This is a genomic window from [Empedobacter] haloabium, from assembly GCA_008011715.2.
GTDB classification, from domain to species: domain Bacteria; phylum Pseudomonadota; class Gammaproteobacteria; order Burkholderiales; family Burkholderiaceae_D; genus Rugamonas; species Rugamonas haloabia.
On the sequence record CP136508.1, the window covers coordinates 1,725,555 to 1,954,203 of the forward strand.

Genomic DNA, 228,649 nt, shown 5'->3' on the forward strand with positions numbered 1-228,649 from the left:
CCGGGTGGTGTGCGCGCTCGATTGCGGCCAGGCGATCAACCCGGACGGCATCGTGGCGCAGATGGAAGGCGGCATCGTGTTCGGCCTGACGGCGGCGCTGTGGGGCGAGATCACGCTGGAGCGCGGCCGCGTCAAGCAGTCCAACTTCGGCGACTACCGCATGATGCGGATGAACGAGTCGCCGACCATCGAGGTCCACATCGTCAACAGCCGCGACGAGCCGGGCGGCATCGGCGAGCCCGGCACGGCCGGTATCGCGCCGGCGCTGTCGAACGCCATCTTCGCCGCGACGGGGCAGCGGCTGCGCAAGCTGCCAGTGGCTTCAGTGCTCAAAAAAGCGTGATGTTGGGGTCTGTCCCCGTGCGGGGAGCGCAGCAGGGGTTTCGAGGAGCCCCGCTCCTCGCCTGCGCAGCGGTGCCGGCCTGCTAGACGGCACCAAGACCCTTGCACGCTGCCGCCACCAGCGCCAGCAAGCTGTCCGGCCGCACCGGCTTGACGAGGTATTCGTCGAACCCGGCCGCCAGCGCGCGCGCACGGTCCTCCAGCTGGCCGTAGCCGGACAGCGCGATGGCGAACAGGCGCCGCCCGCGCGGCTGTTCATGTTCCTGCGCGCGCAAGCGCGCGATCACCTCCAGCCCGTCCAGTTGCGGCAGGCCGATATCGCAGATCAGCACGTCGAAGTCCTCCGCCAGCGCCAGCGCCAGGCCTCCGCGGCCGTCGTAGGCGGCCGTGACCGCATACTGGTCCAGCATCAGGAAGCTTTTCAGCGTGTCGCACACGTCCACGTTGTCCTCGATCAGCAGCACCCGGGAGGCGCCATGCGCGAGGCTCTCGACCGTGGGCACGGCGGCCGGTGCCGCGCCGGCCGCGCCGGCCGGCAGCTCGAGCGTGAAACGGCTGCCCAGCCCGACACCGTCGCTGTACGCCTGCACCGTGCCGCCATGCATCTGGACGAGGTTGCGCACGACGTTCAGGCCGACGCCCAGGCCGCCCTCGGAACGCGCCAGCGAGCGCGGGCCCTGCGTGAACAGGTCGAAGATATGCGGCAGCACGGCCGGGTCGATGCCGGTGCCGTCGTCGCTGACCACCAGGCGCACGCCCAGTTCGCAGGCTTCCGAGCGCAGCGCGATGGTGCCGCCATCCTGGGTGTACTTGGAGGCGTTGCCCAGCAGGTTCGACAGCACCTGGGTCAGGCGCACCCGGTCGCCGTCCAGCGCCAGGGCGGGATCGTGCAGGGCGACACGCAGTTGCTGGCGCCGTTCGGCGATGCGCGGCTGCACCGTCTCCAAGGCCCGTTCGACGACGTCGCCCAGCGCCAGCGGCGCGATGGTCAGGTTGATCTTGCCGCTGCTGATGCGGGCCGCGTCGAGCAGGTCGTCCAGCAGGCGCGCCATGTGCTCGACCTGGCGGCTGATCACGCCGCGCAAGGCGGCCAGTTCGGGTGTCAGCTGCGGCATGCGTTCCAGCATGGCGGCCGCCATGCTGATCGGCGCCAATGGATTGCGCAGCTCGTGCGCCAGCATGGCCAGGAACTCGTTCTGGCGGCGGTTGGCGGCCTCGGCCTCGTCCTGCAGGCTTTGCGCGTTGACCGTGGCCATGACGAGGTGGGCGTTGGCCTCGCGCAGCTGGGCGTTCTCGGAACGGGCCTCGACCAGCGCGGCGCGCAATTGCGCTTCGCGCAGCGTCGCGTCGTCGGTATCCGGCTGATCGAGGTCCGCCATCGGTGCCTAGAAGTCGCCTTGCTGCGCCGAGGGACGGCCGGACAGCAGGCCGTCGAAATGCACGCGGGTCGCGTCCACCTCGATGCCGTCGTCCGTGATGCGGAACGTCCGCAGCGCGTGGCTGTGCGACACGCCGCGCATCTTGACGACGGCGATCACCTTGCGCAGCTCGCCTTCCATCTCGACGTAGCGCATGGCGATGATGCCGTCGGTCAGGAACGACACCTCCGCCTCGGAGAAGCGCAGCTCGGTGAAACGGTCCTCCATGCCCAGCGTGACGAGCACGGTGACGCCCACTTTCGCCAGGCTGGACAGGATGCGGAACACCGACAGGCGAAACTCGCGACGGAACTCCGGCGCCAGGTACAGCAGCACCTCGGACAGCGAATCGAGCACGACGCGCTTGGCGCCGGTCCTGGCGATGGCGTCCATCAGCTCGTGCAGCAGCTCGTCGACGGACAGGTCGAGCGAGCGGCTTTCGACCACCGTCACATGGCCGGCCTGCACCATGTCGGCCAGCGCGGCATTGCGCAGGCGCGACGTGCCTTTTTCGAAATACGCGGCCACGCCTTTCTCGCCCTGGCGCACGCCCTCGGCCAGGAATTGCGTGCCCAGGATCGTCTTGCCGGAACCGGACGGCCCGGCCACCAGCACCGAATGGCCTTCCGGGATGCCGCCGTGCAGCAGGATGTCCAGCGACGGCACGCCGGACGAGATGCGGCGCTTGTCGCGGTCGACCGCAGCGCCTTCGTGGCGGTCCTCGGCCAGCGGCGGCAGCAGGCGCGGGAAGATGCGCAGGCCGTCGTTGCCCATGCGGAAGGTGTGCGTGCCCGCCATGTGGGCCTGGCCGCGCATCTTGACGATGCGGATCTTGCGCACGATCGAGTTGTCCTGTTGCGACTGCGACAGCGAGAACACGCCGTCGGCCACCGTCATGATCGGGTTGGCCTCGGCATCGACGTGGGCATACTCGCCGATCAGGAAGCTGGTGGCCTGCCAGCTCGTCATGCGCGTGCCCAGCTCCTGGATGAAGTGCTGCAGGTCGGCCACGCCCTCGCTGCCGGCGCGGGCGGTCTGCGCCACCGAGCGGAACGAGTCGACGAACACCAGGCTGGGCGAGAAATCCTCGACCTCGCGCATGATGCGCTCGAGCACGCCGGAGAAATCGCCGGCGCGCAGGTCCTCGGCCAGGTTGACGTAGCGGATCGCGCTGCCGACCTTGTCCAGGTCGAAGAAATCGTACTGCTGCTGGTAGCGCAGCATCTTCAGCGGCGGCTCGCCCAGAACGGTAAAGAACAGCGCGCGCCGCTCCGGGCTCGCCAGCGTGAACATGATCTGGTGCGCCAGGGTGGTCTTGCCGCTGCCGGGAGCGCCGGCGATGAGGTTGAAGGAATACTCGCCCAGGCCGCCGCCGAGCAGTGTGTCCAGTCCCGGCACGCCGGTTGCCAGCATTCCCAAGCTTACTTTGTCGGTCATTTACTTCTGCTCCCCTGCATTCTTTTGTGTCTGCGCGCCGTTCCAGGCAGCGTCCAGTAGCCTCGTCGTCAACGCCGCGCCGATCAGGTCGGACAGCAGTCCGGTGAAGGTCAGCAGCAGGGCGGTGTTCGCCTCTACGGCAAGCGCGGGCTCGACCCCGCGCAAGTCCCCGCTCAGTGTCTGGAACAGTGTGTCCAGCGGGGGCGAGGAAGGGCCGGCGGTCAGCCAGCCATAGCGTCCCGCCAGCAGGCGGGCGGTACGGCCATACAGGGCGGCCAGGCCGCTGTCGCCGATCAGGGGGCTCAGGTGCTGCGCCAGTGCGCGCCATGGCAGCAGGTGGTGATCCGCGATCCCGGCCGCGGCGCCGCCGTCGGGCTGCGCCAGCATCGCGTGGATCAGTTGCTGGCGCTTGTCATCTTTATTATCCATGCATGCTGATCGGTGTGGAAAGTTTGCTAGAGCGGCCATGCCGCTGTCCGGCGCCATTATAGCGGCCGGCCGGAAGCGCGGCGCTACTGCTGCGCAGCGCCGCGGGCATGCGGCTACCGTCATGGTGGCATCGACCGTGCAATTTAGCAAACGAAAGCTGCGGGCCGCACGGTCTCTGCAGGAAATGGCAGCGCGTGCTATCCTGCCCGGCTTCATTTTTAGCGGCCCCATCAACCGGGCTCCGTGTCATGTCCGCATCCGTCCCTTCCGATCCGCATCTTTCCGCCACGCTTCCCACCATCATCGCGCCGCGCGGCGCCGGCCTGGCCGAACTGGCGCTGGCCGTCGGCGGCCTGGCCATCGGCACCGGCGAATTCGCCTCGATGAGCATCCTGCCGCTGGTCGCCCAGGACCTGGGCACCACGCTGCCGGCGATGGGCCACATGATCAGCGCGTACGCGCTGGGCGTCGTCGTCGGCGCGCCGTTGATCACGATCTTCCTGGCGCGCATGCCGCGCCGCCTGATGCTGGTCTGCCTGATGCTGATGTTCGCCGTCGGCAATTTCCTCGGCGCGCTGGCGCCCACGCCGGGCCTCCTGATCGCCGCCCGTTTCGTGGCCGGCATTCCGCACGGCGCCTACTTCGGCGTGGCCGCGCTGGTGGCCGCCGCGCTCGTCACGGCCGACAAGCGCGCCCAGGCCGTGTCGCGCGTCATGCTGGGCCTGACCGTCGCCAATATCGTCGGCGTGCCGCTGGCGACCTGGCTGGGCCAGGTGCTGGGCTGGCGCTCCGCGTTCGTCATCGTCGGAGCCCTCGGCCTGCTGACGGCGGCGCTGGTGGCCGTGTTCCTGCCGCCGATCGCGGCGGGCAATGCCAGCCCGCGCGGCGAGCTGGGCGTGTTCCGCCGGCTGCAGGTGTGGCTGACCCTGCTGATGGTGGCGATCGGCTTCGGCGGCCTGTTCGCGCTGTACACCTATGTGACGCCGACGTTACAGCAGATTACCCATGCGTCGCCGCTGGCCATTTCCGTGCTGCTGGGCCTGATGGGCGTCGGCATGACGGTGGGCAACCTGGTGGGCGGCTGGCTGGCCGACCGCTCGCGCACCGCCACGATCTGCGGCGTGCTGGTGTGGAACGCGCTGGCGCTGGCCTGTTTCAGCTGGACCAGCGCGCACCTGTGGCTGGCCGGCCTGAACCTGTTCCTGATCGGCACCGGCATCGCCGTCGTGCCCGCCGTGCAGACGCGGCTGATGGACGTGGCCGGCGACGCCCAGACCGTGGCCGCCGCGCTGAACCACTCCGCCTTCAATATCGCCAATGCACTGGGCGCCTGGGCCGGCGGCCTGGCCATCGCGGCCGGCCTGGGCCTGACCTCGACGGGGCTGGTGGGCGCCGTGCTGGCGCTGGGCGGCATTGCCGTGCTGGCCGTGTCGCTGGCGCTGGAGCGGCGCGCCGTGGCGGCGCCAGCGCTGGCACCTGCCTGCAAATAAACGCGGCAGCCGGGGAACTTCGGCCGGCCCGGAGCGCTCCAAGCATGAAAGAAACGAGCGCGGCCGGCAATACGCGTGACGGCGCACGGGCTTGCGAGTACGATCAGCACGATACGATTGCATCCTGAAAGGCGGCGGGCACTGGCCCGCCGAGATCGCGTGGCGCGGCAGGGGACGTATGGACATGATGCATGATCCGCGAGACTGGCAGCTGGACCGTTATGCGGGCCTGCTGGGGCCTTTCCTGAACCAGTTGCGTGACTACGCGCTGTACATCCTCGATACCAGGGGCTTCATCCGCAGCTGGAACGAAGGCGCCGAGCAGCTGAAGGGCTATGCTGCGCAAGAGATCCTTGGCAAGCATTTTTCCATCTTTTACACGCCGGAGGACCGGGCCGCCGGCAAGCCGGCCCAGGCCCTGGCGGCGGCCGCCCGCGACGGCAGCTTCCAGGCCGAGGGCGAGCACCTGCGTGCGGACGGCTCGCGCTTTTGCGCGGCCATTCATATCAGCACCCTGCGCGATCGCGCCGGCCACCCGCGTGGCTTCGTCAAGCTGACGCGCGACATCAGCGCGACCAGGGCGGCCGAGGCCGCGCTGCGCGAAAGCGAGGCGCGTTTCCGCGCCCTGTTCGAGCACAGCAACGATGCCATCGTGCTGGCGTCGCTGGAAGGGCAGATCCTGTCCGTCAACCCGGCCGCCTGCCACCTATTCGGCTATACCGAGCAGGAATTCGTGCGCCGCCAGCGCGACGATATCGTCGACATGTCCGATCCCCGCGTCGAGCCGGCCTGCCACGAGCGCGCCCGCACGGGCGAGGCGACGGCGGAGCTGACGTTCATCCGCAAGGACGGCAGCCGGTTCCAGGGCAGCGTCACATCCAGCCAGTGGCAGGAGGGCGCAGGCCGCCAGCTCACCAGCCTGCTGATACAGGATATCTCGCGCCGCAAGGCCGAGCAGGAAGCCTTGCGCCAGAGCGAGAGCCGGGCGCGCCTGCTGTACGAATACGCGCCGGTCGGCATCGTGCTGTCCGACCTGGAAGGACGGCTGACGTTTGCCAACCGCAAGTTCGTCGAGATGTCCGGCTATGCGCCCGAGGAGCTGGCGGGGTTTTCCTACCTGAACCTTTCAATTCCGGAGGAAGCCCCGACCACCGCCGAACTGATGCGCAAGCTGTTCCACGGCGAGGTCGGTACCGTCTGCCGCGAGCGCCATATGCGCCGCAAGGACGGCAGCGCGTTCTGGGTGCGCATTACCGCCGGGGTGCTCCTGGACGAGGGCGGACGGCCGGAATACGCGATCGGCGTGTTCGAGGACATCTCCGAACACCGCCACGCCGAGGAGGCCGTGCGGCGCAGCGAGGAGCGCTTTCGCGCCACCTTCGAGAACGCGCCGCTGGGCATCTTCGAGGCCTCGCTCGACTGCCGCATCCAGAACGTCAACACCAAGCTGCTCGACATGCTGGGCTACCGGCGCGAGGAACTGACCGGCAAGTCGCTGCTGGACCTGACCCACCCGACCGACCTGGAACAGACGATGCAGATGTTCGGCCAGTTGCGCGCGGGGGCTATCAGCCAGTATGTGCTGGAGAAGCGCTACCTGCGCAAGGACCAGTCGTTCCTGTGGGTCAAGGTGACGATGTCGCTGCCGCGCCAGGACGGCCAGCCGCAGTACACCATCGCCATCGTCGAGGACATCACGGAGCGCAAGAAGGCCCAGGAGGACCTGCGCCGCGCGATGGAGCAGTCCTACCACCTGGCCAACCACGACCCGCTGACCGGCCTGGCCAATCGGGCCCAGTTCAACGACCGCCTGCGCGACGCGCTGGCCTATGCCCGGCGCGACGAGCACATGGTGGCGCTGCACCTCTTGGACCTGGACCGTTTCAAGTCGATCAACGACAGCATGGGCCACCATGTGGGCGACCTGCTGCTGCAGGCCGTGGCCGGGCGCATCACGTCGCATATCCGCGCCACCGACCTGGCGGCACGCCTCGGCGGCGACGAGTTCGTCGTGATCCAGACGCACCTGGCCGACCCGGCGGCGGCGGGCGCGCTGGCCGAGAAGCTCGTCGACGAGCTCAGCCGGCCCTACGTGCTGGAAGGCCAGGAAGCCCACAGCGGCGCCAGCATCGGCATCGCGCTGTATCCGAACGACGCGCGCGACGGGGAGGCGCTGATGAAACTGGCCGACCTGGCCTTGTACGAGGCCAAGCACCGCGGCCGCTACAACTACCAGCGCTACCGCGACGAAATGGGCGCGGCGGTGCGCGCGGCGCTGCGGCTGGAGCAGGAACTGCTGCGGGCATTGCGGGAAGACGAGCTGTGCCTGCACTACCAGCCCCAGTTCGACGTGCGCACGGGCCGCATCACGGGCGTCGAGACCTTGCTGCGCTGGCGTCACCCGCAGCGTGGCCTGCTGGCCGCGGCCGAATTCATCCAGGACGCGGAAAACGCCGGGCTGATGCTGCCCATCGGCGAGTGGACGCTGCACACGGCCTGCAGCGAGTACCGCGGCTGGCTGCGCGCCGGTTTCGACGCGCCGTTGACCCTGAACGTGTCGTCGCGCCAGCTGAAGCATCCGCGCTTCCTGCCCGTATTGCGGCGGGTGCTGCAGGAGACGGGCCTGCCGTGCGCGCGGCTGCAGCTCGAACTGCGCGAGAGCCTCTTGCTCGACCCGAAGTCGCCCGAGGTATTCCTGCGCCAGCTGAAAAGCAGCGGGGTACGGCTGGCGCTGGACAATTTCGGCACGGAACTGACGGCCTTGTCGTCCCTGTCGCGCTACCCGCTCGATGTCGTCAAGCCCAGCCGCGCACTGGTGCGCGAGTCGCTGTCGGGCGCACCGGCGAACTCGATGCTGGCCGCCATCGTCGGCGTGGCGCACGGCCTGAACATCCAGGTGTGCGCCGAAGGTGTCGAGACCGCGGCCGAACTGGCCTCGGTGCGCAGCCACGGCTGCGACTCGGCCCAGGGCAACCTGCTCAGCACGCCGCTGGAGGGGCATGAGATGGAGCGGATGATTGGCGAGCATCTGATGTGACGACACCATGGGTCTCGGCCATGCCGCCAGGAGCCCGGCGGTCCGCCGAGCCGAACGCCCCATCCGCCACCCGCCGCGCTATACTCGGGCCGTTTTTTTGACGACCCGAGCCCATGACCGCACAGCACGACGACGATGACGACCTGATCAATGAACTGGGACTGCCCGCACGCGGCATCGCCCTCGTCAAGATGGAAGGCCGCGTGTTCCTGCGCTTCGACGGCAGCGTCACCGAAGCCGGCCTGGTCGTGCCGTATTCCCTGGTACCCGCCCACGGCGTGCTGGCCAAGCCGTCCAAGTGGCGCAAGCTGGAGCGCGAGGCGCGCGCCCAGCTGATCGGCGAGCGCTCGAACGAGCGCGCATTGCGCGAACTGGACGACAGCGTGCGCGCCTTCGTGGTCGAGATGATCGAGGAGTGCGACGAGTTCGGCCTGCGGCCGATGGATTTCCTGCACACGCTGGCGGACCTGCAGACCTCCGAGCCGGCCGGGGTCGTGTTCGACCGCATCCGCCAGCGCCTGGGCCACGCGCTGGAGCGCCAGCGCGAGGAGCAGCATGCCGAGCGTACCCGGCAAAGCATCAACCTGGCCGAATATCCGGCCTCGTTCGACGTGGCGCGGCGCATGCCGCGCAAATTCATCGCGCTGCTGGGCCCGACCAATTCCGGCAAGACGCACAAGGCGATGGAAGCGCTCGCCAAGGCCCCCAGCGGCGTCTACCTGGCGCCGCTGCGCCTGCTGGCGCTGGAAAACTACGAGCGCCTGCTGGAGGTGACGCAGCACGGCAAGCCGCTGGCCGTCAGCCTTGTCACGGGCGAGGAACGCCGCATCGCCGAGGGCGCCACGCACGTGGCCAGCACCGTCGAGATGCTGGACACCCGCACGGCCGTGGACGTGGCGGTCATCGACGAGATCCAGATGCTGGCCGACCGCGATCGCGGCGCCGCCTGGACGGCTGCCGTATGCGGCGCGCCGGCCCGCACGGTCTATCTGGTGGGCGCGCCGGAAGCAAGGCGTGCCATCGAGGCGCTGGCCGAGCGGCTGGAATGTCCGCTCGAGGTGCACGTACTGAAGCGCAAGGGACCGCTGGCGATGGAGCCATCGTCGGTGCGCAAGGTGAAGAACCTGCGGCCGGGCGACGCGCTGATCGCGTTCTCGCGCCGCGATGTGCTGATGTGGCGCGACATGGTGGCCGAGCAGGGCCACTCGGTGGCGACCGTGTACGGCAACCTGTCGCCGGAAGTGCGGCGCGCCCAGGCGCAGCGCTTCCGCGACGGCAGCGCCGACATCGTGGTCGGCACGGACGCCATCGCGATGGGCCTGAACATGCCGATCGCCCGCATCGTGATGACGTCCACGGTCAAGTTCAACGGCTACGAGGAAGAGGAAATCCCCGCCGCACTGGCGCGCCAGATCGCCGGCCGGGCCGGCCGCTATGGCATCCACGAGGAAGGGCTGGTGGCCGGCATGGACCCGGAAACGCACGAAGTGATGCGCTCGCTGTTGAAGGAAAAGCCGACCCCGCTGAACACCAGCGGCTTTTCCGTCGCGCCCACGCTGGAGCACCTGCACCGGATTGCCGCCGTCACGGGCGAGACGTCGCTGGCGAAGCTGTTGAAGCGCTTCATCCACAATATCGACGTGCCGGATGGCTTCTTCTACCCGCGCATCACGGAAGACCAGAAGGACCGCGCCGAATGGCTCGATACGCTGCCGCTGACGGTGGCCGAGAAGTTCACGCTGTCGCTGGTGCCCGTCGCGACCAAGGTGATGGCGTTGCAGAGCGCATGGGAGCACTGGGCCGTGTCGCTGTCGAAAAAGCGCGTCACGCGCCTGAAGCCGGACGAGCACATGCTGTACCACATGAGCTTGCAGGAAGTGGAGGATACCTGCCGCATGTATTCGGCCTATGCGTGGCTGGGCTACCGCCTGCCGGAGTATTTCCCGGACGTGGAACTGGCCCAGCAGCTGTCGCGCGAGGCGTCCGAGCGGGTCGATTCGATGCTGCAGGACCAGAACGCGTCGGCCCGCCGGCGCCAGCCGCGCCGACGCTGACGGAGCGGCCGCCGCCAGCGCCGGGCACGGCACCATGATCTGTGATAACGTTTTCAGGAGAATAAAGACCTGGAGACCCCATGAGCCCGAGCGCTGCCCGCCTCGACCTGGTGGATGCCCTGCGCGGCTACGCCATCGCGTCGATCATGTTGTTGCACAATATCGAGCACTTCGACCTGATGCACATGCCCGCCGGCCAGCCAGCCTGGCTGAATGGCCTGGACCGCTACGTCTGGGACAGCGCGTTCTTCCTGTTCGGCGGCAAGTCGTATGCGATCTTCGCGCTGCTGTTCGGCGTCACGTTCCACTTGCAGTTCAGCGCCCGCGCTGCGCGTGGCGAGGATTTCCGGCCGCGCTTCGTCTGGCGCATGCTGCTGTTGCTGGCGTTCGGCCTGTGCAACTCGCTGTTCTACCAGGGCGACATCCTGACGCTGTACGCCGTGCTGGCGCTGGCGCTGCTGCCGGTGGCACGCCTGCGCGATGGCGCAGTGCTGGCTATCGCACTGCTGTTGCTGCTGCAACCGCATGCCTGGGTGGCGCTGCTGCAGGCGCTGCCGGCGCCGGCCGCGACCTTGCCGGACCCGGCTTCCTGGGCCTACTTCGGCAGGGCGAACGACTATCTGGCCAATGGCACGCTGTTCGACGTCTGGCATGGCAATCTCACCAATGGCAAGGAGGGCGTGGTCCGCTGGAGCTGGGAAACCGGCCGGCTGTTCCAGATTCCCGCGCTGTTCATGCTGGGCATGCTGGCGGCGCGGCGCGGCCGCTTCACGTTGTCCGACGAGAACCGCGCATTCTGGCGCCGGGCCCTGCTGCTGGCCGTGCTGGCCTTCGTGCCCTTATATGCGCTCAACGACCAGCTGGGCGCATGGCTGCCTGCCGAGGGGGTGCGCCGTCCCGTTGCCGTGATGGCGGCGTCGTGGATGAAGCTGGCGTTCATGGTGGTGCTCGTGGCCCTGTTCGCGCTGGCCTTCCACGCTGCCGCCGCGGCCCGGCTGCTGCGGGCGTTCGCGCCGCTGGGCCGGATGAGCCTGACCGGCTATGTGCTGCAGTCCCTGGTCGGCACCGCTTTGTACTACGGCTATGGATTCGGCCTGTACCGGACCACGGGGGCGACGATGTGCCTGCTGATCGGCATCGCCCTGGCACTGCTGCAGGGCGCCCTGTGCGCCTGGTGGCTGCGCCATTATCGGCAGGGGCCACTGGAGGCGCTGTGGCATCGCGTCACGTGGATCGGCGCGCCAGCGGCAGCCGTGGCGGCACCGCGTACCTGATGCGGACCCGCCATCCCCAAGGGGCTCAATCCGGCTCGCGCCAGCGCACGCGGCCGTTGCCCGCTTCGTTCAGCCGCGCCACCAGCGCCGGCGCGGCCGTCTCGGGCAAGGTGAAAGCCATCCGTACCTCGTCCCCATGCAGCACGTCGCCCAGCGTGGCGCCGGCGGCGTCCAGCTCGCGCCGCAGCAGGCCCTCCAGCGCATACGGCACGGCGCAGTGCAGCGTGCGCGCCTTGACGATGGCGATCCGCTCGGCCGCCAGCAGGGCCTGGGCCACGCTGTCCGTATACGCCCGCACCAGGCCGCCGGCGCCCAGCTTGACGCCGCCGAAGTAGCGCACCACCGTTGCCAGCACCCCCTCCAGGTCCTGGTGGCGCAGCACGTCCAGCATGGGCCGGCCGGCAGTGCCGCTGGGCTCGCCGTCATCGACCGCGGCTGACTGGCCACCCGCCAGCAGGGCCCAGCAGACGTGCGCGGCGCCCGGATGCTGCGCCTTCAGCTGCGCGACGACGGCCTGGGCGGCGGCCCGGTCGCTCATCGGCTGGACGCAGGCCAGGAAGCGGCTTTTCTTGATGGTCAGGTCGGCAAAGCAGGGCGTGGCGAGGGTATGCGGCATGGGGGAGCGTGAACGGATGGAGCGCCGATTGTACCGGGCCGCGGGCCTGACCGTGCAGTGGCGGGCGATCCGGTAGGCAATTCCAATCGCTCAGGCATGCGCCCGCGTGCTAAGGTGAAGGCCGCCCGTCAGTCATGAGAAGGGAGGCGACAGCATGGGAGTCATCGACGAACGACGCAGGGACAGCGCCACCGCCCACATCATCGACCATGGGGTATCGGTTGCCTGCACGCACGGCTGGCGCTACGCGGCGCATTACCTGGAGAACCAGGGCGTTGCCGCGGCCACGATCCGGCGCGTGCTGCTGGGCGACGGCAGCGCGCGTGCCGGTGCCAGCTGTGCGCCGCACTGGTACGGCGTGCCGGCGCGGGAGCGCGACAGCCTGCCCGGCGCCAGCACCTGACGGCGACTCAGGGCGCCAGCGCGCCGCTGTGTTCCGGCTGGCTGGCCGGCTGCCGGCGCGCGCCGCTGCGGCGCCGGTTCGGGTCGTACAACACGCGCATGATGGTGGCCGTGCCCACGCAGTGCATGCGCAGGAACTCTTCGGCGTAATGGCGGTCGTGGCGCTCCAGCAGCACGAGCGCCTGGTCGATGATCGTCGCCAGTTCCACATTGCTGCGCGGGCAGGGCGCGCTCGGGCTGCGCGCCGAAATACAAGGCATCGACCGTCGCAGCCGGTCCTCGCGCGTGCCGGGATGCCGGGCATCCGTGGCCCGCCGCGGCCCGCCCCGGGACAGCACGCGCAATGCCACGTGGCGCGGCACTTCGCGCATGCGCATATGGCGCCAGGCCTTGACGCAGCCCCACAGGAGGTCGATATCCAGTGCGGCCGCGACAGCCAGCGCGGTCTGTTGGTCCTTGCGCTGATCGATGGTCATCTGAGCCTCGCAACTGCCGTTGAAGTCTCGCGGAAAGTGTCGCAGGAAGCCTGGCAGCATCGTGCGGCGATCCTGCAGCCATGCTGCCGAAGGGATGGCATGACCTTAGCACGTAACCGGGCCGTTGGTCATTGAATTTGGCAATGGACCGGCGCGGCATGAAAAAAGGCCCTGCGCTGGCAGGGCCCGGTCATGACTGTGACGCTCAACCGATCCGGCGCCGCCGCAGCGCCGCCAGGCCGACCAGTCCGACACCGAGCATCAGGTAGGCACCCGGTTCCGGCACGGCCTGCAGCGGCGTCGACTCGATGCGCACGGCCACCTCGCCCAAGCGCGAGTCGAGGAACAGCGCGTCCGAGAACGTCAGCGGGGTGGTGCCGACGCCGATCACGTCGAAGCGGATGTGCGCCAGCGCGCCGCCGCCGCTGACGCCGGCCGACGGTCCCACCAGCGTGTTGTAGACGAACGAGACGGCACCGGTCGTATTGTCGATGCTGCCGTAGCCGCTGACCGTATTGCCGCCGGAACCCAGGAAGGCGCCTTCGGTGACGCCGGTTGCGCGCAGGACGCCCGGATCGAACGACAGCGAGAACTGATATCCATACAGGTCGCTGACATCGGCGATCAGCACGCTCAGGTCGACCGTCGAGCCGAGTACGGCCGGGTTCGGGGTTGCGCTGACGGACAACACGGGAGCGGCCAATGCCTGTGCGGACGCTGCGCCCAGCAGCAGCGCGATCAACAGGCGGTTATTCCAGGCTTGCCAACTATTCACATTAATCTCCTTTGCCCCAGGCGCGCGCGGCCCGCGGGCGTTGATGGACCCGCCGGCATGCCGGCGGGAGTCTGCCGATGCGGCGGGCCGGCTGGCCCGCCGCGCCGTGGTGCCGCATCAGCTGCAGGACGAGCCCTTGGCTACCAGCTGCGAGACGCCGCTCAGGTCGCGGATATCGACCACGCCGTCGCCGTTGACATCAGCGCGGGCGTCATACCCGGGCTGGCCGCTGCGCTTGCCCAATGCGCCGCGCACGATGGTCAGGTCGGCGCAATCGGCAGTGCCGTCGCCGTTGACGTCGCCCGCCAGCCGGATCGTGAAGTTCGCGTTCGAGACGTCGAAGAACACGTTGCCCACGGCCGCGACCTTGATGCGTGCCGTCTTCGAGGCGACGGCTGGCAAGGTGACCGCCGTGCTGCCGCTGTTCGGCGTGCTTTCCGCCAGCACGTGCGGGAACGTCTTGCCGCCGTCCAGCGACAGGGTGATGCGCACGTTCTGCGTATTCACCGGCGCGGCATTGGTGTTGGCGACGCTCCAGGTGACGGTCTGCGTCGAGCCCGCGTTGACCGTCGCCGCCGCGTTGTGCGACGTGACGCGGAACGGGCCCGCGTCCGGCGCCAGCGTCAGGCGCGTGCTGGCGCTGCCCACGCCGCCCTGGCCGTCACGCACGGTCAGGCGGAAGTTCAGCGCACGCGGATTGACACCCGGCAGGCCGACGTAGTCCGCGGTCGGCAGGAATTCCGAGAAGCAGTCGATGTCGGCCGCCGTCGGGTTCGAGGCCGGCGTCGCGCAGGCGCCCGTTTCCGCGTTCGTGTTGTTGGCCAGGATCTGCGCGATATCGGGGAACACCCGGGTCGGGTCGGCCGTCGTCTGGTTCTCGCCCGGCGAGTTGTACTGGATCGTGCCGCTGCTCGTCACGACGGCGCGCACGCCGAACTGGCGGAACAGGGGGCCGCTGGTCTTGGTGTTGTCCAGCAGTGCCGTGCCGCCGTTGCCGCCGCGGTCGGTCTGCTCCCACAGGTAGGTCAGCGGGTCGCCGTCGGCATCGGCCGCGCTGCCGGTCAGCGCGAAGGGCGTGCGCAGCGGGATCGCGTACCCGGCCGGCACCGTCACGACGGGTGCCGCGTTGCCGGTCGCGCTGACCTTGCCACCGCGCGCGGTCGGACCGCCGGCGGTGATCTCGCCCACGACGGCGCTGCAACCGCCCGTGCAGTTGACGATTTCGAGCTGCGCGACATTGGTGCCCGCCAGCGTACCGTTGAACGTGACGGTGAAGCCCGTGTCCGAGACGCTGCTGATGGCGGCGGTGGCGCCGGCCGGCCAGCCCTCGATGCTCTGGATGGCTTCCTTCAGCGCGCCGACGCTGTAGTTGCGGCCGCGCACGATCGGTGCGGACAGCTTGCCGTTCCAGCGGACCTGGAATTGCTGGCCGTCGGTCGCGAACTTGCGCAGCGCCACCATCTGGACTTCGTTCAGCACGCTTTCGGCGCCACTGACGTAGCTGACGATCTCGTCGAAGCTGCGCTGCGACCAGTACGGGTCGCTGTGCGGCTGCAGGTTGTCGGTGCTGCAGATGCCGGCGTAGGCCATGATGGACGAGCCGCTGCCCGGCTCGACCGACGTTTCCGGATTGCGGTTGCCACCCGAGCAGCTGGAAGTGACGCCGTTGAACGTGTGGTTGCCGGAGAACTGGTGGCCCAGCTCGTGCGCCACGTAGTCCACCGCGAACAGGTCGCCCACCGGCGTCGGTACGCCGGTGCAACCCTGCGCCTTGGCGCTGCCGCCCACCACGCCCAGGCTGGCGATGCCGCCGCCGTTCAGGCCCAGCCCGATGTGGCCGACGTCGAAGTTGCTGGCGCCGGCCAGCAGGCCCGTGACGATACGGTTGCGGCCCAGCAGGCTGCTGCTGCAGCCGCTGGCCTGGCTCGGCGTGTAGCAGGCGGTGGCGCCGCACGGGCCATCGGCGCCCGTCATCTCGGCCGCCGTGTTCAGGTTGAGCTTGTCGGTGGCGTCGATCAGCACCAGGCGGATCGACGTCTCGTCCTCGTACACCTGGCTGACGCGGTTGATCAGCGTGACCTTGGCGGCGGTGACGTTGGCCGCGCCGAAATAGCTGGCGTACGACGGGTCGGTCACGAGGGCCAGGCGGTAGGTGCGCAGCTGGCTGCCCGTGCTGGCCTCGACGGCCGCGTCCTCGCGCACCACGTGGTAGGCTGCCGCGCTGGTGTTGCGGCCGTCGCTGGCCGTGACCTCGTAGGCGCCCGGGTTGCCGTTCGGGTCGGCCGTCAGCGTCGCCTTCACCGTACCGTCCTGGTCGGCGGTGGCGGTAACGGTGCGCAGCGGTGCGCTGTCGCCCTCGGCGCGCACGGTCAGGTTGACGCTGGCGCCCGGCGCGAAGCCGACGCCGCGCACTTCCAGCGCGTCGCCCGCGCGGTAGAAGCCGCGGGTCAGCGTCAGCTGCGCTTCCGCCAGCGGTTTTTCCAGCAGCGGACCATGCTGGTTCGGCAGGTCGCGCCGGTGATAGCTGGCATACAGGCTGTCGTCCAGGTGATAGTACGGATCGACATACCAGCCGCCGTTCGGCGAGCGCACCGAGGCGTGCAGGCCCAGCGGCGTGATGTCCATGCGCAGCGTCGCGCCCGGGTCGTCCACGCCCTTGCCTTTATAAGTCTTGATATCCGGGTGCTTGGCGGCCAAGCCCGCTTCCATTACGGGCGACTCGACGATGACGAAGCGCTGGTAGCCGCCGTCCGGATGGGGCAGCGAAATGGTCTGCTCGCCGACGACGGCGCCGTCGCGGCGCTCCATCGGCGCGCCGGCCGTCAGCGACCGCATGCCGCCCTTGTCCAGGGTGGCCGCATGGAATTTGCGCGGCTTGACGGACAGCTGGCGGCCGCCGCCCACGGTCAACGATTCCGTCGGCACCGGCACGCTTTGCCAGTACGCGGCCGCCGCCTGGGTCGACACCGGCGCGCTCGCCTGCGCCGCGTGGGCCGGGGCGAGGGCGGCGGCCCATCCGAGGGCGATGCACAGGGCCAGCGTGGTGCGTGCGCCGGGGCCGCGCTTGGTCGGTCGGGTCAGCCCATCGGGTGCGGACGGGGGCGAAAGCTTGATTCTCATGCGGTGTCCTTTCGGGTATCGGATTCTCTACACTTCGGTGGCCGTTCTGTGTTGTGGTCCTGTCCTGTGACGGCCGGCGGTCGCGTGCCCGCCGTCCGTTGTACGGGCGGCATGTTTTTAAGGCAACGGCCAAGTATTGCTGAATTGTCTAGCTGTCACAACCGTATTTAGTCGGCTGTTGTAAAGAAGATAAAGCTATTGCGCCAGGGGGCGAGTTGGTCTAGGAAGGCGGTATGCGCCGGGGGCGCCGGCACGCCGGCAAATGGACGAGCATGAAGGGCCCGGGTCAGCCCGCCAGGCATGCTCCGCGTTATGTTAGATGGGCGCGCGACATCATCAGATGGGTCTGCTAAGCTGACTTATCACTTGCTAGTGTCGTGGAACTTTTTGTAAGGATGGGAGTCTGCCATGTGGACGAAACTATTGTGTGCTGCGGCGCTCGGCGCGGCGGCGGCCGGCGCGTCGGCCGAGACCTCTTGGGATTTCAGCTATACGGGCTTTCTGAACGGGGAAACCAATGTGTTCGATCCAACCCTGCGTTACAGCGGCAGCTTCGCAGGCGAGGACAGCGACGGTAACGGCGAGCTCGACATCACTGAGCTGACGCACTTCAGCTGGGACGACAAGCTCTACATCGACCGCGGCGGGCGGCCCTGTGGCCCGGGCCAGTGCGAGCTGCACAAGTTCACCTACGACCTGGGGCTGAGCAAACTCAACTTCGTCTCCGAGTGGACGTATGCCGACGACGCCTCGCGCTCATCGGGCTCGACCATCGCCGGTTCGCAGCTGAGCTTTTTCGGCTACACGCAAGGTGGCGGCACGATCGCGTCGAACCTGCTGTGGACGCCGGAAACGCGCTTCGTCATCAACGCGGTGCCGGAGCCGGCGACCGTCGTCATGCTGGGCGTAGGCCTGGCGGCGATCGGGGTGGTGGCGCGGCGGCGCCGGGCGGACTGAGGCCTGGTTGCGTCAGTCCGGCACGACGGCGCGGAACGTGATCTCGATCAGCTGATCGGGAAACGCCAGCTGGGAAATGCCGATCAGGTTGCTGGCCACGGCCGGCTGGTCGCTGCCGTATACCTCCTTGCGCACCGCGCCGGCGGCCTTGAAGGCCGCACCCACGTCCAGCACATACAGCGTTTCCTCGACCACGTGGTCGAGCGTCGCGCCGAATTGCGCCAGCAGCTCGGCGGCATTGCGATAGGTCTGGCGCATCTGCTCCGCCATATTGTCGAAGTCGCGCGGCCGCCCATGTTCGTCCAGCGCGGCGGGCGCGACCAGCTGGCCGTCCCTGTCGTGGCTCAGCTGGCCCGACACGTAGATCGTATCCTTGACCTTCACGGCCTGGCTGTAGCCGTATGCCTGTTCCCAGGCGACGCCGAAGTTGGCGGTGTTCTTTTCCAAAGTGGTGTGCATGTCTTCCCCTGTGACGGTTGATGGCACCGGGTGGCGCGAACCCGATGTGCTGCCGGCAGGATAGGCGAGGGGCGGCGCCGGCGCATCTACCCGTCAGCCGGGCAGGTAGTAGCCAATTTTGGGGAGGCGGCGCTGGCCGGAGCGCCAAAACGAAAACGCCAACCCGAAGGTTGGCGTTTTCGTGAATTCTTGGTAGGCCGTGCGGGATTCGAACCTGCGACCAACGGATTAAAAGTCCGCTGCTCTACCAGCTGAGCTAACGACCCAAGGTAAAACTTTTTTTGCAAGTGGTAGGCCGTGCGGGATTCGAACCTGCGACCAACGGATTAAAAGTCCGCTGCTCTACCAGCTGAGCTAACGACCCCTTGCAGTACAACAAACAACGATCTTTCGAGTGGTAGGCCGTGCGGGATTCGAACCTGCGACCAACGGATTAAAAGTCCGCTGCTCTACCAGCTGAGCTAACGACCCTCCGAAAGAAGCGGGATTATAGGATGCCCCGGCCGTCGTTGTCAAATGCTGTTGAGCAAATCCGTTAAGCCGGCGGCATGCTTTGCCCCGGCTCCGGCATCACTTGCTGCCCAGGCGCTCCTTGGCCGTGCGCGCCGCCGTCGTGTTCGGGTAGTTCTTGACGAGGTCCTGCAGCGTCTTCTTGGCGTTGTTCACCGCTTTCAGCTCGGTCTGGCAGCTGGCGATGTTCAGCATCGCGTCCGGCGCCTTCGGGCTGTCCGGGTAGTTCTTGATGACCTGCTGCTGGGCCAGGATGGCGTTCTTGCAGTCGCGCTGCGCGTAATAGGCGTTGCCCAGCCAGTACTGCGCGCCGGCGGCGTAGGCCGAGCCGGGGTATTTACGTACGAAGGCCTGCAGCGACGTGGCGGCGGCTTCGTAGTTGCCTTCCTTGAACTGCTGCATGGCCGCGTCGTAGGCGTTCTGTTCGCCCTGGTCGACGGAGGCGGTCTTACCGTCGATTTCCACCTCGCGCGGCTCCAGCTTGCGCAGGCGCGCGTCCAGGTCGGCATAGAAGTCCTTCTGGCGCTTGGTGGCGATGGTGATCTCGTTTTCCAGCACTTCCAGCTGGCCGCGCAGGCGGGCGATTTCCTGCATCGTCTGCTCGTGCTGGTTCAGCATGTCGAGCGTGACGCTTTTCTCGGCCTTGGTGTCGAGGCGGGCATTGATGTCCTTGCTCAGCGCTTCGACCTTGGCACGCAGATCCAGGATGGCGCGGCGCGCTTCGTCGTCGTCGAAGACGCCGGCGGTTGCATGCAGGGACAGGCCGGCAAACGCCAGCGCGAGGGCCGTCTTGGCGAATTTCATCATGTTTCTCTACGCTTTCCAATAAAAAACGGGACAACACGCAGTATAGCCGCGCATTGCCCCGTTGTACCCGTGAAAGGGATTTGTGCTGCCGGGATTACTTGTAGACGATGTCCGCACGGCGGTTTTGCGCCCATGCTTCCTCGTTGTGGCCTTCGGCCTTCGGCTTTTCCTTGCCCAGCGAAACGGCTTCGATCTGGCCTTCCGGTACGCCCAGGGCGGTCATCGCCTTGCGCACGGCTTCGGCACGCTTCTGGCCCAGTGCCAGGTTGTATTCGGCGCCGCCGCGTTCGTCGGTGTTGCCTTGGATCAGGATCTGGCGGTTGCTGTTCTTGGTCAGGTACTGCGAGTGGTTTTCCACGACCGGCTTGCCGTCTTCACGCACCACGTAGCTGTCGAAGTCGAAGTAGACGCTGCGGTTGGCCAGCACGCCTTTCGGATCGTCCAGCGGGTCGATCGACTTGGTTTCCACCGGTGCGACGGTGCGGGTCGGCTCGGCCTGGGCGGTCGGTTCCGCCGGCTTGCTTTCCACTACCGGTGCCGGTTCGGTCACTTTGACGGGCGACGAGCAAGCAGCGAGCAGGGCTGCGCTGGTGATGATGAAGGCGAGACTTTTTACGTTACGCATGTTATTTCTCCTGGTCGTTGTGAAAGGTATTGCTGCTTTACTTCATGAAAGGACCCCAGGTGGGCTCCTTGATTGCTCCCGCCTGGATCGTCAGGCGTTGCTTGACCCGGCCATCCACCGACACGACGGCCAGCGCCTTGCGTCCGCCCGATTCGGTCGAGTACAGGATGTACTTGCCGTTCGGGGCGAAGCTGGGGGCCTGGTCGTTCGTGTTGTCCGACAGACGTTGCTCCTGGCCGCTGGCCAGATCCATCACATAAAGCTGGAAGTTGCCGGAGCGCCGGGAAATATAGGCCAGCGATTTCCCGTCGGAGGAAATGCGCGGGCTGATGTTGTAGCTGCCGCTGAACGTCACGCGTTGGGCATCGCCGCCGTTCACGCTCATGCGGTAGATCTGCGGGCCGCCGCTGCGGTCGCTGGTGAAGTAGATCGACTGGCCGTCGGCGGAGAACTGCGGCTCCGTATCGATGCCGGTGCTGTTCGATACCCGGCGCAGGCCGCCGCCGGTGGCATTGGCGATGTAGATCTGCGTATTGCCCGTCTTCGACAGCGCCACGGCGATCTTGCTGCCGTCCGGCGACCAGGCCGGCGCCGAGTTGCTGCCTTTCTCGTTGGCGATCACGGTGCGCTGGCGCGTGACCAGGTTCTGCACGTAGATCACCGGCTTCTTCTGCTCGAACGAGACGTAGGCCACCTTGGTGCCGTCCGGCGACCACGATGGCGAGATGATCGGCTCGTTCGACGACAGTGCCAGCTGCACGTTCTCGCCGTCCGCGTCCGCCACTTCCAGGCGGTACGAGCGGCCCTGCTGCGTGACGTAGGCGATGCGGGTGGCGAAGATGCCGCGTACGCCGGTCAGTTTTTCATACACGTCGTCGGCGATCTTGTGGCCGGCCAGGCGCGTGAACTGCGGCGCGGCCTGCTGGTCCAGTTGCGACAGCTTGCTGTTCTGCACCGTCGACATCAGCTTGTAACGCACGGCAAACGTGCCGTCCGCCGCTTTCTGCACCGTGCCCACGACCACGGCGTCCGCGCCTTTCGATTTCCAGGCCGACAGGTCGACGTTGTTGACGTCGGCAATTGTGCCGGCGTCGATGACCTTGAACGCGCCGGAGCGCTCCAGGTCGGTCTTGATGACTTTTGAGATCTGCGTCGGCGAGACGGACTCGTCGGCAAACGTCGCCACCGCGACGGGAATCTGGTTGCTGCCCACGCCGGAAATTTCGACGCGCAGCTGCGCCTGGGCGGACAGGGCGGCCAGCAGGCCGGCGCTCAGTAATACGGTATTGAGTTTTTTCATAGTTCGCATCAAGGCAAGTCTTTCAGTTTGAATGCCGCGGTAATCTCCCGCTCCACCGTACCGTCTTTCTTCTTCGGCAGAGGCGACGACTTGGCGATCGCGTTCTCCACGGCGGTATCGTAGGCGGGAATGCCGCTGCTCTTGATCTTTCGGACCGAAATAATTTCCCCAGTTGGCAATTGCGTGATCTGGAACTCGGCACTCGGGTTGCCCGGCACGTCCTGGCTGCCCGCGTAGCTGATATTGCTCTTGATCTTCGCCGCGACGGCCGCCTTGTAACCGCTGTCCGACTTCGGCGCGGTCGATTTCTCGGCCGTGCCGGTGCCGCCGGCGGCGGAGCCCAGGATGCGGCGCATTTCCTCGGCGCGCTGCTTCTCCAGCTTGGCGGTCGCTTCGGCGGCGGCCTTCTTCTTCGCCAGTTCCTTTTTCTTGTCGTCTTCTTTCTTCTTCTCGGCCTGTTCTTTTTCCTCGGCCAGCTTCTGCTTTTCTTCCTCTTCGCGCTTTTTCTTCTCGGCGAGCTTCTTGTCCTCGAGTTTCTTCTGCTCGAGTTTTTCCTTGCGTTCTTGCTCCAGCTTGCGCTCCCTGGCTTCCTGTTCGGCCGCCAGCTTTTCCGCCTGCTTCTTCTCGCGCTCCTTCTTCAGCGCGATGTCCGGATCGACCTTCGGCGGCGCCACTTTTTCCGGCGGCGGGGCAGGGGTCGGCGCCGGCGGCGGCGTGCGCACCGGTTCCGGTTCCGGTTCCGGCTCGGGCGGCGGCGCCTTCGGCGCGGCCTGCTGCGTCGACAGGTCCCACACCTCCGCTTCCACGGCCACCGGCTCGGAGTTCTGCCAGTTGATCCCGCCCCACAGGAACAGGAACAACAGCGCATGCATGCCGATCGCCAGCGCGAACGCGCGCCCGCCGCTGTCGTGCTTCGGCACGCGGTAGGGGCTGCCTTCGGTGAACTGTGTCGCTGTCGTCATGCCGTCACTTCGTTGCCAGGCCGACCCGCGCGATGCCCATCTTCTTCGCTTCGGAGATCAGCTGGATCACGTCGTCGTATTTGCTTTCCTTGTCGCCCGCTATCAAGACCGGGTAGTCGGGATTGTCCTCGTGCAGCGCCTGCAGCTTTTTCACGAGCGCATCGCGATTGGGCGCCGTTTCCGGCGCATCCGCATTCTTGCCCGCCACGCCGATCGACAGCGCACCATTCGGCTTGATCGTCACCTGGATGTAGGCATCGGGCGGCCGCACGGATTTCTCCGCGTGCGGCAGGTCGATCGAGCTGGGGTTGTTCGAGCTGGGCATGACCATGAAGATGATCAGCAGGCACAGCATCACGTCGATGTACGGCACGACGTTGATCTCGGACTTGAGCTTGCGCCCGCGTCCGCCGCGCATGCCACCGCTGTTGAAGGAAGAGGCCATGCTGGTCTCCCGTTAGCGCGACTGCCGCTGCAGGATGTTGGAGAACTCCTCGACGAAGCTCTCGAAACGGATCGCCAGGCGGTCGATGTCGTGCGAAAAACGGTTGTAGGCGACAACGGCCGGGATCGCGGCGAACAGGCCGATCGCCGTGGCGATCAGCGCTTCGGCGATGCCGGGGGCAACGGCCGACAGCGTGGCCTGCTGCACGTTGGCCAGGCCGCGGAACGCGTTCATGATGCCCCACACGGTGCCCAGGAGGCCAATGTACGGCGACACCGAACCGACCGAGGCCAGGAAGGCCAGATGCGATTCCAGCGCATCCATCTCGCGCTGGAAGGCGGCACGCATGGCGCGGCGGGCGCCGTCCAGGATGGCGCCCATGTCCAGCGTTTCGCGCGAGGCGGACGCGGCCTGCTTGCCCTTGATGAACTCGCCCATGCCGGCCTCGAAGATGCGCGCCAGCGCGCCGCTGCTGACACGGTTGCTGCTGGCGTTCTGGTACAGCGCGTGCAGGTTGCCGCCGGCCCAGAAGGTTTTTTCGAAGTCGATCGTCAGGCGGCGCGCGGCGCGCACGTCGAACATTTTCTTGAAGATATAGGTCCAGCTGACAAGCGAGATGCCAAGCAGCAGCGCCATGATCAGCTGGACGATCAGGTGTGCGTTGGCGATGAGGGCGATAAAGGAAAGATCCTGGGTGGCGTTCATTGGGTCTCGGTCTGGTGGTTCGGTCTGTTTTTAGTCTGGGTCCGGCATCAGCGCGGCGCCGGTCACGCGGCCGGCAGCAGGGCGCGCATGCGCGTGGCGGCCGCTTCCGGCACGGCGCGCGGCCGCAGCGCCGAATCGACGCAGCCGACCTTGACGCGCGCCGTATTGAGGAGGGTCGTGCCGCACCACGCTTCCTGCCGGAACACGACGGAAGCACGGCCCAGCTTCTCGATAGTCAACGTTAAGTTTAGTACATCGTCCAGCTTGGCCGGCGCATGATAGTCCGCGCTCACGTTCTTGACGACAAACATCGCATCGTGCTCGGCCAGCAAGACCTGCTGACCGATGCCGACGGCGCGCAGCCACTCGGTCCGGGCCCGCTCGAAGAATTTGAGGTAGTTTGCGTAGTAGACGATGCCGCCCGCGTCCGTATCCTCGTAGTAGACACGGACTTCCCAGGTGAACTCTGATGGCATGGTTGAATTGCTAGTGTTATTGGGCAACATCATACGTCATTTTTTGAAAACGTTGCCGAAAGTTTTCTATTGCGAAACTGCTCAGGCGGGCATTAAAGCAAATCCCCGCCGCGCACGTGACGGCTGTAACAAAGGCTTACGAATGGCGCTTATGATGCCGTCCGCTTGATGGCGAACGGCGCGAAGCCCTGGCAGGTCGGCATCAGCTCGATCAGGTTGACGTTCACGTGCGGCGGCAGCGTGGCGATCCAGTAGGCGGTGGCGGCGATATCTTCCGCGCTCAAAGGCGTCGTGCCTTCGTAGACCTTGGCCGCGGCCGCGTCGTCGCCCTTGAAGCGCACGTTGGAGAATTCGGTGCCGCCGCACAGGCCCGGCGCCAGGTTGGTGGCGCGCACGCCGGTGCCGACCAGGTCGGCGCGCAGATTGAGCGTGAACTGTTCGACGAACGCCTTGGTGGCGCCATACACATTGCCGCCCGGGTAGGGGTAGTGGCCGGCGACGGAACCCAGGTTGATGACCAGGCCGCTGTTGCGGGCCACCATGCCCGGCAGCACGGCGCGCGTCATCGTCACCAGGCCGCTGCAGTTGGTGGCGATCATCGTCTCCCAGTCTTCCAGCACGGCCTCGTGCGCCGGCTTGATGCCCAGCGCCAGGCCGGCATTATTGATCAGCACGTCGATGTCGCGCCAGCCGGCCGGCAGCGCCGCCAGCGCGGCCTGGATGGCGGCCTTGTCGGTGACGTCCAGCGGCACCGTGCGCACGTTCGGGCCCAGTTCGAAGGCGAGGGCGTCCAGGCGGTCCTCGCGGCGGCCCGCGATCAATACCTTGTGGCCGTTGCCGGCGAAAACGCGCGCCATCGCGGCGCCGAAGCCGGCCGTCGCGCCGGTAATGAAGACGATCATGTGTGCATCCCGTATCAAATGGAGGGGCAAGGACAGACGACAAACCCGTCGATTGTAGCCGATCCGACAGTATTGTCATGAATTCTCACGGATTCCCACCAGCCACGCCCATCTCCACGGCGAATCTTGCTTTTTCCTCCACTTCTTGCTCTCCGGGAGCACTTCCCCTACAATCCTGACTCCATTTATGTCTCACGTAACTGGCGAAAAGCGGCGCGGTCCCCGGACTGGCGCGCGAAGGTGGGGTCCCACCGGGGAACGTGAGATTTCAACAGCCGTTCGCCTGGGCAGCCACGATGGAAGCGCGCGTTTGCGCGCCCGGGCTGCCGACGAAGTGCCGGCGGCGTCATTCGATCCTATCTGCCAGTCCTAATCGGAGTTAAACCATGTTCGCAAAAGATCACACCCTCGCCGCCATCGATCCCGAGCTGTTCGGCGCCATCCAGAACGAGAACCGCCGCCAGCACGACCACATCGAGCTGATCGCCTCGGAGAACTACACCTCCCCGGCCGTCATGCAGGCGCAGGGTTCGCAGCTGACCAACAAGTATGCCGAAGGCTACCCGGGCAAGCGCTACTACGGCGGCTGCGAATACGTCGACGTCGTCGAGCAGCTGGCCATCGACCGTGTCAAGCAGCTGTTCGGCGCGGAAGCGGCCAACGTGCAGCCGAACTCGGGCTCGCAGGCCAACCAGGGCGTGTTCTTCGCCGTGCTGAAGCCGGGCGACACGATCATGGGCATGTCGCTGGCCGAAGGCGGCCACCTGACCCACGGCATGGCGCTGAACATGTCCGGCAAATGGTTCAACGTGGTTTCCTACGGCCTGACCGCCGAGGAAGACATCGACTACGACGCGATGGAAAAGCTGGCCCACGAGCACAAGCCGAAGCTGATCGTGGCCGGCGCGTCCGCCTTCTCGAAGAAGATCGACTGGGAGCGCTTCGCCAAGGTCGCCAAGGCCATCGGCGCCTACTTCATGGTCGACATGGCCCACTACGCCGGCCTGATCGCCGCCGGCCTGTACCCGAACCCGGTGCCGCACGCCGACTTCGTCACGTCCACCACGCACAAGTCGCTGCGCGGCCCGCGCGGCGGCATCATCCTGATGAAGGCCGAGCACGAGAAGATCATCAACTCGGCCATCTTCCCCGGCATCCAGGGCGGCCCGCTGATGCACGTGATCGCCGGCAAGGCCGTCGCGTTCAAGGAAGCGCTGGGCGAGGACTTCAAGGCCTACCAGGCGCAAGTGATCAAGAACGCCGACGTGCTGGCCAAAACGCTGATCAAGCGTGGCCTGCGCATCGTTTCCGGCGGCACCGAGTCGCACGTGTTCCTGGTCGACCTGCGCGCCAAGAACCTGACCGGCAAGGAAGCCGAGGCGATCCTGGGCAGCGCCCACATCACCTGCAACAAGAACGGCATTCCGAACGACCCGCAGAAGCCGTTCGTCACGTCCGGCATCCGCCTGGGCAGCCCGGCCATGACGACGCGCGGCTTCAAGGAAGCGGAAGCCGAGGAAGTGGGCAACCTGATCGCCGACGTGCTGGACAACCCGCACGACGCCGCCACCATCGAGCGTGTCAAGGCCGCCGTCAAGGTGCTGGCCGACAAATATCCGGTCTACGCGGCCTGATCAGCGGTTCGAAATACGGTCAGGCTTTACGGGCCTGACCGGGGTTGTTACCATGCGAGCGCCGGACTGCGAGGTCCGGCGCTTTTTTATCCCTTGATTTGCTCTGTCCATGAAATGTCCGTTCTGCCAGCACGATGAAATCCACGTCCTCGATACCCGTGTATCGGAGGAGGGGGACGCCATCAAGCGCCGCCGGCGCTGCGGCAAATGCGACAAGCGCTTCACCACGTATGAGCGGATCGAACTTTCGATGCCCTTCGTGGTCAAGAAGAATGGCAGCCGCACCGAATTCTCGGAAGCCAAGCTGCGCGACAGCCTGATGCTGGCGCTGCGCAAGCGGCCGGTGGCGGCCGCGTCCGTCGACCTGGCGGTGCAGTCGATCACGGAAAAGCTGCTGACCAGCGGCAAGCGCGAAGTCGAGTCGAACCATATCGGCGAGCTCGTCATGCAGGAATTGAAGCGGCTGGACAAGGTCGCCTACATCCGCTTCGCCTCCGTCTACAAGAACTTCGAAGACCTGGCCGAGTTTCAGGACGCCATCGAGGAAGCGGGGCAAGAGCGCAAGCCGCGCGCCGACTGAGTTACGCCGAGTGACGGGGTCGGACCCGTCGGGTCCGACCCCAGCTTTCCGGCGATCCGGCTTTTCGCTCTACGCAATCCCGCTGCGCAACTTCCACTCGGAAATTCTCGCCATAAACAGCTCATCCTTGAGATAACTCAACCGTTGACCGGCATCGTCGCCTAACTTGTCAGCGGGAGGTGCGTCATGCGTGTCGCCGGGGGATTCACATTGATCGAAGTGCTGGTCGCCGTGCTGGTGCTGGCTGTCGGCCTGGTCGGCGGCACGGCCATGCAGCTGCACGCAATGCGCGCGCGCCAGGAATCGGCGCTGCTGTCGACCGCCGTGCAGGCTGCCGCGGCAATGGCCGAGCGAATCCGCGCCAACGCTGGCCAGCGCCCGGTCTACTTGAGCCTGGATTATGACGCCGCCATCGAACCCACTCCGGCCCCGCCGCGCAGCCTGTGCCAGGACACCGCCTGCGCACCGGCGGCCCTGGCGGCGCTGGACGTTTACGAGCTGAAGCGCATGGTCCGCACCAGCCTGCCTGCCGGGCGTGCCCGGGTATGCCGCGATGCGCATGCGTGGCATGCCGGCCGGCTGCGCTGGCCATGCAGCGCCGCGCCCGGCGCGCCTGTCGTGGTGAAGATCGGCTGGCGCGGCAAGAACCCGGACGGCACGCCGCTGGCGGACGACGACAGCGGTGTCGTCGCCGGTGTGGCGATGGCGGTGGCGGGAGTGGCGCCATGACGGGTCCGCGCCGCTGCACCGGCGTCGGTCTCGCCGAAATGCTGGTGGCCCTGGTGCTGGGCATGCTGGTCGCGCTGGCGTCGGCCGCCATGCTGGCCAGCGCCAATGGCGACTTCCTGCTCCAGGGCGCCAGTACGCGGCTGAACGACGGTGGCCGCTATGCGCTGGCGCTGGTCGGCCAGTCACTGCGCCAGGCCGGGTATGCCGACCCTGCCGGCCCCGGCGCATTGCCGGCGGAGGAGGGCGCCGCCATCGGCGGGCTCGATGCCCGCAGCGTCAGCCGCACGGGGCCGGGCATCGCGGCCGGGCTGCCGGCGGCCGTCAACGGCAGCGACGTGCTGGCCGTGCGCTTTGGCGGCTCGGGCAGCGGCGGCGGCGACGGCTCGGTCAGCGACTGTGCCGGCTTTGCCGTCGGCGCGGGCGCACAGGGCTGGAGCATCTTCTATGTGGCGCGGGGCGACGATGGCGAGGCCGAGCTGCGCTGCAAGTACCGCGCCGACAGCGGCGGCTGGAGCGCCGATGCCGTAGTGCGCGGCGTCGACAGCTTCCAGGTGCTGTACGGCGTCGATGCCGACACGCCGGCCGATGGCGTCGCCAACCGCTTCCTGAACGCCACGGCGATTGACGCGCTGGATGCGACGCTGGACGTTCGTGGCGACACGGCCAGCGAGCGCGCGCTGGACCGTCGCCGGCGCTCGCACTGGCACCGTGTCGTCACCGTACGGGTCGCACTGTTGCTGCACGGCGAGGCCGGCATGCGCGATGGCGGGCGGCCGCTGCGTTACGCGTTGTTCGGGGAAACCTACGCGGCGGCCGATCCGGGCACGCGTATCGACGAGGCGACGCTGCCGACCCCGTTGCGCGCGCGGCCGCGCCGCCTGTTCGAAACGGCCGTGACGGTGCGCAACCGGGGCGGGCTGTGAGCCGCGCCTGCAGGTGCCGGCAACGCGGGGTGACGTTGGTGGTCAGCCTGCTGATGCTGGCGGCCGTGTTGCTGCTGGCGGCGTCGTCCGCCAGCGTGGCACTGATGGGAGAAAAGTCGGCGCGCGCCGAGCGGGACCGGCACATCGCGCTGCAAGCGGCGGAGGATGCGTTGATGGATGCGGAACTGGAAATCGAAGGGCTGGCCGCCGTGCCGGCGGAGCGGCGCGCGCTGCTGCGCGCACCGGACAGCTTCGGAGCCGGCTGCGGCAGCGGCCTGGCATTGGGCCTGTGTGCCCGCGGCGCCGCTGGCGAGCCGCCGCCGTGGCAGGCCGTCGACCTGGCGGACGCCAGCCGCAGCGTGGCACTGGGCAGCTTTACCGGCACCGTCACGGAAAGCGCCGATGGCTTGCTGCCCCTGCGTAAGCCCCGTTACATCGTCGAGCGGCTGCCGTACCGGCCGCCCGGTGCGGAAGCCGGTGCCGCCGAGGGCTACCTGTACCGCGTGACGGCGGTTGGCTTCGGCAGCCGGCCCGGTACGCAGGTCGTGCTGCAATCGACCTGGCGTCCGGCGGACGAGTGAGGCCAGGATGCGGGCGCGAGCATTGACCCTGGCGCTGCCGCTGCTGCTGACGTTGTTCGCCGCGCTGATGGCTCGGGCGGCCGAGCGGGGCATGGGCGAGCAGGCTGCGTTGGGCTGCGACACGTATGCGCGTACGGTGCACGGTGCGGCATTGAGCGTGCCGCGCGGCAGGCTTGCGCCCACGGGCCCGGAAGAGGCCAGCGTGTTCCGCGCCGCCTATGAACTGGCCCGCGGCAGCGGCACGTTGACGCGTACGCCGCTGGTGCGCGACGCGGACGGGGCGTTGCGCCTGCAGGCGCCGTCGTGGGATGCCGGGATTCTGCTGGCGCGCACGGACCTGGCTGCGCGGCGCATTCATACGTTCGATGGCGGCCGCACGGTGCCGTTCCTGTGGGAGCAGCTGCCCGGCGCGTTGCAGGCGGCGTTGAGCTGGCCGCCGCTGGCTGGCGTGGATGCGGCCGGGCCGGCGCGGCTGGCGTGGCTGCGCGGCGAGCGCCGGTTGGAGGGACGCGGGCTGCGCGTGCGCAGCGGGGTGCTGGGCGACGCGGTGCACGGCGCTCCCGTGTTTGCCGGCGCTGCCACCAGTCTGCCGTCGCGTGTCGGCGAAGCGGCGTATGGCGCGTTCCGCCGGATTGCATCGCGCCGCGTCCCCGCCGTCTACCTGGGCGCCAACGACGGCATGCTGCATGCGTTCGACGCGCGCAGCGGCGCCGAGCTGTTCGCCTACGTGCCGGCCTTGCTGGCGCACGCGCTGGGTGCCCTGACGGCGCCGGACTACGTGCACCGGCCCTACGTGGACGGACCGTTGGCGCTGGGCGAAGCCAGCATCGACGGCGCCTGGCGTACCGTGCTGGTGGCATCGCCCGGCATGGGCGCGCGCGGCCTGTTCGCACTCGACGTCACGGACCCGGCCGAATTCACGACCGCCTTGTGGGAATTCGGCGAGCGCGACGATCCAGCCATCGGCAATGTGCTGGCCCCGGCCCAGGTGGCGCGGCTGCAGGTGCGCGAACGGGCCGGCGTGCCGCAGTACCGCGACTTTGCACTGGCCGGGAATGGCAGCGGCAGCGCCGCCGGCACGGCCGCGTTGTTCGTGCTGGCGCTGGACAAGCCACCGTTGGCAGCCTGGCGACGCGACGTCAGCTTCTATCGGCTCGATCTGCCGCCGGGGGAACCGGGATCGGCCAATGCCCTGTCGGCGCCAGCGCTGGTGCCGGACGCCGACGACATCGTGCGCCACGCCTATGCCGGCGACCTGCAGGGCAACCTGTGGCGCTTCGATTTCACGCGGCCGGCGCCCTGGCGCGGCGGGGTGCCGCGCCGGCCCGTGTTCGTGGCGCGCGACGCGGCCGGCACGCCCCAGCCGATCACGCAGCAGCCGAAGGTCGTGCACGCGCTCGGCGGCGGGTATTTGGTGCTGTTCGGCACCGGCCAGCTGCAGTCGCGCGCGGAGCGTGATCCGGCCCGCTTCACGCCGCAGTCGTTCTATGCCGTGTACGACGATCCGGCCTTGCCGCGGCCGGCCAGCGTGCTGACGCGCGCCGACCTGCTGGAGCGGCGGCTGCACCGTGCCGCCTCGGCCGGCAGCGGCTTTACCGTGGCGGGACGCAACCAGGCCGTGGGGGCCGGCGAGCGTCCGAAAGGCTGGTACCTGGACTTTGCCGACAGCGCGACAAGCGGCGAGCGCAGCATCGCCAGCGCGACGGTGACGGACGGTAACGTGGCCTTCAATACAGTATTGCCAGGCCAGGACCCGTGCGCCGACAGCGCCAGTCGCGCCTACGTGCTCGATGCCCTGTCGGGTTTCACGCCCGGCGATGGCGGAACTCCCATCAGCGGCAACGTAACGGGGTCGCTGCTGCCGGAATTCGCCGATGGCCCGCCGCTGCTGTTGGCGCGGCCGCCTGCCCATGTACCTGGGGCGCCGGCTCTGCCGGGCATGCGCCGGCAGGTAATGCGTACGACAGATCACCTGGCGTTGGGTGCCGCTGGCACGGTGACGCGTGGGGCGGCCAGCCGCGCCAGCCGGCCGGCCGGGCGCCTGAGCTGGCGCGAGGTGCTGAACTGGCGCCAGCTGCATGCCGCGGCCACGCGGCACGGTGGCGGTGCCGGGAGACCGCCATGAGTGCCGCAGAGGGCCGCCGGTACCTGCGCCAGCGGGCTTTTACGCTGCCGGAAGCGCTGGTGGCGTTGGCCGTCTGCGGCATCGTCGGTGCGGTGGCGCTGCCCACCTACCAGGAGCAACTGGTCCGGGCGCGCCGTACCGAAGCGCAGGCAGCATTGCAGCGCCTGATGCAGCAGCAGGAGCGCTACTACACGCTGCACAACCGCTATGTCGCGTTCGGGCCTGACAGCACGGACGGCGATGCGCGGCAGTTCCGCTGGTGGTCCGGCACGAGGCCGGAGCGCAGCGCGTATGAGATCGCGGGCCAGCCGTGCGACGACCAGCCGCTGGACGAATGCGTGCAATTGGTCGCCACCCCTGGTACGCGCCGGGTCGACGTTCACTTCAGGGATGCACCATGCGGCCAACTGATCCTGACCAGCTTGGGCGAGCGGCGCGCCAGCGGCGCCGACCCGCGCTGCTGGCGCTGAGCGCGGCGTTCACGCTGGTCGAAGCGCTGATCGCGCTGGCCGTGGCCGGCGTGCTGCTGGGCGCGGCCGTCCCGGACCTGCGCGCATTCGCCGCGCGCCAGCAGATCCGGGCCGCCGCGACCGACCTGCTGGCGGCGTTGCACCTGGCGCGGGCCCAGGCGCTGGGGCGGGGCGAGATCGTCGTCGTGGCGCCCGGCGAGGCGCGCGGAATCGCCTGGGAGCGCGGCTGGGTGGTGTTTGCCGACCGCGACGGCGACGGCCGGCCCGGGGCCGGCGACGAAGTGCTGTTCCGCCATGGCCCGGTGGCGGACGGGCTGCGCATCTGGGCGCGGCTGTCGGCCGCTGCGCCGCCCTGGTATGTCGCCTATAATAGTGCCGGCCGTTCATGCCGTGCCGGCAATGCCAGTGCCGCCAACTGGGGCACGCTGTCGCTGCGCACGGGGGACGAGGCACGCAACATCAAGATCAACATGCTGGGCCGCGCAAGGCTGTGCGATCCGACCCGCGACAGCGGCTGCGAAGCGGCGGCGGAATGACCTGGCAAGGCAGACAGGAAGCGATGAACGACACGAACATCGGCAACGACGGCGAAGGCATGCGCCTGGCCCTGCAATGGGCGGAGAAGGGCCTGTACACGACCTCGCCCAACCCCCACATCGGCTGCGTGATCGTCAAGAATGGCGTCGTCATCGGCGCGGGCGTCACGCAGCCCGTCGGCCAGGATCACGCGGAAATCCAGGCGCTGAAGGACGCGGCGCGGCGCGGCCACGACGTGCACGGCGCGACGGCCTACGTCACCCTGGAACCGTGCAGCCATTACGGCCGCACGCCGCCCTGCTGCGACGCGCTGGTGCGCGCCGGGCTGGGGCGGGTGGTGGCGGCGATGGAAGACCCGAATCCGCTGGTGGCGGGGCAGGGCATGGCGCGGCTGGCGGCAGCCGGTATCGAGGTGGCGGTGCTGTCAGGCCCGCTGGCGGACGAGGCCTATGAACTGAATATCGGCTTCTTCTCGCGCATGCGCCGTCAGCTGCCGTGGGTGCGCCTGAAGACGGCGGCCAGCCTGGACGGCATGACGGCGCTGCACGACGGCAGCAGCCAATGGATCACGGGCGCGGCGGCGCGCGCCGACGGGCATGCCTGGCGCGCCCGCGCCTGCGCGATCTTGACCGGCATCGGCACCGTCAAGGCCGACGATCCGCAACTGAACGTGCGCGCCGTCGAGACGCCGCGCCAGCCGCGCCGCATCGTGGTGGACAGCCGGCTGGAAATCGATCCGAACGCCAAGGTGCTGGCCGGCGGTGGCACGCTGGTCGTGGCGGCTGTACGCGATCACGACAAGGAAGCGCGGCTGCGCGACCTGGGCGCGGAGGTCATCACGCTGGCCAATGCGCATGGCAAGGTGGACCTGCCGGAACTGATGCGCGAGCTGGGCCGGCGCCAGGTCAACGAGCTGCACGTGGAGGCGGGCACCAAGTTGAACGGCTCGCTGGTGCGCGAACGCTGCGTCGACGAGCTGCTGGTCTACCTGGCGCCCACCCTGCTGGGCGACGCGCAGGGCATGTTCGCGCTGCCTGCGCTGGCCAGCCTGGAACACAAACGCACCCTGAAATTTCATGAAGTGCGCAGCGTCGGCGAAGACCTGCGCATCCTGGCCCGCTTCACGGACCAGGCCACCAACTAGACAACCCGGCGCCGCTGCGGCGCCGCCAACCACAGGAATCGAGCATGTTTACTGGAATCGTCGCCGCCGTCGGCAAGATCAAGACCGTCACCCCGCTGCCGGGTGGCCATGACGCAGGCGTACGCCTGGACATCGACGCGGGCCCGTTGCCGCTGGCGGACGTCGGCCTGGGCGACTCGATCGCCATCAACGGCGCCTGCATGACGGTGGTGGAAAAGACGGAGCACTCGTTCGTCGTCGACGTCTCGCGCGAGAGCCTGAACTGCACCGCCGGCCTGGACACGCCCGCCGAAGTGAACCTGGAAAAGGCGCTGACCCTGGCCGAGCGCCTGGGCGGCCACCTGGTATCGGGCCACGTGGACGGCCTGGGCACCGTGCGCAAGTTCGAGCCCGTGGGCGAATCGTACGAACTGGTGGTGGAAGCGCCGCGCGAGCTGGCCAAGTACCTGGCGTTCAAGGGCTCGGTCGTCGTCAACGGCGTCTCGCTGACGGTGAATCGCGTCGAGGACGTGGCCGAAGGCTGCCGTTTCTCGATCAACCTGATCCCGCACACGATCCAGGTCACGACCCTGAAGCACCTGAAGGTGGGGTCGAAGGTCAACCTGGAAATCGACCTGATCGCGCGCTACGTCGAGCGCATGCTGTCGGTGGAGCAGAAGAGCAGCTGAAGCGCTGCGGGCCTGGGTCTTTCCCCGGTAAGTCAGGACGTTGCGCTTGCCGGCGGCGCCACGAGGGGACTGGCCCCGAAGTTCGGCAGCGCTGCGCCGGATTACCCAACTTCAGGTCTGTCCCTGTGCAGGGACAGACCCCTGCCGGATTCTATGCCGGCACATCCGTACGCAATTCGATCAGCTCTGCAAGCGACTGGCGGAACTCGGCGATCGAGTCATCGAGCCAGGCGACGTGCGCAAGAATATCTTCCAGCCGTGCCGTGACGCCGCGGGCGCGGGCCTCTTCAGCCCTGGCCATCTCCGTGTCCCGCATCGCCTCGAGGTCCGCCAGCCGCTGGCGGATCTCATCGATCGTGCGCTGCTGTGGCGATGGCGCCGCCCACGCTTCCGGCCGCCGCGCCGCGCAGTAGCGCGCGACGACGTCCGCCCCCAGCCTGCCAGCCCGTACCGTCAGTCCTTCGGCGTGGGCGAACGCGCGGATATCGTCGGCCGCCACGTAGCTGACGTGCAGGCCCGCATCGTGCAGCTCGAATGCGATGGCCTGCGCCAGGAAGTCTCCCTGCACCACGCAAAAGTGCACTGCTTCCAGCCCCGTCTTCTGCTTGCGGAACCACTCGATCAGCTCGTCCTCCCCGTCGTGCGTCGCGTCAAGCGAGCGGGTCTTCCATTTGCCATCCACCAGCAGCGCGCCATCGAGCCTGCGCTTGCCCACCTCCACGCCGGCAACGGCGTTCCCCATCAATGTCACATCAGTCCTCTCAGGTTATTGCTCGACACGTGCGGGGGCCTGCCTCGTCCGCACCGCCGCGATAAAGCCCTCGGGATCATCCAGGCCCAGGTAAATCTGGTGCACCGGCCGCAATGGCCCGAGCAAGCCGGGCAGCCGTATGCCGGCCTGCAAGGTCAGCGCTACGTTCAGCGCGCCGCACTGCCGCAGCCGTATGACGCCGCGCCGGCGGCGCACGTCGTTGCCGCAGCGGTCGATCGCGACGATGCTGGACAGCGGGATCGCCTGGTCCGCCGCCAGCACGCCGTAGCGCAGCAGCAGTGTCGCGCCGTCCAGCGACACCGGGCGCCAGCGCGTGGTATTCGGCAACCAGATAGAGCAAGGTCCACAACTGCAGGCCATCGGCGGCCCAGGCCATCCAGGGCGCCGGCGCCACGAAGTGCAGCAGCAGGTGCACCAGCGGCAGCTCGATCAGCAGCACGAAGATGAACGCGGCCTGCGTCGAGGCATTGCCCTGGTTGGCATGGTACGTGAAATGCCGGTCGCCGCGGAAGCGCAGCGCCGCGCCGTCGCGCAGGAACAGCCCGTAGTACCAGGCGCGCGCCTCGAACAGGAACGCGGGTGCCAGCTTGCCGAAACGCGTGGTCAATTCGCTGGCGAGCGCCTCGTCGACGTTGCCGCGCGTGCGCACCAGGGCGCGCACGCGGCCGACCAGCGCGAGCACCAGCCATGCCTCCAGCCCGATCTGCAGCGCGGGCATCAGTGCCAGTTGTCCTCGAAGGTGTGCCACAGATCCTTGGCAGCCGATGGCACGACCGCGCTGCCGAACAGCAGCGGCCACTCGGGCCCGGCCCGGCCATGATCGTTCAGGATATTCGGCACGCGGTAGGAGGCGGCATGGCCGCCGGCCAGCACCAGCAGGGCGACGATGCACCAGGTTTTGCGCCGATCGAGCGATCTCATGGGATTTGTCCGGAAGCCAGTCCCGGAGTATAGCGAATTATCCGCTCTGCAATTGCCGCGGCCATCGACTGGATGCCGCTTTCTGGGCGTGCTTGGGTATCATGGCGACGAGATCAGCCTGGCGCCGTGGGCGGCCGCGTGGGCATGACCTCTCGCGACCTCGACCAATGCCTTCTTGTCGCCGTTCCATTGGGGCAGCTGAGCGGGTGGAAGCGGCAGGATGTTGTCCAGGTTCGGCAGGCGTAGGTCGGGATTCCAATGCAGGGCGTCGTCCAGTACAAGGTAGCGCTCGGACCGCGCCGTGTCCAGGTGCGGGACCAGCATGTCCGAGAGGTTAGTCGGACGCTCGAACTCGACAAACAGCAACCTGGCACAGTCCGCGCATCCCAGTCTGATTCCTTGTTGCAGCGTCTGGAGCGCCAATGCTTTGGTGGCGGCAGTCCGCGGCCCGGATGGGTTTCCATTGGCTAAGCGTGGCCACGCGTGCATCTCGAACAAGCTGTACGCTGCAGGGCCATATCCCTGGCCGAGAGCACATTCGAGCATCTTGGTAGCGATGGGAATATTGGCCCAGAACCCGTCCTTCGGGCTGTCCCACGTCGCCGATATTTTGTCGCCGAGGTACGCCATCGCATGCGGGCTACCCATCTCCGCCGCCTTCTGCCAGAACGCGAAGGCGCGGGTAGCGTCCGCCGGCACGCCGACACCTTCCATGTAGTACGTACCCATCCTGTCGTAAGCAGCAGGGATGCCAAGCCGCATCGCCTCTTCCACCAGCGCCAGGGCGTCGTCCGGGCCGTGGGGCGGGTCGCGCTTTTCCCGATAGAGGCTCGCCAGGTTGAGCATGGCTTTCCAGTGGCGCCGCTCGGTCGCAGCGCGTGTCAGCTGTACGATCTTCTTGTAATCGCGGTCTTCTTCCCACGTGTCCGGGCCTTCCAGCGCCCGCGCCTCGTGGAACCACGCGTCGGCCTGCGCATCGATGGGCGGCACCTTGGCAGCCTCGATCTCGCAGGTAAAACCAGTGCGGTGCGGATTGAAGAGGGCGAGTTCTTCGTTGCGCGGCAATGCCTGCTCGGCCTTGTAGCTGCGGTATGGCACCTGGAATGCCATGTACAGGCAGGCTGCGGCAAGCGCTGTCAGCATGCCGTAGGAGAGCTTGCGCAGTTTTGGGTGTTTCATTGTCGGCCATATCGGTAAGGGGTGCCGGGATGGCCCTGGAAGGCCGGGCGACGCCCGTCCTCGCTACCGAGGCGTGCCCTGCCGGCTGCCGTGCCGTGGAAGTGCCCAGGCATCACAGCGACGAGATCAGCTTGGCACCGCAGGCGGTCATATCGCCGTCGTATGCGTAGGGGCGGCCCTGATGCCTGGCACCGGCACCGTCCGGCTGGATAGGGTAGTCGCCCTTGCACTTCGGGCAGGTCGTCATGTCCCCGGCAAGTGCGGCTTCCAGGCCCATCACGAATTCGGGAAGGGCTGTCCCGCGGCCAGCCAAGCCTGGCGCCATGGCTGGCTGAGCGCGGCGCTTGCGGGATGCCCGGACGGGACGCAGGTCGTAGGCGGCGCCGAGGTGCGCGCGGCCGTTTGCCTGCGACGCCGCGCCCGGCTCGGCCTGGGGCCGCTTGAGCGTCACGCCTTTCGCGGCCTCGATCAATGCCTTCTTGTCGCCGTTCCACTGGGGAAGCTGGGCGGGTGAGAGGGGCAGGATTTTATCCAGGTTGGGTAGGCGCAGGTCGGGGTTGGAGCGCAGGGCGTCGTCCAGTATGTAGTAACGCTCTGATCGTGCCTTGTCTAGGTGCGGAACCAGCATGTCCGCGAGGTCATGCGGGCGCTCGAATTCAACAAATAGGAAGCGGGCACAGTCTGCGCAGCCCAGCCTGATTCCCTGTTGCAGCGTCCGCAGCGCCTGCGCCTTGGTCGCGGCGTTCCTCGGTCCGGACCGGCTACCGTTTGGCGAACGTGGCCATGCCTGAAGATAGTACAGAGTGGATGCTGCCGGGCCGTAGCCCTGGCCGAGAGCGCATCCGAGCATCTTGGTTGCGACCGGGATGTTAGCCCAGAACCCATCTTTAGGACTATCCCACGTCGCCGATATTTTGTCGCCGAGGTACGCCATCGCATGCGGGCTGCCCATCTCCGCCGCCTTCTGCCAGAACGCGAAGGCGCGGGTAGCATCCGCCGGCACGCCGAGGCCTTCCATGTAGTACGTCCCCATCCTGTCGTAAGCTGCAGGGATGCCAAGCCGCATCGCCTCTTCCACCAGCGCCAGGGCGTCGTCCGGGCCGTGGGGCGGGTCGCGCTTTTCCAGATAGAGGCTCGCCAGGTTGAGCATGGCTTTCCAGTGGCGCCGCTCGGTCGCAGCACGTGTCAGCTGTACGATCTTCTTGTAATCGCGGTCTACTTCCCACGTGTCCGGGCCTTCCAGCGCCCGGGCCTCGTGGAACCACGCGTCGGCCTGCGCATCGATGGGCGGCACCTTGGTGGCCTCGATCTCGCAGGTAAAGCCAGTGCGGTGCGGATTGAAGAGGGCGAGTTTTTCGTTGCGCGGCAATGCCTGCTCGGCCTTGTAGCTGCGGTATGGCACCTGGAATGCCATGTACAGGCAGGCTGCGGCAAGCGCTGTCAGCATGCCGTAGGAAAGCTTGCGCAGTTTTGGGTGTTTCATCGTCAGCCAGTTCGGTTAGAGGGGCCGGGATGGCCCTGGAAGGCGGGGCGACACCTGTCCTCGCTACCGAGGCGTGCCCTGCCGGATGCCGTGCCGTGGAAGTGCCCAGGCATCACAGTGATGAGATCAGCTTGGCACCGCAGGCGGTCATATCGCCGTCGTATGCGTAGGGGCGACCCTTGTGCTTTGCACCAGCACCGTCGGGCTTGATTGGGAAGTCGCCCTTGCACTTCGGGCAGGTCGTCATGTCCCCCGCAAGCGCGGCTTCGGCGCCCATCACGATCGTGCCCGACGACACGGAGGTCACGTGTCCGCCATGGTCGGTTTTGTCGTTCTTGCGGATCACACCGCGTCCCTGGTGTTTCATGTTGTCTAACACCCTAAGCGTTCGAGGACGTGCCGGCTTCCATCAGGTGCCACGTCAGTTCGGCGGGATCGAATGGCGGCTCGCCGCCATGCCATGGATTCGGGAACGGCTGTCCTGCAACCAGCCAGGCCTGGCGCCATGGCTGGTTGAGTGCGGCGCTTGCAGGATGCACGGACGGCAGCCATGGCTGCCACACGCCCGTCGCCGGGCAGGGCATGTCGGCGGCGCATGAGAGTCCCAGTTCGGCAGGGAGGATTTCGCGTGCGATGCCCGCGACGGCGAGCGGCGCGATTACTTCGTGGTCCCGATGCACCGTGATGAAACGCCGCCACACTAAGCCGGCAATCGGCGCGGCGCCTGCCACGCTAGGGTCGAACACCTTGTCGAACGGCTCGCCTGATTGGTACAGGCCCGGCGCAACGCTTGCGAGGTGCGTCTGCAATTGCGCCGACCCGCCGGGTGCCGTTGGCGCCCAATATCCCGCGCACGGCGCCGTGCCTGTGGTCGTCGTGTCGTCGCAGGGACGCAGCTCGTAGGCAGCGTCGCGGTGCGCGCGGCCGTTTGCCTGCGACGGCGCGCCTGGCTCGGCCTGCGGCCGCTTGAGCGTGACGCCTTTCGCGGCCTCGATCAATGCCTTCTTGTCGCCGTTCCACTGGGGCAGCTGGGCGGGTGGAAGCGGCAGGATCTTGTCCAGGTTGGGCAGGCGTAGGTCGGGATTCCAATCCAGGGCGTCATACACAACACGGTAGCGCTCGGACCGTGCCTTGTCCAGGTGCGGGACCAGCATGTCCGCGAGGTCGACCGGACGATCGAATTCAACTAACAGGAAGCGGGCACAGTCCGCGCAGCCCAGCCTGATTCCCTGTTGCAGCGTCCGCAGCGCCTGCGCCTTGGTCGCGGCGGTCCTAGGTCCGGACGGGCTACCGTTGGGCGAACGTGGCCAGGCCTGTAGATAGTACAGAGTGGATGCTGCCGGGCCGTAGCCTTGGCCGAGAGCGCATCCGAGCATCTTGGTTGCGACCGGGATGTTTGCCCAGAACCCATCTTTAGGACTATCCCACGTCGCCGCTATTTTGTCGCCGAGGTACGCCATCGCATGCGGGCTGCCCATCTCCGCGGCCTTCTGCCAGAACGCGAAGGCGCGGGTAGCGTCCGCCGGCACGCCGACGCCTTCCATGTAGTACGTACCCATCCTGTCGTAAGCCGCAGGGATGCCGAGCCGCATCGCCTCTTCCACCAGCGCGAGGGCGTCGTCCGCGTGGTGAGGCGGATCACGCCTTTCCAGGTACAGGCTGGCGAGGTTCAGCATCGCCTTCCAGTGGCGCCGCTCCGCCGCGGCGCGCGTCAGCTGGACGATCTTCTTGTAGTCGCGGTCCTCTTCCCACGTGTCCGGGTCTTCCAGCGCCCGGGCCTCGTGGAACCACGCGTCGGCCTGCACATCGATGCGCGGCACTTTGGTGGCTTCGATCTCACAGGTGAACGCCGGCCTGTGCGGATTGAAGAGGGGAAGTTGTTCGTTGCGCGGCAATGCCTGCTCGGCCTTGTAGTAGGTATATGGCACTTTGAATCCCATGAAGAAGCAGACGGCAGCAACCGCTGCGAGTACGGCGTAAGCGAGCTTACGCAAATGAGGTGCTTTCATCGTCAACCCAATCTCATCGTGCTGCTGCGGTTATCCCAAAGTGGCAGGAGAAACCCTACCATCGCTTTCGAGTTGCGCTTTGACAGCGCATTTTTGGCCATCAGCTCGGTCCAGAGAATAGAGGTCAGCGATATATCACCTCGCGTTCCAGCCATCCCATCGAAGCCACCGGCACTAAGCTGGCTAAAAATCCGCCGCCGCAAATCCGCCGCATGCCTGGCATCGTTCGTCGCAAAATTGATCTCGCTGTCCACGGCCATGCTGCGCTGGTTGAGATTGGCGCTGCCAAAACTGATGAAGGTATCGTCGATCAACAGCATCTTCGAGTGGATATAGATTTCGCGATAGCGCATGCGGCGCTGGCTGATGCCGCTCGTCTGCAGCATGGACACGACAACCTTCAGGCCAAACTGTTTCTCCAGCGCGTCGATCGTCGGCTTGTCGATACGGTTGGCATATTCGACCACTGCCGGTTTCGCGTAGACCGCGCCGGTAGGGCGCCCCATATCGTCGAGCCTGACACCCGTGTGCTGCTTCTTGTTTTCCCTGTCGATGAGATCGGACTGCCCGGCCATGGTGGATTGCTGGCCCAGTACAGCCAGGGTATCGTAGGTACGCGGCACCATTTGCGCCCGTTCCGGGACGGGAATCACGATGAACACGTGCATGAGCGGCATGTCGGCCTTGCTCTTGCCGGCCTTTGCCGCACCCGCCTTCCATGCGGCCATGACGTTCTTGCGTGCCCGGATCAGGCGTTCGGACCACTCCTGATACTGGAAGTACTGGTTCTCGATATAGAGGTAACCCGAAGCCAGCGCCGCCTGGTCGGTGGCAAGGAAGTACAGCTCCTTGATCGTCTTGTCGTTTTCCTGCGGCTGGGTGCGGACGATCTGGACCGAAGAGTGCGTGCCGGGAGCGACGCTGCGCTTGAGTGCCGGTGGAACGGCCGGTTGGCCGCCCCCATCGGACGAGCCGGCACGCGCCCAGGCGCGGCGGAAATTCTCGAACACGGCGGCCAGCGCGCCGCCCGCGTCGATGCGGCAGGCATAGTCGCGGTACGGCTTGAAGGTCGCGAACCCCGCGTCCGGCTTCTGGTTTGCCTCGACCTGGATCGCTTCACCCGCTTCACGCACGCTGCCGGTCTCGCGGCGCGGGTCTTCGATGAGATGGGCTTCCGTGTCCCAATAATCGGTTACCGAATTGAGGCCCTTGACATACCCGGTAGCGTGGACCCCGTCGGCATGGCCGTAGTCGATGACGATCGTCTTCTGATGGTGGGTGCCGACCGCCAGCATGCCGGTGCGTTCGATCTCGAACTTGCCCAGGGTGCCGGGCTGATATTTTTCGCTCGCCAAGCTGGATCCGATGGCATCCGCGTCGCCGGCCCGCGTCCGGATCTCTACATGATCGAATGCGCCCGCGAAAGCAGCCTTGTACCACTTGTGACAGTACTCCGCCCGCGCCGCCAATCCGATCATCCCCATATGTTCCGGTCCAAACAGGCGCTGGCCTTGCGGTGTCTCGATCAGATGCTGGACGCCGGATCTCAGATAATAGTCTTCGGTCAAAGCGCGAGCCCGCTGGGCCGATATGTTGTTGCCATCGCTTAGTCCCGGCGCCGCGGGCCACGGGTTCGTAGCATGCGAATACCCGGGCATGTTCATCGCAGTACCGCTGCCAAGCTTGCTGTACCAGACCAGGATGCGAACCTTGACGCCGCGCTTGCCGGCGGCAACCAGGAGGTCGCCATAGGTGTCGCCGCGCGGCCACGTCGTGCCGGATCGCACCAGCTCGATGCCGGGATCGAAACCCCAGCAGATGATGTCGATCGAATGCTTCGCGCTGCGAAGGCGTTTGGCGATGTCCGCGAAGGCCGTTTCGCCGCAGATGAAGAACGTGAGCGCATTGTTGTGGGTAACCGGGTGCGTCCCCGTGCGGTTTTCAAGGAACCACTGGCCAGTGCTCCGGGCCTGGCGGCTGCGTTCATCGATGTGGACCTTTTCGGCGCGTGCGATCGGATCGGTCATGTGGCCTCGCTGGATCTGTGTAACGGTGTTCAGAGGTATTCGCGGCTCGCCGTCGTCCCTGCGAGCGCGCGAGCGCCTGCATTGGACAGACTCTGCTCGCGATGCGCCTCGGAACCCGCCGGGTCGAACTCTGGAACAGCGGCCAAGTCGTAGACGTGGCCATTCGGCAGCTGGACTTGATAGTTTGCGGCCCCGGTGCGGTGTTCGACGGCGATCCTGCCCAGGTCGTCCGTGATGCCGTCCTCCACCTTGGCGCCGTCCTTGAGCAAGGTGTAGGGGATATTGGACCAAGGCCGTCCGCCCGTGCTGCTGTGCAGCGTAAGCACGAGCTGCATCGGATCCGGCGGGGTCGGCGCGTCGGCGACCGTGACCTTGTGCTCGGCGCCCGGGTGCGGCATGTTCTTCGGTCCGAGCGTCTCGAGGTTGCCGTGAAACTGCACGGGTTTCGACGTGAACACCTGCACCAGGTCGCTGATCTCGACCATGGATGCCGACCCGTGCAGCCGGATGCCCTTTTTCCCCTTCAGGTCGATCCAGTCGGACTGGCTGATGAGCGAAAGCACCTTGTTGGCAATGATCTCGATCTCGCCGTCGTGCGCCAGCATCGTGATCTTGCCGGCGGCCGCGACGAGCTTCATGCCCGCCTTGTGCACGAACAGCCGGAAAGTCTCCTTCACGCTGGCAAAGAAGCTTTCGCCGGCGGCGACCGACAGGCTGCGGCCCGTCGTCAGCGCCGTGTGCTGGTCGCTCGCGATATGGGTCGAGCGCGCCGTGGTGGTCTCGATGCCGGCCGGGCTGGACAGCACGAGATGCGGCTCGCAGAGTTCGGGGAATGGTTCGCCCGCGCCGCGGATGGCGTCGTTCTGTGCCTTGAGCGCATCGGCCACCTCATGCTGGTGACCGCTCTCCTGCGCCTCGCCCTGCAGCGCTGCCGACGCACTGGCGTCGTGTAGGCCGTGCGCGGTCTTCAGGCGTGCGGCGGTCTCGCCCATGTCCTTGATGTGCGATTGTGCCTGCATGCGCGCTTCGGTAGTGACGAGCATTCCCTTGGCGGCGCGCAGCACGCCATGCCCGTCCGTACGCAGCTCCCAGCCTTCTCCCCGTGCGTCGAGCCGGCCCCGGTTGTCATCGATTCGCGTGACGTGCCCGAGCGAGAGTTGGCTGTGCAGGTGATCGCTCTTGAGCTGGGCCTGAATCTGGCCGCTCGTGTCGTCCAGTACCAGGTGGTTGCTGCGGCCGCCGGCGCGATTCCCTCCGCCCGGTACCAGCTCGCGGCTGCGCAGCCCGGTGAGCGCCTGTTGCGTGGGAACGGCCCAGGGCGGCATGTTGCGCTCGTTGAAAACGGCGCCGGTGATGAGCGGACGGTCCGGGCACCCGTCGAGCCACTGGACGATCACTTCCGTGCCGACGCGTGGAATCGCCGCCGCGCCGAGCTCCGCACCCGCCCAGGCACTGGAGACACGGATCCATGCCGAGCTGCGGTCGTCGTTCTCGCCGACCCGGTCCCAGTGGAACTGCACCCGCACCCGGCCGTATTTGTCGGTGTGGAGATTGTCATCACCGGCGGCACCGACCACGACCGCCGTCTGCGGTGCCAGAATCCTGGTCGGCGTGCTGTTGAAGCCACGGCCCGGTCGCCATGGCCAGCTCTTGCGCGTGCACGTCAGCCAATTGCGATAGTGGATCTTCTCCTCGCCGCCGGGCAGATAGTTATTCGTGGCCACGTGGCGCACCGACAGCACCAGGAACTCGTCCTTGGCGGGATCGCTGCTGCCGCTGTGGAAGTCGTGATTGAAATGATCCACGAGCCGGAACCAGCGGCCCGGGGCAATATGGCGGTTGTTGCCTTCGGCCGCGACAAGCCTGGCTGCCGCTTCGATCTCCTCGATCCGGATCCGGCTTTGCGCATCGCCGTCGCCGCGACCTTTCAGGCCGTATGCGCCGTTGTACTCGTACGATTCGATTATGGGCACGGCGCCCTGCTGGTTCAGCGTGGGCTGGGTGGCCTGCCGCGGGCGCGGATCCTTGAAATCGAAGGCGCACAGCGCGACGCTGCTCGACACGAAGCGGCGCTCCGGCGACCAGCTGTCGAAAGCGTCCTCTTCCCGCGCTCCGCCTGCGCCATGAAAGCGCACTTCCACGTCGCCATCGATCGGCGGTGCATACGTCGAATCGCTGCCGATGACCAGGCGGTGGCCATCAGCCTCGTGCTCGTACCAGTAGTGCCAGCCCGCCGCCTCCCAGCGCCGGCTGAGGTAGTTGAAGTCGGTCTCGTCAAACTGGCATGCATCCGTCATCACCGGATCATCGGCCGTGACCTGCCAGTCCCAGCGCGGATAGACGCCGTATTCCTCGAATATGCTCTCCGTCTGCTGGCGCAGGGTTTTCCCATGGAAGAGGTAGTTATCCTTGCGCACTCCGAGAAACTTCAGCCATGGCCCAAGGCTGGCCTCGTAAAAGGTGACCGAACCGTCCGAACGGCAGCGTCGGAAGCTGAACACATATCCGGAAAAATAGCGCAGGGTGCCGTCGCCGCGGACCAGTTCTATCGAGAGCAATTTTCCCTGCATCTCCTTCAAGGGAATGCTTGCGCTATCGGATAACAATTCAACCGTGAAATCGAAATCCCTGGACAGGCCTTCGCTCGCGTCGAGCTTGTTGACCAGGAATTGCGCAGCCGGTGCATCACCATTCGGAAATGAAAGACGCAAGATGCGGTTCGATTGCCTGTCGTAACGCAGGTTGTGGAAAGGGAGAACAAGATTGTTCATTCGCAGGGCCGGATAGTCCGATGAGTGGATCTGGGTTGCTTACCGAGAGTTGCCGGTCGGTAATAAGGTGCCGTACGTGTGCTGAGAAGATATGCCAACCGTTGGCGATGGTATTGAGAGGCGTCAGTCCGGCTGCGCTGTTGCCTGGCAAGGTAGCCGAGCTGGACTTGGATGGGCGGTCACCCCGCGAGCAGGCGGATTTGCCGGTTCGACAAACGGGGCATCGACTTGCCGCCGCTACCATGCATCTCTACACTGCAACCGAGCCGCGCGCGCCCGCGCTGCGACATCGCAACCACCACGCGAATCCATGACGATTGCCGATTTACGAGAAGTCCTGCTGTTCCTCCTGCTGGCCGGCCTGGCCGTGCCGCTGATGCAGCGCCTGAGGGTCAACCAGATGCTGGGCTTCCTGCTGCTGGGCCTGGTGTTCGGGCCGCATGGCCTCGGCAGTTGGACGGCCCAGGCGCCGTGGCTGGCCGACATCACGTTCCAGGATGTGGAAGGCGTCAAGCACGTTGCCGAGCTGGGGATCCTGTTCCTGATGTTCATGATCGGGCTGGAGCTGTCGCCGGCCCGGGTCTGGTCGCTGCGGCGCGACGTGTTCGGTACCGGCGTGCTGCAGGTCGGCCTGACGGCGGCCGTCGTCGGAGCGTTCGCGCTCGCGTTCGGCAATCCGCCCGGTACCGCGCTGACGATCGGCCTGACCCTGGCGATGTCGTCCACGGCCGTGGTCATGCAGTTGCTCAGCCGCGGCCAAGGCCTCGCATCGCCGCTGGGGCAGGCCTGCTTTGCCATCCTCATGCTGCAAGACCTGGCCGTGGTGCCGATCCTGATCCTGGTCGAGGGACTGGGCGGCAACGACACCGGCGCGTTGTGGTCGGTGCTGCTGCTGGCGCTGGCGAAGGCGGCGCTGACGATCGCCGCCGTCTACCTGATCGGGCGGCGGGTGGCGCGGCCCATGTTTGCCGCGTTTGCCGTGCAGCGGCAGCCGGAGGTTTTTGTCGCCCTGATCCTGCTGCTGACCCTGGGCATCGCCGCGGCAACGGCGGCGGCGGGATTGTCGATGGCGCTGGGCGCGCTGTTGGCCGGCCTGCTGCTGGCCGATACGGAATTCCAGTACGAAGTGGAGATGATCGTCGAGCCGTTCCGGGGCCTCCTGATGGGTCTGTTCTTCATGTCGGTCGGCATGGAGCTGGACCTGCGCACGGTGGCCGAGTATCCATTCTGGCTGCCCGCGTCCGTGGTCGGCCTGCTGCTGATCAAGGCAGCCGTCATCGCGCTGCTGCTGTGGCGCCTCGGCGCGGGCCAGGCCGTGCAGGCCGGGCTGCTGATGGGGCAGGGTGGCGAGTTCGCGTTCATCGTGCTGGGTTATGCCGTGATGGCCAAGCTGCTGCCGGCCGGGACGGGACAGTTCCTGCTGGTCGTCGTCAGCCTCAGCATGCTGGCCGCGCCGGGCGCCGCCGCGCTGGGGCAACGCTTTGCGCAGTGGTGGGAAAACACGCGCGGCGGCTTCACGGCGGCAAGCGCCGGGCCGGGCGCGGGCGAGCGTCCCCGCGCCGGGCATATCGTCATCGGCGGTTATGGCCGGGTGGGGCGGCTGGTGGCGGACGTGCTGGCGCGCCACGGCATCGAGCACGTCGCGATCGAGCGCGATCATCACCTGGTGGCGCAGGGCCGGCGCGATACGGAAAACGTGTATTCCGGGGATGCTTCGATGCCGCACCTGCTGGCCCGGCTGGGCATCGGCGAGTGCGCGGCCGTCGTGCTGACGATGGACGATCCGAAAGCGGCGCTGGAAGCGGTGCGGGCGCTGCGCCGGCATTATCCGGCGCTGCCCGTGTTCGCGCGGGCGCGCGACGAGAAGCATGCCCGGCTGCTGAAAGGCGCCGGCGCCAATGAAGTGATTTCCGAAACGGTGGAATCGGGCCTGCAACTGGCGCGCTTCGCGCTCAGTTCGGCCGGCATGCCGGAAGGGGCGGCCGGCTTCCACATCCAGGTGGAGCGGGCCGAGCGGATTGCAACGGCGGCCGCGCCATTGGACGGGCCGCCGGGATGATCAAACCAGCTTGGCGTCCAGCGTGATGTTGGCGTTGAGCAGCTTCGACACCGGGCAATTGGCCTTGGCCTTGCCGGCCAGTTCCTGGAACCTGGCGTCATCGGCGCCCGGGATCTTCGCTTCCAGCATCAGGTGTACGGCCGTGATGGCGTAGCCGTCGTCGAGCTTGTCCAGCGTGACCTCCGCCTTGGTGTTCATCTGCTCGGCCGTCAGGCCTGCTTCGCCCAGGATCAGCGACAGCGCCATCGTGAAGCAGCCCGCGTGGGCCGCGCCGATCAGCTCTTCCGGATTGGTGCCGGGCTTGCCTTCGAAACGGCTGGCAAAGCCGTACGGGTGATCCTTGATGGCGCCGCTCTGCGTGCTGATGGCGCCCTTGCCATCCTTGATGCCGCCGGACCAGACTGCCGAACCATGGGTCTTCATCGTATGCTCCTTTATCGTGTGGGAAAGTGCCGTCATGGTAATGCCTGCCGGGGCAATCCCGCGTCCCGCTTCGGGAAGAGCTTACGCCAGCAGCTCGCCCAGCAGCACCCCCAGCGTTTCGACAACGAAGAACAGCAGCAGGAACAGCACCATGCGCAGCAGTGCGCGCCAGCGGTGGCCGGCGGCGCGGCGCAGCAGGTAGACGGGCACCGCCAGCGGCGCCAGCAGGATCACGAACAGGTTGCCGGCGCGCGAGCGGCGGATGCCGTGCACATCCGTGTCGCGGCAATACCAGACGAAGATGGCAAAGTTCAGCACGCCGGCCGCCACGACCGTCCACCACAGCGGCTCGGGCCAGTGGCGACCGTCGTAGAAGCCGCTGACGAGGCCCATGACGGCCGTCAACGCCAGCAGGAAGTGGAAGGTCTGGCGCGGATTGCGCCGCGGCGGTTCCGTCATCGGCAGGGCTGCGCTCATCCGAACTGCGCGGCGGGCACGCCCGGCACGTCCAGCTGGACCGAGAACAGCGCGCCGGCCAGCGGATCGGCCGCCTTCCGGGCGTCGTCGTAGCCCTGCCAGGCGCTGGTGATGTACAGCGTCTTCAGGTCCGGGCCGCCGAAGGCCACGGACGACGGCTGCGCCACCGGCATCGGGATCGTCGTCAGCAGTTCGCCGGCCAGGCTGTAGCGGCAGACGCGGCCGCCGCCCCACTGGGCGATCCAGACGCAACCTTCGCTGTCCACCGTCATGCCGTCCGGCGAGCCTTCGCCCGGGCCGAACTGGCGCCAGACGCGCGCCGCGCCGAGGCTGCCGTCCGCCCGCACCTCATAGGCATAGGTGCGATCGAGCAGGCTGTCGTTATGGAACATCGTCTTGCCGTCCAGGCTGAACGTGGGGCCATTGCAGATGTGGTATTCGGTCAGCACCGTGTGCAGGCTGCCGTCCGGGTCCAGGCGGTACAGCTTGCCGTCGGGCCGCTTGACGTCGGCCGCGTTCATCGAGCCGGCCCAGATGCGGCCGGCCGCGTCCACCTTGGCGTCGTTCAGGCGCAGGCCGGCCAGGTCGAAGGGGCGGTGCAGGTACTCGATGCGCACGGCCGGTTCCAGCCACAGGCGCACGATACCGTCGCGCAGGCCGGCCATGAAGCCGTCGCCGTCCTTGCGCGGCAGCAGCCAGCATACGTAGGTCGGCAACTGCCAGGTGTGGCGCAGGCCGTCCGCGTCCAGCGCGTGCAGGGCGTTGCCGACCAGGTTGACGAAGAACAGGCGCTGCTGGGCGGCATGCCACAGCGGGCCTTCGCCCAGTTCGGCACCCAGCGGCCAGACGCAGGTCGGCGCAGCCGACTTCTCAGTTGCATTTTGTGCGGTCACGATGTCATTCAGGCAAAATTGATGGAGTTCGTTACCTTACCTGAATTCGCCCGATTGGTGTAGCGCTATCACAGCGTTTGGCGGTGCGGCGAGGCTTGCTGCGCCGGGTGGCGGAACGCGGCGCGCACGGCCTGCAGCAGCTCCTGCTCGTCCCATGGCTTGGTGAGGAAGCGGGCGATCACGCCGCGCTTGGCCGCCTCCGTCGCGCCGGCCAGGTCGGCAAAGCCGCACAGCAGCAGCCGCACCGTGTGCGGATACAGCTCGCGCACGCGGCCCAGCAGCTCGGTGCCGCTGAGGCCGGCCATGCGCTGGTCGGACAGGATCACGTGTACCTGGTGCGCGGCCAGCAGCTCCAGCGCCTCCTCGGCGCTGCCGGCCAGCAGGATTTGCCAGCCCTCGCGGCGGAACAGCCGCCGCAGCGCGCGCAGCATGCCGGGTTCGTCGTCCACCAGCAGCAGGGTGCGGCGCGGGCCCGGCGCTTGTGTCGCCTCCGGCAGCGGCAGGCAACGCTGCTCGCGCAGCAACGCCGCCAGCTCGTCGGCGGGCAGCGGACGGCTGAACAGGTAGCCCTGGATCTTGTCGCAGCCCATCGCATGCAGGTAGGCCAGCTGGCCTTCCGTTTCCACGCCCTCGGCCACCACGACCAGCTCCAGACCGTGCGCCAGCGCGGCGGTGGCCTGGGCGATGGCGGCGCTGCGCGGGTCGCTGGTGATGTTGCGCACGAAGGTCTGGTCGATTTTCAGCTTGTCCAGCCGGAAGCGCGACAGGTAGCCCAGCGACGAGTAGCCGGTGCCAAAGTCGTCCAGCGAGATCGAGACGCCCATGGCCGACAACTCGTTCAGCTGGGCCTGCACGTGCTCGGCGTCGTGCATCATGATCGATTCCGTCAGCTCCACTTCCAGGTAGCGCGGCGCCAGGCCGGTGGCGTGCAGCGCCGCACGCACGACGGCCGGGACGGTGCCGGCGGCAAACTGGCGCGCCGAGACGTTGACGGCCACCGTCAGCGGTGCCAGCCCGGCCTGCTGCCAAGCCTTGTTCTGGCGGCACGCTTCCTCGATGACCCAGTTGCCGATCGGCAGGATCAGGCCGCTGTCCTCGGCCAGCGGGATGAAGTCGCCCGGCGGCACCATGCCCAGCTGGCCGCTGTGCCAGCGCAGCAGGGCTTCCATGCCGCTGACGCGGCCGTCCGCCAGCGACACCTGCGGCTGGTAGAACAGGCGCAGCTCCTTGCGCTCGATGGCATGGCGCAGATGGATCTCCAGCGACATCCAGCGCAGCGCATGGGCATTCATCTCGCCGGTATAGAAGTGGAAGCTGTTGCGGCCGCTGTCCTTGACGTGCGACAGCGCCACGTCCGCCCCGATCAGCAGCGCACTGGCCGTGGTGCCGTCGCGCGGGTACATGCTGATGCCCACGCTGGCCGTGACGTACAGGTCCTGGCCGGCCAGCTGCACCGGTTGCGCCACCTGGTCCATCAGCTTGCGCGCCGTGACGATGACGTCGTCCACGTCCGGCGCCTTCGTCAAGAGCAGCGCGAACTCGTCCGCGCCCAGGTGGGCCAGCGTGTCGCCCGGCGTGACGATGGCGGTCACGCGCCGGGCCATTTCCTGCAGCAGCGCGTCGCCGACCTCGTGGCCCAGCGCATCGTTGATGCGCTGCAGGCGGTCGATGTCGAACAGCAGCAGCGCCAACTGGCCGCCGCCGTGCTCGGCGGCCTCGATGGCCAGTTGCAGCCGGTCGGTCAGCAGGTTGCGGTTGGGCAGCAGGGTGAGCGGATCGTGGTTGCTGAGGAAGTCCAGCTGGGTGTGCGCTTCCTTCAGCGCGCTGATGTCGCTCGACACGGAGACGTAGGCGCAGACCTGCTCGCGCTGGTCCTTGACCACGTTGATACTGATGCGCTCCGGATACACCTGGCCGTTCTTGCGGCGGTTCCAGATCTCGCCGCGCCACTGTCCCGTCGTCTCCAGGCTGTGCCAGATGGCGCGGTAGAACGCCGTGTCGTGCCGGCCCGACTGCAGCAGGCGCGGATTCTGGCCCAGCACCTCGCGCTCCGTGTAGCCGGTATTCTGTTCGAAGGCGCGGTTGACGGCGATGATGCTGGCCTGGGCATCCGTCATCGTGATGCTTTCCTGCGTGCTGTCGAAGACCTGGGCCGCCAGGCGCAGCCGTTCCTCCAGCGCGCGGCGCGCCGTGATGTCGCGCAGGATCGTCGTGAAGATCGGTTCGCCGTCCACATTCGCGGCCGACAGCGCCATCTCCGCCGTGAACTCCTCGCCGCCCTTGCGCTTGCCGATCATCTCGACGATGCGCCCGCTGTAGGTGCGTTCGCGGCTCTTGCGGTAGCGCGCCACGCGCTCGCGGTGCGCCGGCAGCGAGCGCTCCGACATCAGCAGCGTGATCGGCTGGCCCAGCATTTCCGCTTCCGTATAACCGAACATGCTTTCGGCGGCGCGGTTGAAGTGCACCACCCGCTCCTCGTCGTCCGAGCCGATGATGGCATCCGGCGCCGACTGCGTCATGGCGCGGTAGCGTGCCTCGCTGGCGCGCAGCGCGGCGTCGGCATGGCGCCGCGCGGACACTTCCATCTGCAGCTGGGCCGCGTGGCGCTGGATCACCTCGTACAGGTTCATGTTCTCGTACGCCACCGCCAGCTGGGCCGCCAGCATGCGCAGGAACTGCTCGTCGGTATCGTCGAAGCAGGACTCGTGGCGGCGCTCGGCCACGTACAGCCAGCCGTACAGGTGGTACTGGTCGCGCACCGCCATGCCCATCAGGTTGGTCACGCGCGGATGGCCGCCGGGCAGGGCGGGCAGGTCGCCGCTGGCGCTGCAGCGGCGCAGCACGTCGTTGCTTTTCATTAGCTCGCCCGGAAAGCCGGCCCGGTTCAGCAGCACCGGTTCCAGCAGCGCCGGATCGATGCCGCGCGTCTCGATGTGCTGGACGGCGCTCTCGTTGGCGTCCAGCAGGCACAGCACGACGATATCGGCCTGCAGGATGCGCGCGGCCGCCGCGCAGAACAGCATTGCCATCGTGGCGGCGTCGCGCTGGCCGTTCAGGCGCAAACTGAGCTCGTGCAGCGAGGCCATCCGCTCCACCGTGCCCGGCACCTGCGGCGGCGTCACGGGTGCAGCAGGCGGCGGCGCCAGCTCATCCGGCACGGTCACGTGTTGTTCCGCCGCGCCCAATTCCAGCGTGACGGCGTCCATGATCGACTGCGGGTCGGCCGGCTTGGGCAGCACGCTGCGCACGCCGCAGCTGGCCGCCATCGCGCGCAGCTCGGGCATCGAATAGGTGGCGGAGAAGAAGATCACCGGCGTGTGGCGCAGCTCCGGGTCGGCGCGCAGGCGCTGCACGAACTCGTAGCCGTCCATCGTCGGCATCAGGATGTCCGTGATGACGAGGTCGGGCCGGTGCCGGTCGCACAGCTCGAGCGCCTGCGCCCCGTCGGCCGCTTCCAGCAGGCGGTGCGGCGTGAAGCCGAGCAGGGTCAGCAGATATTCGCGGTTGGTCGGTCGGTCATCGACGATCAGAATAGTGGACATGGCCCCGATAATCCTTTGCCGACGATGCTACTCCGCCGCGCCGCCGCCGGGCGCACGACTGTTGCCCTGAAAATGGGGACAGACCCCATTTTCCCGGCAATGTCGGGTGAAGTGGCGCCAAATCCATTAAAATAGCGGGTTAGGAAACACGCCAAGGATGTAAAACATGTCTATCTCCAGCACCGAAGAAATCGTCGCCGAGCTGCGTGCCGGCCGCATGGTGATCCTGGTCGACGAAGAAGACCGCGAGAACGAGGGCGACCTGGTGCTGGCGGCGGACTTCGTCACGCCGGAAGCCATCAACTTCATGATCCGCCACGCGCGCGGCCTAGTCTGCCTGACCCTGGCCGAGGAAATCGTCGACCGGCTGGAACTGCCGCTGATGGCGACGCGCAACGGTACCTCGTTCGGCACCAACTTTACCGTGTCGATCGAGGCGGCCGAAGGCGTCACGACGGGCATCTCCGCCGCCGACCGCGCCCGCACGATCCAGGTCGCCGTGGCAAAAAATGCAAAACCGGACGACCTGGTCCAGCCGGGCCACATCTTCCCGCTGCGTGCCGTCAAGGGTGGCGTGCTGATGCGTGCCGGCCATACGGAGGCCGGATGCGACCTGACGGCGATGGCCGGCCTGACGCCGGCCTCCGTCATCTGCGAGATCGTCAAGGACGACGGCACGATGGCGCGCCTGCCCGACCTGCTGGAGTTCGGCAAGGAGCACGGCCTGAAGATCGGCACGATTGCCGACCTGATCCACTACCGCAGCCAGAAGGAATGCATGGTCGAGCGCGTGGCCGAGCGCACGCTGAACACGGCCTACGGCGAATTCAAGATGATCGCCTGGCGCGACACCCCGAGCGGCTCGGCCCACCTGGCCCTGGTGCACGGCGAGGTGGACCCGGAGCGCGAATCGCTGGTGCGCGTGCACCAGCCTGTGTCCATCCTGGACTTGCTGGAAACGGAAGCGACGACGCACTCGTGGAACGTGTCCGCCTCGCTGAAGGCCATCAAGGCGGCCGAGCATGGCGTCATGGTGCTGCTGAACTGCGGCGAGACGGCCGACCAGCTGTTCGGCCAGCTGGCCGCGCTGAACAAGCCGGACAGCAAGCCGCAGGGCCGCGCCGCCAGCATGGACCTGCGCAGCTACGGGATCGGCGCGCAGATCCTGCGTGCGCTGGGCGTGCGCCGCATGAAGCTCTTGGCCAGCCCGCGCAAGATGCCGTCGATGACGGGTTTCGACCTGGAAGTGACGGGCTACCTGGCCAAGCCGGACGCGGTGTAACCGGACGCGGTGTAACCGGACGGCGTGTAACGGACGCCGTGTAACGGCCCCGGGCCGGTATTCTTCCCCCAATTCATACACTATATAAGAGGCGAGTCATGACCGTAGGAAGCTACGAAACCAATCTGAACGGCGAAGGCCTGCGCATCGGCATCGTCCAGGCGCGTTTCAACGAAGACGTTTGCCACGGCCTGCTGTCGGCCTGCCTGGCCGAACTGAAGCATCTGGGCGTGGCGGACGAGGACGTGCTGCACGTCACCGTACCGGGCGCGCTGGAAATCCCGCTGGTGCTGCAGAAGATGGCCGAATCGGGCCAGTTCGACGCACTGGTGGCGCTGGGCGCCGTCATCCGTGGCGAAACCTACCACTTCGAGCTGGTCTCGAACGAGTCGGGCGCCGGCATCACGCGCGTGGGCCTGGACTACAGCATCCCTATCGCCAACGCCGTGCTGACGACGGAAAACGACGAGCAGGCCGAGGTGCGCATGGCCACCAAGGGCGCGGACGCGGCCCGTGTCGCGGTCGAGATGGCCAACCTGGCGATTGCTCTGGAAGAGCTGCACCAGGACAATTCGGAAGAAGAATAAGCAGTACGGGCGGCACCAGCCGCCGGAATCAATCAGGAACCACTATGAACGACAAATCCACGCACGCCAACCCCAGCAAGAACCGCACGCCCCGTCACCGGGCACGCGAGTTCGCGCTGCAGGGCCTGTACCAATGGCTGCTCAATAACGAGGACGCGAAAACCGTCGTCAACAACATCCGTGCCGCGCACGGTTTCGACAAGGCCGACGGCGACTACTTTGCCGCGCTGCTGTACGGCGCGATCGAGCAGTCCGTCGAGCTGCGCGAAGCGTTCGCGCCGCTGGTGGACCGCGGCATCGGCGAGCTGTCGCCGATCGAGCACGGCGTGCTGCTGCTGGGCGCGTACGAGCTGAAGAACCAGCTGGACATTCCCTACCGCGTCGTCATCAACGAGGCGGTGGAACTGACCAAGTCGTTCGGCGGCATCGACGGCCACAAGTACGTCAACGGCGTGCTGGACAAGCTGGCGCCGCGCCTGCGCGCCGACGAGGTGGCGGCGGACAAGAAGCGCTGATCTGCACGCTGCATATATATATGTAGAGGAAGCCACCTGCGGGTGGCTTTTTTTATTGCCTGCGGCCGCTGATCAGCTGGGGTCTGTCCCCGGTAAGTGGCGGCTGATGCGCTTGCCTGCGACGCGTCTAGGGGACTGACCCCGGTTTTTATCAGTTGGCATGAGCCGCCGATAAAAACCGGGGTCAGTCCCCTGAAGACTTTGCAGGCTAGCACCAAAGCAAACACTTACCGGGGACAGACCCCAGCGGAGCGACCGCCGCTGGCCAGAACAGACGAAAAAAAAGCCACCGCAAGGTGGCTCGATCTCGACACTGGTCCGGTCACAGGCCGGCCAGTTGCTCCGGTTCGCTCTTCGGCTCTTCCGGCTCGCGATGCTGTTCCGGCTCGGACTTCGCGGTGATCGTTGCCGGTAGCGCCGGGGCGGCAGGCGCCGCCGGGGCCGGCGTCGGCGTGAAGGTCGGCACCTTCTTGCCGGCCGAAACCTGCTTCAGTCGGTTGTATTCGGCCAGCACGCGGCTGCCGTAGCCGTCGTCCGTCTCGAAGGCGCCGGCGCCCACGTAGCTCTTCAGGCCGGCCTCGACGGAGCCGCCACGCGTCACGTAGTCCTTCAGGATCAGCGAGCCGACACGGATGTTGGCCACCGGATTGAGTGCCGCCTGCACGCCGCCCAGTTCCTGGAACTTGTCGTGGTGGACCTTCGACATCACCTGCATCAGGCCCTGCGCGCCGACCGGGCTTTCCGCGAACGGATTGAAGCGCGATTCGATCGCCATCACGGCCAGGATCAGCAGGGGGTCGAGCTTGATCTCGCGTGCCGTCATGTAGGCGGTGGAAACGAGCATGTTGGCGGCGTCGCCGGCCACGCGATAGCGCTTGGCCAGCCAGTCGGTGACCCATTGTTGCTGCTTGCGGGTACCCAGCAATGCCTTTTCCTCGGCCGCGGTGAGGGTGGGGCGTTCGGCGACCGTTACCGCCGGGGCTTCCATCAGCTCGTGCAGCGGCGGGGCCGCGACGGCGACCGGTGCGGCCGGCGCGGGGGCCGGCGCCAGCGCGCGCGACAGGTTGTGCGCCAGGTCGGGGCGTGCGTACAGCACGGCGATCGTCACGATCGCGGTCACGCCGAAGATGGTCAGCGCATGCTGCGCCGTGGTGAACAGGCTGCGCAAGGTGATACGTTGCGCGCCGAAGCGCGCGACTGGCCCCAAGGCCAGCAGACGGGCGGCCGGAGCCAGCCCAGTGAAGCGATTAATCATTCGATCTCCCTGAAATGTCCGTAAAAGCATGCCCCCGCCGCGCGTGAAGACCACGCGGCACCGTTGCTGTGCAATTGCCGTGCATCAGAATTGTTATCGCCTACCGCCGCCGGGAAGCGCGGTGGACGCCATCATTGCTTGCCAGAGCTGATTCAGTGTGAAACCAGTCGCAATACAACTTTTTTCGGGGAGGGCCCGAGGGCCAAGGGCAGACGCCCTGAGAAAACACTCCTTAAAATGTCATGTGGAGCCCCGACTCCGTGAATGAATGAGTGACAAGTTTTGTTGGCATTATTGCCATGTCCTCTTCAAGTAAGCGAATTGTAGAAGCCAGTTTATATCACGTCAATACTAACACCGACGTTCTTTATAACTTTTGAATCTGACATACACGGGCGAATGTTAGCAAAAACCAATAGAATCAACTACTTGTCCGGATTACTTGAAGCCGGCCGTCGATAGCGAAAAAAACGTAAAAAATGTATGAAATATTCAGATCTAAGAGATTTTATTGCTCAGCTGCAAAAAATTGGTGAGCTGAAGCCGATTTCCTTGCCAGTTTCGCCACATTTGGAGATGACGGAGGTGTGCGACCGGACCTTGCGGGCAGGGGGACCGGCGTTATTGTTCGAGAAACCGGCCGGTTTCGACATCCCGGTCCTGGCCAATCTGTTCGGCACGCCGCGCCGCGTGGCCCTGGGCATGGGGGCGGAAGACGTCAGCGAGCTGCGCCGCATCGGCCACGTGCTGGCGCGCCTGAAGGAGCCGGAGCCGCCCAAGGGCTTCAAGGACATCATGGACATGGGCTCGCTGGTGAAAGCCGTGTGGGACATGGCGCCCAAGGAACAGCGCAGCGCGCCGTGCCAGGAAATCGTCTGGGAAGGCAACGACGTCGACCTGGGCCGCCTGCCGATCCAGCACTGCTGGCCGGGCGACGTGGCGCCGCTGATCACCTGGGGCCTCGTCATCACGAAAGGGCCGAACAAGAAGCGCCAGAACCTGGGCATCTACCGCCAGCAGGTGCTGGGCCGTAACAAGGTCATCATGCGCTGGCTGGCGCACCGGGGTGGCGCGCTGGACTTCCGCGAGCACTGCCTGAAGAACCCCGGCCAGCCTTATCCGATCGCCGTCGCCCTGGGGGCGGACCCGGCCACGATCCTGGGCGCCGTGACGCCGGTGCCGGACAGCCTGTCCGAATACCAGTTCGCCGGCCTGCTGCGTGGCAGCCGCACCGAACTGGTGAAGGCCATCGGCAGCGAGCTGCGCGTGCCGGCCTCCGCCGAAATCGTGCTGGAAGGGCATATCTATCCGGACGAAAGCCATCCGTCCGGCTACGAGCATGCGCTGGAAGGGCCGTACGGCGACCATACCGGCTATTACAACGAGCAGGACTGGTTCCCCGTGTTCACCATCGACCGCATCACGATGCGGCGCGACCCGATCTACCACTCGACCTACACGGGCAAGCCGCCGGACGAGCCGGCCGTGCTGGGCCTGGCGCTGAACGAAGTGTTCGTGCCGCTGCTGCAGAAGCAGTTCAGCGAGATCACCGACTTCTACCTGCCGCCGGAAGGCTGCAGCTACCGCATGGCCGTCGTGCAGATCCGCAAGCAGTACGCCGGCCACGCCAAGCGTGTGATGTTCGGCGTGTGGAGCTTCCTGCGCCAGTTCATGTATACCAAGTTTATCGTGGTGGTGGACGAGGACGTGAACATCCGCGACTGGAAGGAAGTGATCTGGGCCATCACGACGCGGGTCGACCCGACGCGGGACACGACCTTGGTCGACAACACGCCGATCGATTACCTGGACTTCGCGTCGCCCGTCAGCGGCCTGGGCAGCAAGATGGGCATCGATGCCACCAATAAATGGCCGGGCGAGACGAGCCGGGAGTGGGGCACGACGATCCAGATGACGCCGGAAATCAAGGCAAAGGTGGACACGATCTGGCAGCAACTGGGGCTGTAGTAACGCTGCGTTACCACGAATCCGCCAGACCGGTTATAATGAGGTCTGGCGGGCCCCTGCGCATTGCGGCATGGCTAACCTGGTCAGGTCGGGAACGAAGCAGCCACAGCTGTTCACCGCAAGTGCCGCAGATCAGGCTCGCCTCCTCATCTCTCGAAAAAGCTGCCTCGGCAGCTTTTTTGTTGTCTGCTACAGCCGAGTTCGTGTCTCACTTCGGTGACTGACACCGCGGTGGGACACTCGGCAGCTGTTTTGTCGTCCGCTACAGCCGAGTTCGTGTCTCACTTCGGTGACCACTTCGGTGACTGACACCGCGGTGGGACACGAGCTCGGCCGTGGAACGTCACTCGCTGTCCAGCTCCGCCTCGCGCGGCCTTGCGCTCAGCACCATGGTCGGGTTTTCCTTCACCAGCGCCGCGTCCGGCTTCAGGCGGATCTGGTGTTGCGCATCCGTCGCGTACTGCTTCGCGCCTGCCTTGGACTGGATCGTCACCTGGGCCGGCTGGTCGAATTTCAGGATGACGGAGCGGATCGTCGGGGCGAACATGCTCAGTGCGCCCGCGATCTTGCCGATCGCGGCGTTGGACTGGGAGATGCTGCTCATGAAGGTGCCGTACGCCCATTGGGTACCGGCCGGCACGACGGCGTTCATGGCCGGCTCCACGCCAACCTTCGAGCTTTTCGGCTGATTGGTCATGATCTTCGCGTCCTCGGCCAGCCACTGCGGATTCGGCGTCAGCCGCAGGTTGCCGTCGGCATCGACCGGCAGCACGGTGCGCCCGCCCGCGTGCACGACCGTCAGCACCAGGTCGCGCGCCTTGACGTCCGGGTTGGTCGGCGCCAGGTGGACATGCATGTCCAGCTTGTCGCGCTCGGCTGGCGGCAGGGCAAAGAACTTGTCCAGCCGGCTGGTCTCCACCAGCTTCTTGTAGGGCAGCCATTCGCGCTCTTCGGCAAACGCGGGCGCTTGCAGCGCCAGGCAGGCCGGCAACAGCAGCGGCAGCAGGGGAAGCAGTCTCTTCATGTTGTACGTTATTATCAGAAAGATTATAAAAAGTCAGCCCAGTGTAGCCCAGGCATGCCTGGGAGAAAACCTGTTGTTGACCTCAGGGCCGCTCGTCTGCGGTAAAATCGCGACATGTCCTATCAAGTCCTCGCCCGCAAATACCGTCCCCGGAACTTCGAAACGCTGGTTGGCCAGGAGCACGTTGTCCGTGCCCTGACGCACGCGCTCGGTACCGGCCGGTTGCACCACGCCTATCTGTTCACCGGCACGCGCGGGGTGGGCAAGACCACGCTGTCGCGTATCCTGGCCAAGTCGCTCAACTGCACCGGGCCGGACGGCACCGGCGGCATCACGGCCACGCCATGCGGCGTGTGCGAGGCGTGTACCGCCATCGACGGCGGCCGCTTCGTCGACTATATAGAGATGGACGCGGCGTCCAACCGCGGCGTCGACGAAATGGCGCAGCTGCTGGAGCAGGCCGTGTACGCGCCGTCCAATGCGCGCTTCAAGGTCTATATGATCGACGAGGTGCACATGCTGACCAACCACGCCTTCAACGCGATGCTGAAGACGCTGGAGGAGCCGCCCGAGCACGTCAAGTTCATCCTGGCCACGACGGACCCGCAGAAGATTCCCGTCACCGTGCTGTCGCGCTGCCTGCAGTTCAACCTGAAGCAGATGCCGCCGGGGCACATCGTCGGCCACCTGGAGAACATCCTGGGCCAGGAAAACGTCACCTTCGAGCAGCCCGCCCTGCGCCTGCTGGCGCAGGGCGCGCACGGCTCGATGCGCGACGCGCTGTCGCTGACCGACCAGGCCATCGCCTACGCCGCCGGCGCCGTCACCCTGGAAGCGGTGCAGGGCATGCTGGGCGCGCTGGACCAGTCCTACCTGATCCGCCTGCTCGACGCGCTGGCCGAGCGCGACGGCGCCGACCTGCTGGCCGTGGCCGACGAGATGGCAAGCCGCTCGCTGTCGTACAACGGCGCGCTGCAGGACCTGGGCACCTTGCTGCACCGGATCGCGCTGGCCCAGACGGTGCCTGCCGCCGTGCCGGAAGACCTGCCGGAATATGCCGACATCGTCCGCCTGGCCGGCCGGTTCGACGCGGAAGAAGTGCAGCTGTATTACCAGATCGCCGTCCATGGCCGCAACGAACTGGGCCTGGCGCCGGACGAATACGCGGGCTTTTCGATGACGCTGCTGCGCATGCTGGCCTTTCGCCCCGGCGTCGGCGGGGCCGAGGGAGCGCCTGGCGCCGCCCCGGTAGCGGCGCGGCCGGCCGGCCCGAATCCCGCCCGCGCCGCCGCGGCGGCCGCCGGCGGCCAGGCGGTAGCGGCCGTACCGGCCCGTCCGGCGCCACCGCCTGTTGCCGCCATGCCGGCCGCGCAGGCACCGGTGGCAGCGCCGCCGCAAGTCGCGGCGCCAGTACCGGCCCGGATGCAGCCCACGGCGCAGCCGCCGGCCGCGCCGCCGGCCGCGCCGCCGGCCGCGCCGGCGCGGCCCGGTGGCGGTCCCGTGAGCCCGGCCCGCGCCGCCATCAACGCGGCGCTGGAGGCGGCCCGCGCCGCCACGGCCGCACGCACGGGTGCACGTCCGCCGGCGCGCCCGGCTGACGACAGCAGCGCCGCCGCCCCGGCCGCCGTGGCCGCACCGGTGCCGCCGCAGGCGGGCGGCAGCGCGCCGCAGGGCGCCCAGGCCAGGCAAGCTCCCGGCCGTCCCGCCCCCTGGGAGGACGATCCCGCCGGCCTGACGATGGGCGCGGCGGCCGTGCTGGAAGCGCCGCCGCCCGTGCAGCACGCCCAGGCGCAACCGCGCCAGGCGCCAGCACCGGCGCCGGCCCGCCAGGCGGCCGAGGAAGACGACCTGCCGCCCTGGGTCACCGAGTTTTCCGACGACAGCGCCGTGCCGGCGGCCCGCGCCGAACCGGCCCCCGTGCCGGCCCCCGCCGCGCCGGCACGCCAGGCCGCACCCGCGCAGGCTCCGTATGCGTACGTCATCACCCCGGTGCCGGAACTGGACTGGGACGGCAACTGGCCGCTGCTGGCCGCCCACCTGCCGCTGCGCGGCGTGGCCCAGCAGCTGGCGACGCAGGCCGAACTGATCGACTGCACCATCGACGGCAACGCCGCGCTGTTCCGCCTGCGCTGCCCGATCGACACATGGCGCACGCCGCCCAATGTGGAAAAACTGACGGCCGCGCTGGCCGAGCGCTTCGACCGCCCCGTGCGTGTCGAGACGGAGCTGGGACCGGTCTGGTATACGACGACGGCGGAGCAGCAGGTGCACCGCGAGGCCTGCCAGCGCAAGGCGGAAGAGGCCGTGCACGGCGATCCTTTCGTGCAAAGCATGGTGCGCGAGTTCGGCGCGTTCGTCGTGCCCGGCTCGATCGTGGCACCCGTGACCCCGGCCCATTAAAATAAGCATTTACCCCTTTCGGAGAACCACATCATGATGAAGAACCAGCTGGCCGGCCTGATGAAACAGGCGCAAGCAATGCAGGACAATATGAAGAAGGCGCAGGAATCGCTGGCGCTGATCGAGGTGGAAGGCCAGTCCGGCGCCGGCCTCGTCAAGGTCGTCATGACCTGCAAGAACGACGTCAAGCGCGTCTCGATCGATCCGTCGCTGCTGGCCGACGACAAGGACATGCTGGAAGACCTGGTCGCCGCCGCCTTCAACGACGCCGTGCGCAAGGCCGAAACCACCGCCGCCGAGAAGATGAGCGGCCTGACGGCGGGCATGAACCTGCCGGCCGGCTTCAAGATGCCGTTCTAAACGCCATGTTCGTCATCACGCTCACGTACGAGAAGCCCACCGAGGAAATCGACGCGCTGCTGGCCGCGCACCGGGCCTTCCTGCGCGAGCAGTATGACAACGGCGTGTTCCTGATGTCGGGCCGCATGGTGCCGCGCACCGGCGGCATCATCATCGCCACGGCGGACAGCCGGGCCGACATCGAGGCGATCCTGGAGCTCGACCCCTTCCAACAGGCGGGCGCCGCCAGCTACCAGATCACGGAATTCGTGCCGACGATGACGGCCGACATCCTGGCCACCTTCCGCCAGCACTGACATGGCCAAATCGCTGGAGTTCCTTACCGAGGCGTTGCGGCGCCTGCCCGGCGTCGGGCCGAAGTCCGCGCAGCGCATGGCCTTCCACCTGTTGCAGCATGACCGCGAGGGCGCCGCGATGCTGTCGCGCGCGCTGTACCAGGCCGTCGAGGCCGTCCATCACTGCGCCCTGTGCAATACGTTTACCGAACTCGAGGTGTGCGAGATGTGCGCCGACGAGACGCGCGACCGCCGCCTGCTGTGCGTCGTCGAGACGCCGGCCGACCAGATGATGATCGAGCAGACCCTGACGTACAAGGGGCTGTACTTCGTGCTGATGGGACGCCTGTCGCCGCTGGACGGCATCGGCCCCAAGGACATCCATCTGGAAAAGCTGCTGGCGCGCGCCGCCGACGGCACTGTCACCGAGGTGGTGCTGGCCACCAACTTCACCAACGAGGGCGAGGCCACCGCGCACTACATCAGCGAGATGCTCAAGGCGCGCGGGCTGCAGGTCAGCCGGCTGGCGCGTGGCGTGCCGGTGGGGGGCGAGCTGGAATACGTGGATGCCGGGACAATCGCGCGGGCGATGCTGGACCGGCGGACAACGTAGATGCCGAAGGGCAGTAACCCCATGGGGATTACAGCTCCATGGCCAGGGCGGCCGGGTAGACGTGGCTGATGGTGCCGGTGGCGATGGTTTTCCCCTCCCACAGCGTGACCGGCGCGCCGACACGCAGGCGCTCTTCGGCGTTCTCGCGCCGCAGGAATTTCACCGGCAGTTCGTACGATTTGCCTGGCTGCAGCACCTGTCCGTCCAGCAGCAGGCGGCAGTCGAAGCCTTCGCCCTCGATAAATAGCGGACAGCCGAACCAGCGGCCACTGGCGGGCTCGGCACGGCCGCCTTCGTCGGGCGGGAGGAAACGAATCGCGATCAAGGCATCGGGTTGCATGGCGTTCTCCTTCAGCCGACGTTGCTACGGATGACCACGGGTGTAAGCCCGGCCAGTTGCCGGCTGTTCAATAAAACGACACTGACGCCGCGGTCGACGTGGGCTACAGGAATGCAGTCTACACCGATTTCCACGCGAATGATTGCGTAAGGCGGGGCGCCGAACGCGGCGCTGGCCTGCCGCGCGAACCAGACCGCTTCGTCCTCGCTCAGCGTAAAGTATTTGACGACGATGCCGTCCGGATTGCGCAGGCGGTGGAACAGGCGCAGGTCGGCCAGCTCGTCCGCCCCGACGGCCCGGTACAGCTTCACCGTAACACCGGCTGCGCCCCGGCCAGCATCTGCGCGATGGCGTCGATCGACTGCGGCCGGCCCAGCAGATAGCCCTGCGCCATGTCGCAGCCGTACTGTTCCAGCAGCGCCAGCTGTTCGTCCGTCTCCACGCCTTCCGCCACCACGGCCATCTTCAGGCCGTGCGCCATGGCGATGATGGCGCGCGTGATGGCGGCGTTCTCGGAGTCCTGCGGCAGGCCACAGATGAAGCTCTTGTCGATCTTCAGCGCGCGCACGTCGAAGCGCTTCAGGTAGTTCATCGACGAGTAGCCGGTGCCGAAGTCGTCGATCGACAGCCAGATGCCGATCGCACGCAGCTGTTCCAGCGTGGTCAACGTGGCGCGGGCGTCATCCATCAGTGTGCCCTCGGTCAGCTCCAGTTCCAGCAGGCGCGGATCGAGGCCGGTATCGTGCAGCACCGCCAGCACCGTCTGCGCCAGGTTCTCGTCCTTGAACTGGCGCGCCGACAGGTTGACGGCAACGCGCACGGGGCGGCGGCACTCCTGCTGCCACGCGCGCGCCTGCAGGCAGGCGGTGCGCAGCACCCATTCGCCGATCGGCACGATCAAGCCGGTTTCCTCGGCCAGTGGAATGAAGTCGTTGGGCGGGATGATGCCGTGTTCGGGATGGCGCCAGCGCACCAGCGCCTCGACGCCGACGATCTGCGCGCTCTTCACGTCGATCTGCGGCTGGTACTGCAGGTACAGCTCGTTGTGCTGCAGCGCGCGGCGCAGGCCCACCTCCAGCTTCACGTGGCTCATGATCTGGGTCGTCAGCGCGGAGCTGTACAGCTTGGCGTTGTTCTTGCCGCAGTTCTTGGCGTGGTACATGGCCGTGTCGGCGTATTTCAGCAGCGAAGTGCCGTCCTCGCCATCCTCGGGATACAGCGAAATGCCGATGCTGGCCGTGACGAAGATCTCGTGGCCTTCCAGGTTGAACGGGCGCCGCATCGCATCCTTGACGCGGTGGGCGACGGTCAGCGCGTCCTGCACGTTGTCCAGGTCCGGGATCAGGATCGTGAATTCGTCGCCGCCCAGGCGCGCCAGGTTGCTGCCGCGCTTGTGCTCCGTGCTGTCGTTGTGGGCCACCATGTCGCTGGGCCGGATGGTGTCGTGCAGCCGCTCCGACACCACCTTCAACAGCAGGTCGCCCACGTCGTGTCCCAGCGTGTCGTTGATGCGCTTGAACGAGTCGAGGTCCATGAACAGGATGGCGAACTTGCGGCCGCCCTGGCGCGAGCGCACCAGTTCGCGCTCCAGCGTTTCCAGGAAGGCCTGGCGGTTCGGAATGCCGGTCAGGCTGTCGCAGTAGGCCAGGCGGCGGATCTGCTCCTCGGTGCGTTTGCGTTCGCTGATGTCGCGCACCAGGCCCAGCACCTCGCCGGCGCCGGTGCCCACCAGGCGCGCCTCGAAATGGTGGACCGTGTCGTCGGTTTCCAGTTCGTAGTCGATGGCGCGCACGGTCTGCGTGCGCAGCACGCCGTCCAGCTGCTCCAGCAGGCGCCGCGCGATCGGCTCGGGCAGCACGTCGCGCACGTGGCGGCCCACGCACTGCTGCTGCGGCGGCACCGCCGCGCGCTGCTGGCCGTGGCCCTGCTCGTAGTCCAGGTAGTAGCCGTCCGGGCTGAGGCGGAAGAACGTATCGGGAATGGCGGCCAGCACGGCGCGGTTGTGGGCATCGGCGATGCGCAGCCGGGCGATCGCGTCGCTGGCGCGCAGCACGTACAGCACGCGGTGGCCCAGGATCGGCCAGTTGATCGGCTTCGAGACGAAGTCCGTGGCGCCGCATTCGTAGGCCTGGGTGACGGCTTCCAGGTCGTCGCCGCCGGTCACCATGATGACGGGCACCGTCGAGTTGCGCTGGCGCTCCAGCGCGCGGATGGCGCGGCAGACGGCGAAGCCGTCCATGCGCGGCATCTCGACGTCGAGCAGCACCAGGTCCGGCGCCAGCCGTTCGAAGCAGGCGATGGCGGTCTGGCCGTCCGGCGCCTCGACGCCGTCCAGGCCCACCTGGGCCAGCATTTCCAGCATCAGCAGGCGCATGACGGGATCGTCGTCGGCCACCAGAACCGTGCCGCGGGAGGGGGGAAGCACTGCCATTCAAATCTCCTTGATGAGGATTGCGTCGAGCGATTGGCGCACTGCCTGGAACTCCCGTTCCATGCCCGCCAGCAGGGCGGCGGCGCCGGCCGTGCTGTCGTTGCGGCCCAGCTGTTCCATGTCCTTGCACAGCTGCGCGAGAGTGTCGGCGCCGACGTTGGCGCTGGCCGACTTCAAGCTGTGCGCGGCGCGGCGCATGTCGTCCGCGTTGGCCTGCGCCAGCGCGGCGTGCAGGGTCTGCAGGTGTGCCGGCGTGTCGGTGACGAAGGCCTGGATCACGCGCTGCAGCAGCGCCTCGCCCTTGTCCGCGCTGAGGGCGCGGATGGCATCCAGCGCGCGCCGGTTGATGGCGCCGCCGGCCACCGGTGACTCGATTGGCGGCGCGGCGCTGGCCGGCGCCGGCGGTGCCGGGACGGGCACCGGGTCGGCATGGTGCACCGTGGCCGCGCGGGGCAGGGCGACCCAGCGCGCCAGCGTGTCGGACAGGTTCTGCTGCGTGAACGGCTTGGACAGGTAATCGTCCATGCCGGCCGCCAGGCACGTTTCGCGGTCGCCCTGCAGGGCGTTGGCCGTGATGGCGATGACGGGCAGCTGGCGCGCGCGGCCTTGCTGCTGCTCGTAGCGGCGGATCTCCGCGGTGGCGGCCATGCCGTCCATCACGGGCATCTGGCAGTCCATCAGCACCAGGTCGAATTCGCCCTGGCGCACGGCGGCCAGCGCCTCCTCGCCGTTGCAGGCGCGCGCCACGTCCAGCCCCAGGCTTTCCAGCATGGCCGACGCCACTTCGACGTTGACCGGATTGTCCTCGGCCAGCAGCACCCGGTGGCGCCGGCGCGGCTGGCCGCGCTGGCCGCGCTGCCCATTCTCGCCGCGCAAGCTCGCGTGCTGGGGCGGCTGCGGCGAGGCGGTGCGGATGCCCTCGCTGGCGCGCAGCGGCGTGACGATGCAGTCGTACAGGTCGCACTCGCGCGCCGGCTTGATCAGCTGGAAGGCGACGCCGGCCTCGCGCCGCTGCACCGTGTCGGCGGCGTTGCGTTCGGTCGACAGCAGCAGCAGGCGCACCCCGGCCAGGGCGGGATCGGCCTTGATCTCGGCCGCCAGCGCCAGGCCGCTGAGCTGGGCCAGATCCATGTCCAGCAGCGCCACATCGTACGGCTGGCCGCAGGCAATCGCCGCCTTCAACAGGCGCAGGCAGTCGTCGGCCGTGGCGGCGCTGTCGGATTTCAGGTGCCAGCGCGACAGCAGCGCTTCCAGCCCGGCGCGGCTGTCCGGCTGGCGGTCGACGATCAGCGCGCGCAGGCCCTTGGTGGTTTTCTGGTTGAACGAGGCCTCGTCCGCGTCGACGCGGCGCTTGTCGAACTGCACGGTGAACCAGAACACGGAGCCGCACGTGCCGGCGCCCGTCATCAGGGCGTTGTCGACGCCGATCGTGCCGCCCATCAGCTCGACGAGCTGCTTCGAAATGGCCAGTCCGAGGCCGGTGCCGCCATGCTTGCGGGTGGTCGAGCCGTCCGCCTGCGAGAACGAATCGAAGATGCGGCTCCTGGCCTCGCGCGACACGCCCACGCCCGTATCCTGCACCTCCACCTTCAGCCGCACCGACTGCGCATCCTCCGCCACCACGCCCACGCGCACCGTGATGCCGCCCTTGTCGGTGAACTTGATGGCGTTGCCCAGCAGGTTGACGATCACCTGGCGCAGCCGGTTCGGGTCGCCGCAGATGGCGACCGGAATGTCGTGCGCGATGGCGAAGTGCAGGTCCAGGCCTTTCGCTTCGGCCTGTGGCGAGAACACGTAGTCGATGTCGTCCAGCAGCTCGCGGAAATTGAAGTGGATATACTCGACCGTCAGCTTCCCTGCCTCGACCTTCGAGAAGTCGAGAATGTCGTTGATGATCACCAGCAGGTGCTCGCCCGAGCGCTTGACCATATTGGTGTAGTGGCGCTGCTGCTCCGTCATCGACGTATTGAGCAGCAGCTCCGTCATGCCCAGCACGCCGTTCATCGGCGTGCGGATCTCGTGGCTCATATTGGCCAGGAAGGCGCTTTTCGCCTGGCTCGCCGCCTCGGCCGCGTTCTTCGCCTTCTCCAGCTGTTCGGTGCGCACGCTGACCTGGCGCTCCAGCTGGTCGCGGTATTGCGCCAGCTTGGTGTCGCGGTGCTCGATCTGGGCCAGCATGGCGTTGAAGCTGTCGATCAGCGTGCCCAGTTCGTCGCTGCGCTCGTGCTGTACCTGCGCATAGGTCTGGCTGGTGGTGACGCGCCGCGCCGCCGCGATGAGTTCCGCGATCGGATGGGCGATGCTGCCCTTGAAGCGGCCCGCCAGCACCAGGGCGACGACAAACGAGATGCCGGTCGCCGCCGTCGTGACGCCCAGGCTCTTCAGGATGCCCAGCCACATGCCGCCCAGGCTGGCCTCGATCATCACGGCGCCGATCACGTGCCCGGCCGCGCGCACCGGCCGGTACAGGCGCATGGCGCGCCGCCATGGCGCGCCGGCGCGACGAGGCGGCACGACCGCCGCCAGGTCCGCCATCTGGACGGGCGACAGCGCCGGCGGCGGCGGCTCCGGCCTGGCGGGAAAGCTGGCGAACAGCTGGCCGTTGCGGTCGAACAGGGCGGCCTGGGTGACGTCGTCCTGCACGGCCAGCGCGGCCAGCGCCTGCTCGGCCGTCACGCGGTCGGCAAACAGCAACGGCGCGACGCTGTTGGCGCCGATGACGTCCGCCAGCGACGTCAGCTGCTTGGCCTCGTTTTCCGTATGGCTGAACAGCGAAGTCAGCGCGAACGCGGCAAACACCAGCAGCAGTGCGCTGCCGGTGGACAGTACCGAGATGATCGTCAGCTTCTGGCTGAGACCCGAGCGTTCGAAGTTGAGCATGGCAGGTGCCGGGAAATAATTTCCAACTGGAAAAATATAAATGCTGGAATTATTTACACCTTGATCTACCGCTATGTTTGAAGCAGCGGGGTTTTGCATGCCAGTCCACGGGTGAAAAAAAGCCCGGCCGCAAAAGCGACCGGGCCTTTTCAGCCGGTAGGGCAGGGCACCGTCAGCAGCACCCACCCCGCTTGCCAGCCCCGCCATAGCGGGCCTCCTGGCGCTCCTTGAAGAACTCCTCGTAGCTCATGATGGGCTGGTCCGGATGGTTCGCCTCGCAGTGCGCCACGTAGGTGTCGTACTCGGGCAGGCCCACCATCAGGCGCATGCTCTGCCCCAGGTAACGGCCGGCCTTGACGATCTCGTCAAACATTTACGCTCACTGGATTCATTGCGCCGGCATCAGCTGCGCCGGCGTCTCCTGGTGGCTGGGCTGCGCGGCCGCGCGGGCGCGCAGGGCCGTGCGCACGCCGTAGACCAGCACGGCCAGCACCACGACCATGAAGAAGCCCGCCAGGGTGGCGTTGACGTAGTCGTTGAAGATCACCTGGTGCATCTGCTCGACCGACTTGGCCGGTGCCAGCACCTCGCCCTTGGCCAGCGCGGCCGAGTACTTGTCGGCGTGCGCCAGGAAGCCGATCTTCGGATTGGCGTGCCAGATCTTCTGCCAGCCGGCCGTCAGGGTGCACAGCAGCAGCCAGATCGTCGGCACGATCGTCACCCAGGCGTAGCGGCTGCGCTTCATCTTGAACAGCACCACGGTCGCGAGGATCAGCGCGATCCCGGCCAGCATCTGGTTGGCGATGCCGAACAGCGGCCACAGGGTGTTGATGCCGCCCAGCGGATCGACCACGCCCTGGTACAGGAAATAGCCCCAGGCGGCCACGCACAGGGCGGTTGCCAGCAGGCTGGCGAACACATTGTCGGTCTGCTTCAGGGACGGCACGAAGGCACCCAGCAGGTCCTGCAGCATGAAGCGGCCGGCGCGCGTGCCCGCGTCCACCGCCGTCAGGATGAACAGCGCCTCGAACAGGATGGCGAAGTGGTACCAGAACGCCATCATGGCCTGGCCGCCGATCGCGCTCGACAGGATGTGCGCCATGCCGACGGCCAGGGTCGGCGCGCCGCCGGCGCGCGAGATGATGGTGTGCTCGCCCACGTCCTTCGCCGTTTGCGTCAGCATCTCCGGCGTCACGTAGAAGCCCCATTGCGAGATGGCTTGCGCGGCCGATTCGGCCGTGGTGCCGATCAGCGCGGCCGGGCTGTTCATCGCGAAGTAGACGCCCGGCTCGATGGTCGACGCGGCCACCAGCGCCATGACGGCGACGAACGATTCCATCAGCATCGCGCCGTAGCCGATGAAGCGGGCGTGGGTTTCGTTCTCGATCATCTTCGGCGTGGTGCCGGACGAGATCAGCGCATGGAAGCCGGAGACGGCACCGCAGGCGATCGTGATGAACAGGAAAGGGAACAGGTTGCCGGTCCAGACCGGGCCGGTGCCGTCGATGAACTTGGTCAGCGACGGCATCTTCAGCATCGGTGCCACGATGACGATGCCCAGCGCCAGGCCGACGATGGTGCCGATCTTCAAGAAGGTGGAGAGATAATCGCGCGGCGCCAGCAGCAGCCAGACCGGCAGCACGGAGGCGACGAAGCCGTAGCCGATCAGCATCCAGGTCAGCTCGGTACCGGTGAAGTTGAACATCGCGCCCCATACCGGGTGCTCCTGGACGTACTGGCCGCCGAGGATGGCCAGCATCAGCAGCACGAAGCCGATGATCGACACCTCGCCGACGCGGCCCACGCGCACGAAGCGCGAGTACAGGCCCATGAAGACGGCGATCGGGATCGTGGCCATCACGGTGAAGGTGCCCCATGGGGATCCAGTCAGCGCCTTCACGACGATCAGCGCCAGCACGGCCAGGATGATCACCATGATCATGAAGGTGCCGAACAGCGCGATGGTGCCGGGGATCGGCCCCAGCTCGGACTTGATCAGGTCACCCAGCGAACGGCCGTCGCGGCGCATCGACAGGAACAGCACGAAGAAGTCCTGCACGGCGCCGGCGAACACCACGCCGGCCAGGATCCACAGCATGCCGGGCAGGTAGCCCATCTGCGCGGCCAGCACGGGGCCGACCAGCGGGCCGGCGCCGGCGATGGCGGCGAAGTGGTGCCCGAACAGCACGTTTTTGTTGGTGGGGACGTAATCGAGGCCGTCGTTGTGCTGGTACGCCGGCGTCATGCGGCGCGGGTCGAGGCCCATCACGTCGCGCGCGATGTACAGGCTGTAGAAGCGGTAGGCGATCAGGTAGACGCAGACGGCCGCGATGACGATCCAGATGGCGCTGATCGGCTCGCCCCGTTTCAGTGCGATGACCCCCAGCGCGCCGGCGCCGGCCAGCGACAGCGCCGCCCAGCCGAGCTTCTTGTAAAGCTGATTCATGGTTCCTCCAATGGTGCTGCTGCCAGCCGCCGACGGCGGTCTGCGCGCAACTTATCGCCAGTATTCATGAGGCGTATAACTGCCACAAGCGCAGCACTACGCAGTTCGCCTCCGTAGTACTACGTAGCAGCGGCCCCGCGCGCGCAACGTACAATCCGAGGATGAAACTGCGCCAGAAAGTCCTGTTCCTCGCCATCGTGCCGCTGGTCCTGGCGCTGTGCGCCATCGCGCTGGCGGTGCGCCACCAATCGAACCTGCTGGCGGCGCAGCAGAAGGCGGCCATCGAGCAGGCCTACCTGGCCAGCAAGGAAGCGGAGCTGAAGCACTACGTGACCCTGGCGCTGCATTCGGTCGCCCACCTCAGCGGCCGCAACGATCCCGCGGCGCTGGACGAGGCCAAGCGCATCCTGTCCTCGCTCTCGTTCGGCGACGACGGCTACTTCTTCGTCTACGACATGCAGGGCAACAGCCTGATGCACCCGCGCCAGCCGGAGCTGGTGGGGCGCAATCTGCTGGCCATGAAGGACGGCGCCGGCAACCCGACCATCTTGCGCCTGCTGGCGCGCGCCCGCGCCGGCGGCGGGCTGGAACGCTATTACTGGGTCAAGCCCTCGACCCACCGCGAGGTGGCCAAGCTGGGTTACGTGATCCCGATGAAGGAGTGGGGCTGGATGCTGGGTACCGGCATCTATCTCGACGACGTGGAGGGCGCGCTGGCCCGCATCGACGCCCAGCAGCGCGGCAATATCCAGAACACCATGCTGTGGATCGCCGGGATCGCGATCCTGTCGGCGCTGGCCGTCGGCGTCTCGGGCCTGGCACTGAACGTGTCGGAATCGCGCGTGGCCGACGCCAAGCTGAAGGCGCTGGCGCAGCGCGTGGTCGAGTCGCAGGAAGAGGAGCGGGCACGCCTGTCGCGCGACCTGCACGACGGCATCAGCCAATGGCTGGTGTCGATCAAGCTGCGCATCGAGGCCGGCATTGTGCGGCTGACCACCTCGCCGCCGCAGACCGAGAAGGCGGTGACGATGTTCGAGCACACGGCCGAACAGCTGAACAAGGTGCTGGGCGAGGTGCGCCGCATCTCGCACAACCTGCGGCCGGCGGTGCTGGACGATATCGGCCTGGCCGCCGCGCTGGCGCACCTGGCCGGCGAGTTCCAGCAGACCAGCGGCATGCCGGTGCAGTTCACGGCAACCGGCCGCACCGACCGCCTGCTGGACGTGGCCAACACGGTGCTGTTCCGCATCGCCCAGGAAGCGTTGACCAATATCGAGCGGCACGCGCACGCCAGCCGCATCGCCCTGGCGCTGACGGGCGACGCCGACGGCGTGACCCTGGCGATCAGCGACGACGGCGTCGGCTTCGACGCGGCCGGCATCGCCCAGCACCCGCAGCGCGGCATCGGCCTGCGCAACATGATGGAGCGGATGGAGTCGATCGGCGGCCGCTTCGAACTGACTTCGGGGGCGGATGGCACCGTCGTGCGCGCCCGCGTGGAGAACGGCAAATGACGCTGCAAAAGATGATCCGGATTCTGTTGGTGGACGACCATCCGCTGGTGCGCGACGGCCTGCGCGCACGCCTCGAGGCCGTGCCGGCGTTCGACGTGGTGGGCGAGGCCGGCAGCGCGGCCGAGGCGCTGGAGGTGGCGCGCCTGCGGGCGCCGGATCTGGTCCTGATGGACATCAATATGCGCGGCAAGAACGGCATCGAGGCGACGGCCGAGTTTCGCGCCCAGTTCCCCGCGATCGCGGTGCTGATCCTGTCGATGCACGACAAGCAGGACTACGTGGCGCAAGCCATCGCCGCCGGCGCGCGCGGCTACGTGCTGAAGGACGCGCCGGGCAAGGACATCGTCGTCGCCATCGAGACCGTGATGTCGGGCGGGATCTACTACAGCGCCGCGCTGGCGGCCCAACTTGCGCGCCCGGCCAACGGGCCCCAGGAAGAAGCGCTGACGGCACGCGAGCAGGAAGTGCTGCGCCATATCGCGGCCGGGGAATCGAACAAGCAGATCGCCCGCGCGCTCGACCTGTCGGTGCGCACCGTCGAGACGCATCGCCTGAATATCAAGCGCAAGCTGGGCATCGAAGGCCAGGCGGAACTGATCCGTTACGCCGTCCAGCACGCACCGGAGATGTAAAAGAAGCAAACTGGCTGGCATGTCAACGGTCGGGCGTAAACCGTTGTAGCGGGTGGACAAATGTTGGCTTGTGGAATTGGTTCTCTACCGTGCGTACATGTACTCAAGGCAATTTCTGCTATATTCCACCACGGCTACTTTTGCCTGATTGAAAATTTTTGACCGTTTTCCTGACCAAGATCGCTATGTCCGCTGACCAAAGTTCGTTCCCGCTGGCCGGGCTGGAAGCCGTGGCGAACGCCCAGCACCAGTGGGTGGCGCTGGCGCTGACCCCGGCGCCGGGGCCGGACGCATGGCAGGCCGTGCTGCGACTGCTGGGCTATCCGGACGTGGGCGCCGCGCTGGCGCCGCTGGACTGCATCGTCACGCTCGATGAGCCGCTGCGCCTGCTGGACGAGCATATGGGGGCGCTGCCACCGAGTCGCGTCGTGCTGCGCCTTCCGGCCGCGGTGCTGGCCGAGGCGCCCGTGCGCAAGCGCTGCACGGAGCTGGTCGAGCAGGGCTATCGCATCGTCGTGGATGGCGAACCGGGCGTGCATGGCAGCCAGGTCGGCGTGCGCGGTGTCACGGCCGATTGCGCCATCGGCTTGCCGTCCGCGCTGGCCCTGATGAGTCTCCCGGGGCCGCACTGGGCGCGCAACGTGCCCGGCGCGGCGCGTCTGGCCGTGTGCCGCGCGGCCGGCATGACGTGGTTCAGCGGCCCGTACGAGCGCGAGCCGATGCCGGAAAAAGGCGACGGCACGGCGCGCAAGCGGCTGCTGGCGCTACTGGGCCTGCTGGCGCGCGACGCCGATTCGCGCGAACTGGAGACGGTGCTGAAGCAGGACCCGGCGCTGTCGTATCACCTGCTCAAGCTCGTCAACTCGGCCGCGTTCGCGCTGTCGGCGCCGATCCATAACTTCGGCCAGGCCATCAATATGCTGGGCCGGCGCCAGCTGCAGCGCTGGCTGCAATTGCTGCTGTACGCGCGCCAGCAGGACGACAGCACGGCCAACCTGCTGCTGCCGCTGGCGGCGTTGCGCGCCGCGCAGATGGAGGCGTTGTGCAAGCAGCAGGGCGGCGACCGGGACCGGCAGGACATGGCCTTCGTGGTCGGCGTGTTCGCGCTGCTGGACGTGCTGCTGTCGATGCCGATGCCGGAGATCGTCGGCGCGTTGAATCTCGATGCCGACGTCGCAAGCGCCCTGATCGAACGCAGCGGCCCGCTGGGCGAGCTGCTGGCGCTGGTCGAGCAGCCGGTTCCCGAGGCCGAGCGCCTGGCGGCGCTGGGCCTGACGGCCGAGGGCTTCTGGCTAAGCCAGTTGCAGGGCTATCACTGGGCCATCCAGGTCAGCAGGAACCTGTAGATGCCGCATCCCGTCACCGAATTCCTGGGCAGCAGTGCCGCCGTATGCGACGCGGTGCTGCGCCTGCGCGGACCGGCGCTGACGGCGGAACTGGGGCGCATCGCCGCCGCCGTCACGCACAGCCCGTGGGGGCGCTACGTGCCGGAAGGCGTCACCCCGGGCAGCGCCGCGCCGCGCGGCGCGCTGGTGCAGGAGGTGGCGTACGAGCAGCACCGTTTCGGCCGTTTCGAGGTGGCGGGGCGCGACGATTACGGCGCGGTGGAGCGCGAGCACCTGGCCAGCCTGGCCGGCCTGGCCGGCAGCGTGCTGCAGGTACACGAGCGCGCCCAGCGCACCACGCATGCCTATGTGCAGGTGGAAGCGCAGCTGCAGCACCAGGCGCAGATCCTGGATCACCTGCACGAATCGGTCATCACGATGGACCAGAGCGGCTTCATCACCAGCTGGAACAAGGGCGCCGAGCGCCTGTTCGGCTACACCTCGGTGGAAGCGGTGGGCCGCAACATCCTGTTCCTGTACGACGACGAGGACCCCAGCTTCCACGACCCGTTCCTGGAGCAGGGCGGGCGGCTGATGGAAGTGCGGCGCAAGAAGAAATCGGGCGAGGTGTTCTGGGCCAGCCTGTCGCTGTCGCCGCTGTGCGACGTCGACAACCGCTCGATGGGGCTGATCGCCTACCTGACCGACATCACGGAGCGCAAGGAAGCGGAAGAGCGCATCCATCACCTGGCTTACTACGACGCGCTGACGCACCTGCCCAACCGCACCCTGCTGACGAAGCTGGTCGACCAGGCCATCGCGGTGGCGCAGCGCGGCGGCATGCAGGGCTGCGTGCTGTTCGTCGACCTGAACCGCTTCAAGTTGATCAACGACGCGCTGGGGCGCCAGGCCGGCGACCAGTTGCTGCTGGAAGTGGCGCAGCGCTTCCGCCAGGCGCTGCGCGAGCAGGACGTGGTGGCGCGCCTGGGCGGCGACGAATTCGCCGTCGGCCTGTTCGAGATCGGCCAGGACCTGGAAGCCTCGCTGGTGGCGCAGAAGCTGATGGCCGCGCTGGCCGAACCGTTCATTATCGACGGCCACGACCTGCGCGTGGGCGCCTCGATCGGCATCAGCGTCTACCCGCAGGACGGCACGGACGCGGAAACGCTGCTGCGCCAGGCGGACATCGCGATGTACCGCGCCAAGCAGGGCATGGAAGCGGACGGCGTGGCCTTCTACAGCCAGGACATGAACCAGGGCATGCACGAACGCATGCGCATCGAATCGGGCCTGCGCCAGGCGCTGGGCAACGGCCAGCTGCTGCTGCATTACCAGCCGAAGTTCTCGATCCAGGACGGCACCATCATCGGCGCCGAAGCGCTGGTGCGCTGGCAGCACCCGGAGCGCGGCATGGTACCGCCGGCCGAATTCATTCCGTTGGCCGAGGCCACGGGGCTGGTGGTGCAGGTGGGCGAGTGGGTGCTGGAGCAGGCCTGCGCCCAGGCGCAAGCCTGGAAGCGCGCCGGCCTGCGGCCTATTCGCCTCGCCGTCAACGTGTCGGCACGCGAGTTCACGCAGGCGTTGCCCGGGCGCGTACAGGAAACGCTGCGCCGCTACGGGCTGGAGCCATCGTGGCTGGAGCTGGAGATCACCGAGAGCACGCTGATGCACAACATCGACCGGGTGATCGGCATCATGGACCGCATCACGGCCTTGGGCGTGGCCCTGTCGCTGGACGATTTCGGCACGGGTTATTCGAGCCTGTCGTACCTGAAGCGCTTCCCGATCGACACCTTGAAGATCGACCGCTCGTTCACGACGGGCATCCCGGCGGACGCGAACGACTGCGCGATCGCCAGCACGATCATCAGCATCGCCCAGCAGCTGAAGCACCGGGTGATCGCCGAAGGCGTCGAGACGGTGGAGCAGCTGGCATTCCTGAAGAGTGCCGGGTGCAACGAGGTGCAGGGGTATTTGTATTCGCGGCCGTTGCCGGCGGCGGAGTTCGAGCGGGCGGTGCGGGAGAAGTGGATGGCGGGGGTGAAGGCGGCGTGACCATAAGGCTGCCTTGCTACCGACGTCTCCAGGCTTAGGGTCTGTCCCCGCATGGGGACTGACCCTGGTTTTCCAAGTTATCGTCAGCGTCCCGTGCCCTCATGCATCTGGCGGCCCAGCAAGGATTCTGTATAATGCGGGCACCTTGGTGCACAAGTGCACCAGAGAAGGAAGCGTGGCCGAGTGGTTGAAGGCAGCAGTCTTGAAAACTGCCGACGGTGTGAGCCGTTCGTGAGTTCGAATCTCACCGCTTCCGCCAGGAAATAAAAAGAGACCGCCGAGGCGGTCTTTTTTTATTTCCTGGCGGAAGCGAGGAGAGCGCCTGCGCGCTCTCCGTGTGAGATTCGAAGGGCTGCGCCTGCAGGCGCAGCCCTCTCCGAATCGCCCATCTGCTGTTGGGTTGGCATTTTTCCGCAGAGCGGAAAAATGCCAACCCAACAGCGCCGCGCGCCGAGGGCGCGCGTTCGTCTTCCGGCGGTGTATCAGCCTGAATGTCGCGAAACCTATCCGAGCGATCGAAGAGTTCAGACGCAACGAAGAACGGCGATATCAACGACGAATCCCGAAAATGACGCATGACAGCTGTTTGACGTGTTTACCGCAACCAGCATTACCGACAGATCAATCAGGTCGCGATAACATAGCTGCCCGTTACGCCGAAAGTCCGATTGCCAGACCTGACCCGGAGCCGCTGACCCCGAGCCGGACCCGCCGAAAGTCCGATTGCCAGACCTGACCCCGAGCCGGTTACGCCGAAAGTCCGATTGCCAGACCTGACCCCGAGCCGCGAGACCTGCCCCCGAGCCGCGGGACCCCGAGCCGCGCATTCCGGTGCCGAAGGGCACCGATCGCGGCCGACTAGGACCGTAATCGCTGGCCCGCCGCAGTGCGGCGTCCGCGGCCGGCGCCAGTGCGTTCGATGCTGCCAGGGCGGCGCCGTCGATCGCTTATTACCGCCCGGTTGGAATGACCTGATCAGGTCAAACCTGTGCCGGGCGTGTTCACTCAACGGACGTTTCATCTTCCAATGCTGAAACCGCCTGCGCCTCGAACTGCGCACGATTGCGATTGCCCCATTCACATAAGGGCTGCAGCGCCAGCGCAAGCGTTCGTCCGAAATCGGTGATCGCGTATTCCACCCTCGGTGGAACCGTCATGAAGTCATGCCGCGTGAGGATGCCATCTTCGGTCATGCTGCGTAACTGCTGAATCAAGACTTTCTCGCTGATGCCGCTCACCAAACGCTTGAGCTCGCCGAAGCGCCGCGGCGACCCCTGCAGATAGAACAGCAGAATCGGCTTCCACTTCCCTCCAACGTAATGCAATGCCACGTCAAGACCACAAGTCGATTCCATGTCTTCGTCCTACTTACCTTTTGGTAGGTACTAGTATATCGGAAAGCTCCCGCCTACAATTGTTTTAAGCCGACAACGACTACGGCGATAGAACGCTAAATGTTGTCATACAGTCATATTCGATTGGGATGGTTTCAATTTCACAGGAGAACAGCATGTCAACTAACGAAGAGGTAATCAGGGAACTCTATGCCGTCGCAGAAGCCGCGAGCCTGAACGCGGAAAGGTTCGTCGACCTGTTCGCGTCAGACGGTTACTTCCTGGACATGGCTACAGGCCAAAAATGGACCGGCGCCGAGGTTCGCCAGCCGATCGAGGGTTTGGGATCCATCTTCCCAGACCTTCACCGTGAACTGCTGAAGGTCTATTCCGCAGCGGATGGCGTGGTCGTAGTTGAGCTCAGATTGCAGGGGACCCATGCAGGCGATTTCCCGACCCCGGGCGGCGTGCTGCGTGCCACGGGCAAGCGGTTCGACGTACCGTGCTGCGATGTGTTCGTCGTCGAGCAAGGAAAGGTAAAGTCCTTCCACTGCTATAACATGAGGTCCGTCTGGCTCAGCCAACTGGGCGATGGCAACGGCTGACTGCTGACACGCAAGCCTGACCGACGGGAAGCGGCTCACCCGAGCCGTCGAAGGCCGCAGGCGGTTCCTCCAGTATGCGTTCGACTTCAGACGGTTTCGCAGATTGAGCTATCCCAGCATAGCCATCCTGTGGCGCACGCACGAACGACCTATCAGGACATGAACCGTGTCACTGCCGCAACATGCCGTGCCATGCAAACTTCGTTGTTGTGCATCCCCAACCCCCTCCCGCCCCATCCCCGCAAAATGACCAATCAGTCATCCAAAGGGGCCCAGCATGTCCGCCGACCTATACCTAAGAATCGACACCGTAGCCGGCGAATCCGCCGACCGCGACCACCAAGGCTGGATCGAAGTAGACCATGTCTATTTCGGCGTGGCGCAGCCAAAAAGCGCCACCGCATCCTCCGCAGGCGGACACACCGCCGAGCGCTGCGAAATGGCCGACATCACCTTTTCGAAGCTGTCCGACATGTCCACGCCCTTGTTGCTCCAGCTGTGCGCCGCAGGCCGGACGGTACCCCGCGCCAAGTTCGAGTTCGTCCGCGCCGATGGCGGGCAGCCCGTCAAATATTTCGAGATCGAACTTGAAAATGTTCTGATCGCGCATGTATCGCCCAGTGTCAGTACTGGCTCCATTTTGGGCGAGAGCGTTGGGCTGAAGTTTTCCAAGGTGAGATGGCGCTACTCGCGGCAGAAGATCGGTGGGGGTTCAGCCGGTAACACAACAGGTGGCTGGGATCTTTCGATGAACCGGATCGTGCCATGAAACCGGACCGCGTCGGCTGTCCGTCTAAGGTGACGCGATGCGCCCTGACAGGACTCCTCGTCCTTCTGTCGCTTGTCGAGTCCGCGAATGCGCAGCGCGCCATACGCCCATGGCGCCTCACGGGCGCGCAACTGGTCCAACGACTCGGCAATGTGGACCCCAGCACAGTGCCCTGGAGCGCACAGAGTTCACTGCCCAGCCGCGCATTGGCGGCCCAATGGATCGACGCCAACAACGGTCACTTCGTGCTGGGCTATTTTCAGGCCGTGCGGGACCTTACTGAAGGGAAGAGCTGGTGCTGGTCGCCCGTCGAGACGAAACCGGACGAGATGTGGGACGCCGTACGCATCAGATTGCAGCGTATGACCGACGCGCAACTCAAACGCGATGGCGCGGATTTGATCGTGGAAGTTCTGCAGGAGCGGTGGCCGTGCGCCAGTCGGAGAAAGCCATGAGGACAACATCGTACGCCACACTGCGCATGCATTTCCCAGACCCCTACAATGTATCTGCCGAGGAGCTGTACCGCTGGGTCGGCCATCCGGATCTGATCAAGAATCCGAATTACTGGAATACCTGCGCATTGCGGTTGAGTCTGGCACTGCTTGGCGCGGGCTTTGCCGATTCAGGCGCGTTCCGCATTCGGGATGGCAAGCACAAAGGACGCTCGGTCGAGATTCGCCAGCATGCGCTCAGTACCTGGCTGCTGGGACAGGTAGGGCAGCCCGAGAAATTCAAAGGCGACAACGCCTATGAGGCGATCGGCCTGCGGCGCGGCATCGTATCCTTCTTCAACCTTTACGATGACAGCCGGGGGCAGGGCCACATCGCCATTATCGCGCCGGACCGCCGAGGCGCCTATTTGCGCTGCGGACGCGAGAACGATGGCGACACCTCGGGGTGTTATTGGACGTCGCGAGAAATCTGGTTCTGGCCGCTGCCATAGGGAGGGACGGTCCGGGCAGCCACAGTGATCATTTCCGCTTACCCTGAGAGCCCGACATGCGTTCCGATCACAGATGATCGTGCTGGTGGCGGTTATCGCCGGTCAGCCGCGCAGCCGGATCGCAAACGATCAATACGCACGACCGCTCATCGCCTGCATGAGCCCACCCTCTCTATGTAAAAATAGCAGCCTCAATTCCGCCTCCACCGATGCGAACCCCATGCCCCCACCAACCGCCAAACTCGACCGAATCTTCCTGATCATTAACCGCACCATCAGCCTGATCATCCTGCTGGCCCTGATCCTCGCGGTTGGCACGGCAGCCACCATGTTCCTGCCCAGCAAACCAACCCAACAACCCGGCGAACAAAGGGTAGCAGCAAGAACGGAAAGCCCGGACAAGACCGTGACACTGGGCTTCGGCAGCGCGGAAGCCATCGACGGCACCGGCACCGAAATGATCCGCCTGACCGCCAACACGGGCGCCAATTACTCCAGCCATGCCGGCGAAACGAGGAACGTGCTGTTCGTCGACGCCACCGACCAGCCGGCACGCTGGCTGTTCAAGGACCACGGCAACGCCATCCTCAGGCTGGACCAGCTGCGCGACAGCGCCGGACCACGCGAACCGGCAACAACGCGGGCGCTGTACGTCGAATTCAGGAAGCAGGCCAGCAAGGACGCGCCGACGCTGGCCGTCGCCCTGGCCAAGCCCGACGGCAGCGCCGTCACGACGGTGTTGCGGGACGTAACCAGGGTGTTGTCGTACCGCCGCATCGACGCGAAGCGCATCGCGATCCTGTTCCAGCGCGGCACGACGCTGTTCCAGGCCGATATTGCGCTGGAGGGTTTCGCCGTGCTGCGCCAGCGCCAGGTCGCACAAGTGCCAAGCGCGCTCTGACGATTTCAGCCAATTCCGCCCGCCACCTGGCCCAACCGTAGACGGACGGAGCAGCATCGATCGTGGGCGGTATCAGCGCTGACGGCACGGTCAGCGCTCTGGTTGCAGCTCGGCCAGCCTGATGGCGATCTTCTGCCGCAAAAACTCACTGTGCCCCACCAAGCCCAGCACGGCATCGCGCACGGCGCGGCCGGCCCCGGTGGACACCGTCGCCATCCGCGTCAACCCATCCGTCATCCGCACCACCTCCCGCGCCACTTCGTGCCGCCGCCGCGCCCAGGCCTCGATCCCGGCCAGGTCCCCCTCGCGCAAGGCCAGTGCCAGCGGCTCGGCCAGCTCGACGGCGTCCTGGATGCCGATGTTCATGCCCTGGCCGCCGGCCGGGCTGTGTACATGCGCGGCGTCGCCACACAGCAGGAAGCGGCCCTGGTGCACGTGCGCGGCCAGCCGGTGCTGCAGGTGGAACGCGGAGCTCCACAGCAGTTCGTGCACGCGCGCGGCCGGGCCGCGCTGGTCGACCAGGGCCTGCACATCGGCCAACGCCGGCTGGTCGGTGGTGGCGGCCACGGTGGCGACGATGCGATACCGGTCCGCCGAGCTGCCGTCGTCCTCCGGCAGCGGCGCCACCACCATCAGGCCATCCGGCGAGAAGAACAGGCTGACCTCGTCGCGCCAGGGGCCGTCCATGCGCACGTCCGCCAGCACGAAGGTCTCGCTGTAGTCGCCGCCCTCGAAGGCGATGCCGGCCAGGTCGCGCACGGCGCTGTGGGCGCCGTCGCAGCCGACCAGCCAGCGCGCGTGGACGGTTTGCGTGGCGCCGTCCGCCAGCGCCAGTCCGGCGGTGATGCCGTCCGGTCCCGCGCTGGCCGATACCAGCCGCGCCGGCCGGGCGATGGCCAGTCCGGCGGCGTCGAGCGCCGATTGCAGGATGGCCTCGGTGCGGTTCTGCGGGCAGAGCAGGGCGAACGGATAGGCCGACGGGATGGCGTCGAAGCCGATGTGCAGCAACACGTCGCCGCCGGTGCGGATACGGAAATCCTGTATTTTCAGGCCGTGCGCCAGCAGGTCCGGCACGACACCCAGGGGTTCGAGCACCTCCAGCGTGCGCGCATGCAGCACGGCCGCGCGCGACGTGTTCAGCCCGGCCGCATGTTTGTCGACCTGGACGGCCGCGACCCCCAGCCGCGCCAGCGCCAGCCGCAGCGCCATGCCGGCCGGCCCGGCGCCGGCGATCAGGATATCCGTGTGCAAGGGGGGAGCGGGCAGCGTCATGGCGATCTCCGTCGTAATGGTGCGCATACGGTGGCACGAAAGCCCGGGGTTGTAAACGCCGCCGCTGCCGCGGCGCCAAATAAGCGGCCCGCCGCGCACCGTTCCATGTACACTGGTTCCCTGGCCGACCGAGACTTGCGCCGGCAGACCGCCGCGCCACACCCGCCTCGCGTGCCAGGCAAACGCCCAACCGGGCGTCTGCCATCAGCACGGATGAAAGCGAGCGTGTACAGGTCCTCCCAACATTACCGCGGCCATGTCATCGACGTCACGTGTTTCCTGCTGGACGGGCGCATTGCCTACCAATACAAGGTGCGCGTGATGGCGACGGACGAGTTGCGGTGCGAGGACAGCAGCGTGAACGGCAACCATATCACCGACCAGGCGGCGCTGGACGAAGCTTTCCGCGCCGCGCGTGGCTGGATCGAACGCTATCCGCTGCCCTGGCCGTTTGCGCCGCAGGCCGCGGAACCGACCTGACCGCCGGCGCCGGTGCCGACAACGCGCGACGCATGCCGTCACCGTCCGCCATCTCAACCAGGGAGACGTTCATGGACCCATCCGCCCCGGCGGCGCAGGCCGCGGCCGCGCTCGAAGTCAGCTTCGACGGCCACCACTACCATTACCGCGATTACCGCTACGAATCGATGGACGATGCGCTGCGTTACGCGCGCTGCGAGCGCGCCCGCCCGGGCTTCGTGCCGGACCGGACGTTCCAGCCGCAGTGGCTGCCGGCCTGGCTGCCGGCAGCGGCGGACGTTGCGCTGATGCGCACTTTCGGTATCGCCTACGAACAGGGTTATTTCCGCCTGGGGCCGTACCGCTACGAGCGGCTGGCCGACGCCATCGGCTACGCCCGCCTGGCGCAGCGGACGCCCGCGGCCATCGCGCAATGACGCGCGAGCGCCAGCGGGAGCGCGGCGAGCGCCGCCGCGATGCCTATCGCGCCCGCGTGGTCGACGCAGCGCTGCAGCTCGATGCGCAGTGGGGGTGCGTCAGCGCCTGGCACTACCTGCTGCGGCGCGGTGTGGCGCAGGCGATCGCCGTGCGGGTGTTGTCGAAAGCAGGACCGCGCCGCGAAACGGACAGCGTGCATCCGGCCGTGCGCGACGCGCGGGCACGGGTGCCGGAAGTCGGCATCGCGCAGCGTACGGCAATCGAGACCCCGGCAAGCGAGCATGTCCGCACCAACGTGGCCGCGGCCTGGGCCGTCGAACGCGCCATCGACCACGCCTCCACCGAGGGACGCTACTATGCCGAGAGCCTGCTGCGCATGTATGCGCTCGATACCGCCACGGTGATGCGGGTGCTGAACGAGCCGCACCGGCGGCGGCGCCGGCATCCGCCGCGCCAGCCGCCGTAGGCGCCGCTCACGGCGCCGTGGCCAGGTCCGCTGGCCGGTCGAGGAACGCGTGGGCGAACTCGGCCGCGGCGACGGCCGGGCCGAAATAGAAGCCCTGGCCCAGCGGGCAGCCGGCATCGGCCAGGAACTGCTTTTCCGGCGCCGTCTCCACGCCTTCCGCCACCGCCGGCAGCGCGATGTTCTGCGCCAGCGTGAGCACGGCGCGCAACAGCGCCTGCCGCCTGGGCGCGGCGGTGTCGATGCCGTGCACGAACGCGCGGTCCACCTTGACGAGGTCGATCGGCAGCTCGGCCAGGTAGCCCAGGCTGGAGTAGCCGGTGCCGAAATCGTCGATGGCGATCGAGACGCCGATGTCCTTCAGGCGCTGCAGCGCCAGTGCCGAGGCGCGCATGTCGCGCATCAGCGCCGATTCGGTCAGCTCCAGCTGCAGCCGGCGCGGATCCAATCCCGCCGCGTCGATCTTGCCCGCCATGCGCTCCGGGAAGGCGGGATCCCTCAGTTCCAGCGCCGAGACGTTGATCGCGATCGCTTCCGGGCAGCAGCCGGCGCGTTCCCACAGCGCGGCCTGGCGGATGGCCTCGTCCAGCACCCATTTGCCGAGCGGGACGATCAGGCCGGACTCCTCGGCGGCACGGATGAAGCTGGCCGGGTTGACCCAGCCCCAGTCGGCATGGTGCCAGCGCAGCAGCGCCTCGCAGCCGCCCAGCATGCCGCTCGACAGGCTGAACTTGGGCTGGTAGAACAGGCGGAAGCCGCCCAGTTCCAAACCGCTGCGGATGCCGTCCTCGAGCTGCCTGCGTTGCACCGCGCTGGTCAGCAGTTCGGGGCGGAAGAAGCGCCAGGTATTGCGCCCCGAGGCCTTGGCGCTGTGCAGCGCCGTGTCGGCATGGCGCAGCAGCGACTCGGCGCTGCGGCCATGCTCCGGATACAGGGCGATGCCGATGCTGCAGCCCACGTGGACCTGTTCCGCCTCGATGGCATGCGGCTGGCCGACGGCCGCCAGGATGCGCTCGGCGGCGCGGCGCGCATCCTGGCCGCTGCTGCCCGGCGCCATCAGCACGACGAACTCGTCGCCCCCCTGGCGGCTGATCATGTCGACATTGCGCACGCAGCCGCGCAGGCGCGCCGCCACCGACACCAGCAGGGCGTCGCCGGCGGCGTGGCCGAGGGTATCGTTGACGGCCTTGAAACGGTCCAGGTCCAGGTACATCGTGGCCAGCGCGCTGCCGTCGGCGTGCGCCTCCAGCAGGATCTGGTTCAGGTGGCGCTGGGCGGCGAAACGGTTCGGCAGCCCGGTGAGGAAATCGTGCCACGCCAGGTAGTCCACCTGGGCCCGCAGTTCGCGCGCCTCGGTGATGTCGTGGAAGACCATCACGGCGCCGGCCAGCGTGCCGTCCGGATTGGCGATCGGCGCGCTCGAATCGTCGATCATGATTTCCGAGCCGTCCGGCCGCACCAGGAGGGCGCCCGCTTGCAGGCGGATCGGGCTGCCGCTGGACATGGTGGCCAGCACCGGATGGACAATGGGACCCAGCGTGATCGGGTCCTGCAGCAGCATCAGCGACGTGATGGGCAGGCCCAGCATCTGGCGCTGGTCGAGCTGCATGAGCCGCTCCGCCGCCGGGTTGCAGTAGGCCACCGTGCCGTCGGCCCGCGTGCTGATGACGGCATCGGCGATCGCCGCCAGCACCGCCGTGCCGCCCATGCCGGTCAAGCCGGACGCCAGGCCGGCCCGGCTGGCCGCGACGACACAGGCGATCAGCTCGCGCAGCAGCTGGCGCGACGCCTGCGCCAGCTGCACCTGCACCGTGCCGCTGGCGGCCTCGGCCGACAGCGTCGAGACGAGCAGGATCACCGGTGCCATCGTGTACAACGCCAGCGCGCCATCGGGCGCGCAGCCTTGCATATTGATCAGCAGGATGTCGGGAATGCGGGGCGCCTTGCCGTGGCGGCAGGTGAAACGCAGGGCGATCCGGTTGACGTCGCCCGGCGCGTTGGCCAGCAGCCGGCGCAGGATGCGGCGTTCCGTTCGGTCGGCCGTCACGGCCAGTACCCGGATATCCATGACAACCCTTCACATTGGAGACGCCTGCACCCACAGTAACACACGACTTGCATCCTTGCACCCGCTGTTCGCGCGCACCCGTGCCACAGCCGAGCCAACGCGGCAAGCGAAAACGCGCTAGCATCGAAAACTGTACATTTTCGACAACTGTCCGAAAGGGTCCCATGTCTTTCCTGATCGTCCTTGCCGCCCTGGTGTTCCTGATGCTGGCCGCCTACCGCGGCTACAGCGTCATCCTGTTCGCTCCCGTCGCCGCGCTGGGCGCCGTCCTGCTGACGGAGCCGGCCGCCGTCGCGCCCGTGTTCTCCGGAATCTTCATGGAAAAGATGGTCGGCTTCGTCAAGCTGTACTTCCCCGTGTTCCTGCTGGGCGCCGTGTTCGGCAAGCTGGTCGAACTGGCCGGGTTTTCAGAGGCCATCGTCGTCGCCGCGATCCGCTATATCGGCCGCTCGCGGGCGAACGCCGTCATCGTCGCCGTGTGCGCGCTGCTGACGTATGGCGGCGTGTCGCTGTTCGTGGTCGTGTTTGCCGTGTATCCGTTCGCCGCCGAGCTGTACCGCCAGAGCGGCATACCCAAGCGGTTGATGCCGGGCGCCATCGCGCTGGGTGCGTTCTCGTTCACGATGGACACGCTGCCGGGCACGCCGCAGATCCAGAACATCATCCCGACCACGTTCTTCCAGACCACGGGCTGGGCCGCACCGATGCTCAGCACGGTCGGGGCCATCGCCACCGTCGCCGCCGGCCTGGCCTACCTGGAGTGGCGCCGCCGCAGCGTGATGGCGACAGGCGAGGGCTATGGCGACGATGCCGCCGCGCCCAAGCGCGCCGAGGGGGCGAAGCTGCCGCATCCTTTGCTGGCGCTGGCGCCGCTGGTGCTGGTGGGCGTGGCCAACTTCGTGCTGACGGCGCTGATCCGCCAGTGGTATGGCGACAATTATGAGCTGACCTCAAGCCTGCTGCCCGGCCTGCACGCGCCCGTGCAGACGCCGGTCAAGACCCTGGTCGGCATCTGGGCCGTGGAAGGCGCGCTGCTGCTGGGCATCCTGCTGGTCTGCGTGACGGCCTTCGGCCGCATCCGCGCCTCGTTCGCGGAGGGCACCAAGCTGGCCGTCGGCGGCGCGCTGCTGGCCGCGATGAACACGGCGTCGGAGTACGGCTTCGGCGGCGTGATCGCGGCGCTGCCGGGTTTCGTCTCCGTCAGCGAAGCGCTGCGCGGCATCCCGAACCCGCTCGTCAACGCGGCCATCTCGGTGACGTCGCTGGCCGGCATCACGGGTTCCGCCTCCGGCGGCATGAGCATCGCGCTGGCGGCGATGGCCGACACGTTCATTGCAGGTTGCAATGCGGCCGGCATTCCGCTCGAGGTGCTGCACCGGGTGGTGGCGATGGCGAGCGGCGGCATGGACACCTTGCCGCACAACGGCGCCGTGATCACCTTGCTGGCGGTGACCGGGCTGACGCATCGGCAGTCTTATCGCGACATCTTTGGTATTACACTGATCAAGACTGCGGCTGTGTTTTTTGTTATTGCCGTTTATTACTTGACGGGGCTGGTCTGATGTAGGGCTCCTATTCAACGGCGGCGGCCGCGACGCGGTGCGGGTGGTACTCGTCGAGGCCACGCTGGCAGTGCGCGAACAGCGGGGCGCCGGGGCGGAGCACGTTGCGGCGTGAGGAGTTATCCGAGCAGTTGATTGCGCGGGTGCTGGCTGGAGACGGGGCTGGACGTAAAGCGCGTCCAGAGCTGGGGAGGGATGATTCGGTATAAGCCTATATCGTTCTCATCGTGTACAAATGAAGTATTAGCCTTCACCGCTCTGCTGTCTGGCAAGTTAGGTGAGGGCACGCTGATTACGGCTTGTAAGTGTTGTAGTCGCCGTGCACGGCGTTGACCCGCGCCGGAATGCGCAAGATATCACCCACCGTCAGCTTCGAGTCGGCCGTCAGCGCATTGGCATCGGCGATCAGGTACCACAGGTTGCCGTCGCCCCACAGGCCTTGCGCGATGCTTTGCAGTGTCTCGTTGGCGCTTTGCACGCTGTAGCTGCTGGGGGCCGCCACCATCGATGGGCTGGTGACGGGCATGTAGTTCGAGCCGAGCAGGTTGTCCGGACTCGCGCTTTCCTCGCCCAGCACATTGCCGTTGACGATCAGGTTGAAGCCGGCATCCTTGCCGTCCTTCTTGTACGACTGGACGTGGCCGTCCGCGTCGTACCACAGCCGGTTGCGCGTGGTGATCTTTTCCGGCTTGGTTTCGATGATCGAAATGCGGTTGCCGTTGACGTCATAGCTGCTCTCGACCACCGAGCCATCCTTCGCCAGCGTGGTCTTGAGTTCCTTGTACGAGTCGCGGTACTCGTACTCGATGCGGTAGATGCCCTTGTTCTTGCCATCGGCGGCCGACACCACGTCGTAGCCGGTCAGGTTGCCCATGGCATCGTAGCCGTTGAACCAGGTGTCCTGCATGCCGTCCAGGCTGGCGTTCGAGTCCTTCTGGCGCGTCATGTGACCGAAGACGTTGTACGTATAAACCCGCCGGGCCACTTCGATTCCCAGTTCCTTGAGCACGTCGGCGACGCCGCGTGCTCCCTTCTCGGCCAGGCCGGACTGGCTGACGCGGCCACCTTCGTCGTAGTGGCGCTCGTCGATCAGCAGGCCGTCGCGTTCGATCGACAGCAGGCGGCCGGCCAAGTCGTAGTGGTAGGTTTCGGTCGTCTCGGCGTTCTTCTGAATGCCGTAAGAGAATCCATTGAAGACCACGCGCGTGCCCGAATACGTGTCGCTCAGGCGGTTGCCCGAGCGGTCGTAGGTGATCGCGTGCCCGCTGCCGCGCACGGCGCGGCCAATGCCTTGCGCATCCACTTGCCAGTCGCCGTTGACGATGGTCTGGCGGTTCATCGCGTCGAAGGCGTTGAACCTCGTGATCGGTGCCGTACTGCCATAGCGGCTGACGATCTTGACGCGGTTGCCGTTGGCGTCGTACTCGTAGTCCAGCTGCATCTGGTCGTCCTGGATGCGCGTGACGCGATTCAGGTTGTCGAACGTGATCGTGTTGTTCTGCAGGCGCTCGGCGGCGTCGGCCTGCCGGCCCAGGAAGACCTGGCGCTCGCGCACGCGGTTGCCGGCGCTGTCGTAGGCGTAGACGGTGGAGAGCGACGTGCCCACGTCGTCGATGCGTACGAGGTTCGTGCCGCTGTAGGTGTAGCGCAGGTTCTGGCCGTAACCGGACGTTTGCGACAGCAATCGGCCAGACGCGTCGTAGCCGTATTCCGTCGCCTTGCCCCCCATGTCGATGCTGGTCTTCAGGCGGCCCTTGTCATACAGCCAGGACATCGAATTGCCCTTGGCGTCCTTGGTGGCGATCTTGTGGTTTTCGGCGTCGTAGGCGATCAAGGTGCGGCCGTGCAGGGCGCGGTCGCCGCGCTTGTCGACCGTGGCCGTGGAGATCACGTTGCCGCTGCCGTCGTATTCCTGCTCGGTGCCGGTCTTGTCCGAGCCGAGGCTGCGGATCAGGCGTCCCAGTTCGTCGTATTCGCGCTCTTGTACCAACTCCTTGTAGTCGACCAGGTTGGATGGCAGCGGGCCGTAGCCGGTGTCGATCGCCAGGTACACGTTCACCGCGGCGGTGCGCGTCGTCAGCAGGTGGCCCAGGTGGTCGTAGCTGTAGCGGGTGGTGACGCCGGGCAGCGTTTCGCCGGGCAGGACGGTGTCCGGCTGCGTGGTGGAGAGGCGGTTGCCGAAGGCGTCGTAGGTGTTGGTGACGACGCCGCCGTCGGCGTGGATCTCCTGCGCCAGGTTGCCGGCGGTGTCGTAGACGTATTGGTTCAATGCGCCGCGGCCGTCGATCGTGCCGACCAGGCGGCCGAGGGCGTCGTAGCGGCTCGTCTGCAGGGCCGTTTGGGTGCCCTTGGCGCCGGTCGCCATGCCCGAGGTCTGCTGGTTGGCCTGGTTGTAGGTGTAGGTCGTCTTCCAGTTCGGGTCGCGCGGATCGGTGATCGACAGCACGTTGCCCCAGCGGTCCAGGGTCAGCTGGTTGCCCTGGAAGGCGGGGTTGCCGCCGGCACGGGCGGTGTTGCCGTAGACGACTTCCTGCGTGTGGCGGGCCACGCTGTCGGGATCGGCGATGATCTGCTTGAGGCGCTGGACGGCCTTGTCCGTCGCCGCGACGTGCTGCGCGGTCGTGGCCTGCAGCGTGGCCATTGCCGCCGACACCTGGGCGTTGAAGCGTTCGAAGCGATCGCGGCGATGCGGCCGGAAGAGCAGGAAGTGGCCAAGGCGGTGCTCGACGCGATCATCGTCAACAGCCAAGTGGCGGGGCCGCTGGCCCGGGTGAGCGGGCAGCTAAGGAAAAATGACGCGCAGGCGGCGCTGAACAATTGACCGAACAACCGCACCCCACGCGCAACAGTGCCGGGGTTAGGGGACCTCTTTAGCTGCTAAAAAGAGAAAAGGCAGCGGCGGCTCAACCAACGAAGAGCCTCACACATCACAGTCGAACAGCGCATGGTCGGCAGCACGGTCGACCATGCCCTGTTTTCATTTGTAATCACCTAAAGACTTGATTCCACGACGGTTTTGCCATAGGTCGGGCCTCTTCGAGCGCGGCGAATTCCAAAGTGTAAACAGCAAATCGGCTTTGAATTCAACCACTTACGGCTGAGAAACGCCTGCACGTTCCGTGCGTAATGTGTGCACATGATGTCGGGCGCGGGTATCCCGCGAAACGCCGGAACACCGATTGCGACAGCCAAAGGCGCAGGCATTGAATCTGCGCGTAATCCACGCATCAACAAGATGCCCCCGCTATGACTGCCGATCACGAGCCGATCCGCCTCACCCTGATCATGTGTTTTAGCTCATTGGCTCTCCTTCCAATAATGCGCAAACTTGTAGCAACCACCCGCGGTAGGTTAATCCATCTGCTTGTGGGTTGTAATAGCTGCCAAGTTGATTCACGATGCGTGACAGATCATCTTCTACTGGTGCGTTGATCAAGAGGTTTCTTAGCTCCCTCGAAGCTTCCCTTACTTCATCTCTGGGAAATTCGCTTAAATATCGTTCAACGACCCCGGTTGCAGTTAGAGATTCCTCAGGCCAGTCTGGATGAAAGTATCCAGCAAAAAATTCATATAAATTTGGGTATGTAGTTTTCATTGAATAGGGAATCCAGTATGAATTCTGAAGCCACTAGGCATGCTCGTGTCTTGACGTAATATTAGTCGCAAGCTTGATGTGTCAACAGCATTTGTCATGCCTCGTTGAATTGTTAATCCGGCGTTATCCATGAATGTGTGCTCAAGTATCATTTGCGGCTTTGATGTGCCTAGCCAAGCATTGATTCTGGCTTGATTTACGTCTAAAGCATCGGAAATCGCGACCTCAGCCGTCGCACGATTATAAAAAGAAGAAGAACCTGTTATTTTCGGCTCTGCCGCAAGTCGATTAAGTAGCTGCGCTTCTGTTTGAGCGACGTGTTTAAGTAACAAATGCCCACCAGCTGCCTCGTGTGCAGCTAAGCCACCATCTGTAACTATCGGGCTAAACGCTGCTATCGTATTTTTACCAACTTCATTGCCAGGCTCGACGGCGTACGCTAAACCACCGGTGCGGTACATGTAGTTCTCGAGCAGCGAGCCAGCCTTTGGCGCGAGCCACCTCACTGTCGCTGTCGCCCCAGTAATCGCTCCGTCTACGGCAAGCATGCCCACTTTGCCAACGCCTACAGTCGCAAGCCCTCCTGCGCCGAATTTGAACACCGAATCAGCCTGCTCTGCAAACGGCTTGTTCGAAAAGTCCTTAAATCCTTGGATAGCATCGTTAACGATTACGCCAGGGTTATTAGCTGCGAACTTGAGAGCGTTGTAAGCAGCTGCCCGCGTATTCGAATCGGTCACAAGTTGGAAAGCACCTTGAGCCGTTTTTGCTAGATCGTAGCCTACCTCATTTAGCAGTCCGCCAATGTGCCATGCTGCGGCACTGTAACCATTGCTTGCGCCGGCTTCCCTAGACGTATAGAACCGGCGATCCGAAGCTGCCGCAGCTGCCAGGAAATCAATTTGCGTTGACTGCATCTGAACTGGGCCAATGTTTTTCGGCGTCAGGCCAAAGATAGCATTCAACCGCTGATTTACATCGCCGCCATCAACAACAACTTGTGGAATAGGTGCTTGGTAATTTGAAAGGCGTTCGTCGTTACCACTCTTTCCGTAAGGATCATCGTAAGTTTCCAAGGCACTGAGCCAGTCCTTAGCTCCGCCGAGGAACTGCCTTGAAGTGAGCCCGCCGTACATATTGCGCTCTGCCTGCTCACGGGAAATTGGCTTGGTTGCTCGGCTTGCCTGTTGTGCATCGCCGGATTGCGATCCCATGCCAGCCAAACTGTTCCCCAACGCATTGCCAAACGCATCCGCAGCAATCTGAACAATCTCGATCTTACCTCCTCGCGCGACCGCAGTCGCAACACCGGCTGCAAAACCAATTGCAGTGGCTCTTGTCACCGGGCTGCCCTTAAGGAAGGCCGCGACCGGATTACTTCCGCTCAGATATTGCGAGGTTACCTGACCCACTCCAGCACCGGCAGCTGAAGCCGCGACGTTACGCCACTCAAATTTTTCCTGCAGGCCCGTAGCTACCGCGACGGTCTGGGAAACCACGTTTGATGCCGCTGCACGTGCAGCTGCCGCCTGCCATGTATCACCCTTGAACAATTCTGGCATGCCTTGCAATTCCGACATGCCTTGTGTTACTGCGGCACTGATGGCAGCTCTACCAACGGCTTTCCAGTCGAATTTGTCTTGCGATCCCGTCGCCATGGCCGTGAGTTGGCTAGCGATCGACCCGGGGATAGCGCCCAGATAATGCGTTACGACCACCGCCACGATCACTGTCAAGATCTGACCTATGACACCACAACCCTTCTTCGCCGCCTGCGGCGGCGGCAACGCCATTTCCGGGGTGGTACTACCGATGACTTCGCTAGCATTGTACGGCCGGAACGTGTCCGCGCCGTTGTAAATGGTCGTGGCCTTGGCCGGCAGCACCAGTTGCTGGCCGGCCTTCAGTGGCGTGTCGATGGCGGTCAGGCCGTTGGCGTCGGCGATCAGGTACCACAGGCGTTCGTCGCCCCAGACGTTCTTGGCGATCGACGTCAGCTTCTCGTTGTCGCTTTGGACGACGTACACACCCGTGTTGCTGTCGTTCGGGCTGGCCGCCGACAGGACCTGGTGCACGTTGCTGAACGACTCGTGCGCCGCGCTGCTGGTGCCGATCATTTCGCCGTTGGCGATCAGCGTGTGGGTCTGGACGTTGTTCTGCGTCTTCTCCAGCACGTGGCCGTCGCGGTCGTTGATCAGTTCACGGGCGTTCTCGCCAGTGACGCGGATCATGAAGCCGTTGGCGTCGTATTCCATCTGGCTCGTCTTGGTCGGGCCGCCGTCGTTGGTCACGTCCGTGCGCGTCAGCAGGCGGCTGCCGCGCAGCGTGCCGTACGTGTTGGTCGTGGTCTGCCCCTGAGTGGCGTTGCCGGAGTAGGCCTTGTAGCTCGACAGGTTGCCGCCGTGGTCGTAGTTGAAACTGACCATGCTGCGCTGGTTGTTGCCTGTACCGTCCAGCGTGCGCTGGTACGCCAGATTGCCATGGGCGTCGTAGTCGTTGAGCTGGCGCTCGGCGTTGTCGCGCGAGGCGATCACGCGGCCGGCGCTGTCGTAGCGGCGGTAGCCCGATTCGGTGCCGTTCGTCAGGATCTGCGACAGGCGCCCCAACGCGTCGTACCGGTAGGTTTCCGTCGTCAGCGTCCCGTTCAGGTACTTGTCCTCGATGCGGTTGCCGGCGAAGTCGTACTTGATGTCGTGCGACGTGATGGTCTTGTTGTCGAACTCCTTCCAGTAGGACGGGACGTCGTCGCGCGGCATCGCGTAATCGTCCCGGCGCGGCCCGGCCGGCTGCTGCACGAGCTTGGGATCGCGATAGGTCGTCACCACCTGGCCACCAACCTTCACGACGCGGTTCATCTTGTCGTACGCATAGTCGACCGTGATGGACTTGGCATCGCCCACGTCGTTGACGTAGCTGGTGCTGACGGTGCCGCGGTTGCCGAACGCATCGAGTTCGTAGCGGACCTTGTAGCGTGCCCGGCGCACGTCCGAATCGATGCCGGTCAGGCGGTTGCGCGCGTCGTAGGTGAGGGTGTTGGCCTGGACCGCGCGCACCCGGCGGCCCTGGGCATCGAGCAGCCAGGTCTGTTCGGACACGCGGTTGCCCGCGCGGTCATAGCCGTAGCGCGCCAGTTGGCTGAGCGATGGATTGTCCAGGGCGACCGTCATGGCGGCGTCCCGGTAATCGATATCTTTCGTTTCCAGCAGTAGACCGGTACCTGTCTCGTAGCTGTACGTGACGCGCTGGTAGGCAGCCGGCTGCAGGTCAGTCTCTACCGTGACGGTGTCGGTGCTGGCCAGCTGGCCGGCACCGTTGTACGTACTGGACGTACGGTTGCCGCCCAGGTCGACGTGCAGCGTCACGCGGCCGAAGCCATCGTATTGCCACGACTGCGACTTGGCCAGGTCGGTCTCCAGGCCGGCGGTGCTGTTCTCCCGTTCCGCGACCTTCTGGTTCAGCGCGTCGTAGACGCGATAGGTCGCCATTTCGGCGTCGTAGAATGCCAGGATGGGCGCCCCGTCGTAGCTGGCGATGACATTGCCGCCCAGGTCGTAGCGGTAACGACGCACCTGGCTCATGACCGGCTGCGCGCCTTCCGTGTCGGCCAGGGTACCGTTGCCGACCGCGATGCGGCGGCCCAGTTCGTCGTAGCCGTAGGTGTCGACGATGCGTGCACTGATCTTCGTATCGTTGGTCGCGCTGCCAGTGGCGATGCCTTGCCAGTTCGCGATCTCGGTGACCGCGCTGGTGCGCCGCACCAGCCGGCCCAGGCGGTCGTAATCGTAGTTGTAGACCACCTTCTCGGTGCCATCGAGCATCTCGGTGCTGGCGATGCGCTGGCCGAACGCGTCGATCGTGTAGCTCACGGAGCCGCCGTCGGCATGGGTTTCGCGCGTGACGATGCCTTGCGCGTTGTATTCATAACCGGTGACGCGGGTGACGCCGGAGCCGCCTTCGGTGCTGCTTTGCAGGCGCCCCAGTGCGTCGTATTTGTTGGTCGTCTGCAGCGATACCAGCGTGGTCGTGCCGGCCTTGACCTGCGTCGTCATCGGCAGCGTGCTGGTCAACACGCGGTTGTTGCCGTCGTAGGTCATCGTGGTCAGCCAGCTGCTGTTGCGTGCATCAGCCACCGTGAGGATGTTGCCCCAGCGATCGACGGTGTACTTGTCTCTGGTGCCGCCGCTGGTGCGGATGCCGGAAACGCTGCTGCCGATCACCGGCGGCAGGGCCGCCAGCGTATGCGGCTGGATGGCTTTCCAATCCATCGCTCGCACTTTTTCGTCGGCCACACGCAGGGCACTGGCGTCGCGCTGGGCATCCTGTGCCAGCGACTGCAAGCCAGCCCCCACGCGCGACTGGAAGCGCACGCTGGTGGCGCGCGCCAGCAGGTCGTCGCCATCGGCCGCAAGGTCGGCGATCAGGTTCAGCACCACCTGCGCCCGGCTCTGGCTGGCCAGCTGCTGGCGGTATTTCAGCGTCTCGGCGGCGCCCGGCACGTGACCCAGGCCGTCCTTGAACAGCTTCGCCAGGAAGCTGTCGTTGTCCAGCGCGTCCGGATACAGCAGCTTGCCTTCCTCCGCCTGGCCCAGCATCGAGCGGGCCAGCGCCACCAAGTCGCCATTGGATTGCTTCAAGGCGTCCAGCCAGAAGCGCACGCCGGACGGCTCAGGGACGCGATTGTAGAGCAGCGTGTAGAGCTGCACGACACGCACGGCGTTGCCCGCCGCCGGGTCGGCGGCAAGCGCCCGCGCGCCCGTGCTGTCGTACTGGGCCGCGATGCTGCGCTGGCTGATATTGACCAGCGTCGTATAGGCCGCCAGATCCGCGGCACTCTCGCTGCCCTGGGCGAGGACGCCCAGACGGGCGGCGACGCGGTTGTTCAGGTTGGTCGCATCGGCGTTCACGCCGGTCGTCACGCCGGCCACGAAGCGGACGGCGAGGTCGGCCCGGCTGACCGTCGCGGACAACTGCCTGGTCCAGAATGCCAGTCCGGTGGGGTCGTCCTTGAAGTCGCGGCCCAGGCCGAAGTTGTACAGCTGCGTCACGAACTGGGCATCGCTCATGCCAGCGGGGTAGAGCGCATTGCGCTGCGCCTCCGGCGTTGCCATCAGCGTTGCCGCCAGCTGGCTCGTGTTTGCCGATCTGTCCAGCAGGCGGTGATGCCAATAGTGCAGCTCGCCCAGCAGGGGCGGGCGGTTCAGCAGCACGATATACAGCTGCACAATCTGCTGCGTATACATTGCGCCCCGAGTGGTGCTAATCCGTGTAGTCGCCACGCCGATGGCTGTGCGGGCCTCAGAGGCAACTGCCAGCAGCGCGTCGCTGATCACACGGCTTGGCGCGGCGGCGGCATTCATCGCCGCCAGCGGCTTGCCGTACACCTCATAGTCGGCTTGCGCCTTGCTCCAATCGCTGTTGGCAGCGTTGTAGCGGATACTGGTCTCGGCGGCCAGCTTGATGGCGCCATCGGCTTTGATGACGGCGTCGTTCGCCGAGATCAGTTCTTTCAGCGACTCCAGTTCGTTGGAAGTCGCCAGCTTCTTGGCGGTCGCCTGCTCGATGGTAATGCCGGCTCCGTTGTACTTCGCCAGCGGGGCCGCGACGGCTCGGGTGGCCTCGGCCGCCGCGTCGATCGCGGGCTGTTCGGCGTTGATGTCGGTTTCAGCACGCGCGATGAACTGCTTCTCCAGTAGCGTCGTCGTAGCGGCGTAAGGATGGCTCGCATCGTTCATGAACCCCTTGGCCACGGTCACGCGCGAGACCGGCGGCTTGGCGCGCAACTCGTTGGTCAGGTGCCAATCGACTTCCGCCCGCGTCGGATTGGCCTTGTTCAGTACCTTCAGGTACAGGCGGCGCACGAACGCCTCGTCGTCGGCCGGGTAGTCGACCGCGATCAGATCGGCCATCAACTGGTCGGTCGAACGGCCCGCGTGGATGTTGCGCATCTGGTCGACCACGCCCTTGTAGTCGGCGTCACCGCGCAGCGCAGCATAGATGTCGACGACCGTGTGGCGGGTCGGCAATTTGAGCAGGTCGCGGCCATAATCGCCCCACGTGACCGCAGCTGCCTTCGCCTTCAGCGCCGCGGTTTCTTTGCTTTTCGCCGTTTCGTAGTCGCGGTAAAGGGGCAGTACGCGCCCGTAGTCGTCCGAGGCCTTGTTTGCCGCCGCTTCGGCTTCCGCCTTCATGGTCAACAGGAAGCCGGCGACCTTGCTATCGAAGCGCTCCTTGTAGGCCACGCCTGCCGGGTGACCTTCCGAATAGCTGAGGAAGGCGGTGAGCAAGGTGACGGCCAGCTGGGCGCGCGCATAGGGATCGCCGGCGCCGCTCCTCAACTGCGTCGCGTACATGTCCACTTCGGCGGGTGTTACTTCGGTGCGGCCGAGGATGTTCTGATATAGCGTGCGCACGAACGCTTCGTCGGACAGGCCGCTGTACATCTTGCTACCGTCGGGGCCATTGAGCATCGCGTAGGCGATCGTCTTCAGCGCGGTATCCGGCTGGGCATGGTAGTCGACTTCCTTGAACAGCTGCGGCGCGATCGGGCGCTGCAGGAGCGATGCATACAACTGCACTACCCGCAGCCGTAGCGTGCCAAGCCCGTCGCCAGCCTTGTCGGCCCTGCCGAGCGCGGCGCTGGCCGCGGCGCTGTCGGTTTGCCGCTGCAGCTGGATGGCGTTGTATTCCTGCGTGAGCGCTTCCAGACTGGTCTTCAGTTCGTTGGCGCGCACCGACAACGGTGCCGCCTTGGCCGATAGCTCGGATACCTTCGTCGTGATGGCCTTGTCGACTTCGATATACGCATCGTAGACCCGTGCCGAGAACCCAGAACGGTCGCTCAGGAACGTCACGGTGCGCGCATCCGGTGCGCCGTTCTGGTAGCCGATCACCTCGTTCAGGATGCCCAGCGCGACGGTGCCCCGGGTCTTCGGCGCGGTACCGCCCAGGGCCGCCGTCCAGGCGTCCAGCGTGGCTTGCGGCACCACGTCGGCAATTCCACTCACCGGGCGCCCCAGCACGGTACTGTAGACGCGCCGGACGAAATCGGCCGGCGCAAGGCCGGCGTAAATGGCCTGGCCCTCCGGGCTCTCGATAAAGTGTTGCGCCGTCTGTTCCAGGGAAGCGTTGCCGATCCGGGTGGCGTAGTCGTTGATCGCGTCCAGGTCCGGCGACAGCCGGAACGTGGCGGCGCTGCGTCCCAGCAGGCCGACGTACATCTGCATCAGCTGCATCCGCACGCGAGCACTCGGCGTGGCCTCGACCTTCGCCAGGGCCGTGTCCCGGTTCGCCCCCGCGGTACCACCGTTCGCGCCAGCCTGCGCCAACTGCGCACCCTGCGCCGCGGCCGCCTGCACGCGTTGCGCGCCAGCCTGCATCTCCCGCAGTGCCGCGTCGCCGAGCATCCGGATGGCACTGGCGATATCGGTGGCGGTCACCTGGTTCAGCACGTCGCGCAGGACTGTCGCATTGCCGATGTCCAGTTGCGTCCCCATCAGCATCGCTACCGCCACCTTGTTGCCGAACGTCGCGCGCAGTCCAGACTGGTCGGCCGGCAGGCCGGGACTGTCCAGCATGCCGGTGGCCACGCGCCAGGCCAGCTCGGTACGCGGCATGCCCTTCGCCAGCATGTCGACATAGCCCAGCACCTCCTTCTCGGCCGCCGCCGGGCAGGTGCCCAGCGCGGCCACGTACAACTGTCGTACGAAGGTGTCATTGCTCATCGTGCCCCAGCCGCGCAGGGCCGGATGGAGCTCGTCGACCGCCAGGAAGCCGGTGGCGATGCGGGTCCAGTCCGCATCCGTCGCAGGCAGCTGCGTCATGTAGTTGTTGAAGCCAGCCTTGTCCGGTGCCCGGCCCAGCAGCACGACGTACAGCTGCGCCACGCGGCGCTGCATTTCTTCGTACGGCGCGCCAGAGGCCGCCACCGACGTAGTCTTCTCGTACAGCGTGGCGGCTTCCAGCGCGGCCTTGATGCCCAGCTGTGCGGCCTTTAGCGCCGCCTGCGGATCGCCGGCGGTGGTCACACCGGCCAGCATGGCGCGGCCCGTCGCTCCGTCGATCTGGTTGCCTTTCGTGACCGCCGATTCGTACGCCAGCGCGACCTTGTTGTTGAACAGGTTGCGCTCGGCCAGCGGGGCCTTGTCCTGGCCACGGTAGCCGGTGACGTTGTCGATCAGGTCCAGCACGAACTGGGCTGGCGTGATTGCGGGCGTGGCGGCGAACTTCGCCATCCACTTCCCCTGCTCCGTCGGTGTTGGTGGACGCCCCAGCATCACGTGGTGCAGGCGCGTCACAAGCTGCTGGTTGTAGGCGTCGGTACTGAGCTTATCCGACGGGTACATCCATGGCGCCTGTGCTTCGGCGCTGGCTAGGAAACCGGCGACGACGTCCGTCATCGCGGCGCCTGCCAGTTTTGCCAGCTGGTCGTTCACACCCTTAGCTTCGGGCACGCGGCCAAACAAGGCAACGTACAGCTGCACGATGCGGGTGCGGTTTCGCTCAGCCGCCGCTGCCTCCGCGCCAGCCTTCAGCGCGCCCGGCAAGTCCGTTACCGCCTGCTGCATCAGCTGGTCGGCCAGGAACTGATTGGTGCCGCGCTCTTTCACCATGTAGCCGTACAGCGCCTCGGTCTTTGCCGCGATCACCTTGGCCAGGTCGCCGCCGGCGCCGCGGATCGCGTCGAGCAGGTCCAGCAGCACCTGGCCGCGGCCGTCGTTGCGATCGCTCTTGGCGCGCGCATACAGACCGGCCCACTCGGCGATTTCCGTTTTATAACGGGTGTCGGTAGCGGCAACGCCAAAGGCCTGCTGGTAGATCGTCGTGATGGTCTTGACCGGATCGTCGGCGTTATAGCCGCGGCTGGCGGCTTCCTCGCTGAGCAGCATGGCCGACAGCAGTTGCGCCGTGTCGCGCCCCTCGTTGTAGGCATCCAGCCAGAAGTTCAGGCCATTGGCATCCGGTGCGCGGTTGAACAGCATCGTGTACAGCGCGACCAGCTCGCGGTCCAGCTTTTCGCGCTCCGTGACCTTGACCGTCAGGGTACCGGCCTCGCGCCGGGCCGCGGTGTCGCCCGGTGCCTGCACCCACACCTCATATTGCAGGTCGCCCGCATCGAGGCCGATGGTGGAAAACGCCAGGCTGTCGCCCAGCCAGTGCACGCGCTGGGGTGCAGCCGTCGTCCATTCCTGCGTGCCCTTGGCGCGGTAGCGCACCGTCACGACGCTGCCCCAGTCGTTGATGTCGCCGATCAGGAGCTGGCTGTTGTCGCTGACCTGCCCGGGTTGCTGCGGCTTGCGCACCCAGTTGCCGTCCTCGCGCACGAGCACCGTCAACAGGGGGTTCCAGACCGCGCTGTCGGCCACGTGGCCCAGCATGTCATAGCGCGTGTCGGTGCGGCGCACGTCCATCCGGCCCAGCGCCTGGCTGGCGTCCGTCAGGCCCGCCAGCGCGCCGATGGTTTCGCTGACGATGCTGGAGGTGGCATTGCCCTGCACGTCGAACAGCGTGACCTTGTAGACGCCGTCGCCCGCGTTGCTGAGCCAGGCATTGCCGGCGTTGTCGTAGCGCGTTTCCTCGCGCCGCAGCACCTTGCCGGCACTGCTGACGGTGTTGGCGATGGCTTCGCCGAAGGCGTTGTAGTCGGTGTGGCGAATGGTGTCCGGCGGGGTTGCCGGTGTGCCGGCGCCGTTTGCCAGCAGGTCGACGTTGCCCGGCTGAGTCACGTCCACCAGCCGCCCCAACGCGTCGTACGCATTGATCGTGAACGCCGTTTCCTGCGTGCCGGCGCTGGTCACGCTACGCCACTGCTTGGCGACCCGGCCGAAGCGGTCGTAAGAATAGTTGATCGTCTTGTTCTCGGCGTCGATCGTCTTCACTGCGCGGCCCAGCGTGTCGTACACGGTGGCGGTGATCCGGTCGAGCGCCGGGTTGGGGGTAAGCGCCGACGTGCCGTCGGCATACTCGATGCGCAGCACCGTGTTGCCGAAGACATCCAGGCGGAACTGGGTGTACGGATTCTTGGCACTGCTATTCGCTACGCGCGCCGTTCTGACAGTCCGGCCCAGCGCGTCGTACCAGATGAGATCGCGGGTGTTCGACGCGTCGGTGGTCGAATACAGGCGACCCAACTCGTCATAGGCATAGGTAGTGGCGGCATTGACCTCGGCGCCCTTGCGCAGTTCGCTTAGCTTGTTGCCGTTGGCATCGTAGGTGTACACCGTCGTGCGGTCCGCGGACGCGCTGGCGGGTGGTTGCGGCGAGGTTGCGGTCCACAGCGATTGGGCGGCGTCCCACTTCCCGATGGCCGTGGCGAATTCCTGCGTTTCGGTCAGGCGGCCGGCGTCATCGTATTTCCAGGTCGTCAGGTAGCCTTTTGGTGCCGTCGCGTCGAGCACGTCGACCTGTGCCCGCTTGTCGCCGCGCTGGTCATAGTAGTACAGGGTAGAGGCGGCTTGCGTCAGCGCCTTGCCGCTGGCGTCGGCGCCGTAGACGTTACGCTCGGCCACTTCGCCGAAGCCGTTGTAGCGGGTGACGGTCGTCCGCGCCGCCGTCAATTGCGGCTCGCCGGACAGGCTGTGCGTATCGTAGAGAGAGGAAGCCGGTTCGGTTACCTTGACGGCGCGGCCCAGCAGGTCGTATTCGGTGCGCACGACACGATTCGCCGGCGCCGCTTCACGCTGTTTCAATACCTTGGCGCGTTGTGCCGGATCGTACGATTCGATGCCAGGGATGGCGTCGGCATAGCGCGTCAGTGCGGCCACCTCCCCAAAGCTGTTGCGCTTGTGATGCGTGACATAGCCCAGCGCGTCGATCTCGTTGCTGACGCGACCGGCCAGGTCGTAGCTCTTGTAGCTGACATTGCCCGCCACGTCGCGGTTGCGCACTGCATTGCCGAGCGTGTCGTAGCTGACCTCGACGTACAGGTCCGCCAGCGTGGTTTCGTTGCGGACGGCGCGGCTGGACGGGCCGTCCTTGGCTGGATCGTACACAGTTGCCGGTGGCAGCAGGGTCTTCACCTGACGCCCCGCGAGATCGTATTCGTAGCGCGTGGAGCGCAGCATCGTTTCGGTGATGTGCTGTCTGATGCCTTCGCTACGCGTCTTCAGGTTGCCCAGTGCATCGTAAGCGTAGCGCGTGAGCTGGCTGACCGGTATGGGCGACATGAACGGCCCTTGCGCGATATTTTCCAGCCCAGCAGCCGAATAGGAATCCACGGTCGGCGTTTCTTCTTGCAACAGCCGCCCCGCAGCGTCGTACGTGTACGTCCAAATTTGGTTCAGCTTGTTCTTCAGGGTCAGGCGTCGCCCGATGGCGTCGTAGGTATACGACTCGGCTTTCTGCAGCGCGTCCGTCGTGCTCAGCACGCGGCCCAGGGTATCGTACGTGTACCCCACGGTACGAGGGCGCAGCACCGTGGTCGCCGCGTTCTGCCGGCCGGCCGATGCCAACAGCGCGGTGACGAGCGCGCTTTCGCTGCCGGTGCGTTCCGCCGGCGTCAGTTCCGTAGGGTAGCTGACCGTCGCAATGCGGTTGCCCAGCGCGTCGTAGCGTTGTTCGACGAAGTAGCCTGCGGCATCGACGGAGAAGCGCAGACGGCCGTTCTGGTCGTAGATGTAGCGTTCGCTGCGGTCTCCCGCCGCCGCTTTGACGAGTTTGGCGACGGCATCCGCGCCCGCTGCCGCCGGGAAGGCCGACAACGGCGTCTCGTAACGGACAAGCTGGACAACATTGCCCAGCGCGTCGTACCGGCGTTCGGTGACGGCGCCGGCGGCGTCGATCTCGAAGCGGGCCCGCCCGTTCAGGTCGTAGGCGGTGCGGCTCACCCGATCCAGCGGCCCTGCCAGCGGCAGCGTGCCGTCGGCGTTGGCCGCCGCGGCATACACGCGCGTCTCGACGCGGTTGCCCTTGGCATCGTAGACGAAGCCCGTGACCATACCGGTCGCGTCGATGGTCGCGACCAGGCGATTGCCCGCGTCGAAGATGCCGCGCGTGACGCGGTCGTTGTCCTTGTCCGCGCGTACCGTACCCAGCAGGTCGCCCGGTGGCGTGCCTTCCAGCGCCGTGGCGTACTGGGTCGTGCGTACCAGATTGCCGGCGCCATCGTAGACATTGCCGCTGACGGCCCAGCGCATGGCGCCGCCCGCAGGCTTGCCCTGGGCGACGGCCGTGGCGATGACACGCCCGGCGCCATCGTATTGGTAGCGCGTGACGGCGTCGCTGTCGCCCACTGGCGCCGCCCGCAGCAGCGCGCCAGAGAGCGCCTTGGCGGACAGCGGCTGGGCAAGCGCACGCCGCTCCAGCACGCGGCCGGCCGCGTCGTAGGTGGTGCGGGTGACGGACCAGTTGGGAATGCCGTCCGCGCCATTGCCCTGCAGCGCCGCGGTCACGTCCGGGCGGCCGGCGGCGTCATAGAACGTGTACTGCACGGCGTCGCTGGCGCTGGCGGCAGTGCCGGCCCAGGCCTGGATCGTGTCCACCGTGGGCGTCTTGTTCATCCTCGTCGCGAACGCGCGGCGCGACTGCACGTTGCCGGCCGCGTCATAGTCGACCGTTTCCACGCTCCAACCGTTGACATCGGCCTTTGCCGTGGCGTACAGCCGGCCGGACTGGTAGAAGTAGCGCACGTCCTCGTCCTTGCCTTGCGCGGCCCATGCGACGGTGTACACATTGGCGAGCGTGACCGCCGTCGTCACCGTGGTGGCATAGCGCAGGCGCCGGGTTACGTTGCCGTCGTTGTCATACGTGAAGGTCGTCAGCGTGCCGGCCGGGTCCAGCGTGCCGACCAGCCTGCCGTCGTCGTTGTAGACGTTGTACGCCGTGGTTGCCGTGACGAGTGTCGTGCCGGCCAGGGCCACGTCGCCAGTGGTGCGGGTCAGCAGCTCGCCGAACGCGCTGTAAGTACTGGCAGTGCTGGCGCCCTGGGCATCCTTGTACAGGATCACGTTGCCGCGCTTGTCGTAGGCGTAGCTCTCCACGCTGTCCGGCGTCGTACTGCCGCTGCTGCCGGCCCGGTTCGCGTGCAGCCGTTTCTCGGTCATACGGCCATAGGCGTCGTACGTGCGGCTTTCGACCGCGCCGCTGGTATCCGTCGTGTACGTGACGCGGCCTGTGCTCGTGTATACGTCCTTGACGCGTTGGCCCACCGCGCCGCTCAGCTGCGTCAACGCCGCCAGCGGCGTACCGACGACGGCCCCCGGCACCTTGCCAACCGCCGCCGTCATGTCGATGCCGGCCTTGCTGGTGTAGCGCAACGTCGCGGCTTGGCCGAAGGCGTCGTAGGTCGTCTCGCTGACGCCGCCGGCGGCGTCGATCGCGTAGCGCAGCCGGCCATCGTTGTCATAGCGGAACTGGCTGACCAGGTCGCCGTTCGACAGTTGCAGGGCAGCGCGTACTTGCTCCAGCGTTGCGTTCTCGGCAATGGCCTGGGCCGGGCTCAGGTAGCGGCGTACCGCGATGACCTGGCCGAAGGCATCGTAGATCTGCTGGGTGGCCTGGCGCATGGCGTCGATCGTGTAGACCAGCCGACCCGCCGGGTCGTAGAAGTACAAGGTCTTGTTGCCGTTGCCGTCGGTCATGCTCGCGCGTTGGCCTGCGGCATTGTAGGTGTACGTGGTGGGTGCCAGATTGGCGGCGGCGCGCTCGGAGACGAGGCGGCCCATGGCGTCGTAGGTGCGGCTTGCCGTCAGGCCGCTCGTGCGGACGACGCTCAGGACATTGCCGAACTTGTCGTAGGTATAGGTGGTCTGTTCGTAGCCCCCGGCGCCAGCGCCCTTGCCGTCCGTCACAGTCTCGTCCTTGACCTGTCCGAGCATGGTGTAGGTGTAGGTGGTGACGCGATCGTTAGCGGTGGGCCATTCGATCTCGGCCGTATCATTCCGCAGTACCGGCAGGGTATTGGAGACCCATTGAGCGGCATAGCGTATCCGACGCGCGACCCTGCCGTCCTGGTTATAAATTACTTCCGTCAAGTAATTATCACCGTCCAGCGTAGCGCGCAGGCGGCCATGACCGTCGTACAGCATGCGCTCTCGGATTGCCGCACTGGTATCGGCGGGTCGCAGTTGCGCTACCGCCGTCAAAGTGGCGGGAATCATCACCGGCATGCCGTAGGCGATCGTCTCGATCAGCTTGCCAGCGCCGTTGTAGACGTACTCTGTCAGCGTTGAGAGACTGCCGCGCGTCTCGACCTTGCCGGTCAGCAGGCCGTCGGCGTCGTAGACCATGCGCGTGACACGGTCGTCCGCCGACTGTGGATCGCCGGTCGCGTCCCAGGTAATGCCGCCGGCCAGCTGCCACGGCTCCAGCCGGGCCGCGCGGCGTACCGTCAGGACGAGCCTGCCGGCGCCATCGTACGTGTTGCGGGTGATGTAGCCCTCCGGGTCCGCGCTGGCAACCAGCCGGTCCTGGCTGTCGTAGCGCTGCCAGCTCTTGCGGTCGAAGTCGCTGGTGACGGCAAGCGGGCCAGTGCGCAACTGGTCGAGCGTGACGCCCAGCCTCAGCTGGCCGCCGTCGAACAGCGTGGTCAGGTCGGCCAGGTTGCCATAACGGACGATACAGGTCGGCAGGCTGGCGTCACCCGTATAGATGTGCTCCGTCAGCGCGCCATCGGGGCCGACTTCAGCAACCTTGCGCCCGGCCGTGTCGTACAACCATACGGTCTTGCTGCCGCCCGGCGCGGTCGTCATGCGCAGCCGGCCCGCCGCGTCATAGGTGTTGCGCGTGACAAGCATCTCGACCAGCTTGCCATCGCTGGCCGTGATCGACTGCTGTGTCGTCAGCAGCCGGCCAGCGCTGTCGTACACTTTGACGGTCGTGATGCCGTCGGGCGTCGTGATGGTGGCGCCGATCGCGTTGCCGGCATAGACGTAAGTAGTAACGCCGGAGGTCAGGCCGTCCGCCGTGCGTTTCGTCAGCACGCGGCCCAGGCCATCATAGGTGAAGCTTGTCTCGATGCCGTTTTCAGTCGAGCTGAGCAAGTTGCCCGCGTAGTCATACTTGTACCTGGAAGTCTGCGCACCGCTGGCACCGCTTGCACTGTCCGTGGCGGGCGCGCTGGCGTAAGCAATGCGGGACACCAGCAGACCCCGTTCATAGATATAGTCGGTGCGGCTGATGGCGCCAGCGCTGCCTGGATTGGCCCAGGTGGCGACATCTGCCTCGGTCGGCAAGGCCGTGGCAGCCAGTCGCGAGAGGTCGTATGCCTTGGACAGGAACGTCCACTCGCGCACGCGCTGGCCAGCCGCATCGTATCCGTATTCGGTGACGCGGCCCTGCGCCGTGATGGCGAAGCGCACCAGGTGGGCTTTATCGGCCGCCGCGTGGTAGACGTAGCGGGTCGTCAGCGGCTGGGTCGACGCCGTGCCCGCGTACGCGGTTTCCGTCAGCACGTCACTGGTGTAGCCGCGCGCGGGGTTGGCCGCGTCGACCAGGCGGAACGTGCGCGTGACCGTATTGCCATCGGTATCGCGCTGCTGGACGCAGTTGCCGTGCGTGTCGTATTTGAACTCGGTCGTGCGGTTGGCCGCATCCGTGACCGAGTGCACGTCGCCATTGGTCTCGTAGGCGAACTTCAGGCGCAGCGGAGGCGTTGCGCTGTCCGGGCCGGCGACCTCGACCAGGCGGCCTTGGGCATCGGCGGTATAGGTCGTGACAAGGCCGAGCGGGTCGGTGACGCGTGTGACCGACCGATCGCCGTCGGTCCGGTAGTTGAACGACGTCGTGCGCACAGGCATTGCCGAGTTGTCGCGTTCGGTAATCGATGCGACCTTGTCGCCTTCGTAGGCGATGTTGAGTGCCGAGCCGTCGTCTTGCACGATGCTGTTGATCAGGTTGGTATTGCCGACGTAGCCGTAGGTGACGGCATAGCTGGTGGCCGGCGCCCTGGCATTGGCTGGTTCATCACCAATGATGGCCGGTGTAAGGTCAGTGACGACCCGCACCAGTCGGCCAAGAGGATCGGTGATATAGGAAGCACGGAACGTCGCACCGGTAAACATGTTCTGCGTTACGAGCAGTTCAGTGTTGCCATCGGATAGGGTCCGATACGCGTACGACGTGCCGACACTGCTGGTATTGACCGAAATCAAGCGCTCCCTGGCGTCGTACTCGTAGGTGATGCGGGTGCCGAAGGGGGCCGCCGTCGTGGCTTTCTTGCCGCCTTCATCGCCGCTGGCTACCAACAGGCCCGCATCGTTGTACGACTCGTACAATTCCTTGTCGTCATCGCGGCCACCGGTCCAGTGCCATTTGGCGTCCGTGGCGCTCCAGCGAATGGTCTGGTAGGCGCCGCCGCCGTCGGTCGATACGTAGGCGCCGCGGGCCGTGTCATAGGTAAATGTCGAGACACTGCCATCACCAGCTGTGCGGGTGAACGGTACCAGGGGGGAGCTGGGCTGTTGTGCCAGCCGTGGCGCGCCGTTCAGGCGAGCCAGGCCGTTGCTCCAATTGTTGCCGGGTCCCTTGCCGAAGCTTCCCAGCGAATTGTAAGTGCGCGTGTAGGCGAGGTTGACACCCTCGACGGCCACGAACCCGTCCTTGTCCTGCAAGCTGAGGTTGCCATTCACGACGTTGAGGTAGACGCCTTCCTTGGAGGTACCGAACGCGGCTTCGCCAAAAATGCCGTTCTTGCCCAGTTCGCCCGCCGAGCCTGTTGCCAAGCCGAAACCCTTGCCGCCTACGATCGCTACCATATGTTTCTCTCATCATTGTTGTAACGGAACTTCCGTTCTATAACTAATGTATCCAGAGAAATTTCCAAGAGTTTAGGTGTTTCGACATTTTTTTTGCTACCCGCTGAAATCACTCAACAACATGAGCGGCGGGCGGCCGCAAGGCTGACCATCGCGGACTATGATTTGCCAGCTGGTCCGATCGTCGCCCGGCATGACTCAAAACTGCTTCCATGCCCTCATTTCTTCCCCTTTCCGCCGGCCGTGCCCTGTTCCTGCTGGGAACGTTCCTGCTGCAGGTAGTGAAGCCCGTCACCGCCCAGGAACTCGGCATCCCGCAGGCTTCCGATGTCATTCGCGTCAGCCAGGTGCGCGACGCGGACACCAGCACCACCTGGGTCATGGCCGCCACGACGACCACCTCGCCAGGCACCATCAGCCTGTTTGCCTCGACGGACGGCGTCACCTACACCTCGCTGGCGGCCGACGCCGTCCGGCCGACCGGCGCCAACCCGCGCGCACCGGCATTGCTGCGCCATGACGACGGCGCTTACTACCTGCTGTACGCGACAGCAAGCCACGACCTGACGCTGGCCCGCTCGCGCGACTTGCGCCATTGGGAAGCGGGCAGGCCGGTGCCGTTCGACGGCGGCGAGATCGCAACCCTGCGCTGGCAGCGCGGCGCGGACGGGGCGCCGCAGGTCGTGGCCGGCACGACCGCTGGCGCGACCTGGCTGCTGTCACCGGATGCGGCACTGGCAGCATGGCGACAGGCGCAAGCCGGCGCCGCCGGCGACGCGGGCGCGCCACGGCCCGACTGGAAGGGGGCGGCGGCCGGCGTGCGCGAAGCCTCGGTGCTGCGGCTGGACCGGCAGGCCTTCGAGGCGGCCACGCAGCCGCGCAACCGGCCGAAGCAGATCAGCTGGGACCAGTACTCGCTCAAGATCGACGGCGAGCGCGTCGTCATCTGGTCCGGCGAGGTGCACCCGTTCCGCCTGCCCAATCCTTCGCTATGGCGCGACGTGCTGCAGAAGATGAAGGCCGTCGGCTTCAATGCCGTCGCGTTCTATTTCGACTGGGGCTACCATTCGCCGGCGCCCGGCGTGTACGACTTCTCGCACGTGCGCAACGTCGAGCGTGCGCTGGAGATCGCGGAAGAAGAGGGCCTGTACGTGATCGCGCGCACCGGCCCCTACGTCAACGCGGAGCTGACCGGCGGCGGCTTCCCGGGCTGGATGCTGCGCCACCGCGCCGAGGCCCGCACCGACGATCCCGCCTACCTGGCCGCGGTGGACGAGTGGATGACGCAGATTAACGCCATCGTCGCGCGCCACCAGCTCACCACGGGCGGCGGCTCCGTGATCGCCTACCAGCTGGAAAACGAACTGGGCAAGGTCGAACCGAAGCACGTGCGCCAGATGGAGCACCTGGCCGCCAAGGCGCGGCGCGACGGCATCACCGTGCCGCTGTTCCACAACGCGGCCGGCCGCCTGCCCGACTGGACGCCGCGGGGCTCCAGTGCGCCCTGGGCCAACGCGGGGCCGACCGACCTGTACGCGTTCGACGGCTATCCGGGCGGCACCTGCAACGTCCACGCCGACCCGGCCGGCCCGAACCGCGCCCCCGACTGGGGCATCTACGGCAACGGCTTGCCCAAGACGGGCGCGTTGTCCTCGCCCGGCACGCCGGGCTTCGCGGCGGAACTGGGCGGCGGCTGGTTCGACTACTGGGGCTCGAACAGCACTTACGGCTGCACCGCCGAACGCCAGGGCAAGGGCTACCAGCGGGTGTTCTACGGCACCAACCTGATCAACCGCATCACGATCCACAATGTCTACATGACGTTCGGCGGCACCTCGTGGGGGTGGCTGGCCGGGCCGGTCGTGTACACCTCCTATGACTATGGCGCGCCCATCGCCGAGGACCGCGGCTTGCGGCCGAAGGCGCTGGCGCTGAAGCAGCAGGGCATGTTCGTGCAGGCGGCGCGGCAGGCGTTGGCGCAGATGGACAAGGGCCCGGCCATCGCCGCATCGTCACCCAACGTAAAGGTCTACCACAACGTCAATCCCGTGCTGGGCACGCACGTGCTGTTCGCCGTCCACGCTCCGTCCGACCGCACCAGCGACGATGCGTTCACGTTCGACCTGGCCACGCGCGACGGCACGTATCGCGTGCCGCTGCGCCTGAACGGCCAGGACGGCAAGCTGCTGCTGGCCGACTTTCCGCTGGCGCGCCAGCACCTGGTGTATTCCACGTCCGAGCTGCAGGCGCAGCTGGTGCAGGGCGAGCGCGACGTCGTTCTGCTGCACGGCCGCACCGGCGAGGCTGGCGAGACCCTGCTGCGCTATGCGACGGAACCCCGGGTCGAGGTGCTGGCGGGCCAGGTCGGGTCGCGCTACGAGAACGGCGTGCTGAAGCTGACATACGTGCACGACGGCCTGGCGCGCGTGCGCATCGCCGGTGGCGGCCACGCGCCGCTGCTCCTGCTGCTGGCGGACGAGCGCCACAGCCAGGATTTCTGGCTGCACCGGACGGCCGCCGGCCCCGTGCTGGCGCTGACGCCGGCGCTGGTGCGTGGCGCCACCGTCGCGGACGGACGGCTGGACCTGACGGGCGACACGACGGCCGCCAGCCCGCTCGAATTGTGGGCGCCGGACGTCGAGCGAGCAGCGTTCAACGGCGCGACGCTGGCGTTGACGCCGCAGCCGGACGGCAGCCTGCGCGCGGCGCCGCTGGCCGGTCCCGCCGCCGTGCGCCTGCCGGACCTGATGGCGCAGCGCTGGCTGCGCCGCATGGACAGCCCGGAATCACGGCCGGGCTTCGACGACAGCGGCTGGGCAAGGGCGGACACGCGCGCCTCGGCGGCGCAGACGTGGACGACGCCGGAGCGGGGCCAGCCCACGCTGGCGATGAGCGACTACGGCTTTCATCACGGCGACGTGTGGTATCGGGGTCGCGTGACGGTCACAGACCCGCACACCAACCAGCTGGAGCTGTTCTACGGCGCCGGCGGCGCCGGCATGCTGCAGGTCTGGGTGGACGGGCGCTTCGTCGGCCAGCACGAACTGGATACGGGCCGGCAGTTCCCCGAGACCACCGACAGCGCGAGGTTCAGCCTGGGGACGCTGGCGCGGGGCGAGCACGTCATCGCCGTCATGGTGCGCAACAACTCGCACAACTGGGATCTGATGGCGGACGACGCCCACCGCGAGGCGCGCGGCCTGATTGCCGCTTCGCTGACAGCGCGGGGCGGGCGGCGCTTCGCCGTGCCGATCGCGTGGCGGTTGCAGGGCAACCTTGGGGGCGAGGCGATCGCCGACCCGGTGCGCGGGCCGATGAACAACGGCGGCCTGTACGGCGAACGGGCGGGCTGGCACCTGCCGGGAGCGATGGCTGACGGTTGGCGCGCCAGCGCGCCGACGGCGCCGCCGCCCGCGCCAGGCACGTACTGGCTGCGCACCACGTTCGAGCTGGACCTGCCGCGCGGGCACGACGTGCAACTGGGCCTGGCCTTCGGCGACACCGCCCGGCCCCGCTCGGAGCGCGAGAACCGCGCGCTGTTGTTCGTCAATGGCTGGAACATGGGGCAGTTCATCGCCCACGTCGGCCCGCAGCGCACCTTCGTCATCCCGCCCGGCATCCTGAATCCGAACGGCGTGAATACGCTGGCGCTGGCCGTCACCACGGACGGCCAGCGTGGCAATGCGCTCGAGCCGGTGCGGCTCGTCAACCTGCGCACGGCGCGCGGCGGCGTGCCGCTGGAGCTGATGCCCGGCGCTACGCCATCATCAGTGCGTTGATGGCGCCGTAACCGAGCGCGCCTGCCGTGACCTTGCCGGTGGCGAGGAACTCACGCACCGATTGTTGTACCTGGCTCCACGTGGCTTCGCCGATCGCGGAGCCGGCCGACAGGCGCCGCACGCCCAGCTCGCGCAGCCGGGCCGGCGCCGGCAGCGACGGCAGCGCCATCACGTTCAGCGGCAGGCCGACGGCCTGTGCCACCGCCGCGATCTCGTCCTGTGCCGCCAGGCCCGGTACGAACAGGCCGCTGGCGCCGGCGTCCCGGTACAGCGCCGCGCGCCGCAGCGTTTCGGCCACGCGCTCCCCGGCCGGGGCCAGGCCGCGCAGGTAGACGTCGGTGCGCACGTTCAGGTACAGATGGACGTCCGCTTGCCGCGCCGCCGCGCGCGCGGCGGCGATCTTCGCACACAGCAGCTCGACGCTGCCGTTGCCGTCCTCGATATTGACGCCGACGACGCCCGCTTCGATCAGCTGGCGCACCAGCGCGGCGACGGCGGCAGGGTCGTCGCCGTAGCCGTCCTCGATGTCCACGGTGAGCGGCAGCTTGCACACGCGGCCGATGCCGCGCGCGGTCTGCAGCAGCAGGTCGACGGGCAGGTGGCTGCCGTCGGCATAACCATGGGCCCAGGCCACGGCCGCGCTGCTGGTGGCCAGGGCCACGGCACCGGCGCACGCCGCCACGCGGGCGCTGCCGCCATCCCAGCAGTTGGCCAGCATCAGCAGGCCGTCCCGGTGCAGGTCGTGGAACAGTTCATCGTTCTTCATGCGATCTCCTTGGTCAATGAAAGGTGGCGGGCGGCATAGGCGCACCAGGGCTGCCACGCTTCGCTGCGGGCGGCCAGCGGCGGCTCGGCGCAGGCGAAGGCATCGGTGCCGGTACCGATGGCGGCGGCGATCAGCCGTGCCAGGGCTGGGTCGATGCCTAGCAGCGCGCCCAGCTGCGCAGCGGCGGGCACCGGGCCGGGCGGCAGGAAAGCCGGGTCGCGCTCGACGGCGTGCGCCAGCACCTGCAGTGCCCGCACGCGCTCGGCAGGTGCGGGCAGGGCGGTCAGGTCGGTGGCGGCGATGCGGGCCGCGCTGGGGAACAGCTGCGTCAACCCGGGCCCCTGCAGCGCCGGCGCCAGCGCGTCGGCGCAGCGGGCCAGCAGGTCCGGCACGGCGGCCGGCGGCAGCAGGGCCAGCACGGCGGCTTCGAACGGGTCCCACGGGCCCGGCACGCGCAGGCCGGGCCGGGCGGCGACGAGCGGGGCCAGCAGCGGGTCCGCCGCCAGGTGCGCATCGATGGCCGCGCTGTCCGCCGCCGTGTCGAACGTGCGGGCCACGCGTGCCAGGGTGTCGGGAAGCGTGCGGATATCGTCCAGCCGCAAGCCCACGTGCAGGTTGTGGCGCGCCGGCTCGTGCCACACGCGCACGGTGCCATGCCCGGTGGCGCAACGCAGGCTGCGCCGGTACTCGCCAGCGGCCGTGACCGCGACGCCGGGTAACGCGGGCAGGGCCGCCAGCAGTGCCGGCCAGTCATACGGCGGCCGGTAGCGCAGGCGCAGCACGATTTCGCCGGCGCTGTCGGCAGCGGTGGCGGCACGACCGCGCAGCGCACTGGGCGGCCGCCCGTACAGCGCCTGGAATGTTTCGTTGAAGCGCCGGATGCTGCCGAAGCCGGCCGCCATCGCCACGGCTGTCATCGGTAGGCTCGTTTCGTGGATCAGCTGCTTGGCAACGAGGATGCGGCGGGTCTGCAACACCGCCACGGGCGAGGCACCCAGGTGTTGCTGGAACAGGCGGCGCAGCTGGCGCATGCTGACTTCCAGCCGAGCCGCGATGGCCGTCAGCGCCGGTTCGTCGTGCTGGCCGCGGTCGGCCAGCAGCGCGAGGGCGCGCGCGACCGTGGCGGAACTGCCGAGCCAGGCGCCGTCGCCGGGTGCGGACTCCGGCCGGCAGCGCAGGCAGGGGCGAAAGCCGGACTGCTGGGCCGCGGCGGCGGACGGGTAGAAGCGGCAGTTCTCGAGCTTGGGCGTGCGTGCCGGGCAGATGGGGCGGCAGTAGATGCCCGTCGAGGTGACGCCAACGAAGAAGCGGCCATCGAAGCGCGCGTCGCGCGTCTGCACGGCCCGATGGCAGCTGATGCGGTCGGTTAAGTCCATGCCGCCATGATGACACGGCGGCGCGCGCGTGGCTGGCGGAAAACGGCCTCGGTCAACCGCCGCGGCGGGCGCGGCGCCGGGCCGCCCATGCCGTCACCAGCAAGCCGGCGCCCAGCATGGCCCAGGTTTCCGGTTCCGGATTGGGCGATGCGATGACGAAGCCGGTGCGGTCCGTCCACAGCCAGGCGCGCCGCTCGTCGTGGCTGGCGCGGTAGCTGTACGTGTACTCGCCGTCGCCGGAGATGTAGTAGTGGCCGCTGCCCGCCCAGCCTTCCGGATCGCCGCCGTACTCGCCCGCCTTGAACGACAGGCCGCCGGCCTGCGAGTAGCTGAATGCCTCGGCGCCGCAAGTGTAATGCGTGGTGCTGTCCGGTTCGCATGCGACGAAGTCCTTGCCGTTCAGGATCAGCGACGTGATCTCGATGCGCTCGAGGATGCCGTTGCCGTTGCCGTCCGCGCCCGTGAAGCTGCCGTGCAGCTGGCGGTCGGGCAGGAACATGTCGTCGCCGGTGTCGTGGAAACCCGTGTAGGTGAAGGTCCAGGTGGCGTTGGCCTGGGCGGCGGCGCAGGCGCCGGCCAGCACGGTGGCACAAAGGTGTTTCAACATGGCGGCCTCGGGCAGCGGATGGCAATGCCACCATGTTATCCGAGTACTGGCAGGATGCAAGCGGCAGCATCCGGCCGCGTCCGCATTTTCCTGTGGCGGCGCAACGCCTGAGCGGTCACTCCGCCGGCGCCACCGTCAGGGGCGTAACTGGTTCAAGCTGAGCAGGATGGGGAAGTGGCGGTTGACGAGCGCCGCCAGCGTTTCGCCCAGCAACATGCCGGCCAGTCCCAGCGACGCGATGACGGCCATCGCCGCGGCGATCGCCAGCACGAAGCGCCGGTTCGGCACGCGCAGCACGAACGGCAGGTTGATCGCGACGCTGGCGAGCGAGGCGATGATGGCGCCGGTGGCGGCCGCGTCCAGGGTCAGCTTGCCGTCCGCGGCCAGGCTGGCGGCGGCTGCCACCGCACTGGCGCTGGAGACAGTACCGCCGATCAGGCTGACCAGGTAGAAGCCGACGTTGCCGAAGTATTTCTGCGTCAGCACCCCCAGGATGTGCAGCAGCAGGAACACCAGGCCGTACTTCAGCGCGCTCCACAGCGAGAACGGCAGCACGATCTGGTCGGACGTCTGCGCTTGCGCGACGATCCCGGTGGCGGCTGGCGTACGCGGGTAAAACACGAAGAAGGCGCTGGCGGCCAGCATCGCCAGGTAGGCGCCGGCGCCCGCCACGGCCACGCCCGGTGCCAGCAGCGCCAGGATGAGGGCGTTGCGCGTCACCATGGCGGAGGTGGCCAGCAGAATGCCGCGGTACGCGGCCGCCGCGACGGCGCCGCTGGCGTTGCGGCCGACCCGCGAGGCCAGTTCGTTGACGGTGACGCTGCTGTTGACGAGTCCGCCGAGGAAGCCCGCGATCGCCACGCCGCGCGTGCCGAACGCCTTCCACAGCACGTAGTTGACGAAGCCGATCCCGGCAATCAGGATGACCGTGGCCCAGGCGGCGCGCGGTTCGATCAGGCCCATCGGGCCGATGCTGCCGACCGGCAGGGCCGGATAGATCACAATGCCCAGGATGGCCAGCAGCAGGGCCGAGCGCAGTTCGCCTTCGGTCAGGCCGATGGAAAAGCCCTGCAGGATGTCCTTCCACGCCAGCAGCGCGGTGGAGCTGACCATGATCGCGGCCGGCGTCAGCGTGTGGCCCTTGCCGCACAGGATGCCGGCGATGCAGGTAACGAGCATCGCGGCGGAGGTCGTCAGTTCGGTGCCGGCATGGGTGCGCATGTCCTGGATGTTGAGGAAGACGGTCAGCAGGCCGGTCAGGCACAGCACGATGTAGGCGTACGTATCGCCCAGCGACGCGCCCACGGCGCCCAGCACGGCGATGAAGCCGAAGGTGCGCAGGCCGGCCTCCTTCTTGCGGCGCTCGCGCTCCAGCCCGATCAGCAGTCCGAGCGCCAGCGCCAGCGCGAAACGCGTCAGCATTTCCAGGTAGGTCCACTCGCTCGCGGCGCCGTGCAGCGGCGCGCCAAGGGCCGGGACAGTCGTGCTCAGCAGGCTCATGGCTTACTCTACTCCCGAACGCGGCGGCACGCCCACACGCTGACGTGCTCATCTTGTGGCGCGGCAACGTGGTGCGGCGAAACAGGGCGTTGGGCTAAGATGGCCATTCGATACAGCAGAAGGAGGCATCATGCAGAACGACGATCAGAAACGACCGGGCCAGCCGACGATTCATACGCACTTGCCCGATTCGATCCCAGCCGAAGACGCAAGGAAAATTGTCGGCGAGGCCGTGCCGCGCGGCGCCGACTACAACTCGCCGCCGCCGCAGGGTGCCGGCAAATCGATGGGCAGCGGCCTGGACGACGTGGGCGGCCCGGCCATGGGCGCGGCGTCGGGCGCAGGCGGCGAACGGGCCGCGACGATCCGCGACCGCGACGTGCGGGCGGACGACCGGCACATGGGGAATCTGCAGCAGGGCGGCGGCACGCCGCTCTCGGCCATGGGCCAGGGCGGCCAGGGCGGGCGTGACAAGGGCAGCGTGCAGGGCGGCAACCAGGCCGGCTCGCCGTCCGGCTCGCCGTCCGACACCCAGTCCGGTAACCAGTCCGGCAACCAGCAGCGCGGCGACGTGGCGCGCTCGGAAGGCCTGCTGCCGGGCCAGGGCGAGGACGATGGCCGCTACGACGTGGCCGAAGAAGTCAGCCTGGACCAGCAGTCGGACCGGGCCCGCAACGTGGGCAGCATGGCCGATGCGGCCAAAGGGCCGCATGGTGACAAGCTGCAGGACGCCGTGGCGCGGTCGCTGGGCAAGCAGGGAGATGACAAGCAGCAGTAGGCGCCTATGCCACGCCTGGAACAGCCGCCTGCGGGCGGCTGTTTGTTTTGGCGGCGCCGGCTTCGCTCCGGCCCTCTACGGCCCGGTCCGTTTCGCACTTTGGGGGCAGGTACTAATGCCGCTGATATGTATTGGACCTGTCAACGCTTTTCGTAAAAAATCCTTTTAGCACAGCGTGCTGGTAGCAGAACGGGCGGCATTCCGACGGTTGATCAGTCTGATATGCGCGGGTTGGGTACCGCATGACAACCGATTCGTCGGGGAGCTGCCTCGCTCTAAGTTGGAGGATCAGTTCATTGCTGGCTGCCTCATAGCGGCACCGAGGGTTCTCCCACCGTTGCCCATTCTGCTACCACCACGCTGTACGTTCACGATCGGCTCCGTTACGTCGTTGGCCTGACGCGCGGCGTCACTTGGCCAATGGCCCAGATGAAGCCTGCCAGCTCGCGCGCCACCGCCGTGCATGCCTGTACTTTGAGTTTGCCCCTCTCGCCCATCGCGCGATAGCGCGCACAGAGCCGCTTTTGGGCGTTCCAGGCGATCTCCTGGACCTCGTCTGACGTCTTCTCGGCACGGCGCTGCAAGTGAGCTGTCTTACGGGCTGGGTACCGGTAGGTCCATGCCGACTCGATGAGCACCTTACGTACGTGCCCGTTCCCGGTCTTGGTGATGCTGCCTCGCGATTTGCTTGCCCCACTTGAGTGCTCGCTCGGCACCAGTCCCAAATAGGCCATAAATTGCGGTGCGGTGGCAAAGCGATGCAGGTCGCCGATTTCCGCCATCACGGTGGCGGCGGTGAGCAGATTGACACCCCGTAGCGCCATCAACGCTTCGATCATTGGCCAGAGTGCCGATGCCGTGGCTTCTGCTTCCAGTTGCTGATCTAGTCCGTCAACGCGCTTAGTCAGCGCCTTGACCGTATCGACGTATTCCTGGAAGACGATTTGCTGCGTCCGACTCGCAAACTTCATTTGCTCCAGCCAGCGGAAATGCGCCTGCGTCCAGTTGCTCTTGCCATCGTAGCTTTTCCCATGACGCAACAGGAAAGCGGATAACCGCTGCTTAGCCTTCAACTGCAGCGCCTTCATATCCTCGCGTGCCCGTGTCAAGTCGCGTAATCCCTCCTGCGCATCATCGGGTACCCACACTGGAGTGAGTTCACCGGCACGAAGCAGGCGAGCCAACATCATGCTGTCACGGCGATCGGTCTTGACGCGGTCACCAGCTTTCTTCGGAATCAGCGACGGTGCCACCACCAAGCACTCCAGACCCAGTCCCCTAAGCTGGCGGAAAATCCCATAGCCACAAGGGCCAGCTTCGTAACAGAACACCAGTTTCGCGCCATCCTTGCCGAGCTGCTTTACCAGCTTAGCAATCGCCTCGGATGTGTTCGGGATTTCACCCATGTAACGCAGCTCGCCTTCTGAATCGGCAACCGAAACGGCGATCGTCGCCTTGTGGGTATCGAGTCCGACATTCTTGATAAACTGTTCCATGACCTGCCTCCTCAATTTCGGCTCTGCGCCCATGGTTCTTCGGAACCTAAAGCTTAACCCGCGTTGTTTGAGGTCGGCAGGTCCAATACATGATGTCTAAGTTAAGAGAAAAGTAGCTGGGTTAGGGTCTGTCCCCGCAGGGGACTGACCCTGGTTTTAATCGCAGAACCATGCGACTTGCGCGATAGAAACCGGGGTCAGTCCCAAAAAACGGGACAGACCCCAAGCGAGCGTCTGTTCTCTGCGCGCCAAAATTCCTTAACTTGGCGGCATTAGGGTCAGGCACCAAAGCTGACACGGGCTCGGCGTTCGCAGCCATCCGCGACCCTGTCGCCCGCCGGTCCGGGCCGAAGGCTGTGCGGTCAATGCAGAGCCGCCCGCAACGCGGCGGCGTCGAAGTAGACGTGGCGGATGGCCGGGTGCTCGGCCGCGATGGCGGACTGCAGCCGGGCGATGGCCTGCTCGACCTCGTCGATGGGCATGCCGCGCCGGAACTGGACGGACGCTGCCAGCAGCACCTCGTCCGGCCCCAGTTGCATCGTGCGCAGGCTCGCCACGCTGTCCAGTGCGCGCTCGCGGGCGAACAGGGCGCGCAGCGCGGCCAACTGCTCGCGGTCGATGCTCTCGCCCACCAGCAGCCCGCCCGTTTCGCGCGCCAGCGTGAAGGCGGCACCCACCAGCAGCAGGCCGATCACGATCGACGCGGCCGGGTCGAAATAGGGGTTGCTGCAATAGTGTCCCAGCGCGATGCCGGCCGCCGCGATCACGAGCCCCAGCAGCGCGGCCGAGTCTTCGATAAAGACGGTAAACACGGCGGCATCCTTACTGGCGCGCACGGTCTGCCACAGGCTGGTACCCGGCCTGCGCACCGCATTCAAGGCCTTGCGTGACACATTCCAGCTGTAGCCTTCGAACAGCGCGGCCACGCCCAGCACGACATAGTTCCACAGCGGGTCTTCCAGTGGCGGCGGCGACCGCAGCGCGGCGATGCCGTGGTAGATCGACAGGCCGCCGCCCAGGGAAAACACCGACAGCGCCACGATCAGCGCCCAGAAGTACAGCGATTTGCCATAGCCGAACGGATGGCGCCGGTCGGCCGGGCGCGCGCCGCGGCGCTCCCCCAGCAGCAGCAATAATTCGTTGCCCGTATCGACGGCGGAGTGGATCCCTTCGGCCACCATCGACGCGCTGCCGGTGACGGCGGCCACGATGAACTTGGCGGCGGCGATACCCAGGTTGGCGGCGATCGCCGCGTAGATGACTTTCTGCGAGCCGGTGCGGGTGCCGCCGGCGGACAGGGCGGGCGCTGCCGGCGTGCTGCCGCCGCCGGCAGCGTCGTGTGACGTGTTCTGCATAGGGGCTCCTGGTGATAGGGCCGTCCAGTATGCCGCCGGCATGAGCCGACATCTGTACGAGCACGAACCGTCGCCGGCGCTTCGCACTGCGTTAGGGCGTCTGGCCAGTGCAAAAGATGCTTTTGATCACTTTATATTGGTCAGGTTTAACATGGATCAAACCTGGAAGCGACCGCGATGGCGCGGGCGCTGCCTATACTGCTGGGTATTGCGCGGCGCCTGTGCCGCCTTGCCACGGAGGCTGTCATGCGCCAGGACCGATTGTCCGCCCACATCGGCATCACGCTGCAAAAGCTCAGGAGGATGGAAACGCGCCTGTCGCGCGCGGGCATGCCCGCCGTCCTGGCGCGCTTGCCCATGTGGATGCTCTGTTTGATCTACTGCACGATGATGCGCGGCAAGACCGCCCGCATCGGACGGATCGAGCAGCGCATCCACAGCTGGCTGGACACGATCAGGGAACTGTCGCGCCACGAGAAAGGGCGCACGGAACTGGTCGACCTGGACAGCAGCATGCGCAACGACATCGAGACGACCAAGCGCACGCTGCTGGCATTGCGTGAGGTCTGCCTCGATATCGGCACGATGTTCGGTAGTATCGGTTTTCGCTCACGCCTGCTGACCTGCACGCAACAGGCGTTCGTTACCGTAGTCGACGATTCCTGCGCCACCGCTACGGCCTTGCAACTGGCCCTGCAGTCCCATGACCGTCACGCACTGGCGCTGCTACGCGCCATGGACCAGGAACACGAGCCTGCACCGGCGGCACCAACCACCCAGCCTGCGACCGCGGCGCAGGGCAGCTAAGCTCGCCACCCGTCGGCCAGGGCCTGTTCCGACAACCGAAGGGCGGGCACAGCCCCGCGATGACCGATACCGGTATTTGGCACCAGCCAACCTCACCCTCGTTTCTGCCTGCTTACCAGCTGCTCACCGTTCAGTTAGGGAGGGGCGGCTCCATCCACTCCATCACGCCCCGACGCAGGCCCCGGCATTGCTGCCGGTTGCCGCATGACGACCCTGGAGCAGCGGGTGAAGAGTGGGCCGCTGCCCCGTGCCGCCATGCCGCCGGCCGCGCCTGTCGTGATGGTGCGCGCGCTGCGAAGCGCGCATATTGCGTTGACTGTGCGAAACTGCACAGATGGATCAGTGCGCTTTCGACAAGATCAACAGCCAGCGGCCGAACAGCAGCACTTCGATGTGCCCGGGCTGCACGCCGGTGTCGCATTCGATGATCGGGTTGACCGCATAGAAGCGCTTGCGAAAATCGCGGCACACCAGCATCTCACGTTTGCCGAAACGGACCAGGAAGGACATGGGAGCATATTCAAGGCCAAAGCGGGATTCGAAACGGTGGGAGCCGACGCCGGAGTTGATGGTTGCCATGACAATTCCTTTAGTTTGGTTTGCTGATACGTGTTGTTTGACTGCGATCCGGTTCCACCAGCCGGCCAGGCCTGACGCGCGGAAGAACCTGTACTGCACTGGATGAAAGCTTACCATAACTACTGTACAAAAACACAGTTCTGTATAAAAACTCAGTAATTTTTGCTAACCGTTGTATTCATGCACTCATCATGACGCGAATCGCTTACGGCAAACTGATGCGTTTCCTGACCGCCCGGCTGAGCCCCGGCGGCGAGCTTGGCTTGCACCTGACCGCAGGTGTCATCATGCTGGTGGTCGCCGTGGCGGCCTTCGGCGAGATCGCCGACGCGGTCGGCGAGGGCGACGATATCGCCCGCTACGACGAGCAGGTCTCGCAATGGTTCTACGCGCACGCGTTCGAGCCGCTGACGACGATCATGTTCGGTATCACCCATCTGCACGGCATTCCGGCGATGAGCGTGCTGTCCGCCTTGCTCGGCCTGTGGTTCTGGCGCCGCCATGCGCCTTACTGGCTGCTGGCGACGGCGATCTGCGTCCCGGGCGGCATGCTGCTCAACGTGCTGCTGAAGCACGTCTACCAGCGTGCCCGGCCGGCCTTCGACGAGCCCTTCGTCACGCTCGCCACCTACAGCTTCCCCAGCGGCCACACGGCGGCCGCCACGCTGTTCTACGGCCTGCTGGCCAGCTATGTCGTCACCACCAGTGCCAGCTGGCGCGTGCGCGCGGCGGCAGTGGCCGGCGCGGCCGCGATGGTGGCGCTGGTGGCCCTGAGCCGCGTTTACCTGGGCGCGCATTTCGTCAGCGACGTGCTGGCCGCGATGGCGGAAAGCCTGGCCTGGCTCGCGGTCTGCATCACCTCCGTCTCGACACTGCGGCGGCGGCGCGCGGCCCGGCAGGAACAGTGATGACGGCGCTGGTCGCCATCGTCAATGCCGCAGCGGGTGGCGGGTATGACGATGCCTGGGCCGGGCAGCTGCGCGAGCGCTTCGCCCAATGCGGCCTGCAGGCGGAGGTGATACTCGCCGGCAGCGGCCAGGAGATGATCGAGACGGCGCGGGAAGCCGTGGCGCGCGGCGTACCCATCGTCGCGGCGGGCGGGGGCGACGGCACCGTCAACGCGGTCGCCTCGGCGCTGGTCGGCACTGCGACCAGCTTTGCCGTGCTGCCGCTGGGCACGCTGAACCATTTCGCCAAGGACCTGGGCATCCCGCTGGGCCTGGACGAGGCCATCGCCACCATCGCGCGTGGTCAGCGGCGCCAGGTCGACGTGGGGGATGTCAACGGCCGCGTCTTCCTGAACAATTCCAGCCTCGGCCTGTATCCGGACATCGTGCGCGACCGCGAAAAACAGCAGCGCCGTCTAGGCCGTGGCAAATGGCTGGCATTCTGCTGGGCGACGCTGGCGGCGCTGCGGCGCTTTCCTTTCCTCAGCATCCGCCTGCGGGTCGGCACGGAAGAGCATGCGCGACGCACCCCCTTCGTCTTCATCGGCAATAATGAGTACCTGATGCAGGGCCTGAACATCGGCGAGCGCGCGACCCTGGACCGCGGCCAGTTGAGCCTGTACGTGGCCCAGCGGCCGACCCGGCGCGGGCTGCTGCGCTTCGCCTGCCATGCCCTGCTGGGCCGGCTCGGCATGTCGCGCGACTTCGACGTGCTGCTGGCCCGCGAATTCGAGATCGATACCCGCCGCAAGCTGATCCGCGTCGCCACCGACGGCGAGGTCACCTTGATGGCGCCGCCCCTGCGGTACCGCTCGCGTCCCGGCGCGCTGACGGTCATCGTGCCCCGCTGACAGGAGAACGCATGCGCACCATCGTACATTTATCGGACATCCACTTCGGCAAGGTCGACGACCAGCTGCTCGACCCGCTGCGCGCCACGGTCGAGTCGGTCACGCCGGACGTGGTCGTCGTCTCCGGCGACCTGACGCAGCGTGCCCGCAGCGCGCAGTTCAAGGCTGCCAAGGCCTACCTCGACACCTTGCCGCAGCCCCAGATCATCGTGCCGGGCAACCACGACATCCCGCTGTACAACGTGGCGGCCCGCTTCCTGACGCCGCTGACGAAGTACCGCCGCTACATCACGCCCAACCTGGCACCGGAATACGTGGACGACGAGATCGCCGTGATGGGCCTGAACACCGCCCGCTCGCTGACGATCAAGGACGGCCGCGTCAACCGCGAGCAACTGGGCCGGCTGGCGGCGCGGCTGGCCGGCGTCGATCCGAAGCTGACGCGCATCGTCGTCACGCACCACCCGTTCGACCTGCCGGAGCACCATGACGAGGACGACCTGGTCGACCGCGCGCCGATGGCGATGGCGGCATTCTCCGAGTGCGGCGTGGACCTGCTGCTGGCCGGCCACGTCCACACCAGCAGTTCGGCCAGCAGCGCCAAGCGCTACAAGATCGCCGGCTATGCCGCGCTGGTCGTGCAGGCGGGCACGGCCACGTCGACGCGAGGCAGGGGGGAAGAGAATTCGTTCAATGTGCTGCGCATCGACCTGGACGAGATCCAGGTCGAGCGCTACAGCTGGAAGGAAGCGGCGGGAGCCTTTCAGGTCGCCACCGTCGAGACGTTCCGGCGCCAGGGCAATACTTGGGAACCGTGGCTGGGCGACTGAACCAAGGCCGGGTTCGTGTCCCACCGCAGGGTCAGTCACCGTAATGAGACTCGAGCCCGGTCAAGAAGCCACGCCAGTGGGCGCCATTACGGCCGAGCTCGTGTCCCGTTTTGGTGACTGACCCCGTGGTGGGACACGGACTGGGCAGTAATAGGGCTTACAGCCAGTAGTCCCACCACTTCGCCGCCCACTCCTTCATGCGCGTGACGACGCCGCGGTCCTTCCAGGCCGCCAGCGTGACTTCCTTCGAATTGCGCAGGTCCTCGCGGAAGGCGTTTTCCATTTCCTTGCCGAAGGCGTCGCCCAGCACGATGACGTTGACTTCGCTGTTGTGCAGGAAGCTGCGCGTGTCCATATTGGTCGAGCCGACCGTGGACCAGACGCCGTCGATGACGACCGTCTTGGCGTGCAGCACGGCCAGGTTCAGCTCGTGGATGCGCACGCCCGCTTCCAGCAGGCGCTGGTAGAAGGCGCGGCCGGCATGGAACACGAGGCCGCTGTCGGACACGCTGGGCAGCACCAGCTCCACCTTGACCCCGCGCCTGGCGGCGTCGATCAGAGCCTGCAGGGTCTGCTCGTCCGGCACGAAGTAGGCGCAGGTGATGTGGATCGACTTCTTCGCTTCCTGGATCGCCAGCAGCATCGCCTTGTAGATCTCGAACTTGCCGCCCGGCTCGCTGCCGAGGATGCGCACCAGCTTGTCGCCGGCGATGACGGGTGTCGGGAAATAGTCGGCTTCGCGCAGGTCGTCCGCGTCCTGGCCCGTCCAGTTCTGGATGAACAGCCACTGCATCGCCTGCACGGCCGGGCCCTCGATGCGCACGTGGGTGTCGCGCCAGCCCACGTCCTTCTCGCTTTTCGGGCGCGACTTGGAGCGGAACGGCGAGCTCTTCGAGTACGTGTCGCTGATGTTGATGCCGCCGGCGAAGCCGATCTTGCCGTCCACGATCAACATCTTGCGGTGGTCGCGGTTGTTCACCTTCCAGCCGTTGCCGCGCACCTTGGCGGGGTTGACCGGATTGAAGGCGATCAGGTGGATGCCGGCCGCCTTCATGCGGTCGAAGAACTGCTGCGGCACGGTAAGGGTGCCGACGCTGTCGTAGATGATGTTGACGGTCACGCCCTGGCGCTGCTTTTCCATCAGCAGGTCGGCGAACTTGTCGCCCAGCTCGTCCTGGTCGAAGATATAGGTCTCGAAGTTGATGTTGTTCTTGGCGCCGGCAATGGCCTTCATCATCTCGGCCATCGTGGCCGGGCCGTCGAACAGCAGCTTGACCTGGTTGCCGGCGATCAGCGGCACGCCGGTGGCGGCATCCTCCAGCGCGGCCTGCGCCTTCAGGTCCAGCGTGGACTTGGACCAGCGCTTGGCCAGCAATGCCTTGGCCTTGTCGGCGGGCAGCGTGCCGTTGGCGGACTTGACGACGGGCGCAGGCGCGGCCTGGGCTTTCGTCTTGTCGGCATCGACCGTGGGCAGCGACGCACACGCCACCAGGCTCCACAGGGCCAGCACGGCGGCCAGCCAGGTTTGCGCACGCGGGATTTTCATTTGTTCTCCTTACTGCCGATAAAGAAGTCGACCGGGGCCTTGCGCAGCCGCCGGAACAGGGCACGCACCAGCAGGAAACCGTGCTCGAACGGGATGCGCCGTGCGCGCAGCGCCACCCACAAGGCCAGGCCGAAGCTGACGACGAGATTGACCACCCCGATCGCCAGGAAGCCCGTAACGGATTTCACTACCAGTTGCCAGCTTACATTGTGATCCAAGCCGACCAGGGCTGTCGCAAAATTGGCAGCAGAGAAAGTAACGTGGCGGATGTCGAGCGGCAGGCCCATCAATGTACCCAGCGTGCCCATCGTGCCCAGCATGATGCCGAACCAGAAGTTCCCCATCAGGCTGCCCAGGTTGTTCTCCAGGTAGTTGCCCAACCGGATGGTCCGCTCGCGCCCCAGCAGCGCGTTCAGGCCGCGCAGCTGGGCGACGCGCCGGCCCCAGCGGGTGTACAGCGCCTGGTTGTCGTAATAGCCCGAAATCAGGCCGGCCAGGAACAGGCAGACGCCGGCAATGGCCGCGTAGAAGAGTGCCGGAGTGTGGATCGGGTCGATATCGTGCAGCAGGTGCATGGCCTTGTCGCGGCTGACGAGGTGGTGGCCCGTGACCTGCAGCCAGCACCAGGCGATCAGCCAGGCGGTCGGCAGGGCGGTGGCGATATTGCCCAGCACGGCGGTGAGCTGGGTGCGCAGCACCTTGTTGATCAGCTCGGCGAGGCTGTCCAGGTCGATATGACGACCGTCCGGGCTCTGCAGGCCGGCGGCGATGCGCGAGGCCGTCATCGCCGGCTGCTTGGTCGCCACCGTGAAGTGCAGCACGTGGATCAGCATGAAGCCCAGCGAATAGTTCATGCTGAACAGGAAGGCTTCCACCAGCGGCGCCGCGCGCAGGGTGCCGAACAGCAGCTTGCACAGCGCCATGAAGCCGACCACGACGCCGGCGCCGGCGGAAGACAGGAACATGCCCGCCATCTCGCGCCGATTTTCGGCAATGTAGTGCTCGCCGGTGCGGCTGGCGTTTTCCGTCACGTTGCGGGCCAGCAGGTGGATATTGTCGGCAAACAGGTCGCGGACCGTGTATTTGTCGCCGTGCGCCTGGATCAGCTCCAGCGCCAGGGCCAGCGCGGCGGCGCGGTGCCCGCCGCCCTGCGCGCTCTTGACGTCGACCAGGTAGAGCAGCTTGCGCAGGCGCTCGATGCTCTGGTTCAGGGTGACCAGCAGATAGGTCAGCGCGATCGTCGTGCCCTGCACCAGCGCCTTCTTGCGGATCTTGGCGATGACCGACTCGCACTGGTCCAGCATCACCAGCAGGTGCCGCACGTCCAGCATGACGTCGGCCCCGGCCAGCATGCGTTCGTAGTCGTCCAGGTATGCGACCACCTCGCGGTTCTGCACGATGAACGGCGACTCGAACTCCTCCATCTCGGTATGGAAATTGGTCAGCTTCGGTTCCAGCCCGACGGCCGCGACGCGGTAGCTGAGGGTGCGGATGGCTTCCAGCAGCCCGGGCAGCATGACGTTCGGGCCAGGCCGCGGTGTCATGACCGTGTCGAACAGGGCCAGCCAGTCGGCCGCCGGCACGGCGCTGATCCAGCAATAGTCGGTGCGCTTGTACAGCACCTGGTCGAGCGCGTCGGTGAGGTACTCGTCGCCGAACGCCGGCGGCAGCATGCGATAGGCGATACGGCGCTTCAATTCGGTAAAGAAGCCGTCGTTCGACAGCACGCCCACTTCGCTGTACAGGCTGGCATGGCGGCGTGTCTCCAGCAAGCGGATCAGGTAATCGCGCAACTGGCGGGCGTGCTCCGGATTGCCCTTGAGCAGTTGTGTCAGGGTGCGCACGTTGGCGGTGGCGCGGATGGTGTTGCCCGGACGGCGCGGGCGCAGGGTGTCGACCAGCGCCACCAGGGGCTCGATGCCCGTCGTGTGCTGGTCGATGCTTTCGAGAATGGCTAGCATGCGGTTGATACGGACTGGCCGCATTGGACAAAACGCCAGTGTAACCGCTCAGCAAGTTTTGCTATGTACGCCAGCGTACCAAGCAGCCGGGCAGTGGCGGCGTCAACACAGGTGGATCGCCGCCGCGGCGCGCCGCAACTCGGCGCGGAAATCCGGATGCGCCACGGCGATCAGCGCCTCGGCGCGCTGCCGCGCCGACTTGCCGCGCAGCTGTGCCACCCCGTATTCGGTGACGACGTAGTTGATGTCGTTCTTGCCGGTGGTGACGTGGGTGCCCGGCGTCAGCGTGGGCACGATGCGCGAGATCGTGCCGTCCTTGGCGGTGGAAGGCAGCACGATGAATGCCTTGCCGCCGCGCGAGCGGTTGGCGGCGCGCACGAAATCGACCTGGCCGCCGGTGCCGGAATAGGGCAGGTGGGCGATGCTCTCCGAGCCGCACTGGCCCAGCAGGTCCACCTGCAGGCTGGCGTTGATGGCCACCAGCTTGTCGTTCCGGCCGGCGATGTACGGATCGTTGGTGAAGCTGACCGGGTGCATTTCCAGCATCGGATTGTGGTGCATGAAGTCGTACAGCTTCTTCGAGCCCAGCGCGAACGTGGCCACCATCTTGCCCGGCATGAAGGTCTTGCGCCGGTTCGTCACGACCCCCTCCTCGACGAGCTTGAGAATGCCGTCGCCGATCATCTCCGTGTGGATGCCCAGGTCGCGCTTGTGCGACAGCTGCATCACCACCGCGTCCGGGATGCCGCCATAGCCGATCTGCAGGGTCGAACCGTCCTCGATCATGTCCGCCACGTAGCCGGCGATCGCCTCCTGCACGGGGCCGATCTTCGGCAGGCCCACTTCGAACACAGGGTCCTGGCTCTCCACCACGGCCGCCACCTGGTCGATGTGGACGTGGCACTGGCCGTGCGCGAACGGCACGTTCGGATTCACCTCCAGCACCACCGCGCGCGCCTGCGCCACGGCCGCCATCGTGTAGTCGGCCGCCAGGCTGAGGGCGAAGAAGCCATGCTCGTTCATCGGCGAGGCCAGCGCGAACACGACGTCCGCCGGTATCTGGCCCCGCTCGATCAGCACGGGGATCTCGGAGAAGTAGGCTGGCACGAAATCGGCCCAGCCGGCCTGGCCGGCGGCGCGCGAGGCGCCGCCAAAAAACAGCGCCAGGTGGCGAACGTTTTGCGTCGTCTCGCAGTCGAAGTAGGCGTATTTGCGCAGCGCCAGGATCTGCGCCACCTTGACGTCGCGCAGCTCGCGGCGCCGGTCGGACAATGCCGTCAGCAAGGCCGGCGGCTCGCCCGCGCCCGATGGGACGATGATGCAGTCGCCGTCGCGCAGCAGCGTGATGGCATCGTGGGCGGAAACCTTTTTGCTTTCGAACAACGCTTGCGGGGACTGATGTTGCATGGATGCAGCCTTTCTCGATAAAAAGGGGGAACACCTGCTGCGCCACTATACGCCGCCCGGCCATTGCGGTATATCTATGTCGTACCGCAGAGTATCCGCAAGGGTCCGATTGTGAGGCTCCGCACAGAAATCGCGGGTGTGCACCCTTACACTTTACCCAAGCTTTAGGAAAAGCACGCAATGTGGCAGAGCCGAGCCGATCGGCGATTTGTTGACTTGACCTAGAGACGTATCATGAAGACCCGTTTCATGACGCGCCCGCTGTGGGCGCTGGCGTGTGCGACGCCCCTGACCTTCGCACCGTGTGCCTTGGCCCAGAACCAGACGCCGGCCCCCGCCGCCGGCTCCTCCGTGCAGGTGTACGGCACGCTCGATGCGGGCGCCGTATCCGAACACGACTGCCGAGGCGGCAGCTGCGTGTCCACCAAGATCTCGCCCGGGGTATCGACCGGTTCCGTCATCGGTTTCACGGGCCGCGAGGCCCTCGGCAAGGACACCTCCGCCATCTTCACGCTGGAAGCCGGCATCCGCAACGATACCGGCCAGTCCGACCAGAATGGCCGCCTGTTCGGCAGCCAGGCCTATGTGGGCCTGGCCAACCGCTGGGGCGCGGTGACCGTGGGCCGCCAGTACGACGTGGGGTACGAGACGCTGGCCGAAGTGGCCGACCCGTTCCGCGGTGGCATGGCCGGCGCCGCCACCAACCTGATGGGTAACGGCAATAAGCGCTCCGACAACACCGTCAAGTACCGCTCCGCTTCCATCCATGGCTTCGTCGCCAGCGCGATCTACAGTTTCGGCGAATCCGCCTTCAGCACGTCGCGCAACCGCGCCTATGGCGCGATGATCGGCTACCAGGGCGGCCCGTTCACCTTGCGCGCCGCGCACCAGCGCAAGAACAATTTCCTGCAGGGCGCCGGCGCCACCACGCCGGTGGACCTGTCGTCGCGCAATTCGCTGGTGGCCGCCAACCTGCACGTGGGCCAGGCCACCACGCTGTATGCCGCGTATGCGGTCAACCGCGGGGTCGGCAGCTCGCCCTGGGACCAGGACAATCCGTATGGCGCGCTGGTGCTGGCATCGCCGTCCACGCGCAGCAATGACGCGCTGGCTGGCGTGTCGTACGCCAGCGGTGCCGCGACCTACATGGTGTCGTACATCCGCAAGGACGACCGCACGCTGGCCAACCAGGACGCGAACCAGGTCGCGGTCGGCATGACGTACTCGATGTCGCGCCGCACGGCGTTCTACGCGGCGTATGCGCGGATCAAGGATCACAACGGCGCGCCCTACACGGTCGGCAACTTCAGCGAGAAGGGCCAGGGCCGCAGCGCCGTCAACATCGGCCTGCGCCACGCCTTCTGAGGGCTGCTTGGCCGGTATGCTAGATTCTGTGCTTTTGACAAGCACGGAGCGAGCATGTACCTGACTTATTTCAACGGCGCCTGGAACGAAGGCAATACCCCCCTGTTCGGCGCCATGGACCACAGTGTGTGGCTGGGTTCCTCGGTCTTCGACGGCGCCCGTTCGGTACGCGGCCACATGCCCGACCTGCGAGCGCACCTGCAGCGCGTGATCCACTCGGCCGAGCGCCTGGGCATGCAATGCCCGCTGTCGGTGGACGAGATGGAAGCGCTGGTGCGCGAGGGCGTGGCCAAGTTCCCGCCGGAAGCGGAACTGTACATCCGTCCCCTGGTGTTCGCCACCGACGGCCTGCTGGTGCCGGTAGCGGAAAAGAGCGCGTTTGCGCTGACCCTGTTCGATGCGCCGATCCCGCCGTTCACCGGCTTTACGGCCTGCCTATCGGCGCTGTTGCGGCCGGACAGCCGGATGGCGCCGACGGACGCCAAGGCTTCCTCGCTGTACGCCAACACGACGCGCGTGCTGCGCGAGGCCAAGTCGAAGGGCTTCGATAACGCGGTCGTGTGCGACATGGACGGCAACGTGGCCGAGTTCGCCACCGCCAACCTGTTCTTCGTCACGCCCGCGGGCGCGGTCGTCACGCCGGCGTTGAACGGCACGTTCCTGGCCGGCATCACGCGCGCGCGCGTGATCGCGCTGTTGAAGGAAGACGGGGTGCACGTGGAGGAGCGCACCGTGCGGCCGGAAGAGCTGACGACGGCGACCGAGATCTTCAATACGGGCAATTTCGGCAAGGTGACGCCGTGTGTGCGCTATGAGGAGCGGGCGCTGCCGGTGGGACCGGTGGCGACGCGGGCGCGTGATCTGTACTTTACGTTCCTGGAAGCGAATTGAGCTGAGTTAACCCCGCTGTCACCATGGCTTGGCTTCGGTCTTGCGGTGGCGCGATAAAGGCCAACTTCGGGGTCAGTCCCTTGCAGGGACAGACCCCAGCGGCAGGCGCTATTGAACCGCCTTCACCGTCCCGCAATCGCGCGCCAGCCAGCGCCCGCTGCTCTCCACCGTCATGTGACGCGGCTGGCCCAGCGCCGCGCTCTCGACAGCCATGCGCATCGAGAAGCCGCTGTCGCCTTCGAAGATGACCTGGCCGTTGCCGCTGGAAGCTGGATTGCTGCACTTGAACTGCAGCGCCAGCCCGCCGGGAATGGCACTGCGGGTACTCTTGCACTGGCCCGGCTGGCCGTGCGGCATGGTCGGGTTGGCGGCCTGTTCGGGCGTCACGCAGAACTGCACCTTGACACCGCCGCCCTCGGCCAGCGCCAGGGTCACGCCCTGTTTCGCCAGCGCCTGCTCGAGGGCGCGGCGCTGCTCCGGCGGCATCGCCGCCATCTGCTGCTGGGCCTGCGCCATCGCCTGCATCGCGGCGGGATCGGCGGCGGGAACCTTGCTGGTCATTTCCCACAGGCCGGGCTTGATCGACGCGGCCAGGGCCGGCAACGTCAGCGCCGCCGACAGCAGGGCCGCACGGCAGAACGTGGTGAGGGCAGGGGTGGCGCAGGTGCTCATGGTGTCTCCTGTCGGAATGCCGGCCGCGCCGGCGGCCGGGTAGTGGATCGTGCCGGCGGACCTCAGCTGCGCGGAGCCGCCTCGGCCACGTAGATCTCCACGCGGCGATTGCGGGCACGGCCGCTGTTGTCGTCGTTCGATGCGATCGGCTCGCGCGCGCCGCGGCCTTCCACGACGATGCGGGTGGGCGACACGCCCTTGGTGGCCAGATAGTCGCGCGTGTGCGAGGCGCGCTCGACCGACAGCGGCTGGTTGATCGCGTCGTTGCCGGTGCTGTCCGTGTGGCCGATGATCGTCACGGTCGTGGCCGGGTTTTCGTTCAGCGTGGTGGCGAAGCGGTCCAGGATCGGGCGGAAGTTGGACTTGATGTCGGCCCGGTTGGTGTCGAACGAGATGTCGCTCGGGATTTCCATCTTGAGGCGGTTGTCTGCCGTCTGCGTGACCTGCACGCCGGTGCCCTGGGTGGCCTGTTCCATCGTTTTCTTCTGCGCTTCCATGCGCTTCGACCAGATATTGCCGGCCACCGCGCCCACGGCCGCGCCCAGCACGGCGCCGCCGGCGGCGCGGCCACCGCCGCCGCCGCTCGTCGAGGCGCCCAGGATCGCGCCCAGGCCGGCGCCGATGCCGGCGCCGGTGGCCGTGCCGCGCTGTTCGGGATTCATGTCCGCGCAGCCGGTCGCGCCGACCGTCATGGCGAGCGCGACAGCGCCTGCCACTGCCTTCTTGCAGGTTTCATTCAGGATGTTCATGGGCCTGTTCCTCCTTGTTATGGTGTGCCACAAAAAAACACAGCGGCGTGCATTCTCATGCAGCGCCGCTGTCGGTGTCGCTAATCAAGCTAGACGCCGCGTCCGCTGATCAGGCGCAGCAGGATCATGATGACGGCCACGACCAGCAGGATATGGATGAAACCGCCGATGGTGTACGACGTGACCAGACCCAGCAGCCACAGAATGATGAGTACTACAGCAATAGTGTAAAGCATGATCGGATCCTCTCGTCTCAAGTTGAAATTATCCGGCGGTATGATGCGTCGCCGTCGTGGAAATCATTATCGGCGTCGCCACTGCTGGCTTCTGTTCGGTGCCGTACACTGGCGAAAAAAGCATTGGCAATTTTCCAACACAACAGCAATTACTTGTCGCCCAGCCGCGGTACCCAGCCGAGCAAGCCCAGCAGCCCAGTCACGCCGAACAGGCCGATCACCAGCCCGCCCGTCAGCAGCAGCATGATGGTCCACTCCGGCACGGCCGCCTCGGCCGTCTCCAGTTCCACGAAGCCCATGCGCGCCAACAGCAATCCCAGCGCGATCAGCCAGCCCCAGGTCATCCTGTTCATCGTTTCCTCCCATTGATGGTTGCGCTTGTTCGTCGTACGCGATGCCGCAGCGTGAAGCCATTGTGTCGGCGGCTGTCGAGCGGGCTCTGTTCGCTGCCGTACACAGCAAAAAAAAGCCCCGTGGCACGCCACAGGGCTTGGACCGCTGTCGGTCGGCGAGGTTCAGCGCGACTGCAGCATGCCGTTCACCACTTTCACCTGGTCGCCCTGGCGCCACACGGGCGAATCGGTGTGGAAGGTGCGCAGTTCGCCGTCGTTCATGCGTACCGTCACGTCGTACTTCTTGGTCGCTTTCATATTGCCTTCGACCTGGTTGCCGACCACGGCGCCGCCGATGGCGCCGGCGATCGTCGCCAGGTCGCGGCCCTTGCCGTCGCCGACCTGGCGACCCAGCAGGCCACCGACGACGGCACCGCCGGCCGCGCCCATGCCGCTGCCGGCTGCGCGGGCCTTCGTTTCGCTGACGCTTTCCACCATGCCGCACGACTTGCAGACGGGCGTGGCCGCATGCTTGCGTTCGGCGGCGCGTTCCTGTGCGCGCTCGCGCTCGCGTTCACGCTGCAGCGCTTCGTCGCGCACCGGCGCCGCACGGCGCGGCTCGGAGGCCGGCACGACGGGCGAGGCGATCACGTCGCCCGAACCGCCGCTGGTGCCCAGCGCGCCGCTGCCCGATGTGGAGACGCCGTTGATGGTGCCGGCGCCGGCGGCGTACTGGCTCGATTGCGTGGCCGGGCCGGGCGGCGAGTACGGTGCCGTGGCCAGTTGCTCGGCCGGTGGTGTGACCAGCTGGTCGGGCCGGCCGGCCTTGTCGGAAGAGGGCAGCCAGCCCATGAAGGCGGCAATGCCGACGCCGCAGAACAGGATGAACACGACGGCCGCGATCAGCAGCACGGGGTGCAGGTTGTGACGGGTCGGTGGGGTGCTTGGATGGTTCATGATGGGTCCCTTTTTGTGGCGGCCGCGCGCGGGTGAAACGCAGGAAAGACGCAGGAAAGCGTGGGGTGAAGGATCGCGCGAGCCTTTGCTGGCATTGTCCTTCCCGTCATCAGCATGTTCCGTGCGTCACCGTACATACATGGGAATTGAGAGTCGTTACGCTCTTTCCTAACTTGTGCACATGCCAACCTATCAGGCTTACCGATGAATCTGAACTTTGACACCGCGCACAGCAGCCACGCTTCGATGGTCACGCCCGGTAACCGATTGCTGGCCAACCTTCCCGAGGACGACCTGGCCCAGCTCGAAGCCTGTTGCGAGACGATCGATGCCGAAGTGGGCGATGTCCTGTTCGAGCCCGGGCAGACGATCCAACACGTGTATTTCCCCATCGACGCCCTGGTCTCGCTGCTCGCCGTCGCCGAAGGGCGCATGACGCTCGAGGTGGGCTCGGTCGGCCGCGAAGGCATGATCGGCGCTTCCGCCGCGCTGGGCAACGACGAGGCGCAGGTGCGCGCCGTCGTGCAGCGCGCCGGCCGCGCCCTGCGCATGAGCGCGGCCGAATTCGCCGCCCGCGCCGGACGCATGGAATCGCTGCAGCACCTGCTGCACCGTTATACCGATACGCTGCTGGCGCAGGCGATCCAGATCGCCGTCTGCAGCCGTTTCCACGTGCTGGAGGCGCGCCTGGCCCGTTCGCTGCTCGTCACGCGCGACCGCCTGCAATCGGAGAAATTCCACCTGACGCACGAGTTCCTGGCGCACTCGCTGGGCGTGCGCCGCGTCGGCGTCACCAAGGCCGCCAGCGCGCTGCAGAACCAGAAGCTGATCTCCTATAGCCGCGGCAATATCGAGATCCTCGATTCGAACGGGTTGGAGGCGGTGTCATGCCGCTGTTACGACCTCGTGAAGGATCGTTGAGCGCGCACTGATCCCCTGATCGGCTCTTCCTGCCTGCTACCATGGCGGTCTTGAACCCTGTGGAGGTGGTAGTCATGTACAAACGTGTGGAAACCTGGCCGGACGATGCCGATGGCGAGGTGTTGCGCTTGCTGGCGGAAAGTGGATTCGACTTCTCCGCCGAGGTGCCGATCGAATTCAATGTGGACGTGGAAGAGTGGCCCCCTGAGGAAGCGCTGCTGGCCGAGCTGCGCAAGCATTACGATGACGTCGAATGCGTGGAGGCGGAAGATGGCGACCGCTTCGTCCAGTTCGTCGTCACGAGCCGCGTCAGCTATGAGCTCGTCACGTCGGTGCAGCGCGCCGCGACCGAGCTGGCGGCGCCGTTCGGCGGGTGGTGCGATTCGTGGGGTGCAAATGCTTGAGTAAAAACCCAAGGGGACAGGCCGCGGCCTGTCCCCGGTGTCGATACGTGGTGGTATCAGCGGCTCGGCTTGCTGGTCTGGTTGCCGATGACGCCGCCGACGGCCGCGCCGCCGACCGTGCCCAGCGCCGAGCCGCCCGACAGGGCCGAGGCCGGCCACGGCGCCGACGCCGGCGCCGATGGCCGTGTTGCGGTCCTGCGTGGACATGCCGGAGCAGGCGGTCAGGCCCATGACGGCGCCGGCGATGGTGAGACGCATTGCGATCTGTTTGGCATTCATGATGTTCTCCTTGGGTGAGCGGCCCGTTGCACGGGCACTTGAGTCATTGCGTTAAGCAGGGTGGATTACTTCGCGGCGTCCTTGAGCTTCATGTCGTTCCTGACCACCTTCACGCCGGCCACGCTGCGGGCGGCAGCCACGGCGGTGTCGATCTCCTGCTGGCTGGCCGCGAAGCCGGACAGGCGTACTTCGCCGTCATAGCTTTCCACGGCGATGTCGGCCGGATTGATGCCTGGCTGCTGGGCCAGGCCCGCCAGCACGCTGTTCGTCAGCGCCGCGTCGGTGACGGCGGCGCTGTTGGACGAATTGGCCAAGGCGCCGGTGGCCGGCGCCGGGGCATTGGTCGAGGCGCATGCCACCAGCGTGGCCAGCACCAGGCCGGACACGATGGTCGGCAGGGAAGTCAGGTTGTTCATTGCACGCTCCTTGTCTCGAATGATGTTTTCGCTGCGCAGCCGACGCTGCTGCATCAACGGTTTCAGGATAAGAAAAGGGTATAAACCGTTCTGTTCGCCATCGCACCCAGTAACGGTTTGTTACCCTTTTGTCGCGCTTCGGCTCGCTTCGGTGCGCTTCATTTGCCTTTCACCTGCTCGGCGGTCGGCCGCTTCGAGGCCGGCAATTGCTTGCCCGGCGGCGGTGCCGAGGGCTTTGCTGTCGACTGCGCCAGCAGCTTGGCGCAGTCCACGCCGCCGCCACCGCCGTGGATCAGCGGAATCACGGCGGCCACCGGCGCCGCCAGCGTGGCCAGCGCGATGGCGCCGCCAGCACGCATCGCCAGCACGCCCTTGTCGATGGCAACGTCGGGCTGCTTGAAGCTGCCGCGCACGTAGATCGGCGAACGCAGCGAGACGATGCGCAGGCCCTTGCTGTCCGGCTTCAGGGTCAGGTCCATCTTCTCGTCCGCCAGGCTGACGGCGCCATTGATGTGCAGGGTGGCGTCGGTCGTGTCGACGATGAACGAGCGCGTCTGCGCCACGCCGTTCGTCACGGCGAAGTCGCCGGCCAGGCAGTTCATCTGCACCGGCTTGTCGCCCACCAGCTTCGTCACGACGATGCTGCCCACGTTCAGGCCCATCTGCTCCAGCAGCATCTTGCTGATCGTGCCCTGGCTGACGGTCGCCTTGACCTCGCCGTTCGACGCGGCCAGCAGCGTGGCCACCGAGTTCCCCGTGGCGGACAGCCTGGCCTCCGCGTTGATTTCGCCCACCGTGGCCTGCTTGATCTGCTCCACGTTCGGGAACAGCTCCTTGATCTTGATGTGGCGACCCTTGACGTCCAGGTTGGCCGCGATCGCGTCCTTGACCTGCTTGCCGCTGCCGTCCAGCTTGACGGTGGACGCCATGCTGCCGCCGGCGAAGTCGAAGTTCAGCGGCGTCAGTTTCAGCACGCCGTCGTTCAGGTGGAACTCCGTGTACAGTTTGCTGATGGGCAGTTGCGCCGTGCGCGTGATGCGGTCGGCCTTGAAGCTGACGTCGGCGTCGATGCTGGTCCAGCGTTCGGTGCGGAACTTCTCGACCGGCAGCACCTTGTCGGCCGGCTGCACGGCCTCGACGCCGCGTTCCTTCTTCTTCTCGTTCGAGTCGGCGCCGATCAGCGGACCCAGGTCGGCGAACTGCAGCAGCTTCGAATGCACGGTGCCGGTCAGGTGGCCGCGCGGCTTCTTTTGCTGGTAGGCCAGCTTGCCGCCGATGTCGGACGAGCCCACCTTGCCGACGAAGTTATCGTAGGTCCACTTGCTGTTGCCCTTGGCCAGCTGGCCGACCAGGTGGCCATGCGTGGAGAACGGCGGCGTCTCCGGCAGCACCAGGCCCGTGATCGGGTACAGCCGCGCCATGCTGGCGCCGGACACCTTCAGGTTCATGTCGATGCCGGCCAGCTTGGCAGGATTGACCAGCGTGCCTTCGGCGGCCACCGAGACCAGGCCGATCTTGGCATCCGCCAGGATGGGGAAGGGCACGCTCGCATCCTGCAGCGACAGCACGGCGCCGGTCTTGCCGGTGCCGCTGATGGGCGCGTCGTTCCATTGGCCCGACAGCTTCCAGCCGACACCGTACTTGCGATCGTTGTCCAGCGTGTCGACCTGCGCGGTGGCGTCGATGTGCTCGACACCGTCGACGAAGCGGATACTGCCCTTGCTGAACACGACGCGGTCCAGGTCCAGCTCCCACTTCGATTTCTTTTCCTTTTTTTCGAACGTCCAGTTGTTGCTGCCGTCGGCCGTGCGGCGCAGGTAGACGCTGGGCGAGCGGAACGCCAGCTCGGGGATCGAGATCGTCTGGTGCAGCAGCGCGAACGGGTTGAGCGAGAACGACACGGCGTCCACGCTGGCCATGTCGGCCGGCACGCCATCCTTGCCCACCATGGCGGTCGGATTGCCCAGGTGCACATCGCGCGCCACCAGGTGCGGCCAGGGGATCCAGTCGCGCCAGCTGCGGTCCTGTGGCGCGCGCGGCTGCTTTTCCCACGTCAGGGAGAGGTCGCCGCGGATGGCGAACGGGCGCTCGATGGCTTCGCTGGTCTTCGCGTTCAGCCAGGGGCGCGCCTTGTTCCAGTCATAGTTGAGCAAGACGACGAGGGCGATGGCGGGGATGGCGACGACGGTGCCGCCCACGGCCAGCGCGATCTTGGTTCGACGAGGCATTGTCATGGCAGAGCCTTTCTGTTTTGGATACGCCTGACGACCTTACACGATGGCTTTCGCAAGCAATGTGCGGTTCCGCACCGTAAGTAGCCACACTTTGCGGCGTGCGCACGCTTGCTGCCATATGTGCGGCAGCGTACTGAAGGGATGTTGTCCGTTAGGCTATAACTTCACCATCACGACCGTTCAACTTCAGAGGAGAAAAAGAATGAGCCCTCGTCTTACCCTGCCGGCAGTCGCGGCAACCGTGGTTTCCGCATTGTTGCTGTCGGCTTGTGCCAGCCAGAAAGCCCCCGCGACGGCCGACGTGGCCGTCTCGCAGGCCGCCGTCGAAAGCGCGGCCCAGGCCGGCGCCGCCGAGCTGGCACCCGCCGAGCTGACGTCCGCCCGCGAGAAGTTCGCGCGCGCCAACCAGGCCCTGAAGGAACGCGACTACAAGCTCGCTTCCGAACTGGCGACGCAGGCCCAGGCCGAAGCGAAGCTGGCGCAGAGCAAGGCGACGTCCGCCAAGGCCACCAGCGCCGCCGATGCCGTCCAGGAAAATATCCGCGTGTTGCGCGAGGAACTGGATCGCGCCAACAGCGCCAACAAGTAAGAAGGAGAGCACACGATGAACAAGACCTTCACGCAAAAAGCCGTCACGCCGCTGGTGCTGTCGATGGTACTGGCCCTGTCGGCCTGCAGCTCCACCCCTGTGACGACCAGCACGCTGGACCAGGCCCGCAGCGACTACACCGCTGCCCAGAACAGCTCGGTGGCGCAATACGCGCCGAACGAGTTCAAGGCCGCGACGGAAGCGCTGAACGCCGCCAACACAGCCGCGTCGAACCGCGAGGACCTGACCAAGATCGACCAGCTGGCCAGCCTGGCCAAGACCAAGATCGCCACCGCGCAGGAAGTGGCGCGCACCAAGCAGGCCGAAGCGAACCTGGCCAGCTCGGCGCAGGAACGCGAGAAGATCCGCCTGCAGGCCCGTACCGCCGAGGCCGAAGCTGCCCGCCGCAACGCCGAGCAGGCCCAGCGCGACGCCGAGGCCGCCAAGGCCCAGGCGGAGCAGGCCACGGCCGCCACGCGCGATGCGCAGGCCCAGGCGTCCGCGTTGGCCGCCCAGCTGGCCGAACTGAAGGCCAAGCAGACCGAGCGCGGCATGGTCGTCACCCTGGGCGACGTGCTGTTCAACACCGACCAGGCCGTGCTGACGTCGAGCGGCATGGCGACCGTGCAGAAGCTGGCCAACATCCTGCGCGACAACCCGGACCGCACCGTGCTGGTGGAAGGCTTCACCGACAGCACCGGCTCCACCGCGCACAACCTGGAGCTGTCGCAACGCCGCGCCGAAGCCGTGCGCGCCGCGCTGGCGCAGATGGGCATCGAGCGCAGCCGCGTGGACACGCGTGGCTATGGCGAAGCGTATCCGGTTGCCAGCAACAACTCGGCCGGCGACCGCCAGCTGAACCGCCGCGTCGAGATCGTGCTGTCCGAAGCCGGCAAGCCGATCCAGGCCCGTCGTTAATTTTTACTTAGGAAGATCATGTCCGACAACACCCCTACCCAGGCCAGCGGCATCGATACCGCGGCCATCCGGGCCGCCGCGCAGAACATGGCGGACGGTCCGGTCACGGCAGGCTACAAGGGCGACCGCGAAGCCGTGCTGAAAATGCTGAACGACGCGCTGGCCACCGAGCTGGTCTGCATCAACCGCTACAAGCGGCATTACTACACGGTCAGCGGCCGTGCCAACTCGGGCATCAAGGCGGAGTTCCTCGAGCATGCCAACGAGGAAGAGCAGCACGCCGACTGGCTGGCCGAACGCATCGTCCAGCTGAACGGCCAGCCCGACTACAACCCCGCGACCTTGCTGGCACGCAGTCACGCCGAGTATGATGAGTCGATGGAAGTACAGTCGATGGTCCGTGCCAACCTGATCGCCGAGCGCGTGGCGATCGAGGCTTACCGCCAGATGATCGAGCAGATCGGCGAGACCGATCCCGTGACGAAACAGCTGTTGATCAAGATCATGGCTGAAGAGGAAGAGCACGCGGACGACATGCGCGATCTGCTGGAGTAAGCACTTGCGGGAACGCCAGCGCGAGCCGATACTCGCGCTGCCCGGTTTTACCTTCAGTTTTCACTTAAGGGAGGCGAGCCTCCCATACTGCCAATAAAGGAGCATCATCATGCTGGAAAATAACATCAGTACCGTAAACAACGACGTGAAAACGCTGGTCAAGGATGCACAGGCCCTGTTCACCGCCGCCACCGCGCTGACGGGCGAGAAGGCCGAGGAACTGCGTGGTCGCGGCATGCGCGCGCTCGATTCGGCCCTGGCCCGTGCCCAGGAAGCCCAGGTGAAAGCCGTCGAGACGGGCAAGCAGGCTGCCGCCAGCACCGATGCCTACGTCAAGGAGAACCCATGGCGTTCGATCGCCGTGGCAGCGGGCGTCGGCCTGCTGGTCGGCGTGATCGTGGGCCGCAAATAAGTGGCCGTGGCTGGAGACGACATGGAACACTCCGAGCCACATCCGCCCGGCCTGATCGCCTCGCTGGCCGGGGTAGCGAAAAACAGCCTGCGGCTGGTCTTGTCGCGGGTCGAACTGGCCGCGCTGGAACTGTCGGAAGTGCGCAATCACCTGGTCCAGCTGTCGGTGCTGTTCGCGCTGTCGGTGCTGGCCGCGTGGTTCGCCATCGCCTTCGGGACCGCCACGCTGATCTACCTCGTGTGGGCCGAGCTGGGCTGGAAGATCCTGCTGATCCTGGCGGTCGTCTTCGTCATCATCGCGGCGGCTCTGATCATGTCGATCAAGAAGCTGATCCGGCAAGGCCGGCTGGCGCTGTCCGCCACGATGGCCGAGCTGAAGGCTGACCGCGACATGTTGCTGTGAAAGGATAGCGATGAGCGACAAATACGAGAACGAGGCGGGCTATGCGGCCGCCAAGGCCAGGCTGATCAAGGAGGGCGAGCTGCACCGCCTGGGCGTCGCGCACTCGAAGCACATGGTGGCGCAGAACCTGCATCCCGAGGTGCTGCTGCACGGCGCCGTCGACATGGCCATCGCGGCCGTGCAGGCGCGCTTCGCGGGCATTTTGGCGGCCAAGACGGCCGGCATGAGCGGCGGCGACGGCTCCGGCCTGGGCGGCATGCTTGGCGGTATCAACTACAAGGCCCTGATGCCGGTGGCGATCACGGTGGCGTCCTTCATCTCGAAGCGCCGCCTGACCAAGCCGGCCTTGGCTGTTGGTACCGTTGCTGCCGCCGTGGCAGGGTGGTACTACCGCAGGAAACGCAAGGTTACCGTTACGTACTGAGCGCCGATGGCCTTGGCCGTTGGATGAAACGCTGCTTCGGCAGCGTTTTTTTATGGCGCTCTCAAGAAGAAGGCGGCGGCTTGTTTTGCTTCCCGTGGCTTGCGGTCAGAAGCGTGTTTGTGCTCCGAGTCCCCTCTGAGTTACAGACACACGTAATCCAGCCTGCCTTAAGGCTAAGTCAGTTCGCTCAACGACACCGCTAAGTTTCCTTCGATAAATTGAACGGCTTGTTCGAAAGTGCCGCCGGGGTGTCCAGCCACGTCTCGTCGTAGCGAAAACTCAGCGGCTCTGTCGGCAGCAAGGTGCCGATCAACCCTGCCGGGCCGAACACCGACAAGGCGGCGGGGAGTGACGCGGTGTTCATCGTCAGGCTTTCCGCACGATCAGCTCGAGCCCCAGCAACCGCATGACGTCGAGTGCCTTCTGCATCTGAATCGTCTCCTTGCCGCGTTCCAGGTCGATAATGAAACGGTTGCCCAGCCCAGCCAGGCCGGAGACGTCTTCCTGGGTCATTTGTTGTTGCTTACGGGCAGCTCGGACGAGCTCGCCCAACTGGCGTACCGATTCGATGGACGTATCGTCATCCCTTTTGTTATCGTTCATCCGCCGCCTCCGAATATGCTAGATCGGTAAGATTAAAGCCGAAAGAGTGAGGGCGAGGCGGAAACTGATCGAGCGGTAAGAAAGGTGAAAAATTCCACTGGATCTGTTCAGAAGCTTCCCGGTCGGTAAGAAGAAGGGCACGCGCCATGTCCCAACCTTGCGCGCTACAATCCACTCATTTGCCGACATTGCGAAAGGAGCACCCGTGGCGGAAGGAGCGGAACACCGGCTGAACCCGGCCGGCCTGCGCGTCGTGCTGGTGCTGCAGGGCGGCGGCGCACTGGGCGCCTACCAGGCCGGCGTCTATCACGCGCTGCACGAGCACAACCTGACGCCGGACTGGGTGGTCGGCACCTCGATCGGCGCCATCAATGCGGCGCTGCTGGCTGGCAACCGCCAGCCCGACCGTCTGCGCCGGCTGCGCCAGTTCTGGGACAGGGTGGCGCACCGCGATGCCGTCGATCCGGTGCGGCTGTCGGACGACCAGCGCCGCGCCAATATCTGGCTGTCGACCCTGGACACGCTGTGGCGTGGGGTGCCCGGTTTCTTCAAGCCGCGGCCATTCGGCATGTTTGCCGCCGGCCTGCCGGTCACACCGGAGGAGGCCAGCTTCTACGACACGGGGGAGTTGACGGCCACGCTGAAGGAACTGGTCGATTTCGACTACCTGAACAGCCCGGAAGGCATGCGCCTGACCGTCAACGCGCTGCGGGTGCGCTGCGGCTCGCTGGTCAGCTTCGACAGCCGCGACGCCAATATCTGTGCCGAGCACATTCGCGCCAGCGGTGCGTTGCCGCCGGGCTTTGCACCGGTGCGCATCGATGGCGAGCTGTACTGGGACGGTGGCCTGTATTCGAACACGCCGCTGGAAACCGTGCTGGACGACCGCTCGCAGGTCGATACCCTGTGCTTCATGGTGGACCTGTGGAGCGCCGAGGGGCCGGAACCGCGCACGCTGGAAGAGGTGCAGACGCGCCAGAAGGACGTGACGTTCGCGTCGCGGTCGCGCCGCCACCTGGAGGATTACGTCAACACACGGCGCCTGCAGCACAAGCTGCGCGAGCTGTACGCGGCCCTGCCGGACCGGGAGAAGAGTGCGCAGGGCGCACGCGAGCTGGACGCGCTGGGTTGCGGCAGCACGCTGCACGTGGTGCGCTTGCCATACGCGGGACGCGACTGGCAGATGGCCATGAAGGACATCAATTTTTCCAAGGGCTCGATCGAGTGGCGCTGGGACCAGGGCTACCGCGACGCGCTGCGCGCCATCGAGGCCGCCGGCTGGCTGCACTGGGTGGCGGACGATACGCCGCTGGTCGTGCACGAGCTGCCGCCCGTGGAACGGGTGGCCTGATGGCCGGCGGCGCCATCGCGCCGCCGGCAGGGCTTATTCGGACGGTCCGGTCGTCTCGACCTTGCCCGCCATCTGGTTCGATACCGTGACCAGTTCGCGCACGTGGGCCATGTCGTCCTTGTAGGTCTGGCGCGCTTCCTTGACGCAGCTGCCGCGCTCACCCGCCTGCATGCGCTTGCACTCGGCCAGCGCCTCGTTCAGGGCTGCGCCGATCTCCTTTTTCTTGGTGGCGATCTGGGCCTCGATGGTGCGGTCTTCCTTCATCCAGCGGGCCGGCTCGCCGCGCGCCAGTTCCTGTTTCTGATGCTGTGCTACCTCGGCCGGCGTCGTCTGGCCGGCGGCACCGGCACACATGCCGGCCGCGAGCGCGCCGGCCAGCAGCGCACCAATCAAGCTCTTGTTCATGTTGACTCCTTCCAAAAGTGACAAGGGGCGCTGACGCGCCCCCGGATGTGCTTACAACCTGCCGGTCAGTAACATGATCAGCAGGATCACGACAATCAGCCCTGCGATGCCGCTGGGCGCATAGCCCCAGTTGCGGCTGTGGGGCCAGGTCGGCAGTGCGCCGATCAGGACCAGGACCAGGATGATCAGAAGAATGGTGCCCATGGATGCTCCTTGTTGTGATTATGGGGGGATGGTCGAAGCGGCCGTCCCGGCGGCGTGCCGCGGGCCGCCGGGACGCGCCCTCGTCAGTACCGGTACACGCGGCCGTCGACCAGGCGCACCCGGCTGCCGGCACGCAGGTCGTACGCGCTGTCCTGGTTCACGGTGCGATAGTCGCCGTTGTCCAGGCGCACGTTGATCTGGTAGACATCGTGCGGGGCGTTGCGGTTCGATTCGACCTGGTTGCCTACCAGCGCACCGCCGATGGCGCCGGCTGCCGTGGCGGCCGTGCGGCCGCTGCCCGAGCCGATCTGGTTGCCCACCAGTGCGCCGACCAGGCCGCCGGCAACGGCGCCCGCGCCGCTGGTGGCCGGATCGACGCGCACCACCTGGATCGATTCGATCGTGCCGTAGGTGGACGCGTCGGCGCGGGTGGAATAGCTGGTATCGGTCGGATTGCTGGTGCTGGCGCAGCCGGTCGTCAGTGCGGCAACCGCGACCATCACAGCGGAAAGTGCTTGTGTGGTTTTCATCGTGTCCTCCTCGAGATTTGTGGTGACACTTTATCCACGTCGGCTGGCAGAGGTCTGTGCGATGCCGCACCTTGTCCCGCCGGGTGTGCTGTTGCAAAAAATGCAGCTATGTTCGCCAGCGAACAGAAACGCTAGCGCAACTGTTGCACACTGTTGTCATCGCAGCAAAACAACACAGGATTGGTCGGAGAGAACATGAAGTCCACATTTCGTGCCGCGTGGATGCTGGCGGCGGCAAGCGTGCTGATGCATACGAGTGCCATGGCCGCGGCCACGCCGGAGGCAAAAGCGCTGTACCGCAACGCCAAACAGGCTGCCGCGAGCGAGTACAAGGCGGCCAGGGTGCGCTGCGATGCGCTGGCGGGCAATGCCAAGGACGTCTGCGTGGCCGAGGCGAAGGCCGCCCGGGTGCGGGCCGAGGCGGATGCAACGGCGCAATACAAGAACACGCTGCGCGCCTACACGAAAGCGCGCAAGGATATCGCCGAGGCCGACTATGCGGTCGACCACAGCCGCTGCGAAGCGCTGGCCGGCAACGCCAAGGACGTCTGCATCCGGCAGGCCAAGGCGACGCGCACGGCGGCGCTGGCCGACGCGCGGGCCGACAAGAAAGTGATCGAGGCGCGCAGCAATGCGCGCGAAGACAAACGAATCGCCGAGTACAAGGTGGCCGCCGAAAAATGCGACGCCTTGTCCGGCACGGCCAAGGAGCAGTGCGTCTCGGCCGCGAAAACCCAGTTCGGTTACTGACCGGCTGACCACAGCTCGTTCCCGGGCATTTTTTGACCACACCAAGAAGGAGAAACATCATGAAAATCGCTCAAAAAATCGTTACCGCAGTCTTCACCGCTGCCACCGTGTTCTCCGTCGTCGGTTGCGCCGGCAGCGCGACCAAGGAAGGCACCGGCGAGTACGTCGACGATGCCGTGCTGACCACCAAGGTCAAGGCTTCGATCTTCAACGAGCCGACCCTGAAGTCGACCGAAATCAACGTGGAGACCTTCAAGGGTACCGTGCAGCTGTCCGGCTTCGTGGCACAGCCTGGCGACATCACCAAGGCCGGCGAGATCGCCCGCGGCGTGAAGGGCGTGAAGTCGGTCAAGAACGACATCCGCGTCAAGTAAGAAGGACGCGGCCGGTACCGCCCACGGGCGGTTCCGGCGGCCGCAAGCCCTATGGACCGCCCGCCCCATCCTGGAACACCCGTCGACAGCACACCGTTTGAACCGTCGCCGGACGCCACGGAAGTCGCGGGCAAATTGCATTGGCCGCTGCACGTGCATGCGCGCGGCCTGGCCCTGGGCGTCATCGCCACGGTGGCCTTCCTGTACGCCCTGCAATGGGCCAAGAATTTCCTGGTTCCCCTGTTGCTGGGGATCTTCATCGCCTATACCCTCAATCCCGTGGTCTCGTGGCTGGAGCGCCTGCGCATCAAGCGCGCGCTGGGCGCCACCCTGGTGACGGCCGCGATCCTCGTCGCCTCGGCCGTCACGATGGACAAGGTGCATGGTGAATTCGAGAACATCGTCGACGAGCTGCCGACCATCACGCATAAGCTGTCGCGCCTGCTGGCCTCGACCACCGGTGGCAGCACCAGCACGCTGTCGCGCATCCAGGCGGTCGCCACCGAGCTGGAACAGGCCACGGCCGGCAGCCAGGCGCGGCGCGCCGCCAAGCGCCAGCAGCCGGCCACGGTAGAGTCCAGCAGCGGCGGCATCCGTGTGATGGACTGGGTCTGGGTCAGCGCGCGCGGCCTGGCGGGCTTCCTCAGCCAGGCCACGATGGTGATCTTCCTGGTGTTTTTCCTGCTGCTGTCCGGCGACACGTTCAAGCGCAAGCTCGTCAAGCTGACGGGGCCGTCGCTGTCGAAGAAGAAAATCACCGTCCACATCCTGGAGGACATCAATACCTCGATCCAGGCCTATATGTTCATGCTGCTCGTTACCAACGTGCTGCTGGCGCTGCTGATGTGGATCGTGCTGCGCGCGATCGGCCTGGAGAACGCGGGCGCGTGGGCCGTGGTGGCGGGGCTGTTGCACATCATGCCTTACTTCGGCCCGCTCCTGATCACCAGCGCCACCGGCCTGGTCGCCTTCCTGCAGTTCGAATCGCTGCAGATGGTGCTGCTGGTCACCGGTGCCTCGCTCGGCATCGCCACCCTGGTCGGCACCTTCGTCACCACCTGGATGACGGGCCGCATCGCCCGCATGAACGCCGCTGCCGTCTTCGTCAGCCTGCTGTTCTGGGGCTGGTTGTGGGGCGTCTGGGGGCTGCTGCTGGGCGTGCCCGTGATCGTCGTGCTGAAGGTGGTGGCCGAGCGGGTGGAAGGAATGGAAGTGGTGGCGGAGCTGCTGGGCGAGTAATTCGCACGACGCTGCCGGTGACGGGCGCCGATCGCGGATCGGTGCCTGCCACCGCGGGTGTCACGCCTTCTTGCTCTTGACGATCAGCCGCCCTTGCTCATCGCGCGGATGATGCTTCAGGCTGCCCAGCCGCAGCGCGTACTGGCGGGCGAACTCCGCGCCCAGGAAGAAGATCTGCGCCGAGTAATAGACCCACAGCAGCAGTGCGATCGTCGAGCCCGCCGCGCCGAAGCTGCTGGCGACACCGCTGTTGCCGATATAGGCGCCGATGCCGAATTTCCCCACCATGAACAGCAGGGCCGTGCCGATGGCGCCGATGACCACGTCCGTCCAGCCCAGCCGGATGCGCGGCAGCATTTTGTAGATGACGCCGAACATCGTCGCAATGACGAGGAAGCTGATCGTGTGGTTGACCAGCGTGATGATGAAGGTGGCATTCGGCCAATAGCTGTTCCAGAAGCGCTGGAAGATCTCCAGCGCGGCACTGACGACGAGCGAAGTCAGCAGCAGGAACCCCAACGCCAGCACCATGCCGAAGGACAGCAGCCGGGTGCGGACCGTGTCCCATACCGTGTTGTCGGTGACGGGCGGCAGTTGCCAGATGTCGTCCAGGCTCGTCTTCAGCTCGGCAAACACGCTGGTGGCGCCAAACAGCAGCAAGGCGCCGGCGATGATCGTGGCGATGCGCCCTTCCTCCTCGTTGTGGGCCCCGGCCAGGATCAGCTGGATCGCCTCGGCGCCTTGCGCGCCCATCATGCCGCGCAATTGATTGAACAGCTCGCCCTGGGCCGCTTCCTTGCCGTAGAAGAAGCCGGCAATGGCAATCACGAGCACGAGAATGGGCGCCAGCGAAAACAGGGTGTAGAAGGCGAGGGCGGCGCCCTTGCTGCTGCCGCGATGGTCGAACCATTCCATGACGGCGCAGTACGACAGCTCCGGCAGCTTTTTCGCGATATGGGGTAACTTTCTCCAGCTCAATTTTGCCTCCGCAAAAACAAAAAGGGGCAAGCGCCCCTTTTTGCATGGATGATCGCGGCCGGCCACGCGGACCGGCTGCGGCGTGTGTGCTTACTGCACGCGGCGTTCGATGGTGATCTGTTCGACTTCGACGCGGCGGTTCGGTTCCAGGCACTTGATCAGGTCGGCGCGCTTCTTGTCGTTGCACTGCACGACCGGCTCGTCCTCGCCCTTGCCCTGGGTTTCCAGGCGATCCGAGGCGACGCCCTTGCCGACCAGGTACTGCTTGACGGCGGCGGCGCGCTGTTCGGACAGCTTCTGGTTGTACTGCTTCGAACCGATACGGTCGGCGTGGCCGGTGATCGTGATGCCGGTCAGGCTGGTGTTTTCGTTCAGCACGCGCGCGATGTCGTCCAGCTTCGGCTGGTCGCCGCGCAGTTTCGCCTTGTTGAACTCGAACAGTTCGGTGGCCGACATCGTCACTTTCTCGAAGCGGGCTGGTGGCGGTGGCGGCGGAGCGACCGGGGCTGGCTGCTCGGCGATCGGGGTCGGTGCCGGCGCTGGTGCCGGGGCCGGCGCGGCTTTCGGCGACGGGCCGAACGCGAAGTTGAAGCCGACGTTGGCCACGACGTTGTTGGAACGGTCGTGACGGAATTCATCGGAGCCGATGAAGCCGTACACGCTGCGCACGTCCGCCTGGAACGAAACGCGGTCGTTGATGACGGACTGGAAGCCCAGGCCGGCGTTCACGTACGGCGACGTGCGGTGCGGTTCAGCCAGGCTGCCGCGGCGGTTTTCCTTGTCGCGCTCGGCACCGATACCGAACAGCACGAACGGACGGAAGGTCTTGCGCGAGAACATGTAGAGGGCGTCCACGCCCAGCGTCTGCTGTTCGTAGCGGGCGCCGTTCTCACGCGAACGGCCGTAGGTGTAACCCATCTGGATGTCCCAGTTCGGGGCCACGGCCTTGCCGAACTTCAGGCCGGCGCCGTAGCCGGTCTTGTCGGTGGCCCAGTCCGAATCAGGCTTCAGGCCCAGGACGCTGGGCTGGAAGTACCAGTTCGGATTGATGTCGGCTTCCTGCGCCTGGGCGGCGAACGAAGCACACAGCAGTGCTGCGGCGATAGCGATATTTTTGGTTTTGTTCACTGATAACTCCTGATGCGTTGAAAGGAAATCTTGTGCGACAGCAATTTTAAAAGGAGCGGCGATTTTTTGCTCTTCTTTCTTTATTGCGACAATTGCATTGCCGTTAGGTCAAGTGTAGGCGCCGCCCTCGGGAAGCTTCGGTGCGCTACCGCACAAACACATTGCGTTATATCAAAGGTGTTGGGAACTTACAACAGAACCAATCGTGCAGGCGGCGGTCCAAGTTGTCGGTACAGGCAGGTTTGACCGCGTCGGACGCCGGCAACGGTCGCACGAAACACTGCTGAGGTAGCTTTGCCCGGGCTGCGGTGAAAAGCCCAAGCGGCCAGAATTTTTTGTAGATGTTGCATTAAGGCACGCACATGGTTGCCGCCGCCAGCCATCGCCATCGCCCATGCCCACGGCGGAAATCCTGATGAGAAACAAGGGCTTAATGATCAGCAGCAGAGGAAGACCCGTCGGGCATGCGCCGTGTCTGATAAAAGTCGAGCGATAACGTTTAAACCATTTTATGTTCGTTGCCGCACAGACTCCTGTTCGCCAAGAGAGCAATCTACAACCTACAGATTACAGATGTGGCACGGCGTCCCTGGCTCTTCCGTGCCTTTCGGCTACCGTTATAAGGAGTGTTCAAATGCATGCAATCCGAGAAACTCACGACCTGTCGAACAGCGATGTGATGGCCGCCCAGGAAGTGCGCGAGCCGGCGGCCCCCGCCGCCAAGGCGCGCCTCGCACTGGTCGAGCGCCCCGGCCCGGGTACCGAGCGCAAGGCATTGTCGCTGGCTCCGATCGAGCGTGTACGTTCAACCTCGGCAACGCTGCGTCGTATCGAGAACATGCAGAAGTTGATCGGCGAGCTGCAGAACCACGAAATGCTGGCCGACGAAATCGCCTGGTTCCTGAAGTTTTCGCCGTCGGGTGCCCGCAAATACATTCGTGACCTGCGCGAAGCCGGCGTCATCGAACTGGCCCGTTACATCGAAGGGACCGCCACCTACCTGGGCAAGGCCGTGTACCGCCTGACGCCGGACGCCGAGCGCGTCCAGGCCTTCCTGGCAGCCATCGTGCAGCCGAAACGCGAAGGCGCGCCTCCGCGCAAGGAACGCCCGAGCCTGCGCGAGCAGAGCATGGCAGGCAGCGGCCGTCATTTCCACATCCTGGCAGACGATACGCACTACGCCATCCGCGTCAACCGGGGTCCCGTCACGCGCGATCCGCTGGTGGCCGCCCTGTTCGGCGCTCCGCAATCGCTGCAGAAGGCACAGCAGTAAGCCGCCGTCCCGGCTGGCGCCTGAAGGTGGCAGGCTTCGCTCGAGGCTGCCCATCGCCCGGCGCTACTGCTGTGGTACCGTTACCTTGTGCCGCCGTGTTGCAGTGCCTGCCGCTGCGCCGTTGAAATGTTGACCACACGCCCCATCTGAGGGGCACGTGTGACTTCGGGACGGCGAAATGGAAGCATTGCTCAGTATGACCCTGTTGGCGCTGGCCGTTGCCACGCCATTCTGGTACCCGCGCTGGACCCTGAAGCGGGCATTGGCGCGACCGCTGCCGCCCGCTGCCTTGCGCACGCTGTCCGAATATATCCCCGTCTACGACCGCCTCGAGCCCGCCTTGCAGCAGCAGCTGCAGCGCCTCGTCGTCCAGTTCCTGCACCAGAAGAAATTCGTCGGCTGTGCCGGCCTGGAAGTCACGGACGAGATGCGCGTGGCCATTGCCGGCCTGGCCTGCATGCTGTTGCTGAACCGTCCCACCAAGGTCTACCGCCCGCTGCACACGATCCTCGTCTACCCCGGTGCCTTTGCCGCGCCGCGCCAGGAAATCGGGCCCGGCGGCATCGTCACCGACGCGCGCCAGACCATGCTGGGCGAATCCTGGACGGATGGCCGCGTGGTGCTGTCGTGGGACGACGTGGCACGCGGCGCACGCGAGTGGAGCAGCGGCCACAACGTCGCCCTGCACGAATTCGCCCACCAGCTCGACAGCGAGTCGGGCACCACCAACGGCGCGCCTTACCTGGGCAGCGCGGACAACTACCGCAGCTGGTCGGCCGTGCTGTCGCGCGATTTCGCCCACTTGCGCCATGAAGCATGGACCGGTAATCCGGACAGCGTGCTGGATCACTACGGCGCGACCAGCCCGGCGGAGTTCTTCGCGGTGGCCACCGAAGCGTTCTATGGCAAGCCGTGGCAGCTGTGCGAGCGTCACCCCGCCTTGTTTGACGAGCTGCGCAAATACTACCGCGTCGATCCGCGCACTTGGCAGGATGCGCCGGTCGTGGCGCCGGTGATCGTCGACGTGCCGGCCGCGCCGGCCAACCGCTCATTCGCCTGGGCCAACTGGTAAATCCGGACGACGGCCTGGTTCGTGTCCCACCGCGGTGTCAGTCACCACAGCGGGACACGAGCTCGAGCACGGCTGCCCCCCGTCGGCCTGACACGGCCGTAGCGCCCGCTCATATGTGCGTCAACGAACGGAAGCGCGGCATCCGCGCGGGCAAGCTGACTGGGTTCAATCATGCGGGAGAAAACAATGACAACGATCATCGCAGGACATTTCCAGTTGCAGGAAGAGGTCGACAACGCACGCCAGGCACTCGTCGATGCGGGCTACCCGGCCGACGCGATCAGCGGCTTCTACGTCAGCCAGCCGGGCCAGCACGATGCCCATCCGCTGGGCGGCGACCGCGACAAGTCGCCGGGCGCCAAGGACAGTCCCGAAGGCCTGGCGAAGGGCGCTGCGACGGGCGGCGCGATCGGCGCCGCGCTGGGCGCGGCCACCGTGCCGCTGACGGGGCCAGCCGGGCCTGTCGTCGGCGGCCTGGTCGGCGCGCACGTGGGCTCGCTGTACAGCTTCTCGCACATGAAGGACAAGGGTGAGCCAGAGCGCGGCGGCGAGAACATGGCCGAGCCGCGCGCGCCGGGCATGATGATCGCGGTGGCGCTGCCGGACGGTGACACGAACCGCGCCATCGGCCTGCTGCGTGACCTGGGCGCCCGCCGCATCGAACAGGCGGACGGCACGATCACGGACGGCGACTGGAAGGACTTCGATCCGCTGTCGCTGCCGCGCTTCGTCGGCTGATCAGGCGCCGCGGCATTGCCGTCTGCGCCACGGGGAGGGGAGATGACACAGGCATGGCTGATCCTCACCGGGCCGGATGGCCGCGACATCGCCGCGCCGACGGAAGCGCAACTGGCGGCGACACTGGCGGACTTGTACGCCGGCCACACCCGCGCGGCGGATGACGGCCCGGGCTCGGCCGTGCTGCGGTTCGGCTATGACGACGGGCTGATGTACCAGTTGGAAGTCGGCGCCGGGGGTACCGTGCGCTACGAGGAGTGGTCGGACCGCGACTGCGAGATCGCGCTGGCCGAGCCGCGCCAGATGTCGGCCGGGCCGGACGAAGCGCTGCAGCTGTGGAAATGGCTGGCGCAGCGGCAGGTGGCGCGGATACGGGAGCAGGACTGGCTGGACGGATGAGACCAATGGTGACCGAGTTTTCCCCTACCTAGTGCGCCATCAGCACCGGCACCGTCATCCCGTCCAGCACCGCGCGCGTCACGCCGCCCAGCAGCGTCTCGCGGATGCGCGAGTGGCCGAAGGCGCCCAGCACCATCAGGTCGCAGCTGCGCTCGGCGGCCAGTGCCAGCAGCGATTCGCCCACCTGCGAGGGCCGCTTCAGCAGGCCGTGCCGCGGGCTGGCGTCCAGCGCCACCTGGGCCGCCACGCCATGCCGGCCCAGCCAGGCGACCAGGTCCGCGCCGGGCGCGTTGCCGAACAGCGCCGGATGCAACTCGGCATCGAGGATCGCCACCGTCACGCTGTCGGCGCGCCGCAGCAGCGGCAAGGCCTCGCGCACGGCACGCGCCGCTTCCTTGCTGGCGTTCCAGGCCACCAGCACGTCGCGGCCCGGCGCGGGCGCGCCCGGGCTGGCGACGCCGGCCGCGCTGACGGAAATCGATCCGCGCGGCCGCGCCGTGTGCGGCACCACGAGCACGGGACAGCCCGACTCCGTCAGCACCTCGGCAGGGAAACCGGCCGCGCTGCCGCGCTGGCCCGGCAGCGCCTGGCCGACGATGGTCAGGTCCGCGTGACGGGCCACCAGGGACAGGCCGGCACCGGGCTCGTCGTCCAGTACGCGCTCTTCGTACGAATGCACGCCGAGCGCGTGCAATTGCGGCGCGAAGCCGGCCAGGGCGCGCGCGGCGCGTTCGCGCAGCACGTCCAGGTGCCGTGCCAGGTTGGGGTCCTGCTCGTCCACCATCTCGTTCTGGTACAGGAAGCGCGACACGCCCGTCAGCGCCACGCCGATCACGTGGGCATCGTTCTGCAGGGCGAGTTCGGCCGCCATCAGCACGCGCGCGCCGGCGTGTGGGGCTTCATCGAGATGCACGAGGATCGTCTTGTAGGCCATGCGCCAATTATAGAAGTGGCGTGAACGGGTGTGCGCACGGCAGGGGCGTCAATGGCCGCGCCGTTCCATGCGCGTCTGGCAGCCGATGCACAGGCATGCTTCGGGACGCGCATCCAGCCGCGACGCGCCGATCGGCCCGCCGCAGCTTTCGCAGATGCCGTACTCGCCCTGGTCGAACTTGGCCAGCGCATGCCGGATGGCGGCCAGCTGCGCGAGCCGGTGCTCGTCCGCCTCCGCTTCCAGCTGGTTCAGCGTGCGGTTGCTGGCGCTGTCCGCCGGCGACGTCTCGATTTCCTCGACGGCTGGCGTACGGTTGAATTCGCTCGCGGTCCCGTCTGGGAACTGGCTCAGCAAGGTGCTCTTGCGCACTTCCAGCAACGCCTTCAGTGCCGCCAGCCGATCCGGTGTCAAGTCGTTCATCTGCGTGCTCTCGAGTGCGCGCGGACGGCGCGGGTTGGACACCGTTGCAACGCGTGGTATGGCGACGGCCGTGCCGGCTTCACGCATGCAACTCACGCTCCCATTGTATGCCCGTCGTCCGGTTTGCGCGAGTCGGCCCGGTAGGCATCCAGGTTGTCCCTCAGGTCTTCCAGCGCCGCGGCCGCTTCCTTGGCCTGCGCACCCACGATCGCGCCTGTGAGTCCCAGCAGTGCGGCGACGATGCCGGCGATGTCCTTGGCGCGGTCGAGCTTGCGGATCGTTTCACGCGCCCGCGCGGTCACTTCCAGCAGCTGCGCCTGCGGCACGACCAGACCGGCCGTGGCCAGGCGCGCGGCGTCCACGTACAGGCTGTTGGCCTGCTGGCGCAACGCCACTTCCTGCTCGAACAGCGCCTGCGCATCCGCATGCGTGATGCCGCCGCCATCGACGCCGTCCGCCACGTCGGCTGGCGCGTCGCCATCCGTCCTGTCCGCCTGCTGGCCGTTGCGCCGGATCGCGCGCATGATGCGTTCGTGCAGCGCGCTGGCGCTGGCGGACAGGCTGTCGGCCAGCGCTTCGATGTCGGCGGGCCTGGTGCTGGGGAATGAAGCGCTCATGGCTGGGCTCCTGTGGCGGTCGATGGCGGGGCGGGCGTGGCGACGCGCACGCTGGCCGCGGCGCCGTCGAGGCCCTGCACCAGCGCCTGGTGGCGCGTCTGGATCTCGTGCACGTGGCGCGCGGCCAGCGTGTGGCGCAGGCCCAGCAGGCGGTACTCGCTGGCCTTGTCCTGCCGGTGCGCCTTGGCCAGCACGGCCAGCAGGCGGTCCTTGGGCGTGTCCGCAAACGCCGTTTCCACGTCCAGCGTGCCCAGCACGATGGCGCGCTCGTTGTCGTGCGTCTTGTCGTAGTGGCGCAGTACCGTGCTCATCGCGTCCAGCGACGCCTGCATCGGCTCGTAGCCTTCGCGCAGCAGCGCCTGCACGGCCTTGTCCTGCTCGCGCGCGCCGACCAGGCGCGCCAGCAGCCGGGTCAGGCCCGCGTAAGCGCTGACGTGGCGGTCCGTGATGCCCGCGTCCGGCCAGGCCTTGATGCCCGTGGCCGCCCCCTTGAGCTGGTCGTCCACGCTGAACTGCTCGCCGCCGGCCAGCGTGCCGAGCGCCCGCATGTAGGCGACGACCGCCTGCCCGATCGCGATGAAGTCGGGGTAGGCGTCGCGCCGCTTCTCGTCGATGGCGCGCTCGCGCTGGTCGGCGGCGGCCGACAGGTAAGGTTGCTCGCGCTGGTAGGTGTCGCGGTAGCGCTGGCTCAGCTCCGCGTACGACGTCAGGGTGGGCGCCAGCGCGGCGAATTCGCGCACCTCGTCCAGCCGCCGCTGGCCCGCGCAGCCCGTCAGCCCGGCCAGCAGCAGCGCCACCAGGGCCAGCCGCCAGCAATGCCGCAACAGGGAGGGGAAAGCGGGGTGGACGGACAACGCGCGCATGATGAGCCTTTCTCGTGACCGGAATCAGTATGTTGCGGCAGGCGAAACGGCTGTCGTTTGCGCGAACGCAAACACAGTCACGGCGTTGTTGGCCGTCGTCGTAAGGTTAATGCATTTACACGACGGTGCGCCAGCCTAATCCCGCCACAGTGTTGTCGCGCGGACGGTATTCGCAGCCGACCCAGCCTTCGTAGCCCAGGTCGTCGAGCAGGCGCAGCAGCGGTGGATAGTCGATCTGGCCCGTGCCCGGCTCGTGCCGTCCCGGGGCGTCGGCCAACTGCACGTGGCGGATCGATGGCAGGCAGGCACGCAGGCTGTCCTCCAGCGGCTCTTCCATCCGATACATATGGTAGATGTCGTATTGGAGATACAGGTTGGGCCGGGCGCAGGCGGCGAGGATGTCGAGCGCATCGGCGCTGCGCTGCAGGAAATAGCCGGGCATGTCGAACCCGTTGATCGGCTCGATCAGCACGCCGATGCCGTGCGGCGCGAACAGCTCGGCCGCATACTGCAGGTTGACGATGTACGCCTCGCGGGCCCGGCGCGACGGCAGCCCGGGCGGCAGGATGCCGGCCATGCAATGCACGTACGGCACGTTCAACCGGGTGGCGTAGCGCAATGCCGTCTGCACGCTGGCGCGGAATTCGCTCATGCGGCGCGGATCGCAGGCGTTGCCGCGGTCGCCGTGCTCCCAGTCGCCCGGCGGCAGGTTGTGCAGGGCCAGTTGCAGGCCGTTGTCCTCCAGGCGGCGGGCGATGTCGTCCGGATCGTATTCGTAGGGGAAGAGGAATTCGACACCCTCGAAGCCGGCGTCGCGCGCGGCGGCGAAGCGGTCGAGGAAGCTGTGCTCGGTAAACAGCATGGACAGGTTGGCGGCAAAGCGGGGCATGGCGACTTCCAGGAGCAGAAAGTTGTCATACTATCAGTTTGGCGACGGATCGGGCACTGACAGTATGAGCAGGGCTCATATTCAGGGGCGCTGTTCGCGCGAACGGCGCGCCAAAAAAAACCACCGCGCGGCGGTGGTTCAACTCGATCGCCGCAAGCGACGAATCAAGGGGTAAGGCAGATGAATGGTTCAGCGGCCGCGGCCGCCGCCGGTGCGGGCCTGGGCCGGCGCGCCGGAGCGCTGGCCGCCGCCGCGCGCGACATTGCCGCCGCTGCGGCCGCCATTGCCGGCGCCGGCGCGGTTGCCGCCGCCGTTGCCCGCGGCTGCGCGGGGCTGGCCGTTGCCGCCCGGCTTGCCGCGACCGCCGCCGCCGTTGCCGCCGCCCGGGCGGGGGTTGCGGTGGTGGCCGGTGCCGCTGCGCAGCTGGATCGGCTGCGGGCGCGCGTTCGGGTCCGGCTCGAAGCCAGGAATCACTTCACGCGGCAGCGTTTGCTTGATCAGTTTCTCGATGTCCTTCAGCATGTCGTGCTCGTCCACGCAAACCAGCGACACGGCCTCGCCCTTGGCGCCGGCGCGGCCGGTGCGGCCGATGCGGTGCACGTAGTCTTCCGGCACGTTCGGCAGGTCGTAGTTGACGACGTGCGGCAGCTGGTCGATGTCGATGCCGCGCGCGGCGATATCGGTGGCGACCAGCACCTGCAGGGTGCCGTCCTTGAATTCGCTCAGCGCGCGCGTGCGCGCCGATTGGCTCTTGTTGCCGTGGATCGCCATCGCGCCGATGCCGTCCGCGCCCAGCTGTTCGACCAGCTTGTTGGCGCCGTGCTTGGTGCGGGTGAACACCAGCACCTGGGTCCATTGGTGCGTGCGGATCAGGTGCGACAGCATCGGGTGCTTCTTGTCGCGGTCGACCGGGTGGATCTTCTGGGCGATGATCTCGACGGTGGAATTGCGGCGCGCCACCTCGATCGTGGCCGGATTGTCCAGCAGGCCGTCGGCCAGTGCCTTGATCTCGTCGGAGAACGTGGCGGAGAACAGCAGGTTCTGACGCTTCGGCGGCAGGGCGGCCAGCACCTTGCGGATGTCGCGGATGAAGCCCATGTCCAGCATGCGGTCGGCTTCGTCCAGGATCAGGATCTCGACCTTGTCGAGGTTGACCGTGCCCTGCTGCATATGGTCCAGCAGGCGGCCCGGGGTGGCGACCAGGATGTCGACGCCGTGCTTGAGCAGCTTGATCTGGGGATTGATGCTGACGCCGCCGAAGATCACGGCGGAGTTCAGCTTCGTGTATTTGCCGTACACCTTGACGCTTTCCTCGACCTGCGCCGCCAGTTCGCGGGTGGGCGTCAGGATCAGAGCGCGGATGGGGCGGGGCGACGTGTTGTTGGTCAGCTTCGTGCCGAAGGCGTCAGTGGACAGGCGGTGCAGCACGGGCAGCGTGAAGCCAGCGGTCTTGCCGGTGCCGGTCTGCGCGCCGGCCAGCAGGTCGCCGCCGTTCAGCACGGCCGGAACAGCCTGGCTCTGGATCGGCGTGGGCGCCGTATAGCCCGTTTCGGTAACGGCACGCACGATCGCGTCGGACAAGCCAAGTTGAGAGAAGGACATAGGTACTCGATCAGTAATCCCCGTCAGGATTGACAGGTGAAAAATATTGCATCCGGGCGGAATTTCCGCACAGATAGTATAGCAGCGATTCTCAACGCTAATTTCGTGCTGGAAATAAAAAAAGGAGGCTTTCGCCTCCTTTTTTGTAACAATGTCACAGATTGTTAGCAGATCGATATGAGTTCGCCGACGTTTACGCGAATTCGGCCAGCAGCGGGACCATCTGGCCGAACACGCGCGGGCTGGCCGCGATGATGTGGCCGGTGGCCATGTAGTTCGATTCGCCGTTGAATTCGCCGGCGATGCCGCCCGCTTCCGTCACCAGCAGCGAGCCGGCGGCGATGTCCCACGGCTGCAGGTTCTTTTCATAGAAGCCGTCCAGGCGACCGCAGGCGACATAGGCCAGGTCCAGTGCGGCCGAACCGGCGCGGCGCACGCCGTGGCAGCGCTCGGCCATGATGCCGTACATTTTCAGGTATTCGTCCAGCGCCTTCGGGCTGCCGTTCTTGTAGCCCGTGCCCAGCAGGGCGCCGCTGATGCGGTCCTGCTTGCGCACGCGGATGCGCTTCTCGTTCAGATAGGCGCCGGCGCCTTTTTCGGCGGTAAACAGGTCGTTGGCGACCGGATCGTAAACCAGGCCGAGCGTGACGACGCCGCGCTGCTGCAGCGCGATGGAAACCGCGTACTGGGGGAAGCCGTGCATGAAGTTGGTGGTGCCGTCCAGCGGGTCGATGACCCACACGAATTCACTCTCGTCGTTCACGTTGCCCGTGGTGCCGGATTCCTCGCACAGGAAGGCATGGTCGGGATAAGCTTTTTGCAAGACTTCGATGATGGCCTGCTCGGCGGCCTGGTCGACGTCCGTCACGAAGTCGTTGTGTTGTTTTTCGGTGACAGTGACCCGGTCCAGGTCGAACGACGCGCGGTTGATGACGGCGGCGCCGCGACGGGCGGCCTTGATGGCCGTGTTGAGCATTGGATGCATTGCAATTCCCCAAATGGAAGCGCGACCCTGGCCCGCCGCACGTCGTGCGGCAGCGATAGGATCGGCAAGCTGTGAACAAGAATGAATTAAAGAGCGGCCGCGAGGCCAGGTGGTCAGGGTAGAATCCGCACCCACCGACTCGCGAAAACCGCTATTTTAAATGAAGCAGCCCGAAATCACATCGTCTCTTTTCAGCCGCCTGCGCGTGGTGCTGGTGGAAACCAGCCGGGCGGGCAATATCGGCGCGGTCGCGCGCGCCATGAAAACGATGGGATTTTCCGACCTGGTGCTGGTCAGCCCGCGCTTTGATGGCATGACGGCGCACGAGGAGGCGGTGGCGTTCGCCAGCGGTGCGCAGGACCTGCTGGCCGGCACGCGCGTCGTCGCCACCATCGCCGAGGCGCTGGAAGGCATCAACTACGCGGCCGCGGTGTCGGCCCGCCTGCGCGAGTTCTCGCCGCCCGTGCACACGCCGCGCGAGGTGGCCGAGCATGCCGCCGCCACGGCCGACCTGCACGTCGCCCTGGTGCTGGGCAACGAGCGTTTCGGCCTGCCGAACGACATCGTCGAGCGCTGCAACGTGCTCATTAATATCCCCGCCAATCCGGACTACTCGTCGCTGAACCTGGCCCAGGCGGCGCAGGTGCTGGTCTACGAATGCCGCATGGCGGCGCTGGCGGCCGGCAGCACGCCGGCGCCGAAGGCCGAGGTCGGCTTTCATGGCGAGGCTGCCTCGCTGGCCCAGATCGACGGCATGTACCAGCACCTGGAGCAGGCGCTGGTGGCCGTCGGCTTCCTGGACGCGCACAATCCCCGCAAGCTGATGCCGCGCATTAAGCGCCTGTTCGCCCGCACCCAGCTGGAAACGGAAGAGGTGAACATCCTGCGCGGCATCGCGCGCCAGATCCTGGTGCGCTGCAAGACGGAAAACTGAGGCCGGACTCTAATCGCACGGTCGTTCCTCTCGTACACTCGGCTTACAAAACCAACAGTACGGAGACGTATGACGACACGCAGAGCGTTCCTCAAATTCGGGGTGGGCGGCGCCTTGGCGCTGGCGGCCGGCGGCGCGCTGTACCGCGGCCTGGCGCACGGCGCCCCCGCCCGCTTCAATCTCGACGCCGCCGGGGGCGAGCTGCTGACGGCCGTCGTGCCGGCCCTGCTGGGTCCCGCGCTGCCCAGCGCGCCGGCGGCCCGACAACAAGCCGTTCAAGCGACCGTTGAACGCGTCTCGCTTGCCATCGCCGGCCTGCCGCTGGCCGCGCAGGGCGAGCTGCAAGACCTGTTCGGCCTGCTGGCGCTGGCCCCCACGCGGCGCCTGCTGGCGGGGCTGCCGGCCTGGCGCGACGCCACGCCGGCCCAGCTGGAAGCCTTCCTGCAAGGCTGGCGCCTGCACCGCTTCGCCAGGCTGCGCGCCGGTTACCAGGCGTTGCACGACCTCGTCATCGGCAGCTGGTATGCCGATCCGTCCAGCTGGGCCGCCATCGGCTACCCCGGTCCCATGCCGGAGCTGGCGGCATGAGCACGAGTCACAGCCCCATCGCGGATCCGATTGCCGCCGGCCTCGCGGCCGGCTGGAACGTCATCGACTGCGCCACGCTGAGCGCGAACCGGGTCATCGAGGCGGATGTCGCCATCGTCGGCAGCGGTGCCGGCGGCGGCGTCACGGCCGAGATCCTAACGGCCGCCGGCCTGAACGTGGTCATCGTCGAGGAGGGCGCGCTGAAATCGTCGCGCGACTTCAAGATGCGCGAGGCCGAGGCCTATCCGGCGCTGTACCAGGAGTCGGCCGCGCGCAAGACGCGCGACAAGGCGATCAACATTCTGCAGGGCCGCACCGTGGGCGGCTCGACCACGGTCAACTGGACCTCCAGCTTCCGCACGCCGCCGACCACGCTGGCGCACTGGCAGCGCCGCTTCGGCCTGACGGGTTACACGGTCGAGGCGCTGGCGCCGTGGTTCGAGCGGATGGAGCAGCGCCTGCACATCGCCGACTGGCCGACACCACCGAACGCCAACAACGACCTGCTGCGCCAGGGCGCCGGCAAGCTGGGCATCCACACGGCGGCGATCCGCCGCAACGTCAACGGCTGCTGGAACCTGGGCTACTGCGGCATGGGCTGCCCCACCAATGCCAAGCAGTCGATGCTCGTCACGACGATCCCTGCGGCGCTGGCCGGCGGCGCCACCCTGCTGACGCGGGCGCGGGCCGAACGCCTGGTGCTGCGCGGCGACAAGGCCGAGCACGTCCTGGTGGCGGCACTGGGCGCGGACGGCATCGCGCCCACCGGGCGCACGGTGACGGTGCGCGCGCGCCACGTCGTGGTGGCCGGCGGCGCCATCAACTCGCCCGGCCTGCTGCTGCGCTCGAGCGCGCCCGACCCGCACCGGCTGCTGGGCAAGCGCACCTTCCTGCACCCGACACTGGTCTCGGCCGGGCGCTTCGCCCAGCCGGTGGATGGCTTCGCGGGCGCGCCGCAGACGATCTATTCCGACCACTTCCTCGACACCCTGCCGGTCGACGGTCCCATCGGCTACAAGCTGGAGGTGCCGCCGCTGCATCCGCTGCTGCTGTCGACGACCCTGGCCGGCTTCGGCGCCGCGCACGCGGAGGCGATGCGCCATTTCGCCCGCACCCAGGGTATGCTGGCGCTGCTGCGCGACGGCTTCCACGACGGCTCGCAAGGCGGCCAGGTCCACCTGCGTGGCGACGGCACCCCGGAGCTGGACTACCCGATCACGGACTACCTGTGGGACGGCGCCCGCCGCGCCCTGCTGACGATGGCGGAAATCCAGTTCGCCGCCGGCGCCGAGGCCGTGCTGCCGCTGCACGAGATGGGGCGCCACCACGCCAGCTGGCCCGAGGCGAAGGCGGCGATCCAGGCGCTGCCGATGGCGCCGCTCTTGACCCGGGTCGCGTCGGCCCACGTGATGGGCGGCTGCACGATGGCGGCGGCAGAACGCGACGGCGTGGTCGCGCCCGATGGGCGCTACCGCGAGCTGGCCAACGTATCGGTGCACGACGGCTCGCTGTTCCCCACCTCGATCGGCGCCAATCCGCAACTGTCGATCTACGCCATCGTGGCCCGTCTCGCCACCGACCTGGCGGCCCGGCTGAAAGGATAGGAGCGCTTCAATGGTGGTTCGACTCCTGCTGGCGATCATGGCGGTGCAGGTGGTCTGCGCGCTGCTGATCTGGTACGCCGCCACGTCCTACGTGCCGGCCGACCTGGCATTGGTGCTGGCGCTGCTGGCCGTGCTGCTGGCGCGGCTGGCGATCGTCGGCAACAATTTCCTCCTGAGCCGACGCCATGGCAGCCCCGCGCCCGATCACCATCGCCTGACGCCAGGTGGCAAGCTGCGCCTGCTGCTGGGGGAGTTTCGCGCCACGATGCTGGCGTCGTCCTGGCACATGCTGCGCCACCGGCCGGCGCCGTTCCTGGCGCCGCCGTCGCAAGCCTTGCCGGTGCTGCTGATCCACGGCTACGGCTGCAACGGCGGCTACTGGCGGCCGCTGCGCCGGCAGTTGGAGAGCGCCGGCATCAGCCACGACGCGGTGGACCTGGAACCCGTCACCGCTGCCATCGACGACTATGCCGGCCAGGTGGAAGCGGGCGTGCAGCGCTTGCTGGCGGCGACCGGCGCGCCGCGCGTCGTCATCGTCGCGCACAGCATGGGCGGCCTGGTGGCGCGCGCCTGGCTGCGCCGCCACGGCGCGGCCGCCGAGGCGCGCGTCGCGCGCGTGATCACGGTGGGCACGCCGCATTCCGGCACCGCGCTGGCGTCGCTCGGCATCGGCGCCAATGCCGCGCAGATGCGCCGCGACGCTCCCTGGCTGGCGCGGCTCGCGCAGGACGACGAGGGACGTCGGGCCATGTTCACCTCGATCTGGTCGTGGCACGACAACATCATCGCCCCCCAGCTCTCCTGCCAGCTCGCGGGCGCCCGCAACGTGGCGCTGGGCGGCATCGGCCACGTCGCGCTGGGCAGCCACCCCCAGGTGTTGCGCACGATACTCGACGAGATTTTGACGGCGTCCACACCATCCGCTAGACTGTATTGATTGCTGGAAACATGGTCACGCCGGACACAGAACCGGCGGTCCGTGCGCGCGCCGCTTTCGTGCTTCGCGTGCCGGCGGAATAAGGGATACTGACAGGACGGGGAGGGCGCATGCCCGCAAGAAGGGCCCGCACACCATGCCAGCGGCAGGGGCGTGCCCAGGTAACACTACAGGAGTGCGAACGTGTCGGCACGGATCCTCATCATAGAAGACAATCCCACCAATATGGAGCTGATGGTGTACCTGCTGCGGGCGTTCGGGTACACGCCGCTCAGCGCCAGCGACGGGGAGGAGGGCGTGGCCGTGGCGCGGCGCGAACGGCCCGACCTGATCATCTGCGACGTGCACCTGCCCAAGCTCGATGGCTACGGGGTGGTGGCCGCGTTGAAGGCCGATGCGGGCACGCGGGCGATTCCCGCGCTGGCCGTGACGGCGCTGGCGATGGTGGGCGACCGCGAACGGCTGCTGGCCGCCGGCTTCGACGGCTATATCGGCAAGCCCATCGAACCGGATAGTTTCGTCACACAGATCGAGTCTTTTTTACCGGGGGAGATGTCGCCCCCTGAACAAGACGACATCGCAACGATCCTCATCGTCGACGATCATGTGCTGAACCGCGAGTTCCTGATGACGTTGCTGGGGTTCTCCGGCTACCGCCTGATGGAAGCGGCCAGCGGCGCCGAAGCCCTGAAGCTGATCGAGCACGACAAGCCTGACCTGATCATCTCGGACATCCTGATGCCGCAGATGGACGGCTACGAACTGGTGGCGCGGGTGCGCAGCAATCCCGCCACCGCGCAGGTGCCGATCATCTTCTATACCGCCACTTACCGCGAGAAGGAAGCCGCCGCCGTGGCCGAGGCCTGCGGCGTGCGCTGGGTGCTGCCGAAACCCTCCGACCCGGACATCATCCTGGGCACCGTGCACGAGGCGCTGGGTGCCAAGGAAGCGCCGCCGGTGCTGGACTTCGCGCCGCGCCCGTCGGACGATCCCAAGCTGGGCCAGATCGGCAACAAGATGGTGGAATACCTGGACGAAGTCGAGTCGTCCAGCCAGCTGTTGACGCAGCTGGCGCACCACGACGGCAATCACGCGCGCGACGGCGAGGCCGAGCGGCTGCACACGATGACGCAGCGGCTGTCGAACAGCCTGTCGAGCCTGCAGGCCGTCAGCCTGCGCCTGACGGCCCTGATCGAACTGGGCATCGACCTGGGTGCCAAGCGCGAGCCGCAAGGGCTGATCGACATCGGCTGCAAGGTGGCGCAGAACATCTGCGTGTCGCGCTATGCCTGCATCGGTGTGCTGGACGAGGATGCCGGCACGCTGACGCATTTTTCCTGCTGCGGCATCGGCGAGAGCGCGCGCGTGCTGTCCAGTAACCCGGATGCGGGCGTGCTGCGCCAGGTCATGCATGCGCGCCAGCCGGTGCGCATGGGCGGCCTGCCGGGCCACCCGTCCCACATCGGCCTGCCGGAGGAACACCCGCCGGTGCATTCGTTCCTGGGCGTGCCGATCATGACGAACGAGCGGGTGCACGGCTGGCTCTACCTGGCCGACAAGATGGGCGCGCCGGAATTCTCGGAGGTGGACGAGCGCGTGGCCGTCACCGTGGCGGCGCAGGTCGCGGTGGCCTACGAGAACCTGCGCCTGTACGACGAGATCCGCCGCCACCACGCGCAGCTGCAGGCGGACCTGGACGCGCGCACCAAGCTGACCGAGGACCTGCGCCGCTTCCGCATGGCGATGGATGCAACGGCCGATGCAATCTTCCTGGTCGACCGCGCCAATATGTGCTTCGTCGACGTCAACGTGACGGCTTGCCGCATGCTGGGCTACGAGCGCGAGGACTTCCTGCTGGTGGGCCAGCGCGACCGTGGCAGCGCCCCGGCCCAGCTGGCGGAGCTGTACGACAAGCTGCTGGCGGGCGACCAGAGCGGCGCGATGGCCGAGCTCCTGGTGCACCGCCGCGACGGCTCGCTGCTGTCGGTCGAGGTGCAACGGCGCACCCTGCGCTCGGGCCAGAACTGGATCCTCGTTGCCGTGGCGCGCGACATCACGGAACGCAAGGAAGCGGAGCGGCGCCTGCTGAAGCTGGCCCACTTCGATACGCTGACCAACCTGCCCAACCGCAGCCAGCTGTACGAATCGCTGACCCACTCGCTGGTGCAGGCGGCCGAGCACCGCTGGGCGCTGGCCGTGCTGTTCCTGGACATGGACCGCTTCAAGAACATCAACGACACGCTGGGCCACACCATCGGCGACGAGCTGCTGCGCCAGTTCTCCAGCCGGCTGGTGGACTGCCTGCGCGTGCGCGACACCATCGGCCGCTTCGGCGGCGACGAATTCGCGGCCATCCTGATGCTGCCGGACGGCGTGCAGAGCGCGCTGCCGGTGATCGACAAGATCCGCGAGGCGATGCGCCAGCCGTTCGACCTGAAGGGTCATGAGGTCACCGTCACGGCCAGCATCGGCATCTCGGTGTTCCCGGACGACGGCACCGACGCCGACACGCTGATCAAGTATGCCGATACGGCCATGTATCGCGCCAAGGAAGCGGGGCGCGACGCGTTCCGTTTCTTCACGGCCGAGATGAACGCGCAGTCGCTGGCCCGGCTGGACCTGGAGAACGCGCTGCGCCGCGCCATCGACAACGGCGAGTTCGTGCTGTACTTCCAGCCCAAGGTGCACCTGTCCACGGGCCGCATCAGCGGCGCCGAGGCGCTGATCCGCTGGAACCGTCCCGGCCACGGCATGGTGTCGCCGGCGCTGTTCATCCCGCTGCTGGAGGAGACCGGGCTGATCGTGCGCGTGGGGGCCTGGGTGATCCACGAAGCCTGCCGCAAGATCGCCCAGTGGAAGGCGTCCGGCGCCGGTGCCGTGCAGCTCTCGGTCAACGTCTCGGGCATCCAGTTCTTCGTGGGCGGCCTGCAGGAGGAGGTATTGAAGGCCTTGCGCGAGCACGACATCCCGCCCGAGCTCCTGGAGCTGGAACTGACGGAAAGCTCGCTGATGTCGAACGCGGAAGAGACCATCACCGTGCTGCAGACCTTGAAGGAGCTGGGCATCAAGATCTCGATCGACGACTTCGGCACCGGCTATTCGTCGCTGGCCTACCTGAAGCGCTTCCCGATCGACAAGCTGAAGATCGACATCGCCTTCGTGCGCGAGGTGACCAGCAATCCGGACGACGCGGCCATCGTGCTGGCCATCATCAACATGGCGCACAGCATGAAGCTGAAGGTCATCGCCGAGGGCGTCGAGAAGGATGCCCAGCTGGCCTACCTGCGCCGCCACGACTGCGACGAGATGCAGGGCTACTATTTCAGCCGCCCGGTGCCGGCCGACGATTTCGAGGCCATGCTGCGCGAGGGCCGCTACCTGCAGACGCCGGCCGACGAGGCACAGGACCGCGAGCAGCCGACCTTGCTGATCGTCGACGACGATGCCTTCATGCTGGACGTGCTGTCGGACTTCCTGGCGCAGGACGGCTACCGCATCCTGACGGCGCAGACGGCGGCGGAAGGCTTCGACATCCTGGCACGCTACCGTGTGCAGGTGATCCTGTGCGACCAGTGCATGCCGAAGATGAGCGGCACCGAGTTCATGGAGCGGGTCAAGAACCTGGCCCCGGACACGTTCCGCATCATGCTGTCGGCCTACGCGGACCTGACGCCGATCATGGCCGCGATCAACCGTGGCGCCATCGACCGCTTCTACACGAAGCCGTGGAAGGGCGCCGTTTTGCGTGAAAACATCCGCGAGGGCTTCCGGCTGCATGGCCTGGCGCGCGCGCGGATGCAGGCGGCGTGAGGACAGCCATGGCTAAGAAAGCGAAATCGCAGAACATCTGGCAGGCCGGCGTGGACGCGTTCGCGGCGCGGCGCAAGAAGGTCGAGGCACTGCGTGCGGCCGTGCGCAGTGCGCGCGACGAGACGCCGCGGCCGCGGCCACGCCTGGTTGCCGCCAACGATGGCGGCCTGGACGAGCTGGTGCGGCATGCCGCGCTGGCGGCTACCTTGCCGCTGCGGCAGGAAATCGAGGCGCTGAAGGACGAGGTGGCGGGGCTGCGCCGGCAGGTGGCGGAGCTGTCCAAGCGGGGCGGCTGAGGGGTCGCTTATTCCAGCCTCGGTGCCATCGGTGTTATCCTTGCAGGAGCAATAACAGAAATAACAGGAAACTCTCTCGCCCCATGCTACAAAAAGCCCCAAGACGCACACGCGAACGGATACTGGAGTTGTCGCTGCGCCTGTTCAACGAATTCGGCGAGCCGAACATCACCACGACCGTGATCGCCGAAGAGATGAACATCTCGCCGGGGAACTTGTACTACCATTTCCGCAACAAGGACGACATCGTCAACTCGATCTTCGTCCAGTTCGAGCAGGAGATCGAGCGCATCCTGCACGTGCCCAGCGGGCGCCGCTCGAACATCGAGGACGTGTGGCAGTACCTGCACCTGATGTTCGAACTGATCTGGCGCTACCGCTTCTTCTACCGCGACCTGAACGACCTGCTGTCGCGCAACCGCAAGCTCGAGCTGCACTTCAAGCAGATTCTGGCGCACAAGATCAAGGTCGCCACCCAGCTGTGCGTGGACCTGCGCAGCGAAGCCTCGCTGGAGGCGTCGGACGTGACGATCGAGGCGATGGCGACGAACATGGTGGTGGTGGCGACGTACTGGCTGTCGTACGAATACGTGCGCAACCCGCGCAAGTACACCGAGCAGCAGTCCATGGCGGACGCGCTGGCGCGCGGCTGCTACCAGGTGCTGACCCAGGTCGAACCCTATCTGCGCGGCGAGACGCTGCAGCGCTTCCGCAAGCTGTCCGACGATTACCTGAAAAAGCTCAACAAGTGAAAACGATCTGTGTCTATTGTGGCGCCCGTCCCGGCGCCAGCCCCCTGTACGCCGACGGCGCCCGTGCGCTGGCCGCGGCATTGGTCGAACAGAACCTGGCGCTGGTCTACGGCGGCGGCAAGGTCGGCCTGATGGGCGTGGTCGCCGACGAGGTGCTGCGCCTGGGCGGCGAGGTGACGGGCGTGATCCCGAACGCGCTGGTCGAGCGCGAAGTGGGCCACACGGGCCTGACGCGCCAGTTCATCGTCAAGGACATGCACGAGCGCAAGGCCATGATGGCGCGCCTGTCGGATGGCTTCATCGCCATGCCGGGCGGCATGGGCACCCTGGAGGAACTGTTCGAGATGCTGACGTGGGGCCAGCTGGGCATCCACGACAAGCCGGTGGGCCTGCTCAACGTGGGCGGGTTCTACGAGCGCCTGGCCGCCTTCATCGGCCACGCCCGCGACGAGGGCTTCATCGGCGCCGACCACGCCGCGCGCATGCTGGTGGCGGACGAGCCGCAGGCGCTGCTGGCGCGCATGCGGGCGCTGGCGCCGGCGCAGCCGCTGTACACCTGAGCTGGTGGGAGGCGGTCGGCGAGCTGGCGCGGCAGCCCGGCGCAACGGCGCTGGCCTGGGGATGGTAGTATTGACGATTCACTAACACCTTCCAGGAGTTGCGATGCTGTTATACGTCGACAGTCAGTACACCAGTCCCTACGCCATGTCCGTCTTTGTCGCGCTGAAGGAGAAGGGCATCGGCTTTGAAGAGCGAACGCTGGACCTGGAGGCGGGAGCGCGGCATGCGCCGGCGTTCGCCGCGCAGTCGCTGACGCAGCGCGTACCGACGTTGGTCGACGGCGAGTTCCGGCTGAGCGAGTCGTCGGCCATCACGGAATACCTGGACGAGGCCTATCCTGGCACGCCGCTGTATCCGGCCGATCCGAAGCTGAAGGCGCGCGCGCGCCAGGTCCAGGCCTGGCTGCGCAGCGACCTGCTGCCGATACGCCAGGAGCGCTCCACGCTGGTCGTGTTCTACCAGCCGAGCGACGCGCCGCTGTCGGCCAGCGCGCAGGCGGCCACGCACAAGCTGTTCGCCGCCGCCGAGGCGCTGCTGCCCGAAGGCGCCGAGCACGTGTGCGGCAATTGGTCGCTGGCGGACGTCGACCTGGCCGTCATGCTGCAGCGCCTGATCCGCAATGGCGATCCAGTACCGCCGCGCCTGCGCGCCTATGCCGAACGGCAGTGGCAGCGCGCTACCGTGCAGGCCTGGGTCAAGCGCGCCCGCCCGCCGCTGTAAGCGCCGGCCGGCGCCACGGGGCTCACCAGAGCTTCTGCCCCGAGTGCTCCATCACGGTGAGATAGACCCGCACGTCGAACTCGTACTGGTGGTAGTTCGGCTCCATGTACGTGCACAGCTTGTAGAACGCCTTGTCGTGCTGCTTTTCCTTGACGTGCGCCAGCTCGTGCACGGCGATCATGCGCAAAAACTCCAGCGGCACGTCGCGGAACATGGCGGCCACCTTGATCTCGTGCTTCGCCTTGAGCTTGCCGCCCTGGACGCGCGAGATCGACGTGTGCAGCCCCAGCGCGTGGTTGATCACGTGGATCTTGTTGTCGAAGACGACCTTGTTGATCGGCTCCGCGTTGCGCAGGAACTCGGTCTTCAGGTCCTGCACGTAGTCGTACAGGGCGCGGTCGTTGCGGATGTCGTGGGCTTTCGGATAACGTTGCAGCAGCACGTCGCCCAGGCGGTCCTGGGCCAGCAGCTGGGCCACCTGGGCGCGGGTCTGGTCGGAATAGGCGCCCAGGTATTTCAAGGGCGGGTCAAACGGGTGCTGGACGGTCGAATTCATGGCGGCGAGACTGTACCACAGCCGCGCCAGGCCGTATCATGGCCGCATGCATACCCACGTCAATTCGGTGGGGCTCCTGGTCTGCTCCGATCCGGCTCTGAACTACAGCACCCCCTCGCATATCCCGCGCGCCTGCCTGGACGCGCTGCCCCAGCAACCGGGCGTCTACCTCTTTCGCGACGAGGCCGGCGTTCCCGTCTACATCGGCAAGAGCGTCAACATCCGCCAGCGCGTGCTGTCGCACCTGCGCACGCCCGAGGAGGCGCAGCTGCTGGCACGCACCCGCCATATCGACCACGAACGCACGGGCGGCGAGATCGGTGCGCTGCTGCGCGAGGCGCAGCTGATCAAGGCGCACCAGCCGGTCTTCAACAGCAAGCTGCGGCGCATCCGCGAGATGTGCTCGATCCGCCTGGGCGGCGCGCTGCCGGAAGTGGTGTTTGCGAAGGACGTTGACTTCGGCCGCACCGACAATCTGTTCGGCCTGTTCCAGACGCCGCAAGCGGCGCGCGAGACCTTGCGTGTCATGGCACAGGAGGCCGGACTGTGCTCCGTCATGACCGGGCTGGAGAAGGGTGCCCCGGGCCGGCCGTGCTTCGCGCGCCAGATCCGCCGCTGCCAGGGCGCCTGCACGGGCGAGGAGAGCGCGGCGGGCCATGCCGCACGGGTGCGGGCCGCGCTGGCGCCGCTGCGCGTCACGCCCTGGCCATATCCGGGACCGATCGCCATCGTGGAACGGTCCGATGGCCTGCGCCAGCGCCAGCTGGTCGACAACTGGAGCTACCTGGGCACGCGGCGCCCGCGCGGCAAGGCGCCGGCACGTTTCGACGTGGACGTCTACCGCATCCTCGTCAAGCCGCTGCTGGCCGGCGCGCTGGCGATCGAGCAGCTGGCCTAGCGGGCGCCACGATACGGTTGGGCTCGTTACAGTGGCGTGGTTGACAAATCATTCACATCAAAGGAGCCCGACCAATATGCCCAGCCTGCTTTCTTCCGCCTTGATCGGCGCCGTCGCCAGCGCCCGTTCGATGACGCCGATGGCCACCATCGCCGCCGCCCGGCTTGCCAAGCGCGACACCCCGGGCGAACTGTTCCTGCTCGATCGCCCCTTGTTCAGATACGGTGCCCTGGCCATGGGCGTGGGCGAACTGGCCGGCGACAAGATGAAGACGGCGCCTGACCGCACCGTCTTTCTCGGCCTGCTGGCGCGCGTGATGAGCGCGGGGATCGCCGGCGCGGCCCTGGCGCCGCAGGGCCAGGAGAAGACGGGCGCCGCGCTGGCGGTCGCCACGGCCGTGCCGCTGGCCTACCTGACCTTGGCCAAGCGCAAGGACGCGATGGCGCGCATCGGCCAGACCAAGAGCGGCCTGATCGAGGATGCGCTGGTGGTGGCCGCCGGGGCGGCCGTGGTGGCGCTGGCGACGCGGTAGGGAGTAAACCCAATGGTGTCAGGCGCCTGACACCGGGGGCTATGCGGCGTCGTAGCCGACCTGCTGCAGCGAACGCTCCAGCTCCGCCGCGCCCGCCGGCAGGTCGACCTGCGCGCCCAGGTCGCGCATCGTCGAGCCGAACGCGTGCAAGGTGCGGAACAGGTGGTGCGCGCGGCACTGCTCGCCCATCTGGCCGATGCGCACGATGTCCAGGCCGAACGAGCCCGAGATCTCGACCCGGTAGCGGCGCGAGATGTGGGCGCAGACTTGCCGGCGGTCGATCCCGGCCGGTACTTCGATGCCGATCACCGAATGCAGGCGCGAGTCGGGCCGGCCGTACAGCGCCAGGCCGAGCGCCTCGATGGCGCGCTGCATGGCCGTGGAACAGCCGGCGTGGCGCGCGAAGCGGCGTTCCAGTGTCTCCTGGCACACCAGGTGCAGCGCCTCGTGCAGCGCCAGGATGCCGGAGACGGGTGCGGTGTAGTGGTAGGAGGCGTGGTGCCAGAACTGCGCGGCCAGCTTGGCATCCAGGCACCAGTGCGGCGGGTCGGCCGGGCGGTTCTCGATACGGTCCCAGGCCCGTTGCGACAGGGCGATCAGCGACACGCCGGGAATCGACGACAGCCCCTTCTGCCCGCCGGTGACGACGACGTCGATGCCCCATTCGTCCATCAGGAGCGGCGTCGTGCTGAGCGTGCAGACGGCATCGGCCACGACCAGGCAGCCGGCCGCGCGTGCCAGCCGGGCGATCTCGGCCAGGTGGTGGTTGAACGTCGTGGACGAGGTCTCGCCGTGGGCCACCGTCAGCACGGCCGGCCGTACCCGCGCCAGCGTGGCCTCCAGTTGCGCCAGGTCGACGACCTCGCCCAGCGGCACTTCCAGCGTTTCGACGTCGCCGCCGACGCGGCGCGCCATGTCGGCGAAGCGCGAGCTGAAGTAGCCGTTGCAGACCGACAGCACCTTCGTGCCGGGCCAGACCAGGTTGGTGATGCTCATCTCCATCGCGGCCGAACCGGGACCGGCGACGCCGATGATCCACGGCGACGCGGTCTGGAACACGTAGCGCGCCATCGACTGCACCTGGCCGATGATGCGGGCCATCGTATCGCCCAGGTGGTTGATGACGATCGAGTTGGCGTGCGCCACGCGCGCCGGGATCGGCACCGGGCCGGCTCCCATCATCAGCAGCGGTTCGGCCGGCAACAGGGAGTCCAGTGTCTCGATCACCGGCTGCGCAATGGGCATCGCCGCTCGCGCCGCCGCGGCATCGGCCGCCGCGGCATCGGCCGCCGCGGCATCGGCCGCCGCCGCATCGGCCGCCGCGGCCGCGCTGGCGGCGGAACGGGTCGTGTCGGTGGTGCAGGCTTCCTGCAGGGCGTGGTGAGTCGGGATGGGCATGGCGATCCTTTGCAAGGCGGTTGAAAGACGAGGCGGGGGACGGGAGGGCGCTGGTAGGCCGACTGGTTGCAAGGGCCAGCGGGATGGGCTGGCGGCGGCCGGCTCCCGGCGGGAGCGCGACGCAGCAGGACGACGGCCGGGGATGGTGGCGGTCGGGTACGATCGATTCTAGCAGCGTTGTTGCAATCCGGGCAATGGCGCCGCGAGCCAATCGGCTGGGCGCCCCGGCTGCCCGCGCTCGGCCGAAGTGACTACAGCGCCCCGCTATATAATCAGGTATATTGCGCTTTCATTAACCAGGCTTGCTGTTCACCATGTCCAGTCTTCCGTTCACGTTCGCGCCTTCCGCCTGGCCCGTCAGCCGCGCCAGCCAGCCATGACCGAACCGGCACTGACCGCGCTGGGCCTGTCGCTGAAGGTCGCCCTGTGGGCCACCGGCATCGATCTCGTGCTGGGCATGGGCGTGGCCTACCTGCTGGCGCGCGCCCGCTTTCCCGGCCGCGAGTTGCTCGATGCGCTGCTGACCCTGCCCATGGTGATGCCGCCGACGGTGCTGGGCTACTACCTGCTGGTCGTCATCGGCCGCAACGGCCCGCTGGGCCGCTGGTTGCACGACAGCTTCGGCATCAACCTGATCTTCACGTGGCAGGCGGCCGTCATCGCCGCCGCCATCGTCGCCTTTCCCCTGGTGCTGAAGGGCGCCCGCGCGGCGTTCGAGACGGTGGACGTGCAACTGGAGCAGGCCGCGCGCGTGCTGGGCGTCTCCGAGATCGGCGTGTTCCTGCGCGTGACCCTGCCGCTGGCCTGGCGCGGCATCCTGGCCGGCACCTTGCTGGCCTTCGCCCGTTCGATGGGCGAGTTCGGCGCCACCCTGATGGTCGCCGGCAGCATTCCCGGCCGCACGCAGACACTGTCGATCGCCGTCTACGAAGCCGTGCAGGCGGGGCAGGACGACACGGCCAACTTGCTGGTGCTGATCACGTCCGCCACCTGCGTGCTGGTGCTCGTGCTGGCCAGCCGGCTCGCGCCCGGCCGGAGCGTCTCAGCATGAGCATCCACGTCGACATCGCCAGCACCCTGCGCTCGGGCGCGCGCACGTTCCAGCTGCGGGCGCGCTTCGCCGCGGCGGGCAAGCGCGTCGTCATCTACGGTGCCTCGGGCGCGGGCAAGAGCCAGATGCTGAAAGCCATCGCCGGGCTGACGCGGCCCGATGCCGGCCGCATCGAGTTGTCCGGCCGCGTGCTGTTCGACCGCGCCGCGCGCATCGACGTGTCGCCGCAGCGGCGCCGGGTCGGCTACCTGTTCCAGGATTACGCGCTGTTCCCGCACCTGAACGTGCGCCAGAACATCGCCTTCGGCCTGCAGCGGGGCTGGCGCAATCCGCCGCGGCGCGGCGACAGCGCCGCCGTCGATTACTGGCTGCACGCGTTCGAGCTGGACGCCGTGGCGCAGCAGGCGCCCGAGCAGCTGTCCGGCGGCCAGCGCCAGCGCGTGGCCCTGGCGCGCGCGCTGGTGGCGGAACCGGCCGCGCTGCTGCTGGACGAGCCGTTCGCGGCGCTCGACCCGGCCCTGCGCGTGCGCATGCGCGCCGAGCTGGACGCCCTGCAGCGCCGGCTGGACATTCCGATGCTGTTGATCACGCACGATCCGGACGACGCGGCCCACTTCGGCGGCCAGGTGCTGACGATGGCGGACGGCGTCATCGTCGGGGAGCGCTTCCTGTGAGCGCCGGCAAGCTGGCCTTGCAGGGCAAGCTGTGGCTGACGACGGACGGCCAGCACCTGGGCGGCCCGGACCGCATGGCGCTGCTGGCAGCGATCGGCGCGCACGGTTCGATCACGCAGGCCGCCAAGGCCGTGGGCATGAGCTACAAGGCGGCGTGGGACGCCGTCGAGACGATGAACAACCTGGCCGGCACCGCGCTGGTGGAGCGGCTGGCGGGAGGCAAGGGCGGTGGCGGCACCCGGCTGACGCCACGCGGCGCGCAACTGGTCGAGAACTTTCGCCGGCTGGAGGATGCGCACCGCCGCTTCGTCGACTACCTGGACCGCCAGCACGACGGCCTGGCCATGGCACTGCCCGACCTCGACCTGATGAGGAACATGACCATGAAGACCAGCGCACGCAACCAGTTCGCCGGCACCGTCACGAAGCTGGTGCCCGGCGCCGTCAACGACGAGGTCACGCTGGCCATCGTCGGCGGCCAGCGGATCGTTGCCATCGTCACGCACGACAGCACCGTCAGCCTGGGCCTGGCGCCCGGTGTGGCGGCGTTCGCGCTGGTGAAGGCGTCGTCGATCATCGTGGCGGTAGAGGGCGATGGCGGCCGCTTGTCCGCCCGCAACCGGCTGACGGGCACGATCGCGCGCGTGCGCGCGGGGGCCGTGAATACGGACGTGACGATCGCGTTGGCGGGCGGCGGCACGGTCGGTGCGACGGTGACGCGGGACAGCGAGGAAGCGCTCGAGCTGCGCGAGGGGATGGAGGCTACGGCCGTGTTCAAGGCCAGCAGCGTGATTGTCGGGGTATAGGGTCGGTCCCTTCGGGACTGACCCTGAAGTTTGCTTATTGGTCAGCGAAGCCGAACTTCGGGGTCATGGTGCCGGCCTGCATGCCGGCACCGCTACGCAGGCGAGGAGCCATGCTCCTCGAAACCCCTGCTGCGCTCCCCTGCGGGGACAGACCCCAACTGCTCAAGCCCCGCGGGTGGACTCGAACAGGAACCAGATCCGTTCCTCGGCTTCGTCGATCCAGTTCTCCAGCAGACTGGCGGTGGCGATGTCGTTGTCCTCGTCGCATACCTCATGCACCTCGCGCATCGACTTGACCAGCGCCTGGTTGTCGTTGCGCAGCTCTTCCAGCATCGCCGTCGCGTCGACGAATTCCTTGTCGTTGTCCTGGATGCGCTGCAGCGAGGCGATGTGCTTGATCGAGCGGATCGTCGTGCCGCCCAGCTTGCGCACGCGTTCGGCGATCGGGTCCAGCATCGCGTAGATCGCGGCCGCCTGCTCGTCCAGCAGCAGGTGGTGCGAGCGGAAGTGCGGGCCGCTCACGTGCCAGTGGAAATTCTTGCACTTGACGTACAGCGCGAACGTGTCCGCCAGCAGGGCGTTCAGGCCTTCGGCCACGTCCTTGCGGGCCTTCTTGCCCAGGTCGGTCGGGGTCTTCAGCGCGTCGACCGGGTTGCGCTCGGACTTCTGTTCATTCGATTGCTTGTCGTATTGTTCGTTCATGTCTGCCTCTTCGTTTGTGAGTGTTCAGTAGTGAATGAATCTGAAATTCATTGTATCGCAGACAATAAAAACACGTCCTGAACGGTGCGCCCACCCCCGGAAGGGCCAGCCTCCCTCTAAAGGCAGACGGAATGCGGCTTCGCCATCGTTGATCGGGCACCGGGCGGGAGCGCTGCCGACCCGGCAATGAACCGGCGACATGCGGCCCGGACGCCGCACCGCCCCGGCACGGGGCGGATGCGACGACGGGACGTGCGCAAGCCGGCCGGAATGGCCGGCCCCGGCATGATTGCTGGCGTCAGCGTTTTTCTTCCTTGGCGCCCTGGCGGGCACTGCGGTTGGCGGACTGGCGGCTTTCGCCACCCTTGCGGCCGATCTCGGCCATGTGTTCCCGGTCGCGGCTGACCGCCTCGCCGCCTTTCTGGCCGGCGCGGCGTGCTTCCTCGGAGTCGAACTCGTGTGCCGTTCCCTTCTGGTGCGCGGCCTGTCCACCCTTGCTGGCGATCTGGCGCTGCGTGGCCTCGTCCATCGCGGCAAAACCACGTTTGGCGGTGCTTTTCTGACCCGTGCCGCTGTCGGCGCGCTGGCTGTTGCCGCTGCCGGCACTGCTGTTCATATTGCTGCCCGCGTCCGTGCCGCGGCCCTGATCGACCTGATTTGTAGCCATGTTCCACCCCTCTCGCAAGATTGCGGGCCGGACGACATGCCCGGCCCGCGAAGCGGCATTGCGCCGCTCCGCTTGTTTAGAGAAGGGGGGCCGGCTTAAGTTCCGCCGGTCGCGGGCGAGTTCAGGAATCGGCCTTGCCCACCGCCGAGCGCTCGCCGACCGCCTCGCGCGTGCCGCTGCGCAGCGGCGCCGCGCCCATGTCGTGCTCCAGCTGCTCCTTGCGGTCGGCCAGCTGCTCGCGCAGCCGCGTCAGGTCGACATCGGACTGGCGCGCCTTTGGAAACATCTCGCGCTCTTCTTCCGTGACATGATGCTCGATGGCACGGCGCAGCAGCGCCATCGTGCTGTCCAGGTCCTGGTCGTCGCCGGACATGCCCTGGATGTGCGCGATCAGCTCCTTCGCCTCGGCATGCTCCTGGATCGCGTCCCGCACCAGCTCGTCCTCGCCGGTTTCGTTGCGGAACGCCGGGTAGAACAGTTCTTCCTCGATCTGCGTGTGGATCGTCAGTTCCATGCAGATCTGCAGCGCCAGGTCGGCCTTCAGGCTGATGTCGCCGATGCGGGCCAGCCGCTCGTATTCGCGGAACAGCTGCTTGGCCTTGTCGTGGTCGCTCGTCAGCAGGGCGACGGCATCGTTGACGGTGGAATGTTCCGCGCGCGGCATGCGGGCGGCGGGATGGTCGTCCGCCGTCGGCAGGTCGATGGCGTTCTTGTCGGCTTCGTTGCTCATGGGTGGCTCCTTGAAAAGGTTGATCGCCGCATGGCGCGGCAGCTGCCTGGTGTCGTCGGTCCAGTATAGAAGTATTGCCATTGGAGGGGCGCGCCGCTCGGCCGACCGGCTGGCGCTTTGCCGCCGGCCGCGCCGTTCGTGCGACAATACTGTCCCTTATTGATGACCTGACAAGAACCGAGCACGGCCATGACGCACCCCGAATACATCCTGACGCTTTCCTGCCCCGACCAGCGCGGTATCGTGCACCGGGTTTCCGGCTTCCTGGCCGAACACGGTTGCAACATCCTCGACTCCGCCCAGTTCGGCGACCAGGAGACCGAGCGCTTCTTCATGCGCGTGCATTTCGCCGCGGAGGACGCGGCCATCGGCGACGCCACGCTGCGCGCCGAATTCGCCCAGCTGGGCGAGGCGTTGCGGCTGGACTGGAACCTGCATGACGCGCACGCCAAGCCGCGCGTGCTGCTGATGGTCTCGAAAATCGGCCACTGCCTGAACGACCTGCTGTTCCGCTACAAGAGCGGCCTCCTGCCCGTCGAGATTCCGGCCATCGTGTCGAACCACATGGACTTCTACCAGCTGGCGGCCAGCTACAACATCCCGTTCCACCACCTGCCGCTGGCCACCGGCGCGCCGGAGTCGGCCAAGCTGGCGCAGGAAGCGCGCATCGTCGAGCTGATGGAGACGCACCAGATCGACCTGGTCGTGCTGGCGCGCTACATGCAGATCCTGTCGCCGGACCTGTGCGCGCGGCTGAAGGGCAAGGCGATCAACATCCACCATTCCTTCCTGCCCAGCTTCAAGGGCGCGCGGCCGTATGCGCAGGCGCACAAGCGCGGCGTCAAGCTGATCGGCGCCACCGCGCACTTCGTCACGGGCGACCTGGACGAAGGTCCGATCATCGAGCAGGACGTCGAGCGCGTCGACCACGCGATGGACGCGGAGACGCTGTCGGCCATCGGCCGCGACGTCGAATGCGTGGTGCTGGCGCGCGCCGTCAAGTGGTTCGTCGAGCACCGTATCCTGCAGAACGGCGACCGCACCGTCATCTTCAAATAAACCAATCCGATTTCAATGGCACTCAAGGCAACGATCTACAAGGCGGAACTGTCCATCGCGGACATGGACCGCAATTACTACGGCACCCATGCGCTGACGCTGGCGCGCCACCCGTCCGAGACGGACGAACGCATGATGGTGCGGCTGCTGGCCTTCGCCATCCACGCCAACGACTCGCTGGCCTTCACCAAGGGCATGTTCGACGTCGAGGAGCCGGACCTGTGGGACAAGGACCTGACCGATGCGATCCAGCTGTGGATCGAGGTGGGCCAGCCGGAAGAGCGCCGCATCCTGAAGGGCTGCGGGCGCTCCGAGCACGTGATCGTGTACTGCTACAGCACGGCCAGCCCGATCTGGTGGAAGAACATCGCGGGCAAGGTCGAGCGGGCCAAGAACCTCTCGGTCGTCAACCTGCCGGCCGAGGCCACGGCGGCGCTGGAGAAGATGGCGCAGCGCACGATGCAGCTGCAGTGCACGATCCAGGACGGCCAGATCTGGCTGACCGACGGCGTCGAGACCGTGCAGGTCGAGCGCGAGGTCTGGAAGAGCGAGCGCTAAAGGTTTGTCATGACCCCGCAAAGGTCCGGTACAGCGCATTGCGCAGGTCGCGCGGGAACGTGCCGGACATTCCTTCGAACGACGTATTGGTCATGCTGACGATGGCAAGGTCGCGCACCGGGTCGTAGCACCAGTAATGGCCGTAGGCGCCGCCCCACTGCAGCGTGCCGGGGTGCTGCGGCGTGTGGGTCGGCGCCGGGTCGACCAGCACGGCGCCCAGGTAGCCGAAGCCCCAGCCGGCGCCCTGCGTGGCCGCCGCCGCGCCGGTGCGGTCGATGCGGGCGATGTCGAGCACGTCGCGATTGGTGTCGCGCAGCGCCAGCACGAAACGCAGGAAGTCCGGCGCGCTGCCCGCCATGCCGGCGCCGCCGGACGGATACGAGGCGGGGTCGAAGATCCGTCGCGGCGCGAAGCGGGCGATGCCCACGCCCGAGCGGGTGGCGGCATCGTCCTCCATCGGCCGCGGCCGCGGCTTGTCGTTCAGGTAATGCACCACCAGCCGGGCCGGGTCCGTCACCGCGAAGCCGGTGTCGGGCATGGCCAGCGGCGCCGTCACATACTGTTCCACCAATGCCGGCAGCGGCTTGCCGCTGGCCGCTTCCAGCACGCCGCCCAGCACGTCCATCGCCACCGAATAGCGCCAGCCCGTGCCCGGCGCGAACGCCAGCGGCACGGCGGCGATGCGCGCGAGGTTTTCCGCCAGGGCCAGGCCCGGCTGGTCCAGTCCGGACGATACGCCGGCGCGCCGGTACGGGCCGTCCTCCGCCTCGATGAACGCATACGACAGGCCGGCGGTATGCGTCAGCAGGTGGTGCAAGGTGATGTCCGGCACGGTGCCGTCGGGCAGGGCGGGGCGGAAGTCCGGCAGCCAGTGCGCCACCGGGTCGTGCAGTTGCAGGAAGCCCTGTTCGATCAGGCGCAGCGCGGTGGTGGCCACCAGCGGCTTCGTCATCGACGCATACAGGAACAGCGCATCTTGTGTCATGGCGCGGCCGCCGTCGTGGTCGGCCCAGCCGGCGGCGCGCTGGTAGACGATCTCGCCGCCGCGCGCGGCCAGCACGACGGCGCCGACGATCTTGTGGCGTTCGATGGCGCGGTCGATGACGGTATCGGGATGGTCAGGCATGGCGTTCCTTTCTTCGAGCCCGGCATCTTACCGCCTGCCTAGGCATTTTGCAGCAGGCCTGGCGCGCGACACACCGGCCAGGCCGGACTATAATCGTCGCCATGAAACCCCGCGCCCGCCGCCTGCTGAGCATCTGGATCGCCTGTGGCGCGATCCTGCTGAACGCGCTCGCGCCCGCCGTGTCACACGCGCTGGCGCTGGCGGAGGGCCGGCCCGCCTGGGAAATCTGCCGCAACGACGGCACCCGCCTGACGGGGCACGGCACGCTGGACCAGGCCACGTTCCTGGCCCTGACGGACCGCAACCGTCCGCTCCCGCCGCCGGCCGACGATGTCGTACCGATGACCGATTGCGGCTACTGCCTGGCCCATGCCGGCGCGCTCGGCCTGCCGCCGGCGCCGCTGCTGCCATTGCCGTTCGCCGCGCTGCCGGCCGAGCGGCCCTTCCTGTTCTATCACGCCCCCCGTCCGCTGGAGGTTTGGGTGGCCGCGCATCCGCGCGGGCCGCCCGTCGACGCCTGATCTGTGTTCGCGTTTTCCACACATTTTCGGAGTCAAGCATGAAGCAATTGTTGAAGTTGACCGCGGCCGTGCTGGCCGCCGTCGCCATCCCCGCCATCGCCCAGGTCAGCGTGACCGAACCGTGGGCCCGCGCCACCGTCCCGGCCGCGAAATCCTCCGGCGCGTTCATGCGCCTGCAGTCGAAGCAGGACGCGCGCCTGGTCGGCGTGCGCAGCCCCGTGGCCGACGTGGCCGAGCTGCATCGCATGTCGATGGAGAACAACCGCATGATGATGGCGCCCGTGGCCGCCATCGATCTGCCGGCCGGAAAACCGGTCGAACTGGCCTCCGGCGGCTACCACGTCATGCTGATGGGCCTGAAGCGCCAGCTGAAGGAAGGGGAGAGCGTTCCTCTCACGCTGGTGGTCGAGGCCAAGGACGGCAAGCGCACGGACGTCGATGTGCAGGTGCCCGTGCGGCCCCTGACCTACAGTCCGCACGCCGCGCACTGACGGAGGCCCCATGCAAACCCAACGCAAGATTGCCGCCGCGGCGGCAAGGGCGGCGCTCGGCCTGACGATCCTGTCGTCGGCGCCGTTGCAGGCCCAGACCATGAACGTGGTAATGGTCAACGGCGGCCGGCCCACGTCGCTGCCGGCGCAGATCCCCACCACGATCGAGGGCATCACGGCGGCGCAGCTCGAGGAGCGCATCAACGCCACCGACAGCGAGGACGCGCTGAAATACCTGCCCAGCCTGAACGTGCGCAAGCGCTTCGCGGGCGATTACGACCACGCGGTGCTGGCCAGCCGCGCCTCCGGCACCGGCAACAGCGCCCGTTCGCTGGTGTACGCGGACGGCATCCTGCTGTCCAACCTGCTGGGCAACGGCGCCAGCTACACGCCACGCTGGGGCATGGTCACGCCGGAGGAGATCGAGCGCGTGGACGTGCTGTACGGCCCGTTTTCGGCCGCCTATCCCGGCAATTCGGTGGGGGCGGTGGTCGACTACCAGACGCGCATGCCGAAGAAGCTCGAGGGGCACGTGCGCGTTTCCGGCTTTGCGCAGCACTTCGATCAATACGCCACGCGCGACAACTACTACGGTCGCCAGGCCAGCGCGGCGCTGGGCGACCGCAGCGGGGCCTTCTCGTGGTGGCTGGACGTGTCGCGCCTGGACAATGACGGCCAGCCGATCGGCTTCGCCAACAAGCTCGTTTCCACCGGGACGGGCACCGGTGCGGCCACCGCGGTGACGGGGGCGCTGGCCGACCGCAATCCGTCCAACCGCGACTGGCTGATCCTGGGCGCGACCAACCAGGTGCACACGGTGCAGGACCATGCCAAGGTCAAGCTGGCATACGACGTCTCGCCCGTGCTGCGCGCCAGCTACACGCTGGGCTGGTGGCACAACGATGCCGAGCGGCGCAGCGAGTCCTACCTGCGCGACGGCGCCGGCAACGCCGTCACCGGCGGCACCATCGCCGTGGACGGGCGGCGCTTTAAGCTCCTGCCGTCCGACTTCGCGCCCGCGCGGGGCGAGCTGGAGCACCTGATGCACGGGCTGTCGCTGAAGCGCCATGCGAAAGACGTGTTCGACTGGGAAGTGGCGTACAGCCGCTACGACTACCGCAAGGACCGGGCACGCGTGGCGACCGATTTCGTGGCGGGGCCGGACAGCCCCGGCGCCGGCAACGTCACGGACATGCACGGCAGCGGCTGGAACACGACGGCGCTGAAGGGCACCTGGCGCCCCGATGGCGCACATGTGATCGACATCGGCGTGCAGCGCGACGCGGCGAAGCTGCGCACGCGCGTCGTCAACAGCGCCGACTGGATCGGCGGCACCTCCGGCCGGCCGGTGTCGACCTTCAACGGCGAAACCCGGCTGGAGAGCCTCTACGCTCAGGACACGTGGCGCATCGACGAGGCGTGGAAGGCGACGCTGGGCGCGCGCCTGGAACGCTGGCGTGCCTTCGGCGGCGAGCTGTCCGCGGCCGGCGGTGGCTTGCTGCCGTTCGGTGCGCGCAGCGAGACCAGCTGGTCGCCCAAGGCAGCGCTGGCCTGGCGCGCCAGCGACGAATGGACCGTCAAGGCATCAGGCGGGCGCGCCGTGCGCAACCCGACGGCCGCGGAGCTGTTCCAGGGCTCGATCGTGGACGAGCGCATCGTCAACACGGACCCGAACCTGCGCGCCGAGCGCTCCTGGACCGGCGAGCTGACGGCCGAACGGCTCACGAGCAGTGGCAGCCTGCGCGCCACGCTGTTCCACGAGAGCACGCGCGACGCGCTGTACTCGCAGCCGCTGACAGCCACCGTCAACACGGTGCAGAACGTGGGCCGCATCCGTACCAAGGGGCTGGAGCTGGCGCAGCAGGCGCAGGATGTGTGGTCGCGCGGCCTGTTCTTGCAAAGCAGCCTGACGTATGCCGACTCGCGCATCGTCGCCAACGACGCGCTGCCGGCTTCGGTGGGCAAGCGCCAGCCGCGCGTGCCGCGCTGGCGCGCCAACGCGCTGGCCTCCTACCGTTTCGGCGAACGCTGGACCGGTACCCTGGGCGCACGGTACAGCGGCCGCCAGTACGGTTCGCTGGACAACAGCGACCCGAACGGCCAGACCTACATGGGGGTGTCGGACTACCTGGTGGCGGACCTGCGGCTGCGCTACCGCTTCGACGCGCACTGGAGCGGCGCGCTGGGCGTGGACAACCTGGGCGCCGAGAAATACTGGGCGTTTCATCCCTACACCCAGCGTACGGTGGTGGCCGAGCTGAAGTTCGACTTGTAGAAGTGACGTAACCCCTAGTGAGAGGCACCGATCTCGTGGTCTTCGACCGCGAGATCGGTGCCTGTCACCACGGGTTTGAAAGTTCAGGCCCGCAACGGCGCCAGCGCTGCTGCGCGACCTGGATAAGGGGAGAAATCAGCGGGCGTCGCCGACGCGGCGCACGGTGCCCGAGCCGGCCACGGAGCGGCTGACCTGCGGGTCGCCGTAGTAGGACACGGTGCCGGAGCCGGCCACGCTGCCGGCCAGCGACTGGCGCGCCGTGACCATGACCTGGCCGGAGCCGGCCACGTCCGCCTCGACCTGGCGTGCCGCCAGGCGGGCCGCGTCGGCGTGGCCGGAACCGGCTACCGAGGCCTCCAGCTTTTCGGTGTTGCCAGCTGCCTGCAGCTTGCCGCTGCCGGCCACCTCGATCGTCACCTCCCGGGCTTCGATGCCCGTGGCGTCGAGCGTGCCGGAACCGGCCAGTTCCAGTTTCAATTTCTGGCTGTGCAGCTTGTCCGCGCTCATGCTGCCGGAGCCGGACACGCCCAGGCTGTCGATCTCGCGGGCCGGTACCACGAGCTTCAGGCGGCGCGCATCCAGGCGCAGCCTCTTCTTCGCCGGGCGGATCTGCAACACGCCGTTCTCGACGACCGTCTCGACCAGCGGCAGCACGTTGTCATCGCCTTCGATGCTGATCGGGCCGTCGCTGCCCGTGCGCACTTCGACATTGCCCGGCAGCGCCAGTTCGACGCCGTGGAAGCGACCCACCTGGCGCGTCTCCTGCACGATCTTGCCGCTGCCCTGCACTTTTTCGCTGCCGGTCAGCCAGCCCAGCGGCGAGGCGTGCGGCGCGGCCAGCGGAACGAGCAGGGCAATCGTGGCGATCAGCTGGCGGGGCAGGGCGGTGGTCATGGCGTTCTCCTGGTGCGATGTGGCGATGACTGCATCGTAGAGCAGGGCGGCGCGCGGCGCATGTGCGGTGCGACGGATTGCGGCCAGGGTGGGACAGAATGCACTGGGGCGGTGCAGAATGCAGCGGCAGCGACAACCGGGCAGTCATCGCAGTCAGGTATGATGCGCGTCCCCTCATGAAAGTCACCCATGCTGATCATTACCATCAAACAGGGCAAGGAAAAAAGCCTGCTGTCCGGCGACCCCTGGATCTACCCGTCCGCGATCGAGAAGGTCGACGGCAAGCCGCAGGAGCGCAACCGCCCCGGCGCGACCGCCATCGTGCAGTCGTCGGCGCGCCAGTTCCTGGCCCGCGCCGCCTACAACGCCAAGTCGCAGATCGCAGCGCGCGTGTGGACCCTGCGCGAGGACGAGCCGGTCGATCACGCCATGATGAAGCGGCGCGTGCAGGCGGCCGTCGCCGGCAAGGCGCGAGCCGCCGAGCCGCAGGCGCTGGTGCAGCTGGTCGATGGCGAGAAGGATGGACTGCCTGGCCTCGTCGTGCACGCCTACGGCGGGACGGCGGGCTACCTGGTCTGCCAGTTCAACGCCGGCGGTGTCGAGTTGTGGAAAGTGCCGATCGTGCAGGCGCTGCTGGCCGCTACCGGCTGCGCCAACGTCTACGAGCGCTGCGATCCGCTGGTGCGCAAGGGCGAGGGCCTGCTGGTCAAGCCGGGCGCGCTGGCCGGCGACGAGCCGCCGCAGCGGTTGATGGTGCGCGATGGCGGGCGGCTGGTGCCGATGGATATCCGCACGGGGTTCGTCTATCCGCGATGAACGCGGCGTTTGAAAACCCGTGGTGACAGGCACCGATCTGGGCGCCGGAGGCGCCCAGATCGGTGCCTGTCACCTGGGGTCACTCCAGCGGTACGGACCGGTAACGATTCACGTCCGCGCTCGTCACCGGCGCCGCATCGTTGCCCCAGGCGCTGCGCAGGTACGACACCACCTGCGCCACCTCGACGTCGTTCAAGGCATGGCTGAACGGCGGCATGCCGTACGGCCGCGGATTGCCGCGCGTGCCGGGCGGGAAGCCGCCGTTCAGCACGATGCGGATCGGGTTGACCGCGTCCTGCATCGTCAGCGCACGGTTGCCCGCCAACGGCGGATAGTGCGGCGGCGCGCCGCGGCCGTCGGCGCCGTGGCAATCCACGCAGTGCTTGTCGTACAGCCGCGCGCCGGCCTGCAGGAACGCCACCGCCTCCGGGGCATTCGAGCGCTGGTACGGCGGCGCCGGCTCGGCCGCGCGCGGCAGCGCCTTCAGATACACGGCCATGGCGCGCACGTCCGCCGGCGCCAGGTGCTGCAGGCTTTCGCGCACCACCTCGGCCATCGGCCCGAACACGGTGGCGCGCGGCGCAACCCCGGTGTGCAGCAGCTGCGCGATGTCGGCCACGGGCCAGTCGCCCAGGCCCGCTTCCGCATCCGACGTCAGCGCCGGCGCGTACCAGCCCAGCACCGGCACCAGGCCGCCCGCCAGCTCGTCGCTGCTGCCGCCCAGCGCATTGCGCGCGCTGTGGCACGCGCTGCAGTGGCCCAGGCCCTGCACCAGATAGGCGCCGCGGTTCCAGTCCGCCGGACGGGCCGGCTCGGGGCGGAAGGTGGCGGGGCGGAAGTACAGCGCGCGCCAGGCCGCCAGCGCGACCTGGCGGTCGTACGGGAAGCGCAGCCGGTGCGGCGCGTTCGGTTGGCGTACCGCCGGGATGGTCTTGAAGTAGGCGTACAGCGCGTCCGCGTCGTCGCGCGTGATCAGTGTGTAGTTCGGATAGGGGAAGGCCGGGTACAGCAGCCGGCCGTCGCGCGAACGGCCGTTGTGCAGCGCGTTCCAGAAGTCGTCCGCGCTCCAGGCGCCGATGCCGGTCGCCACGTCCTGCGTGATGTTGGGCGCGACGACGGCGCCGAACGGCGTCTGCAGCGCGCGCCCGCCCGCATACTGCGCGCCGCCGCGCACCGTGTGGCAGGCCATGCAGTCTCCGGCCCGGGCCAGGTAGGCGCCGCGCGCGATCTTCTCCGACAGCGGCAGGGCCTGGAATGCCGCGCTGGGCGGCGGCCCCGCGTCGTGCCGGGGCCACAGCAGGCCAGCCAGCAGTGCCAGCAGCAGGGCAGTCAGCGCCAAGGGCAGGGCGACACGCTTCTTCATGGCTTGCCTCCCTGCGCCGGCACACCGCCGCAGGCCAGCGGCAACGGCGCGGGCAATGCGGTGGCGGGGCGGGCCGCGTCGTCCACCGGCTGGCTGGCCAGCCAGGCCGAGACGGCCGCCACGTCCTCCTCGGCCAGCCGGCTTGCCACGGTGGCCATGCAGTCGGGCGCCTGCGCCTTGCGCACCTGGTTGCGCCAGGCGCCGAACTGGGCGTTGATGTAGTCGCGCGGCAGGCCGACCAGGCCCGGGATGGCAGGCGCCACGCCTGTCAGCGCCTGGCCGTGGCAGGCCACGCAGGCCGGCACCTTGCGGGCCGGGTCGCCGCGCAGCACCAGCGTGCGGCCCCGTTCCAGCTGGGCCGGCGTGGCGTTGATGGCGGGTTGCGGCAGGTGCGGCGGATGCTGGTTGGCGAACCAGCCGGCGATCTCGCGCAGGTACGGGTCGGGCAGCTGGTCGACCATATACGTCATCATCGGGAACTGGCGGCGGCCGTCGCGGAAATTGCGCAGCTGGTTGTAAAGATAGCCTTCCGGCTTGCCGGCGATGCGCGGGAAGAACGCGTCGTTGCGGTCGGGCGCCTGGTGGCAGGCCAGGCAGGGGGCCAGGCGCTGCCGCAGGGTGTCGGGCGGGGCGGCCGTGGCCGCGGGGAGCAAGGCGGCGCCGGACAGCACCAGCGCTGGCAACAACGAACGATGCAAACCGGGCATGGCAACTCCAGTCGGGAACAGCGTTGTACGGCGGCGTTGTACGGCGGCCTACGTCTCCACGGTCTTGCGCCGGCGCGGTGCCTTCGGGGCGCGCGGCGGCGGCAGTACATTGCCCAGTGCCAGCCAATGGCGGCAGATGCGCAGGGCCACCTGGGCGTCGTCGGCCGCGTACAGGATCTGCTTGTCCGTCAGGCGCGCGGCGGCCCAGTTGGTGGTCGAGATCTTCTTCGATTTGTGCAGCGCGCGGCCGAAGAACCGGGCCACGGCGCTTTTCGCGCCCAGGTCGTGCTTCTGGCCCGGTGTGCGCAGCGCCACCGCCAGGTCCACCACGCGCACGGGCTCGATGCCCAGCTTGGCGCGCACCCGGCGCATGTCGTCCGAGAGGCCGAAGCCCACCTTCAGCGTGCCTTCGTCTTCCAGGATCGCCTTCAGCGCGGGCAGCACGGCCGACGCATCGGCGCCGATCGGGAACAGCCAGGCGTGCGTGTCGGTGGCGAACTGCACCAGGTGCGGTCCGTCCGAACTCTGGCCCTTGACGAAGGTGGGTTTGGATTCGGTGTCGAAGCCGACGATGTCGGCCGACAGCAGGGCCTCACGCGCGGCTTGAGCCTGCGCCGCCGTGTGCACCAGGTGCACGGCGGACAGGGCAATGCCGTGGTAGGGCGGCAGCGGTGTACCCGGCACGGCAGAGTGGGCCAGCGCAGTCATCAACCCTTGCGGGAGAACTTCGCGGTCAGCTGTTCCAGCTTTTCCTGGCGCCGGCGGTTGGCTTCCTCGGCGGCGGCGGCTTCGCGCTCGGCCTTCTTGCGTTCGGCTTCCTTGCGGAAGCGTTCCTGCAGCGTGTCCTTGGCGTGCTTGCGGTGCACGTCGGTGACTTCCGCGCCCGTGCTGCCGTCCAGGTTGTAGCGCACGGTGGCTTTTTCCATCGTGCGCAGGTAGCGTTGCGAGCCGGTGTGGATGCCCAGCGCGGCGCGCATCAGCTTGCGGTCGATGCCCGGCATCTGGGCCAGGATCTGCTTGTCGATGCCGATCGACAGCGGCAGGCAGTCGCGGAAGGGCACGAATTGCTGCTGCAGCTGCTTGAGCAGTGCGCGGGCGCTGGTGGCGCCGGCCGGCGCGGGCGCGGCGGGAGCGCCGGTAGGCGCCGTGGTGCCCTCGGCAGCATCGGATTGCGTCGGCTGTTCGGACGCGGTGTTTTCCATGTCGGCGGCGCTCTCGGCAGACTGGGAGGTAAGGCTAGTGTTCATCGACTTCACAGGTTAAGCTAAGAGGCGTCAGCATACCACGCGAGCGCGGCGCACGCGTTGCATTTTCCGTCATCATGGCATTTTTGCCAGGGTGCTTTGCCGCCGAATATCAGGTGGCCTCATGTAAAACCGTCGCGAAACCGTGTATAATGACCGACGCACCAGAGTGATGGCGGTGCGGATTCAGATTGGCAGAGTTGTTTGTATAGAGTTTTGCGCGGTCCCCCGCACGGGGTTTTCCGCATGCGGACCGGACCGTCCGCCACAGCGCCGACATCGGCCGGGCATGTGCCCGCTCTTCTTTTGCTCTGAATCGTGACTGTTCCGGATTGAAGCCACGTACCGGTAGCGCGCATGACGCGGCTGCCCGCGCGGCGCCCAAGCCCCAAGTTCATCGCTTGCGGGCTTTTTTCATTCCGGATGATCCCCAACTACGTGCCAGCGGGGCCGCGACTTGCGGCCGCGATGGATTGTTCACTTGCGCCGTGCCCGCCTGCGGGCAGGGCACCGAGAGATATTTGATGACGACGAAAACGCCGAAAACCTTAACGCTGTCCGCCAAAAAACCGCGTACCGAAGCGGCTCCGCTGGCTGTTCCTAAGACGACCTTATCTTATGTGATCGACAATGCGCAAGAGGCTGCCGGCAAAGTGACCGTCGTGAAGAAGACCACGCGCGCGCGCCTCGTCGCCGTGCCGGGCGCCGAGGCTGCGCCTGCCGCCGTCGAGACGCAGGCCGCCGCCGTGGCCGATGTCGCCTCCGCCACCGTCGAAGCCACCCCGGCCGCGCCGAAGGCGCCGGTGGTGCGCGTGCGCAAGGCCAAGCTGGACAAGTCCGCCGCCGCCGGCGCGGCTGCCGACCCTGCGCTGCCGCCGACCGCGCCGGCCGCCGTCAGCCAGGTGACCGATGCGGCCACCCTGGCGTCGATCGACACCTCCGGCTACCTGCTGCCGTCCGTGAAGGTACCGGGCCGCCGCGGCCGCAAGCCGAGCGAGTTCACCCCCGAGAACGACGAAGTGGCGGCACTGAACGCCGTCGAGCGCGCCGAACTGAAGGCCGCGTCGAAGGCGCGCGAGCGCAAGGCCAAGGGCCTGGACGCGCTGGGCAGCGAAGCGGGCATGTCGCAGGAAGACCTGGAAAAGCGCCGCCAGCAGTTCAAGAACCTGATCAACATGGGCAAGGAGCGCGGCTTCCTGACCTATGCGGAGATCAACGACCAGCTGCCGGAAAACATCGTCGATCCGGAAGCGATCGAAGGCATCATCGCCACGTTCAACGACATGGGCATCGCCGTCTACGAGCGCGCGCCGGACGCGGAAAGCCTGCTGCTGTCGGACAGCGTGGCCACGGCCGCCAGCGACGACGAAGTGGAAGCGGCCGCCGCGACGGCGCTGTCCACCGTCGATTCCGATTTCGGCCGCACCACGGACCCGGTGCGCATGTACATGCGCGAGATGGGCGCCGTGGCGCTCTTGACGCGTGAAGGCGAGATCGAGATCGCCAAGCGCATCGAGGAAGGCCTGCGCGACATGATCCAGGCGATCTCCGCCTGCCCGACCACGATCGGCGAGATCGTCACGCTGGCCGAGAAGATCGAAAGCGACGAGATGAAGGTGGACGACGTGGTCGACGGCTTCGTCGATCCGGAAGAAACCTCGGCGCCGGTCGCCCCGGCGCGCGCCGTCGCGGCCAGCGACGACGATGAAGAGGAAGAGCTGGAAGAGGAAGAGGAAGTGGACGGCGACGCCAATGGCGGCGCGGCCGGCTTCTCGACCGAACAGCTGGCGCAGCTGAAGTCGGACGCGCTGGAGCGCTTCGCCGTCATCTCGGCGCAGTACGACAAGATGCGCAAGGCCGGCTATGGCAGTGCCGCCTACCAGAAGGCGCAAGGCATCATCTCGGCCGAGCTGCTGTCGATCCGCTTCACGGCCAAGGTCGTGGAAAAACTGTGCGACACCCTGCGCGGCCAGATGGAACAGGTGCGTTCGATCGAGCGCGCGGTGCTGGAGCTGTGCGTGAACCGTTGCGGCATGCCGCGCGCGCACTTCATCAAGGTCTTCCCGGGCAACGAGTGCAACCTGGACTGGGTCGACGGCGAAGTGAACGCGGGCCACCCGTACAGCATCGTCCTGGGCCGCAACGTCCCGGCCATCAAGGAACTGCAGAACAAGATGATCGACCTGCAGGAGCGCGTGGCGCTGCCGCTGGCCGACCTGCGCAAGATCAACAAGCAGATGGCGGCCGGCGAGAAGCGCGCCCGTCACGCCAAGCGTGAAATGACGGTGGCCAACCTGCGCCTGGTGATCTCGATCGCGAAGAAGTACATCAACCGCGGCCTGCAGTTCCTCGACCTGATCCAGGAAGGCAATATCGGCCTGTTGAAGGCGGTGGACAAGTTCGAATATCGCCGCGGCTACAAGTTCTCCACCTACGCCACGTGGTGGATCCGCCAGGCCATCACGCGCTCGATCGCCGACATGGCGCGCACGATCCGCGTGCCGGTGCACATGATCGAGACGATCAACAAGATGAACCGGATCAGCCGCCAGATCATGCAGGAGACGGGCAGCGAGCCGGACATGGCGACCCTGGCCGTCAAGATGGAGATGCCGGAATCGAAGGTGCGCGAGATCATGAAGATCGCGAAAGAGCCGATTTCGATGGAAACGCCGATGGGCGAGGACGGCGATTCGCAGCTGGGCGACTTCATCGAGGACAACACCACGCTGGCGCCGCTGGACGCCGCGCTGCACGCCTCGATGCGCAACGTGATCAAGGAAGTGCTGGATTCGCTCACGCCGCGCGAAGCGAAGGTGCTGCGCATGCGTTACGGCGTCGAGATGTCGAACGACCACACGCTGGAAGAAGTGGGCAAGCAGTTCGACGTCACGCGCGAGCGGATTCGCCAGATCGAGGCGAAGGCGATGAGCAAGCTGCGCCAGCCTTCGCGTTCGGACAAGCTGAAGACGTTCCTGACTCAGAACTGATCCTGCAGAACTGATCTTCCCCGCGAGGGCGGAACCCGTGCCAGTCACCCGGTTGAAAAACCGGTGACTGTCACGGGTTTTTTTTTGCGTTATCATTTCCGCCACATTGGAGGAAAGATGAAAGCATGTATCGTGGGCGCCGGCGCTATCGGCGGCTTTATCGGCACGCGGCTGGCGGCCAGCGGCGTCGCCACCAGCGCGCTGGCGCGCGGCGCCACCCTGGCGGCCTTGCGTGAGCATGGCTGGCGCCTGAACGAGGGCGGCGTGCTGCTGCAGGCGCCGGCCACGGCGGCGCAGGATGCGGCGGAGCTGGGCGTGCAGGACCTGGTCATCATTGCGGTCAAGGGCCCTGCATTGCCGGCCGTGGCACAGGCCATCGGCCCGCTGCTTGGCGAGCACACGGTGGTGCTGCCGGCGATGAATGGCGTGCCGTGGTGGTTCGCCGAGGGGCCGGGCGCCGTGCCGGGCGGGCCTTTGGCCAGCGTCGATCCGGGCGGGCGCATCGCCGCCGCGATTCCGGCGGCGCTGGTGCTGGGCTGCGTGGTGCACGCGTCCACTTCCACGCCCGAGCCGGGCCTGGTGCAGCACAAGATGGGCCACGGCCTGATCGTCGGCGAGCCCGATGGTGGCGAGTCGGCGCGGGCGCGCGGCGTGGTGGCGGTGCTGGCGGACGCCGGCTTCAACGTCACGCTGTCGGCGCGCATCCGCTACGACATCTGGTACAAGCTGTGGGGGAACATGACGATCAACCCTGTCTCGGCGATCACGGGAGCGACGGCGGACAAGCTGCTGGACGACCCGCTGGTGGCATCGTTCTGCATCGCCGCGATGCGCGAGGCGGCGGCGATCGGCGCGCGCATCGGCTGCGCCATCGACGAGACGCCGGAGGACCGCCAGCAGGTCACGCGCAAGCTGGGCGCGTTCCGCACGTCGATGCTGCAGGACGTGGAGGCAGGCCGGCCGATCGAGTTGGACAGCATCGTCGGCGCGGCACGCGAGATCGGCCAGCGCGTCGGCCTGGCCACGCCCAACATCGATGCGCTGCTGGGCCTGACGCGCCTGTTCGCCCGCACGCGCGGGCTGTATCCGGCCGCGTGAGCCTGGATTACACCTTGCGCACGAACTCCGACTTCAGGCTCATGGCGCCGAAGCCGTCGATCTTGCAGTCGATGTCGTGGTCGCCGTCCACCAGGCGGATGTTCTTCACCTTTGTGCCCTGCTTGATGACGCCGCCGGAGCCCTTCGGCTTCAGGTCCTTGATGACGGTGACGGTGTCGCCGTCCTGCAGCACGTTGCCGGCCGCATCGCGGTACACGCGCGCCGCGTCCGGCGCCGCCTCGGCAGCGGCGGACCACTCGTGCGCGCACTCCGGGCAGACCAGGCTGGCGCCATCCTCGTACGTGAATTCGGAACCGCATTGCGGGCAGGGTGGCAGGGAGCTCATGGTCGGTCCTTGGAAAAAACCGGAAAGTATACTGCATGGCTATCGCAATCCCTGATGCCACCGCGCCCGACAATCCCGTCTGGACCGCGTTGACCGGCGCGCAGCGCCACTTGGCCCATGCGCTGGGGGACATGCTGCGCTTCCCGTCGGACGTGGCGCCGTTCTGCGCCGTGCCGGAAGAGGGCACGTTCGTGCCGGCGACCGACCTGGAGTACCTGACGGAAGATGCCTTCTTCCTGGGCGCGTTGCCCGCGGTGCCGGAGGGATGGCAGCTGCAGGAGCTGTCGACAGTGACGCAGATGGTGTACGCGGGCGAGGCCGTGGCGGCGCCGCCAGCGGCCGGCGTGACGGTGCTGGACGCGCTCGATCCCGCCATGCAGGCGCTGACCGCGCTGGCGTTCCCCGGCTACTTCCGCGCCCGCACCGGCATCATGGGACGCTACGTCGGCATCCATGACGGCCCCCGGCTGGTGGCGCTGGCCGGTGAGCGGATGGACTTCGGCGCGCTGCGCGAGGTCAGCGCCGTCTGCACGCATCCGGACTACACGGGACGGGGCCATGCGCGGCTGCTGATGCGGCATGTGATGCATGGCATGCAGCGGGAAGACGTCACGCCGATGCTGCATGTGGGCAGCGGCAATGCGCGGGCGATCGCGTTGTACGAGGCGTTGGGGTTCGTGCGTACGCGTGTGTTGCGGCATGCGCGGCTTGTCGCAAAAGGCCGATCCGCTTAGGGTCTGTCCCCTTGGGGACTGACCCTGAAGTTTGACTTGGGTTTCCCGGCAATGCGAGCGAACTTCGGGGTCTGTCCCCATGCGGGGACAGACCCCAGCTTGACGAGTGCCGCTGCCTCAGTCCCCGGCCTTGATGCCGCCCAGCCCCGAAGCGGACTTGTTCAGCACCTTCGGATGGCCGTAGTAGACCAGGTTGCCCAGGCCGCGTACGACGGCGTTCAGCGTCTGGCTGGCATGCACCGCCACCTCGCCGATGCCCTCGAAATTGACGTCGGCCCGCTCGGCCTGCAGGCCCTTGGTGTCGACGTGGCCCACGCCCTGGGCCTTCAGCCGCAGCCATTTCGTCTTGCCCTTGGCGGAAAGCTCGCCGGCACCCTGGAACTGCAGGTCGATGCGTTCCTCGTTGACGCCGTCGATGGCCACCTCGCCGGCACCTTCGACGATGCACTTGACCAGGGTCGGCATCGTCACGACGATCTTGCCGGTGTCGGTGGTCTTGTTCGCCTTGCCGGGATAGTCGATCAGCAGCTCGCCGTCCTTGACCGTAGTGCGCAGCTTGCCGATGAATTCGTCGTTGCCGCTGACCTTGACCGACTGCGCCTTGCCGGCGTGGATCTCGATGTCGATCGGGCCCTTGATCGCGATGGCGCGGAAGGCGGCCAGGGTGCGGTTGTCGTCGGCCGCGTGGGCGGCGGGGAGGGCGCAGACCAGCAGGGCGGCGGCGGAGAGTGCGGCGTACAGGCGGACCATCGGATGACCTTTTGTTGATGTTGGTAATAGGGCAGCACGATTCTACGTCGCGACGCCGCCGCCGGACGAAAAAAAGCGGACCCGCGGGTCCGCTTCGGCATCGATACAACAATGCCCGTCAGCCGGTATTACGCAAGCCGGCCGCGACGCCGTTGATCGACAGGTGAATCCCCCGATGCACGCGCGGGTCCGCCTTGTCCGGCTGCGCCGACAGCGCGCGGTGCCGCTTGATCAGCTCGACCTGCAAGTGGTTCAGCGGGTCCAGGTAGGCGAAGCGGTTGGTGATCGAACGGGCCAGCAGCGGATTGCCGACCAGGCGCTCGGACGTGCCGGTGATCGTCTCCAGGCATTCCAGCGTGTGGCGGTATTCCTCGCAGATGCGGCGGAAGATTCGCTCGCGCAGTTCCTCGTCCGCCACCAGCTCGGCGTAGCGCGAGGCGATGGCCAGGTCGGTCTTTGCCAGCACCATGTCCATGTTCGACAGCAGCGTGGCGAAGAACGGCCAGTGCGCGTGCATGTCGCGCAGCTGGGCGATGCGCTCGGCGCGGTCGCCGCCATCGATCCACTGGCCGATGGCGCTGCCGAAGCCGAACCAGCCCGGCAGCAGCAGGCGGCACTGGCCCCACGAGAAGCCCCATGGAATCGCGCGCAGGTCTTCGATGCGCTTAGTCGACTTGCGCGAGGCCGGGCGCGAGCCCAGGTTCAGTTCCGCGATCTCGGCGATCGGCGTGGCGGCGAAGAAGTAGTCCGTGAAGCCGGGCGTCTCGTAGACCAGGTTGCGGTAGGCCTTGTATGCCAGGTTCGAGATCTCCGCCATCACGGCCTCGAAGCCGGCCAGTTGCTCCTTCTGCGCCGCCTCGGCGGGCGGCGGCAGCAGGCTCGCCTCAAGGGTGGCCGCGACCAGCAGCTCCAGGTTGCGCCGGCCGATCTCCGCGTTGGAGAATTTCGACGCGATGATCTCGCCCTGCTCGGTCAGCCGGATCTGGCCGTTGACGGTGCCTTTCGGCTGCGCCAGGATGGCCTCGTAGCTTGGACCGCCGCCACGGCCCACCGTGCCGCCACGGCCGTGGAACAGGCGCAGCTTGACGCCGGCCTTGCCGAACACGTCGATCAGCGCGATCTCGGCCTTGTACAGCTCCCAGTTCGAGGTCAGGAAACCGCCGTCCTTGTTCGAGTCCGAGTAGCCCAGCATGACTTCCTGGATGCGGCCCTGGCGTTCGATCAGCTGCTGCACCAGCGGCAGTGCCATCACCTCGGCCATGATGCCGGCCGCGCGCTGCAGGTCGGGGATCGTCTCGAACAGCGGGATCACCATCAGGTCGGCCGTCGCGTTGCCGTCGGCGTCCTGGCGCAGCAGGCCGGTTTCCTGCTGCAGCACCAGCACTTCCAGCAGGTCCGACACGGTTTCCGTGTGCGAGATGATGTAGTTGCGGATCGCGCGCGCGCCGTAGCGCTGGCGGATCTCGCGGGCGGCGCGGAAGATCGACAGTTCCGATTGCGTCTCCGGCGTGTAGTCGATGTACGGCGAATACAGCAGCCGTGGTTGCGCCAGCTCGGCCAGCAGCAGCTTGACCTTGGCTTCCTCGTCCAGGCCGGCGTAATCGGGCTCGCCGCCGGCGCGCGCGAACAGCTCGGCCAGCACGCGCTCGTGCACGTCGGACGACTGGCGCATGTCGAGCGAGGCCAGGTGGAAGCCGAACACGTCGGCCGCGCGTTTCAGGGTGGTCAGGCGCGGGCGCGCCAGCATGCCGCCGTGGTTGGCATCGAGCGAGTCGATCAGCACCTGCAGATCGGCCGAGAACGCGGCCGCGTCGGCGTACGGCTCGGCGTGGCCCACTTCCTTGCGCAGGATGTTGGCGGCGCCCAGCGCGCGTGCGGTGGACGCCAGGCGCGCGTAGATGCCGATCAGGGCGCGGCGGTACGGCTCGTCGGCGCGGTGGTCGGACTGGTCCGGCGAGGCGTCGGCCAGCGCCTGCAGTGCCGGGCTGCAGCCCACCATCAGCGTCGAGACCGACAGGTCGGCGCCCAGGGCGTGCGCCTCGTCCAGGTAGAAGTCGATGATTGTGGTGGCGTGGCGCGCCAGCGCGTGCTGCATCGTGCCGGCGTTGACGTTCGGGTTGCCGTCGCGGTCGCCGCCGATCCAGCTGCCCATCTGCAGGTAGGGCGCCGGGATCTGCGACGGTTTCTCATGGCCGTACTGGGCGGCGATGTCTTCCTCGATGTCGTCGTACAGGCCCGGCACCTCGCGCAGGAACGTGATGCGGTAGTAGGACAGCGCGTTCTCGATCTCGTCGGCCACGGTCAGCTTGGTGTAGCGCAGCATGCGCGTCTGCCACAGGGTGGCGATGCGCACGCGCAGCATGTGCAGGTTGGCGGCGCGCTCGCGCGGCGTCAGCGGCAGGTCGCGCTCGGCCAGCAGGCGGGCGATGTCGTGCTCCGCGTCCAGGATCGATTTGCGCTGCACTTCGGTCGGGTGGGCCGTCAGCACCGGGGAGATCAGCGCGTCGTGGAAGAACCCGTCGACCGTTTCCTTGTCCACGCCGGCGTCCTTCAGCTTGGCCAGCGCGTAGCCGATGCTGCCGCGCTGCGCCTTGGAGCCGGCCAGCAGGTGGGCGCGGCGGCGGCGGATGTGGTGCTGGTCCTCGGCGATATTGGCCAGGTGCGAGAAGTAGGAGAACGCGCGCACGACGGTGATCGTCTGCTCGCGCGTCAGGATCTTCAGCATGCCGTCCAGTTCCTTGGCGGCGCCCGCGTCGGCCTCGCGGCGGAAGCGCACGGCGGTCTGGCGGATCGTCTCGACCACGGCGAACACTTCCTCGCCTTCCTGTTCGCGCAGCACGTCGCCCAGCAGGCGGCCCAGCAGGCGGATGTCTTCCTTCAGCGGCGCGTCCTTGTCGTCGGCCGGGGTGTTGCTTTGCTCGATCGTCGGTTCGCGGAGTTGTTCGTCTGTCGCACTAGCAAAATTTACCATAGTTGTTTCAGCAAGGATGATGGATGTCGGTGCAAAGGCTTTTGGCCCACGGTCTGCGGGAGAGCGCATGCTAAAATTTGTGGTCTTGAAGCATGCGCGGGTAACTGGCAAACGCCGGTCAGCGTCGGCAACAGCGAAACTCGGTTTAAATCGGTTGAAAGCTCAGTTGGAAACTCAGTTGGAAAGTCCTGTCTTGAATACATCGGAAAACGCAGTGCAAACCCCTTCCAGACTGGTGATCGCCTCGCGCGAAAGCCGGCTGGCCATGTGGCAGGCCGAACATGTCCGCGCGCGCTTGCAAATATTATATCCGCACTGCGCCGTCGAGATTCTCGGCATGACGACGCGGGGCGACCAGATCCTCGACCGCAGCCTGTCCAAGGTCGGCGGCAAGGGCCTGTTCGTCAAGGAGCTGGAAGTGGCGATGGCGGACGGCCGCGCCGACCTGGCCGTGCATTCGCTGAAAGACGTGCCGATGGACCTGCCCGAGGGCTTCGCGCTGGCCGCCGTGCTGGAGCGCGAGGACCCGCGCGACGCTTTTGTGTCGAACGACTACGCCACGCTCGATGCGCTGCCGGCCGGCGCCGTCGTCGGCACCAGCAGCCTGCGCCGCCAGTCGCTGCTCGCCGCGCGTTATCCGCACCTGGTCGTCAAGCCGCTGCGCGGCAACCTCGATACCCGCCTGGGCAAGCTCGATCGGGGCGACTACGCGGCCATCATCCTGGCCGCCGCCGGCCTGAAACGCCTGGGCCTGGAGCAGCGCATCCGCGCGCTGCTGGAGCCGGCCGTCAGCCTGCCGGCCGCGGGGCAGGGCGCGATGGCGATCGAGATCGCCCATACCGACACGCCGCGCGCCGACGGGGTCGACCTGCTGGCGCTGCTGGCGCCCCTGAACGACGTGGTGACCAGCCAGGCCGTCACGGCCGAGCGGCGCGTGTCGAAGGTATTCGGCGGCAGCTGCCAGGTGCCGCTGGCCGCGTACGCCACGATCGCCGACGGCACGATGCACCTGCGCGCGATGGTCGCCACGCCGGACGGCCGGCGCGTCGCCAGCGCCGAGGTGCACGGTCCCGCCGTCGATGCCAGCCAGCTGGGCGACCAGGTCGCCGACAAGCTGCGCGAGCAGGACGCGCTGGCCATCCTCGCCGAGGCGAAAGCGGCCGCCGACGGCGCCGCCTGAGGATGCCGGGCGCCGTCGTCATCACCCGTCCGCTGGCGCAGGCGTTGCCGCTGGCCGAGCAGGTGCGTGCCATCGGCCGCACCGTCGAGGTGCTGCCGCTGCTGGAGATCGCGCCGCTGGCCGACCAGTCGGCGCTGGCCGCCACGCTGGCGCGGCTGCACGAATTCGCGCTGGTGGCCTTTGTCTCGCCCAACGCCATCGATGCCGCCTTTGCGCACATCGACGCTTGGCCGCCCGGCGTGACGCTGGCCGTGCTGGGGGAGGGCAGCCGCGCCGCGCTGGCGGCGCATGGCATCGCGCCAGACAGCGTGAACATCGTCAGCCCGGCCGACGCCGCCCACAGCGATTCCGAGCACCTGCTGCAAACGCTCGACCTGGCCGCGCTGCGTGGCCGCCGCGTGCTGATCGTGCGCGGCGAGTCCGGCCGCGAGCTGATGGCCGACGGCCTGCGCGCGGCCGGCGCCGACGTCACCACCATCGCGGCCTACCGCCGCGGCGTGCCGGCCTTGACGCCGCTGCTGGCCGAACGGCTGGCGCGCCTGCTGGCGGTGCGCAACGACTGGGTCGTCACCAGTTCGGAGGCGCTGCGCGGCCTGCTGCAGCTGCTGGCCGCGGTGCCGGGCGTTGATCTTGTGGCAAAGATGCAACAACAGCAACTGATCGTGCCGCATGCCAGGATCGCCGCGACCGCGCGGGAACTGGGCCTACTCCACGTAACGCTGACAGGATCCGGCGACGAGCGTCTGCTCGCCGCGTTACAATCTACGCCATGAACGAATTACCTACTGTTTCCCATCCCGCCGACCCGGGCGCCCCGGCCAGCGGCGCCGCGAGTCCACCAGTTGCGCCGCCCGTCGCGCCACCCGTCAGTCCACCGCCGCCGGCGGCCGGCACCCCGCTGGGCACCGTGCTGAAGCGGCCGTTGACGATCGCCGTCATCACGCTGGCCGTGCTGCTGGCCGCGCAGTCGATCAGCACCAACCGGCAGATCCGCCACCTGCGCGAGGAAATGGCGCGCCGCCTGCAGACGAGCGACGCGACGACTACCCAGGCGTCCCAGCTGGTGCGCGCCACGCAGGACGCGACCCGCGAGCTGCAGGTCAAGGTCGGCGTGCTGGAAGGGCGTCAGCAGGAAGCCCAGGCGCAGCAGCTGGCGCTGGAACAGCTGTACAACGACATGTCGAAGAACCGCGACGAGTGGGCGCTGGCCGAGATCGAGCAGGTGCTGTCCACGGCCAGCCAGCAACTGCAGCTGGCCGGTAACGTGCCGGGCGCGCTGATCGCGCTGCAGAACGCGGATCGCAGCCTGTCCCGTTCCGACAAGCCGCAGTTCATCACCATCCGCCGGGCGATCGCGCGCGACACGGAAAAGCTGAAGGCCTTGCCGTCGGTCGATTCGGTCGGCCTGGCCGTGCGGCTGGATAACGTGATCGCCCAGGTGGACGCGCTGCCGATGCTGGCCGACGCGACGCCGACCCTGCCGGCCGCGCCGGCGCGCAAGGCCGCGGCGCGACGCAAGGGCGCGCCCGAGCCGGCGCCGGCGCCAGCCGAACCGGCCGCCGACACCTGGCTGGGCCGCGTGGAGGGCGCGTGGAGCAGCTGGACGGGCGAGATGTGGACGGACGTGCGGCAGCTGCTGCGCGTGCGCACGGTGGAGCATCCGGAAGCGATGATGCTGGCGCCGGAACACGCCTATTTCCTGCGCGAGAACCTGAAGCTGCGCCTGCTGAACGCGCGCATGGCGCTGTTGTCGCGCAACGAGGCCGCGTTCCGCGCCGACCTGTTGGCCGCGCAGGAGCAGCTGGTGCGCTACTTCGACACGCGCGCGTCGCAGACGCAGCGGGTGCAGGCGCTGCTGCGCCAGGTCCAGGGCAGCAACCTCGCCATCGAGATGCCGACCCTGGCGGACAGCCTGAACGCCGTGCGCAACTACAAAGCGAAGCCCTGATCCATGCGTCTATTCCTCTGGTTACTCGCACTGATGGCGGCGGCGATCGGCATCGCCGTGACGGCCCGCTTCAATCCCGGCAACGTGGTCCTGTTCTATCCGCCGTACCGGATCGACCTGTCGCTGAACTTCTTTGTCGTGCTGATGGTGGCGCTGTTCGTGCTGCTGTATGCGGTGACGCGCGCCGTGCGCGCCACGATGCGGATGCCGGCGCGGGTGGCGGAATACCGCCAGCGCAAGCGTGAGCGCGACGGCAACAAGGGCCTGCGCGACGCCTTGAAGGCACTGTTCGAAGGCCGCTTCGGCCATGCCGAGAAGGCCGCGCTGCGCGCTGCCGAGCTGCCGGAAAACGCCGGCGTGGCCGCGCTGATCGGCGCCCGCGCCGCCCACCGCATGCGCCAGCACGCCCGCCGCGACCAGTGGGTCGCCCGCATCGCCGACGACCCGGCCATGAAGACGGCGCGCCTGATGACGATGACGGAGCTGCTGGTCGACGACCACCAGCCGGAAGCGGCGCTGGCCGCGGTGCGCGAACTGAACGCCAGCGGCACGCGCCACATCCACGCGCTGCAATGGTCGCTGAAGGCCGAGCAGCAAGCCAAGAACTGGCCGGAGGTACTGCGCCTGGTGCGCTCGCTGGACAAGCACAAGGCGCTGCACCCGGCGCTGTCGGCGCGACTGCGCGAGCTGGCCTACAACGACCTGCTGTCGGACAAGGCACATGATGCGGAGTCGCTGATGCGGGTATGGTCGACGATCCCGTCGAACGATCGCGTCAAGCCCGTCGTGGCCTGCCGCGCGGCGACGGCGCTGAACGCGCGCGGCCTGCACGACGAGGCGCGCCTGGTGGCCGAGGAATCGCTGCAGGCCAACTGGGACGAGCGCGTCATCCGCGCCTACCGCGACGCGGCGGCGCCGGCCGGTTCCGGCGCGCTGCTGGCCCAGATCGAACACTGCGAGGCGTGGCTGCTGGAGCGCCCCAACGACGCCGAGCTGGCGCTGACCTTGGGATCGCTGTGCCTGAAGCAGAAGCTGTGGGGCAAGGCGCAGCGTTACCTGGAGCAGGCGCTGTCGGACGCGACCGATCCGCCGATGGTGCGCGAGGCGCACCTGAAACTGGCCCAGCTGCACGAGGCGCTGCAGCAGCCGGAGGCGGCCGCGAACCACTATCGGCAGTGCGCGCTGGCGACGATACTTTGATTGCGTTGAACTTGGGGCCCGCTTTGCGGGCCTTTTTTTTCGCCGATGCGAAGATGACCCATGGGGACAGGCACCTGTTTGCAGGTCTGCGACCTGCAAACAGGTGCCTGTCCCCGGTGCCTCAAATGGCACGGGGAGGCTATAATTGCGCGGTTTGCACGATAGTGTTTGTACAACTGAACTGAATCACTGAGGAAAACCATGAGCCTGAACAAAGTGTCCGCCGGCCGCGACGTGCCGAACGATTTCAACGTCATCATCGAAATCCCGATGAACGCCGATCCGATCAAGTACGAAGTGGACAAGGAATCCGGCGCGATCTTCGTCGACCGTTTCATGGGCACCGCGATGCACTACCCGTGCAACTACGGCTACGTGCCGAACACGCTGTCGGCCGACGGCGACCCGGTCGACGTGCTGGTGATCACGCCGTTCCCGCTGATCCCGGGCGTGGTCGTGCGCTGCCGCGCCATCGGCGTGCTGAAGATGACGGACGAAGCCGGCCAGGATGCCAAAGTGCTGGCGGTACCGGTCGACAAGGTCCTGCCGATCTACAAGCACTGGCAGAAGCCGGAAGACCTGCAGGACCTGCGCCTGCAGCAGATCCAGCACTTCTTCGAGCACTACAAGGACCTGGAGCCGGGCAAGTGGGTCAAGGTCGACGGCTGGGAAGGCCCGGAAGCGGCCAAGCAGGAAATCCTGGACGGCGTTGCCGCCTACGGCAAGCAGGGCGCCTGAGCCCGGGCAATGAGTACCGCCCTACGGGTATGAAGCGGCCGGTTGGCCGCTTTTTTTTTAGGGGTAGCCGACGTCTATTGGCGGCTGTCCGCAATTGCTCAATTGTTTGCGGTATGCGTCAGCAGGACCGTACCAGCATACTGCGCAATCTTCTGATCACCAGTTGCGGACCGGTACATACAAGCGCTCCGCTACGCACGACAATCGTGACATCACTATCACCCCAGCGCAACAAGGCGGGTAGTTTCTGTCCAAACCGTTTTTCCTGGCCCACCGGCTTTTGCTCGATATATAGGCAGTCGGTCAAAATCCTTTCGATTTCAGCCTTTTCCGACGTCGCGGGCCCACGAATCGAAAACTGCGCCTTGGTAGCGAACAGCAGCGACCACGTTCCTCCAAGTAGTCCACAAGCTATTGTTTCAGGAATTAGCCGGGGATCGCCGAGGAGCCATATGACCAGTGCCACAAGGCTCAATGATGCACCCATTACTCCGGCCCATGAAAAGAGCTGGCTCCACGACTGGAACAAGATGAGATACCGCCACACAGGGTCGGGCAGGACAACACGTGATATCCGTTGGGAAGCAGCGCTTTTCATTTTCCCCTCCAAAAAATAAGGACAGCAGGTGCGGGGCACCTGTTCGCGTGCGATTAGTCTGAGGGGTGCTTGCTATTCCAATAATAACAAACGGCTGTGGTGATCATGGCGCCTGCAATGGCTCCTAGTGGGCCAGCAGCCGAGCCGAAGGTGGCTCCCAGGCGGGCCGCCGCCAAGTAAGAACCAATTTGCGCCCCACCAGTTATGGTGGCGGCATTACGATAGTCCTGGTCGCGCCACCGCCAGAAACATATTCAATCTCATCATTGTTCAGGATGTGCATGTTTTCCTCTTCTAGAAATTATCACGTAAGGGAACTGATCGCTGGTGACACGTCAACTTGTATGTCGTTAGGTTCAAATTGCGTGTGAGAAGTATATTGCCTGAATAAAAATATAAAACAATGATGAAAATCAATTTAAGTTGACTCGATTGGCATGTTGTTCGCTTTTATAAGCTATAAAGATCAGTTCAGCCAGCGTATCGCATCGCTGATCGATAAATTGTTCGAGTTCCGCATGCTACGGCTACATGGCGAACGCGTTGCTGACATTCTCCTGGTCGAGCCGGAGAAGTCGACCGTGGACGGCGAGATACAGACAGAGCAGTTGGAGGCATCGTTCGAACTGCGCAATGTTAGCTTCCGCTACGCCGACGGTGAACCCTACGTCCTGCAACGTGTAAGTCTGACGATCCCAGCAGGGCAGTGCATTGCAGTGACTGGCGGCTCAGGTTGCGGTAAGACGACGTTGGTCAAATTGCTTCTGGGCCTACTCGAGCCGACGGAGGGCGAGATATTGGTCGGAGGTATGAAGCTCAATTCGCTCGGTTTGACGAACTACCGAAACTTGCTCGGTACAGTCATGCAGGACGATTACCTGTTTGCTGGCTCCATCGCGGACAATATTTCGTTCTTCGATCCTTCGCCGAAGCAAGAGCGTATCGAGAAATGTGCGCAGATGGCTGCAATCGATAGCGAGATAAACGCCATGCCAATGTGCTACAACACTCTGATCGGTGACATAGGGACTGGCCTCTCGGGTGGTCAGAAGCAGCGCATATTGCTGGCCCGCGCACTCTACAAGGAGCCAAAAGCCCTTATCCTGGATGAGGCGACGAGCCATCTCGACGTCTGGAATGAGCAACTCGTGAACGCGGCAATCGAGCACATCAACATGACCCGAATATTAGTGGCACATCGGCCGGAAACGATCGCGATGGCTCAGCGCGTTCTAGTTCTTGCCGAAGGACAGATCGTCCAGGATCTCTCGCAGGCGCAGGTTCGCGAGGCGCGGGAAGCCGCAATGCGACAGCACTTCGGGGCGGCTGCGTAAGTGGGAGTCGCCGACGAGCTATATCAACAAAGTCACAAGCTCGCACTCATCTATCCGTGTCATAAGGCGAACACGTCCTATGGGGGAACCGAAATTAGGTCGGCGAGCGGGGCGCCACGTGAGCTGAAAGGGCTTTCGCTCATCCCGGTACCACGGTTTGTTGCCTGCAACGAACAGTCGCCACCACCTGCCACCAAGATTCAAAAACCGGTAGCCGTCCCCGCTTTCCATTTTATGATATGGAAATAACAAGAAAAATGGGATAGCGGCAATGCGACGACACTTCGGGTTTCTCCTCCTCACGCTGCTGGCAGGCTGCGCGACCTACCAGCCGCCACAACCGGCCGAGCAGCAGGCCACGCTGGCGATCGACGGCCAGGTCGGCGGCACGGCCGCCACCAGTTTGTGGTCTACGACAATGCCTGCCAGCGCCGCAACGACGCCAGTGGCTCGGTCGCCGTCACGACGCTGCTGGGTCAGCTCAAGCAGGCCTCCATCAAGTCAGGCGCGCCCCTCTACCTCGTTGCGACCACCAACGAGAGCGGGCGGGTGACGTCGGCTATAGAGGCTTCACGCTGGAGATGAACCAGTGCGCCGTCGCCGTGCGCTTCACGCCGGAACGGAACAAGCTGTACGACGTCGCGCTTGGCGCCGACCGCTGCAGCGTCGTGCTGGTCGAGCACGACACCGGGTTGCCGCCGGCGGGTGCCGAGGCGTGGGCGGTGCGCACTGGCGAGGGCAATTGCGTCGAGCCGCAGCAGCCATTGCCCTGCAGGCGCGCGCGCAGCCTGCGCTGGCGGCCGCGCACGTCCCGACTGTCGACGAACAGGTGCCGTACCTGCCGGCGAAGGGCCAGGAACGCTTCCGCAGCTTCCTGACCAAGCCGCTGCCGCGCGCGTTCGCGATCCCGCAGAACGGCTACTCGGTCTCCGTCAGCGGCACCCATCCGGAAGACCAGCGCTATCCGGTCGATCCGGTCCAGCGCGCGCTGCAGATGTGCCGCGAGTTCGCTGGGCGCGATTGCGAACTTTACATGGTGGACGACCGCATCGTCTTCCACCGTCCACAAGAGCAAGCCACCAACGCGCACTGATCGCCGAACCGCATCCTGATGCGGCCGTATTTGCTCATGCGGCCGCGCCAACTAACCATATGCGGATTTGTTCGTGGTGCGTTTCATAACCCATCCTTATGATGGCGTCTCGGATATGCGCAAAACGCATCTAAAAGGACGAGGCTGACCGAGCCTCCGCCCAGGTCCCGCCTGCGCCGCGCGGGACCGTTTCCGATCCACCTTGACGTAGTCGCGCTCCCTGCCGGGGCAGGGCGCCGCTTTGCCATACATCCCATAAAAACAGAAGAGGAATCACGTGCGTCACACCAACCAACGGGCCTGGCCCACCCTGAACGCGGCGGCACTGGCCGTGCTGGCGACTTTGCCGGGCTGGGCGCAAGCCACCGACAACGCCATCGCGGCCGCACCCGCCGCCATTGCCAGCACGGCGGCGGCCGACATCGACACCATCGGCGCCGTCCAGACGGTGCTGGTGACCACGCGCCGCCGCGTCGAAAGCTCGCAGAACGTGCCCACGCCGATGACGGTGCTGGGCGACGATGCCCTCGACGGCAACCGCCTGTACCGCGTGCAGGAACTGCAGCAGCTGCTGCCCAGCACGACGATCAACTACGTGCACGCGCGCCAGATGAGCTTTGCCGTGCGCGGGCTCGGCAACAATCCGGCCAGCGACGGCCTGGAAGGCTCGGTCGGCATCTACCTCGACAACGTCTACCTGGCGCGCCCCGGTATGGCCGCCTTCGACGCGCTCGACCTGCAGCAGCTGGAACTGCTGCGCGGCCCGCAGGGCACCCTGTTCGGCAAGAACACGACGGCCGGCGTGCTCAATATCGCCACCAAGAAGCCCAGCTTCACGCCGGAGCGCAGTGTCGAGCTGGCGGCCGGCCGCTTCGGCTACGGCCAGGGCAAGCTGGTGCTGTCCGGACCGTTGACGGAGACGCTGGCGGCGCGCCTGTCCGCCTACAAGACGCACGACGACGGTTACATCACCAACCGCCACAACGGCGACAAGGTGCAGGGCGGCGACCGCCAGGGCGTGCGTGCACAGACGCTGTATGCGCCGGGCCAGGCGTTCAACCTGCGCGTCATCGCCGACTACAACGAGGAGCATTCCAATAACGGTACCCTGGTGTTCTACAGCGCCGGGCCGTCCGGCCGCGCCATCGCGCAGGCGCGGCTGGTAGGCGCCTCGCCGGTGCTGGACCCGAACGAACGGGCCGTGGACCTGGACAGCGGCTCCTCCGTCACCGTGCACCAGGGCGGCATCTCGGCCGAAGCCAACTGGACGCTCGCGGACGACACGCGCCTGACCGCCATCTCGGCCTGGCGCTACTGGAATTTCACGCCGCATAACGAGGACGGCCTGCCGGTGCCGATCACGCTGGACGTCGGCGCCTCCGCCCGCCACAAGCAGTTCTCGCAGGAGCTGCGCTGGGCCACGCCGGCCGGGCGGCCGGTCGAATCGGTGTTCGGCGCCTATTACTACTACCAGGAGCTGGACAACAACTCCTTCACCCGCAACGGCCCGCTGGCCGACATCTACAACGGCAACCCGGCCGGCGCCTGGGCCAACGTCGCCAGCGACGCGCCGGGCCGCCTGCGCGTCAACAGCTATGCGCTGTTTGCCCAGTCCACCTGGCATGCGACGCCGCTGCTGGACCTGACCGCCGGCATACGGGCCAGCTACGAGGACAAGTGGGCGCGCGTGGTGCGCACGGCGCCCACGGGTGGCGCGGCCGTCACCGGCGCCGCGCTGGCCGCGCGCAACGGCCGCTTCGGCGCGTTCGATTCGGCCGACCTGACCTTGACGCAAGCCAGTCCGACAGCGCTGCTGTCGGCCGGCTACAAGGCCGCGCGCGACGTGCTGCTGTATGCCAGCGTGTCGCACGGCGAGAAGTCCGGCGGCATCAACCTGGCGGTGCCGGGCAGCGGCAGCGGCGGCGTCGCGTCGATGCTGGTCGGCGCCGAGCGCGCCAACGCGCTGGAGCTGGGTGTGAAGAGCACCTTGCTGGGCAACCGCCTGCAACTGAACGGCAACCTGTTCGCAACCGTGGTGCATGGCTACCAGAGCAATGCGTATGACCCGGTCGCGCGCAGCTCCTATTTGACCAACGCGGGCGACGTGCGCACCCGCGGCGTCGAGGTCGAAGCCATCGCCACGCCGGTGCGCGGCCTGACGATCCGCGCCAACGGCGCGTTCAACGACGCCAGCTACCTGAAATACACCAACGCGCCGTGCGCGCCGGAGCGCGCCGGCACGTTCTGCGACCTGTCCGGCCGCAATGCCCTCGTCAACGCGCCGCGCTGGACCGGCAACGTCGCGGTGCAATACGGCCAGCTCGTCGCCGCCGGCCTGCAGGGCTACGTCAACGCCAACTGCGCCTACCGCGCCAGCACCTACGGCACGCTGGACGCCTCCGAGTACGCGCGCATCCCGGCCTATGGCGTCACCAATGCCTCGCTCGGAGTACGCACGACGAACGGCGCCGCGTGGGACGTGTCGCTGTGGGTGCGCAACGCCTTCGACAAGCAGTACTACACCAGCCTGTGGAACAGCGGTTTCGGTTCCTACAACGCCGTCATCGGCACCCCCCGGACCGTGGGTATCACGGGCCGCCACGACTTCTGAAAGGAGAGAGCAATGAGCCAACCGATCGACCGCAAGCGCCGCGCCGTGTTCAAGGGACTGTCCACCCTGGCGCTGGCGCCACTCGTCACGCCGCAAGCGGGTCATGCCGCCGACATCCGTGACAAGGGCCAGCCCAACATCCTGTTCATCCTGGCCGACGACCTGGGTTACGCCGACCTGTCGGTGTACGGCAACCGCGACTTCAAGACGCCCAACCTCGATCGCCTGGCGGCGCAGGGTGCGCGTTTCACGCAGGCGTATTCGAATTCCGCGGTCTGCTCGGCCACCCGCTTCGGCCTGATCACGGGGCGCTACCAGTACCGCCTGCGCGGCGGCCTGGAAGAGCCGATCGCGGGCGCCTCCGATACCATCGGCCTGCCGCCCGACCATCCGACCCTGCCGTCGCTGCTGAAGGCAGCCGGCTACCGCACCGCGCTGTTCGGCAAGTGGCACCTGGGATCGCTGCCGAACTTCGGTCCCCTGAAGAGCGGCTACAACACCTTCTACGGCAACTACGGCGGCGGCATCGACTACTTCACGCACAAGGCCGGCTCGGGGCCGAACGCACGGGGCGACCTGTACGAAGGCGAGGTGGCGGTCGAGGAGTTGGGCTATTACACCGACCTGCTGGGCGACAAGGCGGCCGCTTACATCCGCAAGCAAAGGAAAGGCCAGCCATTCCTGCTGTCGCTGCATTACACGGCGCCGCACTGGCCGTGGGAAGGCCCGCAGGACGAGGAGGTGTCGCGCCAGATCGACAACATCTTCCACTACGACGGCGGCAACCTGGCGACCTACGCCAAGATGGTGACGGCGCTGGATGCCTCGATCGGCCGCGTGCTGAAGGCGCTCGAGCAGCAGGGCCTGGCCGAGAACACCATCGTCGTCTTCAGCAGCGACAACGGCGGCGAGCGCTTCTCGCAGACCTGGCCGTTCACGGGCCAGAAGACGGAGCTGCTGGAAGGCGGCATCCGCGTACCGGCCATCGTGCGCTGGCCCGCGCGCATCAAGCCGAACCAGGTCAGCTCGCAAGTCGCGATCAGCATGGACTGGCTGCCGACCCTGCTGGCGGCGGCCGGCACCGCGCCTGCCGCCTCGCACCCCAGCGACGGCATCAACCTGCTGCCGGTGCTGGCCGGCGGCGCCGCGCCTGTCGAGCGCACGCTGTTCTGGCGCTACAAGGCCAACGCGCAGAAGGCGGTGCGCTCGGGCGACTGGAAATACCTGAAGCTGAACGAGAACGAGTTCCTGTTCAACCTCGCGCAGGACCAGCGCGAGCGGGCCAACCTGGCCGCGAAGCACCCGGACAAGCTGGCCGAGCTGAAAGGGCAGTGGGAAGCCTGGAATGCCGGCATGCTGCCGATCACGCCGGACGTGCGCACGCATGGCGTGTCCGGCAAGGTGCAGGCCGACCGCTACGGCCCGCAACTGGACTGACGGCTCCTGTAGCGCCGAGGCCGTGTCCCACCGCGGGGTCAGTCACCGAAATGGGACACGGCTTCGTCAGTTCGCGGCCGTGCCGCTTCCCGCCGCCTGCGCGCGCGGCGCCAGGGCGCTGTAGCGCAGCGGCAGCCAGTCGTACCCGCCGCCCTGCGCGCGCACGTAGCCGATACCGGGGAAACCGATGTGGGCGGCGGCCACCAGGTAGCCACGCGCGGCGGCGTCGGCAAACACCGCCCGGCGCCGCGCCGCCGCCGCGCGGCTGTCGACGTCGAAGCGTATCGTCACGCCCGGCTCCGGGAACTGCACGTCTTCGGCATGCAGCAGGTCGCCCCAGAAGCGCAGCTCCTGGCCGGCGCTCTTGAGCACATAGATCGTGTGGCCGGGCGTGTGCCCGGTCGCGGGAGCGGCGGACAGCCCGGGCAGCAGTTCCGTGGCCCCGTCGAACGGCTTGACCCGGCCGGCCGCGAGGTAGGGCGCGAACTGCGCCGCCGCTTCGTCGAAATTGCGCTGCTGGCCGGGCGCCGCCGTTGCCTTGTTGGCCGGGTTCAGCCAGAACCCGGCATCGCGGCGGTGGACGTGGATGGTCGCGTTGGGGAACAGCATGCGGCCCGCTTGCGCCAGTCCTCCCGAGTGGTCGCCGTGGATATGCGTGAGCAGCACGGCGTCGATGTCGTCGGCGCGATAGCCGGCCGCGCGGATGCTGTCCTGCAGACGGCCGGCGCCCGCCCCGAACAGCGCCCCGGCGCCTGTGTCCACCAGCACCAGGTGCGTGCCCGTATTGACGAGGAAGGCGTTGATCGAGGTCTCGACCCGCGTGCCCAGATGGCTGCGCGCCAGCCGGGCGGCGACGCGCACCGGCGTCGTCCGCGTGAGCAACTGGTCCAGCGGAATCGTCACCGTGCCGTCGGACAGCGCCGTCACTTCGGCGTCGCCCACCATGGCGCGGTACCAGCCGGGGGCCTGCGCGCGCTGCTGCGGCGCGGCCGCCTGCGCGGCCGGCAGCAAGGCCGGGCCGCCCGCCAGCAGCAGGGCGGCCAGGATCGTGGGAAGTGTCTTCATGTGGGTCTCCAATTGCGCAGGTGCCCGATGCACCCGATCGACGCGGATGATGAGGTCCGCCGCCTTATCGATCAAATCGATTGTTATAATTTTCGATATCGAAAGCGATGATGGAGAGAGCGTGATCAACGAACGTCAATTGCGCCATGTGGACCTGAACCTGCTGGTGACGTTCCTCGTGTTGATGCGTGAGCGCAGCGTGTCGCGCGCCGCGGCCTGCCTGTTCATCGGCCAGCCCGCGGCCAGCGCGGCGCTGGCGCGGCTGCGCGAACAGTTCGGCGACGAGCTGCTGGTGCGCACCGCGGCGGGCATGGTGCCGACGCAGCGCGCACTGGCGCTGGAGGCCGCGCTGTCACCATTGGTCGCGCAGATGCAGGCGAGCTTGTTCGCCGCGAGCGGCTTCGATCCGGCCAGCGCGCAACATACGTTCACCCTGGGCATGCCGGACTGGGTCGAGATCTGGCTGCTGCCACGCCTGTTCGAGCGCGTGCGCACGCAGGCGCCGGGCATCCGCCTGGCCATCAAGGCCAGCGACCCGTTTTCGTTTACACGCATGCTGGAAGAGGATGCCATCGACGTCGCCGTCGGGCCGGCCGTGCAGGGGCCGCGCTGGCAGAAGACACGCGCGCTGCGTACCCTGGCGTTCCGCTGCCTGTACGATCGCCGCCGTACGGGTATCGCAGGCAAGCTGACGCTGGCCCGCTACCTGGCCCAGCCGCACGTGCTGGTCAGCTACCGCGCCGTGTTCGACAGCGCCGCCGACGCGCTGCTGGCGGAGCAGGGCCTGCGCCGCGAGGTACTGCTGACGACGCCGCGCTTTGCCACACTGCCTGGCATCCTGCGCGGCAGCCGCGCCATCGCGACGGTGCCGGAAGTGCTGGCCGAACGGTGGGCTGACACCACGCTGGCCGCGGCGCCGGTGCCGTTCGCGCTGCCCGGTTTCGTGGCCATGGCCGCGTGGCATGCGCGGCGCGACAGCGATCCGGCGCTGGCTTGGCTGCTGGACCAGATCGAGGCGGCGGCGCAGGCGGAGCCCGGCGGGCGCGACTGAACGCGCGCCCGGTAGTAATGTCGGGCTCGTGTCCCACCGCGGTGACTGACACCGCGGTGGGACACGAGCTCGTCAGGCGCTCAGGCGCGGCACCAAGGCGCGGCTCGCGCTCGCTGCCGGCGCGCCGCCCGCCACCGTAAATACCTTGACGACATCGGCCAGCCGCGTCGCCTGTTCCTGCATGGCGCTGGCGGCGGCCGAGGCCTGTTCGACCAGGGCGGCGTTCTGCTGCGTCACGTTGTCCATCTGCGTGATCGCCGCGTTGACCTGCTCGATGCCGGCACGTTGTTCCTCGCTGGCGCTGGAGATGTCGGCGATGATCGTACCGACGTCGCGGATGCTGCTGACCACCTGCTGCATCGTCGCGCCGGCCTGGTCGACCAGCGCCGTGCCGGCGTTGACCTTTTCGACCGAGTCGCCGATCAGTTCCTTGATCTCGCGGGCGGCGGCAGCGGCGCGCTGCGCCAGGTTGCGCACCTCGCCCGCCACGACGGCGAAGCCGCGGCCTTGTTCGCCGGCGCGCGCCGCTTCCACGGCGGCGTTCAACGCCAGGATATTGGTCTGAAAGGCGATGCCGTCGATGACCGTGATGATGTCGACGATGCGCTGCGCCGACGCGTTGATCTGCGCCATCGTCTGCACCACCTGGCCGACCACGGCGCCGCCCTGGGCCGCCACTTCGGTCGCGGCGCCCGCCATCTGGCTGGCCGTGCGGGCGTTATCGGCGTTCTGCTTGACGGTGGACGTCAGCTCCTCCATCGACGACGCGGTTTCCTCCAGCGCGCCGGCCTGCTGCTCGGTGCGGGCCGACAGGTCCAGGTTGCCGGTGGCGATCTCGCGCGAGGCAGTGGCGATCGTGTCGGTGCCTTCGCGTACTTGCGTGACGATGGCGGCCAGGCCGGCGTTCATGTCGCGCAGGGCGGCCATCAGGGCGCCCGTTTCGTCCTTCGAGCTGGCGTCGATGCGCGCCGTCAGGTCGCCGCCGGCGACGCGTTGCGCCAGGCTGACCGCCGCGCCCAGCGGGCGGGTAATGTTCTGCGACAGGATCCATGCCATCACGGCGGCGATCGCGGCGGCGAGCAGGCCACCGCCGATCAGCACCGTGGACGACTGCGATTGCAGCGCAGCCGCCTGGGCGGCACGCTCCTTCAACAGCGCCTCCTCGGTGCCGCCGATATCGGCCAGCAGGGCGCGCATCGCGTCCATCGCCGTCTTGCCCTTGCCCTGCTGTTCCAGCGCGACGACGCTGTCGATGGCTGCCGTGCCCGCGATGACGGCGCGGCGCTGCGCCAGGGCCGGCTCGATGGCGTCGCGCAGCCACTGCTGCTGCGCCTGCTCCAGCTTGGTCAGGCGCTCCTGCTGGGCAGGATTGTCCGAAGTCAGGCTGCGCGCGGCCGCCAGGTGCTCGGTGAACGTACGGCGGCCGTTGTTCAGCGGCTCCAGCGAAGCGTCGTTACCCGTCAGGGAAAAGCCGCGCTGGCCCGTCTCGATATTGACCAGGCTTTCCAGCATCGCCTTGGCCTGCGCCATGACCTGGTAGGTATGGATATTCATGTCGTTGGCCATGCCCAATGCCGCAAAATTGCGGTAGGCGATCACCACCATGATCAGCAATACAATAATTACCGCCGCGAAGCCGGCATATAAACGGGTACCGATCTTCAGATCAGCCAATTTCATTCCTGTCTCCTGAGGGTGATATTCGATGGGCGGCCCGACGATTGAACGGCCGCCCTCTTGAAGATTAACGTAGATCAGCCGGCGTTTCGTTTATTCCACAGCGGGAACAGCGCGTTTCAAAGGCACGGTGTCGTATCCTTGCAAATATGTTGTATCAATGTCGAGACATTAATGCACGCCAATACCACTTGAGCGCATGCGCAAAGCGGTATTCACCATTTAACAAAATGTCCTGTTTTAAACAGGCGCAATGCCCGTGAGATTGCGCCGCCATTAGCGCGGCGGCTGATGCAAAGCTGCAACTGGTATTAATTAGATTGAAATTATTAAAACCACTTGACTACCAGTTGCCGGGGCGCCATCGTATGGCGCCGTCCAACGCAGGCGGCTCACCCATCGGAGACATCATGCAAAAACTGACGATCGTCGCGCCCTCGCTGGCGCTGTTGCTGGCCGCCTGTGGAGGCGGCGGCACGGAAACCCCCACGCCCGGCGCGCGTACCCTGGCTGGCGCCACGGTCGCCAGCTGCGCCGCCTGGAGCAGCGCCCAGGTCTATACGGCCGGCATGTGCGCCACCTACCAGGGCAAGCAGTACGAGGCCAAGTGGTGGAACCAGGGCAGCGCGCCGACGTCCGATCCCTACGGCCCATGGAAGTACGTCGGCGATGCGACCGGCACGCCGCCCGATCCCGACCCCACCACGCCGCCGCAGCCGGGCGGTGTGCCGACCAAGGCGCAGGCCGAGGCGCGTGAGGTACAGCTGACGGACAACGACTTCTTCAGGAAAGTGAAAGCCTCGGTGCGCACGCTCGACAACGCCGCCGTCGAAGCGGTGGTGCCGGGCCGCGCTGCCAATCCGGCCAATGTGCGCCGGGTCGAGCGGCTGCTGCCGGCCGCGAAGTGGGACTTCTATTTCCCCGCGCGCGAAGCCAGCTATACGTACACGCGCTTCCTGCAATCGGTGGCCAAGTTCCCGGCCGTGTGCGACGACTACACGGACGGCCGCAACGCGGATGCCATCTGCCGGCATTCGCTGGCGACGATGTTCGCTCACTTCGCCCAGGAGACCGGTGACCACAATGCCAGCATCCCGCTGCCGCAGTGGCGCCAGGGGCTGAAGTACCTGCGCGAGATGGGCTGCGACGAGAACGGCACCAATTGCGGCTACAACGCCGAGTGCGCCGACCCCGTGTTCAACCAGGTCTGGACCTGCGGGAAGAACGCCGACGGCAGCTACAAGAAATACTTCGGGCGCGGCGCCAAGCAGCTGTCGTACAACTATAACTACGGTCCGTTCTCGCAGGTGATGTACGACGGCGACCAGTCGGTGCTGCTGAAAAATCCCGACCTGGTGGCATCCACCTGGCTGAACCTGGCCTCGGCCACCTTCTTCTTCGTGTTCCCGCAGCCGCCGAAACCGTCGATGCTGCACGTGATCGACGGCACCTGGGTGCCGAATTCGGCCGACATCACGGCCGGCGCCGGCAACAACTTCGCCACCACGATCATGATCATCAACGCCGAATGCGGCACCGGCACGGAAAAGGCGGCGGCGCAGAATCGCATCGACTACTACAAGCAATTCGCCGCGGACCTGGGCTGGAACACGGCCGGCGAGCAGCTCTCGTGCGCCACCATGCAGCGCTTCGGCCCGGCCAGCTCCGCCGCCTACCCGATCTACTGGGAGAAGAACTGGAACAGCGGCGGCGATTACCAGTGCCAGCTGGTCAGCTACCAGACGCCGTACAGCGCGCTGGTCAAGGGCAACTACGTCAAGTGCGTGGAGAAGAACTGGGGCGTGGCGCTGAAGTAAGGGGCAGTCCCATGAGCGTCAGGCCTTGAACGGGTTGCGCTCGTTCAGCTCGTCCATATAGGCCTCGATGCCGCCGCTCTCGCGCGCCAGGAAGCGCTCGATGGCGTCGGCAAAGGCCGGATGGGCGAGCCAGTGCGCCGACCAGGTGCGCGTGGGCAGGAAGCCGCGTGCCATCTTGTGTTCGCCCTGGGCACCGCCCTCGAACGTGCCGATGCCGCGCTCGATGCAGAACTCCAGCGGCTGGTAGTAGGCCGTCTCGAAATGCAGGCAGGGCACGTGCTCGATGGCGCCCCAGTAGCGGCCGTACAGGGTGTCGGCCGTGTGCACCAGCAGGGAGGCGGCGATGGGGCGGCCGGCGCGCTCGGCGAACACCAGCAGGATATTCTCCGGCATCGTGGCGCCGATGCGCTGGAAGAAGTCCAGGTTCAGGTAGGGCGAGGAGTGGTGCTCGGCATAGGTGTTCTTGTAGCAGCGGTGGAAGAAGCGCCAGTCGGCGTCGGTGGCCTCGACGGCCGGCACGCGCCGCAGCGTCACGCCTGCCTCGGCTACCTTGCGCCGCTCGGCGCGGATGTTCTTGCGCTTCTTCTGTTCCAGGGTGGCGAGGAAGGCGTCGAAGTGCTCGTAGCCCTGGTTCAGCCAGTGGAACTGCACGTTCGAACGCAGCATGAAGCCGGCCGCCTCCAGCTGCGCCGCCTGCTGCTCGGGCGGATACAGCACGTGGGTCGACGACAGGCCGGTGGCGCGCTGCAGCTGGCACAGCGCGTCGACCAGGGCCGCACGCGCCGCGTCATCGCGCGCCAGCAGGCGCGGGCCCGTGACGGGCGTGAACGGAATGGCGGATAGCAGCTTCGGGTAGTACTCGACGCCGTTGCGGTGGTAGGCGTCGGCCCAGGCCCAGTCGAATACGTACTCACCGTACGAATGCGACTTGGCGTACAGCGGCATGGCGGCCGCCAACTCGTCGCCGTCCCACAGCGCCAGGTAGTGCGGCTGCCAGCCCGTCTTCGCGCTGGCGCTGCCCGATTCATGCAGCGCGTGCAGGAACGCATAGGACAGGAAGGGATTCGGATCGGTGCCGGGCGCCTGGCGCGCCAGCAGCGCGGTCCAGGCGTCCGCGCCCGCATCGTGAAGGGAGGAGAGCACGCCGGTTTGGTAGGTCATCGAGCCATTGTACGCAAATTCGGCAACGCGCGTGGGCTGCTACAATCGGCGCCTTTCGTTATCACAAACCTATCATGACCAAGCTTGCCGCCGCCGCGCTGGCGCTGCTGGGCGCTTTGGGGCTCACCTCCTGCACACGCTCCACGCCCGCCCAGTTCTACCTCGTCGACATCAATTCCGACCACCAGGGCCAGTTGCACACGACCGGCGCGGCGGCCCAGCCGGGCGGCAAGCTGCCGCTGGTGTTCTTCGATGACGTCGCCGGCACCTGCTGCTTCGTGCCGGGCGCCCCCGTCAAGGGCGACGACGCGGCCGCGCGCGCGCTGACCCGGGAGGGCGAGGAGAGCCATGCCTGGAACGGCCGCTACCAGCCGGCAAAGAAGCGCAAGGACGACGAATGGGGTGGCATCGCCTTCGGCTTCGCCACGATGCAGGCGGCGCGCCGCATCGATGCGCGCACCCACGAGGTGACGTTCGGCGACGGCGCGCCGCCCGTCTACGTGCGCAGCTGCACGACGGGCGAGGGCATGCGCATCGAGCTGCTGCACGGCGCCAAGGACGCCAAGCCGTACGCCGACTATTACTACTCGCTGGGCATCGACATGGAGCCGGACTGCCCGGACATGCAGGCGGAATAAGCAGCCTGGGGCGCGCCGCGCCGTCGGCGGCAGCGGTGCCGGATGGTCAATGTTAAAATCTTCGCCATTCACGTCGAACTAGCTCGTCTCCCATGCCGCAACCATTCCACAACCTGTATTCCCACGACTTCGTCCGCGTGGCAGTGGCCGTGCCGCGCTGCCGCGTGGCCGACCCGCTCTACAACGCCGAGCAGACGATCCTGCTGGCCGAGCAGGCCGCCGCCAAGGGCGCGCTGCTGGTGGCGTTTCCCGAGCTGGGCCTGTCCGCCTACACCTGCGACGACCTGTTCCACCAGCGTGCACTGCTGGACAGCGCCAAGGCCGCGCTGGCCAAGGTGGTGGAAGCGTCGATCCGCATCCCGGCCGCGCTGGTCGTCGGCCTGCCTTTGATGGTGGATCACCGGCTGTTCAACTGCGCCGTGGTGGTCGCGGGCGGGCGCGTGCAGGGCGCCGTGCCGAAGATCTACCTGCCGAACTACAACGAGTTCTACGAGGCGCGCCAGTTCAGCAGCGCCGACGACGCCATCTCGAGCGAGATCGAGCTGCTGGGCCAGCGCGTGCCCTTTGGCGCCAACCAGCTGTTCCAGGTGGCGAACCTGCCGTTGATGAAGTTCCATGTGGAGACCTGCGAGGACCTGTGGGTGCCGGTTCCGCCGTCGTCGTACGCGGCATTGGCCGGCGCGACGGTGCTGGTCAACCTGTCGGCGTCGAACATCGTGGTGGGCAAGTCGGACTATCGCCACCAGCTGGTGGGTCAGCAGTCGGGCCGCTGCATGGCGGCCTACCTGTACTCGTCGGCGGGGCGGGGCGAATCCTCCACCGACCTGGCCTGGGACGGCCAAGCCCTGATCTACGAGAACGGCGAGTTGCTGGCGGAAGCGGAGCGCTTCCAGGACGAGTCGCACATCATCTACGGCGACGTGGACCTGGAGCGGCTGTCGCGCGACCGCATGCGCACCAATACCTTCGGCCAGTCGATGCGGCGCCACGCCGGGCAGGTCGCCGGCTTCCGCACTGTCAGCTTCGCGCTGGAGCTGCCCCTGCGCGACGTGCTGCCGCTGCAGCGCAACGTGGCGCGCTACCCGTACGTGCCGGCCAATCCGCAGCTGCGCGACAAGCGCTGCATGGAGGTCTACAACATCCAGGTGCAGGCGCTGGTGCAGCGGCTGTCCGCCAGCGGCATGCAAAAGGTGGTCATCGGCATCTCCGGCGGCCTCGATTCGACCCATGCGCTGCTGGTGTGCGCCAAGGCGCTCGATCGCCTCAACCTGCCGCGCACGAACATCCTGGCCTACACGATGCCGGGCTTCGCCACCAGCACGCGCACCCTGGAGCAGGCGCGCCGGCTGATGGCCTTCGTCGGCTGCACGGCTGCGGAGATCGACATCCGCCCCAGCTGCATCCAGATGCTGCAGGACATCGGCCACCCTTACGCGGAAGGGAAAGAGGAATACGACGTCACGTTCGAGAACGTGCAGGCGGGCGAGCGCACCAGCCACCTGTTCCGGCTGGCGAACCACCACAACGGCATCGTGATCGGCACCGGCGACCTGTCCGAGCTGGCGCTGGGCTGGTGCACGTACGGGGTGGGCGACCATATGTCGCACTACAACGTCAACGCCAGCGTGCCGAAGACACTGATCTCGCACCTGGTGCGCTGGGTGGCCGAGAGCCACCAGTTCGGCGACGAGGACTCGCAGGTGTTGCTGGACGTGGTCAACACCGAGATCAGCCCGGAACTGGTGCCGGGCAAGGCCAACGACGACAAGGCACCGGCGCAAAGCACGCAAAGCGTCATCGGCCCCTACGAGCTGCAGGACTTCAACCTGTACTACACGCTGCGTTTCGGTTTCGCGCCAACCAAGATCGCGTTCCTCGCGCACCACGCGTGGAAGGACCGCACGGCTGGCGCGTGGCCGGAAGAAGAACACGTGGCGCGCAACGAATACGCGCTGAAGGACATCAAGCACAACCTCGGCATCTTCCTGCGCCGCTTCTTCCAGACCAGCCAGTTCAAGCGCACCTGCGTGCCGAACGCACCGAAGGTCGGCTCGGGCGGTTCGCTGTCGCCGCGCGGCGACTGGCGCGCGCCGAGCGACTCGGAGGCCGTGGTCTGGCTGGACAACCTGAAGACGGTGCCGGACGCCTGAACACCCATTATCGATAAGGAGAATGCCATGAAACAGATTACCGCCGTGATCAAGCCCTTCAAGCTCGACGAGGTACGCGAGGCACTGGCCGAGGTCAACGTCACCGGCCTGACCGTCACGGAAGTGAAGGGCTTCGGCCGCCAGAAGGGCCACACGGAGCTGTACCGCGGCGCCGAATACGTCGTCGACTTTCTGCCGAAGGTGAAGGTGGAAGTGGTGGTGGACGATGGCGTGGCCGAGCAGGTGGTGGACGCCATCATCAAGGCCGCCCGCACCGGCAAGATCGGCGACGGCAAGATCTTCGTGCAGAACGTCGAGCAGGTGGTGCGCATCCGTACCGGCGAGACGGGGCCGGATGCCGTGTAACCTGGTGCGGTCCGTGACTGCCGCCGAAGACCGGGGTCAGACCCGTCGGGTCTGACTCCAGCCCTCTGGATTGCCGTCCAGGCGAGGGCTCAAGAGGGCCGGCCGATGCGCATGTCGAATTTCCACGTCAAGAGGCGCAGCATCGAGATCGTCGCGGCGCTGAGCCACAGGGCGAAGTCGTTCGGAATGTCCACGTGCTGCAGCGTGATGTACATCCAGCAGCCGGCGAACGCGCAGATCGCGTAGGGTTTGCCGTCGCGGAACACCATCGGCACCTCGTTGCAGACGATGTCGCGCAGCACGCCGCCGAAGATCCCCGTGATCACGCCCATCATCGCCGCGATGAATACGGGCATGCCCGCCGCCTGCGCCTGCGACACGCCGGCCACGGCGAACAGCCCCAGGCCGACGGCATCGGCCACGACGATCAGCCGCTCCGACACGATATGGCGCAGGTGCTTCATGAACGGTGCCACCGTCAGGGCCAGCACGAACAAGAGAATCGTGTATTCCTGGTGCTCGACCCAGAACAGCGGGCGCTTGTCGAGCAGGATGTCGCGCAGGGTGCCGCCGCCGAACGCCGCGATGAAGGCGACGATGATGACGCCGACGATGTCCATGCGCTTGCGCCGCGCCTCGACGAACCCGGAAAACGCCCCGACCATGATGGCCACCACTTCGATGACGGTGACGAGGGAGACGTGGGGAACGATTTTCATGCGGCGCGCGGTAAGTGGGTAGTTCCCACAGGTTAACATGTGCTGCGCCGCGCGCAAAGGGGAACTATTGCCTGAAAAATGGGGTCTGTCCCCAATTTCCTTACACCCAAAAGCAGAGGCCAGGGTCAGACCCGTTGGGTCCGGCCCCAGACTTCGGTCCTGGGGGGAGTCGGCTTCTAGCGTTCCGGCCGCAGCGCCGCGCGCAGCAGCACGATCAGGGCGCCTTCGCCGCCCTCGGACGCACGCGCCTGGCTGAAGGCGATCACGCCGTCGGTCTGCACCAGCCAGCTGTGCACCATCGATTTCAGCACCGGCTCCTGGCCTTTCGAGCCGAAGCCGCGGCCGTGGATGACGCAGACGCAGCGGTGGCCGCGCCGGTTCGAGCGCATCAGGAAGGCGCCGATGGCGTTGCGCGCCTCGTCGCGGCGCAGGCCGTGCAGGTCCAGCTCGTCCTGCACGGGCCAGTAGCCCTTGCGCAGCCGCTTCATCACGTCGTTGCCGACCCCGGGCGCCAGGTAGTTCAGCGCCGGGTCTTCCTCCATGTAATGGTCGACCTCGAACAGGTCGGACAGCATGGCCTCGCGCAGCACGGCCGCGTCGTCGTCCTTCTGCTCGGCGGCCGTCAGCTTGCGCTTCGGTGCCGCCGCGGCGGCGATCGGCTTGGGCGCCTGCGGCACGTAGCGGTTCGACTCGGGGAGCTTCTTCACGCCGCCCAGGCTGCCACGGAACACGTTGGCCTCGGCCTGTTGTTCCTTTTCGCGCCGGATGCGTTCGGCCTCGGCGGCCGCGCGCGCCTCGCTGTCTTCCTTCAGCTGCTTGCCGAGCCCCTTCAGGTCCGCAAAGCTTTTCAGTCCCGCCATCGTGCCTCCAGCTGCTTTTACTCTTGCGCTTCCAGGTAGCGCTGGGCGTCCAGCGCGGCCATGCAGCCCGTGCCGGCGCTGGTGATGGCCTGGCGGTAGACGTGGTCCTGCACGTCGCCGGCGGCGAACACGCCCGGAATCGAGGTGGCCGTGGCCATGCCTTCGGTGCCGGCGCGCGTCTTCAGGTAGCCGTTGTGCATTTCCAGCTGGCCTTCGAAGATGCCCGTGTTCGGCTTGTGGCCGATCGCCACGAACAGGCCGTGCACCGAGATCGTCGACAGCTCGCCGTCGTTCGACTTCAGGGTCAGGCCCGTCACGCCGCTGGTGTCGCCATTGACTTCGTGCAGGTTGTTGTTCAGCTTCAGCTCGATCTTGCCTTCGGCGACCTTCGTCATCAGGCGGTCCACCAGGATCGGCTCGGCGCGGAACTTGTCGCGGCGGTGGATCAGCGTGACCTTGCTGGCGATGTTCGACAGGTACAGCGCTTCCTCGACGGCGGTATTGCCGCCGCCGATCACGGCCACTTCCTGGCCGCGGTAGAAGAAGCCGTCGCAGGTGGCGCAGGCGGACACGCCGCGGCCCATGAATTCCTCTTCCGACGGCAGGCCCAGGTACTGCGCCGACGCACCGGTGGCGATGATCAGCGCGTCGCAGGTGTATTCGCCGGCGTCGCCGATCAGGCGGAACGGTTTTTCCGACAGCTTGGTCGTGTGAATGTGGTCGAACACGATCTCGGTATTGAAGCGTTCCGCGTGCTGCAGCAGGCGCTGCATCAGCTCCGGACCTTGCACGCCCAGCGGGTCGCCCGGCCAGTTCTCGACGTCCGTCGTGGTCATCAGCTGGCCGCCCTGTTCGACGCCCGTGATCAGCATCGGCTTCAGGTTGGCGCGCGCGGCATAGACGGCGGCACTGTAGCCGGCTGGGCCGGAGCCAAGAATCAATACGCGGGCGTGTTTGGTAGTGGTCATGGAGCTTGTTCTCGCGAAATGGGATACGACGGATATTGGGGCATTGCTGTGGGGCACAAGAGCGCACGGCGGCGCGGGCTGGGCGTTCACGGCAGGCAAAACGGGATTATAAGTGAATGCCGCGTCGCCCGTCCTGCCACCGTTCCGGAGGCGTTATTGCCGGTTTTACATCCGGAGCGCACATGTTTAACAGCCGAGGACGCAAGATGAGCCGAATCCAGCGCAAAAAGCGCGCAATTGCCGCGAACAGAAAGGCCGGCCGCCCCGTGGATGCCTTAGAATATGCGCAATAGAAATAATCACCTGCGCGCAATACCCGAAGCAACACAACATGAGCAAAACGAGTCAATCGACTGGCAACAGTTACACGCGCACGGCCACCGAACGCCAGCCGCTGCCTAACCGGCTGGTGCGGCTGCTGTCCGAGGCGCGCTGGTTCGCGCTGGCGGCGCTCTGCCTGTATTTCATCCTGATCATGGCGAGCTATCACAAGGTCGATCCGGGCTGGTCGCATGCCAGCCTGGTGCCGAAGGTATCGAACCTGGGCGGCCGCGCGGGGGCGTGGATCTCCGACCTGATGCTGTACATCTTCGGCTTCTCGGCCTGGTGGTGGTGCCTGTACCTGGTGCGCTACGTGTGGCGCGGCTACCGCCGCCTGACCCGCACCTTCCTGCTGGAGCAACCGGCGGACGAGGATCCGGAGCACAGCCATGAAGGCATGATCCGCCTGATCGGCTTCGTGCTGCTGCTGATCGGCAGCATGGGCCTGGAATACCTGCGCATGCGCTCCCTGCACGTGGAGCTGCCGCGCACGCCCGGCGGCGTGCTGGGCCAGTTGTTGGGCAACGCCGCCCAGGTCGGCCTGGGTTCCACCGGCGGCACCTTGATGCTGCTGCTGTTGTTCGGCATCGGCTTCTCGCTGTTCTTCCATGTGTCGTGGATGGCCGTGGCCGAGCGCATCGGCGAGGCGATCGAGCTGTCGATCGAGTGGGTCATCCTGCGCTACCAGGATCGCGAGGACCGCCGCCAAGGGATGGCCGCCACCGTCAAGCGCGAGGAGGTCGTCGTCAAGGAGCGCGAGAAGCATGTCGAGCGGCATCCGGAACTGCTGCAGAAGCTGGCCGCCAAGGCTGTCAAGGCCGTCAAGGGCGAGGACAAGGGCAACGGCAAGATCGAGCCCGTGGGCGAGCCGATGACCGCCGCGCCCACGCCGGCGCCGATCATTCGCGTCGAGCCGCCGATGGTGTCGATCCCGCGCTCGGAGCGTGCGGAGAAGGAAAAGCAGGCGCCATTGTTCGGCGAGCTGGAAAACACCGATATGCCGCCGCTGGCGCTGCTGGACGAGGCGCCGCTGGCGCAGGAGACCGTGGCCGTCGAGACGCTGGAATTCACCAGCCGCCTGATCGAGAAGAAGCTGTCCGACTTCGGCGTCGAGGCCAAGGTCGTCGCGGCGTATCCCGGTCCCGTCGTTACGCGCTACGAGATCGAGCCGGCGACGGGCGTGAAAGGCAGCCAGATCGTCAACCTGGCGCGCGACCTGGCCCGCTCGCTGTCGCTGACGTCGATCCGCGTCGTCGAGACCATCCCCGGCAAGAACTACATGGCGCTGGAGCTGCCGAACGCCAAGCGCCAGATCGTGCGCCTGTCCGAAATCGTCGGCTCCAAGGTGTACGCCGACAATGCCTCGGCGCTGACCGTCGCGCTGGGCAAGGACATTGCCGGCAAGCCTGTCGTGGCCGACCTGGCCAAGATGCCGCACCTGCTGGTGGCCGGCACCACCGGCTCGGGTAAATCGGTCGGCATCAACGCGACGATCCTGTCGCTGTTGTACAAGTCCGACCCGCAGGACGTGCGCATGATCCTGATCGACCCGAAGATGCTGGAGATGTCCGTCTACGAGGGCATTCCGCACCTGCTGGCGCCCGTCGTCACGGACATGCGCCAGGCCGGCCATGCGTTGAACTGGGCCGTCAACGAGATGGAGCGGCGCTACAAGCTGATGTCCAAGCTGGGCGTGCGTAACCTGGCCGGCTACAACGCCAAGATCGCCGAGGCGGCCAAGCGCGAGGAGCACATCCCGAATCCGTTCTCGATCACGCCCGATTCGCCGGAGCCGCTGGAGAAGCTGCCGACCATCGTCATCATCATCGACGAACTGGCCGACCTGATGATGGTCGTCGGTAAGAAGGTCGAGGAACTGATCGCCAGGATCGCACAAAAAGCGCGCGCAGCAGGCCTGCACTTGATTCTGGCCACGCAGCGCCCATCTGTGGACGTGATCACGGGGCTGATCAAGGCCAATATCCCGACGCGCATCGCGTTCCAGGTGTCCTCGAAGATCGACTCGCGCACGATCCTGGACCAGATGGGCGCGGAAACGCTGCTGGGCATGGGCGACATGCTGTACATGCCGCCCGGGACCGGCCTGCCGATCCGCGTGCACGGCGCGTTCGTGTCGGACGACGAGGTGCACCGCGTCGTGGCCCACCTGAAGCTGCAGGGCGAGCCGAACTACATCGACGGCATCCTCGAGGGCGGCACGCTGGAGGATGGCAGCGGTGGCGGCGAGGGTGCCGCGGCGGGCGAGGGCGGCGGCGAGGCCGACCCGATGTACGACCAGGCCGTGCAGGTGGTGCTGAAGAACCGCCGGGCGTCGATCTCGCTGGTGCAGCGCCACCTGCGCATCGGCTACAACCGCGCGGCGCGCCTCTTGGAACAAATGGAACAGAGCGGCGTGGTCTCGGCCATGCAATCGAACGGCAACCGGGACATCCTCGTCCCGGCCGCCTCCGCGGAATAAGGAAAACAGGATGCATCGTATTAGCTTTGCCATCGCGGCCACCATGCTGTGCGCCGCCAACGTCCACGCCAGCGCGCTGGAGCAGTTCAAGACCTTCGTCGGCTCGACCAAGGCCGCGCGCGGCGAATTCACCCAGACGCTGACCAAGAACGTCGACGGCGCCAAGAAAACCTCGGCGCCGTCCACCGGCACCTTCGTGTTCGCCCGCCCCGGCAAGTTCATCTGGCAGTACCAGAAGCCGTACGAGCAGCTGCTGCAGGCCGACGGCGAGCAGCTCTACATCTACGACAAGGACCTGAACCAGGTCACCGTGAAGAAGCTGGGCGACGCGCTGGGCTCGTCGCCAGCCGCGATCCTGTTCGGCAGCAACGACCTGGAGAAGAACTTCACCCTGGCCGAAGCCGGCACGCGCGACGGCCTGGAATGGCTCAAAGCGACGCCGAAAGCCAAGGACACCAGCTTCGAGCAGATCACGATCGGCCTGAAGAACGGCCAGCCGGAAGCGATGGAGCTGCGCGACAACTTCGGCCAGACCTCCGTGCTGGCGTTCAAGAAGTTCGAGAAGAACCCGGCATTGAGCGCCACGTCGTTCAAGTTCGCGATGCCGAAGGGCGCGGACGTCGTCAACCAGTAAGCCCGGGAAGGTAAGCCGCCCTATGGCCGACTTGTTCTCCGCCGAACCGCGCCAGCCGCTGGCCGAGGCCCTGCGCCCGAAAACGCTGGACGAAGTGATCGGCCAGGGCCACCTGCTGGGCGAGGGCAAGCCGCTGCGCCTGGCCTTCCAGTCCGGCACGCCCCACTCGATGATCCTGTGGGGCCCGCCCGGCGTCGGCAAGACCACCCTGGCACGCTTGACCGCCAACGCCTTCGATGCCGCGTTCATCGCGCTCTCGGCCGTGTTCGCGGGCGTCAAGGACATCCGCGCCGCGATGGAACAGGCGCAGCAGAACCTGGACCAGTACGGCCGCCACACGATCCTGTTCGTCGACGAGATCCACCGCTTCAACAAGGCGCAGCAGGACGCGCTGCTGCCGTTCGTCGAATCGGGTCTCGTCACCTTCATCGGCGCCACCACGGAAAATCCCAGCTTCGAGGTCAACTCCGCATTGCTGTCGCGCGCCCAGGTCTATGTGCTCAAATCCCTGACGGACGCCGAGATGCGCCAGTTGCTGGCCAAGGCGCAGAAGGCCGTGCTGTCGCATTTGCAGTTCGACGAAGTCGCCATCGACACGCTGGTCGGCTTCGCCGACGGCGACGCACGCCGCTTCCTGAACCTGCTGGAGCAGGCCGACACGGCCGCCCGCTCTTCCGGCACGACGAAGATCGACGCCAGGTTCGTCGAAAACGCGATGACCCTGAACGCGCGCCGCTTCGACAAGGGCGGCGACAATTTCTACGACCAGATCTCGGCGCTGCACAAGTCGGTGCGCGGCTCGCACCCGGACGCCGCGCTGTACTGGTTCTGCCGCATGATCGACGGCGGCGCCGACCCGCGCTACCTGGCCCGCCGCATCATCCGCATGGCGTGGGAGGACATCGGCCTGGCGGACCCGCGCGCGCTGACCATGGTCAACGACGCCGCCGAGACCTACGAGCGCCTCGGTTCGCCCGAGGGCGAGCTGGCGCTGGGCCAGGCCGTCGTCTATCTTGCCATCGCACCGAAAAGCAATGCCGGCTACAACGCCTTCAATGCCGCGATGGCGCACGTCAAGAAGGACAAATCGCGCGAGGTGCCGGTTCACTTGCGCAACGCGCCCACCAAGCTGATGAAGGAGCTGGGCTATGGGCACGAATACCGTTACGCGCACGACGAGCCCAACGCCTATGCTGCCGGCGAGACCTACCTGCCCGATGGCATGCCCGAGCCGCGCTGGTACCGGCCGGTACCGCGTGGGATGGAGGCCAAGATTGCGGATAAGCTGGCTTGGTTGCGGGAGTTGGATCGGGCGGCTGGGGAGGACTAGTTCATTCCTCCGCGGCCGTGGACGGCGAATCGCGCGGCCTTGTGCCCAGCTGTCGCCTCAGCGCTCGCGCCCCCTTGGCGCAGGCCAGCCAGCGGTGCAGCTCGGCAATCAGATACACCAGCAGTACGGACAGTATGCCCAACATCCAGCGCTGTTCCTGGATCGACGTGCGGATGAAGGGGGCGTTCTCGGGTGCCCCGAACGCCTGGCAGATCGCTGCAGCGTCTTCGGAAGAGAAGCCGCCCGTGTCCGGCGGAAGCGACGCCGGCTTGCACGCGTCGAGCCGGAATCCCTTGCTGTCGGACATCGGTTTGGCATAGTTCGTGTCGAGTGTCAGCCAGGTTCCCGTGGCCGTGATCCGCAGGAAGGCGCGATCGACCGTTAGGGCGACGAGCACGGCCACGAGCGACCAGACAGCTAGCGCATACCCCAGACTGGCACAGACCATGCCGAACAGCCGCGGCAGCCGATCCTGCGGGCGTAGCTGCATGGCATCGAGATCGAAGTGCGGGCCGGCCGCGGCAATCCTGTTCAGCATTTCACTGTCCGCACGGAACAAGGACGCCAGCCGCCGGGCTTGTTGAACATTACGAATCTGTATGCCGGTCGTGAAGCGGAATTGATGAATGGCGGTCTGTTCATCCAAAAAGTCTCCGATCGCCGGTACTTTGCAGTCGGCTTTGCCGTGGAAAAATCGCCATAGCCTGGTCAACAGGATGTGGCTGGAGCCCGTGCGACGCCAAATGACGAGCGCCGTGAGGGCGAGCGCCAGCACGGGCAGGCCGATGCCCCAGCTGGCCAGGTAGCCGAAGATGCCGGCTATCGTTGATTGAGAATCCATGCGTGCCTTTCGAGTCGATGTTGGCGGTATGAGCATCAGATCCGTTAGCTCGTCGATGGTTCCCGGTGCGTCCACGGTGTTATAGTCCTTTTGATATCAATCAAACGAAAGGGGCCCAAGTGCAAGTCAAAACCATCAACGGCACAGAAGTCCTAATCGAAGGCAACGGCAGCGAAACGATCCTGATGCTGCACGGCTGGCCCGACAGCCGCGCGCTGTGGGAGAAGCAGGTCGAGGCGTTCAAGCCGCACTTCCGCTGCGTGCGCTTCACCTGGCCCGGCTTCGAGCCCGGGGCCGCCAATGTCGAGCATTCGCTGGACGCCCTGATCGGCCTGTGCGAGGCGGTCGTGCGCGAGGTCAGTCCCGACAAGCCCGTGATCCTGCTGGTGCACGACTGGGGCTGCCTGTTCGGCTACCACTTCGCGATGCGCCACCCGGAGCGCGTGTCGCGTGTCGTCGGTGTCGATATCGGTGACGCCGGCTCGCGCGACTTCAAGAAGGCCACCACGATTCCAGCGCTGCTGGGCATTGTCGGCTACCAGCTGTGGCTGGCGGCCGCGTGGCGCATCGGCGGCGGCGTCGGCGAGAACATGTCGCGCTGGTTGTCGCGCCAGATGGGCGTGCCCACGCCGCCGGAGCAGATCACGGTGGCGAAGAACTATCCCTACTATTCCACCTGGACGGGCAAGTACAAGGCCGTCAGGACCTTCCGCCCCGACTGCCCGATGCTGTTTATCTATGGCACGCGCAAGCCGTTCATGTTCCACTCGCCGCAGTGGGCAGCTTCGCTGGACGCGCGACCGGGCAGCAAGGCCGTGGCGATGGATACCGACCACTGGCCCATGCTGCGCCGGCCCGACGAGTTCAACACGCTCGTGCTGCGCTGGCTCTTGTCCCACCAATCGAACGAGGAAAAAAATGCATCACCTGCTGTCCTATGAACTGGCCGACGATTACCTGCAGCGCCGCGAGCAGTACCGCGCGGAGCACCTGAAACTGGCGTGGGACGCCGTCGAGCGCGGCGAGCTGCTGCTGGCCGGCGCGGCCGGCGATCCCATCGACATGGCGCTGCTCATCTTCACGACGGCCGATCCGGCCATCGTCGAGGCCTTCGCGCTGGCCGATCCCTATGTGCAGCACGGCCTCGTCAAGCGCTGGACGGTGCGCAAGTGGCATACCGTGGTGGGCGAGCAGGCCGCCAATCCGGTGCGCTGAGGTACGCCGCCGCAGCCGCGCGTCGCCTTCGGCGGCCAGCGGCTGCTCATCGTGCCGGCGCCCGCCATGAAGGCCGTCGTCACGGCGGGCAATTACGGCTGGCCCGAGCTGGGGCTGGCCGCCATGCGCCTGCTCGACAGCGCCGCCGCCGTCGAGGCACCCTGGCGGCAGCGCCTTCGCTACCGCTTTTTTGCAGTTCATTCCGCGTTTCGTGCGCTCCGTCGGAACCCGATGGCTGCGTATATGCCCTTTAGGTACAGTACAACCATCGCAGAACACGTTGTCACCACTGACCTGAAGGAGAGCATCATGAACGCACTGAAACACATGGAAGCCATCTTCGTCGTCGCCGCCGCCGTTGCGCTGTCCGTGACATTCGCCACCACCGAGACGAAGC

The 228,649-nt window shown here is 66.8% G+C and carries 202 protein-coding genes, 4 tRNA genes, 1 other RNA gene, 2 pseudogenes and 1 riboswitch (2 of these 210 only partly in view); of the genes and pseudogenes, 109 read left to right on the forward strand and 100 right to left on the reverse strand.

Features of this window, described 5'->3' with window-relative positions; genetic code table 11:
* A protein-coding gene (locus E7V67_007495; GenBank protein WUR14945.1) for a xanthine dehydrogenase family protein molybdopterin-binding subunit crosses the window boundary here: on the forward strand, positions 1–343 show its end. It extends 1,901 nt beyond the left edge of the window; 343 of the gene's 2,244 nt are visible here — the last part of the coding sequence; the start codon falls outside the window, past its left edge; its stop codon occupies positions 341–343.
* Positions 344–425: 82 nt separating this feature from the next.
* Here the strand turns inward: E7V67_007495 and E7V67_007500 are convergent, their stop codons facing one another.
* Genes E7V67_007500 through E7V67_007510 form a run of 3 tightly spaced genes read right to left on the reverse strand, consistent with a single transcriptional unit; the run spans position 426 to position 3,626 of the window.
* The gene (locus E7V67_007500) at positions 426–1,721 is read right to left on the reverse strand and encodes a hybrid sensor histidine kinase/response regulator (protein WUR14946.1); all 1,296 of its coding nucleotides are present in this window, start codon (positions 1,719–1,721) and stop codon (positions 426–428) included.
* A gap of 6 nt (positions 1,722–1,727) precedes the next feature.
* Entirely contained in the window at positions 1,728–3,197 is a 1,470-nt protein-coding gene (locus tag E7V67_007505; GenBank protein WUR14947.1) for an ATPase domain-containing protein, read from the reverse strand.
* A complete protein-coding gene (locus E7V67_007510) occupies positions 3,198–3,626 on the reverse strand; it encodes a hypothetical protein (protein WUR14948.1) in 429 nt (142 codons plus the stop codon).
* 248 nt (positions 3,627–3,874) lie between these two features.
* On the opposite strand from E7V67_007510, the gene E7V67_007515 reads away from it, so the two are divergent.
* The 4 genes from E7V67_007515 (at position 3,875) to E7V67_007530 (ending at position 11,481) form a co-directional block, all read left to right on the forward strand.
* Positions 3,875–5,116, forward strand: coding sequence for an MFS transporter (locus E7V67_007515; protein ID WUR14949.1), 1,242 nt, complete (start codon positions 3,875–3,877; stop codon positions 5,114–5,116).
* 178 nt (positions 5,117–5,294) lie between these two features.
* On the forward strand, positions 5,295–8,153 hold the full coding sequence (locus E7V67_007520; GenBank protein ID WUR14950.1) for a PAS domain S-box protein: 2,859 nt from the start codon (positions 5,295–5,297) through the stop codon (positions 8,151–8,153).
* 113 nt (positions 8,154–8,266) lie between these two features.
* A complete protein-coding gene (locus E7V67_007525) occupies positions 8,267–10,207 on the forward strand; it encodes a helicase-related protein (protein WUR14951.1) in 1,941 nt (646 codons plus the stop codon).
* A gap of 80 nt (positions 10,208–10,287) precedes the next feature.
* Positions 10,288–11,481: a DUF418 domain-containing protein gene (locus tag E7V67_007530; protein WUR14952.1), complete on the forward strand. Its 1,194-nt coding sequence runs from the start codon at positions 10,288–10,290 to the stop codon at positions 11,479–11,481.
* A 25-nt stretch (positions 11,482–11,506) separates the two neighbouring features.
* Here E7V67_007530 and E7V67_007535 read toward each other — a convergent pair whose 3' ends face one another.
* A complete protein-coding gene (locus E7V67_007535; protein ID WUR14953.1) occupies positions 11,507–12,097 on the reverse strand; it encodes a YigZ family protein in 591 nt (196 codons plus the stop codon).
* Between the two features lie 154 nt (positions 12,098–12,251).
* Between E7V67_007535 and E7V67_007540 the strand changes: the two genes are divergently transcribed.
* Complete coding sequence (locus E7V67_007540; protein WUR14954.1) at positions 12,252–12,500, forward strand: hypothetical protein; 249 nt, start codon at positions 12,252–12,254, stop codon at positions 12,498–12,500.
* 7 nt (positions 12,501–12,507) lie between these two features.
* Here E7V67_007540 and E7V67_007545 read toward each other — a convergent pair whose 3' ends face one another.
* The 3 genes from E7V67_007545 to E7V67_007555 all read right to left on the reverse strand — a co-directional run bounded on the left by E7V67_007545 (position 12,508) and on the right by E7V67_007555 (position 16,870).
* Positions 12,508–12,975, reverse strand: coding sequence for a hypothetical protein (locus E7V67_007545; protein WUR14955.1), 468 nt, complete (start codon positions 12,973–12,975; stop codon positions 12,508–12,510).
* 205 nt (positions 12,976–13,180) lie between these two features.
* Complete coding sequence (locus E7V67_007550; GenBank protein ID WUR14956.1) at positions 13,181–13,750, reverse strand: cohesin domain-containing protein; 570 nt, start codon at positions 13,748–13,750, stop codon at positions 13,181–13,183.
* Between the two features lie 117 nt (positions 13,751–13,867).
* Entirely contained in the window at positions 13,868–16,870 is a 3,003-nt protein-coding gene (locus E7V67_007555; GenBank protein ID WUR14957.1) for a M12 family metallo-peptidase, read from the reverse strand.
* 408 nt (positions 16,871–17,278) lie between these two features.
* Between E7V67_007555 and E7V67_007560 the strand changes: the two genes are divergently transcribed.
* A complete protein-coding gene (locus E7V67_007560) occupies positions 17,279–17,827 on the forward strand; it encodes a PEP-CTERM sorting domain-containing protein (GenBank protein ID WUR14958.1) in 549 nt (182 codons plus the stop codon).
* A gap of 12 nt (positions 17,828–17,839) precedes the next feature.
* Here the strand turns inward: E7V67_007560 and E7V67_007565 are convergent, their stop codons facing one another.
* The 12 genes from E7V67_007565 to E7V67_007620 all read right to left on the reverse strand — a co-directional run bounded on the left by E7V67_007565 (position 17,840) and on the right by E7V67_007620 (position 25,018).
* Positions 17,840–18,286, reverse strand: a complete 447-nt coding sequence (locus E7V67_007565) for a RidA family protein (protein WUR14959.1) — start codon at positions 18,284–18,286, stop codon at positions 17,840–17,842.
* A gap of 190 nt (positions 18,287–18,476) precedes the next feature.
* Positions 18,477–18,552, reverse strand: a tRNA-Lys gene (locus E7V67_007570).
* A gap of 22 nt (positions 18,553–18,574) precedes the next feature.
* Positions 18,575–18,650 (reverse strand) — tRNA-Lys (locus E7V67_007575).
* 31 nt (positions 18,651–18,681) lie between these two features.
* A tRNA-Lys gene (locus tag E7V67_007580) sits at positions 18,682–18,757 on the reverse strand.
* A 99-nt stretch (positions 18,758–18,856) separates the two neighbouring features.
* Positions 18,857–19,603, reverse strand: a complete 747-nt coding sequence (gene ybgF / locus E7V67_007585) for a tol-pal system protein YbgF (protein WUR14960.1) — start codon at positions 19,601–19,603, stop codon at positions 18,857–18,859.
* A gap of 94 nt (positions 19,604–19,697) precedes the next feature.
* Positions 19,698–20,228, reverse strand: coding sequence for a peptidoglycan-associated lipoprotein Pal (pal, locus tag E7V67_007590; GenBank protein WUR14961.1), 531 nt, complete (start codon positions 20,226–20,228; stop codon positions 19,698–19,700).
* 37 nt (positions 20,229–20,265) lie between these two features.
* On the reverse strand, positions 20,266–21,537 hold the full coding sequence (gene tolB, locus E7V67_007595) for a Tol-Pal system beta propeller repeat protein TolB (protein ID WUR14962.1): 1,272 nt from the start codon (positions 21,535–21,537) through the stop codon (positions 20,266–20,268).
* On the reverse strand, positions 21,537–22,490 hold the full coding sequence (gene tolA / locus E7V67_007600; protein WUR14963.1) for a cell envelope integrity protein TolA: 954 nt from the start codon (positions 22,488–22,490) through the stop codon (positions 21,537–21,539). The genes tolB and tolA overlap by 1 nt, the downstream gene beginning before the upstream one ends.
* A 4-nt stretch (positions 22,491–22,494) precedes the next feature.
* Positions 22,495–22,935 (reverse strand): biopolymer transporter ExbD, encoded by a 441-nt coding sequence (locus E7V67_007605; protein ID WUR14964.1) that lies wholly within the window; start codon positions 22,933–22,935, stop codon positions 22,495–22,497.
* Positions 22,936–22,947: 12 nt separating this feature from the next.
* The gene (gene tolQ, locus E7V67_007610; GenBank protein ID WUR14965.1) at positions 22,948–23,640 is read right to left on the reverse strand and encodes a protein TolQ; all 693 of its coding nucleotides are present in this window, start codon (positions 23,638–23,640) and stop codon (positions 22,948–22,950) included.
* Between the two features lie 62 nt (positions 23,641–23,702).
* Positions 23,703–24,116 carry a tol-pal system-associated acyl-CoA thioesterase gene (gene ybgC, locus E7V67_007615; protein ID WUR14966.1) on the reverse strand — a complete coding sequence of 138 codons (414 nt, stop codon included), beginning with the start codon at positions 24,114–24,116 and terminating at the stop codon, positions 23,703–23,705.
* A 149-nt stretch (positions 24,117–24,265) separates the two neighbouring features.
* Positions 24,266–25,018 carry an SDR family NAD(P)-dependent oxidoreductase gene (locus E7V67_007620; protein ID WUR14967.1) on the reverse strand — a complete coding sequence of 251 codons (753 nt, stop codon included), beginning with the start codon at positions 25,016–25,018 and terminating at the stop codon, positions 24,266–24,268.
* A 186-nt stretch (positions 25,019–25,204) separates the two neighbouring features.
* A riboswitch (ZMP/ZTP riboswitch) is annotated at positions 25,205–25,314 on the forward strand.
* Between the two features lie 90 nt (positions 25,315–25,404).
* Here E7V67_007620 and glyA point away from each other — a divergent pair.
* From glyA to E7V67_007670, 10 genes are all read left to right on the forward strand, one after another.
* Positions 25,405–26,652: a serine hydroxymethyltransferase gene (glyA, locus tag E7V67_007625; protein ID WUR14968.1), complete on the forward strand. Its 1,248-nt coding sequence runs from the start codon at positions 25,405–25,407 to the stop codon at positions 26,650–26,652.
* Positions 26,653–26,761: 109 nt separating this feature from the next.
* A complete protein-coding gene (gene nrdR / locus E7V67_007630) occupies positions 26,762–27,232 on the forward strand; it encodes a transcriptional regulator NrdR (GenBank protein WUR14969.1) in 471 nt (156 codons plus the stop codon).
* Between the two features lie 186 nt (positions 27,233–27,418).
* Positions 27,419–27,961, forward strand: coding sequence for a type IV pilus modification protein PilV (pilV, locus tag E7V67_007635; GenBank protein WUR14970.1), 543 nt, complete (start codon positions 27,419–27,421; stop codon positions 27,959–27,961).
* Positions 27,958–28,884, forward strand: coding sequence for a PilW family protein (locus tag E7V67_007640; GenBank protein ID WUR14971.1), 927 nt, complete (start codon positions 27,958–27,960; stop codon positions 28,882–28,884). Before pilV ends, E7V67_007640 begins: the two co-directional genes overlap by 4 nt.
* A 29-nt stretch (positions 28,885–28,913) precedes the next feature.
* Complete coding sequence (locus E7V67_007645) at positions 28,914–29,465, forward strand: pilus assembly protein (GenBank protein WUR14972.1); 552 nt, start codon at positions 28,914–28,916, stop codon at positions 29,463–29,465.
* Positions 29,466–29,472: 7 nt separating this feature from the next.
* Complete coding sequence (locus E7V67_007650) at positions 29,473–31,590, forward strand: PilC/PilY family type IV pilus protein (GenBank protein ID WUR14973.1); 2,118 nt, start codon at positions 29,473–29,475, stop codon at positions 31,588–31,590.
* A complete protein-coding gene (locus E7V67_007655) occupies positions 31,587–32,060 on the forward strand; it encodes a type IV pilin protein (protein WUR14974.1) in 474 nt (157 codons plus the stop codon). Before E7V67_007650 ends, E7V67_007655 begins: the two co-directional genes overlap by 4 nt.
* Complete coding sequence (locus tag E7V67_007660; protein ID WUR14975.1) at positions 31,988–32,596, forward strand: GspH/FimT family pseudopilin; 609 nt, start codon at positions 31,988–31,990, stop codon at positions 32,594–32,596. Before E7V67_007655 ends, E7V67_007660 begins: the two co-directional genes overlap by 73 nt.
* Before the next feature lie 59 nt (positions 32,597–32,655).
* The gene (gene ribD, locus E7V67_007665) at positions 32,656–33,741 is read left to right on the forward strand and encodes a bifunctional diaminohydroxyphosphoribosylaminopyrimidine deaminase/5-amino-6-(5-phosphoribosylamino)uracil reductase RibD (GenBank protein WUR16239.1); all 1,086 of its coding nucleotides are present in this window, start codon (positions 32,656–32,658) and stop codon (positions 33,739–33,741) included.
* 44 nt (positions 33,742–33,785) lie between these two features.
* Positions 33,786–34,409, forward strand: coding sequence for a riboflavin synthase (locus E7V67_007670; GenBank protein WUR14976.1), 624 nt, complete (start codon positions 33,786–33,788; stop codon positions 34,407–34,409).
* Positions 34,410–34,560: 151 nt separating this feature from the next.
* Here E7V67_007670 and E7V67_007675 read toward each other — a convergent pair whose 3' ends face one another.
* The 9 genes from E7V67_007675 to E7V67_007715 form a co-directional block, all read right to left on the reverse strand.
* Positions 34,561–35,151, reverse strand: coding sequence for a hypothetical protein (locus E7V67_007675; GenBank protein ID WUR14977.1), 591 nt, complete (start codon positions 35,149–35,151; stop codon positions 34,561–34,563).
* A gap of 85 nt (positions 35,152–35,236) precedes the next feature.
* Complete coding sequence (locus E7V67_007680) at positions 35,237–35,899, reverse strand: hypothetical protein (GenBank protein WUR14978.1); 663 nt, start codon at positions 35,897–35,899, stop codon at positions 35,237–35,239.
* The gene (locus tag E7V67_007685) at positions 35,899–36,102 is read right to left on the reverse strand and encodes a hypothetical protein (GenBank protein ID WUR14979.1); all 204 of its coding nucleotides are present in this window, start codon (positions 36,100–36,102) and stop codon (positions 35,899–35,901) included. The genes E7V67_007680 and E7V67_007685 overlap by 1 nt, the downstream gene beginning before the upstream one ends.
* Before the next feature lie 99 nt (positions 36,103–36,201).
* Complete coding sequence (locus E7V67_007690; protein ID WUR14980.1) at positions 36,202–37,281, reverse strand: DUF6396 domain-containing protein; 1,080 nt, start codon at positions 37,279–37,281, stop codon at positions 36,202–36,204.
* A 112-nt stretch (positions 37,282–37,393) separates the two neighbouring features.
* Positions 37,394–38,764: a PAAR domain-containing protein gene (locus E7V67_007695; protein WUR14981.1), complete on the reverse strand. Its 1,371-nt coding sequence runs from the start codon at positions 38,762–38,764 to the stop codon at positions 37,394–37,396.
* A 112-nt stretch (positions 38,765–38,876) separates the two neighbouring features.
* Positions 38,877–39,131: a PAAR domain-containing protein gene (locus tag E7V67_007700; GenBank protein ID WUR14982.1), complete on the reverse strand. Its 255-nt coding sequence runs from the start codon at positions 39,129–39,131 to the stop codon at positions 38,877–38,879.
* 13 nt (positions 39,132–39,144) lie between these two features.
* Complete coding sequence (locus E7V67_007705; GenBank protein ID WUR16240.1) at positions 39,145–40,773, reverse strand: DUF6396 domain-containing protein; 1,629 nt, start codon at positions 40,771–40,773, stop codon at positions 39,145–39,147.
* 2 nt (positions 40,774–40,775) lie between these two features.
* Positions 40,776–42,800, reverse strand: a complete 2,025-nt coding sequence (locus E7V67_007710; protein ID WUR14983.1) for a phospholipase D-like domain-containing protein — start codon at positions 42,798–42,800, stop codon at positions 40,776–40,778.
* A gap of 29 nt (positions 42,801–42,829) precedes the next feature.
* On the reverse strand, positions 42,830–45,571 hold the full coding sequence (locus E7V67_007715; GenBank protein ID WUR14984.1) for a type VI secretion system Vgr family protein: 2,742 nt from the start codon (positions 45,569–45,571) through the stop codon (positions 42,830–42,832).
* A 310-nt stretch (positions 45,572–45,881) separates the two neighbouring features.
* On the opposite strand from E7V67_007715, the gene E7V67_007720 reads away from it, so the two are divergent.
* Entirely contained in the window at positions 45,882–47,630 is a 1,749-nt protein-coding gene (locus E7V67_007720; GenBank protein ID WUR14985.1) for a cation:proton antiporter, read from the forward strand.
* Here E7V67_007720 and E7V67_007725 read toward each other — a convergent pair whose 3' ends face one another.
* The 4 genes from E7V67_007725 to E7V67_007740 form a co-directional block, all read right to left on the reverse strand.
* Entirely contained in the window at positions 47,631–48,053 is a 423-nt protein-coding gene (locus tag E7V67_007725) for an OsmC family protein (GenBank protein ID WUR14986.1), read from the reverse strand.
* 81 nt (positions 48,054–48,134) lie between these two features.
* Complete coding sequence (locus E7V67_007730; protein ID WUR14987.1) at positions 48,135–48,530, reverse strand: hypothetical protein; 396 nt, start codon at positions 48,528–48,530, stop codon at positions 48,135–48,137.
* Positions 48,527–49,423 (reverse strand): SMP-30/gluconolactonase/LRE family protein, encoded by an 897-nt coding sequence (locus tag E7V67_007735; protein ID WUR14988.1) that lies wholly within the window; start codon positions 49,421–49,423, stop codon positions 48,527–48,529. The genes E7V67_007730 and E7V67_007735 overlap by 4 nt, the downstream gene beginning before the upstream one ends.
* Positions 49,424–49,491: 68 nt before the next feature.
* Positions 49,492–52,965 (reverse strand): EAL domain-containing protein, encoded by a 3,474-nt coding sequence (locus E7V67_007740; protein ID WUR14989.1) that lies wholly within the window; start codon positions 52,963–52,965, stop codon positions 49,492–49,494.
* 166 nt (positions 52,966–53,131) lie between these two features.
* Here E7V67_007740 and ribBA point away from each other — a divergent pair, with 166 nt between their 5' ends.
* The 3 genes from ribBA (at position 53,132) to nusB (ending at position 55,349) form a co-directional block, all read left to right on the forward strand.
* Positions 53,132–54,247, forward strand: coding sequence for a bifunctional 3,4-dihydroxy-2-butanone-4-phosphate synthase/GTP cyclohydrolase II (ribBA, locus tag E7V67_007745; GenBank protein WUR14990.1), 1,116 nt, complete (start codon positions 53,132–53,134; stop codon positions 54,245–54,247).
* A 98-nt stretch (positions 54,248–54,345) separates the two neighbouring features.
* Positions 54,346–54,834, forward strand: coding sequence for a 6,7-dimethyl-8-ribityllumazine synthase (ribH, locus tag E7V67_007750; GenBank protein WUR14991.1), 489 nt, complete (start codon positions 54,346–54,348; stop codon positions 54,832–54,834).
* 44 nt (positions 54,835–54,878) lie between these two features.
* The gene (nusB, locus tag E7V67_007755) at positions 54,879–55,349 is read left to right on the forward strand and encodes a transcription antitermination factor NusB (GenBank protein ID WUR14992.1); all 471 of its coding nucleotides are present in this window, start codon (positions 54,879–54,881) and stop codon (positions 55,347–55,349) included.
* Positions 55,350–55,671: 322 nt separating this feature from the next.
* On the opposite strand, the gene E7V67_007760 is transcribed toward nusB, so the two are convergent.
* Positions 55,672–56,604: a transglycosylase SLT domain-containing protein gene (locus tag E7V67_007760; GenBank protein WUR14993.1), complete on the reverse strand. Its 933-nt coding sequence runs from the start codon at positions 56,602–56,604 to the stop codon at positions 55,672–55,674.
* 483 nt (positions 56,605–57,087) lie between these two features.
* On the opposite strand from E7V67_007760, the gene ubiD reads away from it, so the two are divergent.
* Together ubiD and ffs are read left to right on the forward strand one after the other, a co-directional pair.
* Positions 57,088–58,572: a 4-hydroxy-3-polyprenylbenzoate decarboxylase gene (gene ubiD / locus E7V67_007765; GenBank protein ID WUR14994.1), complete on the forward strand. Its 1,485-nt coding sequence runs from the start codon at positions 57,088–57,090 to the stop codon at positions 58,570–58,572.
* Between the two features lie 47 nt (positions 58,573–58,619).
* Positions 58,620–58,718, forward strand: an RNA gene (ffs, locus tag E7V67_007770) — signal recognition particle sRNA small type.
* Between the two features lie 197 nt (positions 58,719–58,915).
* Here ffs and E7V67_007775 read toward each other — a convergent pair.
* Complete coding sequence (locus E7V67_007775; GenBank protein ID WUR14995.1) at positions 58,916–59,596, reverse strand: hypothetical protein; 681 nt, start codon at positions 59,594–59,596, stop codon at positions 58,916–58,918.
* Positions 59,597–59,710: 114 nt separating this feature from the next.
* Between E7V67_007775 and E7V67_007780 the strand changes: the two genes are divergently transcribed.
* From E7V67_007780 to recR, 4 genes are read left to right on the forward strand one after another with little or no spacing between them, the layout of a single operon-like run.
* Positions 59,711–61,996 (forward strand): DNA polymerase III subunit gamma/tau, encoded by a 2,286-nt coding sequence (locus tag E7V67_007780; GenBank protein WUR14996.1) that lies wholly within the window; start codon positions 59,711–59,713, stop codon positions 61,994–61,996.
* Between the two features lie 33 nt (positions 61,997–62,029).
* A complete protein-coding gene (locus E7V67_007785; GenBank protein ID WUR14997.1) occupies positions 62,030–62,356 on the forward strand; it encodes a YbaB/EbfC family nucleoid-associated protein in 327 nt (108 codons plus the stop codon).
* Between the two features lie 5 nt (positions 62,357–62,361).
* A complete protein-coding gene (locus E7V67_007790; protein WUR14998.1) occupies positions 62,362–62,652 on the forward strand; it encodes a YciI family protein in 291 nt (96 codons plus the stop codon).
* 1 nt (position 62,653) lies between these two features.
* On the forward strand, positions 62,654–63,244 hold the full coding sequence (gene recR, locus E7V67_007795) for a recombination mediator RecR (protein WUR14999.1): 591 nt from the start codon (positions 62,654–62,656) through the stop codon (positions 63,242–63,244).
* A 28-nt stretch (positions 63,245–63,272) separates the two neighbouring features.
* Here recR and E7V67_007800 read toward each other — a convergent pair whose 3' ends face one another.
* The 6 genes from E7V67_007800 to E7V67_007825 all read right to left on the reverse strand — a co-directional run bounded on the left by E7V67_007800 (position 63,273) and on the right by E7V67_007825 (position 71,341).
* Positions 63,273–63,584: a hypothetical protein gene (locus tag E7V67_007800; protein WUR15000.1), complete on the reverse strand. Its 312-nt coding sequence runs from the start codon at positions 63,582–63,584 to the stop codon at positions 63,273–63,275.
* A gap of 11 nt (positions 63,585–63,595) precedes the next feature.
* On the reverse strand, positions 63,596–63,895 hold the full coding sequence (locus E7V67_007805; GenBank protein WUR15001.1) for a hypothetical protein: 300 nt from the start codon (positions 63,893–63,895) through the stop codon (positions 63,596–63,598).
* The gene (locus E7V67_007810) at positions 63,892–66,015 is read right to left on the reverse strand and encodes an EAL domain-containing protein (protein WUR15002.1); all 2,124 of its coding nucleotides are present in this window, start codon (positions 66,013–66,015) and stop codon (positions 63,892–63,894) included. The genes E7V67_007805 and E7V67_007810 overlap by 4 nt, the downstream gene beginning before the upstream one ends.
* Positions 66,016–68,895, reverse strand: a complete 2,880-nt coding sequence (locus E7V67_007815; protein WUR15003.1) for a response regulator — start codon at positions 68,893–68,895, stop codon at positions 66,016–66,018.
* A gap of 172 nt (positions 68,896–69,067) precedes the next feature.
* Positions 69,068–69,268, reverse strand: coding sequence for a YbdD/YjiX family protein (locus E7V67_007820; protein ID WUR15004.1), 201 nt, complete (start codon positions 69,266–69,268; stop codon positions 69,068–69,070).
* Positions 69,269–69,283: 15 nt separating this feature from the next.
* Positions 69,284–71,341 carry a carbon starvation CstA family protein gene (locus tag E7V67_007825; GenBank protein WUR15005.1) on the reverse strand — a complete coding sequence of 686 codons (2,058 nt, stop codon included), beginning with the start codon at positions 71,339–71,341 and terminating at the stop codon, positions 69,284–69,286.
* A 161-nt stretch (positions 71,342–71,502) separates the two neighbouring features.
* On the opposite strand from E7V67_007825, the gene E7V67_007830 reads away from it, so the two are divergent.
* The 5 genes from E7V67_007830 (at position 71,503) to E7V67_007850 (ending at position 77,126) form a co-directional block, all read left to right on the forward strand.
* Entirely contained in the window at positions 71,503–72,855 is a 1,353-nt protein-coding gene (locus tag E7V67_007830; GenBank protein ID WUR15006.1) for a cache domain-containing protein, read from the forward strand.
* Positions 72,852–73,487, forward strand: a complete 636-nt coding sequence (locus tag E7V67_007835) for a response regulator transcription factor (GenBank protein WUR15007.1) — start codon at positions 72,852–72,854, stop codon at positions 73,485–73,487. Before E7V67_007830 ends, E7V67_007835 begins: the two co-directional genes overlap by 4 nt.
* Before the next feature lie 185 nt (positions 73,488–73,672).
* Positions 73,673–74,833, forward strand: a complete 1,161-nt coding sequence (locus E7V67_007840; GenBank protein WUR15008.1) for an HDOD domain-containing protein — start codon at positions 73,673–73,675, stop codon at positions 74,831–74,833.
* A complete protein-coding gene (locus E7V67_007845) occupies positions 74,834–76,867 on the forward strand; it encodes an EAL domain-containing protein (GenBank protein WUR15009.1) in 2,034 nt (677 codons plus the stop codon).
* A gap of 169 nt (positions 76,868–77,036) precedes the next feature.
* Positions 77,037–77,126 (forward strand) — tRNA-Ser (locus E7V67_007850).
* A 742-nt stretch (positions 77,127–77,868) separates the two neighbouring features.
* On the opposite strand, the gene E7V67_007855 is transcribed toward E7V67_007850, so the two are convergent.
* Complete coding sequence (locus tag E7V67_007855; GenBank protein WUR15010.1) at positions 77,869–78,222, reverse strand: helix-turn-helix domain-containing protein; 354 nt, start codon at positions 78,220–78,222, stop codon at positions 77,869–77,871.
* Positions 78,223–78,377: 155 nt separating this feature from the next.
* On the opposite strand from E7V67_007855, the gene E7V67_007860 reads away from it, so the two are divergent.
* The 5 genes from E7V67_007860 (at position 78,378) to E7V67_007880 (ending at position 81,422) form a co-directional block, all read left to right on the forward strand.
* On the forward strand, positions 78,378–78,806 hold the full coding sequence (locus E7V67_007860; GenBank protein ID WUR15011.1) for a nuclear transport factor 2 family protein: 429 nt from the start codon (positions 78,378–78,380) through the stop codon (positions 78,804–78,806).
* A gap of 277 nt (positions 78,807–79,083) precedes the next feature.
* Positions 79,084–79,575: a type VI secretion system tube protein Hcp gene (locus E7V67_007865; protein ID WUR15012.1), complete on the forward strand. Its 492-nt coding sequence runs from the start codon at positions 79,084–79,086 to the stop codon at positions 79,573–79,575.
* Positions 79,572–80,030 (forward strand): Rap1a/Tai family immunity protein, encoded by a 459-nt coding sequence (locus E7V67_007870; protein ID WUR15013.1) that lies wholly within the window; start codon positions 79,572–79,574, stop codon positions 80,028–80,030. Before E7V67_007865 ends, E7V67_007870 begins: the two co-directional genes overlap by 4 nt.
* Complete coding sequence (locus E7V67_007875; GenBank protein ID WUR15014.1) at positions 80,027–80,521, forward strand: T6SS effector amidase Tae4 family protein; 495 nt, start codon at positions 80,027–80,029, stop codon at positions 80,519–80,521. The genes E7V67_007870 and E7V67_007875 overlap by 4 nt, the downstream gene beginning before the upstream one ends.
* 73 nt (positions 80,522–80,594) lie before the next feature.
* Positions 80,595–81,422 carry a hypothetical protein gene (locus E7V67_007880; GenBank protein ID WUR15015.1) on the forward strand — a complete coding sequence of 276 codons (828 nt, stop codon included), beginning with the start codon at positions 80,595–80,597 and terminating at the stop codon, positions 81,420–81,422.
* A gap of 90 nt (positions 81,423–81,512) precedes the next feature.
* Here the strand turns inward: E7V67_007880 and E7V67_007885 are convergent, their stop codons facing one another.
* Positions 81,513–82,694: an FAD-dependent monooxygenase gene (locus E7V67_007885; protein WUR15016.1), complete on the reverse strand. Its 1,182-nt coding sequence runs from the start codon at positions 82,692–82,694 to the stop codon at positions 81,513–81,515.
* A gap of 225 nt (positions 82,695–82,919) precedes the next feature.
* Here E7V67_007885 and E7V67_007890 point away from each other — a divergent pair, with 225 nt between their 5' ends.
* The 3 genes from E7V67_007890 to E7V67_007900 all read left to right on the forward strand — a co-directional run bounded on the left by E7V67_007890 (position 82,920) and on the right by E7V67_007900 (position 84,057).
* Complete coding sequence (locus E7V67_007890) at positions 82,920–83,174, forward strand: hypothetical protein (protein WUR15017.1); 255 nt, start codon at positions 82,920–82,922, stop codon at positions 83,172–83,174.
* Between the two features lie 71 nt (positions 83,175–83,245).
* The gene (locus E7V67_007895) at positions 83,246–83,590 is read left to right on the forward strand and encodes a hypothetical protein (GenBank protein ID WUR15018.1); all 345 of its coding nucleotides are present in this window, start codon (positions 83,246–83,248) and stop codon (positions 83,588–83,590) included.
* Positions 83,587–84,057: a hypothetical protein gene (locus E7V67_007900; GenBank protein WUR15019.1), complete on the forward strand. Its 471-nt coding sequence runs from the start codon at positions 83,587–83,589 to the stop codon at positions 84,055–84,057. Before E7V67_007895 ends, E7V67_007900 begins: the two co-directional genes overlap by 4 nt.
* A 7-nt stretch (positions 84,058–84,064) precedes the next feature.
* On the opposite strand, the gene E7V67_007905 is transcribed toward E7V67_007900, so the two are convergent.
* Positions 84,065–86,122, reverse strand: coding sequence for an EAL domain-containing protein (locus tag E7V67_007905; GenBank protein ID WUR15020.1), 2,058 nt, complete (start codon positions 86,120–86,122; stop codon positions 84,065–84,067).
* A 164-nt stretch (positions 86,123–86,286) separates the two neighbouring features.
* Here E7V67_007905 and E7V67_007910 point away from each other — a divergent pair, with 164 nt between their 5' ends.
* Complete coding sequence (locus E7V67_007910) at positions 86,287–87,684, forward strand: GntP family permease (protein ID WUR15021.1); 1,398 nt, start codon at positions 86,287–86,289, stop codon at positions 87,682–87,684.
* A 292-nt stretch (positions 87,685–87,976) separates the two neighbouring features.
* Here E7V67_007910 and E7V67_007915 read toward each other — a convergent pair whose 3' ends face one another.
* Positions 87,977–90,325 carry a hypothetical protein gene (locus E7V67_007915; protein ID WUR15022.1) on the reverse strand — a complete coding sequence of 783 codons (2,349 nt, stop codon included), beginning with the start codon at positions 90,323–90,325 and terminating at the stop codon, positions 87,977–87,979.
* Positions 90,326–90,370: 45 nt separating this feature from the next.
* On the opposite strand from E7V67_007915, the gene E7V67_007920 reads away from it, so the two are divergent.
* Positions 90,371–90,505 (forward strand): hypothetical protein, encoded by a 135-nt coding sequence (locus tag E7V67_007920; GenBank protein ID WUR15023.1) that lies wholly within the window; start codon positions 90,371–90,373, stop codon positions 90,503–90,505.
* A 471-nt stretch (positions 90,506–90,976) separates the two neighbouring features.
* Here E7V67_007920 and E7V67_007925 read toward each other — a convergent pair whose 3' ends face one another.
* A complete protein-coding gene (locus E7V67_007925; GenBank protein WUR15024.1) occupies positions 90,977–91,279 on the reverse strand; it encodes a contact-dependent growth inhibition system immunity protein in 303 nt (100 codons plus the stop codon).
* A complete protein-coding gene (locus E7V67_007930; GenBank protein WUR15025.1) occupies positions 91,276–107,967 on the reverse strand; it encodes a DUF4214 domain-containing protein in 16,692 nt (5,563 codons plus the stop codon). Before E7V67_007930 ends, E7V67_007925 begins: the two co-directional genes overlap by 4 nt.
* A gap of 212 nt (positions 107,968–108,179) precedes the next feature.
* Here E7V67_007930 and E7V67_007935 point away from each other — a divergent pair, with 212 nt between their 5' ends.
* Positions 108,180–111,746: a beta-galactosidase gene (locus E7V67_007935; protein ID WUR15026.1), complete on the forward strand. Its 3,567-nt coding sequence runs from the start codon at positions 108,180–108,182 to the stop codon at positions 111,744–111,746.
* Here E7V67_007935 and E7V67_007940 read toward each other — a convergent pair.
* From E7V67_007940 to E7V67_007955, 4 genes are all read right to left on the reverse strand, one after another.
* Positions 111,724–112,512, reverse strand: a complete 789-nt coding sequence (locus E7V67_007940; GenBank protein ID WUR15027.1) for an isocitrate lyase/phosphoenolpyruvate mutase family protein — start codon at positions 112,510–112,512, stop codon at positions 111,724–111,726. The genes E7V67_007935 and E7V67_007940 overlap by 23 nt on opposite strands.
* A complete protein-coding gene (locus tag E7V67_007945; protein WUR15028.1) occupies positions 112,509–113,888 on the reverse strand; it encodes an Ada metal-binding domain-containing protein in 1,380 nt (459 codons plus the stop codon). Before E7V67_007945 ends, E7V67_007940 begins: the two co-directional genes overlap by 4 nt.
* 52 nt (positions 113,889–113,940) lie before the next feature.
* Positions 113,941–114,495, reverse strand: a complete 555-nt coding sequence (locus E7V67_007950) for a PEP-CTERM sorting domain-containing protein (protein ID WUR15029.1) — start codon at positions 114,493–114,495, stop codon at positions 113,941–113,943.
* Positions 114,496–114,630: 135 nt separating this feature from the next.
* A complete protein-coding gene (locus tag E7V67_007955; GenBank protein ID WUR15030.1) occupies positions 114,631–115,995 on the reverse strand; it encodes an MgtC/SapB family protein in 1,365 nt (454 codons plus the stop codon).
* 130 nt (positions 115,996–116,125) lie between these two features.
* Here E7V67_007955 and E7V67_007960 point away from each other — a divergent pair, with 130 nt between their 5' ends.
* Complete coding sequence (locus E7V67_007960) at positions 116,126–116,773, forward strand: hypothetical protein (protein ID WUR15031.1); 648 nt, start codon at positions 116,126–116,128, stop codon at positions 116,771–116,773.
* Between the two features lie 383 nt (positions 116,774–117,156).
* Here E7V67_007960 and E7V67_007965 read toward each other — a convergent pair whose 3' ends face one another.
* Both E7V67_007965 and E7V67_007970 read right to left on the reverse strand, forming a co-directional pair.
* Positions 117,157–118,269, reverse strand: a complete 1,113-nt coding sequence (locus tag E7V67_007965) for an IS110 family transposase (GenBank protein WUR15032.1) — start codon at positions 118,267–118,269, stop codon at positions 117,157–117,159.
* Between the two features lie 362 nt (positions 118,270–118,631).
* On the reverse strand, positions 118,632–119,624 hold the full coding sequence (locus tag E7V67_007970) for a cation diffusion facilitator family transporter (GenBank protein WUR15033.1): 993 nt from the start codon (positions 119,622–119,624) through the stop codon (positions 118,632–118,634).
* Positions 119,625–119,870: 246 nt separating this feature from the next.
* Between E7V67_007970 and E7V67_007975 the strand changes: the two genes are divergently transcribed.
* Positions 119,871–120,431 (forward strand): hypothetical protein, encoded by a 561-nt coding sequence (locus E7V67_007975; protein WUR15034.1) that lies wholly within the window; start codon positions 119,871–119,873, stop codon positions 120,429–120,431.
* A 339-nt stretch (positions 120,432–120,770) separates the two neighbouring features.
* Here the strand turns inward: E7V67_007975 and E7V67_007980 are convergent, their stop codons facing one another.
* Complete coding sequence (locus E7V67_007980) at positions 120,771–121,010, reverse strand: hypothetical protein (GenBank protein ID WUR15035.1); 240 nt, start codon at positions 121,008–121,010, stop codon at positions 120,771–120,773.
* 191 nt (positions 121,011–121,201) lie between these two features.
* On the opposite strand from E7V67_007980, the gene E7V67_007985 reads away from it, so the two are divergent.
* The 3 genes from E7V67_007985 to E7V67_007995 are packed head-to-tail and all read left to right on the forward strand — an operon-like array spanning position 121,202 to position 123,638.
* Positions 121,202–121,918: a phosphatase PAP2 family protein gene (locus E7V67_007985; GenBank protein WUR15036.1), complete on the forward strand. Its 717-nt coding sequence runs from the start codon at positions 121,202–121,204 to the stop codon at positions 121,916–121,918.
* Positions 121,918–122,808, forward strand: a complete 891-nt coding sequence (locus tag E7V67_007990; protein WUR15037.1) for a diacylglycerol kinase family lipid kinase — start codon at positions 121,918–121,920, stop codon at positions 122,806–122,808. Before E7V67_007985 ends, E7V67_007990 begins: the two co-directional genes overlap by 1 nt.
* 11 nt (positions 122,809–122,819) lie before the next feature.
* Positions 122,820–123,638 (forward strand): metallophosphoesterase, encoded by an 819-nt coding sequence (locus E7V67_007995; protein WUR15038.1) that lies wholly within the window; start codon positions 122,820–122,822, stop codon positions 123,636–123,638.
* 157 nt (positions 123,639–123,795) lie between these two features.
* Here E7V67_007995 and cls read toward each other — a convergent pair whose 3' ends face one another.
* The 3 genes from cls to E7V67_008010 form a co-directional block, all read right to left on the reverse strand.
* Positions 123,796–125,184: a cardiolipin synthase gene (cls, locus tag E7V67_008000; GenBank protein ID WUR15039.1), complete on the reverse strand. Its 1,389-nt coding sequence runs from the start codon at positions 125,182–125,184 to the stop codon at positions 123,796–123,798.
* Entirely contained in the window at positions 125,181–127,145 is a 1,965-nt protein-coding gene (locus E7V67_008005; GenBank protein WUR15040.1) for a site-specific recombinase, read from the reverse strand. The genes cls and E7V67_008005 overlap by 4 nt, the downstream gene beginning before the upstream one ends.
* Positions 127,146–127,247: 102 nt before the next feature.
* The gene (locus tag E7V67_008010) at positions 127,248–128,552 is read right to left on the reverse strand and encodes an acetyl-CoA hydrolase/transferase C-terminal domain-containing protein (GenBank protein WUR15041.1); all 1,305 of its coding nucleotides are present in this window, start codon (positions 128,550–128,552) and stop codon (positions 127,248–127,250) included.
* A 234-nt stretch (positions 128,553–128,786) separates the two neighbouring features.
* On the opposite strand from E7V67_008010, the gene E7V67_008015 reads away from it, so the two are divergent.
* Together E7V67_008015 and E7V67_008020 are read left to right on the forward strand one after the other, a co-directional pair.
* On the forward strand, positions 128,787–129,917 hold the full coding sequence (locus E7V67_008015; protein WUR15042.1) for a porin: 1,131 nt from the start codon (positions 128,787–128,789) through the stop codon (positions 129,915–129,917).
* 54 nt (positions 129,918–129,971) lie between these two features.
* Positions 129,972–130,808, forward strand: a complete 837-nt coding sequence (locus E7V67_008020; protein WUR15043.1) for a branched-chain amino acid aminotransferase — start codon at positions 129,972–129,974, stop codon at positions 130,806–130,808.
* A 108-nt stretch (positions 130,809–130,916) separates the two neighbouring features.
* Here the strand turns inward: E7V67_008020 and E7V67_008025 are convergent, their stop codons facing one another.
* From E7V67_008025 to E7V67_008045, 5 genes are all read right to left on the reverse strand, one after another.
* The gene (locus E7V67_008025; protein WUR15044.1) at positions 130,917–131,480 is read right to left on the reverse strand and encodes a DUF3617 domain-containing protein; all 564 of its coding nucleotides are present in this window, start codon (positions 131,478–131,480) and stop codon (positions 130,917–130,919) included.
* 62 nt (positions 131,481–131,542) lie between these two features.
* Complete coding sequence (locus tag E7V67_008030) at positions 131,543–132,229, reverse strand: OmpA family protein (protein WUR15045.1); 687 nt, start codon at positions 132,227–132,229, stop codon at positions 131,543–131,545.
* Positions 132,230–132,318: 89 nt separating this feature from the next.
* The gene (locus E7V67_008035) at positions 132,319–132,465 is read right to left on the reverse strand and encodes a lmo0937 family membrane protein (GenBank protein ID WUR15046.1); all 147 of its coding nucleotides are present in this window, start codon (positions 132,463–132,465) and stop codon (positions 132,319–132,321) included.
* Between the two features lie 149 nt (positions 132,466–132,614).
* Complete coding sequence (locus E7V67_008040; GenBank protein WUR15047.1) at positions 132,615–132,818, reverse strand: hypothetical protein; 204 nt, start codon at positions 132,816–132,818, stop codon at positions 132,615–132,617.
* A gap of 162 nt (positions 132,819–132,980) precedes the next feature.
* Positions 132,981–133,754 (reverse strand): glycine zipper 2TM domain-containing protein, encoded by a 774-nt coding sequence (locus E7V67_008045; protein ID WUR15048.1) that lies wholly within the window; start codon positions 133,752–133,754, stop codon positions 132,981–132,983.
* A 204-nt stretch (positions 133,755–133,958) separates the two neighbouring features.
* Between E7V67_008045 and E7V67_008050 the strand changes: the two genes are divergently transcribed.
* Both E7V67_008050 and E7V67_008055 read left to right on the forward strand, forming a co-directional pair.
* Positions 133,959–134,675, forward strand: a complete 717-nt coding sequence (locus E7V67_008050; GenBank protein WUR15049.1) for a Crp/Fnr family transcriptional regulator — start codon at positions 133,959–133,961, stop codon at positions 134,673–134,675.
* A 74-nt stretch (positions 134,676–134,749) separates the two neighbouring features.
* Entirely contained in the window at positions 134,750–135,079 is a 330-nt protein-coding gene (locus E7V67_008055; GenBank protein WUR15050.1) for a ribonuclease E inhibitor RraB, read from the forward strand.
* 56 nt (positions 135,080–135,135) lie between these two features.
* Here E7V67_008055 and E7V67_008060 read toward each other — a convergent pair.
* The 3 genes and pseudogenes from E7V67_008060 to E7V67_008070 form a co-directional block, all read right to left on the reverse strand.
* Positions 135,136–135,337: pseudogene (locus tag E7V67_008060) on the reverse strand (glycine zipper 2TM domain-containing protein).
* Positions 135,338–135,423: 86 nt separating this feature from the next.
* The gene (locus E7V67_008065) at positions 135,424–135,774 is read right to left on the reverse strand and encodes a BON domain-containing protein (GenBank protein ID WUR15051.1); all 351 of its coding nucleotides are present in this window, start codon (positions 135,772–135,774) and stop codon (positions 135,424–135,426) included.
* Between the two features lie 158 nt (positions 135,775–135,932).
* Positions 135,933–138,008, reverse strand: coding sequence for an AsmA family protein (locus E7V67_008070; protein ID WUR15052.1), 2,076 nt, complete (start codon positions 138,006–138,008; stop codon positions 135,933–135,935).
* Between the two features lie 202 nt (positions 138,009–138,210).
* Between E7V67_008070 and E7V67_008075 the strand changes: the two genes are divergently transcribed.
* From E7V67_008075 to E7V67_008100, 6 genes are all read left to right on the forward strand, one after another.
* Positions 138,211–138,597 carry a DUF4398 domain-containing protein gene (locus E7V67_008075; protein ID WUR15053.1) on the forward strand — a complete coding sequence of 129 codons (387 nt, stop codon included), beginning with the start codon at positions 138,211–138,213 and terminating at the stop codon, positions 138,595–138,597.
* 15 nt (positions 138,598–138,612) lie between these two features.
* The gene (locus E7V67_008080) at positions 138,613–139,515 is read left to right on the forward strand and encodes an OmpA family protein (protein ID WUR15054.1); all 903 of its coding nucleotides are present in this window, start codon (positions 138,613–138,615) and stop codon (positions 139,513–139,515) included.
* An 18-nt stretch (positions 139,516–139,533) separates the two neighbouring features.
* Positions 139,534–140,070, forward strand: a complete 537-nt coding sequence (locus E7V67_008085; protein WUR15055.1) for a ferritin-like domain-containing protein — start codon at positions 139,534–139,536, stop codon at positions 140,068–140,070.
* Positions 140,071–140,179: 109 nt separating this feature from the next.
* On the forward strand, positions 140,180–140,482 hold the full coding sequence (locus E7V67_008090; protein WUR15056.1) for a DUF883 family protein: 303 nt from the start codon (positions 140,180–140,182) through the stop codon (positions 140,480–140,482).
* 21 nt (positions 140,483–140,503) lie between these two features.
* On the forward strand, positions 140,504–140,884 hold the full coding sequence (locus E7V67_008095) for a phage holin family protein (GenBank protein ID WUR15057.1): 381 nt from the start codon (positions 140,504–140,506) through the stop codon (positions 140,882–140,884).
* A gap of 10 nt (positions 140,885–140,894) precedes the next feature.
* Positions 140,895–141,308 (forward strand): hypothetical protein, encoded by a 414-nt coding sequence (locus tag E7V67_008100; GenBank protein ID WUR15058.1) that lies wholly within the window; start codon positions 140,895–140,897, stop codon positions 141,306–141,308.
* A gap of 199 nt (positions 141,309–141,507) precedes the next feature.
* Here E7V67_008100 and E7V67_008105 read toward each other — a convergent pair whose 3' ends face one another.
* Together E7V67_008105 and E7V67_008110 are read right to left on the reverse strand one after the other, a co-directional pair.
* A complete protein-coding gene (locus tag E7V67_008105; protein WUR15059.1) occupies positions 141,508–141,672 on the reverse strand; it encodes a hypothetical protein in 165 nt (54 codons plus the stop codon).
* A gap of 2 nt (positions 141,673–141,674) precedes the next feature.
* On the reverse strand, positions 141,675–141,911 hold the full coding sequence (locus E7V67_008110; GenBank protein WUR15060.1) for a helix-turn-helix domain-containing protein: 237 nt from the start codon (positions 141,909–141,911) through the stop codon (positions 141,675–141,677).
* A gap of 205 nt (positions 141,912–142,116) precedes the next feature.
* Between E7V67_008110 and E7V67_008115 the strand changes: the two genes are divergently transcribed.
* The gene (locus E7V67_008115; protein WUR15061.1) at positions 142,117–143,262 is read left to right on the forward strand and encodes a patatin-like phospholipase family protein; all 1,146 of its coding nucleotides are present in this window, start codon (positions 142,117–142,119) and stop codon (positions 143,260–143,262) included.
* A 33-nt stretch (positions 143,263–143,295) separates the two neighbouring features.
* Here E7V67_008115 and E7V67_008120 read toward each other — a convergent pair whose 3' ends face one another.
* The 3 genes from E7V67_008120 to E7V67_008130 form a co-directional block, all read right to left on the reverse strand.
* Positions 143,296–143,667, reverse strand: a complete 372-nt coding sequence (locus E7V67_008120; protein WUR15062.1) for a hypothetical protein — start codon at positions 143,665–143,667, stop codon at positions 143,296–143,298.
* Between the two features lie 51 nt (positions 143,668–143,718).
* Positions 143,719–143,871, reverse strand: coding sequence for a DUF3309 domain-containing protein (locus E7V67_008125; protein WUR15063.1), 153 nt, complete (start codon positions 143,869–143,871; stop codon positions 143,719–143,721).
* Positions 143,872–143,954: 83 nt separating this feature from the next.
* On the reverse strand, positions 143,955–144,401 hold the full coding sequence (locus tag E7V67_008130; GenBank protein ID WUR15064.1) for a glycine zipper 2TM domain-containing protein: 447 nt from the start codon (positions 144,399–144,401) through the stop codon (positions 143,955–143,957).
* Positions 144,402–144,596: 195 nt separating this feature from the next.
* On the opposite strand from E7V67_008130, the gene E7V67_008135 reads away from it, so the two are divergent.
* The 3 genes from E7V67_008135 to E7V67_008145 all read left to right on the forward strand — a co-directional run bounded on the left by E7V67_008135 (position 144,597) and on the right by E7V67_008145 (position 146,764).
* A complete protein-coding gene (locus tag E7V67_008135) occupies positions 144,597–145,151 on the forward strand; it encodes a hypothetical protein (GenBank protein ID WUR15065.1) in 555 nt (184 codons plus the stop codon).
* 59 nt (positions 145,152–145,210) lie between these two features.
* A complete protein-coding gene (locus tag E7V67_008140; GenBank protein WUR15066.1) occupies positions 145,211–145,525 on the forward strand; it encodes a BON domain-containing protein in 315 nt (104 codons plus the stop codon).
* Positions 145,526–145,660: 135 nt separating this feature from the next.
* Entirely contained in the window at positions 145,661–146,764 is a 1,104-nt protein-coding gene (locus E7V67_008145; GenBank protein ID WUR16241.1) for an AI-2E family transporter, read from the forward strand.
* 60 nt (positions 146,765–146,824) lie between these two features.
* On the opposite strand, the gene E7V67_008150 is transcribed toward E7V67_008145, so the two are convergent.
* On the reverse strand, positions 146,825–147,679 hold the full coding sequence (locus tag E7V67_008150) for a YihY/virulence factor BrkB family protein (protein ID WUR16242.1): 855 nt from the start codon (positions 147,677–147,679) through the stop codon (positions 146,825–146,827).
* A gap of 153 nt (positions 147,680–147,832) precedes the next feature.
* Positions 147,833–148,870, reverse strand: coding sequence for an OmpA family protein (locus tag E7V67_008155; GenBank protein WUR15067.1), 1,038 nt, complete (start codon positions 148,868–148,870; stop codon positions 147,833–147,835).
* Positions 148,871–149,549: 679 nt separating this feature from the next.
* Between E7V67_008155 and E7V67_008160 the strand changes: the two genes are divergently transcribed.
* From E7V67_008160 to E7V67_008175, 4 genes are all read left to right on the forward strand, one after another.
* Complete coding sequence (locus tag E7V67_008160) at positions 149,550–150,143, forward strand: winged helix-turn-helix domain-containing protein (protein ID WUR16243.1); 594 nt, start codon at positions 149,550–149,552, stop codon at positions 150,141–150,143.
* A 178-nt stretch (positions 150,144–150,321) separates the two neighbouring features.
* Positions 150,322–151,215, forward strand: coding sequence for a zinc-dependent peptidase (locus tag E7V67_008165; protein WUR15068.1), 894 nt, complete (start codon positions 150,322–150,324; stop codon positions 151,213–151,215).
* Positions 151,216–151,401: 186 nt separating this feature from the next.
* Positions 151,402–151,953 carry a hypothetical protein gene (locus tag E7V67_008170; protein WUR15069.1) on the forward strand — a complete coding sequence of 184 codons (552 nt, stop codon included), beginning with the start codon at positions 151,402–151,404 and terminating at the stop codon, positions 151,951–151,953.
* 42 nt (positions 151,954–151,995) lie between these two features.
* Positions 151,996–152,352 carry a hypothetical protein gene (locus tag E7V67_008175; protein ID WUR15070.1) on the forward strand — a complete coding sequence of 119 codons (357 nt, stop codon included), beginning with the start codon at positions 151,996–151,998 and terminating at the stop codon, positions 152,350–152,352.
* A 28-nt stretch (positions 152,353–152,380) separates the two neighbouring features.
* Here E7V67_008175 and E7V67_008180 read toward each other — a convergent pair whose 3' ends face one another.
* From E7V67_008180 to E7V67_008210, 7 genes are all read right to left on the reverse strand, one after another.
* Complete coding sequence (locus E7V67_008180) at positions 152,381–153,286, reverse strand: universal stress protein (GenBank protein WUR15071.1); 906 nt, start codon at positions 153,284–153,286, stop codon at positions 152,381–152,383.
* A gap of 48 nt (positions 153,287–153,334) precedes the next feature.
* Positions 153,335–153,706, reverse strand: a complete 372-nt coding sequence (locus E7V67_008185) for a TraR/DksA family transcriptional regulator (GenBank protein WUR15072.1) — start codon at positions 153,704–153,706, stop codon at positions 153,335–153,337.
* A gap of 92 nt (positions 153,707–153,798) precedes the next feature.
* Complete coding sequence (locus E7V67_008190; GenBank protein WUR15073.1) at positions 153,799–154,323, reverse strand: hypothetical protein; 525 nt, start codon at positions 154,321–154,323, stop codon at positions 153,799–153,801.
* Complete coding sequence (locus tag E7V67_008195) at positions 154,320–155,186, reverse strand: hypothetical protein (protein ID WUR15074.1); 867 nt, start codon at positions 155,184–155,186, stop codon at positions 154,320–154,322. The genes E7V67_008190 and E7V67_008195 overlap by 4 nt, the downstream gene beginning before the upstream one ends.
* 115 nt (positions 155,187–155,301) lie before the next feature.
* On the reverse strand, positions 155,302–156,075 hold the full coding sequence (locus tag E7V67_008200; protein ID WUR15075.1) for a TIM barrel protein: 774 nt from the start codon (positions 156,073–156,075) through the stop codon (positions 155,302–155,304).
* Between the two features lie 189 nt (positions 156,076–156,264).
* On the reverse strand, positions 156,265–157,677 hold the full coding sequence (locus E7V67_008205; GenBank protein ID WUR15076.1) for a DEAD/DEAH box helicase: 1,413 nt from the start codon (positions 157,675–157,677) through the stop codon (positions 156,265–156,267).
* Positions 157,678–157,870: 193 nt separating this feature from the next.
* The gene (locus tag E7V67_008210; GenBank protein ID WUR16244.1) at positions 157,871–158,653 is read right to left on the reverse strand and encodes an inositol monophosphatase family protein; all 783 of its coding nucleotides are present in this window, start codon (positions 158,651–158,653) and stop codon (positions 157,871–157,873) included.
* Positions 158,654–158,822: 169 nt separating this feature from the next.
* Between E7V67_008210 and E7V67_008215 the strand changes: the two genes are divergently transcribed.
* From E7V67_008215 to yfcF, 9 genes are all read left to right on the forward strand, one after another.
* Positions 158,823–159,596 (forward strand): RNA methyltransferase, encoded by a 774-nt coding sequence (locus E7V67_008215; GenBank protein ID WUR15077.1) that lies wholly within the window; start codon positions 158,823–158,825, stop codon positions 159,594–159,596.
* A 69-nt stretch (positions 159,597–159,665) separates the two neighbouring features.
* Positions 159,666–160,184: a hypothetical protein gene (locus E7V67_008220; protein WUR15078.1), complete on the forward strand. Its 519-nt coding sequence runs from the start codon at positions 159,666–159,668 to the stop codon at positions 160,182–160,184.
* On the forward strand, positions 160,181–161,788 hold the full coding sequence (locus E7V67_008225) for a GMC family oxidoreductase (protein WUR15079.1): 1,608 nt from the start codon (positions 160,181–160,183) through the stop codon (positions 161,786–161,788). The genes E7V67_008220 and E7V67_008225 overlap by 4 nt, the downstream gene beginning before the upstream one ends.
* Before the next feature lie 10 nt (positions 161,789–161,798).
* Entirely contained in the window at positions 161,799–162,725 is a 927-nt protein-coding gene (locus E7V67_008230; GenBank protein ID WUR15080.1) for an alpha/beta fold hydrolase, read from the forward strand.
* Positions 162,726–162,908: 183 nt separating this feature from the next.
* Positions 162,909–166,535, forward strand: a complete 3,627-nt coding sequence (locus E7V67_008235; GenBank protein WUR15081.1) for an EAL domain-containing protein — start codon at positions 162,909–162,911, stop codon at positions 166,533–166,535.
* 8 nt (positions 166,536–166,543) lie between these two features.
* Complete coding sequence (locus tag E7V67_008240; protein ID WUR15082.1) at positions 166,544–166,831, forward strand: hypothetical protein; 288 nt, start codon at positions 166,544–166,546, stop codon at positions 166,829–166,831.
* 83 nt (positions 166,832–166,914) lie between these two features.
* Positions 166,915–167,583, forward strand: coding sequence for a TetR/AcrR family transcriptional regulator (locus E7V67_008245; protein ID WUR15083.1), 669 nt, complete (start codon positions 166,915–166,917; stop codon positions 167,581–167,583).
* A complete protein-coding gene (locus E7V67_008250) occupies positions 167,580–168,143 on the forward strand; it encodes a TIGR00730 family Rossman fold protein (GenBank protein WUR15084.1) in 564 nt (187 codons plus the stop codon). Before E7V67_008245 ends, E7V67_008250 begins: the two co-directional genes overlap by 4 nt.
* A 103-nt stretch (positions 168,144–168,246) precedes the next feature.
* Positions 168,247–168,864 (forward strand): glutathione transferase, encoded by a 618-nt coding sequence (yfcF, locus tag E7V67_008255; GenBank protein ID WUR15085.1) that lies wholly within the window; start codon positions 168,247–168,249, stop codon positions 168,862–168,864.
* A 22-nt stretch (positions 168,865–168,886) separates the two neighbouring features.
* Here yfcF and E7V67_008260 read toward each other — a convergent pair whose 3' ends face one another.
* Positions 168,887–169,420 carry a YgjP-like metallopeptidase domain-containing protein gene (locus tag E7V67_008260; protein ID WUR15086.1) on the reverse strand — a complete coding sequence of 178 codons (534 nt, stop codon included), beginning with the start codon at positions 169,418–169,420 and terminating at the stop codon, positions 168,887–168,889.
* Here E7V67_008260 and E7V67_008265 point away from each other — a divergent pair.
* Both E7V67_008265 and E7V67_008270 read left to right on the forward strand, forming a co-directional pair.
* Entirely contained in the window at positions 169,419–170,318 is a 900-nt protein-coding gene (locus E7V67_008265) for an endonuclease (GenBank protein ID WUR15087.1), read from the forward strand. The two genes, E7V67_008260 and E7V67_008265, sit on opposite strands and share 2 nt — an antisense overlap.
* A gap of 76 nt (positions 170,319–170,394) precedes the next feature.
* The gene (locus tag E7V67_008270; GenBank protein WUR15088.1) at positions 170,395–170,850 is read left to right on the forward strand and encodes a hypothetical protein; all 456 of its coding nucleotides are present in this window, start codon (positions 170,395–170,397) and stop codon (positions 170,848–170,850) included.
* A 39-nt stretch (positions 170,851–170,889) separates the two neighbouring features.
* Here E7V67_008270 and E7V67_008275 read toward each other — a convergent pair whose 3' ends face one another.
* Entirely contained in the window at positions 170,890–172,095 is a 1,206-nt protein-coding gene (locus E7V67_008275) for an alanine--glyoxylate aminotransferase family protein (protein ID WUR16245.1), read from the reverse strand.
* A 529-nt stretch (positions 172,096–172,624) separates the two neighbouring features.
* Between E7V67_008275 and modB the strand changes: the two genes are divergently transcribed.
* From modB to E7V67_008290, 3 genes are read left to right on the forward strand one after another with little or no spacing between them, the layout of a single operon-like run.
* Entirely contained in the window at positions 172,625–173,299 is a 675-nt protein-coding gene (gene modB, locus E7V67_008280; GenBank protein WUR15089.1) for a molybdate ABC transporter permease subunit, read from the forward strand.
* Positions 173,296–173,973, forward strand: a complete 678-nt coding sequence (locus E7V67_008285; GenBank protein WUR15090.1) for an ATP-binding cassette domain-containing protein — start codon at positions 173,296–173,298, stop codon at positions 173,971–173,973. The genes modB and E7V67_008285 overlap by 4 nt, the downstream gene beginning before the upstream one ends.
* Complete coding sequence (locus E7V67_008290; GenBank protein ID WUR15091.1) at positions 173,970–174,779, forward strand: TOBE domain-containing protein; 810 nt, start codon at positions 173,970–173,972, stop codon at positions 174,777–174,779. The genes E7V67_008285 and E7V67_008290 overlap by 4 nt, the downstream gene beginning before the upstream one ends.
* Before the next feature lie 162 nt (positions 174,780–174,941).
* On the opposite strand, the gene E7V67_008295 is transcribed toward E7V67_008290, so the two are convergent.
* The 3 genes from E7V67_008295 to E7V67_008305 all read right to left on the reverse strand — a co-directional run bounded on the left by E7V67_008295 (position 174,942) and on the right by E7V67_008305 (position 176,878).
* Positions 174,942–175,481, reverse strand: a complete 540-nt coding sequence (locus tag E7V67_008295) for a DNA starvation/stationary phase protection protein (GenBank protein ID WUR15092.1) — start codon at positions 175,479–175,481, stop codon at positions 174,942–174,944.
* A gap of 298 nt (positions 175,482–175,779) precedes the next feature.
* Entirely contained in the window at positions 175,780–176,097 is a 318-nt protein-coding gene (locus E7V67_008300; protein ID WUR16246.1) for a KGG domain-containing protein, read from the reverse strand.
* Between the two features lie 172 nt (positions 176,098–176,269).
* Positions 176,270–176,878: a hemerythrin domain-containing protein gene (locus E7V67_008305; GenBank protein ID WUR15093.1), complete on the reverse strand. Its 609-nt coding sequence runs from the start codon at positions 176,876–176,878 to the stop codon at positions 176,270–176,272.
* 189 nt (positions 176,879–177,067) lie between these two features.
* Here E7V67_008305 and purU point away from each other — a divergent pair, with 189 nt between their 5' ends.
* Both purU and E7V67_008315 read left to right on the forward strand, forming a co-directional pair.
* On the forward strand, positions 177,068–177,937 hold the full coding sequence (purU, locus tag E7V67_008310; protein WUR15094.1) for a formyltetrahydrofolate deformylase: 870 nt from the start codon (positions 177,068–177,070) through the stop codon (positions 177,935–177,937).
* 15 nt (positions 177,938–177,952) lie between these two features.
* Positions 177,953–178,495 carry a YaeQ family protein gene (locus E7V67_008315; GenBank protein ID WUR15095.1) on the forward strand — a complete coding sequence of 181 codons (543 nt, stop codon included), beginning with the start codon at positions 177,953–177,955 and terminating at the stop codon, positions 178,493–178,495.
* A gap of 7 nt (positions 178,496–178,502) precedes the next feature.
* Here E7V67_008315 and E7V67_008320 read toward each other — a convergent pair whose 3' ends face one another.
* On the reverse strand, positions 178,503–179,621 hold the full coding sequence (locus E7V67_008320; protein WUR15096.1) for a serine hydrolase domain-containing protein: 1,119 nt from the start codon (positions 179,619–179,621) through the stop codon (positions 178,503–178,505).
* Positions 179,622–179,722: 101 nt separating this feature from the next.
* Between E7V67_008320 and E7V67_008325 the strand changes: the two genes are divergently transcribed.
* Genes E7V67_008325 through E7V67_008335 form a run of 3 tightly spaced genes read left to right on the forward strand, consistent with a single transcriptional unit; the run spans position 179,723 to position 182,908 of the window.
* Positions 179,723–180,142 carry a DUF2946 domain-containing protein gene (locus E7V67_008325; GenBank protein ID WUR15097.1) on the forward strand — a complete coding sequence of 140 codons (420 nt, stop codon included), beginning with the start codon at positions 179,723–179,725 and terminating at the stop codon, positions 180,140–180,142.
* 38 nt (positions 180,143–180,180) lie between these two features.
* A complete protein-coding gene (locus E7V67_008330; protein ID WUR15098.1) occupies positions 180,181–180,633 on the forward strand; it encodes a copper chaperone PCu(A)C in 453 nt (150 codons plus the stop codon).
* 10 nt (positions 180,634–180,643) lie between these two features.
* A complete protein-coding gene (locus tag E7V67_008335; GenBank protein WUR15099.1) occupies positions 180,644–182,908 on the forward strand; it encodes a TonB-dependent receptor in 2,265 nt (754 codons plus the stop codon).
* A gap of 135 nt (positions 182,909–183,043) precedes the next feature.
* On the opposite strand, the gene E7V67_008340 is transcribed toward E7V67_008335, so the two are convergent.
* A complete protein-coding gene (locus tag E7V67_008340) occupies positions 183,044–183,802 on the reverse strand; it encodes a head GIN domain-containing protein (protein ID WUR15100.1) in 759 nt (252 codons plus the stop codon).
* 189 nt (positions 183,803–183,991) lie between these two features.
* Here E7V67_008340 and E7V67_008345 point away from each other — a divergent pair, with 189 nt between their 5' ends.
* On the forward strand, positions 183,992–184,618 hold the full coding sequence (locus tag E7V67_008345; protein WUR15101.1) for an SAM-dependent methyltransferase: 627 nt from the start codon (positions 183,992–183,994) through the stop codon (positions 184,616–184,618).
* Positions 184,619–184,697: 79 nt separating this feature from the next.
* On the opposite strand, the gene E7V67_008350 is transcribed toward E7V67_008345, so the two are convergent.
* Genes E7V67_008350 through E7V67_008365 form a run of 4 tightly spaced genes read right to left on the reverse strand, consistent with a single transcriptional unit; the run spans position 184,698 to position 187,935 of the window.
* On the reverse strand, positions 184,698–185,981 hold the full coding sequence (locus E7V67_008350) for a cytochrome c (GenBank protein ID WUR15102.1): 1,284 nt from the start codon (positions 185,979–185,981) through the stop codon (positions 184,698–184,700).
* Positions 185,978–186,688: a c-type cytochrome gene (locus E7V67_008355; protein ID WUR15103.1), complete on the reverse strand. Its 711-nt coding sequence runs from the start codon at positions 186,686–186,688 to the stop codon at positions 185,978–185,980. The genes E7V67_008350 and E7V67_008355 overlap by 4 nt, the downstream gene beginning before the upstream one ends.
* Before the next feature lie 48 nt (positions 186,689–186,736).
* On the reverse strand, positions 186,737–187,396 hold the full coding sequence (locus E7V67_008360; protein WUR15104.1) for a 3'-5' exonuclease: 660 nt from the start codon (positions 187,394–187,396) through the stop codon (positions 186,737–186,739).
* A complete protein-coding gene (locus E7V67_008365) occupies positions 187,396–187,935 on the reverse strand; it encodes a ProQ/FinO family protein (GenBank protein ID WUR15105.1) in 540 nt (179 codons plus the stop codon). Before E7V67_008365 ends, E7V67_008360 begins: the two co-directional genes overlap by 1 nt.
* Positions 187,936–188,456: 521 nt before the next feature.
* On the opposite strand from E7V67_008365, the gene rpoD reads away from it, so the two are divergent.
* Positions 188,457–190,922, forward strand: a complete 2,466-nt coding sequence (rpoD, locus tag E7V67_008370; GenBank protein ID WUR15106.1) for an RNA polymerase sigma factor RpoD — start codon at positions 188,457–188,459, stop codon at positions 190,920–190,922.
* A gap of 117 nt (positions 190,923–191,039) precedes the next feature.
* The gene (locus tag E7V67_008375; protein ID WUR15107.1) at positions 191,040–192,020 is read left to right on the forward strand and encodes a 2-dehydropantoate 2-reductase; all 981 of its coding nucleotides are present in this window, start codon (positions 191,040–191,042) and stop codon (positions 192,018–192,020) included.
* Between the two features lie 7 nt (positions 192,021–192,027).
* On the opposite strand, the gene E7V67_008380 is transcribed toward E7V67_008375, so the two are convergent.
* Entirely contained in the window at positions 192,028–192,366 is a 339-nt protein-coding gene (locus E7V67_008380) for a zinc ribbon domain-containing protein YjdM (protein ID WUR15108.1), read from the reverse strand.
* A 35-nt stretch (positions 192,367–192,401) separates the two neighbouring features.
* On the opposite strand from E7V67_008380, the gene E7V67_008385 reads away from it, so the two are divergent.
* Positions 192,402–193,100 (forward strand): GNAT family N-acetyltransferase, encoded by a 699-nt coding sequence (locus E7V67_008385; protein ID WUR15109.1) that lies wholly within the window; start codon positions 192,402–192,404, stop codon positions 193,098–193,100.
* 117 nt (positions 193,101–193,217) lie between these two features.
* Here the strand turns inward: E7V67_008385 and E7V67_008390 are convergent, their stop codons facing one another.
* Both E7V67_008390 and ppc read right to left on the reverse strand, forming a co-directional pair.
* The gene (locus tag E7V67_008390) at positions 193,218–193,850 is read right to left on the reverse strand and encodes a DUF2807 domain-containing protein (protein ID WUR15110.1); all 633 of its coding nucleotides are present in this window, start codon (positions 193,848–193,850) and stop codon (positions 193,218–193,220) included.
* 118 nt (positions 193,851–193,968) lie between these two features.
* Complete coding sequence (ppc, locus tag E7V67_008395; GenBank protein WUR15111.1) at positions 193,969–196,821, reverse strand: phosphoenolpyruvate carboxylase; 2,853 nt, start codon at positions 196,819–196,821, stop codon at positions 193,969–193,971.
* A 214-nt stretch (positions 196,822–197,035) separates the two neighbouring features.
* Here ppc and hemC point away from each other — a divergent pair, with 214 nt between their 5' ends.
* From hemC to ppa, 5 genes are all read left to right on the forward strand, one after another.
* Entirely contained in the window at positions 197,036–198,001 is a 966-nt protein-coding gene (gene hemC, locus E7V67_008400) for a hydroxymethylbilane synthase (GenBank protein ID WUR15112.1), read from the forward strand.
* Positions 198,002–198,003: 2 nt separating this feature from the next.
* Positions 198,004–198,774, forward strand: coding sequence for a uroporphyrinogen-III synthase (locus E7V67_008405; GenBank protein WUR15113.1), 771 nt, complete (start codon positions 198,004–198,006; stop codon positions 198,772–198,774).
* Complete coding sequence (locus E7V67_008410) at positions 198,771–199,949, forward strand: uroporphyrinogen-III C-methyltransferase (protein WUR15114.1); 1,179 nt, start codon at positions 198,771–198,773, stop codon at positions 199,947–199,949. Before E7V67_008405 ends, E7V67_008410 begins: the two co-directional genes overlap by 4 nt.
* Before the next feature lie 3 nt (positions 199,950–199,952).
* On the forward strand, positions 199,953–201,149 hold the full coding sequence (locus tag E7V67_008415) for a heme biosynthesis protein HemY (protein ID WUR15115.1): 1,197 nt from the start codon (positions 199,953–199,955) through the stop codon (positions 201,147–201,149).
* Positions 201,150–201,350: 201 nt separating this feature from the next.
* A complete protein-coding gene (gene ppa, locus E7V67_008420) occupies positions 201,351–201,887 on the forward strand; it encodes an inorganic diphosphatase (GenBank protein WUR15116.1) in 537 nt (178 codons plus the stop codon).
* A 118-nt stretch (positions 201,888–202,005) separates the two neighbouring features.
* On the opposite strand, the gene E7V67_008425 is transcribed toward ppa, so the two are convergent.
* Positions 202,006–202,485 (reverse strand): hypothetical protein, encoded by a 480-nt coding sequence (locus E7V67_008425; GenBank protein ID WUR15117.1) that lies wholly within the window; start codon positions 202,483–202,485, stop codon positions 202,006–202,008.
* 428 nt (positions 202,486–202,913) lie between these two features.
* Between E7V67_008425 and E7V67_008430 the strand changes: the two are divergent.
* The 4 genes and pseudogenes from E7V67_008430 (at position 202,914) to E7V67_008445 (ending at position 208,960) form a co-directional block, all read left to right on the forward strand.
* Positions 202,914–203,819 (forward strand): annotated as a pseudogene (locus tag E7V67_008430) (ATP-binding cassette domain-containing protein).
* A 742-nt stretch (positions 203,820–204,561) separates the two neighbouring features.
* On the forward strand, positions 204,562–204,912 hold the full coding sequence (locus E7V67_008435; GenBank protein WUR15118.1) for a hypothetical protein: 351 nt from the start codon (positions 204,562–204,564) through the stop codon (positions 204,910–204,912).
* Between the two features lie 277 nt (positions 204,913–205,189).
* Positions 205,190–207,523: a TonB-dependent receptor gene (locus tag E7V67_008440; protein WUR15119.1), complete on the forward strand. Its 2,334-nt coding sequence runs from the start codon at positions 205,190–205,192 to the stop codon at positions 207,521–207,523.
* A 12-nt stretch (positions 207,524–207,535) separates the two neighbouring features.
* Positions 207,536–208,960 (forward strand): sulfatase-like hydrolase/transferase, encoded by a 1,425-nt coding sequence (locus E7V67_008445; protein WUR15120.1) that lies wholly within the window; start codon positions 207,536–207,538, stop codon positions 208,958–208,960.
* 66 nt (positions 208,961–209,026) lie between these two features.
* Here E7V67_008445 and E7V67_008450 read toward each other — a convergent pair whose 3' ends face one another.
* Positions 209,027–210,025: an MBL fold metallo-hydrolase gene (locus tag E7V67_008450; GenBank protein ID WUR15121.1), complete on the reverse strand. Its 999-nt coding sequence runs from the start codon at positions 210,023–210,025 to the stop codon at positions 209,027–209,029.
* 121 nt (positions 210,026–210,146) lie between these two features.
* Here E7V67_008450 and E7V67_008455 point away from each other — a divergent pair, with 121 nt between their 5' ends.
* The gene (locus tag E7V67_008455) at positions 210,147–211,076 is read left to right on the forward strand and encodes a LysR family transcriptional regulator (GenBank protein WUR15122.1); all 930 of its coding nucleotides are present in this window, start codon (positions 210,147–210,149) and stop codon (positions 211,074–211,076) included.
* 72 nt (positions 211,077–211,148) lie between these two features.
* Here the strand turns inward: E7V67_008455 and E7V67_008460 are convergent, their stop codons facing one another.
* On the reverse strand, positions 211,149–212,756 hold the full coding sequence (locus tag E7V67_008460; GenBank protein WUR15123.1) for a methyl-accepting chemotaxis protein: 1,608 nt from the start codon (positions 212,754–212,756) through the stop codon (positions 211,149–211,151).
* Positions 212,757–213,163: 407 nt separating this feature from the next.
* Between E7V67_008460 and E7V67_008465 the strand changes: the two genes are divergently transcribed.
* The gene (locus E7V67_008465; protein ID WUR15124.1) at positions 213,164–214,570 is read left to right on the forward strand and encodes a glycoside hydrolase family 19 protein; all 1,407 of its coding nucleotides are present in this window, start codon (positions 213,164–213,166) and stop codon (positions 214,568–214,570) included.
* 18 nt (positions 214,571–214,588) lie between these two features.
* On the opposite strand, the gene E7V67_008470 is transcribed toward E7V67_008465, so the two are convergent.
* Complete coding sequence (locus tag E7V67_008470; GenBank protein WUR15125.1) at positions 214,589–215,731, reverse strand: GNAT family N-acetyltransferase; 1,143 nt, start codon at positions 215,729–215,731, stop codon at positions 214,589–214,591.
* Between the two features lie 74 nt (positions 215,732–215,805).
* Between E7V67_008470 and E7V67_008475 the strand changes: the two genes are divergently transcribed.
* The 3 genes from E7V67_008475 to E7V67_008485 all read left to right on the forward strand — a co-directional run bounded on the left by E7V67_008475 (position 215,806) and on the right by E7V67_008485 (position 218,885).
* Positions 215,806–216,369, forward strand: coding sequence for a hypothetical protein (locus E7V67_008475; protein ID WUR15126.1), 564 nt, complete (start codon positions 215,806–215,808; stop codon positions 216,367–216,369).
* Positions 216,370–216,461: 92 nt separating this feature from the next.
* Positions 216,462–218,519 (forward strand): NAD(+) synthase, encoded by a 2,058-nt coding sequence (locus E7V67_008480; protein WUR15127.1) that lies wholly within the window; start codon positions 216,462–216,464, stop codon positions 218,517–218,519.
* 27 nt (positions 218,520–218,546) lie between these two features.
* Positions 218,547–218,885 carry a P-II family nitrogen regulator gene (locus E7V67_008485; GenBank protein ID WUR15128.1) on the forward strand — a complete coding sequence of 113 codons (339 nt, stop codon included), beginning with the start codon at positions 218,547–218,549 and terminating at the stop codon, positions 218,883–218,885.
* 89 nt (positions 218,886–218,974) lie between these two features.
* On the opposite strand, the gene E7V67_008490 is transcribed toward E7V67_008485, so the two are convergent.
* The 3 genes from E7V67_008490 to trxB all read right to left on the reverse strand — a co-directional run bounded on the left by E7V67_008490 (position 218,975) and on the right by trxB (position 221,432).
* Positions 218,975–219,604, reverse strand: a complete 630-nt coding sequence (locus tag E7V67_008490) for a trimeric intracellular cation channel family protein (GenBank protein WUR15129.1) — start codon at positions 219,602–219,604, stop codon at positions 218,975–218,977.
* Positions 219,605–219,780: 176 nt separating this feature from the next.
* A complete protein-coding gene (locus E7V67_008495; GenBank protein WUR15130.1) occupies positions 219,781–220,464 on the reverse strand; it encodes a Smr/MutS family protein in 684 nt (227 codons plus the stop codon).
* Positions 220,465–220,481: 17 nt separating this feature from the next.
* Positions 220,482–221,432, reverse strand: a complete 951-nt coding sequence (gene trxB, locus E7V67_008500; protein ID WUR15131.1) for a thioredoxin-disulfide reductase — start codon at positions 221,430–221,432, stop codon at positions 220,482–220,484.
* Positions 221,433–221,763: 331 nt separating this feature from the next.
* Here trxB and E7V67_008505 point away from each other — a divergent pair, with 331 nt between their 5' ends.
* Genes E7V67_008505 through E7V67_008515 form a run of 3 tightly spaced genes read left to right on the forward strand, consistent with a single transcriptional unit; the run spans position 221,764 to position 226,196 of the window.
* Complete coding sequence (locus E7V67_008505; GenBank protein WUR15132.1) at positions 221,764–224,232, forward strand: DNA translocase FtsK 4TM domain-containing protein; 2,469 nt, start codon at positions 221,764–221,766, stop codon at positions 224,230–224,232.
* A 10-nt stretch (positions 224,233–224,242) separates the two neighbouring features.
* Positions 224,243–224,866, forward strand: a complete 624-nt coding sequence (lolA, locus tag E7V67_008510; protein ID WUR15133.1) for an outer membrane lipoprotein chaperone LolA — start codon at positions 224,243–224,245, stop codon at positions 224,864–224,866.
* Between the two features lie 22 nt (positions 224,867–224,888).
* Complete coding sequence (locus tag E7V67_008515) at positions 224,889–226,196, forward strand: replication-associated recombination protein A (GenBank protein WUR15134.1); 1,308 nt, start codon at positions 224,889–224,891, stop codon at positions 226,194–226,196.
* A gap of 1 nt (position 226,197) precedes the next feature.
* Here the strand turns inward: E7V67_008515 and E7V67_008520 are convergent, their stop codons facing one another.
* On the reverse strand, positions 226,198–227,037 hold the full coding sequence (locus tag E7V67_008520; protein WUR15135.1) for a DUF6216 family protein: 840 nt from the start codon (positions 227,035–227,037) through the stop codon (positions 226,198–226,200).
* 119 nt (positions 227,038–227,156) lie between these two features.
* Here E7V67_008520 and E7V67_008525 point away from each other — a divergent pair, with 119 nt between their 5' ends.
* From E7V67_008525 to E7V67_008535, 3 genes are all read left to right on the forward strand, one after another.
* On the forward strand, positions 227,157–227,978 hold the full coding sequence (locus tag E7V67_008525; GenBank protein WUR15136.1) for an alpha/beta hydrolase: 822 nt from the start codon (positions 227,157–227,159) through the stop codon (positions 227,976–227,978).
* A complete protein-coding gene (locus E7V67_008530; GenBank protein WUR15137.1) occupies positions 227,956–228,252 on the forward strand; it encodes a YciI-like protein in 297 nt (98 codons plus the stop codon). The genes E7V67_008525 and E7V67_008530 overlap by 23 nt, the downstream gene beginning before the upstream one ends.
* Before the next feature lie 66 nt (positions 228,253–228,318).
* Positions 228,319–228,649, forward strand: partial view of a hypothetical protein gene (locus E7V67_008535; GenBank protein WUR15138.1) — the 5' portion only. 113 nt of this gene lie beyond the right edge of the window; the window shows 331 of its 444 coding nt (coding positions 1–331); its start codon is at positions 228,319–228,321; the stop codon falls past the right edge of the window.

Coding starts and splice junctions, on each gene's coding strand:
- E7V67_007500 (WUR14946.1), bottom strand. CDS start 1,721: ATGGCGGACCTCGATCAGCCGGATACCGACGACGCGACGCTGCGCGAA.
- E7V67_007505 (WUR14947.1), bottom strand. CDS start 3,197: ATGACCGACAAAGTAAGCTTGGGAATGCTGGCAACCGGCGTGCCGGGA.
- E7V67_007510 (WUR14948.1), bottom strand. CDS start 3,626: ATGGATAATAAAGATGACAAGCGCCAGCAACTGATCCACGCGATGCTG.
- E7V67_007515 (WUR14949.1), top strand. CDS start 3,875: ATGTCCGCATCCGTCCCTTCCGATCCGCATCTTTCCGCCACGCTTCCC.
- E7V67_007520 (WUR14950.1), top strand. CDS start 5,295: ATGGACATGATGCATGATCCGCGAGACTGGCAGCTGGACCGTTATGCG.
- E7V67_007525 (WUR14951.1), top strand. CDS start 8,267: ATGACCGCACAGCACGACGACGATGACGACCTGATCAATGAACTGGGA.
- E7V67_007530 (WUR14952.1), top strand. CDS start 10,288: ATGAGCCCGAGCGCTGCCCGCCTCGACCTGGTGGATGCCCTGCGCGGC.
- E7V67_007535 (WUR14953.1), bottom strand. CDS start 12,097: ATGCCGCATACCCTCGCCACGCCCTGCTTTGCCGACCTGACCATCAAG.
- E7V67_007540 (WUR14954.1), top strand. CDS start 12,252: ATGGGAGTCATCGACGAACGACGCAGGGACAGCGCCACCGCCCACATC.
- E7V67_007545 (WUR14955.1), bottom strand. CDS start 12,975: ATGACCATCGATCAGCGCAAGGACCAACAGACCGCGCTGGCTGTCGCG.
- E7V67_007555 (WUR14957.1), bottom strand. CDS start 16,870: ATGAGAATCAAGCTTTCGCCCCCGTCCGCACCCGATGGGCTGACCCGA.
- E7V67_007560 (WUR14958.1), top strand. CDS start 17,279: ATGTGGACGAAACTATTGTGTGCTGCGGCGCTCGGCGCGGCGGCGGCC.
- E7V67_007565 (WUR14959.1), bottom strand. CDS start 18,286: ATGCACACCACTTTGGAAAAGAACACCGCCAACTTCGGCGTCGCCTGG.
- ybgF (WUR14960.1), bottom strand. CDS start 19,603: ATGATGAAATTCGCCAAGACGGCCCTCGCGCTGGCGTTTGCCGGCCTG.
- pal (WUR14961.1), bottom strand. CDS start 20,228: ATGCGTAACGTAAAAAGTCTCGCCTTCATCATCACCAGCGCAGCCCTG.
- tolB (WUR14962.1), bottom strand. CDS start 21,537: ATGCGAACTATGAAAAAACTCAATACCGTATTACTGAGCGCCGGCCTG.
- tolA (WUR14963.1), bottom strand. CDS start 22,490: ATGACGACAGCGACACAGTTCACCGAAGGCAGCCCCTACCGCGTGCCG.
- E7V67_007605 (WUR14964.1), bottom strand. CDS start 22,935: ATGGCCTCTTCCTTCAACAGCGGTGGCATGCGCGGCGGACGCGGGCGC.
- tolQ (WUR14965.1), bottom strand. CDS start 23,640: ATGAACGCCACCCAGGATCTTTCCTTTATCGCCCTCATCGCCAACGCA.
- ybgC (WUR14966.1), bottom strand. CDS start 24,116: ATGCCATCAGAGTTCACCTGGGAAGTCCGTGTCTACTACGAGGATACG.
- E7V67_007620 (WUR14967.1), bottom strand. CDS start 25,018: ATGATCGTCTTCATTACCGGCGCGACGGCCGGCTTCGGCGCCGCGATG.
- glyA (WUR14968.1), top strand. CDS start 25,405: ATGTTCGCAAAAGATCACACCCTCGCCGCCATCGATCCCGAGCTGTTC.
- nrdR (WUR14969.1), top strand. CDS start 26,762: ATGAAATGTCCGTTCTGCCAGCACGATGAAATCCACGTCCTCGATACC.
- pilV (WUR14970.1), top strand. CDS start 27,419: ATGCGTGTCGCCGGGGGATTCACATTGATCGAAGTGCTGGTCGCCGTG.
- E7V67_007640 (WUR14971.1), top strand. CDS start 27,958: ATGACGGGTCCGCGCCGCTGCACCGGCGTCGGTCTCGCCGAAATGCTG.
- E7V67_007650 (WUR14973.1), top strand. CDS start 29,473: ATGCGGGCGCGAGCATTGACCCTGGCGCTGCCGCTGCTGCTGACGTTG.
- E7V67_007655 (WUR14974.1), top strand. CDS start 31,587: ATGAGTGCCGCAGAGGGCCGCCGGTACCTGCGCCAGCGGGCTTTTACG.
- E7V67_007660 (WUR14975.1), top strand. CDS start 31,988: ATGCGGCCAACTGATCCTGACCAGCTTGGGCGAGCGGCGCGCCAGCGG.
- ribD (WUR16239.1), top strand. CDS start 32,656: ATGCGCCTGGCCCTGCAATGGGCGGAGAAGGGCCTGTACACGACCTCG.
- E7V67_007670 (WUR14976.1), top strand. CDS start 33,786: ATGTTTACTGGAATCGTCGCCGCCGTCGGCAAGATCAAGACCGTCACC.
- E7V67_007675 (WUR14977.1), bottom strand. CDS start 35,151: ATGGGGAACGCCGTTGCCGGCGTGGAGGTGGGCAAGCGCAGGCTCGAT.
- E7V67_007680 (WUR14978.1), bottom strand. CDS start 35,899: ATGCCCGCGCTGCAGATCGGGCTGGAGGCATGGCTGGTGCTCGCGCTG.
- E7V67_007685 (WUR14979.1), bottom strand. CDS start 36,102: ATGAGATCGCTCGATCGGCGCAAAACCTGGTGCATCGTCGCCCTGCTG.
- E7V67_007690 (WUR14980.1), bottom strand. CDS start 37,281: ATGAAACACCCAAAACTGCGCAAGCTCTCCTACGGCATGCTGACAGCG.
- E7V67_007695 (WUR14981.1), bottom strand. CDS start 38,764: ATGAAACACCCAAAACTGCGCAAGCTTTCCTACGGCATGCTGACAGCG.
- E7V67_007700 (WUR14982.1), bottom strand. CDS start 39,131: ATGAAACACCAGGGACGCGGTGTGATCCGCAAGAACGACAAAACCGAC.
- E7V67_007705 (WUR16240.1), bottom strand. CDS start 40,773: ATGAAAGCACCTCATTTGCGTAAGCTCGCTTACGCCGTACTCGCAGCG.
- E7V67_007710 (WUR14983.1), bottom strand. CDS start 42,800: ATGACCGATCCGATCGCACGCGCCGAAAAGGTCCACATCGATGAACGC.
- E7V67_007715 (WUR14984.1), bottom strand. CDS start 45,571: ATGAACAATCTTGTTCTCCCTTTCCACAACCTGCGTTACGACAGGCAA.
- E7V67_007720 (WUR14985.1), top strand. CDS start 45,882: ATGACGATTGCCGATTTACGAGAAGTCCTGCTGTTCCTCCTGCTGGCC.
- E7V67_007725 (WUR14986.1), bottom strand. CDS start 48,053: ATGAAGACCCATGGTTCGGCAGTCTGGTCCGGCGGCATCAAGGATGGC.
- E7V67_007730 (WUR14987.1), bottom strand. CDS start 48,530: ATGAGCGCAGCCCTGCCGATGACGGAACCGCCGCGGCGCAATCCGCGC.
- E7V67_007740 (WUR14989.1), bottom strand. CDS start 52,965: ATGTCCACTATTCTGATCGTCGATGACCGACCGACCAACCGCGAATAT.
- ribBA (WUR14990.1), top strand. CDS start 53,132: ATGTCTATCTCCAGCACCGAAGAAATCGTCGCCGAGCTGCGTGCCGGC.
- ribH (WUR14991.1), top strand. CDS start 54,346: ATGACCGTAGGAAGCTACGAAACCAATCTGAACGGCGAAGGCCTGCGC.
- nusB (WUR14992.1), top strand. CDS start 54,879: ATGAACGACAAATCCACGCACGCCAACCCCAGCAAGAACCGCACGCCC.
- E7V67_007760 (WUR14993.1), bottom strand. CDS start 56,604: ATGATTAATCGCTTCACTGGGCTGGCTCCGGCCGCCCGTCTGCTGGCC.
- ubiD (WUR14994.1), top strand. CDS start 57,088: ATGAAATATTCAGATCTAAGAGATTTTATTGCTCAGCTGCAAAAAATT.
- E7V67_007775 (WUR14995.1), bottom strand. CDS start 59,596: ATGAAGAGACTGCTTCCCCTGCTGCCGCTGCTGTTGCCGGCCTGCCTG.
- E7V67_007780 (WUR14996.1), top strand. CDS start 59,711: ATGTCCTATCAAGTCCTCGCCCGCAAATACCGTCCCCGGAACTTCGAA.
- E7V67_007785 (WUR14997.1), top strand. CDS start 62,030: ATGATGAAGAACCAGCTGGCCGGCCTGATGAAACAGGCGCAAGCAATG.
- E7V67_007790 (WUR14998.1), top strand. CDS start 62,362: ATGTTCGTCATCACGCTCACGTACGAGAAGCCCACCGAGGAAATCGAC.
- recR (WUR14999.1), top strand. CDS start 62,654: ATGGCCAAATCGCTGGAGTTCCTTACCGAGGCGTTGCGGCGCCTGCCC.
- E7V67_007800 (WUR15000.1), bottom strand. CDS start 63,584: ATGCAACCCGATGCCTTGATCGCGATTCGTTTCCTCCCGCCCGACGAA.
- E7V67_007810 (WUR15002.1), bottom strand. CDS start 66,015: ATGGCAGTGCTTCCCCCCTCCCGCGGCACGGTTCTGGTGGCCGACGAC.
- E7V67_007815 (WUR15003.1), bottom strand. CDS start 68,895: ATGCTCAACTTCGAACGCTCGGGTCTCAGCCAGAAGCTGACGATCATC.
- E7V67_007820 (WUR15004.1), bottom strand. CDS start 69,268: ATGTTTGACGAGATCGTCAAGGCCGGCCGTTACCTGGGGCAGAGCATG.
- E7V67_007825 (WUR15005.1), bottom strand. CDS start 71,341: ATGAATCAGCTTTACAAGAAGCTCGGCTGGGCGGCGCTGTCGCTGGCC.
- E7V67_007830 (WUR15006.1), top strand. CDS start 71,503: ATGAAACTGCGCCAGAAAGTCCTGTTCCTCGCCATCGTGCCGCTGGTC.
- E7V67_007835 (WUR15007.1), top strand. CDS start 72,852: ATGACGCTGCAAAAGATGATCCGGATTCTGTTGGTGGACGACCATCCG.
- E7V67_007840 (WUR15008.1), top strand. CDS start 73,673: ATGTCCGCTGACCAAAGTTCGTTCCCGCTGGCCGGGCTGGAAGCCGTG.
- E7V67_007845 (WUR15009.1), top strand. CDS start 74,834: ATGCCGCATCCCGTCACCGAATTCCTGGGCAGCAGTGCCGCCGTATGC.
- E7V67_007855 (WUR15010.1), bottom strand. CDS start 78,222: ATGGAATCGACTTGTGGTCTTGACGTGGCATTGCATTACGTTGGAGGG.
- E7V67_007860 (WUR15011.1), top strand. CDS start 78,378: ATGTCAACTAACGAAGAGGTAATCAGGGAACTCTATGCCGTCGCAGAA.
- E7V67_007865 (WUR15012.1), top strand. CDS start 79,084: ATGTCCGCCGACCTATACCTAAGAATCGACACCGTAGCCGGCGAATCC.
- E7V67_007870 (WUR15013.1), top strand. CDS start 79,572: ATGAAACCGGACCGCGTCGGCTGTCCGTCTAAGGTGACGCGATGCGCC.
- E7V67_007875 (WUR15014.1), top strand. CDS start 80,027: ATGAGGACAACATCGTACGCCACACTGCGCATGCATTTCCCAGACCCC.
- E7V67_007880 (WUR15015.1), top strand. CDS start 80,595: ATGATCGTGCTGGTGGCGGTTATCGCCGGTCAGCCGCGCAGCCGGATC.
- E7V67_007885 (WUR15016.1), bottom strand. CDS start 82,694: ATGACGCTGCCCGCTCCCCCCTTGCACACGGATATCCTGATCGCCGGC.
- E7V67_007895 (WUR15018.1), top strand. CDS start 83,246: ATGGACCCATCCGCCCCGGCGGCGCAGGCCGCGGCCGCGCTCGAAGTC.
- E7V67_007900 (WUR15019.1), top strand. CDS start 83,587: ATGACGCGCGAGCGCCAGCGGGAGCGCGGCGAGCGCCGCCGCGATGCC.
- E7V67_007905 (WUR15020.1), bottom strand. CDS start 86,122: ATGGATATCCGGGTACTGGCCGTGACGGCCGACCGAACGGAACGCCGC.
- E7V67_007910 (WUR15021.1), top strand. CDS start 86,287: ATGTCTTTCCTGATCGTCCTTGCCGCCCTGGTGTTCCTGATGCTGGCC.
- E7V67_007915 (WUR15022.1), bottom strand. CDS start 90,325: ATGGCCACGCTGCAGGCCACGACCGCGCAGCACGTCGCGGCGACGGAC.
- E7V67_007920 (WUR15023.1), top strand. CDS start 90,371: ATGCGGCCGGAAGAGCAGGAAGTGGCCAAGGCGGTGCTCGACGCGATC.
- E7V67_007925 (WUR15024.1), bottom strand. CDS start 91,279: ATGAAAACTACATACCCAAATTTATATGAATTTTTTGCTGGATACTTT.
- E7V67_007930 (WUR15025.1), bottom strand. CDS start 107,967: ATGGTAGCGATCGTAGGCGGCAAGGGTTTCGGCTTGGCAACAGGCTCG.
- E7V67_007935 (WUR15026.1), top strand. CDS start 108,180: ATGCCCTCATTTCTTCCCCTTTCCGCCGGCCGTGCCCTGTTCCTGCTG.
- E7V67_007940 (WUR15027.1), bottom strand. CDS start 112,512: ATGAAGAACGATGAACTGTTCCACGACCTGCACCGGGACGGCCTGCTG.
- E7V67_007945 (WUR15028.1), bottom strand. CDS start 113,888: ATGGACTTAACCGACCGCATCAGCTGCCATCGGGCCGTGCAGACGCGC.
- E7V67_007950 (WUR15029.1), bottom strand. CDS start 114,495: ATGTTGAAACACCTTTGTGCCACCGTGCTGGCCGGCGCCTGCGCCGCC.
- E7V67_007955 (WUR15030.1), bottom strand. CDS start 115,995: ATGAGCCTGCTGAGCACGACTGTCCCGGCCCTTGGCGCGCCGCTGCAC.
- E7V67_007960 (WUR15031.1), top strand. CDS start 116,126: ATGCAGAACGACGATCAGAAACGACCGGGCCAGCCGACGATTCATACG.
- E7V67_007965 (WUR15032.1), bottom strand. CDS start 118,269: ATGGAACAGTTTATCAAGAATGTCGGACTCGATACCCACAAGGCGACG.
- E7V67_007970 (WUR15033.1), bottom strand. CDS start 119,624: ATGCAGAACACGTCACACGACGCTGCCGGCGGCGGCAGCACGCCGGCA.
- E7V67_007975 (WUR15034.1), top strand. CDS start 119,871: ATGCGCCAGGACCGATTGTCCGCCCACATCGGCATCACGCTGCAAAAG.
- E7V67_007980 (WUR15035.1), bottom strand. CDS start 121,010: ATGGCAACCATCAACTCCGGCGTCGGCTCCCACCGTTTCGAATCCCGC.
- E7V67_007985 (WUR15036.1), top strand. CDS start 121,202: ATGACGCGAATCGCTTACGGCAAACTGATGCGTTTCCTGACCGCCCGG.
- E7V67_007990 (WUR15037.1), top strand. CDS start 121,918: ATGACGGCGCTGGTCGCCATCGTCAATGCCGCAGCGGGTGGCGGGTAT.
- E7V67_007995 (WUR15038.1), top strand. CDS start 122,820: ATGCGCACCATCGTACATTTATCGGACATCCACTTCGGCAAGGTCGAC.
- cls (WUR15039.1), bottom strand. CDS start 125,184: ATGAAAATCCCGCGTGCGCAAACCTGGCTGGCCGCCGTGCTGGCCCTG.
- E7V67_008005 (WUR15040.1), bottom strand. CDS start 127,145: ATGCTAGCCATTCTCGAAAGCATCGACCAGCACACGACGGGCATCGAG.
- E7V67_008010 (WUR15041.1), bottom strand. CDS start 128,552: ATGCAACATCAGTCCCCGCAAGCGTTGTTCGAAAGCAAAAAGGTTTCC.
- E7V67_008015 (WUR15042.1), top strand. CDS start 128,787: ATGAAGACCCGTTTCATGACGCGCCCGCTGTGGGCGCTGGCGTGTGCG.
- E7V67_008020 (WUR15043.1), top strand. CDS start 129,972: ATGTACCTGACTTATTTCAACGGCGCCTGGAACGAAGGCAATACCCCC.
- E7V67_008025 (WUR15044.1), bottom strand. CDS start 131,480: ATGAGCACCTGCGCCACCCCTGCCCTCACCACGTTCTGCCGTGCGGCC.
- E7V67_008030 (WUR15045.1), bottom strand. CDS start 132,229: ATGAACATCCTGAATGAAACCTGCAAGAAGGCAGTGGCAGGCGCTGTC.
- E7V67_008035 (WUR15046.1), bottom strand. CDS start 132,465: ATGCTTTACACTATTGCTGTAGTACTCATCATTCTGTGGCTGCTGGGT.
- E7V67_008040 (WUR15047.1), bottom strand. CDS start 132,818: ATGAACAGGATGACCTGGGGCTGGCTGATCGCGCTGGGATTGCTGTTG.
- E7V67_008045 (WUR15048.1), bottom strand. CDS start 133,754: ATGAACCATCCAAGCACCCCACCGACCCGTCACAACCTGCACCCCGTG.
- E7V67_008050 (WUR15049.1), top strand. CDS start 133,959: ATGAATCTGAACTTTGACACCGCGCACAGCAGCCACGCTTCGATGGTC.
- E7V67_008055 (WUR15050.1), top strand. CDS start 134,750: ATGTACAAACGTGTGGAAACCTGGCCGGACGATGCCGATGGCGAGGTG.
- E7V67_008065 (WUR15051.1), bottom strand. CDS start 135,774: ATGAACAACCTGACTTCCCTGCCGACCATCGTGTCCGGCCTGGTGCTG.
- E7V67_008070 (WUR15052.1), bottom strand. CDS start 138,008: ATGACAATGCCTCGTCGAACCAAGATCGCGCTGGCCGTGGGCGGCACC.
- E7V67_008075 (WUR15053.1), top strand. CDS start 138,211: ATGAGCCCTCGTCTTACCCTGCCGGCAGTCGCGGCAACCGTGGTTTCC.
- E7V67_008080 (WUR15054.1), top strand. CDS start 138,613: ATGAACAAGACCTTCACGCAAAAAGCCGTCACGCCGCTGGTGCTGTCG.
- E7V67_008085 (WUR15055.1), top strand. CDS start 139,534: ATGTCCGACAACACCCCTACCCAGGCCAGCGGCATCGATACCGCGGCC.
- E7V67_008090 (WUR15056.1), top strand. CDS start 140,180: ATGCTGGAAAATAACATCAGTACCGTAAACAACGACGTGAAAACGCTG.
- E7V67_008095 (WUR15057.1), top strand. CDS start 140,504: ATGGAACACTCCGAGCCACATCCGCCCGGCCTGATCGCCTCGCTGGCC.
- E7V67_008100 (WUR15058.1), top strand. CDS start 140,895: ATGAGCGACAAATACGAGAACGAGGCGGGCTATGCGGCCGCCAAGGCC.
- E7V67_008105 (WUR15059.1), bottom strand. CDS start 141,672: ATGAACACCGCGTCACTCCCCGCCGCCTTGTCGGTGTTCGGCCCGGCA.
- E7V67_008110 (WUR15060.1), bottom strand. CDS start 141,911: ATGAACGATAACAAAAGGGATGACGATACGTCCATCGAATCGGTACGC.
- E7V67_008120 (WUR15062.1), bottom strand. CDS start 143,667: ATGAACAAGAGCTTGATTGGTGCGCTGCTGGCCGGCGCGCTCGCGGCC.
- E7V67_008125 (WUR15063.1), bottom strand. CDS start 143,871: ATGGGCACCATTCTTCTGATCATCCTGGTCCTGGTCCTGATCGGCGCA.
- E7V67_008130 (WUR15064.1), bottom strand. CDS start 144,401: ATGAAAACCACACAAGCACTTTCCGCTGTGATGGTCGCGGTTGCCGCA.
- E7V67_008135 (WUR15065.1), top strand. CDS start 144,597: ATGAAGTCCACATTTCGTGCCGCGTGGATGCTGGCGGCGGCAAGCGTG.
- E7V67_008140 (WUR15066.1), top strand. CDS start 145,211: ATGAAAATCGCTCAAAAAATCGTTACCGCAGTCTTCACCGCTGCCACC.
- E7V67_008150 (WUR16242.1), bottom strand. CDS start 147,679: ATGGAATGGTTCGACCATCGCGGCAGCAGCAAGGGCGCCGCCCTCGCC.
- E7V67_008160 (WUR16243.1), top strand. CDS start 149,550: ATGGCCGCCCAGGAAGTGCGCGAGCCGGCGGCCCCCGCCGCCAAGGCG.
- E7V67_008165 (WUR15068.1), top strand. CDS start 150,322: ATGGAAGCATTGCTCAGTATGACCCTGTTGGCGCTGGCCGTTGCCACG.
- E7V67_008170 (WUR15069.1), top strand. CDS start 151,402: ATGACAACGATCATCGCAGGACATTTCCAGTTGCAGGAAGAGGTCGAC.
- E7V67_008175 (WUR15070.1), top strand. CDS start 151,996: ATGACACAGGCATGGCTGATCCTCACCGGGCCGGATGGCCGCGACATC.
- E7V67_008180 (WUR15071.1), bottom strand. CDS start 153,286: ATGGCCTACAAGACGATCCTCGTGCATCTCGATGAAGCCCCACACGCC.
- E7V67_008185 (WUR15072.1), bottom strand. CDS start 153,706: ATGAACGACTTGACACCGGATCGGCTGGCGGCACTGAAGGCGTTGCTG.
- E7V67_008190 (WUR15073.1), bottom strand. CDS start 154,323: ATGAGCGCTTCATTCCCCAGCACCAGGCCCGCCGACATCGAAGCGCTG.
- E7V67_008195 (WUR15074.1), bottom strand. CDS start 155,186: ATGCGCGCGTTGTCCGTCCACCCCGCTTTCCCCTCCCTGTTGCGGCAT.
- E7V67_008200 (WUR15075.1), bottom strand. CDS start 156,075: ATGCCCCGCTTTGCCGCCAACCTGTCCATGCTGTTTACCGAGCACAGC.
- E7V67_008205 (WUR15076.1), bottom strand. CDS start 157,677: ATGTCCTTCTCTCAACTTGGCTTGTCCGACGCGATCGTGCGTGCCGTT.
- E7V67_008210 (WUR16244.1), bottom strand. CDS start 158,653: ATGCTCAACACGGCCATCAAGGCCGCCCGTCGCGGCGCCGCCGTCATC.
- E7V67_008215 (WUR15077.1), top strand. CDS start 158,823: ATGAAGCAGCCCGAAATCACATCGTCTCTTTTCAGCCGCCTGCGCGTG.
- E7V67_008220 (WUR15078.1), top strand. CDS start 159,666: ATGACGACACGCAGAGCGTTCCTCAAATTCGGGGTGGGCGGCGCCTTG.
- E7V67_008225 (WUR15079.1), top strand. CDS start 160,181: ATGAGCACGAGTCACAGCCCCATCGCGGATCCGATTGCCGCCGGCCTC.
- E7V67_008230 (WUR15080.1), top strand. CDS start 161,799: ATGGTGGTTCGACTCCTGCTGGCGATCATGGCGGTGCAGGTGGTCTGC.
- E7V67_008240 (WUR15082.1), top strand. CDS start 166,544: ATGGCTAAGAAAGCGAAATCGCAGAACATCTGGCAGGCCGGCGTGGAC.
- E7V67_008245 (WUR15083.1), top strand. CDS start 166,915: ATGCTACAAAAAGCCCCAAGACGCACACGCGAACGGATACTGGAGTTG.
- yfcF (WUR15085.1), top strand. CDS start 168,247: ATGCTGTTATACGTCGACAGTCAGTACACCAGTCCCTACGCCATGTCC.
- E7V67_008265 (WUR15087.1), top strand. CDS start 169,419: ATGGCGGCGAGACTGTACCACAGCCGCGCCAGGCCGTATCATGGCCGC.
- E7V67_008260 (WUR15086.1), bottom strand. CDS start 169,420: ATGAATTCGACCGTCCAGCACCCGTTTGACCCGCCCTTGAAATACCTG.
- E7V67_008270 (WUR15088.1), top strand. CDS start 170,395: ATGCCCAGCCTGCTTTCTTCCGCCTTGATCGGCGCCGTCGCCAGCGCC.
- E7V67_008275 (WUR16245.1), bottom strand. CDS start 172,095: ATGCCCATTGCGCAGCCGGTGATCGAGACACTGGACTCCCTGTTGCCG.
- modB (WUR15089.1), top strand. CDS start 172,625: ATGACCGAACCGGCACTGACCGCGCTGGGCCTGTCGCTGAAGGTCGCC.
- E7V67_008285 (WUR15090.1), top strand. CDS start 173,296: ATGAGCATCCACGTCGACATCGCCAGCACCCTGCGCTCGGGCGCGCGC.
- E7V67_008295 (WUR15092.1), bottom strand. CDS start 175,481: ATGAACGAACAATACGACAAGCAATCGAATGAACAGAAGTCCGAGCGC.
- E7V67_008300 (WUR16246.1), bottom strand. CDS start 176,097: ATGAACAGCAGTGCCGGCAGCGGCAACAGCCAGCGCGCCGACAGCGGC.
- E7V67_008305 (WUR15093.1), bottom strand. CDS start 176,878: ATGAGCAACGAAGCCGACAAGAACGCCATCGACCTGCCGACGGCGGAC.
- purU (WUR15094.1), top strand. CDS start 177,068: ATGACGCACCCCGAATACATCCTGACGCTTTCCTGCCCCGACCAGCGC.
- E7V67_008315 (WUR15095.1), top strand. CDS start 177,953: ATGGCACTCAAGGCAACGATCTACAAGGCGGAACTGTCCATCGCGGAC.
- E7V67_008320 (WUR15096.1), bottom strand. CDS start 179,621: ATGCCTGACCATCCCGATACCGTCATCGACCGCGCCATCGAACGCCAC.
- E7V67_008325 (WUR15097.1), top strand. CDS start 179,723: ATGAAACCCCGCGCCCGCCGCCTGCTGAGCATCTGGATCGCCTGTGGC.
- E7V67_008330 (WUR15098.1), top strand. CDS start 180,181: ATGAAGCAATTGTTGAAGTTGACCGCGGCCGTGCTGGCCGCCGTCGCC.
- E7V67_008335 (WUR15099.1), top strand. CDS start 180,644: ATGCAAACCCAACGCAAGATTGCCGCCGCGGCGGCAAGGGCGGCGCTC.
- E7V67_008340 (WUR15100.1), bottom strand. CDS start 183,802: ATGACCACCGCCCTGCCCCGCCAGCTGATCGCCACGATTGCCCTGCTC.
- E7V67_008345 (WUR15101.1), top strand. CDS start 183,992: ATGCTGATCATTACCATCAAACAGGGCAAGGAAAAAAGCCTGCTGTCC.
- E7V67_008350 (WUR15102.1), bottom strand. CDS start 185,981: ATGAAGAAGCGTGTCGCCCTGCCCTTGGCGCTGACTGCCCTGCTGCTG.
- E7V67_008355 (WUR15103.1), bottom strand. CDS start 186,688: ATGCCCGGTTTGCATCGTTCGTTGTTGCCAGCGCTGGTGCTGTCCGGC.
- E7V67_008360 (WUR15104.1), bottom strand. CDS start 187,396: ATGACTGCGCTGGCCCACTCTGCCGTGCCGGGTACACCGCTGCCGCCC.
- E7V67_008365 (WUR15105.1), bottom strand. CDS start 187,935: ATGAACACTAGCCTTACCTCCCAGTCTGCCGAGAGCGCCGCCGACATG.
- rpoD (WUR15106.1), top strand. CDS start 188,457: ATGACGACGAAAACGCCGAAAACCTTAACGCTGTCCGCCAAAAAACCG.
- E7V67_008375 (WUR15107.1), top strand. CDS start 191,040: ATGAAAGCATGTATCGTGGGCGCCGGCGCTATCGGCGGCTTTATCGGC.
- E7V67_008380 (WUR15108.1), bottom strand. CDS start 192,366: ATGAGCTCCCTGCCACCCTGCCCGCAATGCGGTTCCGAATTCACGTAC.
- E7V67_008385 (WUR15109.1), top strand. CDS start 192,402: ATGGCTATCGCAATCCCTGATGCCACCGCGCCCGACAATCCCGTCTGG.
- E7V67_008390 (WUR15110.1), bottom strand. CDS start 193,850: ATGGTCCGCCTGTACGCCGCACTCTCCGCCGCCGCCCTGCTGGTCTGC.
- ppc (WUR15111.1), bottom strand. CDS start 196,821: ATGGTAAATTTTGCTAGTGCGACAGACGAACAACTCCGCGAACCGACG.
- E7V67_008405 (WUR15113.1), top strand. CDS start 198,004: ATGCCGGGCGCCGTCGTCATCACCCGTCCGCTGGCGCAGGCGTTGCCG.
- E7V67_008410 (WUR15114.1), top strand. CDS start 198,771: ATGAACGAATTACCTACTGTTTCCCATCCCGCCGACCCGGGCGCCCCG.
- E7V67_008415 (WUR15115.1), top strand. CDS start 199,953: ATGCGTCTATTCCTCTGGTTACTCGCACTGATGGCGGCGGCGATCGGC.
- ppa (WUR15116.1), top strand. CDS start 201,351: ATGAGCCTGAACAAAGTGTCCGCCGGCCGCGACGTGCCGAACGATTTC.
- E7V67_008425 (WUR15117.1), bottom strand. CDS start 202,485: ATGAAAAGCGCTGCTTCCCAACGGATATCACGTGTTGTCCTGCCCGAC.
- E7V67_008445 (WUR15120.1), top strand. CDS start 207,536: ATGAGCCAACCGATCGACCGCAAGCGCCGCGCCGTGTTCAAGGGACTG.
- E7V67_008450 (WUR15121.1), bottom strand. CDS start 210,025: ATGAAGACACTTCCCACGATCCTGGCCGCCCTGCTGCTGGCGGGCGGC.
- E7V67_008460 (WUR15123.1), bottom strand. CDS start 212,756: ATGAAATTGGCTGATCTGAAGATCGGTACCCGTTTATATGCCGGCTTC.
- E7V67_008465 (WUR15124.1), top strand. CDS start 213,164: ATGCAAAAACTGACGATCGTCGCGCCCTCGCTGGCGCTGTTGCTGGCC.
- E7V67_008470 (WUR15125.1), bottom strand. CDS start 215,731: ATGACCTACCAAACCGGCGTGCTCTCCTCCCTTCACGATGCGGGCGCG.
- E7V67_008475 (WUR15126.1), top strand. CDS start 215,806: ATGACCAAGCTTGCCGCCGCCGCGCTGGCGCTGCTGGGCGCTTTGGGG.
- E7V67_008480 (WUR15127.1), top strand. CDS start 216,462: ATGCCGCAACCATTCCACAACCTGTATTCCCACGACTTCGTCCGCGTG.
- E7V67_008485 (WUR15128.1), top strand. CDS start 218,547: ATGAAACAGATTACCGCCGTGATCAAGCCCTTCAAGCTCGACGAGGTA.
- E7V67_008490 (WUR15129.1), bottom strand. CDS start 219,604: ATGAAAATCGTTCCCCACGTCTCCCTCGTCACCGTCATCGAAGTGGTG.
- E7V67_008495 (WUR15130.1), bottom strand. CDS start 220,464: ATGGCGGGACTGAAAAGCTTTGCGGACCTGAAGGGGCTCGGCAAGCAG.
- trxB (WUR15131.1), bottom strand. CDS start 221,432: ATGACCACTACCAAACACGCCCGCGTATTGATTCTTGGCTCCGGCCCA.
- E7V67_008505 (WUR15132.1), top strand. CDS start 221,764: ATGAGCAAAACGAGTCAATCGACTGGCAACAGTTACACGCGCACGGCC.
- lolA (WUR15133.1), top strand. CDS start 224,243: ATGCATCGTATTAGCTTTGCCATCGCGGCCACCATGCTGTGCGCCGCC.
- E7V67_008515 (WUR15134.1), top strand. CDS start 224,889: ATGGCCGACTTGTTCTCCGCCGAACCGCGCCAGCCGCTGGCCGAGGCC.
- E7V67_008520 (WUR15135.1), bottom strand. CDS start 227,037: ATGGATTCTCAATCAACGATAGCCGGCATCTTCGGCTACCTGGCCAGC.
- E7V67_008530 (WUR15137.1), top strand. CDS start 227,956: ATGCATCACCTGCTGTCCTATGAACTGGCCGACGATTACCTGCAGCGC.